Genomic DNA, 225,318 nt, shown 5'->3' with positions numbered 1-225,318 from the left:
TTCCTGCTCCGTCTGGGGGCACGGCACACCGTGGGCACCCGAACCAAGGACGCCGAGCCCCTGGAGCGGAATCTCGATTACATCTACTACCAAAACGAGCCTGACCGATGGCTCGAGGTAGCGGGGCTGGCCGGCGTGCCAACCATCATTTCTCCACCCTTACGGCCCCTGCCCGAACACCAACAAAGCGTGCAAAGCCTGCTCAACCCCCACCGGGGTCCCCTCCTCGTGGTCCACCCAGGTGCCACCGATCCGCGGCGGCGTTGGCCGGCGTCGTACTTTGCTGAAGCTGCGGCGACCATCGCGCAGGAAGGTGCGCAGGTGTTGGTGGTGGGTGACCGCTCCGAAAAAGCGCTGGGCCAGGAAGTGGCAGAACTCGCGGCAAGGCAACTGACAGCCGGGGACAAAGATGCCGTGCGCTCAGTTGCCGGCGAACTGGAGATCGGCGAACTCGCGGCGCTCTTGGAAGCGGCCACCGTAATGCTTGCCAGCGACAGCGGTCCCCGGCATTTGGCGCAAGCCCTTGGAACACCAACCGTGGGGATCTTCTGGGTAGGGAACGTCTTCAACGCAGGGCCCCGAGGCCGGAGCCTGCACCGTATCCACATGTCATGGGTGACCCAGTGCCCCCGGTGCGGAGCCGACGTCACGCAGGTGGGCTGGTCTGCACAGCACTGCGGCCACGACGACACCCTGATTCGGGGTATCGCCGTGGCCGACGTTGTTCAGGACGTGCGTGACCTTATGGCCACGAGCCTTCTTCTGCGGGGCAAATAAGGAGCTCGCGGACCTCGCTGCCAAACGGCTGCGACAACGCGAACACCACAGCTTGCGCCACATTCGCAGGATCGTTGAGCTTGGAGTCGTCCTGCGGCTTGTATTGTTCGTCGCGGTCATCAAAGAAGTGTGTCTTCATGCCTCCCGGAATGATGGTGGTGACACCAATGACTCCCCCGGTTTCGGCGGCCAGTGCCCGGCTGAATCCGATGACGCCGAACTTGGAGGCGCAGTACGCCGTGGCGTCCGGCAGTGCCCGCAAGCCCAGGGTTGAGGCGATGGTGATCGCCCGGCCCCGGGATTCCTTCAAGTAGGGCAACGCCGCACGGACCACGGAAACAGTGCCCAGGAGGTTCACTCCAATCACCTTTTCCCACTCGGCTGCGGGGACGTCGGCCAGTTTGCCACAGCGGTCGATGCCCGCGGCGGTCACCACCCCATCCAGGCCGCCGAGGCTTTCGGCTGCCTCCTTCACGGCAGCTTCAACTGATTCACGGTTGGAGACGTCGACTTCAAGGGCTTTCGCGCCGGACACGTTACTGATATTGCGGTCGAAGACGAAGGGAGTGCCTCCGGCGTCGCGGATGGCATCGACGATTGCAGCGCCGAGGCCGGAGCCGCCTCCGGTGACGATGACGCGGCCGGGAGTTTGCGTGTTCATACGGTTCCTTTCGGTGGTCGATTCTTTGTTGGCAGTTACGGTCAGCTGACTTTGGCCAACGCTTCAGCCAGGCCGCTGGTGGAGCGGGCCGGATGGAAGGGCACGGTCACGCAACGCCCTCCCCACGCAGCCACGAGGCTGGCTTCCGGCAATTCATGGGGTTCGTAATCCCCGCCCTTGACCCAAATATCGGGCCTGAGTTGGTTCAGGCAGGCCTCGGGGGTGTCCTCATCGAAGACCACCACGGCATCAACGCAGGACAACGCGAGCAAAAGCTCTGCCCGGTCCTCCATGCTGACGATCGGCTGGTGCGGGCCCTTGAGCCGCCGTACGGAATCATCGGAATTCAGGCAAACGATGAGGCAATCACCCATGCTGCGCGCCGCGGCCAACGTCCTCGCGTGACCAGCATGGAGGAGGTCGAAGCAGCCGCCGGTCGCCACAACAGTCCCGCCATTCGCGCGGACTGTTCGCGCAAGTTGGATTCCGCGTTCCAGGCCCGGAAAGCGGCCAAAAAGCTCGACGACGGGACTCGCCTTTGCCCTGACAGGCTGGCTGATCCCTCCTGTGCCGGGGGTGCTCGTCTCCATGGCCAGGGAGGAAGCTCCGCCCTTCGCGAGAAACGCGGAAGCATCCTCAACAGCCCTGGCCGCAGCACCAGACAGCTCGAGCCCCAGCCCCAAATACACGGCAAGGCTCCCAGCCAAGCGATCTCCGGCACCGCAAGGATCGTCCACGACTGTCTTTGGAGCGGGGATGATCTTGCCCGGCCCCGCAGCCTCCACCAAGACTGCACCGTCTTCGCCGGTGGTGACCACGACGGCGTTGCTGCGCCAGCGATCCAGCAAATGTTTCCCTGCGTCCTCCGCACCGGACGTGGACGGATCCAGTCCGCCCGCCTTCGCAGCGGCGCCCGCTTTCGCAGCGGCCCGGGCCTCTGCGAGGTTGGGGGTCACGACGGCGATACCCGGCACAGGCTCGGAACCGGCAGGGTGCGGATCCCACACCACCGGGACGTGGCGGGCAGCGTCGGCAAGCGCAGTGCGGATGTCGGGGTTCGCCGTGATTCCGCGGCCGTAGTCGGCCACGATAACCGCTTCCGCGGAGGCAATGGCTGCGAGCATCTCCCCGGTGCATGACGGGGAAGGGGCAGGCGCGCATCCTTCGTCGAACCGGACCATGGGGTGGGTTCCAATACGCACGCGGGTCTTGGTGGGCGTTGGGGCGAGCGGGGCTCCGGTGAGTATGGCGACACCGGTCAGGGCGCGCCTGAGGTGGCTGGCGCCGTCGTCGTCCGATACCGCGGTGACCAGGGCGACGTCGTGACCATCCCGCGCAAGAAGGGTAGCCACGAGACCCGCCCCGCCGGCCCGACGCCGGATATGGGCGACGTCCACGACGGGTACGGGCGCGTCGGGGCTGAGCCGCGTGGCGGTGCCGCTGATGTCCACGTCCAGGAGGACGTCACCTACCACTGTCACTTTCATGGCTGGGCTCCGTCCTCGGCCAGGCGAGGCCCGGTCCGACGCGCGACCTCCGCGTCGAAGGCGCGGCATACAGCGTGGACGGCAATGAGGTGGCCTTCCTGGGCGTTGGCTGCGATGGCATCCACTGTGATGGCTTGTTCGCAGGCGTCGGCCAGCGGGTTGGGGCCCGCGCCCGTCAGCGCCCACGTAGTGACGCCGCGTTCCTTTGCCGCTCTGACCGCGTTGAGGAGGTTGGGGCTGCGTCCGCTGGTCGAGAGCAGGATGAGGACGTCCCCTGCCCGGCCGTGTGCCCTGACCTGGCGGGCGAAGACTTCCTCGTAGCCGTAGTCGTTTGACAGTGCCGTGAGGGCGGAGGTTTCGGCGTGCAGGGAAATCGCGGAGAAGGGTGCGCGTTCGGCGTCGAACCTGCCCACGAGTTCGGCGGTGAGGTGCTGGGCTTCGGCAGCCGATCCCCCGTTGCCGGCGGCCAGCAGCCGTTGTCCGGACAGGAGCCGGTGGGCGAGTTCCGTTCCCCACGCCGAGAGGCGGGCTGCCTGCGAGCGCAGGGACTCCAGCGCCGGCAGTACGTTGTCCAGGTGTGCGGTGACCTCTGGTGCGATCTGTGGTTCGCGGATTTTTGTTGACCTTGTTGACCCGCTCCAGCCCGCGGGCACGGTATCCGGGACGGGCTGCATGTTGGGCGTGATTCTCTTGGGAACTGTCGATTCTGTGGTCACAGCGCTGTTCCTTCCAGTGATTCCAGGCCTTCCCCGGCTTGCCGGGGAAGGCCTGCTGCCAAGACGGACCGGTACGCTTTCTCGGTGTCTGCGGCGATGCGGTCCCAGGAGTAGCGTGAGCGGGCGCGGCGGTTTCCCGCCCGGCCCATTTCGGCACGCAGGGCGGGGTCCGCGAGGAGCCGCCCCACGGCGTCGGCGATTGCTTCCGGGTCCCGCGGCGGTACGTGCAGTCCGGTTTTCTGGTCAACCACGGTCTCCCGGAGTCCGCCGACGGCCGCGGCCACCACGGGCACTCCGCAGGCCATGGCTTCAAGGGGAACGATGCCGAACGGTTCGTACCACGGCGCACAGACCACGGCGTCAGCGCTGCGGAAAATTCCGGGCATTGCGTCGCGCGGGACCTGTCCGCGCATGGTGACCTTGTCCTCCACTCCAAGTTCCTTGGTCAAGGCGCGAAGCCTTTGGGCTTCCGGATCCTCTTCGAGGTTCAGCGCGTCGCCGGAGCCTCCGACTATGAGGAGCTCGACGTCGTCGAAACCGGCCTCAGCCAGGAGGGGCAGTGCCTGGATCACCAGATCCACGCCCTTCCTGGGGACCAGGCGGCCCACACTCAGGATGCGGTGCGTGCGGGACTTAATTTCTGGTTCTCCCGTGCCCGGGAAGAGGTTGAGATCCACCCCGCACGGTGCGATGGAAATCCTTGACCGGCCAATGCCCAGCGCTTTGAGCTCAAAGACCTCGTCAGGGCAGGTGGCGATCACCCAGTCCGCGGTGCGCCCTACCCACGGTTCCAGCCATGCACGTGCGGGTGGGCTGGTGTCCGCTGAACCCTGGTGCCTGCGCTTGACCGAACCCAGTGCGTGGAAGGTCTGGACCACAGCAATGGGCTCGGCGGCACCGGCCCGCCTGGAAGCTTGGATCGCGGCCAGCCCGGACATCCAGAAATGGGCGTGGACAACGTCCGGGACCGATCCCGCCCAGTCGCGGCAAATGCCATCGGCGAGCTCACCCATGAAAGGAAGCAGCTCGTCCTTGGGGATGTGGCGGGCCGGGCCGGCGTCAACGTGTACCACGGTGAGTCCCTGCGCAACCTGCACCTTTGCAGGAAGATCCGGGTCATCCCGCCGCGTGTAGACGGTGACCTGGTGGCCACGGCTGGCAAGGCTTGATGAAAGGGCCGCCACGTGGACGTTTTGCCCCCCGGCGTCCACACCTCCCAGGGCGGCCAAGGGACTGGCGTGTTCGGAAACCATGGAGATTTTCATGGGTACGTCCTCTCTGTGTCATGGCTGACGGACTCCGAACCGGGTTGCGGGCGGCGTTCCGTGTCGGGGGGCTGTTTGTTTGGGACCTGCTTTTCGGGAATCTGCTTTTCAGTGATCTGCTTTTCAGGACGACGGGTTTCTGCGGGCGAGGGGCGGGCCGTGGGGAGATCGGCCAGGAGTTCGTCCCAGGCATGATGAAATTTCCCGAGCCCATAGCGTTCCAAGGCTGCAGCCCGGGCCACCATCCCCATCGCGTAGGCGTCACCGGGCTCGTCCAGCAGGCACCGCGCAAACCGTTGGAGTTCGTCCACGTTGTTCGAAACAAGACCGGCTCCCGGCGGGATAGCGCGCGTCGCTTCCGTGGTTGCCAGCGCCAGGACAGGCATTCCCAGGTGCATGGCTTCGAGCAAGGCCAACCCGAGGGACGTCCAACGGAGGGGATGCAGGTAGAGCCGGCAGCGGGCGAGTTCCTGATGCAGCCTGGGCGCCGGTACGTCCCCGGAAATCCGCAGGCGCTCCTCGCTCAAGCCGAACCCCTTCAGGTTCAGCGCTTCCGCCAAGGCTTCCGTCCCCATTCCGAACACCCTCAAGGGCCCTACCCCGGCGAAGCCAGGGAGGAGATCGGTGCCCGTCACCCGGCCGCGACGGACGGGTTCGTTGACCACCACCCCCATCTCTTCGCGTTCACCGGTATAAAGCCGGCCGGGATCGGGGATGCCGTGCTCGATCACAACTGTTGGCGTGGATCCGGTGTCCCAGAAGAGTTGGTTGAAGTGCGTCACATGAACCACGGGGATAGTGTGCTGATCGGCCAGTGGATGGAGAGTGAACGGGACGTCGCCTTTGGGTGTGTTGTGTTCAAGGTAGACGGCAGGCAGGTCAACACCGGGCCTGCGACCAAGCTTCCGGGCAACGGCGGCGATCTCCTCCGGACGCTGCAGGACCACCGCGTCCACGCTGTCCGGATCAAGGGTGTCAAGGTCAATCTCCTGCGCGGCGACCGGCCACTCACGGCCGCCTCGCCCCAAACCCCACGCACCGCCGTCGGGCTCGACAGGAAGGAGGTATTCGTGCGGGCCCCTGACGAACGCCTCCATCCATCCTCCGTGGATGTGCCAGACCAGAATCCTCATGGTTTCCACACCTTTCTTCGGGTGCTGAGGGAGGAGACTCCCCCCAACAGCCGTTCCACCGCCTCCAGGACTTGTTCAGGGGTAACTGAGCTCAGGCACGGGTGACCCGGTACCGGGCATATGCGTGCCCGCGTGTTCCTGCAGGCTGCTTCCTGATCCCCAAGCAGTTCCATCGGAACGCCGTAGGGCGCCCAACGAATAGCTGGAACCACAGGGGAGAACAGGCACACCACCGGCGTGCCCACCGCTGCGGCCAGATGGGCGGGCCCCGTGTTGCCGGTGACCACGACGGCCGCCCCCGCGAGTACCTTTGCCAGCGTGCGCAAGTCGGTCCGGCCGCCGAGATTGTGTGCCGAGGGTCCTGCAACGGTTGCCGTCAGCGACGTTTCGCCAGGCCCTCCCGTGACCACCACGCGGTGCCCATACGCTTCAAGGAGTTCCACGGTAGCTGCGTGGTGGAGTGCAGGCCACGCCCTCGCGGGAGCCGCTGACCCCGGGTGGACCACGATGTACGGGCCCTTTTGGGTGAGTTCGTCCACCAGTTCCTCGGGTTCGTCCAGCGGATTGATGTGCAGCTTGCCGTCGTCGCCGCGGGGAAGCTGGAAGCCCGCTGCCTGCGCAATCCCCAGAGCACGCACCACTTCAGGTTGGTCCTCGGGAAAGTCTTCGCCCGGTTTCAACCGGACGTCCAGGAGGGAGCCGGCGTAGTCAGTGGAGGCGCCCGTGATGCGCTTGACGCCTGCCAGCCGCAGCAGCAGTGCCAACGGAAGCGGGGACTGGTGGAAGGACGTGAGGATCACAGCTTCCTCAATCCTGGAGCTGCGCACGAACTCAATCAGGCCATTGGTCAGCTCAGCCGTCACGGCTGGCCCCGGATTGACGATCCATGGGCACGGCCACGTGTGGACCTGGGTGACTCCGGGGAGCATCTCCGCAGCGCCGGCGCCCTCGGGCCCGCAGAGGAGGACGACGTCGTTGCGTCGGCTGCCGTCCGGCCTGCTTCCGTTCGCCACGGCACGGAGGGCGGGTCCAGCAAGGAGAACATCGCCCATGCTGTCCAGTCGGGCTACCAGGACGCGGCTCATACAGGTGCGTCCTGCCTGGCGTCGGGTTTCGGCGATGCCCCTCCTGTCGCGGTTGTTGCGGTTGTCCCGGTTGTTGCGGTTGTCCCGGTTGTCGCGGCATCAAGCAACAGCTCGACGGCGGTCAACAGGTTCTCCGCGACCACCCCTGCCGCCTCAATTTCGTCGGCCCGGGTCACGTGAGTGGGCACGAGTACTGCCTGCGAGCCGGCCGCCGTCGCTGCTTCCACGTCGGCGCCGATGTCCCCAACAAAGGCAACCTGGGACGGGTGCAGCCCCAGTGTGCTGCAGGCGGCGAGAATCATTCCCGGCGCAGGCTTACGGCAGGTACAACCATCAGCTTGCCCGTGCGGACAGATTTCCCACACATCGAACGGGCCCAGGAGCTCATCCACCCGCTGGTTCACGGCGAGGACCTGATCAAAGGTCAGCAAGCCACGGGCAATGCCCGACTGGTTGCTCAGCACGCCTGTTGCCAGTCCCGCCCGGCGTACGCGCGCCAGCGCCAAATGGGCACTTTCCATGGGCCGCACCAGTTGCGGGTCACCGTTATATGGCACGTCAACGACGAGCGTTCCATCGCGGTCAAACAGGACCGCTTTCAACGTTCCAGTTCCTCCCATACCCGCAACGTTCCCCAGTTCTCCCGACACTAAACAGCGTGGCGGCGAGAAGTTTCCCTGCGGCGCCGGCGCTGGCCTTGGCCGTTAGACTCCTAGCGGGAGGTCACCATGGACACAGCCGAAAAGAACGGACAACCCCTGCTGCTCGCCCTGCGCGCCCTGAAACTCGGGGACCTCCTGGTTGCCGTTCCGGCGCTTCGCGGCCTGCGCCGGGCGTACCCCGAGCACCGCATTTTGTATGCGGCGCCGGCCTGGATTTCGGAGGCCCTGGAACTGGTGGGCGGCATCGACCACCTGCCCACGCCGGGCCTCGATGATCCACTGAGCATCCCCCCAGGCGTCGTGGACGTCGCCGTCAACCTGCACGGGAACGGACCCGAAAGCCGCCAACGAATCAACGAACTTCGCGCGAAGCGGGTGCTCGCCTACCAAACTCCCGGCCTCGACGGACCGGTTTGGACAACCGGAATCCCTGAGCGCGAGCGCTGGGCCAGGCTCCTCAACTGGTACGGCATCGACGCCGATCCGCTGGACTACCGACTCAACAAACCAAACATTCCGTCACCCCGGCCCGGCGCAACCGTTATCCATGTGGGTGCCGCCTACGGCAGCAGGCTCTGGCCGATCGAGCGATTCGCCGAAGTTGCCGTCGAACTCTCCCGGGCAGGGCACGATATCGTGCTGACCGGGGGCACGTCCGAGCGCGAGCGGGCAGTGGAGACTGCTGCCTTGGCAAACCTCAAAGGAGCAAATCTCGACGGCGGCGTCCTGGCTGGGCGGCAGGGCCTCGCAGAGTTCGCAGCAACCATTGCGGATGCTCGGCTCGTCGTTTCCGCGGACACCGGCGCCGCCCACCTGGCGTCTGCCTATGCCCGGCCCTCCGTGGTCCTGTTCGGCCCCGCTCCTGCCGAAGAATGGGGTCCGCCGCCTGGACCCCACGTGGTGCTTACCGCCGTCGAACTCCGCCGCGGTGACGTTTTCGCCGCCGATCCCGATCCCGCGCTCCTTGCCGTGACCGTCCGTGACGTGTTGGATGCCGTGGACGGGTTGGGCTGCTGAGTCCTGCTGGCTGCTGTTTGCTTATTGTGTTTATTAGGTCGCTGTTCCTACGGCGCAGTTCCATCTTCGAGATGCGCTTCCTCATCCAGTAACTGTGTCTGCAGGGACACCAGGATCTTGGAAAGCCGCCGCGAGACCTGCATTTGGGACATGCCCAGAGCCTCCGCGATGGTGGACTGCGTTTCCTCCCGGTAGTACCGGCGATAAAGAAGGTGCCTGTCCTCAGCGCTCAGGTCCCGGATGGCATTGCGCAGGGCGAGCACGTCCTCCAGCCGATCCGTAGGGCATCCGAAAGCGGAAAGGCATCCTTGCAGTCCGTCGCGGCCCTCTGCAGCAGGGGCGTCGAGGGAATCCGGCCGCTTGCTGGTGCCGGCCATCAACGCTTCCCTGACTTGGCAGGGCTCCAGTCGAAGGTCCGCCGCCACTTCTTCCGGTGTTGGGGTCCTCTGGAGGGCTTGGGTCAGTTCCTCCGTCCTGGCGAGGACTTGGCGCCGCACATCCTGGATGGGCCTCGGTGGCCGCACTACCCAGCAGTGATCGCGGAGATACCTTTTGACCTCGCCCGCAATGGTCGGGGCGGCGTAGGCGGGGAAGCTGACACCCTTGGTTTCATCGAATCCCCGGGCCGCCTTTATTAGGCCCATGTACGCAACTTGCCGGACGTCGTCGATGTCGTGCGTGTGGGCGGAATACCTGGCGGCAATGGACTTTGCGAGATTGAGATGGTCCAAAACCAAGCCGTCCTGGAAGCTTTGACGGATGGTGCTCTCCGGCGCAGGAGGCCGGGTTTGGACGTCGTGTGGTCGGGTTTGTCGCATGTGGCTTCAATCCTTAGACCTGCTCGGAGTGAGTGAGCCCACGGCAAGACTCCTTAAAAAGAGAAGCACACTTACTATTAGCTTTCAACGGGTATTCAGGACTAGGCTCGAAGGGTAGCCGCATCCAGGGATCGGAGATCCACGTGGAAGACCAACAACTCACCGAACCGCATCTTGTAGCAGCGGAGATCCAGGACCTGCTTCTGGATACACCCGACGTGGAGGCCTTCCTGACCGAGCTTGCACGCCACTCAGCGGCGATGTTCACCAAACCTGACAATGAAGTCTTTTGCGGAATCACCATGCTTCGGCATAGGGCGACGGCCACCGTGGCCAGCAGCAGCGAGCGCGCGCAGATGCTGGACGAACTCCAGTATCAGTTCGCAGACGGTCCCTGCATCCATTGCTGCCGGGTAGGCACCCAAGTGCATATTCCGGACTTTGAAAAAGACAACACGTGGCCTGAGTACAACGATCTGGCTCTAGCGAATGGTGTTCATTCCGTCCTCGCTGTGCCTTTCCCGCTCACGGATGACACCGCACGGGCAGGCTTGAACCTCTACTCCGAACGCCCCAACGGCTTTGACCAGGTCGCCGTCCAGAGGGCCAGCGATTATGTGCAGCAGGCATCCAAGGGCATTCAGCTGGCAGTGCTCATTGCGCAACATAGCCAGACAGCCGCCAACCTTCGCGCAGCCATGGCCTCCCGGACGGTCATCGACGTCGCCACGGGCATCATCATCGCCCAAAACAGATGCAGCCAGGCTGAAGCCGTAGAGCTGATCAAAAAGGCCTCAAGCAACCGGAACGTCAAGCTCCGGGATGTTGCGCAGGCAATCGTTGACTCAGCCGGTGGCGGCCCCGTCCAGACCCATTTCACTTAAACCCCTCACCTAAACCACAACAATCCAAATCGAGGTGTCTCTCATGCAAACCGTCACGAAAGCCATCGAGGTAGAGGTACCGGTTTCGGTCGCCTACAACCAGTGGACCCAGTTCGAAAAGTTTCCCGAGTTCATGAGCGGCGTGGAAAACGTCCGCCAGATCAACGATTCAACACTCCACTTCTCAACCAAGGTCGGCGGAGTCCGGCGCGAATATGATGCCCGCATTACACAACAAGTTCCGGATACCGTCATTGCGTGGGAAAGCATCGACGCACCCCGCAACGCCGGCACAGTCCGCTTCGACAACCTCGGACCCGAGCACTGCGGCGTCAACGTGACCCTCGAATGGGAGCCTGAAGGATTCGTGGAGAAGGCCGGCGCCGCGCTCTCCGCCGACGAGATGCAGGTGGCCGCGGACCTGGACAAATTCAAGGACTTCATCGAGGACCGCGGCCGCGAAACCGGTGCCTGGCGCGGGCGGGTGGACTAAGGGGTCCGGCTGCTACAGCACGCTGCGCAGAACCAGGGCGGCGCCGTCGTCGAATACTGACGCGGTGACCTCATCCGCGACGGCTATTACTTCCTCGGGAGCCTGGCCCATCGCCACTCCCCTGCCTGCCCATGTGAGCATCTCGATGTCGTTGCGGCCATCGCCCACCGCCACCGTGTTGGCCTGTTCCGTGCCGATCCTCTGGCGCAGGGCCTCAAGCGCGCTGGCCTTGGTGACGCCCTCCGCGGCAATGTCCAGCCATGCCGTCCAGCCCACCGAGTACGTCACGCCGGAAAGGCCGATGTGGCGGATGGCGTGGTTGAAGTCGTCCGAGGTGTTGTCACTGCTGAAGACCACCACGCGGACAGCCGTTGCCTCCAACATGGTCTGGAAGTCCACGCCGATTGCCTCGACGCCAAAGCTGGCGTCCTGGAAACGCTCCGTGGAGAGGAAGTTCCCGTCTTCGTCCTCCAGCGCGTACTTCGCATTGGGCAGGCGTTCGCGCAGGGCCTTCAGAGCCGGAGCGGGATCGAACGTTGCCTTGTGGATGATCTCGTAGCCGGCCTCCAAGGTGGGATCCAGTCGAAGCGTCACGCCGCCGTTGCAGCACACCGCGTAACCACGTTCCAAGCCGATTTGCTCGATGATGGGCAGGGTGGCATTCAGCGACCGGCCGGTGGCGATCATGACGTCGTGCCCGCTTGCCACTACCTCTTGTGCAGCCGCCCTAACCCCGGGAGACATGTGGCCGTCGTGGTCCACGAGCGTGCCGTCAACGTCCAATGCGATCATGAGTTTGTTGTTGTCATTTGGCTGGTCATCGATGCCAGCAACTGGAGTGTCAGTCAAAATAGTCATGGTTCCAGTAGAGCAGACACCTCTGACACCGCACTAGGACCGAGGACACAGCACCGGATTAACGCCGCGTGAACACTCCGCCCCTCACTCCCCGCCCGCACCAGACACCCTCCACCGGACCTGTCGTACCCGCCGGCTCCCTCCGCCATCGAAAGTTGTTTCCATGAAAGAAACAGCCGAGTTCCTGGTGTCCACGCAACAGAGAGCCAACTCGGGAGATATTCGTTCGCTCAGCAGGCGATTTACGAAGGGTGAGCTGGTCAGAGTGCGCAAGGGAGTCTACATGGACAAGAGCCGGTGGATGTCCCTAAAGCCTTGGGAGCGCTACTCCGCGACCATCAGGGCAGTCGCTCTGGAACTACCTTCTGCACACTTTTGCTACGAGACGGCGGCCGTACTCTGGGGGATGCAGGTTGTCGGAATCCCGGCGCACATCCATTTGGCCAATTCGTCATCCAGCCACGCGGGTTCCAAGCGACCGACTACTCAGGCCTCCGGAGGCACGAAGTCTGGCAGCACAGGACTGGAGCGCACCAAGAGTTACGGCATCTATCGCCATGCCTATCAAGCGAGTCCAGTACACCTGAACGGGCTGACCGTCACGGACCTTAATTCAACAGCGGCTGACGTAATGGCCCGGCTTCCCTTCGCACGGGCGGTGGTTCTAGCGGATCACGCCATCAGCCCAAAAAGGTTCGGAGCTTCGGCCGCCAGCGTTGAAGACCTGCATCTTGCAGGAGAGAGCCTGGCATCCGCCGCAAAGAGACTCTGGGTCAGCTCAGTCCTTGACTTCGCCGACGCTCGCTCGGGATCAGCTGGCGAGTCCCTGAGCCGTGCGCAGATGCATCTACTTGGTTTTCCAGCCCCCGAGCTTCAGGCCGAATTCCATGACGCCTTGGGATTCGTTGCCCGGACGGACTTCTACTGGCGGGAACTCAAGATTATTGGCGAGGTCGACGGAGATGCAAAGTACCTCAATGACGAATACCTCAATGGGGGAACTGCACGTGAAACCGTGCTCAAGGAGAAGAAACGCGAGGACCGACTCCGTGCCATGGGCTTCCACGTAGTGCGGTGGGACTGGACCACTGCCATCAGGCCGGAGAAGCTGCTTGCAAAGCTCGAAGCAGCCGGACTTTCTAGGACAAGAAACCCCGTCCAACGGACCATTCACCGCCGCGCGCGAGGGTGAATGGTCCGTTGGGCGGGGTCTTCCGCCGAGCGAACTAAAGGACCGGCAGAACCTCGAGCCCGCCAATGTACTTCTGCAGCGCCTTGGGAACGTTGACCGAGCCGTCCGGGTTCTGGTGGTGCTCCAGCAGTGCAACGATCCAGCGGGTGGTGGCCAGGGTGCCGTTCAGTGTTGCGACGGCGCGGGTGCCCTTGGCAACGCCTTCCTCGTTGATGACGCGTTCGCGGATGTTCAGGCGGCGGGCCTGGAACGTGGTGCAGTTGGAGGTGGACGTGAGCTCGCGGTAGGCGTTCTGGGTAGGAACCCAGGCTTCGCAATCGAACTTGCGGGCCGCGGACATGCCGAGGTCACCTGCAGCTGTATCGATCACACGGTAGGGAAGCTCGCACTTGGCCAGCATTTCCTCTTCCCAGGCGAGCAGGCGCTCGTGTTCAGCAGCTGCTTCCTCAACCGTGGTGTAGATGAACATCTCCACTTTGTTGAACTGGTGAACACGGATGATGCCCCGGGTGTCCTTGCCGTGCGAACCCGCCTCGCGGCGGTAGCAGGAGCTTTGGCCTGCGTAGCGGATGGGGCCGGTCGCGAGGTCCAGGATCTCGTCTGCGTGGTAGCCGGCGAGGGCCACCTCCGAGGTTCCCACGAGGTAAAGGTCGTCTTCAGCGAGACGGTAGATCTCGGCGTCGTGCTTTACGTCAAAACCGGTGCCCTGCATGGTCTCCGGGCGCACCAGAGTGGGGGTGATCATCGGGACGAACCCGGCCTCGATTGCCTGGTCCATGGCCATCTGCAGGAGCGCCATTTCCAGCCTGGCGCCAACACCGCGGAGGAAGTAGAAGCGCGCGCCCGAGACCTTGGCGCCGCGTTCCATGTCGATCGCGCCGATCAGTTCGCCGATTTCCAGGTGGTCCTTCGGCTCGAAATCCGTGAATTCGCGCGGCGTGCCCACCGTTTTGACCACAACATAATCGTCCTCGCCGCCCTCGGGAACGCCATCCACGATCAGGTTGGGGATGGTGCGGAGCAGCTCTTCCTGCTTGGCTTGCGCAGCAGCGGCTTCAGCGGAGGCGGCCTTCACCGAGTTGGCCAGTTCCTTGACCTCGGCCAGCAGGGCCTGCTTCTCCTCGCCCTTTGCCTGAGCAACCCTCTTGCCGAAGGCGTTCTGCTCGGCGCGGAGGGTCTCATGGCGGATCAGCGCGGCGCGGCGATCGGAGTCTGCGGAGATGATCGCGTCCACAACAGACTCGTCGGCGCCACGGGCGCGCTGGCTGGCACGGAACTTGTCCGGATTTTCGCTGAGGTCTTTTACGTCGATCACCACACAAGAGTATCGAATGGGCCGCTGATTTCCCGTGCGGACGCCGAGGCGCACAAGCCCTGGAATGAACACCGTGAAATCAGCCCTACCCAGGACGATAGTGTTGGAGCACCATGAGCGACTGGATCCTGTACGTGATTCTCGCTGGGGGCGTGGCGTTTGCCGTCTCCAGTTGGTGGGGTGTGCGCCGATTGAGGGCCCGGCACATCAGGAGCGCGGTTCGGGAGGACACGCACAAGCCAGAGCCTGGGCACCAGAAGGTTGCGGTCATCCTCAACCCGGTGAAACACAAGTCGCACGAGGCCCGCCAAGCGATCATCGACGCCTGCGAGCTCGCCGGTTGGGACAGTCCGAAGTTCTTTGAAACCACTGTGGAGGACCCCGGTTACGGGCAGTCGCGCCAAGCGCTGGAGTACGGGGCCGACGTCGTTCTTGCGTGCGGCGGCGACGGTACAGTGCGTGTGGTGGCTGAGTCGCTGGCGCATAAGGGCGTGGCGATGGGCCTCATTCCGCTGGGCACCGGCAACCTCTTGGCGCGCAATGTTGAACTGGACGTCAGCGACATCGCCGACTGCATCCAGATCGCCCTCTTCGGACACCAGCGTTTCATCGACACGGCCAGCATGGGCATAGACAACAGCATTACCGGGGAATCGTCCACGCATACGTTCCTGGTGATCGCCGGCATGGGCCTGGATGCCGAGGTTGTAGGCGATACCAAGGAAGACCTGAAGAAAACCGTGGGTTGGCTCGCCTACACCGAGGCTGGGGTCCGGCATCTGCCCGGGCGCCGCAAGCGTGTCACCATCACAATGGATGACCAGCCGGAGCAGGCCCGCAAGATCCGCAGCGTGCTTTTTGCCAACTGTGGCCTGATTCCGGGAGGTATTGATTTCATTCCGGAAGCCATGATCGACGACGGCATGCTGGACATCGTCGTCATGAGCCCCCGCAGTGCGTTCGGATGGATCGCCATGTACACAAAGATCCTGTTCAAGCACAAGCGGAATCTGCCGGTGATGAATTTCTATCGCTCCGGCAAGGTCACCATTCGCAGCCAGGAACCCATGGCGACGCAACTCGACGGCGACCCTGCGGGCGAGGCCACGGAGGTCACCGTTCAGGTCCAGCCGGGTTCGCTATTGGTGCGGGTACCGAAGGCTGAAACCCTCTAGACTGCGCCCTTCTCGGGTTGGGCCGCATTTGCTGCGGCTGCTTCGGCCGCCGCCTTCGCTGCAGCCCGGGCCTCGGCCTGCTCACGGATCATCGCTTGTTCTTCTTCAAAACGGAGTCGATCCGCGCGGTCAGCTTCGTCGCCGTCCCAGTCGTCCTTGTTCTCGCCGGAGGGCTTGGGATTGACGATCATGCCCTGGCCGTCTTTGTCATCTCGGTGGACAGACATGACCGCTCCCTTCTTTTTGGGCATTCATCCATCGTTTATGGATCAGGCAAGCATACGCACACTTGCATCAACGCGAAAGGGGTTGAAGGTTCAATAATTTAGCGCCGGAGCCAGCGCAGCCTAGCCCTTAAGAATCGACTGAACCCACGCATGAGCGGAGGCAAAGGCAGCGTCCGAAGTATGTGGGGCAACCACCGCAGCCTGCTTATCAGCGCGCGCGTATGAGCCCAGGAAACGGGTTGCCGGGCTGATTCTGTGGAGACCCGCCAAGGCATCAGCAACACGGGAATCCGACGCATGACCGTCGGCATCGATGCTGAAGAAGTAGTGGCCAAGGTACTGGCCGGTGGGGCGTGACTCGATTCGGCTCAGGTTGACCCCTCGCGAAGCGAACTGGTCAAGGATTTCCATGAGAGCACCAGGGTGGTCCTCCGGCAGCGGGACAACAACGGTCGTCTTGTCCGCACCCGTGCGTTCGGGCAAGGTACCCGGCCGGCTCACAAGGATGAAGCGGGTGACTGCGTCCGGGTTGTCGCCAATGTTTTCGGCCAGAACGTTGAGCCCAGGCTGCTCCCCCGCAATCAGCGGTGCGCAAATAGCGGCGTCGTAGTGGGCATCTCCTTCAAGGAGGCCCATGGCCGATGCCGCGGTAGAGGAACCGGGGACATAATCCGCGTTCGGAATATTTTCCTCCACCCAGAGGCGGCACTGAGCCCACGCGTGGCCGTGGGTGGAGATGCGCTTTATATCCGAAAGCACGACGCCGGGCCTCGCCACGAGCACGAAGGTGATAGGAACCAGGGCCTCGCGGATGATCCGGAGTTCCGGGCCAGTGGCAATGGCGTCCAGCGTCGCAGTCACACCACCCTCCACCGAGTTTTCGATGGGAACCATGGCGGCGTCGGCCTCACCGTTGCGCACCCGCTCGAGCGCCGTGTTCACGTTGGTGCAAGGAATGCGGGAGGCATCAGCGGCGCCGGGGACCTGCATGAGGGCGGTCTCAGTGAACGTTCCCTCAGGGCCCAGGAACGTGTAGGTCGGTGCTGACATTGAGTATTCCTTGCTGGTTATATACGTGGGACGGGCTTGCCGGAGGTTAGAGAACCACGGGCTTGAGGCCGTTGTCCGACACCATTGGCCGGCCGGCTTCGAACCACATATCCATGCCACCGGCTACGTTCACCGCTGAGTAGCCTTGGCCCACCAGCCATTGGACGACGCGGAATGAACGACCACCGGTACGGCAAATGACGAAGAGGTCGTCGTCGGGATCCAGTTCATCCAGGCGGGCCGGCAGTTGGTCCATGGGGATATGCCGTGCGCCCTCAACATGTCCGGCAACCCATTCATAGTCCTCACGAACGTCCAGGATGCTGGCATCAGCCGGAATATCGCCCACAGGCACGGTTTCGAAGTCGCTCATGGCGGTTCCTTCCCATCGATTCAGGTCATCATCCAGCCTAGTCGCAGCGGCCGCGAAGCGGGACGTCGCTTGCGTCCCGCGGTTGCGGCACTAAGACTGGGACGCAAAGACTCCCTTGAATCGGCTGTTAGGAGCAGGACCATGGCGGCTGGCCAACCCATCATCCTCGCAACATCCGGCGGTTACAAGCCAGGCAGCCGGACCCGCATCGAGTTCGACCACCTCATGCACTACGCCGTGGAGTTGTCCGGGGTAAGTGGCCGCGCACCACGTGTGACCCACATTGGTACGGCATCAGGTGACCAACGCTGGTGGGCGGCAGAGATGGATCAGGCAGCCCGCATTGCCGGGTTTGACTTCGCACATCTGAACCTCTTCACCATGCCCAATATTGAGGACCCCGTAGCGCATCTTCTGGAGCAGGACGTGGTGTGGGTCCACGGTGGTTCGGTGGTCAACCTGCTTGCCGTGTGGCGGGCACACGGCCTGGATGGAATTTTGCGGAAGGCTTGGGAAAGCGGCGTGGTCCTGGCTGGCGTTTCCGCGGGTTCCATTTGTTGGTTCAAGAGCGGCGTGACGGACTCCTTCGGCCCTGAATTGCAGCCCGTGACCAACGCGCTTGGTTTCCTTCCCTACGCCAACGGCGTCCACTACGATTCCGAACCCCGCCGCGCTCCCGCCATCCACAAGCTTGTAGCCAACGGCACGCTGGGCGAGGCGCATTGCACCGACGACGGCGTGGGGCTGGTTTACCGGGGCACCGAACTTGTGGAGGTGGTGTCCGAAGTCAAGAACAAGGCTGCTTTCCGGGTCACCGCGGGTGCTGGCGAGAGCGTGGACGCCATCGCTGTGGAGGAACGGTTGGAGTCTCGTTTCCTTGGTTGATCTTTCCCCGGAAGCCCTCACCGCTGTGGAGCTTCGCGATGTCCTCGCATCCGGCGAGCTGTCGGCGAGGGAGGCGACCACCCATTTCCTGTCCGTCATCGAGGCCCGCAACAGGCACTTGGGCGCCTTCATTACTGTTACCGCAGAGCAAGCGATGGCCGACGCCAGCAGGGCAGACAATCTCCATTCGAAACTGAGTCGCGAGGGCCGCCTTTCGGAATTGCCGCTGCTGCATGGCATGCCCTTGGCCTTTAAGGACCTCACCGACGTGGCAGGCATTCCCACTACGCACGGCAGTGCCGCGTTGGAGCACAAACCTGCGCCCGAGGATGGCGCCCTCGCTGCCACTTTGAAAGGCCAGGGCGGCATCTCGCTGGGCAAGACTCAGGTTCCGGAGTTCGGACTCACCGCGTACAGCGAAAACCGCATCGCACCGCCGTCGCGCAATCCCCATTCCTCAAGCCGAAGCTCTGGCGGGTCGTCGGGCGGAAGCGCTGCGGCCGTGGCAGCTGGCATGGTTCCGTTCGCTCCTGGGACCGACGGCGGCGGTTCCATCCGGATTCCGGCCGGTGCCTGTGGACTGGTGGGGCTCAAACCGGGGCGGGACGTGGTGCCATCCGGAGCGAGCGCTGGCGACGCAGCTAAATTGGTGGTCGCCGGACCGCTGGCGCGCACGGCGGCGGACGCTGCCCTGCTGATGGACGCGCTGGTCCCCCGCGAACAAGCGCCCGACGGCGGATATCTCGCCGATGTTGACCAGGCGCCAACGCCCCTGAAAGTGGGGGTGAGCCTGGATAGCCCATGGGCCGGAGTCTTCCCTTTCGAGGTGGAACAGGAAGCTTCGGACGCCCTTGCGCTGGGAATCAAGCTGCTTGAGGAGGCGGGGCACCGTGTTGCGGAAGCGGAGATCCGCTACGACAACCGCTACCCGGAGGCGTTCACCGCAGCCTGGACTGCCGGCGTCGGGAGTGCGCGAATCGCACCCCAGCGCGAGGCGCTCCTGACCCCACTCACCCGGACGTTTCGTCGTCGTGCGCAGCAGCGCAGCGCGTTGAAGGTCAATGAAGCCCTAAGTTTCCTGCGGCAGTTCGAGCACGACACGATCGCGCAATACGCGGAGTGGGATGTCATCCTCATGCCCACGCTGGCGCAGACACCGCGCCCGATCGGCTGGTTCACGGGCGGCGGCCACAGCAGCGAACCGTGGCCCAGTGAATGGGCCGGTGACGCGGACGAGGATTACAGAAGACAGTGCGAGTACGCGCCATGGTCTTCCATGGTCAACGTGTGCGGCTTGCCGGCGATCAGCATCCCCCTCCATGTGACAACGACTGGCCTGCCGATGGGTATCCAGGTGATCGGTAAACCTGGTTCTGAGCTGCAGCTTCTTCAGCTGGCGGCGGTTCTGGAGGCCTTTCAGTAAGCGGGCTTGGGCTGTTGTCTACCATATGGAAAGTGGTTGCCATGGGCACCTTTCGATGTGACAATGCCCGCAGTCAATGCCAGCATTGAGGAAATGAGCACACCTCTAACCACGGCTACGCCCCAAAAACCATCGGGCGATACGTCATTCTTCGGCCACCCAAAGATGCTGGCCAGCCTCTTCTCCGTGGAGATGTGGGAGCGATTCTCCTTCTACGGCATGCAGGGCATCCTGCTTTACTACATGTACTTCACCGCGGACCAAGGCGGACTGTCCATCGACAAGGGCCTCGCCGCCGGCTTGGTTGGCGCGTATGGCGGCGGCGTTTACCTGTCCACCATCCTGGGCGCCTGGCTTGCTGACCGTATCTTCGGCTCCGAAAAGGTCCTCTTCGGCTCGGCCCTCATGATCATGGCCGGCCACATCGCGCTGGCCCTCCTGCCCGGCATTCCCGGACTGATCGCGGGCCTGGTACTTGTGGGTATCGGCTCCGGTGGCCTGAAAGCCAACGCGACGGCGCTGGTCGGCAGCCTGTACGGCGAGAAGGACGAACGCCGCGACGCCGGTTTCTCCATCTTCTACATGGGTATCAACATCGGCGGACTCATCGGCCCGCTGGTCACCGGCTGGCTCCAGGAGAGCAACGGCTTCCACTGGGGCTTCGGCGCAGCGGCGGTGGGCATGGCGATCGGCCTGGTCATCTACTCACTGGGCCGCAACAAGCTCCCCGAGGAAGCGCACCGCGTCCTCAACCCGCTCCCGGCTGCTGACCGCACCCGTTACGGGCTGATCTTCCTGGGCATCCTGATCGTGATCGGCGTACTCCTCGGCACAGGCACCGTTAACGCCGACAACCTGGCACGCAGCATGGCTTACGCCGCCATCGGCGCATCCGTGATCTATCTTTTCCTGATCTTCCGCAGCCCCAAGGTCACAGGTTTGGAGCGCAAACGTGTGCTCGCCTTCATCCCGCTGTACATCGCATCGGCCGCATTCTGGGCGCTGTTCCAGCAGCAGTTCACGTTCATCGCCGTGTACTCCGAGGAGAAACTGGACCGCAACCTGTTTGGCTGGGAGATGCCCGCCGCATGGGTGCAGTCCATCAACCCGGTGTTCATCATCATCTTCGCCGGCGTCATGGCTGCCCTGTGGACCAAGCTGGGTGCCAAGCAGCCGAGTTCCCCGCTGAAATTCTCGGCGGGCCTGCTCATCATGGGGCTGGCCTTCCTCTGCTTCATCCCGCTGGCTGGCGAGGGCAAAACCCCTCTGCTGGCACTGGTGGGAATCCTGTTCCTGTTCACCCTCGCGGAACTCTTCCTCTCCCCCATTGGGCTGTCCGTGAGCACCAAACTCGCCCCGCAGGCATTCCACACCCAGATGGTGGCGCTGTTCTTCCTGTCCGTCTCCCTGGGCACCACCCTGGCAGGCATCCTTGCCGGCCTTTACAACCCCGACGACGAACTCCCGTACTTCCTGGGCATTGGCGGCGTGGCTGTGGTGTTGGCTCTAGCCCTCGCTGTTGGATCCCCGGCTATCAAGAAGCTGATGGGCGGGGTGCGGTAGCTGGCCTACGGGCCTCCGCCGGACCAACGCCGACACGCAAACGGATCAGCGCCGCCTACATCCAGGCAGCGCTGGTCCGTTGCTGCGTCGCTCACACATTCGGGTGTCGCTTAGGAATTCGGGTGTCGCTCACGCCAGGTGACCAACCCACCCTGTACTAAATAACGACGGCGACCCTTACGTTTGGTGGGATTCCCACCTGACGTAAGGGTCGCCGTCGTGCGCGTTTGTGTACAGTTGCGGCCCTTAAAAGGGCCGCGGGGAGCGCTAGTAGTTGTACCTGCTGCTCGAAGCCCCGATCGCGGCGAAGAAGAAGATCAAGACGACCACCGTGATCGCCACGCCGACGTAACCCATGATCAGGCCGGCAATCGCCATGCCCTTGCCTGCGGGTTCGCGGTTGAGGGCAAGATGGCCCAGGATCACGGCTGCGATCTGCGGCAGGATGAAGAACCCGAAGCCAATAAAAGTGGCAATGCCGCAGCACATGCTCGCAATGCTCAGGCCCTTTGGCTGGGTGGGCATGGCGTAATACGCGGGCTGGCCGTACGGGTTCTGCTGGCCGTAGGGCTGCTGCTGGTACGGGGCCTGGTTGAACTGGCCCTGGTTGTACTGGCTCTGGTTATAAGGGCTCGGCGGCTGGCCGTAGGGCGAGGGGCTCGGCTGGCTGTAATCACCCGGTGTGTACGGGCCCTGGCTGGCACCGCTCTGACCCGACGCGCCCTGGCTCTGGCTTGTGGGCGGGAGCGGCTGCGTGTAGAAGTCGTTCTGGCCCTGGGCGTTCTGCGTGTATGCGCCCTGATCGTACGGCGGAAGCGGCTGCGTCTGTGAGCTCTGCTCCGGCGCGCTGAATTCGGCGGGCGGGATGTACTGCGGCGGTTCGTAGCCCGCCGGTTTGTCCTCGTTGCCCTTGGATGGTTGATCTGACATGGGAATCCCCCTCGCTAAGTCTTTGTTTCCCACCCTACCGCCGCCGGGTGCGCCGCATAAGGCAACCCGCTTTCCGGTTCCCCACCATGTCAGGGCGCGCGACAGGGCGGAATCCTCCCACTAAAGCCGCCGCTCGTAAACGCGAGGTAAATCTTTGGCTCATCCGGCGCCACATCGCCGCCATTCTGCGTCACAGGGGCCGGATCCCGGGACATTTGCTGTCAGCCGACGGGGTGGTCTGGCATGCTGGACGACATGGCTAGCCGAGCGGGCACAGTTGCCCTTCCCCAAGACCTTGTTGACATCACAGCCCTGCTGGACGCGTACTTCGACGTCACCCCGGATTTGGGCGATCCCGCGCAGCGCGTGGCGTTTGGAACGTCGGGCCACCGCGGATCCAGCTTGAAGTCCTCGTTCAACGAACCGCACATCCTCGCGATCACGCAGGCAATCGTTGAATACCGCGGCCGCCAGGGCATCACCGGGCCGCTGTTCATCGGGCGCGACACCCACGCCCTGAGCGAGCCCGCGCAGAACTCCGCGCTGGAGGTCCTCGCGGCCAACGGCGTCACAGTTCTCGTCGATGCGCGCCACGGCTACACACCCACGCCCGCACTGAGCCACGCCATCCTCAAGTACAACCGCGAAGCCGCGCCGGGAACGCCGCAGGCTGACGGCATTGTTGTCACGCCCAGCCACAACCCGCCAGGCGACGGTGGCTTCAAGTACAACCCCCCGCACGGCGGCCCGGCTGACACCGACGCCACGGGTTGGATCGCCGAACGCGCCAACCAGCTCCTTGAGAACGACCTCCGGGGCGTCAAGCGCATTCCGTTGAACGATGCTTTGAATGCGGACACCACTGGAAAGTTCGACTTCCTCAGCAGCTATGTTGACGATCTCCCGTCCGTCCTGGATCTTGACGCGATCCGCAACGCCGGTGTCCGCATTGGTGCCGATCCCATGGGCGGCGCTTCCGTTGACTACTGGGGCGAGATCGGTGAGCGCCACCAGCTCAACCTCACGGTGGTCAACCCCACCGTCGACCCCCAGTGGGCTTTCATGACCCTGGACTGGGACGAGAAGATCCGCATGGACTGCTCCTCGCCGTCGGCTATGGCGTCGCTCATCAAGCGCATGTCTGTGGGTGCGGATGGCACCGCCGCCTACGATGTGGCCACGGGTAACGACGCCGACGCCGACCGCCACGGCATCGTCACGCCGGACGGTGGACTCATGAACCCGAACCACTACCTTGCCGTGGCCATCGATTACTTGTACCGCAACCGCAGTGGCTGGAATCCCGCGTCCGTTGTGGGCAAGACGCTGGTTTCGTCCTCGATCATCGACCGCGTCGCTGCAGGGCTCGGCCGCAAGCTGGTTGAAGTTCCCGTCGGCTTCAAGTGGTTCGTGCCTGGCCTGCTGTCCGGCGAGGGTGCTTTCGGTGGCGAGGAATCGGCTGGCGCCTCCTTTAACAAGCGCGACGGCAGCGTCTGGACCACGGACAAGGACGGCATCCTCCTGGCCCTGCTGGCCTCGGAAATCACGGCTGTCACGGGTAAATCGCCGTCGCAGCTGTACAAGGGACTCACCGACCAGTTCGGCGCGCCGGTCTACGCCCGTATTGATGCCGCCGCTTCGCGCGAGCAGAAAGCCAAGCTGGGCAAGCTCTCCGCCGCGGACGTTACGGCCACCTCATTGGCTGGCGAAGACATCACCGCCAAGCTCACGGAAGCCCCCGGCAACGGCGCTTCGATCGGCGGCCTGAAGGTTGTTACCGAGAACGCCTGGTTCGCGGCCCGCCCCTCCGGGACCGAGGACGTCTACAAGATCTACGCGGAGTCCTTCAAGGGCGCCGATCACCTGGCCAAGGTGCAGGAGGAAGCCAAGGCTTTGGTGGATGGGGTTATTGCTTAGGTTCAGGCGGTTTGCGAGTCCTCAGCCTCTGCAGCGTCCTGCGTCCAGAGTCTGAGGATGCGCCGGATGGTGTGGTTGCCTTCCGGCGCCATGTCCACCAGCGCCACCTGGTCAAGCACGACGACGTCTCCCGGCTTTGGGCGCTTGCCGTCGTGATGCGAGATGTGCGGTCGGTAGCGTTCAAGGACGTAGTTCGGCGTAGCGATGCGCCCGCCCACGCTGACCACGGCATCGAAGAGTTCCTCGTGCAGGCCTTGAAGCAGCGGGTTTTGTTCCACCAAGCTCACGGGGATGGACCCCATGTGGCCAAAGCCCGCTTCTTCCCCAATGGTCAGTTGCGTTCCGAGGGCTCCCTGGACTGGCGCTTCGGCCAGGTCCGCGAGGACATCGGCGACGTCGGCACTCACGTCAGTTCCGACGTCGAACCTTAACAACGTGATGTGAAGCGGCCAGTCGCTGCGCGGAAACACCAGCCCCGGCCGCACGGGCTCCGTAAATGCCACCCAGATGAGGTTCCGCATAGGCATAGTTTGCCACTCAGCGAGTCAGATCTGACGGGATCTGCGAGAGGGATGCTGAAATAGCCGCAGGATGTGATAGAACATCCAACCCCCCGGATCTTCTCTCACATCCTGCCCCTTAAACGCCGATGCTCTCGCACATCATGTACGAGAGCATCGGCGGAACAGCAGGAAAGACTAAACGGTGCGAACAACCTCTTCGTAAGCAAACTTCGGCTTGGCTTCGCCCCAGGCATCCGGACCGGGCTGGCCGATGTTGACCACGAGGAAGCTCTTCTGGTCGCCGGCCGGGAAGAACTCGGCGTCGATGGCAGCGAAATCAGCGCCGGTCATCGGGCCAGCCGCGAAACCGAGCGAGCGCACGGCGAGAATGAAGTAGCCGGCCTGCAGGTGGGCGTTGTTGTTGCCCGTAGCAGCGGCGAAAGCGGGATCGGCGTCGTACATGGCCTTGGGGGCGCCGTAGGCAGGGAGGAACTTGTCCCACTGACCCTGCCAGTCGGTGTCGTAGGACAGGATGGCGACCAGCGGAGCCGAGGCGGTCTTGGCCTGGTTGCCCTTGGAGAGCGCGTCAACCAGCTTGGCGCGGGCCTCGTCCGAGCGGACGTAGGTCACGCGGAGGGGCTGGGAGTTGAAGGCCGTTGGGCCGAACTTGGTGAGCTCGTAGATGGCGCGGGCTTGCTCGTCGGTGACCTCACCGGCAAAGCTGTTGGCGGTGCGGGCTTCGGCAAAAATGGCGTCGACTGCTGCGGCGTCAATGACTGCTTCTTCGTGGGCGATCGTCATTCGTAAACCTTTCGCTGGGCCCGGGCCTTCGGGATGGCCAGGCGCTTCTGCTTTCCATGGTTGCAACTTCAACTTCACATGTCCTCTTCCCGTGACGGCCCGTGACGTTGGGCACAGTCTTCCTGCAGGATCTGCGTTGCGAGGCCCGCTTTGCGTGCCAAACAGCGCGCGAGGCGCGTAGAGCGCGCCCCACAATGGCGGTAATGTTGCACCGAATCCCAACATTCTTCTGAGGAAGGCCCGCCATGAGCATGCTCGGCACCAAATGGAAGCTCCACGGCAACGGGAAGTCGGTCCGCCCCGGCCACGTGGTCTCACCCGACGAGCGGCTGGCTTGGCCCCTCACCATTGGCATCGGCATGCAGCACGTCGTCGCCATGTTCGGCGCGACCTTTCTGGTCCCCATCATCACCGGCATGCCGCCCGCCACCACCTTGCTCTTCTCGGGCATCGGCACCCTGCTCTTCCTCATCATCACCAAGGGCCGCGTGCCCAGCTACCTGGGTTCGAGCTTCGCGTTCATCGCCCCGATCATGGCGTCCCAGCAACAGTACGGCGTTAGTGGCGCTCTGGGCGGCGTGGTGCTTGCCGGCGTCGTGCTGGCCCTTATTGGTGCCGTGGTCCAGAAGTTCGGCGCCGAATGGATCAACCGGCTCATGCCGCCGATCGTCACCGGCGCGATCGTCGCACTGATCGGCCTTAACCTGGCGCCTGCCGCCAAGAATAACTTCGACCTCGCACCGGTCACCGCCCTGATCACGCTGGTCACGATCATCCTGGTCAGCGTGCTCTTCCGCGGAATCCTGGGTCGCCTGAGCATTCTCGTGGGCGTGGTGGTGGGCTATCTCGTGGCGATGATGCGCGGCGAGGTCAGCTACGGAAAGATGGACGCCGCCGCATGGGTGGGCTTGCCGCTGTTCCAGACGCCCGAGTTCCACATCGGCGTTGTGGGGCTGTTCGTGCCGGTGGTGTTGGTGCTGGTGGCTGAGAACGTGGGGCACGTAAAGTCGGTGGCCGCGATGACCGGTCAAAACCTCGACGGCGTCTCCGGACGCGCGCTGATGGCCGACGGCGCCGCGACCGTACTTGCCGGCCTGGGCGGCGGCTCCGGTACCACGACTTACGCGGAAAACATCGGCGTCATGGCCGCCACCAAGGTCTACTCGACGGCGGCCTACTGGGTGGCCGGTATCTTCGCCATCCTGCTGAGCTTCTCCCCTAAATTCGGCGAACTGATCGCAACCGTACCGCCCGGTGTCCTCGGCGGTGCGGCGACCATGCTGTACGGCATGATCGGTGTGCTCGGCGTGAAGATCTGGGTGCAGAACAAGGTCAACTTCTCCAACCCGATCAACCTGACCACGGCTGCTGTTGCCCTGATCATCGGGATTGCTGATTACACGTGGACCATTGGCGAGCTGAAGTTCACCGGGATTGCTTTGGGGTCTGCCGCCGCGCTGGTGATTTACCACGGCATGAGGGGGCTGGCTCGCTGGCGCGGGACCGTCGCTGAGCCGGAAACCGAGACGGCGGGTCTGCCGCCTGCGGTGAAGTCGGCGATGAACGCGGCGGCTAAGCGGGGCGGGAAGAAGGGGAAGTAGGGGTAGCAGAGCAACGAACGGCGAACCGGGCAGCTGAGGGGTGGTCTCCCGACCACCCCTCAGCGGTAATAAGTGGCGAGCCTACGACCCCGAGCGGTCGCGCACAACAGGCCCGCCGGCTTCGTTCATCAGTTCTGGTGCCGCGCCGCCACCTTTCCCGACCCGGTTGGAAAGCCTGGGCAGTATGAACCAGCAGACTGTAGTGATAGCGATGGGTGCAGCCAGAAGTAGGACGATATTCTGGGCTGGCCAGGCCAGTGCAAGCAGGATGCCACCCACGGTAGGACCCAGAATGGAACCGATTCGTCCACAGGCCGCAGACCACCCGACGCCTGTGGTTCGCACCGAAGCTTCATAAATGGACACGGCGATGGCTGTTTGACCAATTGAGCCCGCTGTAATTCCGGCTCCGGCCACAAGCGTTATGGCCATCAATGCCGGCGTCCCGACCGGTAACGTCGCCAGTGCCACGGTGGCGAGCGCGCCGATGGCCGACATGAGAACCAAGCCACGGGCCGTGCCGATCTTCGCGGACAACAGCATCACGACCAACCCGGCAACAACACCACCAAGGCTGTAATAGGCCAAACCCAATCCCGAGTCGAATTTGGAGAGCCCGTAGTCCCCGAAAAGAGTGGGCAACCACGATTTGAGGGTGTACGTAACAGTGAAAACGAGGAAGGTAGCAACCCAAAGCAGGAGGGTGGCCCGACGATGGTCGCCGGCGAAAATAGCCGCAATGCCTGTCCTCGGGGCGCCCGGCTTTGAGCTAACCAGCCTGTCGGAGGCCCAGGGGACGCATATCTGAAGGAGGACCGCCACCACGAGCGGCATGAGTCCCGAAACCCAGAGGACGCCACTATAGCCAAGGCCCTCGATCATGGGCCCACCCGTGAAACCAGCAACAGTGGCTCCGCTGATCAGTCCCATGGTGACCATAACCGCAAGAGGTTGACGCTTACCCTCCGGCCCGTTTTGTGTGCCAACGATGACTGCCATCGGGAGGACAACACCGAGGCCCAGGCCAGTGACGCCGCGCGTGATGCTCAGAATTGCCATTGACTCCAAGGGAAGGGTGACGGCACTGAGAATAGTGGCAAAGCCGAAGAGCGCTGTGCCTAACACCAGCAGTCGCTTTTGCCCCAGATGTTTCGAAAGGGCACCGCATGAGAGGTACCCAGCGACCACACCTACGTTGGTCAGCACGAGTGGATATGTGAAGGCCGCTGCCGTTGTGCCCCAGTCTTGAGCGAGGTGCGGCACAAGCATGGCGAGTATTGCTGTATCGAAGCCGTCCGTCAGCACTGCAAGGAAGGCTAGAGCTATGACGGCTTTGTTGACTCTGATCGTTGATGGACCGTCTGTGTGGATGGTTTTCATTTACTTCTCCTGAAGATAGGAGCCCCGTCGTCGTTGAAGGGGTGCTGATGCGCCGGGCTTTCGGACCCTGCGTCTTTTTTGTTGAAGTAGATCTGCATGCGGCGGGCATGCAAGCAGCTCAGCCTAGGGGCAGATCAGCTGGAAGACGCCACTCGATGGAATGCTCCGAGGCAATCTTCGATGCATCGATGGAAAGCAAATCCCTGCCAACGACAACAACGCCCTCGAATTCCGATGCGGCTCCGCGCAAGAATTCTTGGTCAGGAACGCTGCCGTCACCTGGATAAATATGGTTTAGGACCAAGGATTTCGCGTTGGCCATCCTCGCCACGGTGCCCACGCCAGGTATCTCCGGTAAGCCGTCTCCCGCTGCCCTGCCGACTAAGGGTGTATGCGCGCTCAGGAATTGGTGAGCCATGGTGGAGTAGATTGGTGTTCCCCTGAATCTCTCGATCGCGTGCTCGACAGCCATGACTTCGTTGACCAGCACATCTGCACCTTGGGCCAGCCCGACGAGGTTGGCACACGGGCTGGTGTCTCCGCTGAAGACGACAGACGCGTGTTGGGTATCGAAGCGGAAAGCAAATGCTGGAAACACCGGTGGGTGGTCAACCAGGGTGGCTGTTACCCGTACCTTGTCGTCCTCATAGATGAGGAACCCATCAATCTCCGGCGCCGGGTTGCTCACGCTTGCGTGGCCAGGAACGGGGATGTCATTTGCTGTGAACATCGGTGGTCCATACACGCCCGTGAAGTCCAGAGCCCGTCCGTTCCTCCTCCTCGTGGAAGGAAGACGCTCATTGATGTCGTAGGCATTTGCCCGGATCAGCAACTCCGTCATGTCACGCAAACCTGGCGTGGGCAACTCGGGAGTTACGACTGGGGTATTCGCAAAATCGGGGAGTCCCGGCACGTCTGAATTCTCGGGACCGTTGGCTGAAGCTCGGCCCGGTCCAAACAACTCGATGAGCTGCTCGTCCGAGTTCCAGTTGGTCCAGTTGAGCATCAAGAAATTGAAGTAGTCCGAATAGTGGTCCGAATGCAGGTGGGTGATGAACATTCCTTTTACCCGGTCGAACCGGAGGCCAGCTTCGGAGAATCGCACGGGCAGGCCGCTTCCGGCGTCGACGATGTAAATACTGCCGTCCACAACCAGGGCACTGGAAGTAGCCGCCCGTTCACCAGGTATGGGCCCGCCCTGCGTCCCCAACAAGACGATGTGGGTTCCTGTGGAAGGTACCCCATGCGGGCAGCTGGAGATCCGACGAAATTTCGGCGGTTCCCAGTTTGGTTGGTTTGCTTTCAATTGTCATGAATGCCCTCCTGAGGGAGACGGGTGAGGGACGCGCTGCTGGATTCCCGGCCGCGGTTCGGCCAGTGCGGATAGGCGTCTACGGTGACGTTTCCCGCCTTTGTCTCTCCAGTTTCTGTGACTCCAGTCACCCCTGTAAAACGGTTATAACTGGCCATAAATGTAAGCTCAGCTTGCAATAGAGCCAGGCTCGCGAGACTGGACCACAAATCAGCCAATCGAGGATCTGACCGCATCACCGTGGAGAATCTCCGCAAGTTTGTCCACCTTGCGGGAATGCCGTCCTCGCGGTGGGAGGGCCATGACAAGGGCATTTCCCGAAAGCTGATCACTGATGGGTACAGCAACGATGGCCGGATTGCCGGATTCGGACTCAGGCGGAAAAACATAGAGGAGGGAATAGCCAAAACCCCGGGCCACCATCGCCCGGATCGTCTCCGGGCTCGAAAGTGTCCAGCGGATGTTTGGCTCTACGCCCGCCTCGTGCATCACGGCCAGCATGGCTTGGAGGGCTGGCCCGTCTGGCGTGATCACCGGTTCATCAGCCAGTTCGCCAAGCGAGATGCTCGCCCGTGTTGCCAGCGGATGGTTGGCAGCCAGAGCTGCCTTTACGCGAATAGGGCAGATGCTGATGTACTCCAAGTCATCGGGCATTTGACGTTGGAAGACAAGGCCAGCGTCCACCTGGCCTTCCCTGACCGCTTGCAGCACTGTTGCCCCCGTCGCTTCCCGAAAGACCAGGTCAACGCGGGGATGCCGTTCAGCAAAGACGGATGCTATGAGCGGGATGAGCATGGGAGACAAAGCCAGCGTGCAAGCAACCACCAGTTCCCCCGTGAGCTCTTGCTGCCCGGATTGCCCCAGGAGGTCAATGCCCGCAGCGTCCCTGAGAATGTTCTGCGCCAAGGGCAGCATCGCCCGGCCTGCGGATGTGGGGACGACGCCCTTCGCCTTCCGCCGAACAAGCAGCTGGGCTCCCACAGTGCGCTCCAATTCGTTGAGCCCATTGGAAATGCCCGCGTGGGAAACGTGGCACAGTTTGGCGGCACCGCTGAGACTCCCCGTCTGCACCGATGCCACGAAATACTCCAGCTGTTTCAATGTGAAACCACCCACAGCGCCAGCTTACATATCCAGCGCAGCTCCGGGAGTCGAGGCCGCAGGCACCGGGACCAACCACCACGACGGCGGCCCTCACCTAAGTCGGGCAGCGCCTAGCGTCGGACCTACGAGGCGGCTGGTGAACTTAGGGATTGGACTTCCATTGACCGACCGAAAGCCGGATGGAAGGGAACTAACTGGCAATGATAAACATCTTCAGCACCCAAAACGTGATGAAAATCACTTTTTGATTAAACGAGCTGCTAATTCCGCTGAAATCAGGTCCTTAATTGTCCCGATAGGACGCCCTTGAAAGCTAATGGGCTCCGCTTGAAGGATGATGTCACCTGAAAACCGTGATTTTCAGTTGTGTTATCGAATCTGCCTTGGTAGACACTTCCTATCCGGGGCGCAAGGCTCTGGCCGAATATTGGGGAATTTTTGAGTTCTCATCTCATTAAAAATATTGTTTCTGATGCCGCCGCTGCTGCCGCTGCCGGAGGAATTGCTCTTTCCGATGCAGGATCATCACCGGCAGCAGTTAGTGGCATTACCAACAATTGGTCAGATTGGGGGAATGCACACGCAGAGGCAGAAATCTTCAACAATAGCCAGCGACTTCAGTCGGTGGCTCATCTTGGCAATACCCGGCACTACGGCGAGCCCTGGTGGTCGTACTCTGTTGGTCACGTCAACGGCTATAGCTGGACGCACAAGGCCTACCGATTCGCATCGCCTAACAGGGCCTCAAATTGATAAAGCCGACGAATACCAGATCATTCGCATCTGTGCTCGTCGTCGCTGGCGTGCTCTCCTTGGTTGTCGCCTGCTCAGGCGGCGACCAAGGAAGTTCCGAGCGTCGACACATTGCGGACAACTTCACTGAATTGGTCGTCACGGCACTCGACGATCCCAGCCTCCAAGAGTTCGACAGGGAAGTCCTCGAGAGAGCCAAAGTTTCAGGACGAATCGAGCAAGCGGACTATGACCAGGCGTACAGCCGCTTCGCACAGTGCATGGCGACTTCCGGCAAGCCAGTCACGTTGACTCGACTTAGCAACGGTCTTTACCGGACTGAGAACACGCCCCTGTCAGATGGGGAATCCGTGGAATCTGCCATGTCGATCGTGATCAAGTGCGAGCAGGGTACAACCAACGAGATCGGTGAGCTCTTCGGCATTCAACAAGGAAACCCCGAACTGTTGGGGAACCCATATGAAATCGCGCACAAGTGCCTTGAAACCAAGGGCCTGATCGGTTCGGATTTCTCACTCAAGGATCTTAGGGAGGCTATCGGCTCGGAAGGAAGCGGAGGAAGCACCTTAAAGGATCATCTTCCTTTTGACCCTTACAGTGATGAAGCCCAGGCCTGTTTCATAGGGGCCAACATGACCATCGCCAAAGCGTCCTAGGTGAAATCAACATCATGATTGTCCTGGTCGTCGGTTCGTTGCCAACCACACGATCCCGCGCGCCTTATGTTTTCGCCACGACGTAGTGCCGAGCATGATCGACGAGCTCTGCGGTCAGCGGCGAGGCGCCGTTCCGGAGCCAGACCAGAACAGTCGGCATGGGGAGGGATACCCCGACGAACGGGCGCCACACGACGCCGGGCGGATCACCTGGCACCACCTGGTGCGGCGTTTTGAAGGACACGCCAAGGCCGGCAGCCACCAGGCTCATAGTGGTAGCGATACTCGGTGACCAGCGGTGCGGACCCGGAATCATTCCCCCATCCACCAGCAAATTCAGTACCCGCTCGCGGACGTCAGGATCGCCGTCGCGTTGCAACCAGATCAACGCCTGGCCACTCAGATCCGTGGGGCTGATCGCCGCTAGCTTGGCGAGGCTGCTGCCCGCCGGAAGCGCGACCCCCATTGGCTCAGTTTCCAGGGTCAGGACACCGAGCCGTTCGTCGTGAGGCGGCACAGCGTGAATGAAGACAGCGTCGAACTCGCCTTCAAGAAGTTTCTGCACCCCTTCCCTTGCTGCCGCAGGATGAACGTTTATCTCCGGAGCTGGCCCTCCGGAACCAAGGCCGCTCAGCAACTCCGCCAGCAGCGAGTAGGCCACGCCCACAGCGACGCCCAGATTCAGCATGGCAGGCGGGGGGCTGCGAAGTTCTTCCATGGCTGCTGCTGCCGCATCATGAGCCTGGATGATTTGTAACGCTTCTTCTTGAAGACGCCGCCCTGCCTCTGTGAGGGCAACGTGATTGTGTGTCCGGTCCAGAAGACGAAGCCCCAGGCCTCTTTCCAATGCTTTGAGCTCTTGGCTCAGTGCCGGCTGGGCTATGTGGAGCCGGGCCGCGGCTTTGCCAAAGTGCAGTTCCTCTGCGAGCACAAGGAATCTCCGGAGCTGGCGGATCTCCATGAGCCATCATAAGAATTTGTGATCGTCCGAGTCCATAGCGGTCTTGGACGTCAGGTCCCACTCGGGCGTCCAATGAAGGGGAAGGGTAATCCACCCTCGAGGAAAGGTGAAGGCAATGAGAATCACTGATGAGACCGCTCTGGTAGAGGCCAACGGCGCCACGTTTCACGTTGAAGTCACTGGTCATGGGACGCCCGTGCTTCTGGTCCCCGGCGCTGGAGGCGATGCCAGGCAATACGCTGAACTTGCCCAGTTGTTGGCCCAAAACCATGCGGTAATCGCCTATGACCGCAGGAATAACGGACGCAGCCCGCAGCGCCGGGATTGGGCGGAAACGTCAGTGCCCTCGCAGGCCGGCGACGCTGTTGCCCTGTTGGAATCACTGGGAACCGAGCCGTGCGTTGTTTTTGGCAACAGCACGGGGGCATTGATTGCACTGGCCGCCGCTCTGAAGTCTCCGGAGCGCTTTACGGGCGCCGTACTGCATGAGCCGGCTCTGCTGTCCGTTCTGACCAATCCCGACGAGGCAATGGCCACCGTGCAGCCGGTGATCGCAGCGGGTGTAGATGCCGATGGACTCGCTGGCGGCGCCGAGGCATTCGTCCGCTTCGCTGCAGGCGATGCCGCAGCCCGGTTGACCCCGGAGTTGATCGACGGACTCCGGACCAACGCCAAGGTCCTGCTGGAAGCGGAGTTCGGAGCCTTTGCGTCTTGGCGACCGGAGCCTGATGCCTTGTCAGAACTGAGTGTGCCCTTGGCCGTACTCAGCGCCGAACAGACTGCGCCTTTCTTCGTCGAAGCCGCTGAGTGGATAGCTTCCCATGCCGGAGTCAGCCGCAGGACCATACCCGGCGGGCACATGGGTTTCCTGGATCATCCAAAGGAACTAGCAAAGGAAATCGACGCTATGTTCTAGGCCCGTTCCGCGGCGCACTATCGTGAGCAGACGCCACCCGCAGACGGCAACAACCTGAACACAGAGAATCCCCAGGGCCACGATCACCAGCAGCGCGATACGTGGGCCGTCGGGGACGCCAGCCTCAACAAGGTCGAACCGAAATTGAATACTCAGCTTGCTTACTAAAATGACCTTCCCTAGGCTTGAACAGGTCAGACAAACAACTCTCACAGCGGCGGCTTACGCCCTCAGGCAAGGCAGATGAACCCGCCGCGCAATGGAGGAGGAACAATGTCAGAACACACCATCGCCGGCAAGAAGGTCGCCTTTCTGTTGACGGACGGCGTGGAGCAGGTCGAACTCACCAGCCCATGGCAAGCCGTGAAGGATGCTGGCGGCCAGCCAACGCTCGTGGCACTTTCAAAGGGAAAGCTGCAGGGATTCAACGGCGTGGAGAAGGGTGAGACCTTCGACGTCGATCTCGCAGTCGCCGATGCCAATGCATCGGACTTTGACGCCCTGGTACTCCCCGGCGGCGTGATAAACGCCGATCACCTCCGCGTGGACAAGGATGCGCAGAACTTTACGCGCGCCTTCTTCGAGCAGCACAAGCCGGTGGCGTCGATCTGCCACGGACCGTGGATCCTGATCGACGCGGGCGTGGTCAAGGGCCGCAACGTCACCTCGTATCACACGCTCCAAACCGACCTGAAGAACGCAGGCGCCAACTGGACCGATGAAGAAGTCGTCGTGGACCAAGGCCTTGTCACCAGCCGGAATCCGGACGACCTCCCGGCGTTCAACAGCAAGGTAGTAGAGGAAATCTCCGAGGGCCAGCACGCCGACCAGACCGCTTAGCGGGTCGGCGGACAGACGCACAAAAGGCGAGTGCCGCCGTCGTACTTCACGAAAGTACGACGGCGGCACTTGCGTTGGGCGGGAACGATCGTTCGCTGGCCTCCACGACCTTGCATATATGCAGGATCTGCAGAATTCATTGCATTTATGCAAGACGAAGGTCATAATTCCATATATGCAACACCTTGTCAGGGAGGCCATCCGCGATTCGTCACTCACCCGCACCGAATTAGCGCGGAGAGCTGGAGTTTCCGCCTCCACCATCACCCGGATCGAGAAGGGCGACGTCGATCCGACCATCGGAATGGCGACAAGGATACTGGCCGCCGTGGGCCTTCAGTTCATTCCCCGCCTGGAACCACTTTGCGTGCCTCACGCACTGAAATCCGCCAGGGCAATTCTTGATGACGCATTTGCCCCTCCCGCCGATGCCGAAACAAGCTCCACCTTGAAACGCTGGGCGAGCCGGGACGGATCAGCGCGGCCCCGGTCGCTTGCGAGGGAGGCTGGCATCGCCGCACCACCACGGTGCCGGCCAGGAGTCGTGACAGCAAGTTCCGACTGGGGCCTCCTGCGAATCTGCTCTGCGGCAGCCGCCACCCGAAAAGGCTGGGCGGTCAGCGGCGCGCCAGCAGCTGCCCGTATCGGAGCGCACCAAACGCACGGGCCAACCATTCTCTATGTCGAGGAACCCAGACGGATCGGAAACGTCATCAGCCAGCCCGGAGCTACTGCACAAGATGTGATTCTCTTGCCTTTGGATGAAAACAGCCAAGCTGGCGCCTGGAACGATGAAGGCATTGTTTGGGTGGACCCTATCCAAGTCATTTTGGACTGCTACGGCATGCCCGAGACACGGGAGCAGGCCGAGGAACTGACACAGGACTGGGAGGAAGCAAATGACTGAGGGCAGTTGGGGAATCGGATCAAACCGGTACAAGAAGCGCCCATCGCAGAGGCTTGCCGAGCCGCCCCCAAGCCCGCCGAATGCGACATCCGCTGACCGACTCGCGGACCTTGGATTCACATGGGATTCCAGCGCGGTGCCTTGGCGATCGATGCCCACCATGGAAGTGCCGAGAGCCCTAGGGCGTTTCCAGAATCAGCTGGCCGGACACGTCTGGGACGCAGCGGCTTTGGAAGGAAATCCATATACGCTTCCCGAAGTTCAGACGCTGCTCGAAGGGGTCACAGTGGGCGGACACAGATTGGACGACGAGAAGCAGGTGCTCGCCCTGGCTGATTCAACCAGAATGCTCCATGACCTGGTGCAGGATGGAACGTTCAAGCCCCACAAGAGTGTGTCCGACCGAATCCACGGTCTGGTGGCTCCGCACGAAGCCATCGAGGCAGGGCATTTCCGAGGCGAAGGATCAGTCCGCGGTGGCGGCACAGTCAACCTGGGCGAATACGGCACGTTCAAGTCGACTGGCTGTGAGGACAGCGGGGAAGCGCTCCGTATCGAGTACGAATTGGGCCTTGCTCACCTTGAAACCATCGAGGACGCTGCTGAACGAGCCGTTGCGTACTTCTGCTTCGGCACCCGCCACCAGTTTTACTTCGACGGGAACAAACGAACGTCCCGGCTCATGATGAATGGGATTTTGTTGAGTTCAGGCCACGACGCAATCTCGATTCCCTACAGTCGTCGGCTCGAGTTTAACCAGCACCTGATCACTCTCTTCCTGGACGCCAACGCGACCTCGCTGATGGAGTTCATCATCGATTGCCGACCTGAGGACTAAGGTCTTAGTAAAGCCGACATGTGGCTTCGATGTAGCAACTTGGGCCTGAGAACCTATGGAGGCACGTATGCGCAAAGTTACCGCCGGCCTGTTCCACTCTGTGGATGGCGTTGTTCAGGACCCGTTCAAGTTCCAGTTCGACAGCTTCGACGACGAGCTGGGCAAGGGACTGACAAAGATGATCAACACTGTGGACACGGTGGTTCTAGGCCGAATCAGCTACCAGGAGTGGGCCGGATATTGGCCGAACGCTTCGCAAGACGAAGATTTTGCCGCGTTCATCAACCCCGTGGAGAAGTTCGTCGCATCCCGCACCCTGTCCGAGCCCCTCGAATGGGAAAACTCGCACCTCATCGATGGCCCGCTGGAGCAGTTCGTCACCGACCTGAAGGGGCGTGACGGTGGAGAGATCGCAGTCTGCGGCAGTATCTCCGTGGTACGCCAACTGCTGTTCGCGGGCGTCCTTGATGAGTTGACCCTCATGACCCACCCCGTCGTGGCCGGTAGTGGACGGCGACTCTTCGAGGACGGCGACCCACTGAGCCGGCTCGTTCTGGAGGATCAGTACGCCACGAGCAAGGGCAACGTCGTGAGCACCTACAGCCGACGCCAAGACTGATACGCCCGACGGCGCGGCAAAGTCCTGGCGCGGCAACTAGTCCTTCAGATCCTGGACAGGATTCACATGGACGATGATGACCCGCTGGCCTTTGGGTCCGTCGTAGCGAAGGTCGTAGGTAACTGCCAAACCTGTTGATGTACCCGGGCCAAGGGCATAGTTACTGGTTTCCGCCTCCTTGCCGCCGATGCTTTCAATCCATCGCCCGGCCGCGTCTGCATCGATACCGTAGCGCGCGACGCCGTCGTGAATGAACTTTACGAGCTCGTCCCAGCTGCCAGCCCTCAGGAAGTAGGTGGCCTCACTGAAGTCCGGGCGGGTAGAGACAGTGTTGAATCGCAAGGTGTCCGAGCTCGCAGAGACGTCCCCATCAGGTCCCGCGATGCTGATTTCGATCATGCGTCCATCCTTGGCGAGGATTGTGGGACCGTACGCGGTATCAGCGGGAAGGCCGACGACCTCCTTTTCGAGCCGTCCGGAAATCATGTCCAACCTCGCGGATCCCCGCGACTTGATTCGCTCCACCCCGCTTTCGGTGAGGTGATCGAACTCGCCAGCCACGGGCACGGAAGACCGGTCCTCGGGGGCAAAGTAGTCCCCCAAGCAGCCCGTCAGGACCAAGGACATGGCAACGATACTGAGGGCCCCGAGCAAGCGCTTCCGGAACATGATCACTTTTGGCTACCCAGTTCCAGCAGATCCACATCCACGCTCCCTGTACCTGGCTTGGGTGAGCCCCGCTCCTTGCGACGCCGGGTTGCCCGGTACTCATCCCTGCTTAGGCTGAACCCGTACCAAGCGATAAATGCCGCAAAGGCCATAAGCCATAGCGCACCCCATCCAGGCCCTTCTCCATGCCACACGGGGTCCAGGAACATCACAAACGCACCAAGAAATCCCGCGAACCCAAATGCGGCCAGAATCGCCATTCCCCACCAGGTGCTGACCTGCGCCTGCCCCCGCCCGGGCGTAAACCCGATCTCGTCCGAAGGGTAGCTGTGAAGCTCACCCGTGCTGGTCCTGCGCAGTACGCGTTTCTCGCCGTGCGCTACAGCATCCTTATGCTCGGCGTACACGGCGTCATCACGTAGGTCACGCTCTCGGTCATAAACCACTCTGCTGTCCCCCAACGATCCAAAAAGTCCAGCCTATCGCCCGAACGGACGACGGCGGCAAGCACCTCGCGCGGGACCGGCAGCCAGGATGCTACTTCTTCCCCGCCTTCAAATCCGAAACAACCTTCGCAATCCGCCGAGCCCGCGTTTCCTCGGTCTTGGCGTCCCCGATCGGCTCCACGTATCGGCGTTGGGCACTGTAGTTCAACGTTCCGTAGAAGGCCTTGGCCTCGGGCTCAGCCTCAAGTGCCTCAGCAAGATCGTCCGGAACCTCGATCACACGCGGCTGGGTGTCCACTTCCAGATCCACGTCCACGGTGTCGCCCGCGGACGCGCCGGTCAGGTCCCTGTTCGCGGAGCTGACACCCACCATGTATTTCCCACCCATCACCGCAATGCTGCTGCGATAGCTCTGGCCGTTGATGGTTACAACTACCGGGGGCCGTTTGCCGGCATCGAGCGCACTAACAATATCCTCAGGAACTTCAATGCCAGCCTTGTTGCCATCGCCGACGATGGTCGTGGTGAATTTCATGTCCCAAGTATGCCGTCGGCCACCCGTAGACGCACCCCGCCAGCCGGACTACGTTCTGTATAAGCAACTACCAAGTGAACCAAGGAGAGTGAACCATGGACGAGCAGGATCTTCTGGAACGGATTCAGTCACTCGTGGAAGAGGAACACCGGCTGCGTGATGCAGCGGTGGGCGGCGGAATTGAGGACGATGTGGACGGCGACAGCAGCCGCGCCCGCTTGGCCCAGCTGGAGGCTCAACTCGACCAGTGCTGGGACTTGCTCCGCCAAAGGCGGGCCAAGAAGAAGGCTGGTGAGAATCCCGACGATGCCGAACCCCGCCCGATCAGCGAAGTCGAAGGCTACAGGCAGTAGTCCGGCCCAGGGACGAACCCAGCGACGAAGAAGCTACGCCCCCTCAAGCACCTGGCTGGTAGCCCACGCAACGTACTTGGCCGCGTTGGCAACGGCGTCGGCGACGTCCGGAACACCGTCCTTGCGCTGAGCGACGTCCAACAACTGGGCCGCTGCCACGATCCCGTGTTTGGCGAGATCCTCGGGTGTGACCGTGATTCGGCCTGCAACAGCGACCACGGGAATGCCGTGCACGCTTGCGGCGTCGGCCAAGGCGATGGGCGCCTTACCGGTGAGTGACTGCTCATCCATGGAACCCTCGCCCGTAATCACGAGGTCCGCCTCGCTGAGGTGCGAAGCCAAGCCGGTCAGCCCGGCGACCAGCGCGAAGCCGCCTTCGAGCGCGGAGTCGGTAAAGGCAAGGAACGACGCCGGGAACCCGCCTGCCGCTCCGGCTCCCGGAACGTTGACGTCCCTGCCCGTGGCTTCCCGAAGGAGCGACGCCCAGTTACGAAGACCGGCGTCGAGCCTTTCAACAGCATCTTCGTCGGCTCCCTTCTGGGGGCCGAAAACATGAGCGGCACCGTCCGCGCCGAACAGCGGGTTTTGGACGTCGACGGCGATCCGGAACTTGGCTTGCGAAAGCCGCGGATCCAGCCCGGAAACATCCAAGGCAACGACGTCCGCAAGGAAACCTCCGCCGAGGGGCACCACATTTCCGGCAGCGTCCACGGGCTTGAGTCCCAGCGCACGCAAGGCGCCACTACCGGCGTCGGACATTGCGGAACCGCCAAGCCCCAACACAATCTCGGTGGCCCCGGCGTCGAGCGCCGCAGCGATGAGCTGTCCGCAGCCGTAGCTGTGGGCGCGCAACGAATTCTCGGGCGTGGGCTCCATGAAGGCCAAACCGGAAGCCTGGGCGGTTTCGATGACGGCCGTGGCTCCGCCAAAGGAATCTTTGCGGATGGCCCAGGAAGCTCCCACCGGCTTGAGAATTGGACCCACAACGGCGTGGTTCCGCTCTTCGTAGCCAGCGGCGATGGCGGCGTCGAGTGTGCCTTCGCCGCCGTCAGCTACGGGAAATTGGGTGGTTACAGCGTCCGGATAGACGCGCAGTGCGCCCTCGGCCATGGCTGATGCGGCTTCCGCGGCGGTCAGGGATCCCTTGAATTTGTCCGGGGCGATGAGGATACGCATGGGTCCATCTTGCCAGCTTTGCCCGGAAAGCGATTGCCGATTACGAAGATTGCGTCACTCGTTCAGCCGACGAATGGGGGCACCATCGAGCCACCCCTTGACGTCCTCGAATGCACCGCCGTAAAACTGCCGGTAGCTCTCGTGCGTTACGTAACCGATGTGCGGCGATAGCACGGTCCGTGAGGAATGAAGCAATGCATGTCCGGCGGGCAGGGGCTCCTCGTCAAAGACGTCCATGGCAGCGCCACGAATCCAGCCTTCCTCCAGTGCCCGAATCAGCGCTGCCTCGTCTACCAGTGGCCCCCGTGCGGTGTTGACGAGCACGCCCCCGGGACCCAGGAGCCTCAATTCTTCGGCTCCTACGATGCCCTCGGTCCGCTCTGAAAGCCGCAGGTGCAACGTCACCACATCGGACTCACGGAACAGCTCCTCTTTGCTCACCTGTCGTACGCCCACCGCCTCGGCCGCCTCCGCCGTGAGATTCTGGCTCCACGCCAAAACGTCCATGCCAAAGGCTTTCGCGTAGCCCGCAATGCGCTTCCCAATCTTGCCGAGGCCGACGATTCCCAGCGTCTTGCCTTCGAGTTCAAACCCGACGGCGGTCTGCCAGTCGCCTGCCCGCAGCGAGTTTTCCTCCACAACCAGGTTGCGGGCAAAGGCGAGCAGCAACGCCCAGGTCATCTCCGGTGCCGCCGCCGGCGAACCGCCCGTTCCGCACACCAGGATGCCACGCTCCGACGCTGCCTCAAGGTCGATCGCAGCATTGGCCATGCCCGTGGTCACGAGCAGTTTCAGGTTAGTCAATGACTCAAGCACGTGACGAGGGAAGCGCGTCCGTTCGCGCATCGCCACAATGATGTCGAACGGCGCCAAAGCTGCCACGGCCTGCTCTTCGGAAACAAAAGGTGCGCTGAAAACGCTGACCTTCACACCGTCGTCGAGCAGTGAATCCCAAGGGGCGTAGTCACTGGCGACCTGCTGATAGTCATCAATGATGGCCAAGCGGAAACTCGTCACGTCATTCTCCTCGCGCGGCGGCTAGTGGTAGGAACACCATCTCACGTCACGTTTCCTATTTGGCGGCCACAGACAATGCGACGAGCGACAAGTTGGCGCCGTACAGCGAGTACGCCAGCTGGTGGGTGCACATTTTCCGGTGATGCGCTTGACTGGAAATTGAACCCTTCCCCTTCCGAAGGAGATGCGTTGACAGAGCCCAACATGATGCCGGCACTTCCCAAGCCCGAGCATCCCCGTCCCCAACTTGTCCGCGACAACTGGATGAACCTCAACGGAACCTGGGGTTTTGAGATCGACGCCGGCGATTCAGGTTTGGAGCGCGGACTCGCCAGACGCGAGCTCACCAGCGAGATTCTGGTGCCGTTTGCCCCGGAGTCCGCCCTTTCCGGAATTGAGCACGTGGATTTCATGGAAGCTGTTTGGTACCGACGGACGGTGACCATCCCCCAGGAGTGGGCCGGCCAGAACGTCCTCCTGCACTTCGGCGCCGTGGATCACGACGCGACTGTCTGGGTCAACGGCATTGAAGTGGCCCGCCACAGGGGTGGTTTCTCCCCCTTCACCGCCGATCTTGGTGGAGTGGCCGAGCCCGGAACGGAAGCGGTCATCGTTGTCCGGGTCCGCGATTCGAGGCACGAAATGCAGGCACGGGGCAAGCAGGCAACCTGGTACAACAACACACATTGCCAGTACACCCGCACCACTGGAATCTGGCAGACGGTCTGGATGGAGGCTGTCCCCGAGGTCCACATCAAACGCCTCCGAATGACTCCCAACCTGGCCGACTCAAGCATCACGATTGAGGTTCCGATCAGCCAGAACCGCACGGGGCACACGGTGACCGCTGTCCTCAGCGATAAGGGCGATCTAACCGTGGAAGCCGCGGCGAAGGCTGACTTGGATCTCACGCCAACATTGCGGCTGAGCATTCCCGCCGAATCCCTGCGCCCTTGGTGCATTGAGGATCCCTTCCTTTATGACCTCGAGGTGACGGTGCGGGACGGTGCAGGGACTGTGGTTGACCGCGTCAGCAGCTACGCAGCCGTTCGTTCAGTTGCCCTTGACGGCAAAGTGGTTCGTCTCAACGGCAAAGCAGTGTTCCAGCGACTCGTTCTCGATCAGGGCTATTGGCCGGAGTCGCTGATGACCTCGCCGGACGACGCTGCGCTGGTCAAGGACATCGAGTTGTCCATGGCGGCAGGATTCAACGGTGCACGACTCCACCAAAAGGTGTTCGAAGAGCGTTTTCTCTACCACGCAGACCATCTCGGCTACTTGGTCTGGGGCGAGTTCGGCGACTGGGGCGTCTCCGGAGGAGGAACCATTGGGCACAACCAGAAGCCGACAGCGAGCTTCGTAGCCCAATGGCTCGAGGTCCTGCAACGTGACTTCAACCACCCCTCGATCGTCGGTTGGTGCCCGCTCAACGAAACGCACCAGGTCCTGCACGATCGACTCACGGTACTTGATGACGTCACGCAGGCCATGTTCCTTGCCACGAAATTGGCCGACCCCACGCGGCCGGTCATCGACGCATCCGGATACTCCCACCGCATCCGCGAAACCGACATTTACGATTCCCATTCCTACGAGCAGAATCCGGAGAAGTTCCGGATCGAGCAGCAGGGCCTTTCGGACGGGAAGCCGTTTGTAAACAGGAATCCACAGGGTGAGGAATACTCTGTGCCTTACGCTGGCCAGCCATATTTCGTGTCTGAATTCGGCGGCATTTGGTGGAACGAAACGGAGGCGCGCCAAGCAGCGGCAGAAGAGGGCCTCGGAACTGATGTATCGACGTCGTGGGGTTACGGCCAGCGTGTCAGCAGCGAGGAGGAGTTCTACGCCCGTTTCGACGGACTATGTGGCGTACTCCTGGATAACCCGGACATGTTCGGTTACTGCTATACGCAGCTGACGGACGTCTTTCAGGAAAAGAATGGCATCTTCACTTTCGATCGCAGAGGCAAGTTCGATCTCGGGCGGATCCGCGCCAGCCAGGTCCGTAAGGCAGCCATCGAAGCCCAGGACGACTAACAATGTCGGCCCATAAGAAGGGTGCTGAGTTTGCGACTTAGACCCACTGCCCCCGGCGCACCAGAACGTCCTTTAGCAGGTCCAGCCGGTCGGACACGATACCGTCCACACCCAGATCCAATAGACGCCCCATTTCAGCGGGCTCGTTGACGGTCCAGACGTGAACCTGGATGCCCAAGCGGTGGGCGCGACGAACAAAACCGGGAGTCACCACGGGGAATCGCCCATAGCGGACCGGCACTTGGAAAGCATCGACGCCGGTGAGCACCTTGCGGGCCAAACCCGCCGGCAGCAAGGGCCCAAGGAGTACGAAAAGCGCGGTCAGGGTGCTGCCAGCCGAAGAAGCCGTCCGCTGGCTGAGGAGTTTCAAGACTGCACGACGACGCCGGTCGGAGAAACTCGTAACCAACACCCGGCCATGGATGCCGTGCTTCTCGATAGCCTCGGCCATCGGTTTAACGGAATTCCAGTCCTTTACGTCCAGGTTCAGGCGGGCATCGGGGAAGACTGCCACCAGCTCGTCAAAAGTCGGCACGGGTTCCACTCCTCCAATGCGGGCCCGCGCCACCTCGGCTGCCGTGAGCTCGGCGATCCGGCCAGACGAATCTGTGACCCGGTCCAAGAAAGAATCATGGAAAACGAGGAGGACTCCATCTGAAGTGGTGTGCACGTCAGTTTCAAGGTGCAGGGTGCCCAGCTCAACGGCGGCACGAAAAGCAGCCATGGAGTTCTCCAACCCATTCATGGAGAATCCGCGGTGAGCGAAGGCCAGTGGGCCCACAGTGCCGTCCTTGCGGAGGAAATATGGCAGTGTCACATGCGAAGCGTAGCCCATTGCGCATAGGCGACTACGACTCCTCGGTGACCGTCACCTTCTCCAAGGGGACCACCGCCACGCCATCGCTGATGTGCACCAGCGTGCGGCCCCGACCGCCGTCGAGCTCCACCCAAACTGCCGTTGCGTCACCGGTAACGGCGTCCACTATCCCAGCCGATTCGTACCCCGGCGTCAGGGTCACGCTCACGCGGTCGCCCTGGCGAAGCGACCTCCAGTGGTGATCCGGTTCGATCCGCCGCAACGGAGCGGTGTTGAAGTCGTTGATCCTACGCTTGGCCATGATTCCCCTACATCCAACAAGCTAAACGGGTCTGTGGCTGAAAGCCTACGGACGCAAGTTGAACGCGGGTTGTATGGAGACTGGGAAGTTGGTGACAGCTTGGCGGAGCATCAGGGCTGCCAAACTAGTGGCATGACTGTATTGATTGCCGGGTGTGGCGACCTTGGAACCGAAGCCGGACTGCGTTTCGCAGAGTTGGGCCATGACGTGATCGGGCTTCGCCGTTCTCCGGAAAAACTCCCCGAGGGGATCCGGGGCATGCGCGCGGACCTCTCACGTGAAGTCCCGGCCATCCCAGCAGATGTGAAGATCGTTGTGGTCGCAGTCGCCGCCGATTCTTCCACCGAGGAGGCATACCGGGCAGCGTACATAGACGGCCTCCGAAATACTCTGGACGCCTTGGATCGCGATTCTATTGAACCGGAACGCATATTGTTCGTCTCCTCCACAGCCGTATATAAGGACTCCGACGGAGCGGTGGTGGACGAAACCACACCCACCGAGCCCACGCGCTTCAGTGGCAAAGTGCTGGTGGAGGCTGAAAATATGCTGCTTGCCCGCACCCGGGGAACGGGAACCCAACCCATCATCCTTCGGCTCGGCGGCATTTACGGTCCGGGGCGAACGCGACTGATCGACCAAGTGCAGTCAGGGCAAGCCGTGATTCCAGCACGACCCCGGCACACCAACCGTGTTCACAGGGACGATGCCGCGGCCATGATCGTCCACCTCACCACCATGGATCAGGACCCGGATCCGGTCTACGTAGGCGTAGACGACCATGCTGCCGAGATGGGTGACGTCATGCGGTTTCTTGCTTTGGAAATGGGAAACCCTGAACCCCCGACGGCGTTGGAAGACGCCCACGCCTGCCCTGGAGACAAACGCTGCTCCAATCAGAAGCTGCGCGGGACTGGCTTCGAGTTCGCCTTCCCCACATACATGGAGGGCTACCGCGCAGTGCTCGCAGGTCGCGGCGTCCGTCATCCGTGAAACCTCAAGGTACAAGATCGGGCTTGCAGCTGCTGTGCCGAGCCTATTTTGCCGTGCAGGCAGCCGCCGGTCTTTCGTGGTGGATCGCCGTCTTCCTGTCACCCGTGGTGCGTGAAGCCACCCTCGGTAGCCTCGATCCCGTCACCGTTGCGGCCTTCGACATTCCCCTTTTCGTCATCGCCTCCGCCCTTGCGGCAATCGGCGTGAGGACTGCCGTCTTTGTGGCCACTGCTTGGACAGGAGTCGTCGCCGTTGCCCTTGGGGTCTACGCCACGATGACAACTGAAGCAGGGTTGGGCGTTTTGATGATGATTGCCGCTGCCAGTTGTTCCCTGGTAGCCCTCAGCATCGTCATCCTGGGCGGGATTCCCACGGCGTGGATCATCCAGGGGCCCTTCGCCTTCCGTTCAGCCGCTGGCCGTCGCACGGCAACAAACGTGGGAGCAACGATCGGCCAAATGATCCTTTTCTGGGGATTCTTCCTGGTTGTGATCCCCTTGGCCCTGACGTTCCTCGAACAGCGATGGGAGGTTTCCATGCAATTTCTGCCAATGGCCGCCCCTGCCGGAGCGCTGCTTCTGACGCTCGCAAGTGCGCTGGGCGTCGCCTCCGCCGTGACCATGTCTTGGCTCGGAGCTGGCACCCCGTTGCCCTCATCCATGCCCAACCGCTTGGTCATCGCCGGACCGTATCGCTGGCTTCGTAATCCCATGGCTGTTGCGGGCATTACCCAAGGTGCCGCGGTCGGCCTCATTCTCGGGTCCTGGCTGGTAGTCGCCTACGCGGTTCTCGGCTCACTGCTGTGGAACTATGCCGTCCGGCCGCTTGAGGAAGCCGATCTCGAAGAGCGGTTTGGTGCAGAATTCATCAGATACCGTGCGTCGGTGCGGTGCTGGATCCCTCGTGTCGGACGTGGTTAGACCGTTTGCTCCGTCAGTTTCGCCTCGAGGATCTGGGCCACGCCGTCGTCGTCGAAGTGTGGCGCCTGTTGCCCCGCAGCGAGGATCGCTTCCGGGTGGCCGCTGGCCATCGCGTAGCCGTGACCGGCCCAGCGGAGCATCTCGATGTCGTTGGGCATATCCCCGAAGGCCACCACGTCCGCGGCCTCGATTCCCAACGACTCCGCATACTTCGCGAGGGTGACGGCCTTGTTGATGCCGGGCACGGACATCTCAAGCATTGCGGTGCGCGGTGCCGAGTGCGTGGTGCTGACCAGATGGGCGACGGCCGGCTGGACTTCGGCAAGGAATTCGTCCGGGGTGCCTTTACGGGTTATCGCCAGGAACTTCACGACGGCGTCATCCGCCGTTAGCGTCTGGTCCAGCGGTGCGGGGGTGAACTCCGCGAGCAGCTCGCTGGTTTCATTCTCGAGGAAGCCTGGCTCCAGTTGGAAACCAGTCAGCGTTTCCACGGCGAACAAAGCATCCGGCCGCAGGGACTTGATGATGCGTCGCGCTTCAAAAATGGATGTGATATCCAATGTGCAAGAAGAAATGGGCTTCTCAGTTTCGAGATCCCACACCACCGCGCCGTTGGAGCAAATCACGATACCGCTGTGTCCGAGTTGTTCCTGCAGCGGATACAACCACCGCGGCGGCCGGCCCGTGACGAACACAAGCTCCACCCCAGCGTCCCGGCATGCTTTGAATGCCTTGACGGTCCGATCACTGATCTTGCCGTCATGACCGAGGATGGTGCCGTCAATATCACTTGCTACGAGGCGCATCATGTCAGTCTACGTGGCTGTTGAGAACCCAAATGCCGCAGCTAACGCTCGAACATACCCGTGATGGTTCCGCGCGCCAACGTATGCGCAGGAAGGGCTGAAGCAAGTATGCGTGCCTCGGAATCCTTTTCGATGCCCAGGTCCTCCACGTCCAGCGCATGTACGGCCACTATGTACCGATGCGGTCCGTGCCCTCTGGGAGGTGCCGCCCCAACATAGCCGCTGCGGCCGCCGTCGTTCATTAACTGGAACGCGCCAGCGGGCAACGCGTGGCCGTCCTGGCCGCCGGCACCGGCGGGAAGGCTTGATACCTCAGGAGGAATATTAAGTACCGCCCAATGCCAGTAGCCCCCACGGCCGGGAGCATCGGGATCCCACATAGTGACCGCGAAACTCCTGGTTCCGTCCGGAGCTCCACTCCAGCTCAGCTGGGGAGAAATGTCTTGGCCGCCCGCACCCAGAATCCCGCTCCGCTGATCGGGGCCGAGAGTATCGCCGTCGGTGAATGACTCGCTCGCAACCTGTAACTCCGGCGCGGGCGTCGCGGCGTACGGATCGTGGTCTTTCATGGTGCACCTCCTCTTGTCCGGACTTCGCCGGCAACAGTTTTAGCTTGCAACAGCCCTGTGGTTGAGCTCAGACCGAGTGGGCGGATTGGCCCCTGCCCGCGACACTGTGACAGCGGCAGCACGGGTCGCGTGGTCCATGATGGCGGCAAGGGTCTCGGCCGGCATGGCTCTGAGTGCCCCGCGGTTTTGCGCACCGTCCAACCCGCGGTCCACTATCGCTGACAGCAGCCCCGCCATGAACGAATCGCCGGCACCAACGGTATCCACCACCGTTACGGAAGGCGCCGGGACCTGGGTCTCGCCGATGGCCGTGATTCCCCACGGACCACGCGCGCCCCGCGTCACCACCACCAGCGCGGGTCCTTCCGTACCTCCCAGCGACAACCAGTGGCGTGCTGACTCCAGCGGATCAACGCCCGGATACAGCCATTCGAGATCTTCGTCAGAAGCCTTCACGACGTCGGAGAGCACTACGAAGCGTTCGGCCTGCCTCCGTGCGTAATCGCGATCGGTAATGATGCTGGGGCGGCAGTTGGGGTCGAAGCTGATAGTGCTGCCCGGATGGGCATGCTCGACGGCGGCAAGCACGTCCGCGGCACCTGGCTCCAAGGCGGTCGCTATCGAACCCGTATGCAGCAAAGTGGCCCCCTGCAGCATGAGCGGCAACCGCTCTCCGAGGCCCGGCAAATCCCAGGTGAGATCGAAGGTGTAGGTGGCGGCGCCGTCGTCGTCGATCACAGCCGTGGCTACGCTGGTGGGTTTGCCGTCGGGCGGAAGGGGGACCATCACGGAACTGGACCGGAGGTGCGCCGCCACGGAATCGCCGTATGCGTCCTGGCCAAACCGCCCGATGAACTGCACGGGGTGGTCCAAACGCGCCAAACCAACGGCGACGTTGAGCGGGCTGCCCCCTACGTGCGCCTCGATTCCGCTGGGGCGCTGCACAACGTCAACCAAGGCCTCGCCAATCACAGTCAGCATGGGACCACTCTGCCAGAGGAAGGGCAGGCGCTACCAGTGATTCAGGAGAGCAGGCGTTGTACCAGTTCGCGGCATTTCTTGTAGGCCACAGCTTTGGGATCTATGAGATCGAAGTGATCCCCAGGGACACGCAGCAATTGCGCTGCGCTGCCGGCCGCCGTTGCCGCCGCGACGTAGGCCTCGGACTGACTGACGGGAACGTCTTCGTCGTCGGTGGCATGGACGGCGAAAACTGGAACATCGATGGGCAGTGAACTCATGGGGTCTGCGTATTTATGCCTTTTGGGGTATCTGGCAGAATCGCCGCCCATGAGGTTGCAGACGGCACCGTTACTGAGATTCAGTTTTTCCGCGGCAGCAAGGTTCAGGAGGCCGGACTGGCTGACGACGCCCGTCAGGTGGACAGCGTTGTCCTCCGGTCCACGCACGAGTTGGCGGTCGGCGTCGGGCGTTCCGATGGCCGAGAGGCGCTGCCGTCCGGCGGCCCACACAGCCAGGTGACCGCCAGCCGAGTGGCCCAAAGCCACCACCTTGCCGAGGTGGAGTTCGTGCTTATCGGCGATTTCAGCGAGATGGTCAATGCCGGCCAGGATGTCTTCGAACGTATGCGGCCAACCACCGCCGTTGCCTGCCCGCCGGTATTCGAGGTTCCAGGCGGTAATTCCATGCGCCGCGAGGTCACGGGCCAGGGGCTCACCGAGCTCGGCGCCGTACTGTGAGCGCCAGTAGCCGCCGTGGATCACAACCGCGACACCACCCGCGACGGCTGACGCGCCGCGATGGTTTCCGTTGTTCGGTTCAGGTATGAAGAGTTCGCCCCATTGACTGGGGTGTTCGCCGTAGCTGTACTTGTGCCGCAACATTGCGCCCTCCTTTGTACCGAGCCTATCGTGACGTCCCGCAACTTTGGCTAGGGCACCCCGACGGCGGCTGGCCGGCCCCAGTGTCGGACCCGCCCCGTAAGCTGGGGGCATGGCAAGCAATTGGGACAGCCTGGACCAGGACCAGCGCGATGCAGTGGATGCGAACGTGGCGCTCTATGAGCGTGTTCGCCCTGCCCTGAAGCGGGTCACACGGGATGTGTTGCTGACCCTTAGGGACATGCTCAACGACGCCGAGGTCACTCCCTTGTTTGTCACCGGCCGAACCAAAACAGTGGAGTCGTTCCGCGAAAAAATTTCCCGCACGGATGATCCTTTGGAGCCGGGCGGCCCGCGGGTCCTCAAATTCCCGGACCCTTTCCGCACCTTGAATGACATGGTGGGCATCCGCGTCATCACCAAACTGCCTGCAGAGAACGCAGCCGTAGCCAACATCATCAAGCGACAACGCCAGCTCTTCGATTGCCGAGGAGACCGCGAGAAGGACATCGGTTCCATCGAATCGGGCACGTACGGTTACTCAAGCCGGCACCTCATCCTGCGAACCATCCAGAATGAGGCCGTCAAGGAGTATCAGCACGTCTTCAACCCGGATATGCCTGCCAACGGCAGCTACTTCTTCGAATGCCAGATCCGCACTGTTTTTGCGCACGCCTGGAGCGAGATCGAGCACGATATCCGGTTCAAGGCGGAGGATCCACGGGCCTGGACCCCGCATTTCGATCGCCAGTTCACAGCCACTGCGGCCATGTTGGAAACCGTGGAGAGCGCCTTCGCCGACCTCCACGAGCGCTATGAAGAGGTCCGCAGTTATTGGGACCTGCACGGTGAGGGTGCTTCCCCACTGACTCCCAACCGCGTTCGGGACGTCTGGCGTACGCTCCTGCCCCACGTTGACCGTAAAGTTGATGACGACTGGGGGTGGGCTGCCGAACTTCTGGCCGCCCACGGACTCACCAAAACCGTGGAACTTGCGGGGCTCCTTAGTGCCAACCGGATCACGGAGGTCCGCAAAGCCCTGGATCACCGCTACTCCCCGGGCCCCGACCGCCTCCTGGATGACCTCCTGCTGTGGCAGTACGGAACCGAACATATTGACCTCACCGCTGAGGCGCCCGACGTCGTTCCGCACCCGCGGCGCGATAGCCTCCAGCGGCGTCTGAAGCAGATTGAGCGTTACCGCCAGACTGCACTGTAAGGACGCCATGACTCCCGAGCAACTCGTGTCACTGCGGGTGACCTTCCGCTCGCCCCGCCGCCTGCTGACGGAATCCCTGGCTGGACTGGTGGTTGCACTGGCGCTCATTCCGGAGGCCATCGCGTTCTCGATCATCGCGGGCGTTGATCCCAGGGTGGGGTTGTTCGCTTCCTTCACCATGGGCGTGGTGACGGCCCTTGTTGGTGGTCGTCCAGCCATGATCTCTGCAGCGACAGGGGCTGTTGCCCTGGTCATCGCTCCCGTGATGAAGGAGCACGGACTCGACTACCTGATCGCCACGATCATCCTGGCGGGTATCTTCCAGATCATCCTGGCTGTACTAGGTGTCACGCGGCTCATGCGGTTCATTCCTCGGTCGGTGATGATCGGCTTCGTGAACGCACTGGCAATTTTGGTGTTCATCTCGCAGATGCCGGAACTCTTCAATGTCCCGTGGATGGTCTATCCAATTGTTGCCGTGGGACTCGTCATGGTCTTTGGCGTACCTCGCCTGACCACGGCTATTCCTGCGCCTCTCGTGGCGATCGTCGTCATTACTCTGGTTACCGTTCTGGGGCACATCGATGTTCCAACGGTCAGTGACAAAGGCGAGCTCCCCCACAGCCTGCCCGGGTTCTTCCTGCCCAATGTCCCGCTGAACCTGGAGACGTTCCAGATCATTGCGCCCTTCGCGTTGTCCATGGCCCTCGTTGGACTGCTGGAATCACTCCTGACAGCCAAGCTCGTGGACGATATCACGGACACGCGGTCCAACAAGACACGGGTTTCCTGGGGTCAGGGAGTGGCCAACATCGTCACGGGATTCCTTGGCGGACTGGGTGGGTGTGCCGTGATCGGACAGACCATGATCAACGTCAAGGGATCCGGCGCGCGGAGCCGGCTCTCAACGTTCTTGGCCGGCGTCTTCCTGCTTGTCCTGGTGGTTGTCCTGGGCGACATTGTGGGCATGATTCCCATGGCGGCCCTTGTTGCCGTGATGATCTTCGTTTCCTTGATTACCTTCGAGTGGCATTCCGTTCGGCTGTCCACCCTGAAGCGACTCCCCAAATCGGAGACCGCAGTCATGCTGATCACCGTTGCCGCTGTCGTGGCGACGCACAATCTGGCAGTGGGTGTCGGCGTCGGCGTTTTGACGGCGATGGTGCTGTTTGCGCGGCGCGTAGCCCACTTCGCTACTGTCGAGCGGACCGAACTGGAGCTCAACGGGGAAACCGTGGCTACGTACACGGTGGACGGCGAACTCTTCTTCGCCTCGTCCAATGATCTGTACACGCAGTTCGACTATGCAAAGGATTCCTCGGAGGGCATAGATCGTGTGGTGATCGATCTCCATAACTCGCACCTTTGGGATGCCTCCACTATTGCCGTGCTGGATTCCGTCACCGAGAAGTACCGCAACCATGGGCGCGAGGTGGAGTTCATCGGGCTCAACGAGGCCAGTATCCACATGCGCGAACGGCTCGCGGGAAAGCTGAACGGCTGATCCAACTGGGTCGCAATTGTGCGCGTTATGAGCTCTCAAAACGCGCAGTGCTGCAACCTACTTGGGTCCGAAACAGCGGTCATCTGACATATATGCCGCATTGGAAGTAACGAACTCGGTCATGCCCACGGACCAATGTGAGCATGGATAAATGCTTGAGGCAACGAATTCCCAGACAGACACTTCAGGGTCCGAGGCTCCCGTCAACGCAGCCCTCGCCGCAGAGGCCAAAATCGCGCGGATAGCCGTGACGGTTTTCCCGCTCCTGGTTGTGCTGGCCGGCGTCCTCGGGTTCCTCCTTCCGGAACTGTTCAAGCCTATGGGCGTCGCCGTTCCCTATCTGCTGGGCGTCATCATGTTCTGCATGGGCCTCACGCTGACGCCGCCCGACTTCGCTTCTGTGGCGCGTCGTCCATGGGCTGTGGCACTCGGCATCGTGGCGCACTACGTGATCATGCCCGGGGCAGGCTGGTTGATTGCCGTCCTGCTTCAGCTGCCGCCCGAGCTCGCCGTCGGCCTTATCCTTGTGGGCTGCGCGCCGTCCGGTACGGCATCCAACGTGATGGCGTTCCTCGCCAAGGGTGACGTGGCATTGTCGGTCGCTGTTGCTTCAGTTTCCACACTGATCGCTCCTATCGTCACACCGGCACTGACGCTCCTGTTGGCGGGCTCGTTCCTGCACATTGATGCTGGTGCCATGGTGCTGGACATCGTGAAGACCGTGTTGCTTCCGGTCATCGCAGGCCTGCTCGCTCGACTCTTCCTGTCCAAGCTCGTCGCAAAGGTGCTTCCGGCACTTCCGTGGGCGTCCGCCGTCGTGATTTCACTGATCGTGGCGATCGTCGTGGCAGGCAGCGCCAGCAAGATCGTTGCAGCCGGGGCCATCGTGTTCCTGGCAGTCGTTCTCCACAATGGCTTTGGGCTGGGCCTGGGCTACCTGGCCGGCAAGCTGGGGCGCCTGGATGACAAGGCTCGGCGCGCCTTGGCCTTCGAGGTGGGCATGCAGAACTCCGGTTTGGCGGCGACCCTTGCCACGGCGCACTTCAGTCCGCTGGCTGCGCTGCCCTCCGCCGTCTTCTCGCTGTGGCACAACATCTCCGGCGCGATTGTCGCGGCATGGCTGGCTCGCCGACCACTGAAGGACTAGCGTCCCGCGGCTCCAGCTGAGACTGCATCAATCAGTTGGACGCCTCTTGACGCAATTAGTTGTGAGCGTTAACAATTGCGGGAGCCGATAAGTAACCAAGTGGGAAGATCATTCAATGAAGAACTGGGCAGGAAACCTTGAGTATTCGTCCGCCGAAGTCCAGCGGCCCACCTCCGTGGACCAGCTGCGCGGGCTTGTGGCCAACGCGCCGCGGATCAAGGCCCTCGGTTCCCGCCACTCGTTCAACAAGGTCGCAGACACCGATGGCATGCACCTTCTCCTGGATGCATTGCCCCAGGAGATCTCACTTGATGCCGAGAAGGGTACCGTCAAAGTCAGCGGTGGTATCAGCTATGGCGCACTTTGCCGGGTAGTCGAGGAACAGGGCTATGCCATCCACAACCTCGCTTCACTCCCGCACATCTCGGTAGCGGGGGCCATCCAAACCGGGACGCACGGCAGTGGTGTCAACAATCCCTCCCTGGCTGGCGCCGTCGTAAGCATTGACCTGGTGCGTGCAGATGGCGAGCTGGTGACGCTTACCCCGGACGACGACGAGTTCCTCGCCAGCGTTGTGGGAGTCGGCGCCCTGGGGATCGTCACAGGACTGGAACTGGCCGTCCGCCCGAGCTATCAGATGCGGCAGCGCGTGCTCACGGGCCTGCCGTGGGAGCGGGCGCTGGCTGACTTCGCGAACATCGCGTCGGCCGCGTACAGCGTCAGCTTTTTCACGAATTACACCGGTGAGTCCATCCCGCAGGTGTGGTTGAAAGCCCTGGATACCGAAGCTCCGTTGCCGGACCTGTTCGGAGCAACCGCAGCCATGGTCGCCATGCATCCCCTGCCGGATATGTCTGCGGAGAACTGCACGGGTCAGCTGGACGAGCCCGGCAAATGGCTGGACCGCCTGCCGCACTTCCGCCACGAATTCACGCCGAGCAATGGTGAGGAACTGCAGAGCGAATTCCTCCTACCCCTGGAGCATGCACCCGCGGCTCTTCAAGCTGTCCGAGAGCTCGCGGAAAAGCTGGCACCCCTGCTGTTCATCTCCGAAATTCGTACAGTAGCAGCAGACGAGTTCTGGCTCAGCCCCTTCTACCGGCAACAAAGCGTGGCCCTCCACTTCACATGGAAGCCACTGCAAGCCCAGGTGGAAGCGGCACTCCCGGAACTGGAGGAAGCACTGCGTCCCTTCGGCGCGAGGCCGCACTGGGGCAAGCTCTTCACGCCAAGCCTGTACGACTTCGCCGCGCTCTACCCACGCTTCGAGGACTTCCGGGCTTTGGTTCAGTCCAAGGACCCGTCGGGCAAGTTCCGGAATGAGCTGCTGGACAGCGTGCTGGGCATCTCTGCGGCGACGCACGCCTAGGACCATTCGGGGCAATCACGTTGCCAAGCCGCTATTCCGTTGCTGCCCAGGGACGGAATAGCGGGTTGGCGACGTTCCAGCAGCTGCTACTCGATGTGGGCCAGCACGGCTCCCGCTGTCACCACACCGCCGGGTGCCGAGAGCACCTCGGAGAGCGTGCCTGCACGGTGGGCTGCCACCTGCGTTTCCATCTTCATGGCCTCCACCACCAGCAAGGGGTCACCTGCCGAGACCTCGGTGCCTGGCTCCACGAGCCACTTCACAACGGTGCCGGCCATGCTGGAAACCAGGGCTGATTCCGCTGGTGAGGCTCCCCCTGAATTGGACGCTCCCACGTAATCGCCCTGCAACCCCGTGACCACCGAGCCTGAGGGAAGTCCTTGCCCTGACCGGGCCCAACCCTCCAGCAGATCAGCCGGGAGTCCCACCGCGAGCCGCTTGCCGTCGACGTCCACGGTGATAGTGCGTCGCACGCCACCAGGGGCAACCACGTTGTATTCGGAATCAACGGGGATCTGATCTGCAAAGTCCGTCTCGATCCACCGGGTGTGAACGCGCAGCCCGGCTACGGACGTAAAGTCATCGGACTCCACAACCGCGCGGTGGAACGGCAACACGGTGGGCAGTCCGGTGATCTCCATTTCGGCAAGTGCTCGGCGTGCGCGGCGCAGCGCTTGCTGGCGGTCGGCACCAGTAACAATCAATTTGGCCAGGAGCGAATCGAACTGCGGTGCAATAAACGAGCCCGCACTCACGCCGGTATCCAAACGAATGCCGGGACCCGTGGGCGCTTGGAACGATGCCACTGCGCCCGGGGAAGGCAGGAATCCGCGGCCAACGTCCTCGGCGTTGATGCGGAACTCAAAGGAATGGCCGTGGGCTATGGGATCCGCGGTAATGCTCAAGGGCAGGCCGGCTGCAATGCGGAACTGCTCCTGAACGAGGTCAATCCCAGCAGTTTCCTCGGTTATCGGGTGCTCCACCTGCAGGCGTGTGTTTACCTCGAGGAAGGCCACGGCCCCATCTGCGGAGACCAGGAATTCAACAGTCCCGGCGCCGTAGTAGCCGGCCTCGCGGACGATTGCTTTGGCGGCGTCATAGATCTGTTGCTGCTGGGACTCGGTGAGGAAAGGCGCGGGTGCCTCTTCCACGAGCTTCTGGTGACGGCGTTGGAGGGAGCAATCGCGCGTACCCACCACAACGACGTTGCCATGGGTATCCGCGATGACCTGCGCCTCCACGTGCCGAGGCCTGTCAAGGTACTGTTCCACGAAGCATTCCCCACGCCCGAACGCTGTGATGGCTTCACGCACTGCGGAGTCGAAAGCCTCCTCCACTTCGGCGAGTTCACGGACAACCTTGAGCCCGCGACCACCTCCGCCAAAGGCCGCCTTGATGGCCACCGGCAGTCCGTGTTTCTCGGCAAATGCCCGGGCTTCAGCAGCAGTAGCAACCGGGCCATCGCTGCCGGCCACAAGGGGGGCACCAGCACGGACAGCGATCTCGCGGGCTGTAATCTTGTTGCCCAACTGCCGGATCGACTCCGGTGACGGACCGATCCACTCGAGTCCGGCGTCGAGGACTGCTTGCGCAAAATCGGCGTTTTCCGAGAGGAAGCCATACCCGGGGTGGACGGCGTCAGCCCCCGACTGTTCGGCAACGGCTAGCAGCTTCGCGACGTTAAGGTATGTCTCAGCGGGGCTGTTTCCGCCCAAGCTATAGGCTTCATCCGCGGCACCCACGTGCATTGCGTCGGCGTCGATGTCCGCATAGACGGCCACCGAGGAAATGCCGGCGTCATCGCAGGCTCGGGCGACTCGAACAGCGATTTCTCCGCGGTTCGCAATCAGGACCTTTCGCATCAAATACTCACTTCTCTGGGGTCTTGGTGAAGTCGGGGGAATCGGGGACCATCCGGAACCGGATCCGTCCGCCAATGGGGACCTGCCCGGCAAGGTCAAGGTGTTCGTCGCGAACCACGCCGATCACGGGGTATCCACCGGTGATGGGGTGGTCGGCCAAGAACAGCACGGGAAGTCCGGCGGGCGGGATCTGGAGGGCACCAGCCATAGTCCCCTCGCTGGGAAGTTCACCCTCGCGGGCGCGCTGGAGAGGAGTACCGTCCAGTCGCATGCCCACGCGATTGGATTGTGGTGTGACCAGCCATTCCTGACATGTCAGGGACTCGATGGCGGACTGATCGAACCAATCAGCACGGGGTCCGGGAACCACATCGAGAACGGTGACACTGGTACCCGGAAATTCCGGTTGCAGCTCCGGACTTCCAACCGCAGTAGACGCCGTGGCGGCGCCCGCCGGGAGCTCCTGCCCAACCACCAGCGAGGCAGGTCCGATCCCGGACATCGTATCGGCCGAACGACTCCCCAGGACTTCGGGAACCGCTATGCCACCGCGGATTGCAACGTAGTTCCGGAACCCGGCCTCGGGCGGTCCGAGGGTAAGTACTTCGCCGTCGAGCAAGGCGAATGGAGCAGCAATCGGGACGCTGCGCACTGCGTTCCGGGCGTCGCCGTCAGACTCCTCAAATTCAGCCGACGACGGCGACTGGACGGTGAGGGTGGTAGGCGCACCTGTCACGGCAATCACCTGGTCACCGACCGCTTCCACGGTCAGCCCACCGTTGACGGTCTCGATGGCGGCAGCCGACGAGCTGTTGCCGACGAGGCGGTTGGCGCGGCGCAGGGATGCCCGGTCCAAGGCACCGGCCGCCGAGACCCCCAAGGCCCCGTAGCCTCTCCGGCCCAGATCCTGGATAAGGCTTTGCGCCCCGGGGTTGAGGATCCGCAGGCCGGAGTCCGTGTGGTGATCGGCCTCGGGTTCAGCTTGATGCTCCGCACTGGCCGTGACAACCTCCCGAACAGCGCGGTACTGCACCCTGTCGCCGGGCCGAACCAGGGCCGGTTGGGGACGGTCGAGATCCCACATACGGGCTCCCGTTCGGCCAATCAGCTGCCAACCGCCGGGAGAACGCCGGGGGTAGACAGCCGAGTACTGGCCGCCGAGGGCCACGGATCCAGCGGGAACAGCCGTGCGCGGTGAGGAGCGGCGGGGAACCGTGAGGACTTCATTCTCGCCCACCATGTAGCCGAATCCGGGAGCGAAGCCGGCGAAAGCAACAGTCCAGATCTGGTCTGTGTGGGCCGAAATTACGCCCTCCACGCTCAGCCCGGTGAGTTCCGCGACATCGGCGAGGTCATCGCCGTCGTACACGGTATCGATGACCACAAGCCCAGAGTCAGTAGCCTCGGTCGCCGTGAGTTCCAGCTCGAGCAACCGGGCGCCGATGGCGCGCGTTGCCGCTGCGGATTCGCCAACGACCATAACCGTTTCGGCTGCCGCCAGCACGTCAACCTGGCCAGGAAGCGGAGACTTGTAGAGCATGTCCTGCAGGGCCAGTACGTCCTGGAGTCCATCCAGCTCCGCAAGGACGGCACGGGTGCCGACGGGTCGCACAGAGCGGACCTTTTTCGCGGTGGTCGATTGCTTCGCTGTGGCAGTTTGCTTCGCGGTGGTCGTTTGCATCACGGTCTCCATCATCCGCTTCGCCGCCATTTAGGCGGGCGACTCCTGCAGCAGGCGAACGTCTTCTTCAGGCTTCGGATCCCGGCCCAGGACCATGCCCACGATCGTGACAACGGCTGTCAGGACGAGGTACCCGGCGATCAAATACCAGCCGCCGGATGCGGCGCCGTAGAGAGCCGTGAAGATGATGGGCGCAACAGCTCCACCAATCACGCCGGCCAGGGTGTAAGCCAAGGAGCTGCCGGCGTAGCGCAGGCGGGCTGGGAACTGCTCAGTGATGAAGGCAGCCTGCGGGCCATACATGAATGCGTGGAGCGCCAAACCGATCACTGTGCCAATAGTCAGCATGACCACTGACTTGCCCTGGATCATGAGGAAGAACAGGGGAATATAGACGGCTGTAGCGGCTGCTGTTACGCCGTAGACAAGGCGGCGGTTGAAGCGGTCGGTAAGAGCGCCGGCCAACGGAATGAGGAACAGCTGGAACGCGGAACCGATGAGGATGGCTGCCAGGACATTGCCTGTAGTCATACCAAGTTGCTTGGTGGCGTACACCGCCACAAACACCGTGAACAGCGCGTAGAGAACGTCAGGGCAGACCCGCGAGAGCGCTGCGGAAACCAAGGCCTTGGGTTCGGTGGTGAAGACCTCCTTGATGGGTGCTTTGGGCCGTTCGCCGTGGGCCTGGATCGCCTTGAAGACCGGGGTTTCTTCGAGCTTGAGGCGGATGATCAGGCCAAAGACCACCAGGAGTGCGGATGCCAGGAAGGCGACGCGCCAGCCCCAGGACAGGAACGCCTCAGTGCTCAATGAAGCAGCAAGGATGGCGAGGACGCCATTGGCCATCAGGTTGCCTGCAGGCGGGCCGATCTGCGCAGCGGAGGACCAGAAGCCACGCTTGTTGGGGTCACCGAATTCGCTGGACAGCAGAACCGCTCCACCCCATTCACCACCGACACCGATGCCCTGGGCGAGGCGAAGAAGAACCAGGATGGTGGGCGCCGCCACGCCAATCACCGAGTAGTCAGGCAGCGCACCTATGAGGACGGTCGCGACTCCGATAAGCACGAGCGTGAAGACCAGGACGTACTTGCGCCCGATCTTGTCGCCCAAACGCCCGAAGATGACGCCGCCGATCGGACGGGCCAAGTAGCCCACCGCAAAAGCTGAGAAGGAGAGCAATAGTGCAACGAACTCATCGTTGCCGGGGAAGAAGATCTTGGGAAAGACGAGGGCCGAAGCTACGGAGTAGATAGCGAAGTCATAATATTCAAGCGACGTGCCGGTGAGGCTGGCTACGTAAGCCTTCAGGGCGCCGGCCGGTGGCTTCCTTGTCACGGCCTTGGCTGCGTTGGTGCTGGTCATGGTTTCCTCCGGGGGGATGAGGGGGTTGTGCTCAAGCTTGGGGATTTAGAGGAACGAGCCGATGCTGACGCCGGCGTCGTCGAGAGCGGACTTCACCGCAGTAGCCATCGCGACAGCTCCTGGTGAGTCACCATGCACGCAGATGCTCTCCGCGCGGATCTTCAGGATGGAACCATCGATGGTCCTGACGGACTGTTCGGTGGCCATCCGCAAAACGTGTTCCGCCACTTCAGCGGGATCGTGTAGGACGGCGCCTGCTTGGGTGCGTGGGACGAGGGTTCCGTCCGGGTTGTAGGCGCGGTCCGCGAAAGCTTCGGAAACACCACGAAGTCCGGCTGCGTCTGCAAGACGGAGGACTTCGGAACCGGGGAGACCGAGGATCGGGAGGGTGGGGTCAACTGATTTCACGGCGTCGACCACGGCCTTTGCCTGAGCGGTGTGCTTGACGATCGCGTTGTAGAGACCGCCGTGGGGCTTCACGTACTTGACGCTCGCACCCGTCGTGGCAGCCAGCGCCTGCAGGGCGCCGATCTGGTAAACGACATCGTCGGCCAGCTCCATGGGATCAACGTCCAGGAAGCGACGGCCGAATCCTGCAAGATCCCGGTAGCCGACGTGGGCGCCAATTACGACGCCGGCCTCAGCCGCCTTCTTGCAGGTGCTGCGGATAACGCTGGGGTCGCCAGCGTGGAATCCGCACGCAACGTTGGCACTGGAAACGGATTCGAACATGGCTGCGTCGTCGCCCAGCGTCCAACGTCCGAAGGACTCTCCGACGTCGCTGTTCAGGTCGATGATTGCCATGGTGTGATTCCTGCCTCGTGATGTGCGTTACATCAAGGATGCACCAGATTACCGGATTGTTCAACAATCCAGCGATCCTAATTTTTGGCAATCGTGTAATTTTGGTGTCATGGCCAGTGCAGATCAGGAATCCAGCGAAAGAACTGGCATCGACGGCGCCGGCGCCCGTATGCGCCTTCGGGTGCCTTCAGTTGCCGAGAGGGTCGCCGAGGAACTGCGCTACCAACTGGCCGAAGGCTTCCTTGTGCCAGGGGCCAAGCTCACGGAAGCAACCATCGCCGAGGACCTGGGCGTTTCCCGCAACACCGTCCGTGAAGCCTTCGCGGAACTAGCCAGCGAACGGCTCCTGGTCCGTCTCCCCAACCGCGGAGTGTACGTCGCCACACTGGAAGCAGGGGATATTCACGATGTCTATACGGTCCGCCGCGCCATTGAGGTCAGTTCCATCCGTGCCGGCGGTTCCGCAGAGCGCATTGCCGCCATCAGGGCCGCCGTCGAGGAGGGAAAGCGCGCAGCAGCCGCCAACGACAACGAGGGCTTGGGCAGCGCCAACCAGCATTTCCACGGGGCCATCGTTGCCCTGGCCGAAAGCGGGAGATTGAACACGATCATGGCCCAAGTGCTCGCTGAGATGCGTCTGTACTTCCACAAGGCCACCATGAACGCGCACTTCTACAGCGACTGGCTCAAGGAAAACGAGCAGATTTGCTCAGCGCTCGAATCCGGCGACCTGGAGCGCGCCGGGGACCTTTTGCTCGCCTACCTCAACAGATCAGAGCAGCAGCAGGCCGCAATCCACGGTGAATAACTAGCGCTTGCCCTTCTTGCGCGAACCCTTGCCGCGGCCCTTGTCCGGATTCGGGGCGTAGCGCTGCGCGACGGCAGGCTTCTTGGCCCCGCCCCCGCGACGATCCGGCTTGGGCGCCTTCTTCGGCTTCTCCTGCTGAGCGGACGGCTGGCGTGAACTTTGCGCAGTCCGGCCGCGCACAATCCCGATGAACTCCTCGATCACCGGACTATCCGTACCAGCAAGCCACGCGAGGCCAATCTGCGTTCCAGGAGCGCCAGTCAATAGCCGCATGATGGTCTGCTTGTTGTTCAGGTGCCGGGCAACCGACATGGGCAGGATGGCCAATCCGGCTCCGGAAGCCACCACCTGCAAGGCCATATGGGGCCCGCCCATTTCCTCCACGTCCAGGAAGTTCTCCTCGGACAGGTCCTCCAGCGCCACTTCTTCAAACACGGAGATCTCGTGCCCCTTGGGAGCGACCACCACTGGCTGCTCTTCATAGAGGGGAATGACGTTCAGGCCTTCCCGGTCCACGGGCAGCCGAACAAAGCTAAGGTCAGCGGAACCGTCGCGCAGAACCGAAAGCTGCGCACCGTCGTCGGACATAAACGCATGCAATGGCACGTCCGGCATCCGCTCTTCCCACCGCCGGATCCATTTCCCAGGCGTCACACCGGCAACATAAGCGAAGCGAAGCTCGGTGGGGGGCTCGGTTATTTGGGCGGATTCTTCAGCGGCTGGCACACACTCACAGTACCGGCCAGATACCCTTGAAGCATGACGTCCTCGAACTCCCAGTCCATGAAGCCGGCAACCGTTGCCAAGAAACTCGGCATCTACCTGCCCGCGACACCCCAGGAGTTCCAGGATTCGTCCATCTCCCGCGAAGAATTCGCCGAACTCCAGGCCAACCCGCCGGAGTGGCTCGCCGAGCTCCGCCGCAACGGCCCGCACCCGCGCCCGGTAGTGGCACAGAAGCTGAACGTCTCCATCAGCGGCCTCGCCCGCGGCGGCGTTGAAGAAGCACTCACGACGGCGGAAATCACCGAGCTGCTGCAGGCGCCGCCGCAGTGGTTGGTTGTGGAGCGTGCCACCCACGCCGCAGTCCGCGCCGAGGCCCAGAGGGTCAAGGACGAAGCTGCGAAGAAGGCAGCTACTAAGGAAGCCAAGGACAACGCAGCCGCCAAGCGCGATGCCCCGAAGACGTCAAAGCGCGATCACGCATAGTTTTCAGCTGACTGTGGCCGGGACCCTTTGGTCCCGGCCACAGCTGTTTAACTAGTCCTGGTGGAGTTGGACGAAGTTCCCGCACCCGTCGTCGAAGACGGCGCTGATCCCGGAGAAATCCTCACTGGGTTCGCCCTGGAACGTCACGCCGGCAGCCAGCAGACGCTCATATTCAGCCTGGACGTCAGGCACGCCAAAGGTGATCGCTGCCAACCCGGCCTCATGGAGGGCGTTCATGTAGTTAGCGCCGATCGGGTTGTCGCTGGGCTCCAGCAGGAGTCCCACCGAAGTGTTGTCCGCGCCGGGATCCTTAATGATGAAGAGGTTGTACTCGGGCATGGCCATCAAGGTTTCGAAGCCAAGCGTTTCCGTATAGAAAGCGTGGGCCGTAGCGGGGTCCTTGACGTGGATGCTGCACATTTTCAGTCTCATGGTGCCTAGGCTACGCCCGGGGAGCGGTGAATTGTCCGTACGGAGGTGTTGCCCGGAAACACTCAGGCGCATACTGAAATCACAGCAGCGCGTACTCGCCTGGAGGTGGTCCAATGCCCGCCATGATGCTCCTGTGGGGCGTAGCCTTGGTGCTCGCAACAGCGGCAACCACGTTCGTCCTCCACAGAAAACTCACGCATGGGCGCGGCCCGGAACCGGACACGATCTTCTGGGATCTCTTCGCGGGCCTGGTGGTGATTCTTCCGGCCATCTTGGTTCCCGCAGTGGAATGGGCGCCGGCCGGACTTATCATGGTCTTCATCGCGATGGCCACTGCAGCAGCAACGCTGGCGACCAGTCGCAGGGTGGAGCGTCTCCACTCAGCCGAGCCCCGGCGTCGTCCTGGTTTTGCTGAAGCTGCCGCCCGCCACGCGAGCGTCCTCCAGCAGTGGCAGCGCTACGAACTCGATCCCGGGCAAGCAATAGATTTCCCGGCAATGACGGACGTCAGAACGGCCGAGACAGCTGCACTTGCCCGCGCTATGCGGGAGGCTGAGCACTGCCGGGTGACACCCGGGACTGACTATCAGGCCGCCGTCGAGCGTCTGGCCCAAGCACTCATCGAAGCGGAGCGAGCCGCAGGCGTGCCGAGAGCCGGACAAGCCGCGCCGAGGTGACACTTAACACCGATCCCAGGCGGGAAAACGGGTGTTAAGTGCCATCCCGGCGCAACGCCCTAGCCGACCGGCAGCGCGCTCAACTTGTTGGCCTCGACGATGCGGGCTGCGGTCGCCTGGCCCATCCGGACCGCGCCGTCCACGTGCTGGTAGCCCTCGGCCGCGAGATCGGACGAGGACCAGTAGATCGGTCCCACGTTCGCGTGCTGGTCCCTGCCGTAACGGTGCAGGCCGCCGAGATCGTAGCTGGAAGCGTATGCGCCGCGGGTCCATTCCTCGGAGCCCCAGTCTGATTCGTAGTAGACCTCGGGGGTGAGTGCCTTGTCGCCGAGGAAGCCGGCGATGGACTGGAGGACGGCCTTCTTGCGGTCTTCGGCGCTGAGCTCGAACACGGCGTCGGCCTTTTCGTCGGAAATGAAGCCCACCAAGGTGCCGCGGGAGTCGCCGTGGTTGGTGTTGTCGTAGACCTCCTGGACCAGGGCGCCGGCGCTGAAACCGGTGCCGGAGAGGCCTTCTTCGCGCCAGAACGGCGTGCTGTACACGGCGTGCACCTTGATGACCAGGCCCAGTGACTGGTGCTGGTGCATCTGGTGCTGGCGGCGCGGCAGCGGCGGGTTGAAGGAAACGCGTGAGTACAGGTTGGGCGGCACCGCCATGATGACATACCGCGCATTCACTGTGGCTCGCTCAGACTCAACCGTCACGCGGTCGACGTCCCAGTTGATGGTGCGAACCGGGCTGTTAAGCACGACGTCGGAACCCAGCTCGGCTGCCTGGAGCAGCGAAACCTGCTGCATGCCACCAATAACGCGCTTGTCCAGGATGAAGTCTTCGTCCGTCAGGTGTGTGAAGGACCCTGCGGAAGCGGCCATGAGAACAGCCTGCAGCGCAGAGAAGGCGTGGGCGGGCTTAGTGAGCATGCCACCGGCGATGAAGAGCCCGATGTTATTGCAGGCTTCCTCGTCGTTGGAGTTCTGGCGGAGCCAGTGGTGGAAGGAGATGGTGTCCAGTTCCCGGGCCTTGGGGTGCGCCCAGGGCTCGGTGGGTCCGATCTCCGCGGCGAGCCCGTCCAGGATGGCAACGAGCTTGTCCATCTCGGCCTTGGTGTGCTCGTTTACGGGGAAGGTGTCACCCGTGTACTGGACGCGTTTGCCGTCGGCACCGATGTAAACGGACTCGCCGTCGCGGTAGCGCGAGTACATTTTCAGTCCCAGCTCGTCCAGCAGGTCCATGAGGGCCGTCTGGTCCGGGGAAACCCACTGGCCGCCGATTTCCAGCATGGCGCCGTCGATCGTGTCGGTCCAGGTGCGGCCGCCCACGCGGTCGCGTGCTTCAAGCACTGCAACGCTGAGTCCGGCCTTCTTCAATTCGCGTGCCGCCGTCAACCCTGACGGTCCGGCACCGACGATCACAACGTCGCGATCAAGATTCTGCATGATGTCCTCTCCGTGGCCGTCCGTGGTGGCTGACCAATAAATGAATGGCGTTCATTTATATTTGATAATAGCGGCCAAGTCCGTCACTGGGAAGACCCAATGGAATAATGCTGGAGATACAGGCAGCAGAAAGGCTTCCGATGCCCGCACCCACACCCGCTCCAGAACCCGAGCCGGGCGTTGCCCCCGCTTCTGCCAGCAAGGCTCGGCGGCGCGCCGGACGCCCCATTGCGCGCATCCTGGACCAGAACGGCATCACGACGGCGGCCCTGGAGTTAATCAGCAGCAAGGGCTACGACGGACTCACCATGGCAGCCCTGGCACGCTCGCTGGGCGTGGCGCCATCCGCCCTCTACAACCACGTAGCATCCAAGGACGACGTGCTCTTGCTTGTAGAGGACCACTTGGCCGCGATGGTTGATGTCTCCGCTTTTGGTGTGGAGCCGTGGGATGTGGCCGTGCGCCGCTGGGCGTGGTCCTACCGGGATGTCTTCTCGGAGCACACGCCACTCATCCCCGTCATTGCGGTGCTGCCGGTGGCGAACGCCCCGAAGACCCTAGCCATGTACGAGGCCGTGACCGCCGGATTCCGAGACGCCGGCTTCCCGGAAGAGAAGATCATTTCGGCGATTGTTGCTTTGGAGGCCTTCGTCTTTGGGGCCGCTTACGACGTCACTGCGCCGGAAGACATCTTCGACGCCGGCTCGCTCGCGGACCAGGTTCCCAACTTCACCGCCGCTGTGGACCGACTTGCCTTGGAGCAGCATGCGCGGCCAACGGACGTTGCTTTTAACCTGGGGCTCGAGGCTCTGATCAGCGGGTTCGGGGCGCTGCGGCGGTAGTTTCCAAACCAATTCCTTGTAGTACAAGTTAATAACTTGTATCCTAAGTTTCAGGCAAAGATGCCCATCCCTTAGGAGAACCATGAGTCCCGTAGATCTCATTCGACACATCAGGCTGTCAACGGCCCGCTTACCCCTCACCGTGCCCATCAGCGACGCCAAGGTCTTCACGGGCCGTCAGAAGCCGATGACCGAAGTCGTGTTCCTCTTCGCCGAGATCACCACGGAGCAGGGCCACAGCGGCATCGGATTCAGCTATTCAAAACGCGCTGGTGGTCCGGCCCAGTACGCCCACGCCAAGGAGGTCGCGGAGGGCATCATCGGCGAGGACCCCAACGACATCGGCAGGATCTACACCAAGCTTCTCTGGGCCGGAGCTTCAGTGGGCCGCTCGGGCGTTGCAACCCAGGCCCTGGCAGCAATAGACATCGCACTTTACGATCTCAAAGCCAAGCGCGCCGGACTCCCCCTGGCCAAACTGCTGGGCTCCTATCGCGACTCCGTGCAGACCTATAACACCTCCGGCGGCTTCCTCAACGCCACATTGGAAGAGGTCAAGGCACGCGCAACGCAGTCCATCGAAGAAGGCATTGGCGGCATCAAGATCAAGGTGGGCCTGCCGGATTCCAAGGAAGACCTCCGTCGCGTGGCCGGCGTCCGCGAACACATCGGCTGGGACGTACCGCTCATGGTGGACGCCAACCAGCAGTGGGACCGGGCGACTGCCCTGCGCATGGGCCGCCAACTTGAGGAATTCAACCTCATCTGGATCGAAGAGCCGCTGGACGCCTACGATTTTGAGGGTCACGCCCACCTTGCCCATGTATTGGACACGCCCATCGCCACAGGCGAGATGCTGGCCTCCGTTGCGGAACACAAGGGCCTCATCAACGCCAACAGTTGCGACATCATCCAGCCCGATGCACCACGCGTTGGCGGCATCACCCAGTTCCTGCGCCTCGCAGCCCTTGCCGACGAACGTGGCCTTGGCCTGGCTCCGCACTTCGCCATGGAGATCCACCTCCACCTGGCCGCTGCCTATCCGCGCGAGCCCTGGGTGGAGCACTTCGATTGGCTGGATCCATTGTTCGAGGAACGCCTTGAGACCAAGAACGGCCGCATGATCGTTCCGGACCGCCCCGGACTCGGCGTGACGCTGAGCGGGCAGGCCCGTGCCTGGACCACCGAATCCGTGGAATTCGGCGCGTAATCTTGAACCCATGAGCCGAAACCTGACTGCGGATCTCGCCGCCGACCTCCGCAACCGCATCGTCGACGGCGTCATCCAGCCAGGTGAGAAACTCCCCAGCGAAAACACCCTCATCAGCGAATACGGCGTCAGCCGGACAGTAGTCCGCTCCGCCCTGACACGTTTGCAAGCGGAGGGACTTGTCGAAACCGAGCGTGGGCGGGGCAGCTTCGCGCTGACCCCGCCATCGGACGGCCCTGTTCAAGCTCCGGGCACCAGGCCGGTTGTCAGCATGGAAGACCGGCTGCAGATGCTCGACTTCAGGATCGGCGTGGAGACTGAAGCCGCGGCGCTGGCTGCCCTGAATCACACGGAGCATCAATTGAAGGCAGTGCACGGTGCCCTGGAGCAATTCACGGCAAGTTCCGGCCACCCGGCCCATTCCATGAAGGCTGACTTCGAATTCCACCGGGCCGTTGCTGCAGCCTCAGGCAATCCCTTTTATACGGACTGCATCAGTGCGCTGGGCCACACGATGATCACCATGCCCCGCACACGCCTACTGGCCAGCGACGAGGAGGACTCCCGGGAACGCTTCGAGCAAGTGGTCCACGAGCATTCCTCTATATATGCAGCCATCGCCGATGCGGACCCAGCCGCTGCCTCGGCGGCCATGCGCCTGCACCTGAGCAATTCGCGACGCCGGTTCAAGGGTTCGCCGCGCGGCTGACATTTTCCATGGGGCTCGGCTCCTACAAATCCCGGCCTTGTTCGATATTCATGCCGTTCAACGGTGAGTAGGACGAACAAGAGCCGGTCCCATGGCCGGCCAGGCATTCCGGGCAAAGACTCCGGGCAAAGCAAAAGAGCCCCGATCCTAAGACCGGGGCTCTTTCAATTGCGTGCGCGAGGGGGGATTTGAACCCCCACACCCTTTCGGATACTGGCACCTGAAGCCAGCGCGTCTGCCGTTCCGCCACTCGCGCGCAACTTCTTTTTCAGGACATTCCACCGGGCTCCCGGCTTCGTTTCCTTCAAAAGCAGCGAGATCAAGCATAACGGACATTCCAGACAAAACACCAATCGAGTCCCTGCCGGGTGTGGACAACGCGGCCGTGAGGCCCCCAAGGCGTACAACTTCTGCTTAACGGCACGGAAATTTCACCCCCTCGCTCCCCCGTCAGGACGGGCCGGAATCGAACTTTTCCGCGTCGTAAGGCGTTGTGGATTAAGGCCATTCCCAGACACTCCCAGTAGTATCGGGAAGTGGAAGGGCCGTTCGGCGCTCACTTTGCTGTGTGCGTGGACGGGTCGAAGCACGGAGTATTGAACCAGGCACAGTGGGTGCCGCGGCGAGGAAAGGAGAAGGACCATGGGTTTGCTGGACAAAGTCGAGCGCGGCATTGAAAAGGCTGTCCGCAACGTCTTCTCCACGGGGTCGCGGGCACGTGTTGAGCCGGTGGAAATCGCGAGCAAGCTACGGCGCGAGCTGGACAATAAGTCCATCACCATCGCAGCCGGGCGCACTCTCGCCCCCAATGTGTTCGATGTCCTCCTCAGCGACGAAGATTTCGGACGCGCCCAGGAGTGGGGGACTCCGCTGGCAGAGGAACTGTGCGATGTGGTCATCCAGCACGTTCGCAGCCAGGGCTACACGCTCCAGGGCGCGGTCCGCATTTCGTTCCGTCGAAATGAAGAGGAACGCGCCGGACACTTCGAAATAACTTCCCGGACCGAGAAATCCTCCGACGACGCCTCTGCCGCGCCACAGGCCCCACGGCCAAATGTTCCAGCTGCACCGGCCCGGCAGCCCACCCGACTCCAGCCTGTCCTGGACATTGCCGGCCAGCGGTATTCCCTCAATGCCCAGTCGGTCGTGCTGGGCCGCTCTTCGGAAGCGGACATCCTGGTGGATGACACCGGAGTTTCCAGGAAGCACCTTGAGGTCCGCACCCAGAACGGCACTACGTGGGCCGTTGACCTTGGTTCCACCAATGGCAGTTACGTCAACGGTCACAAGGTGGACGGCAGCGTGGAGCTCACTGACGGCTCAACCATCACGATGGGACGTACAAAGATCATTTTCCGCCTCCTCCCCCAGACCCCGGGTGGCCACGCGTGAACGACATCAGCGAACTGACCATCACGGCCCTTCGCTTCGGTTTCCTGCTGTTGCTGTGGGTCTTGATCTTCAGCATCGTGTCCACCATGCGCCGCGACTTCCAGATCGGCCGCAAGGCCGTGACCGGTGTCCCCACAGCGCGCGAGGTCCGCAAGCACCCCGAATTGGCCGCCTCCCCGGCGCCCGCCATCCAGCATGCGCGCAATCTGGTGGTGACTGAAGGCCCCCTCAAAGGCACCACCCTTCCCTTGGCGGCAAGCCCTATCCTGTTGGGCCGCGCTCAGGAAGCCACGCTGGTCCTGGAAGACGACTACGCTTCCGGCCGGCATGCACGATTGTTCCCGCAGGGCAGCCGCTGGTTCATTGAGGACCTCGGGTCCACCAACGGCACCTACCTTGCCGATCAACAGCTCACCCGTGCCCTGCCGGTGGAGCTTGGCGTTCCCGTGAGAATCGGCAAGACGGTTATTGAATTGAGGCCGTAGTCCATGGCCTCTCCCGAGACCCCGGAAGGCAAGGAAACGCCGGCGGAGCGCCCACTCATCATGCGCTACGCCGCGCGATCCGACGTCGGACGGATCCGCTCCAAGAATGACGACTCCGCGTATGTGGGCCGCCATCTTGCAGTCGTTGCCGATGGTATGGGGGGTCACGCGGGCGGAGACGTCGCGTCGGCCTCCACGGTGCTGGACATGATCCACCTCGATCATGATGACTACCCCGACGGCGCCGACACGATCCTCGCCGATGAGATCCAGACCGCCAATTCGCTCCTGTCTGAGCTGGTGCATCAGAATCCCAAGCTCTCCGGCATGGGCACCACCGTCACCGCCCTGCTCCTTGAGGGCCGCAAACTGCATTTCGCCCACATCGGCGACTCCCGGGCCTACCGCCTGCGGAACAAGAAGTTCGAGCAAGTCAGCATTGACCACACGTTCGTCCAACGCCTTATTGATGAAGGCCGGCTCCGCCCCGAAGAAGCCGAAACACATCCCCACAAAAACGTTCTGATGCGCGTCCTGGGTGACGTCGATGCCAGCCCTGAGCTGGACTTGGATGCCCTCGACGTCGAGCCGGGCGAACGCTGGTTGCTCTGTTCAGATGGCCTCAACTACGTGGCAGGGCACGTGGTGGAGCGCGTATTCCGGGAAACCAAGGACCTGCGGGAATGCGCGGAAATCCTGGTTAATCTCACGTTGGAAGCCGGCGCCCCGGACAACGTCACCGTGGTCGTGCTGGAGATTGTTGAGGAGACCGACGACGACGTCAACACGGCCGCCGTCGACGTCGTTCCTCCCGCGGCGCTTGCCGCGCTGGACGAGCCGGAATCATCTGCTGCAGATAAGCCGACGGAAGGTCCCTCCGCCACCAAGCCCGCAGACGCCAGTCCGGGCGAGCTTAAGGCAACAGCGCCCAATGATGGCAAGGTTGCCGATGCAGGTTCATCCTTCAGCAATGGCGACCCAACCGCGGAGAAGGCTGAGTCCGCTGACGAAGACGGAACCTCCAAAGAGCCGCCCACCACTACTGACCCCCACCTGGGTGAGCACCTTTCCGCTGAGGTCCTCCGCGAAGAGCTCGCCAGCCGTCCCCATGAGCTTGTGGGTGCCGCAGCTACAGCCGCCGAAACGGGATCAATCCCGACGGTCGCGGGCCGCACTGTTGCCCGACGCGCGGCTACGGTCCTGACGCACAAAGCCGAGCAGGACCGCTTGGAAGTCGAAGAACCGGCACGACGCCGCATTCGCTGGCTCATGCCCGCTGTTGCTGCTGTTGTTGTGCTCGGCGTCGTGGTGGGCCTATGGCTTGGCTACGCTTGGACGCAGACCCGCTATTACGTGGGCGAGTACGATTCCCGGGTAGCAATCTTCAACGGCATTTCGCAGCGGCTCGGACCCATCCAGCTGTCCCGGCTTGAGGCTGTTACTGACCTCCGTGTTGAGTCCCTTCCCGAGTACGGTCAACAGAGTGTTCGGCAGACCGTTCCCGCCGGTGACCTTGATGATGCCCAGCGTATTGTCGAGAACCTGAAGAACTACGGCAGTACGTCGGGAACCTGCCCCAGCACCACTCCTTCCCCCACTCCGTCAGCGACAACAAGTGTTCCAATTCCAAGTACAGCGGCCATTGCCAGCCCCACGCCTTCGCCCGTACCGACTCCCTGTGAGGCGGCAAAATGATCCAGACTGAGACCGCGCTCAAGCCGCGGCGCAATGTTGAGCTGGTGCTCATCCTGCTTGCGCTTGCCGTTGGCATCGGCGCCAGTGCTCTGGTGAGCATCAATTCCGAAAGTGGATTGGACAGCGACTTCTGGTTCCAATCGAGCCTGCTAGCAGTCGCTGCCTTTGCCTTCCACGTTGTCCTCAGGCTGCGCGCCAAGTATGCCGACCCGGTAATACTTCCGATCGTTGTTGCCTTGAACGGGCTCGGCCTCGCTTTGATCCACCGCATGGACGGGCCCGGGGACGATACCGGTAATAATCAGCTGCGCTGGACGCTTATTGCCATGGCGGTATCCATCGCTGTGATTTGGTTCCTCAAGGACCACCGCGTCTTGCGCCGGTTTACCTACATTTCCTTGGCAGCGAGTGCATTCCTTCTGATTTTGCCGCTCGTTCCCGGCATCTCTGCCGGTGAAGTACTGGGTGCGAGCGTGTGGATCAAGATCGGCCCGATGACGTTCCAGCCCGGTGAAATTGCCAAGATCACCCTGGCCATATTCTTTGCCGGGTATCTGTCCTCCAACCGGGATCTCATCCTGCTCGCCGGACGGAAAATCGGCCCCATGCAGTTCCCCCGGTTCAAAGACCTGGGTCCCATGATCACTGCCTGGTTGGTCAGCATTGGTGTCCTCGTATTCCAGCGCGACCTCGGATCGTCAGTCCTCTTCTTCGGCCTGTTCATTGTGATGATCTACGTCGCCACAAGCCGCATCTCATGGGTGGTGATCGGCCTGGCCCTGATCCTTGGCGGCGGCTTCATCGCTTCCAAGATCTTCTCGCACGTTGCCTTCAGGATCGACAGCTGGATCAACGCCTTCACTCCGGAGGTGTTTGGCAGGTCACCCGGTGGCAGTGGCCAGATCGTCCAGGGCTTGTTCGGCATGGCTGATGGCGGCCTGGTGGGCACGGGCCTTGGCCAAGGCAGGCCGGACCTGGTGCCCTTCGCCAACAGCGACATGATCGTGGCACTCATCGGTGAAGAACTCGGCCTCATTGGTCTGTTCGCCGTCGTGATGCTGTACCTGTTGCTTTTTACCCGCGGTTTCCGTGCCGCGCTGGGCACCCGGGATGCGTTCGGCAAGTTGCTGGCTTGCGGGCTCTCCTTCGCAATCGCACTCCAGTGCTTCGTGGTCATCGGAGGCGTCACCAGGCTTATCCCACTGACGGGCCTCACCACGCCGTTCCTGGCCGCCGGTGGATCCTCGCTTCTGGCCAACTGGATAATCGTCGGCCTCCTGCTCATGATCTCCAACACGGCCCGCGGGCCCATAGACACCACTCCGATGGTCAACAAACCTCCTGCAAGCAGCACCAACCCCGCCGCCCGCAAGTCGGCCGCCGTACCCACACCGGGCGCACCCACGGAAGCGGTGAAACACCCATGAACCAGGCAATTAGAAGTTCGTGGATGGCTGCCGTCGCCATGTTCGCGTTGATTTTCGGCGCCATCAGCTACGTGCAGGTCATTGGCGCTGACGACCTCAACGCCAATCCATGGAATCAGCGGGCCATCCTGGCAACGTTCTGCAACGACCGCGGGGCGATCATCGTCGCCGGTAAGCCGATTGCAGAGTCCGTTCCGGGAAACGAGTCCTGCGCGTTCCAACGCAAGTACACCCAGCCGGAACTTTATGCGGGCATCACCGGATACTTCTCCAGGGGTTTTGGTTCTACGGGGCTCGAGCAGTCCCTGAGTGACCAGTTGGCGGGCAACTCTGACCAGCTGTTCCTGGACCGCGTCAGCCAGATGTTCCTGGGCAATGAGCCCAAGGGCGCCTCCGTGGAACTGACACTGGATCCCGCCATCCAGCAGCTTGCCTACGGCCTCATTCCGGAGGGTCAGCGTGGCTCGATCGTGGTGACCAACCCGAAAACCGGCGCCATCCTGGCCATGGTTTCCAAGCCGTCCTACGACCCCAACCTGATCGCGACCCATGACACCGCTGCCGCAGCGGCCAATTACGCCGAGCTGAACAAGATTCCCGGCATCAACTTGAATCAGAACGTCAGCGGGCCCACAGGTAACTTGTTGTCGCCAGGCTCGGTGTTCAAGCTCGTCGATACTGCGGCGGCGCTGAATTCCGGCAAGTACAACAAGGACAGTGAACTGCCGAACCCCAGCAGCCTGCCCCTGCCTGGATCCAGTGCGAGCCTGCCCAACTACGCCGGCGGCAACTGCAACGTCCGTGAAACGGCAACGTTCTCCTTCGCCCTGGAACAGTCGTGCAACACACCCTTTGCGAGCATCGCGCTGGACCTGGGCCAGGACGCCATTCGGGAGCAGGCAGAGAAGTTCGGTTTCGGGGACACCTTCGGCGAGCAGCTCAAGCTCCAGCAGGCCGTCAGCGTCTTCCCGAAGGATCTGGACCAGGCGCAGCTGGCCCAGTCGTCAGTGGGTCAGCGCGACGTCAAGGCAACCCCGCTGCAGATCAACCTGATGACTGCGGCAATTGCCAACGGTGGTGTGCAGATGAAGCCCAACCTGGTCAAGACGGTTCGCGCTCCCGACCTCCGGGTAATCAGCGAGTTCAAGCCCGAGGCACTCCGTACAAGCACCACCCAACCCATCGCGAACCAGATCACCCAGTGGATGAGCAGCGCGGTCTCCAACGGCATCGCCAGCGGCGCTGCCGTCCCGGGAGTCCAGGTAGCCGGTAAAACCGGTACCGCCGAGCTCGGCGATTCAGGTTTGAACAACTCTTGGTTCACCGGGTTCGCCCCGGCGAACGATCCGCAAGTGGCCGTCACCATCGTCATGGAAGGTGTGGATGTGCTCACAGGCGCCAAGCTAACCAGTCCGAACGCAAAGAAGATTTTTGAGGCGGTGTTGAATAAGTGAGACCTACTTCGGGAATCACACTCGGCGGCAGGTTCCAGCTGACCAGTCGCATTGCGATTGGCGGCATGGGCGAGGTCTGGAAGGCCAAGGACCAGATCCTGGGCAGGATCGTTGCCATCAAGGTGCTCAAGGAGGAATACACCGGGGACCCCGGCTTCCTCCAGCGTTTCCGCGCTGAAGCCCGCCACACGGCACTCCTTAACCACGTGGGTATTGCCAACGTCTTCGATTACGGCGAAGAAGCCGGCTCTGCGTACCTGGTCATGGAACTGGTGCCCGGCCATCCGTTGAGCGGCATCCTTGAGCGCGAGCAGGTCCTGTCGCCTGACATGACCCTTTCGATCATCTCCCAGACGGCGCGCGCCCTGGCCGTGGCACATGCCCAGGGCCTGGTCCACCGCGACATCAAGCCGGGCAACCTCCTGATCACGCCTGACAACCGCGTCAAGGTCACCGACTTCGGTATCGCCCGCCTGGCTGACCAGGTGCCGCTGACCCAGACCGGCCAGGTCATGGGCACCGCCCAGTACCTCGCTCCCGAGCAGGCAACAGGACAAACTGCCACTGGTTCGTCTGACATCTACTCGCTGGGCGTCATCGGCTACGAATGCCTCACCGGCCACCGTCCGTTCTCCGGTGAATCGCAGATCGCCATTGCCCTTGCACAGGTCAATGATGCTCCACCACCGCTTCCGGAGACGCTGCCTACTCCGGTGCGTGCCCTCCTGATGTCCATGCTCGCCAAGGATCCCAAGAACCGTCCAGCCAACGCCATCAAGCTGGCTGAGGCCGCCGAGGCTATCCGCAACGGCGATATCACCACTGCCCACGCCGCGGTGCCGGGAATGCTTCTCTTCGAAGCCGCTACTGGACCCATCACGGCACCTGTCAATACCGCTACGGCCCCCACCGGCGTCGTTACCTCGCCGTTTGGCAAGGAGCACACCGCGACGTCGACTTCCGCACTTCCGGTAATCGGCGCCACCGCCGCTATTGGAGGCGCAGCCGGGGCTGCCCTTGGAGCTGCCGGCGCTTCCGCCGACAACCCTTTGTCGCGGGCGAATGCACTTGAGGCAGAGCGGCAGCTGAACGACGACGAAGAAGTTATCTACAGCGATGACGACAACTACGACGACGTCGAACCGGAGCGTAAGAAGCGCAGCCCGTGGACCTGGCCACTCGTTGCCCTGATCCTGCTGGTGCTCTTCGCACTGGTTGGTTTCCTGATTTCACAGTCGGGCTTCTTCTCCCCGAATCCCGGTCCGAGCGAGTCCACATCTGCAAGCCCAAGCCGGAGCGCAAGTCCAACGTCGCAATCGGCCACCCCAACACAGACGTCCCAGGCCCCCTCACCCACACCGACGCAGTCCACTCCCCAGAAGATCAACCTGATCCCTGAGGAGTATCTTGGACAACCCTTTGAGACTGTCCGCAGTCAGCTTGTTGGATTGGGCCTGCAGGTAAACGGGCAGGAAGTATTCAACACTGCCGCGGTGGGCACGGTAACTGACCTTAACCCCACCGGTCCTGTTGATCCAGGGGAAGTTATCACTGTCCAGTACTCCAAGGGTCCGGAAATGGTGTCCGTGCCCAGCATCGGTGTCGGCCTCAGCGAGGACGAGGTCCGCGGACTGATCGAAGCAGCGAACCTGCGGTGGGTCCCGGGCGATCCCGTGAATGGTGCCGTTGGCCAGAAACCAGGGACCTTCGTACGGTCCGAGCCAGCCCCTGGAACAAAGGTTGCCGCTGGTTCGGTAGTCACATACCACCTGTCCAAGTCGCTTGTACCGAGCAATCCGACGTCCCCGAGCGCCAGCCCCAGCGGCTCCGGCAGCCCGAGCAATTAAGTAGCCGCCATGTCTACGCCACGGCCCGGTCCAGCGCACCGAGAGGAGAGCACACCTGTCTCTTCGCAGCGCATCCTCAATGGTCGCTACGAACTCGGTGACCTGATCGGCCGTGGTGGCATGGCAGACGTCTACCGTGGGTCAGATACGCTGCTGGGGCGCACCATTGCCGTCAAAGTCCTGCGCGCTGACCTGGCCCGCGATCCCCAGTTCCAGGCCCGTTTCAAACGCGAGGCCCAGGCTGTCGCGGCACTGAACCACCCTTCCATCGTGGCCATCTTCGATACTGGTGAGTACTCTGTCCCGGGCGGACCGGGTGAGGACGTGCGTGTCCCATACATCGTGATGGAGTTCGTCGCAGGACGGACCCTGCGGGACATGATCAAAGCGCACGAACTCGGTGTTGAAGACTCCATCGGCTACACCCTTGGCGTCCTCGCGGCGCTGGAGTACAGCCACCGGGCGGGCATTGTGCACCGCGATATCAAGCCGGCCAACGTCATGGTCTGTGCTGATACCGGGGACGTCAAGGTCATGGACTTTGGCATCGCCCGCGCCATGGCTGACTCCGCTGCCACCATGACGCAGACGCAGGCTGTGGTGGGAACAGCCCAATATCTTTCCCCCGAACAAGCACGGGGCGAGACCGTTGATGCCCGCAGTGATCTCTACTCTGCCGGCTGCCTTCTGTATGAACTGCTTACCAGCCGGCCACCATTCGTAGGCGACAGCCCGGTTTCAGTGGCCTACCAGCACGTCCGGGAGACGCCAGACCTTCCCAGCGTCCATAACCCCGAAGTTTCCGAGGCTTTGGATTCCGTCCTTGCCAAGGCCCTGCAAAAGAGCCGGTCGGACCGATTCCAGGATGCGGCTGCTTTCCGGCGGGCACTCAGGGCCGCGAGCAATGGCATCCCCGTACCCGCTCTTCCCGCCAGCGAGGCACCCACCGATCCGAACGACCTCATTTCATCCGAAGACCCGGACACGCAGCTCTTGAGCGCAACAGCCGTTGGATTCCTGGATGTCGAGCACTACAAGGACGTCCCCCAGGATCCCATGGAGGAACCGCTGGACGAACCGCTTCCCTTGGACCTCCCACCCGAACGTGAGCGGACCGCGCGCCAGAAGTCCCGGCGTCGGACTTGGGCGGCGACACTGGCAATCTTCACTATCCTTGTTCTCGCAGGCGCCGGATTCTGGATCTACAGCCTCGTCAACGCGCCCCCCGCGACACCGGCCAAGGTGGCGGTTCCCTCGGTGACCAACATGTCGGAGTCCCAGGCGCTGCAAGAGCTCTACTCCGCAAAGCTGGTCCCCAAAACGGCACGTGTGGCCAGTGACAAGATTGCCAAGGACATGGCGATCGGCACGGCACCCAGTGCGGGCTCAATGCTTGAACAGAACGCCGAAGTCATCCTCAACATCTCCAGCGGTCCCAGCTCGGTAACTATCCCTGCAGACATTGTGGGCCGCACAGAGTCAGATGCCCGCGACACCCTCCGGCGCCTGGGAATCACGGGCAACATCTCCAGCGTGAGAACGCATAGCCCCACCGTTCCGATCGGACTCGTCATCACCACGGGTCCAGCCCCGGGGGCGCCCATAGCCGCAGGTTCCAACGTTGAGCTGCAGGTCTCCTCCGGCAAAGTGCTGATGCCCCAACTGATCGGTCTTGCCCAGTCGGAAGCCGAAGCGCTGCTGAAGGAGAACGGCCTCGTCATGACCGTGGTGGAGCAGGAAAATTCCCAGGTGACCCCCGGCAAGGTCACGGCGCAAAGCGAAACCTTCAATACTGAAGTGGACCAGGGCAAGACAGTAACGGTAACGGTAGCCAAAGCCCCGGCTCCGACTCCTACACCTACGCCAACAGATACCTCGAGCCCCAAGCCGACGCCCACCAAGCGGGACTAATCAGTCGCCGCCCCCTGGCTACACCTCAGTGCTGGATCAGCGGGCTCAGCTTCGAAGCACGTTCCGCGGCGCCGGTCATGCCGAGGGACTCCAGCCAGTTGCCCAGCATCTGGTAGCCGCCCTCGGTGAGGACTGATTCCGGGTGGAACTGCACACCGCAGAGGGGAGCGGTCTTGTGTTGCAGGCCCATGACCACACCGTTGGTGGTCTCGGCTGTGATCTCCAGGACGTCCGGAATCGAGTCGCGAACCGCAGCGAGTGAGTGGTAGCGCGTAGCCGTCACAGGCGACGGAAGCCCGACAAAGACGCTCTTGCCTTCGTGCTGCACAGGCGAGGTTTTGCCGTGCATCAGCTCAGGCGCATGGGTGACCACGCCGCCATAAGCTTCGGCAAGGGCTTGGTGGCCAAGGCACACTCCGAACATAGGCTTGGCGGCCTCGCCACACCACTTGATGAGGTCGATGCAAACACCAGCTTCTGCCGGCGTTCCTGGACCGGGAGAGATGAGGACTCCATCACGGGCTGCGGCAAGCTCTTTGGCTTCTGCGAGTGTCACGTCGTCATTTCGGACCACGGTTGTCTCGGCGCCGAGTTCTTGCAGGTAGCCCACCAGGGTGTAAACGAAGCTGTCGTAGTTGTCCACGACGAGGATTTTTGTTGAGCTCATGGCTGCTGCACTAAACCAATCGTTGAGTCGGTCAAAGAAGTGAATTGGGAGAACCACGGGAAGAGGAACTCCACCATCAGGACGAGGGCTACGGCCACAAGCGCCACCGATGTCAGTATCCGCACCCACAAGGGGCCGGGCAAATTCCTGAAGATCCAGGCGTACATCCGTTACCCCTTTCCTTGGGCTTGGGCTACTTGGGCGGCGATTTCCGACGGCGGTCCCGCCGAGGCCGGTCGCCACCCCTCAAGGACGGAGTAGGCGATGATGCGTTCCTGGGATCCGAAGCGCGGGTTGCAACTGGTCATGGTCAGGATGCTTTCACGGGGCGTGACTCCGGGTTGGGTGGGGACCGGCATCAGGACGTCGGTTTGGCTGGGCAACACAATCTGGTTGTTGCGGAAGACATAGGTGTAATAGCCGTCTGGCGTCTGGACGTAGATTTTGTCACCGGGGACCAGTGTGTGGATGTTATCCAGTACAGCGCCGTGGGTCTGCCGGTGTCCCGCGACGGCAAAATTGCCCAGGGCTCCGGGCATGCTGGTGTTTCCGTAGTGTCCCAGGCCCAGTGTGTCCAGGACCTCCTGGTCTGTTCCCTCGATAATGGGCCGCGTGTAGTCCGGACCGAATCGCGGGATGTACATGATCCCGATCGTTTTCCCATGCGCAGGAGCTGTCCCGACGACGGGCGGGCCGTGGTCCGTAGCCTGGCTGGCAGCCGGTGTCACCGGTCCCGCAAATTCCTGTGCAAAACTCTTCACGGCTTCGGTCTGCTTGGCGTCGGCCTCCACGTTGGTCCACCACAGCTCCCAGCCCACAAAAAGCAGGAGGACAATGCCTGCGGTGATGAGCAACTCGCCCAGTACCTGGCTGATTTTGCGCATAACGTCCGAGGCTCTGAGCCGGGCGCGGGGAGGTTTTCGCTGCGTCCCGCGGGCGGACGGCACGGCTGCAGCCGCCGTCGTCTGCTGGTCCGCCACAGGGTCTCCTCGTATAGGGCGCGGGCGGCGCTGGCCTACCCCGGTTGCGGCTAGACTTGACAGCTAGTAACAACCCGGAGCACCGCGTGGCCGTTGACCGCTGGATTTTTTCCTTCCTGCAGGATACCAAGGCCGGCAGCATCGGGTTTCAATCGAACAGCCAAGGAGGATCCGTGCCCGAGTCCAAGCCCCGCAAGCGGCCTGCCCGTCAGGCCCAGCAGACTTCCGCCGCGCAGCAGTACAAGCCGAATCCCGTTTGGTACAAGCCGGTCATGTTTGGCCTCATGATCATTGGACTGATCTGGATCATCACGTTCTATATCACCGAGGGCCGGTTCCCCGTTCAGGAATGGGCTTCGTGGAACATCGTGGCTGGGTTCGGCATCGCAATCGTCGGATTCCTCATGACCACGCGCTGGCGCGCCTAGGAATCCCACACCTCACATTTCGGTGCCCGCGAACGTCTACAGGATATGAACACCAGGCACACCACCATGGATTCCCCGCTGGGGCAGCTGACGCTGACTGCCCGCGGGGAGTTTTTGACGGGCATCTTTTACGAAGGCCATTGGCACATGCCTCCGCCGGACTACTTTGGAGTCCCGGCAGGAATCGAGGAACCACTCTTCGATCAGACCCGCGGCGAACTCGGCGAGTACCTCGAAGGTAAGCGCACCGACTTCCACGTTCCCTTTGAAGCCCGGGGCAATGCCTTCCAAGAGAAGGTCTGGGAGCGGCTCCAACACATTCCTTTTGGGGAAACCATCAGCTACGGTGAACTGGCTCTCGAGATGGGCGATCCCCACCTGGCCCAGGCTGTCGGGTCCGCAGTGGGGCGAAACCCCATCAGCATCATCATCCCGTGCCACCGCGTGGTGGGGCGCAACGGGCAACTCACCGGCTACGCGGGTGGCCTGCGCAACAAGCGCTTCCTCCTCGAGCTCGAAGAGCCTGCCGCCGTGAAAGAGAGCAAGCTCTTCTGATGCAGCGCCGGCAGCCGGCCCACACCAAGAGGCCGTTCGAAGCAGTCGTCCAGGAACATGGCGGCACTGTGCTCCGGGTGTGCCGTGCAGTGGTGGGCCTTCACGATGCCGACGACGCCTGGTCCGAAACCTTTCTTGCGGCTTTGCAGGCTTATGGCGCCCTCCCTGCGGATGCCAACCTTGAGGCCTGGCTCGTCACTATTGCGCATCGGAAATGCATCGACCTCATCCGTTCCAGTAGTCGGCGCGCTTTGCCTGTCGATCAGCCACCCGAGCGGCCTTCGAAGATTGGCATTCCGGGTGACAACCAAGCGGAGCTACTCAACGCCGTCGGGCAGTTGCCACCTAAACAACGCCAGGCAGTGGCCTACCACTATTTGGCGGGCCTCCCATATCGGGACATTGCGTCACTTCTGGGCGGGACACCAGATGCCGCACGACGTGCGGGATCCGACGGTGTGAAAGCCCTCCGTTCTCTGCTCCGCGAAGAGCCCGAATCCGTCCGAGCGTTCCTGGTTCATTCCACGTCCGCGACTACGTCATCCGTCCCAGCATCGGCGAAAGGAGAAATCCGATGACTCTTGAATCCCTTTCGGACCGCGCCGCGGTTGCCACACTCCTTCAACCCCTCGACGCCGGAATCGAACCTGCCCTGGCCAGCCTCCACGCGCGACTTGTCCGCTCTGCACAGGAAAGCCATTCCCTGGACATCGCCTACACAGTGGTGGACTCTCCTGTGGGCAAGCTGCTTTTGGCGGCTACGGAGCAAGGCGTGATGCGGGTAGCGTTCGAGCGTGAAAACCACGAGGCCGTATTAGAGTTGTTGGCCAACACTGTGAGTCCCCGCATCCTGTATGCACCTTCACAACTTGAGGCCGCTGCCCGCCAATTGGACGAGTACTTCAGCGGCACCCGTAAGGATTTCAGCCTTCCCTTGGATTTCCAGCTCGCACGCGGGTTCCGCCTGAACGTCCTTCACCACTTGCCGCAGATCGCCTACGGCAGGACTGAAAGTTACGCACAGGTGGCTCAGGCCGCCGGCAGCCCCAAAGCTGTGCGCGCCGTTGGAACCGCCTGCGCTACCAACCCGCTGCCGGTCATCGTTCCTTGCCACCGCGTGGTGAAGTCCGACGGCACTTTTGGCGGTTACCTCGGTGGAACCGAAGCGAAACGAAGGCTCCTTACGCTTGAGGCTGCAGCATGAGCGAGGACGCCCTGTTTCCGTTGACACTTATCCAACCTGACACCCACGACGCCGCCCCTCGGGTTATAGCTCCAGGCGCCGTGCACGTGCCGGGCTGGCTCAGCCTGGAGCAGCAGAGGTGGATCGTGCAACGCTTTGGCGACTGGACGCACGGGCCGGTGCCCCTCCGGGCAGCAACATTGCCGGGAGGGCATCAGATGTCTGTCCGGACCCTTTGCCTTGGCTGGCATTGGCAGCCCTACCGCTACACGCGGGAAGCTACGGATGTAAACGGCCAGCCGGTACTCGAGTTCCCGGAGTGGATGGTTCGCATGGGCAGGAAGGCCGTATCCGATGCTTACTCCTCCGGGCTGGAAGGCAACGAGGCCCTCGCCGAGCTCGCTGGCAATTACACACCCGATGCAGCACTGGTGAACTTCTACGATCGCGGCGCCGCCATGGGGATGCATCAGGACAAAGATGAACGTTCCGATGCTCCGGTAGTGTCCCTCAGCATCGGGGAGACGTGCCTCTTCCGCTTCGGCAACACCCAGACGCGAACCAAGCCATATACGGACGTCGAACTCCGATCGGGAGACCTTTTCGTTTTCGGCGGAGCATCAAGGTTCGCGTATCACGGCATCCCAAAGGTCCTCCCCGGAACCTGCCCGGAAGGATGCGGGCTCTCCCATGGACGAATCAACATCACCATGCGTGTCACCGGATTGTCCTAGGGACCGGATCGCAGCGGCAAAATGTCCCAGGCAACGGGCAAAATGTCACAGCCAACGGGCAGAATGTCCCTAAAGGCAAGAGCAAGGGTTGGCGTCCGCGGGACGGCCGCAGAGGAGCGTTCATGACCACGGAAGAAACCGGCATCATCATCGGCCAGGATGGCCTGGCGCGGCCGCTGTGGGCTGCCTCGGATCCCCTGATGCAGGCTTACTACGATCACGAGTGGGGCATGCCGGTCCGGGACGAGCAAGGAATGTATGAGCGCATCAGTCTCGAGGCCTTCCAAGCCGGCCTGTCATGGGCAACCATCCTTCGGAAGCGGGATGCCTTCCGGAAGGCTTTCCTGGATTTTCACCCTGAAAGCGTCGCTGCTTTCACGGGCGCGGACGTCGAGCGGCTCATGCTGGACGCAGGCATCGTCCGGAACCGCCTGAAGATCCAGGCAGCCATCACCAACGCCAAGGCCACCATCGCCCTGAGGGCAGAGGGCGGCTTGGTGGACTTCGTGTGGTCCTTCAAGCCGGAAACCACCCCTGCGCCCCGGTCCTACGCAGAAATCCCCACTACGTCGCCCGAATCCGTTGCTCTGTCCAAGGCGCTCCGCAAGAAGGGCTTCGCGTTCGTTGGCCCCACCACCATGTATGCCCTCATGGAAGCCGTGGGGATCATCGATACCCACTTGGTTGATAGCCACAGGCGGGGTACGTCCGGCGTTTGGCTGGAGCAAGGTCAGAAGTAGGGCTTCGGCCTTCCCACAGACGCCCACAGTCCTTTTCCACAGAAGTGCGTAACTTTTTCCACAGGCGTGGATAAGTTCTGTGGACATCCACGCACTTTCCCTGGAATCCCCCGCCGCAGTGCTGATCCTGGACGCAGGACCGACAGGTGGGAGTTATGCCCACTGTGCATTCCGCTGTGGATAGTGGCCGTTTCTTCATTGAACGTTCACCGGCGGAGCATTGCTGGATTTACTCACCAGCGTTTTCACCGACGAGCCGGAGCCAAAATCATCTCAGACCGGGCCTTGCTCCCTCAGTGATCACCTTCACGAGCTTCGCGGCCTGGGGAGTTACCCACTTAACAACAACCCCCTACCCACAAGTTATCCACAGGTGGGGAAAACTTGTGGGTTTCCCATGCTGGATCCGCGCGCTTGCGGTCAAAAAGGAACCGCAATTGTCCTGAACTACACGCGTGTAAGTTATTAACATTGTTGATAAGCCTGTTGATAGAGGCCCCTCCACAGCATCATTAACAGCTTTATCCACAACTGGTCCAGAAATGGCTTGGTTGTCCACAAACCAGACAGGTTCGGGGACAAAGTTATCCACAGATGTGGATGAACCCATGCCTTTCCGGGGATATCTACCGTCCTGACAAGCCGCACAGCACTCTGACGAGCTAACTACACGGATGTAAGTTACACACACTGTGGACAACGGCTGTGGATAACGTCATCAACGCCGACAGTAGGGGAGTGGGATTACTTGCCGATGAAAATCGACTTCAAAAAGCAGATCGAAACGTACAACGCTTCACATGGCAGGTTTTCCGTGGTGACGGTTCCAGCCCTGCAGTTCCTCATGATCGACGGCCATGGTGATCCAAACACCTCCCAGGACTACAAGGACGCGCTGACCACCATCTATCCGGTCGCTTACAGGATGAAGTTCTTCAGCAAACAGGAGTTGGGGCGCGACTACACGGTGATGCCGCTGGAAGGGCTCTGGTGGGCGGACGACCTGGATACCTTCACAAGCGCCAGGGATAAATCATGCTGGGATTGGACCCTCATGATTATGGTCCCTGATTGGCTCACCCAAGACCATTTCGAGGAAGCGCGTCAGATCGTAGGCAAAAAAGACCAAGTGCCGGCAATTGACGGTGTTCGGTTGGAAACACTCGATGAAGGGCTCAGCGTCCAAACCCTCCATATCGGCCCCTACGATGACGAGGGTCCAGTGCTCGCGGAAATGCACACCAGCTTCATTCCCGGGGAGTCATTGATGATGTTGGGGAAGCATCACGAGATCTACCTCAGCGACCCACGTCGTACCGCACCGGAGAAACTCAGGACGATACTGCGGCAACCGGTCGCGGTTGCAGGAAGCGCCAGAGCTAGCCGGCAGTGATGCGGAACCACGCGACCACGGCCAAAAGGCCTGCCACGAGGATGAGTCCGCCTGCTTGCAGCAGGGCCTGGTTCTTGCCCCGCGGCGCATAGGCGATGGCGGCGGCAGCGAGGCCGCCGGTGATCAGGCCACCTAAGTGGGCTTGCCAGGCAATGCTGGGAACAAAGAAACCAATGGCGCCATTGATCGCAATGAGGATCCACAGTTGTTTGGTTTCACCGCCGCGATGACGCTGCACTACGAGCATGGCACCGAACAGACCGAAGATGGCGCCGGAAGCTCCCACAACGCCAACCACGGGAAACGTGGGAGTCAACAAGAGGTAGCCCACGGATCCGCCAACGGCGGAGAGCAGGTACACGGCCAGGAACCGGATCCGCCCGAGCAAAGGCTCAAGGGCTTGTCCGAAAATCCATAGCGTGTACATGTTCAGGACGATGTGCAGCAGGAACCCTTGCGAATGAAGGAAGGCCGCAGTAAGCATCCGCCAAGGCTCGCTGGCAGCTGCATAATTTGCGAATGCAAAATTCTGGAATACAGCGTCGCCAGGAACAATCCATTGAAGGACGTAAACCAGCACGCACAACCCGATGATCGCAAACGTCACCAAAGGCCGGCCGGTTGCCAAGGCACCGCCATAGGGAGAGCGGTAGCTCGGCGTCGTACGTTTTTGTTCGTTGACGCAATCGACGCATTGGAACCCGACGGCGGCCGCCCGCTGGCACTCGGGGCACGCGGGGCGCCCGCAGCGCTGGCACCGCACGTAGGAGGGCCTGTCCGGGTGCCGTGGGCACACCGGAATTGTGGCGGACGGCTCTGCCGACGGGATTCCGTAGCTCATGGGCTCTGATTCAGCCTGTTGTTAGAGCTGTTCGATGTCGATGCTGTTGATGACGACGTCCTCAACGGGGCGGTCGCCCATGCCAGTGCGGACGCCCTCAATGGCGTCAACAACCTTGCGGGATTCCTCGTCAGCTACTTCACCGAAGATGCTGTGCTTGCCGAACAGCCAGTCGGTGTTGACCGTAGTGATGAAGAACTGTGACCCGTTGGTGCCCTTGCCCATCTGGATACCGGCGTTGGCCATGGCCAGCTTGTACGGAGCGTTGAAGGTCAGCTCGGGGTGGATTTCGTCGTCGAACTTGTAGCCCGGTCCGCCAACACCGCGGCCCAGCGGATCGCCGGCCTGGATCATGAAGTCCTTGATGATGCGGTGGAAGATGGTGCCGTTGTAAAGGGGCGTGCCGGTCTTGTCTTCGCCGGTTTCCGGGTGCGTCCAGGACTTTTCGCCCGTGGCCAGGCCAATGAAGTTGGCGACCGTCTTGGGGGCGTGGTTGCCGAAGAGGTCAACCTTGATGTCGCCGAGGCTCGTGTGGATCGTTGCTTTTGCGGTTGCGATGGTCATGGCCCCATTCTTTCATGCAGGGTCAACGCCGGTGTGGCTGTAAAGCCGGTTCCGCGCTCGGTGAAATCCGGGAAGAATCCTGCAGATGAATAGCCGGTGTTCCTCAAGGCACGTAGGCTAACTTCAAACGAGCATGTGTATCGGGAGGTAGTTGTGAAGAAATCAGACCGTATTGCCCGCGACCTTGAACACTCCGTTGCGGCTGGTGTGGATAACGCCCGCGACTGGGCGGCACCCCGCGTGGAAGCAGCCGTCAATTGGGCTGTTCCCCGAATTCAGCACGGCATTGATACCGCTTCCCCCAAGATCCAGGAGGGACTGAAGTCGGCGGCGCACAACCTCGCCGACGGCGTGGCAACAGTTACGCCGCGGCTTCAGGATGGACTGGCGCACCTCGCGCCGAAGATCCATGACGCTGTGGAGGACGCCACGCCCAAGATCCAGGAGACCCTTAATAAGGCAACTCCGGCGCTTGGACTCGCCCGGGACAAGGTAGTTGAGGAGTACCTGCCCAAGCTGTCCGAGCAGTTGGGCCAGGCTTCAGTAGTTGTCCATCATGTCCTTGAGAACGCGCCCGCCCAAGTGGACGCCGTTGCTCAGAAACTGGTGGACTCGGGTGTGGTTCACAGCGTTCAGGAGCAAGCGCAGGCCACCAGCAAGCAGATCAAGGCCGTGGCGGACCAGACCAGCAAGGCTGTTTCCCAGCAATTGGCTGTCCAGCAGAAGCCGAAGAAGCGCGGATGGCTGGTTGTCACAGTCATCGCAGCCGCGGTTGCTGCCGGTGTTGCTGCGTGGAAGGCCTCCAAGCCAGTGGAGGACCCTTGGAAGACGCCGGCCCCAGTCAATCCAACCCCGGCCCCGGCTCCGGCCCCGGCTCCCGCAGACACTGCAGCCTCAGCTACAGCGACGGCAACCTTGCCGGCCGAATCCAAAGCTTCTGACATTACGCCCGAGGAAGCGGCTGCCGAAGTGGAGCAGGCAACCAAGGATGCGTTCGAGAAGGGCAAGGATTCGACGAGCAACGTCGCTACGGATGCCAAGACCGCCGTCAGGAACATCGCGGCAAGCGGCCACAAGGACGCCAGCGCCACTTCCACGTCCAAGGACCCCCAGCTCTAGGGTTCTGATTGGCCGGGTTCGTAGCGGCCGTCATTGAAACATCATCTGAAGGGATCCCGGCCAGCCCGGGATCCCTTCAGTGTTTGCCACCTTGTAACCCAACAGTCCGCTGGAGACGCTCTGCCGGGTGTTAGATTTGAAGTGATGTCAGCCGATAGACCCGTTGCGGGTGCCCTCAAGGAAGTCCCGGAGCCTCCGGGGGTTTCAATCGTCATCCCGGCGTATAACGAGGAAAGCGTCATTCGCCAGTGCCTCATCGCGGCCATCTACCAGTCTGTTCCTGCTGAAGAAATCATCGTGGTGGACAATCTCTCCACTGACCGCACCGCCAGGATCGTGCGCCAGATGCAGCAGGAATACCCGGAAAGTCCCATCGTCCTTTTACGGCAGGACGCCACGCAGGGGCTCATTCCCACCCGCAACTTTGGCCTCAACAGCGCCAACGGGGAAATCGTGGGGCGCATCGACGCCGATTCCGTCTTGGAACCTGACTGGGTTGAGCAAGTCCAGAAGGCCTTCATGGACCAGTCCGTCCAGGCGGCTACCGGACCTGTGGTCTACTACGACATGCCGATGCGCCGCTTTGGGCTCAAAGCGGACGACAAAATGCGCCAGCTGATGCTGCGTCTGGCCAAGCACCAGTACCACTTCCTGTTCGGTTCCAACATGGCCCTCCGGCGTACCGCGTGGGAGACCATCCGGGACGAAACGTGCCTCGATGAGAAGGATGAGATGCACGAGGACATCGACCTCTCACTGCACCTCGCCGAGCACGATCTCCACGTCCGCTATTGCCCGCAAATGGTGTCCGGCATGTCGGCCCGACGCCTTGAGGACTCTCCGCGGGACTACCGCTATTACGTCACGCGCTTCGACCGGACGTACAAAGCGCACAACGTTAAGAAGATGGCCCTGAAAGCGCCCATGGTGGTCTTCTTCTCCGTCTATTTCCCCGCCAAACTCCTGCGGGCCATTCATACGGCCAACACGGCGCAGGGCATTCGACGCAGCAGCCTGTAGGCCCCCGGCCATACACGGACAGGCCAGGCAGCGTCAGGCCACGCAGCGGCACACCAGGCAATAAAAGCCCGACGGCGGAAGCTCAGTCAGTTCCCAGCTCGGCCTCGCGCCGCTCTGCTTCGCCTTTGCCACGCCGTTGCCCGGCGACCACCACCGCGAGTCCAACGAGAATGAGCGCAAGGCCGGCGTATGTCCCGGCCGGCAGTGTCTCGTTCAGGAAGATGGCCGCCAGGATCGCTGCCCCCGGAATTTCCAGCAGGATGATCATGGAAACCAGCAAGGGGCTCATTGTGGCCAGCAGGTGGTTGAAGGCGGTGTGCCCTACCAACTGTGCACACACGGTGATGGCGAGAATCCCAAGCCAACCTCCGGCGTCGAACCCTGCCAACGGTTGGCCACTGAGCAAAGCCAACACGGCAACAATCGCGGCACACATTCCATAGCAGAGCGTGGTGTACGTGCCCGTTCCCATGGATTGGCGGGCCTTGCCGCCAGCCAAGGTGTACAGGCCGGCCAGGGCTCCACCAGCCAGCGCCAGGACGTCGCCCAGCAGGGCCTGCGGTGAGGAGCCCATATCGAATCCTGTGATGGCCACGACTCCGCCAAAGGCTATCCCCAGGCCCACCAGAACCGGCCAGCGATGTCGGGCGCCCCTGAACAACTGGAAGACCGCGATCCATGCTGACTGGAGGCAGACCAAGGCAGTGGCTGCGGCCACCGAGGTCAGCTGCAGCGCCGTGATGAAGCAAGCGAAGTGAAAGGCCAGGGCGACGGCGGCAACCGTGGACCAGCCAAACTCGCGCCGGTTGATCTTCCCAAACTGTTTGGGCTCCCGGATGGCCACCGGTGCGGCCATCACGACTGCGCCAATCGCGTTCCGCCAGAAGGCGATCGCCAACGCCGTCACTGACGTGGCACCCAAGGTGCCGGCGATCAGTGGTCCTGAGGAAGCCACGCCCAGGACTCCCAGCGCGGAAATGAGAAGGTTCACGGATCAACCTTAGTTTGGTGAGGCACCGGTCCTGCCCTCTATGTGCGGCGCGGACAGTGTGGTTGTCTTGATTCAACATTCCAGACAGTCGGCGACGGCTTTCCCAAGGGGACACCTGATTGAACACAACGCCCGTCCGTGGAGCTAGACGGAGACGATCAGTACTGCTGCTGTTCGCAGTTGCGGCTCTGGCTGTCGCTCTGGTCGTTACGGGCTGGTTGGTGGTTTCCCGGGAACGGCCCGGTGGCCAAGGGACGGGCAAGACCCAAATCCCAAGTATCCTCCCGGTCCCACAACATCTCCAGGCCGGAGTGGGGGATCCCATCCCTCTGAACGGCCACGTTTACATCGTGGCTTCCCCTGGCACAGACCGAGCGTCCATCGCCGCCCTCCAAGACCTGGTAACAGGAGCCGGGGGCACTGCAGAAGCCGTGACGGCCCTGAACAGCCCAGCGGCCGGCAGTTCGGCCGTCTTCCTTGGCACTGCAGCAGATCCCACTGTCAGCCCGGTGCTCAAAGAGCTGGGGAAGGACAGCGCGGCGGAGAACCAGGATGCAGTCAACCGAGCCGAAGGCTACGCCATAGCTACCGGAAAAACTTCAGGGATGCCGACGGCGGTACTCGCCGGAACGGATGCCGACGGCGTTTTCCATGCCGTTGAGACCGCGCGCCAATTGCTCAAGAACGGGGCAATGGCGGCCGCCCGGGTCAGTGATTGGCCGCTGATGGAAACCCGTGGCGTCATCGAGGGCTTCTACGGCACGCCATGGTCCCATCAGGCTCGTTTGGATGTCCTCAAATTCGCAGGACGCCAAAAAATGAACACCTATATCTACTCCCCAAAAGATGATCCACTGTTGCGGGAGAAGTGGCGGGCACTGTACTCGAACGAGGACCTCAAGGAACTACAGGAGCTGGTGGATACCGCCACGGCCAACCACATCCGCTTTACTTACGCGCTGTCCCCGGGCATCGATAGTTGCTACTCCCGCGAGGCGGACCTGAACTTTGCAGTGGCCAAGCTTGAATCCCTGTATTCGATCGGTGTCCGTTCGTTCGTGATTCCGCTCGATGACATTGCCACCAAGGTCCAGTGCGCCGAAGACCTCAAGGAGTTCGGCGCCGGTCAAGCCAACCTGGCCAAAGCGCAGGCTTCATTTCTGAATGACGTCAATGACCGGTTCATTTCGACAAAGCAGGACATCGAACCCCTGCAAACGGTTCCCACCTTTTACAACGGTTCCGGCAGCAATCCCTACAAGAGGGAACTTGGCCGGTCCCTGAACCCTGGAATCGTGGTCCAGTGGACCGGTGAAGACGTGGTCTCCCACAGGATCAGCGCCGACTCAGCCGAGACCGCCCGGCTGACATACGGGAGCCAAGGTTCTCCACGGGACCTGGTCATTTGGGATAACTACCCCGTGAACGACTTTTCCCAGGACCACCTCTTTATGGCACCGGTGATCGGACGCGACCCAGAGCTGTACAAATCTGTCCGCGGAATCGTGACCAATCCAATGATTGAGCCCTACCTGTCTTTCCCCGCCATCTTTAACTACGCCGACCTCTCATGGAATGGACCAGCGTACAATCCTGGCAAGTCAATGGACGCGGCCCTCAAACAGGTTTCCGGCTCGGATCCGGAGGTCCGCGACGCAGTAAAGGCTTTCGTGGACCTCAACCAAGACTGGCAGGACGACGAGCTCACGCCGTCCGCTCCGGAGCTGCGGCGGGATATAGACCAGTTCTGGTCGGATTACGACGCCGGAAGGTCGTCTTCAGGCGGCTTGAAGGCTCGAGCTGAGCTGCTGCAGAGGTTGCCGGAACTGTTACCCAGGATGGCAGTGCCGGGGTTCGCAGCGGACGCCACCCATTGGGCCACTGCGGCAGCCAATTACGGACGAGGAGTAGAAGAGTCCCTGATTATGCTCGAAGCTGTCAAGCGCGGGGATTCCTCGGCTGTGGCTGAAGCACGCCGGAATGTCCAGGCCGCGTTGGCGGCCGCCGATGCCAAGACGCAACCGACACTGGAGCTCGGGGTGGTGACTCCCGTGCTGGGGGATAGTGAACTGAAGGAATTCCTGGAGCGGGCGCTGAAGAGAGTCCCGCCCAACTAGGTCGCATTAGTGCGCGTTATGAGCCGTCAAAACGAGCTCAACTGCGACTCACTTGGGAGCCCCAGATGGGTGAAGGGGTTAAATGCAAAAGTCCCGGTCATTTCTGACCGGGACTTTTCTTATGGTGGAGGCACGGGGACTCGAACCCCGAACCCCCTGCTTGCAAAGCAGGTGCGCTACCAATTGCGCCATGCCCCCATAAGAAGCAACCCGTCAATCATACCCCATGTCAGGACCGGCTTTTGCCAGTTCCAGACCGGGCTCCGTGGCTAGTCGACCTTGTCGGTTGACTTGCTCCAGAGATCCTTCCGGGCTTCGGATTCCTGCGCCTTTTTATAGACCAGGACGCCTGCGATCGCCGCTGCGACTACTACCAGCAACTTCTTCACAAGCACCTCATTCCGGTTCAGTGTTACCTGAACCTGCTAGGTTCCGTGGGCGTACCAGGACTTGAACCTGGGACCTCTTCGTTATCAGCGAAGCGCTCTAACCGCCTGAGCTATACGCCCCGATGCCTCATCGGGCCGAGATATGACTGTACAGCACATCCCGGCCCGATCTCAAATCGAGGCATTCTGACCGCTGAATCTCACCGTTTTCGGCGAAAATTCGCGGTTTTTTGCTAGTCGTCCGTCAGGGTGACGCCGATGCCGCCAACCAACGTTGCCGAAATGTTATAGAGCACGGCAGAGAGCATCGACAGGGCGGTCAGCAGAACTACGTTCACCACGGCAATAATCGTGGCGAAGGAAGCCACCTGACCGAGCGAAGCAATCTTCTTCAACTCGAAACCACTGCCTTCGGAACCGGCCAAGGTCCCCAGCAGGCTGTCCACCTGGTTGAAGATACCCGTGAGATCCAACACAGTCCACAGCACAATCGCGGCGACAACGGTGACGATGCCCAGCGCCACAGACAGCAGGAACGCCATCTTCAGTACTGACCACGGGTCAACCTTGCTGACCAGGAGGCGCGCACGGCGCACCTTGGCCTTGGGGGCCGGCTTTACAAGTCCCGGCCCGCCCTGGGCGGGGCGTTGACCGGGCGCACCAGCCGGCCGCTGGCCGGGCTGTGCGGGACGCTGGCCGGGGGCTCCGGCGGGACGCTGCCCGGCTGAGGCGGGGCGTTGTCCAGGAGCTCCTGCTGGTCGCTGGGCCGAATTGGTTGCCGTTGCCGGCCGGGCCCCGGTTGCTCCGGCACCGGCTGAACCGGTTCCCGGGCGTTGCTGGGGCCTTGCAGGCGTTCCCGCCTGCGTGCTGCCCGAGGGCTGCCGGAGTCCGCCGGGGACACCTGTGCTCGGCTTGGGATATGAGTCGGAATTACTCACTCGTTACCTCCGGTGTTGTCTTCGTTCAGCTCCGCGCCCGATTCTGTATCCGGGTCCGCGTCGTTTTCCGTTTCTGACGTGACGGTTGCCTCAGTGGCTCCGTCTTCTGCAGCCAACGTTACGTCATCGTCCTGTCCGTCCTCGGACTCTTCGCCTTCCAAACCGCGTTCGCTGTTGCGGGCGACCTCAATAATGCGGTCATTCTTGTCCGGCTTCGCAAAGATGACGCCCATGGTGTCACGGCCCTTTGCCGGGACGCCACTGACGGCAGAGCGGACAACCTTGCCGCCCTCCATGACCACCAGGACTTCGTCTTCTTCCTGCACAATCAAGGCGCCGACAAGGTCACCGCGATCCTCCGCGAGCTTCGCCACCTTGATGCCAAGGCCGCCACGGCCCTGCAGGCGGTACTCATCCACGGCGGTCCGCTTCGCATATCCGCCCTCGGTCACGATAAAGACGAAGGAGCCGTCCTGGACCACATCTGCGGCCAGCAGTTCGTCATCTTCACGGAACTTCATACCCGTCACACCGGACGTTGCCCGGCCCATCGGACGAAGTGCATCGTCCGTGGCGGTGAAGCGGATGGACTGGCCCTTGCGTGACACCAGCAGGAGGTCATCAGTTTCACTGACCAGCTGAGCAGAGACGAGCTCGTCACCGTCGCGCAGGTTGAGGGCGATGACACCGGCCGTGCGGTTGGTGTCGTAGTCCTCAAGCCTGGTCTTCTTGACCAAACCGTTCTTTGTTGCAAGCACCAGGTAGGGAGATTGCTGGTAATCGCGCAGATCCAGGACCTGTGCGATGTGCTCGTCGGGCTGGAATGCCAACAGGTTGGCTACGTGCTGGCCCTTGGCGTCACGTCCGGCTTCTGCCAGTTCGTAAGCCTTGGCACGGTACACGCGGCCCAGGTTGGTGAAGAACAACAGCCAGTGGTGCGTGGTTGTCACGAAGAAGTGCTCCACGACGTCGTCGCCACGCAACTGGGCACCCTTGATGCCCTTTCCGCCACGCTGCTGGGAGCGGTAGTTGTCACTGCGTGTGCGCTTGACGTAACCACCGCGGGTAATGGTGACAACCATTTCCTCTTCAGGGATCAGGTCCTCCATGGACATGTCCCCGTCGAAGCCCATGAGAATGTGCGTTCGGCGGTCATCACCGTGCTTTGCAACGATCTCAGCCAGTTCCTCGCTGATGATCTGGCGCTGACGCTCCTCCGAAGCCAAAATCGCGTTGTATTCCTCGATCATGGCTTCGAGTTCGGAGTGACGGTCCTGGATCTTCTGGCGTTCCAAGGCAGCCAAACGGCGCAGCTGCATGTCCAGGATGGCACGGGCCTGGAGTTCATCGATCTCCAGGAGCTCCATGAGTCCCTCGCGGGCTGCCTCTGTGGTGTTGGACGCACGAATGAGGGCGATAACCTCATCCAGCATGTCCAGTGCTTTCAGGAGTGCACGCAGGATGTGCGCTTCTTCCTCAGCCTTGCGTAAGCGGTAACGGGTCCGGCGGGCGATGACGTCCATCTGGTGGGTCACCCAGTGCCGGATAAAGGCGTCCAGGCTCAAGGTGCGGGGAACGCCGTCGACGATTGCCAGCATGTTCGCTGAGAAGTTGTCCTGAAGCTGGGTGTGCTTGTACAGGTTGTTCAGGACGACCTTGGCCACAGCATCGCGCTTCAGCACGATCACGAGGCGCTGACCCGTACGGCCCGAAGTTTCATCGCGGAGGTCCGCGATGCCTTGGATCTTGCCATCCTTGACCAGTTCGGCGATCTTGATGGCCAGGTTGTCCGGGTTGGCTTGGTAAGGCAGTTCGGTGACCACCAGGCAGGTGCGGCCCTGGAGTTCTTCCACGTTGACCACGGCGCGCATGGTGATGGAGCCACGGCCGGTGCGGTAAGCGTCCTCGATGCCCTTGTGGCCGAGGATGGTCGCTCCGGTGGGAAAATCTGGTCCCTTGATGCGCTGCAGAAGTGCCTCAAGCAGTTCCTCGCGGGAGGCCGTGGGGTTATCAAGCGCCCACTGCACGCCTTCGGCAACCTCGCGAAGGTTGTGCGGCGGAATGTTGGTGGCCATTCCGACGGCGATACCTGAGGAGCCGTTGACCAGCAGGTTCGGGAAACGCGCCGGCAGGATAGTGGGTTCCTGGTTCTTGCCGTCGTAGTTGTCCTGGAAGTCGACGGTTTCTTCGTCGATGTCGCGGACCATTTCCATGGCCAGCTGGGCCATCTTGGTTTCGGTATAACGGGGAGCAGCAGCGCCGTCGTTGCCGGGGGAACCGAAGTTGCCTTGGCCCAGGGCCAATGGGTAACGCATGGTCCAGTCCTGGATCAAGCGGACCAGGGCGTCGTAGATCGCCATATCACCGTGTGGGTGATAGGTACCCATGACGTCACCCACAACGCGGGCGCACTTGTTGAAAGAGCGGTCAGGACGGTAGCCGCCGTCGAACATCGCGTACAAAACGCGGCGGTGCACCGGCTTGAGGCCGTCGCGGACGTCCGGGAGGGCGCGTCCTACGATAACGGCCATGGCGTAATCCAGGTAGGAGCGCTGCATTTCAGTCTGCAGGTCCACCTGCTCCACGCGGTCAGTCAGCACATCGCCTTCAAGGATGAGGTCGTCGACGCTGGGTTCCGCCGGGACTTCGGGAGTTTCGTCACTCATAATCTAAGTTTTCCGTTTCAGGTATATGTCAGTTATGGAATATCTATCGCCTTGTAAGGCACTAGATATCCAGGAACCTGACGTCCTTGGCGTTCTGCTGGATGAAGTTACGGCGCGATTCGACGTCCTCGCCCATCAGCACCGAGAAGGTCTGATCGGCAGCCAGGGCGTCATCCATGGTGACCTGCAGGAGTGTGCGGCGGTCAGGATCCATGGTGGTGTCCCACAACTCGGTGTAGTCCATTTCACCCAGACCCTTATAGCGCTGGATGCCGTTGTCCTTGGGAAGGCGCTTGTTCATAGCCGCACCCTTACGGATGGTGTCGTCGCGTTCGCGATCGCTGTAGACGTAGTCATGAGCGGCGTTGGACCACTTGATGCGGTACAGCGGCGGCTGCGCAAGGTACACGTAACCGTTCTCGATCAGCGGGCGCATGTAGCGGAACAGCAGCGTCATCAACAGCGTGGTGATGTGCTGGCCGTCAACATCGGCGTCTGCCATCAGAACGATCTTGTGATAGCGGAGCTTGGCGATATCGAAATCTTCGCCGATACCAGTGCCGAAAGCAGTGATCATGGACTGGACTTCGGTATTACCGAGCGCCTTGTCCAGGCGTGCACGTTCCACATTGAGGATCTTGCCTCGCAGCGGCAGGATCGCCTGGGTTTCCGGATTGCGCCCACGCTTGGCCGAGCCGCCTGCGGAGTCGCCCTCCACCAGATAGACCTCGCATCGCGAAGGATCCTTGGAGGAGCAGTCGGACAATTTGCCGGGCATGCCGAAGGATTCCAGCGGGCTCTTGCGTCGGGCATTATCGCGAGCCTTGCGGGCGGCCATACGTGCCTGGGCAGCGGAAATGGCCTTGCGGATGACGTCACGGGCGGGCCCGGGGTTGCGCTCCAACCAGTCGCCGAGCTGGTCCGTGACAACGCGCTGGACGAAGCCCTTGACCTCGGAGTTGCCCAGTTTGGTCTTGGTCTGGCCCTCGAACTGTGGCTCGGAAAGCTTGACCGAGATGACCGCCGTCAGACCTTCACGGATGTCATCACCGGTGAGGTTGTCTTCTTTTTCCTTGATGATGCTCTTCTCCCGCGCGTAGCGGTTGATCAGCGAAGTCATCGCGGCGCGGAACCCTTCTTCGTGGGTTCCGCCCTCGTGGGTGTTGATGGTGTTCGCGTATGTGTGGACGCTTTCCGAGTAAGCGGTGGTCCACTGCATGGCAACCTCGACGGCGATGTGCCGCTCGGTGTCTTCGGTTTCGAAAGCGATGACGTCCTCGTGGACGATCTCCACCTTCTTGCTCGAGTTCAGGTGCTTGACGTAGTCCAGCAGGCCGTCCGGGTACTGGTACACGACGGTGCGGTGCTCGGCAGCAACTTCGCCTTCGGTCGCGATGGCATCGAGGTCCAGATCGTCCTCACCCTCCCGGGCGGCGGGACGTTCGTCAGTCAGGGTGATCCGCAGGCCCTTGTTGAGGAAGGCCATCTGCTGGAAGCGCGCGCGAAGCGTCTCGAAGTCGAACTCGGTGCTCTCGAAGATGGTGCCGTCAGGGTAGAACGTCTGTGTAGTCCCTGTTTGGTCCGTCGCTTCTCCCTTGACCAGTCCGCCTTGGGGCTTGCCGCCGTCCGCGAATGACATACGCCAAACGTGGCCCTGCCGCCGGACTTCCGTGTTCACCCGACGGGACAGTGCGTTAACCACCGAGATACCCACGCCGTGAAGGCCACCGGAAACCGCGTAACCGCCGCCACCAAACTTACCGCCGGCGTGCAGGATGGTCATCACGACTTCAACGGTGGGCTTGCCCTCGGTGGGGTGGATGTCAACAGGGATGCCACGGCCGTCGTCAACAACCTGGACACCGCCGTCTGCGCGGAGCGTAACTTCAATGTGGCTGCAGAATCCGGCCAGAGCTTCATCGACAGAGTTATCCACCACTTCATAGACCAAGTGGTGCAAACCGCGCGGACCGGTGGAACCGATGTACATACCGGGACGCTTGCGTACCGCCTCAAGGCCCTCCAGGACAGTGATGTCGCTGGCGCCGTACTCCCGCGGGGTCTCCGCGGGCGTGTCAGGCTTAGGAACAGTGTCCTCTTCGGGCTCTACTGCCAAGGTCTCTGCATTGTCGTTAGCCACAGGCGCTTTCGACTCCTCTGTATTCGATGACGGCCGTTCCCGTTGAAGACCGCGGCAAACCGAGGCCTTCAACGAGCACGTGACTGATTGCGCCGTTTACTCCGACGAAGGGGGTCCTGGAAGCCATGAAAGTGTTTCCAGGACCCCGACGACGTTTCACCGGCGCTCAGTGATCTACGCCAATTCTATCGTGGAAATGCCGGAATCCTTGCAAATACGGGGGCAGCCGAGAGCTGAATATGCCTGTGGGAGGCCACTGGCCCTATCTGAAATGGCCCTACGGTGGTCCTGATGGGGGCCTATACGACTCAGGGGCGTTGAAACGCCCTGCACGCCGTTCAGCCGTACGTGTCCCGGGGGCCCCGACCGTTGACGCTGCGCCCACCCTTGCGCCAACTTGGCGCAGACGGACCGAGTACGTGGATGCTGGTCACCACACCTTCCCCGAGTTCATTCCGGAACATCTCCAGCAGGCTTGTACTCAGCAATCGCAGTTGGGTTGCCCATGCTGTGGAGTCGCAGCGGACATGAAGTGTGGTGTCGGTAAAGCTCTCCGGCGTGCAGTGTGCAGAGATGTCCGCGCCCACCAACGTTTCCCATTCGGCCATGACCGAGCCAACGGCCACGGGAGAAGTCCAACCACGTTCTGCCACCAACCGGCCGACGACTTTCCCGAGGCCCAACGGGTCACGTCCGGTCCCATGAAACTGGGTAAAACCCCTCGTGTCTCGAAGGCCCTTGCGTTTAGGCGCGGATCCGGGACGGGGAGCCCGCTGCCTGACTTCGCCTCGGGCTGCTGCGGCCTCCCGCATGCGGTTCAGCGCGGCTTGGGCAGCATCGATTTCGTCCGGATCGCGGCCGGGTTGAAGTCCGTCGCGGCTATCCTTCGCCATCGATGCCTCCCGGAACAACGGTTATACGCCGCCCGGCCAGCTCCTCGGGAATATCGGCGTCGACGGCGGCCGTGACCAGTACCTGTTCGGCGCCGGCCACTATTGCTGCCAGTTTACGCCGGCGCTGGACATCGAGTTCTGCAAACACGTCGTCAAGAATGAGGATCGGCGCTGTACCGCCGGTACGGGCATCATCGAGCATGACGTAGTAGGAAGCGAGGCGCAGCGACAAGCACATGGACCACGTTTCACCGTGCGAAGCGTAGCCCTTGGCCGGTGCTTGGCCGAGCACGAGCTCCAATTCGTCCCGGTGCGGGCCCACCAGGGAAATGCCCCGCTCCAGTTCCTTCTTACGGGATGCGGCGAAAGCCTGGACGTAGCGATCGGTGAGTTCGTCCACCGACAACAGCCTGAGGTCCTCGCCCGACGCCGAAGGTTCAGTTGGGCGATCGGCTGGCCCGCCGTCGTCGTCGAGTACGCCCTGGATGGTTGAGCGGTACACCGCGCCGGCATCTTTAGAACCGTCAGTAAGCTGTGCGTAGGCACTGTTCAGGTGCGGGCGGAGCCGTTCCACAAGTTCCAGCCGTGCATGCAGGAGTTCGGCACCGGCGCGGGCCATATGCTGGTCCCAAACATCCAGCGTGGCTTCGTGGCCTGCGGTGAATTTGCCCGTCCGCGCGGATTTCAGCAGGGCGTTGCGTTGCTTCAACACTCTGTCGTAGTCGCTGCGGGTGGCAGCATGACGCGGAATCAGGCTGACCAGGAGCTCATCAAGGAAGCGCCTGCGGTTGGAAGGATCGCCCTTGACCAGGGCCAAATCCTCAGGAGCAAACAGGACAGTCTGGCAGATGCCCAAAATGTCCCTGGCACGTACTGGGTTTCCGCGATTAATCCTGCCGCGGTTTGCCCGGCCTGCATTAATTTCCACCTCAATAACCGTGGACTGCTCGCCGCGGACCAGCTTGGCCCTGATCATTGCGCGTTCCGCGCCGAAGCGAACGAGCGGAGCATCGGTGCTCACCCGGTGCGAGCTCAGGGTTGCCAAATATCCGATGGCTTCCATGAGGTTGGTCTTACCGATCCCGTTCGAACCCACAAGGACAGTAACCCCGGGGCCAAGCTTCAGGTCAACCTGAGCGTAGCTGCGGAAATCGGTCAGCGAAAGATGTTCAAGGTACACGCCGTCTGCTGGACTCCTGCGGCCTAGTTGGACGGACGTGTGGCGTGTCCGCCGAACTGGTGGCGCAACGCTGAAACCATCCTCATGGCCGGAGAGTTGTCTTCGCGCGAAGCGAACCGGGCAAACAGTGCGGCGGTGATAGCCGGCGCCGGGACAGCGTTGGCAATTGCCTCTTCCACAGTCCATCGGCCTTCGCCGGAGTCTTCCACATAGTCGTCGATCGAGGCCAGACCCGGGTCCTCGTCGAGTGCTTTGACCATGAGATCCAGGAGCCAGGAGCGCACGACCGTCCCTTTTTGCCAAGCGCGGAAGGTTCCGGGAAGGTCCTTTACGATGTCCTTGGCGGCCAGCAATTCGTAACCTTCGGCATAGGCCTGCATGAGCCCATACTCGATACCGTTGTGCACCATCTTGGCGTAGTGTCCTGCGCCCACTCCGCCGACGTGGACGAAGCTATCGGCTCGTTCCCCCTCGGGACGCAGGGCATCGAAGACGGGCAACGCCAGCTCGATGTCTTCGTCAGCGCCCCCGGCCATCAGGCCGTAGCCGTTCTGCAATCCCCACACGCCACCGGATACACCGCAGTCCGCGAAGCGGATTCCCTTCTCGGCCAATGCCGCAGCGTGCTTCTGGTCCTCGGTGAAACGTGAGTTGCCGCCGTCGATCACCAAGTCACCAGGGCTGAGCTTTTCGCTGAGTTCGGTGATGACCGCGTCTGTGATCCCGCCCGATGGAACCATGACCCATACGAGCCTCGGGGAGGGCAGGCCAGCGATGAGTTCGTCCACGGAAGAGACGTCCGTGACGTCGGGATTCCGGTCAAATCCAGTTACTTCAATGCCGCCGTTCCGCATGCGTTCCCGCATGTTGAAACCCATTTTTCCGAGGCCGATCAGTCCGATGTGCACGCGTTGAACTCTTTTCTGCGCTAGTGGATGTGTGGCGGATCGCTAGTTTGGCAGGCGAACCGGCATCACGAGGTAGCGGTAATCGTCCTGGTCTTCGCCATCAGCCTCAGCCTGGGCCGTGATCATGGCCGGCTTGGGAGCTGTGGTGAAGGAGAAACGAACGTATTTCGTCTCGATGACGCTCAGGCCTTCAACGAGGTAGTGCGGATTGAAGGCGACAGTGATGTCTTCGCCGGAAAGCTGGGCTTCCAGTTCTTCGGAGGCCTGCGCATCTTCACCGGTACCGGCGTCGAGGTTCAGCAGACCTTGGCTGAAGGCTAGGCGGACAGGTGTGTTGCGCTCGGCCACAAGCGACACACGACGAACGGCTTCAACGAGTTCCTGGGTTTGGACCGTTGCGTGAATGGGGGTGGAATCCGGGAAGAGCGAGCGGATTTTGGGGTAGTCGCCATCCACCAGCAAGGACGTAGTGGTGCGGCCTCCGCTTTCGAAGCCGATCAGGCGGCTGTCGTCGTCAGCGAGGGCAAGGTTGATGTCGCCACTGCCACCGAGGGTCTTTGCCACCTCGTTCAGGGTCTTGGACTTGACCAGGGCGCTGGTGGAAATGCCTGGAGTGACGGGCTTCCACGGGACTTCGCGCATCGCGAGGCGGTAGCGGTCCGTAGCGAGGAGGGTGATCATGTCATCCTCGATTTCCATGCGCACGCCGGTGAGGATCGGCAGGGTGTCGTCCTTGCTGGCAGCGATGATCACCTGGGAAACAGCCTGGGCGAAGGCGTCACCTGGCAAAGTGCCACTGATGGCTGGCAACGCCGGAAGAGCCGGGTACTCGGCCTCAGGCATCGTAGCAAGGTGGAAACTGCTGCGGCGGCAGGTGAGGGTGACTTTGCTCCCGTCGGTCTCAACTTCCACGGGAGCCGAAGGCAGGCTTCGGCAAATGTCTGCCAAGAGACGGCCGGATACCAGAATGGTGCCTTCCGTGGCGATATCCGCCGGGATCTCCAGACGGGCTGATGTCTCGTAGTCAAAGCTCGAAAGGCTTACCGTTCCAGCCTCGGCTTTGAGGAGGAGGCCGGAAAGCACAGGTACGGGCGGCCGCGGAGACAACGACCGCGCGGTCCACGTAACGGCTTCTGCCAGGACGTCGCGGTCGACTCTGAACTTCACGGAAGGGTGCCGCCTTTCATTGCTGCTGCCAAGTAGTAGCTGCGGATTCCTGCTTGGAACCCACCAAACCTTTGCTGTCCGATACCGGAACCTGCATGGTCCGCACTCAAGCGAATTACAAACAGACCCAAGGATGGGAGCGCTGCTGACAGCTTAGCCGGAAGATCCGCGATTAACCCATCCCCGGCAGCACTCACCCCTCGTATGTGGACAGCCGCAGGCTGGCCAATGATCTGGCTGATCGGTCTGCCGCTGGCAGGACGATGGGGTGCAGAACGAGATTGTTATTTGAGGGATTTCAATTTTTTGGGATTCGTAGTGTTAATAACTGCTGTGGAAACTGTGGATAACCGGATCTGGCCGCGCAGTTTCGGGGTTAAGCCCTGTTCATGGACTGTGCGTTAACTGGGTTTTAAACAGGGTGTGGATGGGGACAACTCCCAACCCGGTTTTTGACGATCCACAGATGCCTTAAGGGTTTTAAGCCCATCAACCGCGCTTGTCCCCTTAAGTATCCACAGGGTTATCCACACGCACCTGTTAATAAGGTATGTAGTGCGCGGCGGGATGTGGATTCAGGAGTCCCGTTGCTGCTGCTTGATGCGGTTTGTGAGCTCCGTGACCTGGTTGTAAATCACACGACGCTCGGCCATCAGCTCACGGATCTTGCGGTCGGCGTGGATGACCGTGGTGTGGTCGCGTCCGCCGAGCTCCTGTCCAATCTTTGGCAAGGACATGTCGGTGAGCTCACGGCAGAGGTACATGGCGATCTGTCGCGCAGTGACGAGGGTGCGCGTACGGGACTTGCTGCAAAGCTCTTCCATGCTGAGCTTGAAGTAATCAGCCGTCTGGTCCAGGATCTGCTTCGCGGTGATCTCCTGGGCGCCGTCGTCGGTGATGAGGTCCTTCAGGACCATCTCGGCGAGGGCCACATCCACCGGCTGTCGGTTCAGGCTGGCAAAGGCAGTGACGCGGATCAGGGCACCTTCAAGTTCCCGGATGTTGCTGGAGATCTTGGAAGCGATGTATTCCAGGGCGTCGTCCGGTGCAGACAATCCTTCGCTGAGGCCCTTCTTGCGGAGGATGGCAATGCGCGTTTCCAGTTCCGGCGGCTGGATGTCCGTCAGCAGGCCCCACTCGAATCGTGAGGTCATCCGGTCTTCGAAGCCCGCCAGCATCTTGGGAGGCTGGTCGGAGGTAATGACCACCTGCTTGTTGGCGTTGTGCAGGGCGTTGAACGTGTGGAAGAACTCTTCCTGGGTCCGGTCTTTGCCCGCCAGGAACTGGATGTCGTCGATCAGCAGCACATCCACGTTTCGATACGTGGTCTTGAAGCTGGTGCCTTCGTCATCGCGGATCGAGTTAATGAAGTCGTTGGTGAACTCTTCGGAGTTGACGTAGCGTACGCGGATTCCGCTGTAGAGGCGGCGGGCATAGTGGCCGATCGCGTGAAGCAGGTGCGTCTTGCCGAGCCCGGAGTCGCCATAGATGAACAACGGGTTGTAGGCCTTGGCAGGGGCTTCGGCTACTGCAACCGCGGCCGCGTGGGCAAAGCGGTTGGAGGAACCGATCACGAAGGTGTCGAAGATGTACTTCGGGTTTAGCCGGCCGAATTCATGTGAGGTGCTGGGCGGTGTCGGCTGAGGCTTCGGCTCTGCGGCCAGGTCCGGCATCGCGGAAAGCTCGACGGCGGGTTCCGGCTCTTCGTGGATGGGCACCAGATCGGTGTCAACGTCGATCGCGCAACGGATGTCATCGGAGAAAACGCTGCGCAATGCGTCGTCAAGTGCGTCCTTGACCTGCGTCTGCAGGACTTCTCGCGTGAGCTCGTTGGGAACGGCGACCAGAAGCGTGGAGCCGATGAGGCCTTGGGCCTGGGCGAGGATGACGAAACCGCGCTGGCGGGGTGTGACCCGGTCGTCCTGTTCCAGAAGGCTCAGCACCCTGCGCCAGGAACTTCCGACAGTATTGGCGTGGTTGGCTTCGTCTACTGTCATCAATCAGTTCCTAAATACTTGCTTGCCGGCGTTGCTGGCAGCCGAAGGTCTCCGACTGGCGATGTTTCCGGGGTTAATCCACAGAGTTATGCACAGCGGGTGGACAATGGGCTACTGAGCCACTCTAGGGGATGGAATCGCTAGAAGATAGCTGGGAAGTTGCTTGTGGATAATTACACCGTTGTGGTTCTGATTTGGGCCTTGTGAGCCACTTCATCCACAGGCTGTGCGGCGTCCGTTGACACAGCTGTGGATAGCTGTGGGAATGGCTCCCGGTTTGACTGAGGGTGCCTTTTTGCCCTAACGTTGTGAAGTCCTTTGTGTCCGCTTTTGTGATCAGTTGCATCGACGTACGTTTATCGTGCGGCAGGCAGCGGCGGCAGGCACATACAAAACTTAGCGTCGGCCAGTTCTTCCCCTTTTGATCGGGTGGGCGCACCTTTGATCCACTGGAGTAACTAACGTGAGCAAGCGGACTTTTCAGCCGAATAACCGCCGTCGGGCCAAGAAGCACGGCTTCCGCCTTCGTATGCGCACCCGTGCCGGCCGCGCCATCCTGGCTGCACGTCGCGGCAAGGGCCGCGTCGAACTGTCGGCGTAAATAACTGACTTGTCGGTCAGGGTCTTTTTGCGGGTTCGACGGTGCTAGCCACCCCTAACCGTCTGCGGACGTCTACCGACTTTTCAACAACTGTACGTTCCGGCGTCCGCAATGGACGCCGGAACTTAGTGTTATATACGGCCCCTATTGGGGCCGCGGAGCCGAGTCGAATCGGCTTCATTGTCTCCAAGGCCGTCGGGAACGCCGTGACCAGGAACCTCGTTAAGAGGAGACTGAGAGAAGCAGGCGCACTGTCCTTGCATACGCATGGAACGGGCCTGGCGGTCGTGGTCCGGGCACTGCCCGCAGCTGCATCTGCCAGCTGGGAGCAACTGCTCTCGGATTACAACGCCGCATTGGCAGTGACGACGAAGCGACTGGGTGGATCAGTTCCACGCAGCGCTTCGCCAGAACACAACGGCACCACAAGGGAAGGGACACCGCGTGCATGACATAAGCACCGCCGTCGTTCCTTCCTCAGGTGACCCCGCTGGTTTAAGCGACCCCGCCGGCAAGGTTCCCCACGGGAACCTGTTGGCGGCGGTAGGCAAGTTCATCTGGGACCTGCCCCGAAACATCCTGATTCTCCTGCTGAAGATGTACCGCAAGGTCATTTCACCCCTGTACGGCCAGGTTTGCCGGTTCTTTCCGTCCTGCTCGGCATATGCCCTGGAAGCGGTGACGGTGCACGGCGCCACGAAGGGTAGCTGGCTCGCAGCCAAGAGGCTCGCCAAATGCCATCCTTGGAATGCCGGCGGAGTGGACCATGTCCCCGCCGGCCATCGTCATTGGCCCGAAGGCCAGACGCCCACAATTGTTGTACTGAACAACCCGGACCAGTTCCTGGCTGCTCAGGCTGATGAAGAAGGCCGCACTGCGGCCTGAGGAAAATAGGGATATCTTATGGATGACTTCTTTGGGACAATCATGTTCCCGTTCAAGTGGTTGGTGTCGGTCATCATGGTTGGCTTCCATGACGGGCTGAGCTTCATCGGCATGCCCGCCGCCAACGGCTGGACGTGGACCCTCTCCATCATCGGCCTGGTGTTGGTGATCCGTGCCGCCCTGATTCCTGTGTTCGTCAAGCAGATCAAAGCCCAGCGGGGCATGCAGCTGCTGCAGCCTGACTTGAAGAAGCTGCAAACCAAGTACAAGGGCAAGACCGATCAGCTCTCCCGCCAGGCCATGGCACAGGAGCAGATGGCCTTGTACAAGAAGCACGGCACCAACCCGTTCTCTGCATGTTTGCCCATGCTGATCCAGATGCCCTTCTTCTTCGCGCTGTTCCAGGTGCTGTCTGGTATCTCGACCGCCAAGAACGCAGGCCAAGGCATTGGCGCGCTGAGCCACGAACAGGTCATCGAGTTCGATCAGTCGAGCATCTTTGGTGCGCCGCTGTCTGCATCGTTGCTCCACGGTGGGGTACCTGGTACGGAAGTTGCCGTCTGGACCCTCTCCATCATCATGATCCTCGCCATGACTGCCTCGCAGTTCATTACGCAGAAGCAGATCATGGCCAAGAACATGTCCGAAGAAGCTCTGGCAAGCCCGTTCATGCGCCAGCAGAAGATGATGCTCTACATCCTGCCGCTCGTGTTCGGTATCGGTGGTATCAACTTCCCCATCGGTGTCCTGATTTACTGGACCACCACCAACCTCTGGACCATGGGACAGCAATTCTTCGTTATCCGCCGCATGCCCACTCCGGGCTCGCCTGCCGCTAGGGCACTGGAAGAGCGCCGCGCCGCGAAGGGCCTGCCGCCGCTGCTGGGTGGAAAGAAGAAGGACGACGACGCCGAGGCTGCCGCGGCTGCTGCTGCGGCCGAGATCAGGGCCCAGCGCGTCCAGCCACAACGTAAGAACAGGAAGAAGAAGTAATGTCTGCTGAGAGCACTGAAGATGTAACTGCCGCCGAGACCGAGGAGCAGGACGACACGCAGGAAGAGTCGCTGTCCAAGACAGCGAGCCGCCTCGAAGAGGAAGGCGACATTGCTGCCGACTACCTCGAGGAACTTCTTGATATCGCTGACATTGATGGCGACATTGACATTGAGGTCCGGAATGGCCGTACCTACATCTCCATCGGAACTGACGAAGAGTCCGCTGCCCTGGATAGCCTCGTAGGCCGGGACGGCGAAGTTCTCGAAGCGCTGCAGGAACTGACCCGTCTGTCCGTCCTTTCGGCGACTGAAAGCCGGTCCCGTTTGGTATTGGACATCAACGGCTACCGCAAGGAACGTGCCGGCGTGCTTCAGCAGATCGCCGAAGACGCCGTTGCCAAGGTCAAGGAATCCGGTGGGACCGTTGCACTGGAACCGATGAGCGCCTATGAGCGCAAGATCGTTCACGACGCCGTCGCTGATCTCGGATTCGTCTCCGAATCCGAGGGCGAGGGCGCTGGCCGTCACATCGTGGTCTCGGCTGACTAGCGGCTCATGGTTGAAATTACCGCAACAGAACTGCAGGCAGCAGAGAAGATCTTCGGAGAGCGCCTGGATCTCGCCAAGCGCTATGTAGAACATCTGGCTACGTCCGGGACCGAACGTGGCCTGATCGGTCCTCGTGAGATCCCCCGCTTGTGGAGCCGCCACGTCCTGAACTGTGCAGTCATCGAGTCAGCCATTGCCATGGACAGCCACGTGGCAGACGTTGGATCCGGTGCCGGACTTCCTGGCCTGTGCCTTGCAATTGCCCGTCCAGACCTTGAATTGACTCTGATTGAACCTCTGGAGCGTCGGGTCATCTGGCTTCAGGAAGTCGTGGACGACCTTGGCCTGGACAATGTGACCATTATGCGAACCCGCGCTGAACTGGCCGTGGGATTGGTGGATGCGGACGTAGTTACGGCACGCGCAGTTTCCGCTCTTTCCAACCTGGCGGGCCTGACTATCCCCCTGCTGAATGGCAAGGGGGAGGTTGTGGCTATCAAGGGTCGCAGCGCTGCCGAAGAAATTGAGAAGGCCAAGAAGGTCATCCGTAAACTTGGCGGCGTGGAAACGTCCGTTGTTGTTTGTGGACAGGAGCTTTTGGAGGAACCCACCACCGTGGTGAGGATCATCGTCAACAAGCCCGGAAAGACGGGCTAGTCACCGCTCGGTTTCCCGCGTGTCGGCGGCTGAGCAGTTAGGCTAGAGAACGGCAGCAAGCGCCGAATGAGAGTGAGAGTGTGACCAGTGGGCAGTAGCGAAACCTCCACGCAACGGATCCCCCCCTTTATGTCCTTGGGGTCCGCGCGGGCCATGGCCACACCCTCGGCGTCACTTCAATCTGCCATTGTGCGAACGAATTCAGTTGATAATGCTGCCGTTTCACGTGAAACGCTGACGGATGAGGTTCACAACGTGATGGACTCCATCGATGATTCGAGCCCTATCGCTCGCCAACTGGCCAATGAGACGCGTCGACGCGAGCGGCTGATTGGACGTGAACTCCCTAAACCTGATCGGACCCGGATTTTCACGGTCTCCAATCAGAAGGGTGGCGTTGGCAAGACGACCACCACCGTCAACATCGCGGCTGCTCTGGCGTCTGCAGGCCTCAACGTCCTGGTGATTGACATCGATCCCCAGGGAAATGCCTCTACAGCCTTGGGCATTGAGCATCACGCAGATGTGGACAGCATCTACGACGTCCTGATCAACGATCTTCCGTTGAAAGATGTAGTGGCTCCGTGCCCTGACATTCCCAACCTCATCTGCGCCCCTGCGACCATCCACTTGGCGGGCGCCGAAATCGAGTTGGTTTCATTGGTGGCCCGTGAACAGAGGCTTCGCCGCGCCATCGACGTCTACTCCAAGGAGCGGGAGAAAAATGGTGAGGCACGTTTGGACTTCATCTTCATCGACTGCCCTCCCAGCCTTGGCCTGCTGACTGTCAATGCTTTCTGCGCCGCCAGCGAGGTCCTGATTCCGATCCAGTGCGAGTACTACGCCTTGGAGGGCTTGAGCCAGCTCCTGAAGAACATTGAGATGATCCAGAAGCACCTCAACGCTGACCTGGAGGTTTCGACGATTCTCCTGACCATGTATGACGGTCGGACCAACCTCGCAGCACAGGTGGCCTCCGAAGTTCGCCAACACTTCCCTGAGCAGGTTCTAGGTGCTGTGGTTCCCCGCTCGGTACGCATCTCTGAAGCGCCGAGCTACCAGCAGACTGTCATGACCTATGATCCTTCATCGAGCGGCGCGTTGTCCTACATGGAAGCCGCTGCCGAAATCGCTGAACGCTAGAATTCTTGAAACACTGCAACAGCCTGTGCGGGTCCGCACTCGGCTATTCCATCGGAGGGATGAATCAATGAGCGAAAAGCGAAGGGGCCTCGGCAGGGGTCTTGGGGCTCTCATTCCTAGCTCGCCCGCGGCTGCCCAGGGAAACGGCGCTGCGCCCTCCCGCCCAGTGGATCTGTTCTTTCCGGAAGCCCGGAAGACAGCAGAGCCGGTGGAAGCGCCCGATGCGACGGCTCCTGCACCTACGGCCGACTCTGCGACGTCGAGTGGAGCCGGCGGTTCGCGTGGCGGCGCTGCGAAGGAAGCATCCCAGTCCGCTTCCACGGCATCTGCTGCAAGCAAGTCCAGCGACCCGAAGGTCCCGGCATCCAAGCCATCCACTAAGCGCTCTTCATCTACCTCGGTGAAGACCGCAGGTGCAGAGACGAGTTCGACGGCGTCTTCCGCTCCAGCTGGACCTACTCCACCCGAGGTGGAGTTGGTTGAAGTTCCGGGGGCGAGATTCGCTGAAATACCGGTAACGGACATTCATCCCAACCGCAAGCAGCCTCGATCTGTCTTCGATGAAGACGACATGGCTGAGCTGGTGCACTCCGTCAAAGAAATCGGAGTCCTCCAGCCAATTGTTGTACGTACTTCAACCGAAAAGGGTGGAGAACCGTACGAGTTGGTTATGGGTGAGCGCCGCTGGCGTGCAGTCCAAGCCGCTGGGCTGGAAACAATCCCCGCCATCGTACGTGACACCACTGACGATGATCTTCTTAGAGACGCGTTGCTGGAGAACCTGCACCGTAGCCAGCTGAACCCGTTGGAAGAGGCAGCCGCCTACCAGCAGCTCCTGGAAGACTTCGGAACTACGCATGAGCAGCTGGCCGATCGCATTGGTCGGTCCCGTCCTCAGGTATCAAATACACTGCGTCTCTTGAAGCTTCCACCGTTGGTGCAGCGTCGTGTGGCAGCCAGCGTGTTGTCAGCAGGCCATGCGCGGGCTCTCTTGGCGTTGCCGGATGCGGCCGCCATGGAGCGCCTTGCGCAGAAGATCGTCGCTGAAGGTATGTCTGTCCGGGCCACTGAAGAAGCCGTAGCCCTGTACCAGGACCCAACCGCGCCGGCCAAGAGTGCTATTCCAAAGCCCAACGCCCGGCACGAGCGACTGGACTACCTGGCCTCCTCGCTGTCCGACCGCTTAGATACGAACGTGAAGATTACCCTGGGTGCTCGCAAGGGCCGCGTCAGCATCGAATTTGCCAGCGTAGAGGATCTCAACCGAATTATGGATGTTTTGGGACCAGGCTCTGAAGACTAGTTTTTCCTGACCAACTGAATGGGGTTTGCCTTGTGGGCAAGCCCCATTTTTGTGTCCAGAAGCGTCTTGTTGTTCCCAGCAAAGTTCGTTATGCCTTGGGGCTCAGGCCGCTCATTCGTGTGTGTGGTTTCACGTGAAACATGGCAGAGGTAATCTCAAGGCGGCCGAGGATGCTGGCTTCGGGTCGCATCAAGGTTTGCGGTACGGAAAATAGATCATCCATTCCTTCGCCTCGGGTAGATGCGTGCGGCGACTCAGGCGACCCCTCCTATGCATATCTCAAACGACAGACTTCGCTTGATGTACTCCGTTCACGCTATGTGTGGATTCGTCCCTGAAGATAGGAATTTGCGGCCTGCAGACTCTTGGACGCGCTCCATCTGAGGAACACCCTGGTGTCCGCATGGGCCCGTTCTGAGACCCTTCTGCAGCGCTTTTGAAGACAATCACCCCGCGGCGTGCGGTGATGGCAATGCCTCTTTGATAGGAGATGTTTCACGTGAAACGCGCATGTAGGGAAGCATTCAAATAGGCCTAATCTTGGCCCTACGTTCTGCCCATGGTTCTAGTCTTGTAGGCGTAAATTTCTTCTCTGTAATCAGGGAAGACGGTGCTTCAATCGACTGGATGCGAGCCAAATGGTAGCGAGTCATCCAATACAGACCCCGTGATGCTGTGATGCTGTGGGGCCTCGACTGCTGGATCCCCATCACAGCCTCGACGCAGGTCGACAGTTCCCGCGACTGTAGCGCGGAGGGGTACGAACACTCCTTGGATTGAACGCTTCGAACTCTCGTTTGGGCTGTGTTTACGAACACTGGAGCGGCTTTACTTTACGGTTTCGCAGTCTTCTGCACGGCCATCGCTTGTCCTGTCGCTCGCGTCGACGGTGTCTTGCTGGGACTAGCGTTGTTTCACGTGAAACTGTCCCTCTGTCAGAATCCCGGTTGGATGGAACACCCTCCCCTAGGCAGCCAATACGCTGGGTGCGTCAGTTGAAACATGCAATGCAGAGAACCACCAGTTCCACCTGAGAATGTGATCCCCGGGCCATGGACCCTTGAACTGTTTCACGTGAAACGCGCAGGTCCGTACCGGATTGAAGGAGGCAGAGGGTAGGCATCGACGGAGGCGCGGGGTGGAACATCTGATCGAACTACAACAATGTTATTCGAGCCCTTGGTTGGTCTGAACACCGCATCGGGTGGAGGTGTCCTCGACGAGTGCCGAATCCAGGACTCTTCACGACAGGCGAGTTCTACGTGCCGGTAAGGATCGGTTTCCCCTCCGGGACGAGCTTTCTGAGAGATGACTCCCTGTTGACTTAGATCACTACTTCACGGATTAGTCATCCATTTCAGCGACGGGGTTCCCGTGACGAAACGATGCTTTCTGTTCCAGTAGCTGAAGCTGGGTAGTGTGTTGAGACGCAACGGGCTAGTGGCGATGCGGCTCACCTTATCGCTCCTTGACCTGCTGTCTGATGGCGTCTAACCGGTAGTAGCGCCGAAACCAATCCCATTTCTCCAACGCACCGGCGGGTCGGAAGTTGGGGATTTCAGCTCTCGCGTCAATCTAAGATGTTGTCCTAACTCCGGGGCGCGCTCCAAGAATGTCCTCTTCCTCCGCCTGCTGCGTCGATTTGGCAGCCAGACGCACTGCTGCTCGCGCTGTACCGGTCCGGCGAACAGACTATGCAGATGAACCGCTGAGTCCCCGGACCTAAAAGAGAAGAAGGTGCCGATGTTCAATGAGGCCAGGCCAGAAGGACGATGGAGGCCAGGCGGGCCGGCGCGCCGTCGGGAAGAAGCCTCCGCTGCTCGGTCTCCCTCATGCCGACGCTCTTCCTGCCGTGATTGCGAAGCACGATGGCCCGGAGCTACCGACGGGCGAAGCTGTGCTCGTTGGCCACCTTACCCCTTCGTTCAGAGCAGGAATTTGAGCTTTCTGGCTGTTCCAAGTAGACCGCTTCCTTCGGCTGGCACACAGCCAAACCAGGACGTGGAGGCCCTGAGTAGCCCTTGACGTCCTCGTGCAGCCTGGGGGCCCTTGCTCCGCGGGTCATGGACGCCGAGCTGTTTTGGTGGTCGATGCCGTCCCCGGCCCCTTGATTCCATTGATTAGCCTGCCACTCGATAGATCTGATGTTGTACGTTTCCCTAAATCCGGTCGTTGCTGCTTCGTGTCTCGGCCATAGTTCGAGTTGTGCTGGTCCAGTCCCACCGCGTCTTCAACACCAACCTCAACGAACAGAGCTGAGCCGTTGCCGGGACTCAACGGCGCAGACTATTTGTTTCACGTGAAACATGGTCCAACGTCTGCTGGACGTTTACTGGCGGAGGCAGGCACAGAGAGAGCATGTGAATTTGACTATGTTGGCAGTGGATAAGCCTGTGGATAACTTTGGGGATAAGTCTGTTGTTGGTTCGGGCGGGCCCGCTTCCAGAAGCGTGCAGATTTCTTGGGAGCAAGAGCTACGATGGGGCGGCTCCATCCCGACCTCCTGCCACATGTTCCACGTGAAACGATAGGCCGCTGGAACGGGTGTATTTCATGTCACATGATCACAAAACCCTTTGATTTGCGGGAATCTAGCGCACTTAGGGACGGGCGGGGAAACCTATCAGGTCACCGCTTTCGATGTCGCACCCCTGGGCCGAAATTGGGAGAACGCTAGCAGCCGTACGAGGAGGTGTCGAAATGATATGTGGATTGCCCAGTGGCCGGTGGATAAGCCTGTGGATAACTTTGTGAATATCGTGACCAGCCCTTCCAGCCTATGTCTCGTTGTTGTCTCCACGCGACATGGTGCTTGGGCACCTCCTCTTGATTAGATGGCATCCAGGGTGACCCAGGAAGCGGCTGCCGTGCAAGCGAGTCAGCCCGTTCGATGCCGAAGGCCTCCCTGTCAGTCTTTACACTGGCGCGTCAGCATCACAGGAGGCTCGCGGTCCATGAGGAGTGATGCTGCAGAACGGTCAGATTCAAATGTCGACTCCGAGTAGGGGGTAACTTTGATCCGACGTCTGTGTGCAGGACATCGTTGGAGACTACGCAGAGCGCACCGAAATTCGTAGCCTGCGTGGTGGCTTTTCACTGGTCCCGGGACCACTAGGTGCTGCCCTGTGCAGGTTGCTGTATCGCCACTCCCTGGTAGTTCAGAGAAGAAGAGCATCAACGACTTACTGCATTCGCGATACTCGCCCGGGGAGGGAAGAACCAGGGTGGAGGTTTGAGAAGGGCGGGGCTGGGTGCCGCAGTCCTCAAGATTGGTGCTGACGTCGGAGCAGGTCGCCATCTGCCCATCCAGGTTCTTGGGTTGGTGGCATGTGAGCCTTACTGCCTGACAACATGCAGTCGGACGGTCAGGTTCCTGACTATCTCCCTTCGGCTCGGCTCGTGTTTCACGTGAAACAGCGCACTCTCCACGTGCTTGACGTTGCCATGAACTAAAGTCGAAGGCTTGGTTCCCGAGAGTGAATCCCCAGTGCTGTCGAGTACTGCCGGGCGCCACTGATTCCCTGGCTTAGATAATAGAGGAGGGTAGCAAGCCTCCAGCGCCAAGACTTCGTTCGCGACGATAGTCCCGTCTCCTTTGCTGAGCTTCGTCGACGTTGAGTGGAGGCAGTCGTCTGGACCGCGCTACAGATGGCCCGTAATCCCTGGGCTTCGCAAGAGGAATCACGGCCTGTAGGGCATCCGTCTGACGCCAGATTGGACCAGGCTGAGATTCTTGCTCGGAGAAGGCTCATGTTAGATTGGGTCACCATCCCTGGGCCTCTGCTCGTCCTTAGAGGAGCCCCACTATCCCCTGCCCACGGCACTGTTGTACGTGGCCGCGGCCCACGGCGCTTTGGGACGCCTCCGTTCATGTGGGGCTATATTGGGGGGTGCTGGCGTCGACAGCGCAGCTTGGCTACAAGGACGAGAGCCAAGGGACCGAAGATGCAAACACTGAAACTGATAGTTACCGATTCGAATGTTTCACGTGAAACGGATGTCCGCATCAGGAGAGATCGTTGTTCTGAATCGGACTAGGGGCCTACGCCTGCCGAGGCACATGGACGGGAGGCGGAGTTCCCTGCGAGCTGAGCGGCAGTGAGCGCGGCGAACAGTGAGCGGAGTCTGTCATGGCCATCGGCAGTCAGAGATCGAATGCCCGTCACGAATCCAACTTCGACCGAGGGTATTCATGCGTTGTACACGAGAGTTGAAGTATTGCCTGACTCAGACCTCAAATTATCGCGCATCCATGGTCGAGGCCCCAGGCAGAGGAGGGCTGTGTATGGCTTTCTCAGCCCCCGCACGGACTTTGCGAGCCTCGGGTTCCATTGCCCTCCGGAGTGGTTCACACGAAAGCTTGGCGTGAAGGACCGGGGTATTCGTCGGTGGAACGTACCGTGTTGAAGTGAGGCTGCCGCTCTCAGGCGTATGTACATACGCTCGGGCTACTCCCAATTGGGAGGAGCGCAGTCAGCTATTCCTCCAGGAATACATATTCACACGAAGAACAGCACAGATGATACTTGCCGGAGGCTGGCACCATATCCAGGCGGCATGATGTCTGTTCCACTCGCGTAGCCGATTCTCGCACTCAGGTACCGCATTAGGTAGAGGAGCACTTGTCTGAAGCCAGCAAACAAAAGTTGCGCTAACCACGGCAACGTCGATCGCCCCCTGGGCGCCGGCGATTCTGGCTGGTTATTTGTCATGCCGTGAAGACTCACCGGTTATGTTCTTAGTGCGACTGTCCCCCTATTAGGCGGCTTACGCCGAGTTTAGATCCGTAGAATTATCAATTTTCATCTCGCTGCATGAGTGCGTTTCACGTGAAACATAACGATGCTGCCTAGCCCGATGATGAATCCACAATGGATAGCCGCGGCTTAGGTCGTAAGTCAGGGGGCGAGGGAACCACAAGTGAAGCCGAAGCGAAGCCGTTTCACGTGAAACATCTCCAGGGCAGCGTCTCTGGAAGTGAAGAGGGCAGCGATGAAGCAGTCGATAGTTCGCGTGCGGGCGCTTCTTAGAACGTGAGCAGCATGAACTCGCCGTCTTGAAATCTCAATTCTTTCCATATGCGGGGCGAACGATGCAACTAGCAGCAGCGGAAGGAATTGAAAATGTCCCCACTAAAGTGTCTGAGTCTCGCGGCTGTTGCGTGACATGACCGCAGGCTCCGCAGAGGGCATTGAGCTCAGAAACGAGGCTCGGTGCCATCGAGATTAGGACCGCAGCGGTCACAGATTCAAACGATGCTGGGGATTCGGAAGGTTTTGTATGCGTGACCTTGGCAGGTTGTCATCGAAAAGACCTCCGGCCTTGGCGAACATATCCAAAGTCCACAGGCATTGTGGCACCAGATCCAGTCGCTCACGCACGACTGATGGATTCATCAACGGCAACTTCCCCGTCGGTCTAAGAGTGAGCTGAAACCTGCCGCCAGGAGTCGGAGTTGTCTTTGTCCGTTTGAATATGACCCCAGGAGAAACGTCCAACCGGGCTCATCTCTCGCCACGGACGACGTACTCCATGGTCCAGTTGGCCGGAGGTGGTGGGGATGTGAGAGAGGGTGTGGCGGAACGCGTCAGGATGTGAGAGAGGGTGTGGCGGAACGCGTCAGGATGTGAGAGACGGTGTGGCGGGAGGGGGTGGGGATGTGAGAGAGGGACGGGTGGGAGGGGGGTGGGGATGTGAGAGAGGGTGTGGCGGGAGGGGTGAGGATGTGAGAGAGGGTCCGTGATTGCCTACCCGAGGTAAGGGGAAGACGCATCGAGGAGTTCGGCGGACGCGCAAGGCGATTGGCGCAACCAGACCGATAAAAACAAACTCTATTGGGTGCAAAATAGTTAGATGCAAAAAAGCCGGCGACCGCCCACTCCTTGAGGAGGGACTGCCGCCGGCTTTCGCTGACTAACTTAAGGGGAACCTAGGACAAGACGTCCGCGAATTCCTTTTCGAAGAACTGCTTCGGCTTGGCGCCGATGACCGTGCTCTTCACTTCTCCCCCGCTGAACAGGTACACAGCCGGGATGGAGGTGATGCCGTACTCGGCGGCGATGGCAGGGTTGTCGTCGACGTTGAGTTTCACGACGTCAACCTTCTCGCCGTATTCAACGGAGATCTCGTCGAGGATCGGGCCGAGCTTGCGGCAGGGTCCGCACCACTCTGCCCAGAAGTCCACGATGACCGGCTTCTCGGAAGCCAGGACGTCCGTGCTGAAGCTTGCGTCAGTTACGTCTTTAGCGTTGCTCATAACTTTTCCCTTCGTATGGTTGCTGGTCTGGTGAAGCTCAGGAATTCAGGTCTGCGAGGTAGTGCTCGACGTCGAGGGCAGCCACACAACCGGAACCCGAGGCTGTGATGGCCTGGCGGTAGGTGGGGTCGATGACGTCGCCTGCGGCGAAGACACCCTTGATGTTGGCCCGGGAGCTACGGCCTTCTACGGCGATGGTCCCCTCGGGGGTCAGATCAACCTTGCCCTTGATGAGATCCGTGCGGGGGTCGTTGCCGATGGCCACGAACACGCCAGTGACTGCGAGTTCGGACTCGGTGCCGTCCACTAGGTTCTTCAGCTTCAGGCCGGTGACCTTGTCACCGCCGAGGACATCTTCCACAGCCGTGTTCCAGACAAAGTTGATCTTCTCGTGAGCCTGGGCACGGTCACCCATGATCTTTGAAGCCTTGAGCGTATCGCGGCGGTGGATTACTGTGACGGACTTGGCGAACTTGGTAAGGAAGAGCGCTTCTTCCATGGCGGAGTCGCCACCACCGATGACTGCGATGTCCTGATCCTTGAAGAAGAAACCGTCGCAGGTTGCACACCAGCTAACGCCGTGACCCGACAAGCGCTTTTCGTTCTCAAGTCCAAGCTCGCGGTAGGCCGAACCGGTGGACAGGATGATCGCCTTCGCTTGGAAGGTCTCTCCCGTGCCGATGGTGACCGACTTGATGTCGCCGTCGAGATTCAATTCGGTGACATCCTCGAAAAGAATCTCGGTGCCGAAGCGGGCCGCCTGCTTCTCGAAGTTTTCCATGAGATCTGGACCCATGATGCCATCGGGGAAGCCCGGGTAGTTTTCCACGTCCGTGGTGTTCATCAATTCGCCACCAGCAGTGACGGAGCCGGCAATGAGCAGAGGCTTCATGTTGGCGCGGGCGGTGTAAACGGCGGCTGTGTAACCGGCGGGGCCTGAACCTACGATGATGACGTCACGCACCTGCGATGCGCTGTTTTCTGCAATGCTCACGTGGCGTGAACCTCTTCCTTAGTCGATGCTGCGGCTTTCGGGGCAGCCACCTGACTCAACCCCTGCAACGGTCCAAATATTCCGTTGGATTTGGAGGGCCAAAAACCCGCCATCATTCAGGGTACCGTCTGGAGGCGTGGCGCATCGAAGCGGGGACGCCGGATGACTGGGGGCCACATCAGTCACAAAGCCTGCTACCTAGTTGGGTAAGCGCACCGAAAACGGAACTACTGGACCGTGACCTCGGCCAAGCGCAGACCAAATCCGAACTGTGTCTTGGGGGCAGCAAGTTTAGGCAGTGTCTTGATGACCACTATGACGTACTGGGTCTGGGTGGGCGCAGCCAGCGGCATCGTCAGTTCCGGGGACGTGAAGCTGTTGGTGCCCACGAGCTTGGCGCCGTCCATTGCGGGGCGATCGTTGGTGTAGACGCTGATGCTTCCACCTGATCCGCCCAATTGGTTCAGCACCACTGACTTGACCTCTGTGGGCTGCTTGAGCTTCACGACCAAGGGCATCTCACCCGAGAGTCCACCCCAGTTGGCGGAAGCGAACTCCATGTCGGACCAGTAACTGGCCGGGTTCCCATCAAATGCTTTGGGAAGGTCTTTGTCGAACGATGCAGCGAACGGGAAATCGCCGAGGCGCGTAATGCCATCGATGGCCGGAGGCGTTGCGGGAGCAGCGGTCTCGCTGGGCGTCGGTTGCTCGGATTCGGTGCCCGCTGATGGCGATGAGGCCGTTGTTTTGTTTGAGGCCGCCGGAGCGCCGCTCGGCAGGAGGCTTCCCAGGTTGGTGACCGCCAGGACAAGGCCCACGATCAACACGGCAGCAAGGAGACCGCCTACGAGCCAACGCATGGAGCGCGGCTCGCGTTCCGGGGTTTCGTCCTCGTAGACCTCTTCATCCTCGTAATCTTCAGTGGCAGCGGCCGACGCCGGGAAACTGGTAGGAGCACGATCGTAACCCGGGTCTGAGCTACCTCCCGTGGCTTGAGACGCGCCACCGGCAGCGAGGCCGTAGTCCTCTTCAGACCAGAGGGAAACCTTTGGTTCGCCGGCAGGCTCGCGAGTCGGTGCGGGCTGCGGGTTCACAGATTGTGAAGCCACAGGCTGCGAGGTGACGGCTTGGGTAGGCGGCTGAACCGGGGCAACGGGCGTGGTAGCAGGCGAAGCTCCGGACGACGGCGACTGTACAGCTTGCGTCCGCGGCTGGCTTCCCGTAGTAGCACCGGCACGGGCACCGGCAGCGGAACCCCCGTCACCGGAAGCCCCGGCGTCGTGGTTCTTGGATCCGGCGTTCTTCAGCGCGGCAGCGGCAGCAACTCCTGCTGCCCCGGCGCCGGCCGCAGCAGCAGCGAGCTTCCCCGCGAGACCACCCCTGGCCGATGACGGGCTGGATGAAGGCATGGGCGGAAGGTTGCTGGCCTGCGTGGCTGGCGCTTCGTGGGAAGCATCCGATTCCGATTGGACCGGGTAGCCATTTTCGTCGTACTGGATGTACTCGGCTTCGTGCTCATCGTCCTCGTAGAGGCCGTCATAGGTTTCGGGCTCGTAGGTGCGGGGCTGCCCGAAGATCTCACTGCCGAGGGTTTCCGTGAAGAACGGTTCCACGTACGGGGGGTGGGTTGCGACTACCAGATCCAAGAGGTCCGGCGCAGTGCTGTGGTTGGTGATCAGGTACGTGGTGTTGTCGCTGACTCCGAGGTCCAGGATCTGGACATGGCCAGGGCGCTCCCCCGTGGCGACTTCGCGGGCGCTCTGTGCTACCTGCTCGGCGTTTCCGGGACCGGCAACGAGGATGCTGACGGGGCGGTTGAGGACCTGGTCCACGCCGTCGAGCACCAGATCTTGGTCATGCGAGGTCAATACGGTGGCCGTGACCTTATAGCGGCCGCCAAGCACTGATCCGACGTCGATCGGGTGGGACACGTGTTCCTCCTAGGCTGTCCGGGAGCTGCGGGTCCTGCACGCGGTCCGCCCGGCGAGCCGGTTGTACCGCTTTTGCAACTACCTGTATTCATTTCTAGCCTAGCCGATTGGCGCCCGCCGCCCATGTTGGCGCCACCGGTTCACTTCTTCCGCTTCTGCCTGGTGTGCTGTCCGGCGCCCCCGTTGGCGGGAAAGTAGGGATTTTGGCCGGGGTCGCCTTGGTAGGTTCGCCTGCCTGGCAACGGGACCTGCGGGTGGAACCTTCCTCCCTTGGCCGTGCTCGGTACGTCCTCATCCGGCAGATAGTTCGTGTGCGGTTCTTCAGAGCCGGAGGTGTCAGAAAAGTCTGAAGTTTTGGCTGGAGCCTCGGCGGCGGGCTCCGGCTCAAGTGCCGGGCCGGCCCTGAAGGAAGTTGCATCGAACTCGCCCGAGATGCGCGGAATCAGACCGGTATCGTCCGAGACCGTGGCGCGTGCCGCCGTCGTGGGTTCAGCAGCGGCCCCCGTCACGGCAGGTGCGCCGCGGCCAAAGCGGCCCATCAGCGGGCGCATGAGATCCCGCAGCTCGGTGACGTGGAAGACGCGAAGCAGGAGCAGATAAGCCACCAGCATGACGGGCCCGACGACGACCACGGTCACCAAGGCCGCCGGCCGGCTGCTCCACGCGAAACCGTCGGCACGGTAGCTGCCCAGGAGCCACAGGGCCAGAGCACCCGCAATCGCAGAACCAAGGCCCGCATAGCCCATGCGAATGTAGGAGTTAGCGATCCGGGGGCCATCGAGATGGCCCATCATGCGGCGCAGGAACCAGACGCTGATCACCACGGAAAGGATGTTCCCCGAGGTGTAGAGGACAGCGATCGCGTAGATAATCTGGCCCACCGGCAGGAACTGAATGATAAACGCGCCCACCACATAAACGACGGCGAGCAACAGCTGCACATAGAGCGGCGTGCGGGCGTCCTCGTTGGCGTAAAACACGCGCGACATCATGAAGTTTGCGCTCATGAACGGTGTGCTCAACGCCAGGATGGTGAGCGTCTGGGCCAGCATGACGCCGTCCTGGGGCTTCCCGCCGGAGAAGAACATGCCCAGCGGGCCAGCCAGTGCGAACAGCGCCAATGCGCCAAAAACTGTTGCGACAGCCATGGTTCGCAGTCCATGCGACAGCGCGTCACGCAGTTCGGCTTTGTTGCCATCCTGGGACGCCCGCGTCATGCGGTTAAAGAGGACAGTGGCCAGCGACAGCGCAATGATCGAGTGCGGCAGCAGGTAGAGCTGGCTCGCAACTTCAAGGACCGCGTTACCAGGGAGAGTGGAGGCCGCTGTGGTCTGGCCTGAATTGTCCAGCCGGAGCCGTTCGGCACCGGGAATCGTGGCAATTTTCATGACGTACAGGAAGGCCAACTGCCCGACGGCGGCGGTCAGCAACGTCCACACGCTCAACTTGGCTGCCTGGCCCAGTCCAACGCCGCGCCACCCGAAACGGGGCCGCAGGCCCAGTTTCAGCCTCATGACGGGAATCAGCAGGATGGCGGTTTGGGCGATCACCCCGAATGTGGAGAACCCGGCAATCAGGAATGTCTGGGTTGGTCCCCAATTGTCGAGTGTGTGCGGATTGGTGTAGTTGGCTCCCAGGATCCAGATGAACATGCCCAGGCCGGCGATGGCCACCACGTTGTTCAGGATGGGAGCCCACATGGCGGGTCCGAACGCACCGTGCGCATTCAAGACCTGTGTAAGGAGTGCGTAAAGGCCGTAGAAGAAGATCTGTGGAAGGCACCAGAAGGCGAAAGTGACCGCCAGGGCCTTCTGCTGTTCCGAGTAGCCTTGGGTCGTTAGGTCGATGACGATGGGCGCGGCCAGTGTGACAAGGGCCGTCAGCGCCAGCAGCACCAACACAGCCAGGGTGAGGAGTCGGCTGATGTAATCGGCGCCGCTGTCCGCACCCTTGCTGGCCTTAATGATCTGTGGGACCAGGACGGCGTTGAACACGCCGCCAGCCACTAACAGGAAGATCAGGTTGGGAAGGTTGTTCGCATTGATGAACGTGTCATTGACCGTTGAACCCAGGCCGAGTGCAGCGCCGAGCATCCACGTTTTGGCGAAGCCAAGGAACCGGGAAACCAACGTTCCGGCGGCCATGATGGCGCTGGAACGTGCTTCTCCGGATTGAACGGACTGGGTAGTTTTGGCTTCAGACATCGCCCTTATCGTCCCATGTAGCCGGGTCAGAGGTGTTCGGGAAGCACTTCCCGTGCCAAATCGGCGATGCGGCGTTCATTTGGGAAGGACAATTTGCGCGCCAATTCCTGGATCGGCACCCATGCGGCGTCCACCGCCTCCTGGTCCGGGTCATTCTCGATGGTGAGTTCGCCGCCAGTGGCCCGGAGCAGGAAATGGTGGACGGTTTTGTGGACCCGGTGGCCGCTCACAGTGAACCAGTAGTCAATGCTGCCCAGGGGCGCCAGGATGTTACCCTCGATGCCGGTTTCCTCGGCGATCTCGCGAACGGCAGCTTCCTCGTTGTTCTCCCGGCCTTCCGGATGGCCCTTGGGCAGGCACCATTCAAGCCGGCCACCCCTATTAAGGCGGGCGATAATCGCGACCCGGAGTTCGCCGTCGGACGTGTCTACTACGACGCCACCCGCAGACACTTCCTCCACAGTGGGAAGCGAGGCCTGGACCGGGTGCTGCGGGGCAGGCGCGACGTGGGCGCCGATTGCCGACGGCAACGGTGCGTTTGTCCTCCTGCCAGGAGCGCTCGGGATCGGGTTGGCCATGAGGTCCACTCTAACGACTCTTGCCCTCGAGTGATGACCGGGACATGGCCGCAAGATGGACTGCAGGAGACACGCGTTACGGGTCCGCTGGTTTTCGGATGCAACTCTGGCCCAATGCTGCGGAAAAATCTGCCAAGCTTAAGGAACTATGGCGCACGTATTGGACAGCTCTTCAGTTAACTTCACCATCGATCCGGTGGTGCTCGATCTCGGGCAGCGCTTTGTCGACGCCGGCTTCGAGCTGTCCTTGGTTGGTGGACCTGTGCGCGACCTTTTCCTGGGGAGGACCTCCCCGGACCTGGACTTCACCACAGACGCGACGCCCGATCAGACGATCTCCGTCATCAAGAAGTGGGCAGACAACTTTTGGGAAATCGGACGGGCTTTCGGCACGATCGGGATGAAGAAGAACGGCTTCCAGATCGAAGTCACCACCTACCGCGCCGAGGCGTACGATCCCGACTCGCGTAAGCCCGTAGTGGCCTTTGGCAACTCCTTGACGGAGGACTTGCTGCGCCGCGACTTCACCATCAACGCCATGGCCCTGCGCCTGCCGAGCCTGGAGCTGGTGGACCCTTTCGGTGGCGTCCGGGACCTCCACGCCTCCGAACTCGCCACTCCCGGCGCGCCTGAGGCGTCCTTCTCTGATGACCCCCTGCGCATGATGCGGGCGGCTCGTTTCGCGTCCCAGCTTGGCGTGTCGGTTCACGACGACGTCCGGCTCGCAATGTCCCAGATGGCCGACCGCATCAAGATCATCTCCGCCGAGCGGGTCCGCGATGAACTCGTCAAACTGATTAACGGCGCGCACCCGCGCGTGGGTATCGATCTCCTGGTGGATACCGGGCTGGCTGAGTTTGTCCTTCCTGAGGTATCCGCGCTTCGCCTGGAAGCCGATGAACACCACCGCCACAAAGACGTGTATCAGCACTCCCTGCAGGTCCTCGAACAAGCTGCTTCACTGGAAACCGGCGCCGACGGTCCCGTACCAGGGCCGGACTTTGTGCTTCGGTTCGCTGCGTTGATGCACGACGTCGGCAAGCCGGCTACGCGCCGGTTCGAACCGGGCGGCGCGGTGAGCTTCAGGCATCACGATGTTGTGGGCGCCAAGCTGACGGCCAAGCGAATGAAGGCGTTGCGCTTTGACAACGAGTCGATCAAAGCCGTGTCCCGCCTGGTCGAATTGCACATGCGGTTCTATGGCTATGGAGACGCTGGCTGGACGGATTCTGCCGTCCGCCGGTACGTGACCGATGCCGGTCCGCTGCTGGAACGCCTGCATCGGCTCACCCGATCCGATGTCACCACGCGTAACCAGCGCAAGGCCGACCGCTTGTCCTTCGCCTACGATGACCTTGAGCATCGAATCTCTGCGCTCTTGGAACAGGAATCGTTGGCGGCTGTCCGGCCGGACCTCGATGGAGCGCAGATTATGGCGCTTCTGGGGCTAAAGCCAGGTCCTGTCGTCGGCAGGGCCTACAAGTTCCTCCTGGAAGAACGGATGGAACACGGTCCGCTGTCCCCGGAGGAAGCCGAGAAGAAGCTCTTGGCGTGGTGGGAAGCGCAGCCCGAGTCCGCCGTCGTCGAACCTTCAACCGAAACCGCCGCAGAAACCAAGGAGTCCTCATGAACGCCGCGATCTCCCCGCGTCCGCAACTTTGGATCCTTCGCCACGGCGAGACGGAATGGTCCAAGAGCGGCCAGTACACGGGCCTGACCGACCTTCCCTTGACCGTCGAGGGTGAGCAGCAGGCTGTCGAAGCGCGCAAAGTCCTTGAGGGCATCGACTTCGACCTCGTTCTGACCTCCCCACTGCGTCGCGCCCGCCGCACGGCTGAACTTGCAGGTTTTCCCGATGCCGTCCACGAGCCGCTGGCGGTGGAATGGAACTACGGAGACTACGAAGGCGTCAGCTCCGACCTCATCCGCAAGGACAATCCGGACTACCTCATCTGGACGGATGGCGTGCCCAACGGCGAAACGCTGGACGAAGTGGCCGCCCGCGCTGACAAGATCATTGGACGTGTCCTGGAGTCAGGCATGGACAATGTCCTGGTAGTGGCACACGGGCATTTCTCCCGTATTCTCACAGCGCGTTGGCTGGAAATGGACGCCAGGGAAGGCCGCCACTTCATTCTTGGAACTGCCAAAGTTTGCACGCTTGGATGGGATAAGCGGACGCCGGCGATTGTCCGTTGGGGCCTCTGAAACGCGAATTTAGAAAAACTTTGGCCAAATAGCGAATTGCACTGGCCAAGGCTCCTATTCATGGGGTAGCTTATATCTTGTTCCCAGAGCGACCCGCCGGGAACAAGGCGCGCATTACCCCGGTTAATCAGTCGGGACGTAATGCCACAGCGGAAAAGGAGGTTGGGAAAAATGATTACTTTGACTAGCGGATGGAATGTGACCGTCACTGCTACCCCGGCCTCTTGCGCTGATCGACGCCCTTTTTCGAAGCATTTTTCGAAGCGCTGACCACTCCCTGAACCACCGGACCGGCTCCAACGCCGGCGGTCTTCATGGCCACCCGTCAAGGGTGGCATTCTGAGCAGTCAGTTGTAGGCGCAGACCCACGCAACAAGCCGCGGGTGCGCAGTTTCCCCAAAGTTCGGAACCAGCTTCTTGTTGGGGACGGCTGCAGGAAGCACACGCAATTGTGCATGATCATTCGCCGCTCCCGTACAGGTCTGCCTACTCCCCTTATTAGCGCTGGACTATTGTGCGCTCTTTTATGCCTTGATTTCTCCTGAATTCAATTGGCTTTATTTGTTGTGCCCAATTCCGGCAATTTCCTGCAATGAAAGGAGGTGAACCACATGCCAAAGCGCCCCAAGGACCTGCGCTTCTACAGGAGCAGCGATGCTCCCAAGGAACGCACGCTGTTCAACGACCAGTTGCTCAAGCAAGGTCGTGAAGACGTCTTCGTCGTCCTGCACCAGATGGGACTCATCCGTTGATGCCCTTCAGCCCTTCCGAAGGAGTTTCCGGTGCCGCAGATGCATGCTGAACCACAGGAAGCCCACGCGGCTACGCGTGGGCTTCCCCCTTTTAACTGGGCGATCAGAGCTGCTCCGGTGGCGTTACCCAAGCTGCCTGACTGTAAGCTCGATTTATGCAGGAGACGAAGCCGCACCGGCAGCGAAAACGTGCCCGCTTTGTGGTTCCAAGCCGCAGCGACTCCCTGCTTCGTAACTTCACGGAGGTTGTAGGTGGGCCCTTGGGCCGGCACTCGGCACCAGGACAGATCTCCCACGCACCGTTCACGGTTGAACGCGTCCTCGTTATCCTCACCGTGATAGCTGCTCTGCTGGCCGTGCTGGCGAAGGACTATTGCCGCGTCAATGGCTGGGAGACGCCCACGCAGTTTTACGCCACGTGCTACTCCGACTTCCCCGAGCTCTTCCGCAACCGCGGCCTGGGCGATGGAGTGTTCCCCTTCTTCACGCAAGGCAGCTTGTTTGAGTATCCGGTCCTCATGGGGATCATCGCAGGCTTGACGGCGCTACTCGTGCCAGGAAAAGGGGTGGGCGCCGAACGCATTCTGGGCTACTTCGACGTCAACGCAACGCTGATCGTTGCCGTATGGATAATTACCGTCCTCCTGACCGCCCGAATGAACAAGCGTCGCCCCTGGGATGCCGCCATGGTGGCCCTGGCCCCGGGAATCGTCCTTGCGGGGTTCATCAACTGGGACATGTGGGCGGTGGCCCTGCTCGCGTTGGCCATGTACTTCTTCTCCCGCGACAAGTTGATCCTGGCGGGAATCTGCATCGGGCTGGGAACGGCCACCAAGCTGTACCCCATCCTCATTCTGGGTGCCATTTTGGTATTGGCGCTGCGCAGTGGTCGTCTGCGGGCCTTCTTGATGACTGCCGCGGCCGCTGCCGCGGCTTGGCTGGCCGTCAACCTGCCCATCGCGGCAATGAACCCGTCAGGCTGGCGCTACTTCTTTGAGTTCACCCAGGAACGGCCCGCCGGGTACAGCTCGCCCTGGTTCGCGTTCAACCTCGTGGCCGATCGGCTTCAATGGATCCAACTTAACGCCGCCACTATCAACTCGCTTGCGCTGAACCTCTTTGTTATTGCTTGTGCGTTGATCGGTGCCCTGGCTTTGACGGCGCCCAAGCGCCCGCGCCTCGCCCAGTTGGCCTTCCTGATTGTGGCGGCGTTCATCCTCACAAACAAGGTGTACTCCCCCCAGTTCGTCATCTGGCTCATTCCGCTTCTTGCCCTTGCAAGACCGCGCTGGCGGGATTTCCTGGTTTGGCAGGCCGCTGAAGGCCTGCACTGGGCTGCCATTTGGATGTACTTGGGCATGGCCACCAGCGGTGGGTCCGTGCAGCACAACATAGACATGTCCTACTACGTCCTGGCTGTGGCCCTGCACATGGTTGCAACGGCGTACCTGATGGCAAGGGTGGTGATGGATATCTGGGATCCATCGCAGGATCCCCTGCGCGCATTGGGCGAAGACGATCCCCATGGCGGGCCCTTCGAGGGCACCAAGGATTGGCTCAGGATAAACCTTCTCCATCCGTCCACGTCAGTTCTCCCCTGGCGTTCAAGGGTTGAGCCTGCCGAACCTAAAGCGTCCCGGCAGTTGGAGGTGAGCAGCGATGGCTGACGTCGCCGTCGTTGGTTCTGGTCCCAACGGCCTGGCCGCGGCAGTGACCATGGCCGGCGCAGGGCTGGAGGTACATCTGTATGAGGCCGCCGATGCCATTGGAGGCGGAACCCGGACAAGCGAGCTGATCGAGCCGGGATATCTGCACGATGTATGCTCCGCGGTGCATCCAATGGCAGTGGCGTCTCCTTTCTTCAAGGAATTCAACCTTTCGCAGCGCATTGAGCTGCGCGTGCCTGAAGTCCAGCACGGGACGCCGTTGGACGTGGGCGGAGCCGCCCTCGCTTACCAGTCCTTGGAACGGACCACCATGGAACTGGGGGTGGACGGCCCAGCGTACCGTCGCCTGATTGCGCCGCTCCTTGCGCGCGTCAACGGAGTAGTGGACTTTACCTCCAACCAGTTGCTCCGCGTGCCCAAGGATCCGCTTGCGGCTGTGTTGTTTGGTCTCGCGACCCTTGACCAAGGAACACCGTTCTGGGGACGGCGCTTCCGTGAAGAGGCTGCTCCGGCCTTGCTGACCGGTGTGATGTCCCATGCGTTGGGCTCCCAGCCCTCGCTTAGTTCCACGGGTGCCGGACTTTTGCTCGCCGTCCTGGCCCACGCCGGCGGATGGGTGGTACCGGTGGGCGGATCGGCAGCTATCGCAGGGGCAATGGCCGAGGACCTCATTGCGCACGGAGGGACCATCCACACCGGTGTGCGCGTGGATTCTTTCGACCAGGTCAGGCCGGCAAAGGCCATCCTGCTGGATGTTGCACCTCCGACGCTGGCACGTCTGGGCGGCGCTGAGATACCCGACAACTATCGTCGGGCATTGGATGCATTCCGCTTCGGGAATGCGGCCTGCAAAGTGGACTACATCCTGTCCGAACCCGTTCCCTGGCTGGCCCCTGGCCTGAAGCAGGCGGGGACGGTTCATGTGGGCGGTTCGCGAATGGCCATGGCCGAATCCGAGAACCTCGTGGACATGGGCAAACACCCAACGGAGCCCTACGTGCTGGTTTCCCAACCGTCCCTTGTGGACTCGTCGCGGGCACCGGCGGGGCGACACATCCTATGGACGTATTGCCATGTGCCGGCTGGCTCCGATACGGACATGGCTGAGGCTGTCACTGCACGGATTGAGCGATACGCACCCGGCTTCCGGGACGTGGTGGTGGCCTCGAAGACCACGACGGCGGCCGAACTGGCCGTTTACAACGAAAACTATGTGGGTGGCGACTTCAGCGCAGGATTGTTGGATTTGCGGGGTCTTGTGCAGAGGCCAGTAGTGTCCAGCGTGCCTTGGCGTACACCGATGCCGGGCGTCTACTTGTGTTCTTCATCCACCCCGCCCGGGCCTGGTGTTACAGGGATGCCCGGGTACCATGCGGCGAAGCATGCCCTCAAGGACATATTCCAGCTGCCGGTACCCGGGCTCGGCCTGACTGTCGGTTAGCCCGGACTCAGGCCAGGCTGCTGTTTAGTTTGCAGCCGTGAAGCGTGCGCGGCGGTGGGCCGGGCTCTCGATTTCATCCAGCATGGCAACGGCGTAGTCCTGCGAGGAGATGCTGGTGCCGGCGGGGGAATCCTTGGCCACGTTGTATTCGCCGGTACGCTCACCGGGTTGGATAACGGGAGCGGGGGCAAGTACCGTCCAGTCGACGTCCTCGGGAGTCTGCTTGACGGCTTCCAGTGCCTTCGCAGCGGTGGTGGCTTCCGCCCTGTATGCCTCGGGGAAGTCCGGGGAATCGAGGAGCCGTACGCCGTCTACCTCGAGGGTGCCTGCACCGCCAACGATCATGAGGCGGGTTCCTTCGGCGTTGCTGTAAGCCGTGGCCATAGCATCGAGCCATTCTCCATGATCCCCGCCGGTGCGGCTGGGACCCGTAGCCAGCACAACGACGTCGTGGTCCTTTGCGATGGAGGCAAAGACCTCCGCGTCGGCCAAATCGGCTACCTGGGCAGTTGCGCCGGCGATCTGGGCGCCCTTGCGGGAGATCGCCGTGACTTCATGGCCGCGGGTGATGGATTCATTGACGATTTCACTGCCGACCATGCCCGTTGCGCCGTAGACTGCGATTTTCATGTCTCTCCTTTGGGTTGCTATCCTTGCGATAACACGAAGGTATCTATTGGATACTGATAGCTTCAAAGGAACTGAGTTACCTCATGGATACTAATGCCCTCCCAGGGAACGTCCTGGATCCCAATTGCCCATCACGCGTGATCTTCCAAAGAATCGGCGACAAATGGGCGTCTTTGGTGATCCAAGTCCTCGGTGGCGGGCCCGTTCGGTTCTCGGAGCTGCGCAAGATGGTCCATGTTGTCACGCCGAAGGTCCTGACGCAGACGCTGCGGGCCCTGGAACGCGATGGGCTCATTACGCGGACCGTCCACGCCCAGGTGCCGCCGCGAGTGGATTACGAACTCACACCCATGGGTGAATCCCTCCTGCAACCGCTCACGCTTTTGCGTCAGTGGGCGGAGAGCCACGTCCCCACGATTCTCGAAGCCCGCGACACCTACGACGAAGCGCAGGATGAAGCTCTCCTCGGCTCCCCCTAGTTGGGCAGGGCGGACGAGAGTGCGGCGCGGCTGATTCGTCCGTCACGCATGGTCGCGACGGAGTCTGTCAGGGGAAGGAACTCCGTATCATGCGTGACCATCACAGTAGCGGTGGAGAACTCGTCCGTGATCCGGCGCAGCAACCTGACGATCGATTCGCTGCGTTCGTGGTCCAGGGCTGCGGTAGGTTCGTCCACCAGCAATACGGTGGGGCTGCCCATGAGCGCCCTGGCGATGTTCACCCTCTGACGCTGCCCGCCGGATAGCTGGTGCGGCCTCTTGTTTGCCGATGCGGCCAAACCCACGATCTCCAGGAGCTCATGGGCTTTACCGAGGGCCTCACGGACAGCCTTACCGCGCAGGTGGTCCAGGATTAGCAACTGCTCGACGGCGGTCAGCGACGGAAGAAGGTTTGGCTGCTGGAAGATGATGCCCACCTTGTCGCGCCGCAGGGCTGTGCGTTCGGCGTCCCTGAACGCTGAAACGTCCTGACCGTCGATGACGACGAGTCCGGAGGTGGGCTTCACGAGTGTGGCCGCAACAGCCAAGAGCGAGGATTTGCCGGAACCGGACGGACCCACCAAGGAGAGGAACTCCCCGCGTCCAACTGCAAGGTCTACGGCGTCCAAAGCCTTGAGGGTTGAGTCGCCATCGGGATACTCAAGGGAGATGTTGATGAGATTCAATGCATGGGTCACGATGTATGCCTTTCTGGGAATGTTCAGAACTTAGTTGCCACCGAGGGCAAACAGCGGATCTACTTTGGTGACATTCCGGACCGCGAGGACAGCGCCGCCCAGGCCCAGTACTACGACGCCGACAACAGGTACCAAGGTGGTCAAAGGCGTGACGAGGAAGGGCGCCGCGCTGGCCGCGAGAAGTCCGCCCGCCAGGCCCAGCAGACCCCCACATACGGCGCCTGCCAGCAACACGATCGCCGCCTGAGCCAAGGCATCTCGCAGGACATACCCGGAAGAGCCGCCGAGTGCTTTGAGGACCGCGATGTCGCGCGTACGCTGCACTGTCCAGACCGTAAGGAAGGCCACGATCACCAAGGCAGAGATTCCGTAAAGAAATGCCTGCATGAGCATGAGCGAACCGTTCTCACTCTTGTACGAGGCGAGAGCCTGGAACGAGCCGACGGGATCCATGCTCACCGTGCCAGCCGCAGCGTTGGCGGCATCAACGCCGACGGAGGCACCGGCGTCGTAATTTATGGCCAAGACCGTGGCGGTGCCCTGGGGAGCGTGGGCGGCCTTCCGCCAGGTGTCGAGCGTCGTCCAGACCACGCCGGTGTGCGAGTACCACTGGTCCCGCACAACTTCTGAAACAGTCAGCTCGATCCCACCGACCTGGACGCGGCTGCCGGCCTCAAGGACCAGGTCCTTCGCAAGCGTTTCGCCGACCACGACGGTCCCGTCCTCAACAGGGGCAGGAGCCGTCGAACCGCCAAAGACTGCCACATTTGCGTTTCCGTTCGGAGTGCCACTGCCGGCCAAGGATTGGAAGCGCGTTTGGCTGATGCCCACCGCGTCTGCCGATGAAACGCCGGGTTGTTCCCGCCAGGCCTCGAGCTGGGCATTGGAAACCTCAGACTCGGTGTAGGAGGCCTTCGGCTCCCCACCCGCGGGTGCGCCGAAGACGATCTGCTGTGCGGGCAGTGATTCAATGGCCGATGTCGACTGGTTTCCGAGCCCGGCAGTAAGCCCCGAAAGCATAACCAGCAGCAGTGTAATAAGTGCGACAACGCTCCCCATGAGCGCGAAGCGGCCCTTGGCGAAGCGGATGTCGCGGATGGCAAGAAACATCAGAATCCTTTGCTTGGATGCGGGCTTGGTCCCGGCTGAATCCACTCTTCCGTCCAATGGATTCGTGCACATCGGGAGCCCGATGGATTCGCTCACATCAAGGGGTTGAACCGGCCATCATCCGATTGGTTGATTCCTGCTTCACGACGCGGAATTGTTCAGGGAGCGGCGCAACGCCGGGGATAGGCTGGGACGCATGCAGGAGACTCCTACGGGCACCGCCACAATCCTCCGTGTGCTGCGGATAAGTCTGCATGTGGGCTTCGCGGTGCTGCTGCTGGTGGCAGTGGTGCGGCTCCGGGCAGGCACTGCGGGCAGTCCGTCGCCCGTGGCTGTCATTGCTGGACTGGGATTGTCAGCCGCCTTGGCCCTGGTGTACCTCGTGGGAACCATCCTGGAGAAGCGCCACGCCACCCGAGCCGGCCGCTTCGATCCCACACCTTACTCAGGTTGGTGGCTTGGCGTTGTGATGGTCTTGTGGCTGTTGCTTCTCCTGGTCAGCGGCGATTTCGCATGGGTTGCCTTCCCACTCTTCTTCCTCCAATTGCACGTACTCCCCCGGCGTCTCGCCTTGCCGGCAATCCTGGTGAGCACCGCTTTGCTGGTTGGTGCCCTCTGGTTCCACAGCAGGGGCTCGGCCGACGGCGGCCTGCAGCTTGCGATGGTCCTGGGACCCATGTTTGGGGCTGGCTTTGCTGTGGTCACCGGACTGGCATACCGTGCCTTGTTCCTGGAGGCCGAGAATCAACGCATTGTTGCTGATGATCTCCGACGAACACGGGCTGAATTGGCCAAAACCCAGCACGACGCCGGGGTTCTGACGGAGCGCGAACGGCTGGCCCGGGAAATTCATGACACCTTGGCACAGGGGTTTTCCAGCATCGTCCTGATGGGCAGGTCTGCTGGGAAAGCCTTGGACGAGGGTGACGTGAACGCCGCGAATGAACGGTTGAGGATCGTACAGGAGACCGCGTCAGCCAACCTTGCGGAGGCCCGGAGTTTTGTCCGTGATCTCCGGCCACCCGCTTTGGAGGAGTCCGATCTGGTGGACACGTTGCGGAGGCTTTGCGCGAAGACTGAGACGGAAGCAGCCGCCCGGGGAACCGCACTGCGCTGCCGTTTCGAACTTGTGGGCACCCCCTTGGACTTGCCCAATACCTACCAGACCACCCTGCTTCGGGCCGCCCAGGCCTCCCTTGCGAACGTGTGGGCGCACGCCCGCGCAAGTGCCGTCGTCGTGACTTTGTCCTTCCTCGGCTCGGAGGTAACTCTGGATGTTTTTGACGACGGTGTGGGTTTTGAGCCGTCGGCCGTGGGGGTCAACGCGCGCGGGGACGGCACCGGCGTCGGGCTTCAGAGCCTGCGCGAGCGGCTGACTGCACTGGAAGGCAGCCTGGATATTGAATCGGCGCCTGGCGAAGGAACCGTAGTTGCCCTTCGGGTGCCGCTGCCCGCCCGGGAGGGTGGGGCATGAACGACATCCGCATCCTCCTGGTGGACGACCATCCTGTTGTGCGGGCCGGCCTCCGGGCGATGCTCGCTGATTTTCCTGGTGTCAGCGTTGTGGCCGAAGCGGCGGACGGTGATGCGGCGCTGTCCGAACTGGGCAGGTTGAACACCCTGGGTGAGGCTGTGGACCTGGTGCTGATGGACCTGCAAATGGGTAACGGTATGGACGGCGTGACGGCCACGGGCAGGATCAAAGCCGGCGAGGCCGGGACTCCCCCGCCGCCTGTCCTTATCCTCACCACCTACGACACGGACGCTGACATCCTCGCCGCTGTTGAGGCGGGTGCCAGCGGCTACATGTTGAAGGACGCCCCGCCTGAACAGATCCAGCAGGCTGTGTTATCCGCTGCCGCTGGTCAAACCGCGCTGGCCCCGGAGGTGGCGGCCCGGCTCATGGGAAGGATCCGGAATCCGTCGCCCGCATTGAGCCCCAGGGAAGTCCAGTTGCTGGAACTCCTGGCCACCGGAATGGGCAACCGCGCCATGGCGAAGCAGTTGTTCATTTCCGAGGCAACAGTGAAGACACACTTGGTGCATATCTACTCCAAGCTCGGCGTGGACAACCGAACAGCGGCGATTGCGGTGGCGGCGCAGCGCAGGATCCTTCGGCAACGTTAAGTCATTTTCGATTGGCACGCCCGGAAGGTCGTGTCGGAGGACCCGGTGTGGGGCGGGTCCGCGTTGTGGTCGCGGCGAGAAACTGTCAGGGGAACGGGGCATAATGTCGCAAATGGGGAAAATGAAAACACGGAATCTTGTTCTTGGCCTGGTAGCGCTGGTGATGGCTGGTTCGCTGACCGCGTGCGATGACGGTCGCGCCGGTGCCGAGGATGCAGCGAAGCAGCTGGCCTCCTCCCTTGCCGCGCTCGACGTCGGTTCACTCACCGTGGAGGGCAAGGACGCTTCCGCGGCCAGCGATCAACTCAAAGCGGTGTTCGAGGGACTCGATGCCAAGCCATCGGTTCAGTCGGGTGACGTGAAGCTCGACGGCGAAACCGCCACCTTCCCTTTGAACTACAGCTGGAACATCGGCTCAGCCAAGTGGGAGTACAGCTCCGAGGCTACGTTGAAAAAGTCCGGTGACAAGTGGGCCGTTCAATGGAATCCCCAGCTCCTTGCCCCGGAACTTTCGGATGGCGAGACGCTCTCCGTTAAGACGGTTCCTGCCCAGCGCGGACAGATCCTCGGCGCAGGGGATGCCCCGATTGTGGAAGACCGCCCTGTTTTCCGCGTTGGCATCGACAAGACCAAACTTGCCGCTGATCAGGCGGATGCCTCCGCGCGGGCAATGGCAGCTTTGCTTGGCCTTGACGTTGAGGAGTACGCCAAGCAGGTGGCAGCCTCGGGTCCACAGGCTTTCGTGGAAGGCATCGTCCTCCGCGCCTATACCCCCGAAATTACCGAAGCAAAGATCACTGCCATTCCGGGTGGCGCGAGCATCCTGGACTCCATGGCGCTGGCACCAACACGCACTTTCGCCCGGGCGCTCCTGGGAAGCGTGGGCCAGGCCAGTGCAGAGCAGATCGAAAAGTCCAATGGTGCCTTACGGGCCGGGGACACCACAGGAACCGGCGGCCTTCAACAGAAATACGATTCGCTGCTCCGCGGGAAGGACGGCGTGGAGGTGGTCGCCAAGCAGGAAGCGAAGTCGGAAGGGGAGACCCCTGCAACCAAAGTATTCTTCTCGTCCCTTCCTGTGCCCGGAACAACCCTCAAGACCACGCTTGACCTGAAGCTGCAGCAACTGGCCGAAGAAACGCTTGCCGGAGTAGGGCCAGCGTCCGCCATCGTGGCACTTAAGCCTTCTACTGGAGCTGTCCTGGCGGCCGCATCCGGTCCGGGCAGCAACGGCTACAACACAGCGATGCTTGGCCAATACGCGCCGGGCTCCACGTTCAAGATCGTCGATTCCCTGGCGCTCTTCCGCGACGGCGCCACGCCTGATTCCAAGGTCGAATGCACCCCGACCCTGACCGTTGACGGCAGGACTTTCAAGAACTCCGAAGGCTACCCGGAAAGCTCCTTGGGCTCTGTTACGCTGCGGGACGCTTTTGCCCACTCCTGCAACACCGCTTTCATCAACGCCCGTGACACAGTCAGCCAGGACCAGCTTGAGTCTGCCGCCATGGCATTGGGCGTGGCCGTGGAAGCGCCCAAGCTGGGAGCCGACGCCTTCCTGGGTTCCGTCCCCGGCGCCGCAGAGGGAACCGAGCACGCGGCATCCATGATCGGCCAGGGGAAGGTGCTTTTCTCCCCGCTGTCTGCGGCGATCATGGCAGCCTCTGTCGGCAACGGCGCTCCGGTGTCGCCTCAACTCGTGCTGAACCCTGAAGCCCAGAACTCCAGCGCGACAGCTACACCCACGGAAAGCGGCAGCGCGTCGCCGTCATCCTCTTCCGTTAGCGCGGCGCCCGCGTCACCGCCCTCAACCAAGCCGATCACCAAGGAAGAAGCCGCCGCGCTGTCCGACATGATGCGGGCGGTGGTGACCTCCGGGCACGCAGGATTCCTCGCCCAGGTACCGGGAGCGCCCGTCGGGGCAAAAACGGGAACTGCTGAGTTCGGCAATGACGACCCGCCCAAGACTCACGCATGGATCGTTGCGGTCCACGGAGACCTGGCGGTTGCTGTGTTCGTGGAAGACGGCGGGCTGGGTGCGACCACCAGCGGGCCGTTGTTGAAGTCGTTCCTCACCGCCGCCAGCTAAATCGGGAGAAGCTATGCAAAGCAGCACGCAGTGCGTTGTGGTTGGCGGAGGACCGGCCGGGATTGTGCTGGGCTTGCTCCTTGCCCGGGCCGGAGTTGAAGTCACTGTGTTGGAGAAGCACGCCGACTTCCTGCGGGACTTCCGTGGCGATACCGTGCACGCCTCCACCGTTCGCCTCCTCGACGAGTTGGGGTTGGGCGAAGGGTTCCGGCAGCTACCGCAGAGCAAACTCGGTAATTTCCAGCTGCCTGCCGGGACCGGGGATTCAGTGATCCTCGCTGATTTCGGGCTCCTCAAGGAGCCGTACAACTATGTGGCCATGGTGCCCCAGTGGGACTTGCTGAACTTTCTGGTGGAGGCAGCCAAGCAGGAACCCACCTTCACATTGCGGATGAACACTGAGGTCACAGACCTGCTCCGCGACGGGTCCGGTGCGGTATCGGGTGTGGCGTACAGAACCCGGGATCCCCTAACCGGCGAAACCGTAGGGACGGGCGAACTGAACGCTGCATTGACGGTAGCGTGTGACGGCCGTAGTTCGGTGCTTCGTGCACGGGCGGGTTTGGTCCCACGCGAATTTCCGGTGCCGTTCGATACGTGGTGGTTCCGGCTTCCGAGGAACGCCGATGAGAGGGATCCCGTGGCGTCGATTGCGCCCAGTTTCGGGACTTCGGACGTTCTGCTGAGTTTGACCCGCAAGGACTTTTACCAGATCGCCTACCTCGCGGCGAAGGGACTGGATCCGAAGTTGCGGGCAGAAGGCGTGGAGGCGTTTCGCGCACGCGTCGCCAGGTTGCGGCCAGACCTTTCAGACCGCGTGGGCAACATTCGCTCCGTGGATGATCTCCACCTGTTGGATGTAAAGCTCAACCGCTTGTCCGAGTGGCACAAGCCGGGCCTCCTGCTTATTGGCGATGCTGCCCATGCGATGTCCCCCGCCGGTGGCGTGGGGATCAACCTGGCGGTGCAGGACGCCGTCGCAGCGGCCCGGATCGTTGCTTCCCCGCTGCTGAGCAACACGCTCGACGACGGTCACCTCGCCGCCGTCCAGAAGCGGCGCTGGCCGCCAACCGTGATTGTGCAGACGTTTCAGCGAGTGCTGCATCGCGTCATCTTCGCACAGGTCATGGCGGGCAAGCAGCCAAAGCCGCCCAAGCTGTTGCTCTTCGTCCTCCGTAACTTTCCCGGCTTCAGGAAGTTGCCTGCACGGATGATTGCCTTCGGCCCATTGCCCGAGCATGCACCGCAGTTTGCCCGGCGAAAGCCTGACGCTTAGCCCGCTTGGGCACCCACGCCCAGTTCCGCCGTCGAGCCTTAATACCTGGCCATGGGAAGATTGGGCGGTGGCCCATATTGACGTTTCCGGCATCGACTACTTCCTCTCCGACGGCACCCAGCTGCTCAACGGCGTGACCTTCAAGGTGCCGGACGGCACCAAGACCGCGCTGATTGGACCCAACGGAACCGGCAAAACGACGCTGTTCAAGATTATTTCCGGCGACCTCACACCCGACGAAGGCGTCGTAGGAAAATCCGGGAACATGGGCATCATGCGGCAGTTCGTGGGGCAAGTCCGGGATGAATCAACTGTCCGGGATCTGCTGGTTTCCACGGCCCAAGCCGGACTCGCGGCAGCTGCCAAGGCGGTAGAAGACGCCGAGCTCGCCATGATGGAACATGACGACGAACCTACCCAAATGAAGTACGCCCAGGCGATCGTGGATTGGGGAGACGCCGGCGGTTACGACGTCGAGACGGTCTGGGACGAAGTCTGCATGGCGGCTTTGGGAATTTCCTTCGACAAAGCGCAGTTCCGACGTGCCTCCACGCTGTCCGGTGGCGAGCAGAAGCGACTCGTATTGGAAGCCCTGTTCGCGGGTCCGGATGAGCTCCTGCTGCTGGACGAACCGGATAACTACCTTGACGTTCCCGGTAAACGCTGGCTGGAGTCAAAGCTCAACGAATCCAAGAAGACCGTGCTGTTCATTAGCCACGACCGCGAGCTGCTCAACAACGCCGCCGGACGAATAGTGACGCTTGAACCAGGCATTAATGGCGCCGGAGCATGGATCCACGGAGGGGGTTTCGGCTCCTACGTGGAGGCGCGTTCCGACAGGAATGCCCGGTTCGAGGAACTGCGCAAGCGTTGGGACGAGGAGCACGTGAAGCTCAAGGAACTCGTCAACATGTACAAGAACAAGGCTGCGTTCCGGTCCGACATGGCCAACAGGTACCAGGCGGCGCAGACCCGTCTTGCCAAGTTTCTGGAGGCTGGGCCGCCCGAGGCACTGCCCATTGAGCAGAACGTGAAGATGCGCCTCAAGGGTGGGCGAACAGCCAAACGCGCCGTCGTGGCGGAGAAGCTTGAACTGACTGGGCTCATGAAGCCGTTCTCCACGGAAATCTGGTTTGGCGACCGTGTGGGCGTACTGGGTTCCAACGGTTCCGGGAAGAGCCACTTCCTGCGCTTGCTGGCTACCGGTGGCACCGACCCCGAGCGGGAGCACTTGCCGGTGTCGGACGTTGTCATTGCTGAAGTGCCGCACGAAGGAACTGTGAAGTTGGGTGCCCGTATCCGGCCCGGATTCTTTGCTCAGACGCATGTCCGCCCTGATCTGCTGGGCCGGACCTTGTTGGAGATCCTGCACCGCGGCGACGAACACCGATCGGGCCTGCCCCGCGAAGCTGCGGCAGGTGCCCTGGATTCGTACGGATTGGCCGGCCAGTCGGAGCAAAAGTACGAGTCCTTGTCCGGTGGCCAGCAGGCGCGGTTCCAGATCCTCCTGCTGCAGCTGTCCGGAGCCACCCTCTTGCTCCTCGACGAACCCACTGACAACCTGGACCTGCACTCCGGCGAGGCCCTGGAGCGTGCCATCGATGCTTTCGAGGGAACGGTCCTGGCTGTCACCCATGACCGCTGGTTCGCCAAGTCCTTTGACCGCTTCCTGATCTTTGGCTCCGACGGAAAGGTCTACGAGTCCGAGGAACCCGTCTGGGATGAGAAACGCGTGGAGCGCGCCCGCTAGTCCGCACGCTCTCTCACATCGTTGCCCTTTTCGCCCGATGCTCTCTCAGTTGATGAGAGAGCATCGGCATTTAAGGGGTGGGATGTGAGAGAGGATCCGGGGTTGAGGGGTGGGATGTGAGAGAGCATCGGTGATCAAATGATCACAATGCATGATTAAGTGAGCGTCAGCCTGATACCGTTGAACTATGGGAACTCCTGACCGCCATCGGCTCATTGGCGAGCTGCTGCGCAAACGCGAAGAAGTATCAGTGGACGAGCTGGTAGCGGCTACCGGAGCCTCGGGCGCCACGATCCGCCGTGACCTCGAGATTCTTGCTGCCAATGGAGTACTGAAGCGGGTCCACGGCGGCGCCCGCAGCCTGCTTGCGCGCGGTGACAACCCCGGCTATGGGCAGCGAGAACTGGAAGACCACGAGGCAAAGCTCAAGATCGCAGCGGCTGTTGACGCACTGCTGAAGGACCGCGAGCATGTGTGGTTGGACAGCGGATCCACCGCCACGGAAATCGCGCGGCGACTGAGCCAGCGTGAACTCACAGTGATGCCGATGTCCTTGCACGGCGTCGAGGCGCTGACCCACGCCAAGGAAGGCGGAAGGCCGCAGCTCATTCTCCCCGGAGGAAGCCTCATTCCCGGCGAACAGTCTTTCCGCGGACCCATGACCGAAGCGAACATCCGCTCACTGCGATTCGACACCGCTGTGGTCACGCCCTGCGCCCTCAACGTCAAGGACGGGCTGCTGGCCCATGACCTGGACGACGCCGCAGTGAAGCGCGCCGGCCTGGAATCGGCGTCGCGGGTCATCGTTGCCTCCTCCGGCAGCAAGTGGAATGCCAGCGCGGTAGCCCTGGTTGCCGCGATGGAGACTGTGGACGTTATCGTGACGGACCTGAAGCCATCCTCCGAAGATCTTGCCCGGCTCGACAAACTCTCTGTGGAAGTTGTGATTGCATGACCACCAGCACAAGAAGCGCCACCAATGTCAACGCGGCGGCGGTGGCGACGTTCCTGATCTTCGCCATGAATGGCTTGGTGTTTGCCAGCTGGGCGGCACGCATTCCCGCCGTCACTGAGGCTCTCAGCCTGACCTCCGGCCAAATGGGCACCCTGCTGCTTTGCACCGCCGTCGGGTCCTTGATGGCTTTGCCATCGGCAGGTTGGGTGGTGGGCCGAATCGGTACCGCCGGAACGGTTCGTCTTGCCGGCATCGTGGCGGGTGCCGCAGGTGCGGCGATCGCCTTCTCCCTCATGGCTGCATCGGTTCCGGCCACAGCCATCGCCCTCTTCTTCTTCGGCATCGGCATCGGCCTGTGGGACGTAGCCCAGAACATCGAAGGGGCCGACGTCGAACACCGGCTCAAGCGGACCATCATGCCGCAGTTTCACGCAGCGTTCAGCGGCGGGGCGTTTGTAGGCGCTTTGATCGGCGCGGGGCTGTCGCAACTTGGAGTTGGCCTCCCTGAGCATCTGCTCGTGATCGCCGGACTTGCTGTCCTCCTCGCGCTGACCGTGCCGCGCTACTTCCTGCCGCACGCGGCGTCAGTGGCTGAAACGCTCGACGACGGCGCGCCGGCTCCCAAGGGACCCACGGCTTGGCGGGACGGCCGCACCCTGCTGATCGGTGTGGTGGTTTTGGGTGCCACCCTCACGGAGGGCGCTGGCAATGACTGGATTGCCAAGGCAGCAGTTGATGGACTCGGTACCTCCGAAGCGACCGGCGCACTGCTCTTCGCGCTCTTCGTGGCCGCCATGACTGCGATGCGGTTCCTCGGCGGCAAGGTTATCGACAGGTTCGGCCGCGTCGCTGTTCTCCGTGCCAGCATGGCAGCGGCCGCGCTGGGCCTGGCGTTGTTCGTCTTTGCCGGCAACGTGGTGCTGGCCGGACTTGGTGCTGCTCTTTGGGGCGTTGGTGCGGCGTTGGCCTTCCCCATGGGCATGTCCGCTGCGGCCGACGATCCCAAGCACGCAGCGGCACGCGTTTCCGTGGTCTCCACGATTGGCTACGTCGCGTTCCTGGCTGGCCCGCCGCTTCTGGGTTACCTCGGCGACCAAACCGGAATTCACATGGCACTGCTGGCGATCGGATTGCCTATTCTTGTTGCCCTGCTTCTTGCTGGCGTTGCAAGGCCCTTGCGCGCCAAATAGTCGCCCGGCCAGCGGTTTCATTCTCCTGGATGCATATATTGCAGAACGGCCACCACAACAGCAGGACCACGCCAGCGGCGAGGCAAGCACCACCGAGGACATCACTTAACCAGTGAGCAGACAGGTAGGTTCTGCTGATCATCATCGCGAGTATGCCAAGAACGGCCACCGCTTTCGCCCAGTGCCGGCCAATCAGCAACGCCAACACGACGAGGAACGCGGTTGTGGCAGAAACATGCCCCGAAGGGTATGAGCCGGTATCCGAGAGGACCCTTGCGCCTTGCGGCCTGTCACGGCCGACAACAGCCTTGGTCAGTTGGGTGAGACCCAGGGCAGCAAGGCCTGCCAGTGCAGTGAAGATGGCAGCCTTGGGACGCCGCCCGATGAGTAGGGCGACTGCCAAAACAAGGTGCAACACCAGCATCCCCACATAACCAACCCCGTTCAGCACTACGTTTACTGCGTCCCAGAACGGGGCGTGCAGGGTGAAGGAATAGGCCTGCCATGTTGTATCAATTCTGCTGAAGGCGGGTTCCCCTTGACCGGCCACAAGCATGGCTCCCGGGACCACGAACGCGCACAGCAAGAACAAGGCTGATGCAATGATCTGCCAGCTGGGACGTTGGCGTGGACGCAGGACGCGATTCATGCACTTATCGTAGTCACGCCGGTTGGGCAGGGTGGAGGGGTGTTCTGGAATGCCGCACGGTCCTGCCCCATGGACTCGCGCTAGTGTGGTGGAATGCGAGGTTTCCTGGGCAAAGGACCCAAACACGTGGCAAGGTTCGATCATTTCCTTGTCCGTGCGGTTTCGCGTCAGCCTCACGGCGAGCATGATGATCTCTTCCGGCGGCTTTCAGCAGCGGCCACCAAGGGGAAGCTCTGGTTCGGCATCGCGGGAATCATGGCCACTGTTCCAGGAAAGCCGCGCAGGGCAGCCCTGCACGGACTCCTTGCCTTGGGCGTCGCCTCCGGGGTCACCAACGTCATCTTCAAGACGGCACTGCCCAGGACGCGACCCCTGCCCGAGCATTTGCCCGTCTTCAGGTTCGTGCATCCGCAGCCGGTTAGTTCCTCCATGCCCTCCGGCCACTCAGCCTCAGCCGTAGCTTTTGCCGTGGGAGCGGGGATGGTCTCTCCCGTCTTGGGGGCCGTACTCGCGCCTATCGCCGTGGGCGTTGCCTATTCCCGTGTGCACACAGGGGCTCACTGGCCGTCGGACGTGGTGTTTGGTTCTGCACTTGGCGCGGGTGCTGCCCTCCTGACGCGCACGTGGTGGCCAGCCAAGCCTGCCGAACCTAAACCCCGCCGAACGCCGGCAGATGCCCCAGCGGTTCCCGACGGCGAGGGGCTGAGTATTGCCGTCAACGTCCTCGGTGGTTCCTACTCCCCCGAAACCAGCGAACTGCTGAAGGATGTATTCCCCAAAGCCCATATTCATGAAATCGCTGAGGGCGAGGATGTGGCCGCTGAGATTGAAGCAGCAGCTGCACGGCCGGGCACCGTAGCGCTTGGCGTGTGGGGTGGTGACGGGACGGTTGGCACCGCGGCGGCTATCGCCGTCGAACATTCCCTGCCTCTGCTGGTATTACCGGGTGGAACCCTCAACCACTTTGCCCGCGACCTTGGGACCAATTCCATTGACGCCGCCATCAAGGCAGTCACCCAGGGTCAGGCCGCGCTTGTGGATTTCGGGCATGTTGCCGTCCATCGCGGTTTGCCTGACAACCCCGAGACCAGCGAGATCGCCATGCTGAATACGGCAAGCGTGGGCGTTTATCCGAACCTCGTACGCCGCCGGGAGCGGCTGCAGCCTGCCATGGGAAAACCCTTGGCGAGTGTGGTGGCATCGCTGCGGACTTTCGGCGTGAACTCGCCAACGACGCTCACCGTTAACGGCGTGAAGCACAAGCTGTGGATTCTGTACCTGGGACGTGGACGGTACTATCCCAGCGACCATGCTCCGCTTCGACGTCCTGTGCTGGACGACGGCGTCTTCGATCTCCGCATGATCACTGCGGATGAACCCTTTGCCCGTGGCCGACTGCTTTGGGCCGTCGTTACAGGCACCGTTGCTGCTTCCAAAGTCACGCATCTGACCGAGGCGACTACCATCACCATTGAGGCGATCGGAGAGCCGTTGGTCCTTGCAGTGGATGGTGAGCCTAAGCCCGGGGTGCGCAGCGCCGTCTTCACTGTCAAGAGCCGTGAGCTACGCGTGTACTGTCCACTGCCGGTGGACCCAGGTTCATAGCGTCATCCGGGAGGACTACCCTGACTGGACCCTGAATCATCCCTGAGACAGGCGATTTCCGGACCCTCGGTGACTAGCGTTGTCAGTACAGTCAACAACTCATCTGCACGCACACGTGCTCCGAGGAGGGAACGCTTCCATGATCGAAGCAAAAGGCCTGACGAAGGTCTACGGCGAGAAGACCGCCGTCGGCGGTGTCAGTTTCACTGTCCAAGCCGGACGGGTGACGGGCTTCCTGGGCCCGAACGGTGCCGGCAAGTCCACCACGATGCGCATGATCATGGGGCTGGACACTCCCACCGCGGGTTCGGTGACCGTGAACGGTGAGCCGTTCGCCAAGCACGTTGCGCCGTTGCGTGAAATCGGTGCCCTGCTTGATGCCAAGGCAGTCCATACGAGCCGCACGGCGTACAACCACCTGCTCGCCATGGCCGCGACGCACAGCATCCCCAAGAGCCGGGTGCGGGAGGTCATTGAGATGACCGGGCTGGGAGAAGTCGCCAAGAAGAAGGTGAAGGGTTTCTCGCTCGGTATGGGTCAGCGCCTCGGCATTGCGGCAGCGCTGCTTGGCGATCCGCAGACCATCATCCTGGACGAGCCCGTCAACGGCCTGGACCCGGAGGGCGTGGTCTGGGTTCGGAACCTGGTCAAGTACCTCGCTTCCGAGGGCCGCACCGTGTTCCTGTCCAGCCACCTCATGAGTGAGATGGCATTGACGGCAGACCATCTGATCGTGATTGGCCGCGGCAAGATCATTGCGGATGCACCCATCGCAGAGATCATCACCGGCAAGGGCCAGGCCCGCACCCGCGTCCGCACGGACCAGCCGGAGCGGCTCATGCAACTACTCGCCGGCACGGGTGTCTCCGTGGAGGTCCACGAACGTGAGCTGCTGGAAGTTTCGGGCCTGGATCCTCGCGGAATCGCCCGGACTGCCCTGGACAACCAGGTCATGGTCTACGAGCTGACCCCGCTCCAGGCAAGTCTCGAAGAGGCTTACATGGAGTTGACCAAGGACGAGGTGGAGTACCACTCGCACATCACCGCCGGGGCGTCTGTTCCCGTTCAGGCCGGAGGGAAATAGACATGAGCACCACCACTTTGGACCGCAAGTCCATGCGTAACTCCGTCGGTCCAGGACCGGCCTTCCATCGCGTACTGAACTCCGAGTTCATCAAGTTCCGCACGCTGTTGTCCACGCTGATTCTCTTGGCTTCCACGGCGCTGGTCATGGTTGGCTTCGCAGCACTTTCGGCTTGGGGTACAGGGCAGTTCGCCGAGCAAGCTGCCAGGGATCCCGAAGCCGCAGCAGCCATTGCCGCGCAGGGCGGGGACATCGCAGTTACCATCCCCACCTCCGGCATCGCATTCGCCCAGCTGATCCTCGGTTCGTTGGGCGTCCTGCTCATGAGCTCCGAGTTCACCACGGGAATGGCGCGCTCCACCTTCGCCGCGGTCCCCAAGAGGCTCTCGCCGTTCCTGGCCAAGCTGATAGTCGTGATGGTCAGTGCCTTCCTGTTGACGGCGGTGTCCACCTTCATAGCTGGCCTCGTGTCACTCCCGATCGTGGATTACTACGATCTCAAGCTGGATCTCAGTAGCTCGCAATCGGTCAAGCTTTTGCTGGTCAACAGTATTTACGTGGCAGCCGTGGCAGCGATTGGTATGGCACTTGGAACCATCGTCCGCAACTCGGCCGGAGGCATCATGAGCCTCGTGGGTCTGTTCTTTGTGGCCCCCATTGCTTTCCAGCTCATTCCCGGCGATTTCTTCGTGGAGGCCCGCAAGTACCTTCCGGGCAACACCATCAACCCGATGACCGCCGTCGAGCATGTTCCGGACACCCTGGAAGTCTGGCAGGCCGCCCTGGTTCTCGGCGCTTGGGTTGTAGTGCCGGTTGCCTTGGCGATGGTCCTGTTGAAGAAGCGGGATGTCTAGGCCGTCTAGGCTCAATCCATGACTGAAGTTCCACAAGTGAAGGACGCGCCGGCTGTCACAGCCGACGCGTCCTTCGCTGAAATTGCCCAGCGTCGCAGAGGCCGTATCCGTCGGTACTTTTTCGAGCGTCCCCGTGCGATGGATGCCGTGGTTGTCCTTTGCTACGTCCTTTTGGCCCTGCCCACCATCATCGCCTCGATCATCGAGGGCAAGTGGCTCGTCGTCGGGCTCTTGCTGCTGATCGCGACTGTCCTGATATTCCGGCGGCGCTACCCGCTTCAGGTGGTTGCCGCCGTCGCGGTTCTGGAAGTCCTGGCCACCGTGCTGAACCCGTGGGGCTCAAACGTTTCCGCGGGTCTGTGGTTCGCACTCTACGCGGTAGCGACGACCCGGAAGCGGGCGACTTCACTGGTGGTGTTTGGCGCTGCCAGCCTGCCGCTTAGCCTGCTGTACCTTTTCATGTGGACAAGCCCCAGCAGTATGAACACCCTGCAGGACGTCCCCGAGAACTTCCACCTCATCAACAACATCGCCACTGCTGTGACCATCATGTTGTCCAACCTGCTGGCCACGGGCATTGGTATCTCGGTCCGCCAGCGGCGGGAGCATGAGGCCGAGATCGCCGCTTGGGCAGCGCGGACAACCCAGTTGGGCAAGGTCACCGAGCGCAACAGGATTGCGCGGGAAATGCACGACGTCGTGGCTCACTCCCTGACGGTAATGATCAGTTTGTCGGACGGTGCGGCAGTCGTGGTTAAGAAGGACCCCGACCGCGCTGGCGACGTCCTGGGTGAACTGTCCCGAACGGGCAGGGCGGCACTTGCCGACATGCGCCGGGTGCTGGGAGTCCTGCGCGACGATTCCGGCCGCCCGGCGCCACTGACGCCGCTCGAGTCCGGGCTTAATCTGGCCAAGCTGCTGGATGGATTCCGTACGGCCGGCCTGCCGCTGCACTACGCGCACACGGGGCCCGCGCTTCCGGCCGATCCTGCCTTCGAGCTCACCGTTTACCGGATTGTGCAGGAATCGTTGACCAATGTTCTCCGCTATGGGCGCTCGCTCAGTCGCGTGGACGTGCAGGTAGCCCGCGACGGCGACCTGGTCACCATTGACGTGCTCGACGACGGCCGCGGAACCCGGGAGGGTGGCGAGTCAATGGACAGCCTGGGAACACGGCAAGGCATTGCCGGGATGCGTGAACGGGCGGGAATCTATGCTGGAATCGTTAGTGCCGGTCCGAGCAAAAGGGGAGGCTGGGCGGTCCACGCCGAGCTGCACTGGAACGGCGAAAAGGGGGAATAGTGGTAGATCAGGGCGTCATCAAGATCCTGCTGGTGGATGACCAGCCACTGCTGCGGATGGGCTTTCGACTCATCCTTGAAGGTGAAGAGAACTTCCATGTGGTGGGCGAGGCATCGGACGGGAACGAGGCTGTCCGGCAGGTTGAGGAGCTGCAGCCGGATGTGGTGCTCATGGACGTTCGAATGCCCACTATGGATGGCATAGAAGCCACGCGCCGCATTTCGGAAGCCGGTTCCGAAGCCCGGGTCATCATCCTCACCACGTTTGACCTTGACGAATACGCCTTCTCGGGACTGCAGGCGGGCGCTTCTGCATTTCTGCTTAAGGATGTGGCCCCTGTTGAACTCGTGCATGCTGTGCGGCTTGTGGCCAGTGGTGACGCAGTCGTGGCCCCCCGCGTAACGCAGAGGCTGTTGGAGACGTACGTACGCGGCGGCAGCGTACCCGGCCAATCGCCCAGCCCCCATCGCGATCCGTTGTTGGACGATCTCACACCACGCGAGACCGAGATCCTCACGACCATCGCCGAGGGGCTGTCCAACGCGGAGATAGCCCACAAGTTCTTCCTGTCCGAGGCCACAGTTAAGACCCATGTCCGCCGGATCCTCAGCAAGCTGCAACTGAGGGATCGTGTGCAAGTGGTGGTGTACGCGTACGAGACCGGACTTGTTGTGCCGAGCAACCCGGACTACTAACCCCTAATCCCCTGACAGGTAACGTGCAACATATGCATTAACAAATGTTTTTAATGACCACGTGCGGGGAAACTGTGTTACCTTCGTCACTACAGACGCCCTCCTTGGCACCCTCAGTCCGGATGTCCTCAGGCGTACCGTTCGCATCTGTCATTAACCGGAGACACCACATGGAACCTTCAGCACCCCTGCAATTGGACCATCTACCTGATGCTCCCGCTTCTCCCGCCTCGTCCATCGCCGCCGAAACCGGCCTCCGCCGAACGATGGGTCCGCGGCACCTCATCATGATCGCGATGGGAGGTGTTATCGGATCGGGTCTGTTCCTCAGTTCCGGATACACGATTTCCCAAGCAGGTCCCCTTGGCGCCGTCATTGCCTACCTGGTGGGGGCATTCGTGGTCTATCTGGTGATGGCCTGCCTCGGAGAACTCGCCATCGCCTATCCGGTGTCAGGCGCCTTCCACATTTATGCTGCACGATCCATCGGTCCGGCCACGGGCTTCGCGACGGCCTGGCTCTATTGGCTTTGCTGGGCAGTTGCTATCGGGTCCGAATTCACGGCGTCGGGCCTGCTCATGCAGCGGTGGTTCCCTGACGTCGAAGTGTGGGTCTGGTGCGTGGTGTTCGCAGCAATCCTCTTCGGACTCAATGCCATCTCCTCCAGGTTCTTCGGAGAATCCGAGTTCTGGTTCTCCATTGTTAAAGTGGGTGCGATCATCGCGTTGATCGTGCTGGGCGGAGCCGCACTCCTCGGGTTCCAGCCGCTCTCGGAATCCGGCAACCACCCGTTCCTTTTTGAGAACTTCAACACCTCAGGGGGCCTCTTCCCCAACGGTTTCTCGGGGGTCCTTGTTACTGCTCTGGCAGTCTTCTATGCCTTCTCCGGATCTGAACTCATCGGCGTCGCTGCTGGAGAAACTACCGATCCCGCGCGAAACATCCCCAAAGCCATGCGCAGCACCGTAATCCGCCTCCTGATCTTCTTCGTCGGTGCCATCGCCGTCATCGCAGCAACTGTTCCTTTCGATCAGGTGGGCTTGGATGAGAGCCCGTTTGTCACCGTGTTCTCCTCGGTGGGCATCCCCTACGCGGCGGACATCATGAACTTCGTCATCATCACGGCACTGTTGTCTGCCGGCAACAGCGGACTGTTCTCCTGTGCACGCATGCTGTACTCGCTGTCCGATGAGGGGCACGCGCCAAAGGCTTTGAAGCGACTGACGCGGCGCGGGATTCCCCTTGTTGCCCTCTCCGTCAGCATGCTTGGCGGGTTGGCATCGCTGATCAGCAGTGTGGTTGCTCCCGAAACGGTTTACCTTGCCCTTGTTTCGGTGGCCGGATTCGCGGTGGTAGGGGTATGGATGTCAATCACGGCATCCCACTTCTTCCATCGCCGGGCATTTATCCGAAACGGTGGGCAGGTGGCCGATCTTGCCTACAAGGCCCCGTTCTTCCCGCTGGTTCCCATCCTGGCATTCACGCTTTGCCTGGTCTCACTGGTCGGCATTGCCTTCGATCCAAACCAGGTTGCTGCCCTGTACTTCGGTATTCCGTTCGTGGCCGCCTGCTATATCTACTTCCACTTCAGGCATGGACGCGCCGCGGTTAAGCAGATCGCCTGATCAATCCAGCGCAGGGCTTCACGGCCGGACTCCACAGAGAGTCCGGCCGTGAAGCCTTTCATCGTCCTCACCAAGGGGACCTGATTCTTGCCGCTGACATGGGCGTGTGAGAATGGCGTGAGCGCTTGGCGGAAGGAGGGGGATTCTTGGAGGTGTCACCGGAGGCGTCGTCGTTGGCGCAGGGGCTTCGTCTCGTTCGGTTGGTTACGGACCGCGAAAAGCAGGGCCGTCAGCTGCTTGGCGTATCCCAACTCGCGGCTGAGCTGGACATGGAGCAGAGCCGGGTTTCGCGCCTGGCCCAGGAACTGTGCGACTTAGGGCTGCTTGAGCGGCTGGAGCGCGGTCCTTTCCGCGCGGGACCACGGTTCTTCAACCTGGCCGCTTCCCTCAATGTTGGCTGGGTTCATGATTCCAGGGCAGAACTGGAAGAGCTGGTCTCGTCCCTGGGGCTCAGGTCCCGGCTGTCAGTGCGCGACGGTGTCAGGGTTCTGCTGCTGCGTTCCTCTACCAACAATTCAGTCCTGGGCGGGTTCGCAAAGCCGGGAATGGTCACACCTGTCTGGTGTACGGGTTCCGGGCGGGCATTGCTGTGGGACCACTCCCGGAACGAACTGGAAGCCCTGCTCAAAGATGTCAACTTCATTGGCGTCGGCGGGCCAGCCGCAGCGCATTCTCACGCGGAAGTCGACGCCCTCATGGAGCGCGACAGGCCCCAGGGTTTTGTTTTGGCGGCCGAGGAGTTCGAGCACGGTGTATGGGAGCTGGCCGTACCTGTTCGGGATCCTTCAGGCTGCATCCTTGCTGCGCTCAGTGTGCTGGGTACCCGTTCCGATGTTGAGAGGGCCGCGCCGGAGCTGGCCCCGCTGCTGCATTCGGCAGCGCACCGACTCGGTTCCGCATCCGGGACTGCCTGTTCCGCATCCGGGACTTAAGTCCGGGGGCGGCTATTGAGGCCGCCCACCCACCATGGATTCGAGCCATTCCTGCCAGGAGTGGAGTGCGACTGCGTAAGTTTCGCGGTGGGGCTCAATGCGGGACTTCGGGCCCACAATTTGCAGGGCTGCAGCAACCTCCCCTTTGAAGTCGCGTATGGGTGCAGCCAGCGAGTAGAGTCCTGGCTCAGCTTCTTCGTCCACGATCGAGTAACCGCGGACGCGGGCATCATTGAGCCGCGCCAGGAAGTCCTCCACGGAGGAAGGCGTATTGGGCCCATGCTTCACGAACTCAACAGACTCGAAGATCTTGCGGACTTCTTCGTCCGGGGCGTCCCACAGAAGTGCTTGGCCGGCATCACTGCAATATGCAGGATAGGGACGTCCCAGCCACGATCCCACGAGGTTGGCGCTGGCAGGCACTTGTTCACCGATGGTGACCGTGCTGTTGCCGCTGAGCACGCCAAGAAAGCATGCCTCGTTGGTTTCAGAAGCGAGACCCTCAAGCGCGGTTAGCCCGTCCGTCTTCAGCCGTTGTTCAGCGACCAGTTGCGCGTCCGTCAGGATACTCCAGCCCAAGCTGTATTTCCTCTGATCCCTGCGGGCCAGGAATCCCTCCTGTAAGGCGCCCTTGAGACTCCGCGATACCTGGCTGCGGTCCTTGTCCAGGTCGGCCGCGACGTCGGCCACCGTACCGCCGTCGTATCCTTGCGCGTGACGGGCACCGACCGCAAGGATGGCCATCATGCCGCGGCCCATGCTGGAGGTCTTTGACATGGATTGATTCTAGCTACCTGCCGCAGGCACGAGGGACAGGCAGTGGGGACGTGCCCGACGGCGGACACCAGTGGTCAGCTCCTAGTGGATGGCGAAAACCCTGGCCGGAAATCCACTGCCTTCCAAGGGTTTGGCCCAGGTAGCAACCAGGACGGCGCCTGCCTCGGGCACGTTGTCCAGATTGGCAAGAAGTTCAATCTGCCATTTGTCGCGGGCCAAGACATAAGTTTCCAGGCTGAAGTCCTGTTGGGAAGTGGCGACGCCGGGATCAGTGTCCGTTTGTTCGTGGCCCACCGCAGCCACGGCACGGTTCTCGATCAGGTATTCCAGAACCTCGCGTGACCAGCCTGGAGTGTGGCTGATGCCCGCTTGGTCCTTGTTCGCCATTGCCTGCGCATCGGGCCATCGCTGGCTCCAACCAGTGCGTAGCGCCACAAAGGAACCCGCCAAAATGCGCCCGTTCCTCTCCTCCCAAGCCTGAACGTCGGCGAGTGTTGGAGTGGCATCTTCATCGTTGCGAACGCGGTCACTGATATCCAGGACAACCAAGGGCAACAGCATTTGTTCCACAGGTATCTGGTCGAGCGTTCGGCCACCCCGGACAAAGTGCGACGGCGGATCCACGTGGGTTCCCCACTGGCCAACTATCGAGTACCGGTGGGCCGTAAATCCGTCCCCCTTTTCCATGTCAAAGAGGGCTTCGCGGGACTCATCCGGAAAGGCAGCAAAATGGGGCTGACCCGGACGGAACGCGTGCGTCAGATCGGTGTACGTCCTGCCTTCGAGCAGGGGCGCGAGCTGCTGCCATAACTGGGAATTCATCAAGCCACCCGGCTTTCAATGGCGGGAGCATGCGCGCTGCTGGAGACGCTCAGTGGCCCGGAGACTTCAATGACGGGAACTTCCCACGGGTGGATATCCACGATCCGCTGGACGAGCTCATGAACGGCCTGGTCAGAGAGCGAGTCATCAAAGTAGGTGGTGAACACGAATGTCGGCGAGATGGTCCTCTGCCCCACGCTTCCCAATGTGGGGTTGGCACCTTCCGCGACGGTAAAGCCCTCGAACCCTGCCGAGGACTCGAAGACGTGGTGGTAATTACCGAAGCCACCCAGCTCCGGCGTTGCAGTGAGCGCTTGCAGCAGCGAGGCGATGCCTGGGTCAGACTCCAGGGCCCCCAGATCGCCACTGGCCAGTTGGGTCATCGTGTCCAGCGGGATGGGCCAGTGGATGCGGAGCTTCCGCACTGCTTTCAATTCAATGTTCATGGGGCGATGCCTTCCGTGGGTGTGCTTGGGAGCAATCGTGACACAAGGTGACGAGCATTACAAGCATATAGAAATGTTTATATTGCACATACGACCTGAGAACCCTTAGTCCACAGCTTTCACAGCTCCACCATGGTTTTGGCATATACAAGGCACAGTCCATGTGGGTTTGATGGACGCATGACATCCCCGCAGCCACATCCAAACCACGATCGCGGCCTCGAATTCGATCTCTCCACACTCCTGACCCGTCGGCGATCGTTGGGAGTCCTGTTCGGCGCGGGGACGGCAGCGGCCTTGGCAGCCTGCACGCCGGGTTCCGGAGGGGGCGCCGCATCGTCGTCGTCTTCCAGCGCTACCCCAACCGGGACAGAAAGCACGACGGCGGCCGGAACGCCTTCCGCCACCAGTACGGTGACGCGTGCACTCGCTGAATGCGGAGTCGAGATCCCCGAGGAAACACTCGGCCCCTACCCCGGCGATGGTTCCAACGGGCCGAATGTGCTCGAAGCATCGGGAGTGGTTCGCAAGGACATCACTTCAAGCTTCGGTAACTCCACCACGAAGGCCACGGGTATCCCACTGACTTTCACCCTGACGCTCTTGGACAACGCCAACGGTTGCTCGCCTCTGGCGGGCGCAGCGGTCTATGCGTGGCACTGTGACCAGAACGGAAAGTATTCCCTGTACGACTCGGGGCTGAAGAACGAGAATTACCTCCGCGGCGTCCAGGAAGCCGACAGCAACGGCCAGGTAAATTTCACCACCATCTATCCCGGCGCCTACAGTGGCCGGTGGCCTCATATTCACTTTGAGGTATTTGAATCCATGAGCAACACTTCTGCGGCCGGCCAGGTGTTGGCAGTTTCCCAGATCGCCCTGACCGAGGCCGCGTGCAAGGAGGTCTACGCGTCGGAGGGATATGAATCGAGTGCCCGGAACTTCGCAAAGAGCACCCTGGCAGATGACAACGTCTTTGGTGACGATGGCGGCATATATCAGCTGGCCACCATGTCTGGCTCGGTCGAGGGAGGCTACACGGCCGCGCTGAACGTCACGGTCTGACGCGAAGCGATCGGAGAGCGCAGCTAGACTCGGGGGCATGCCTTCGAATGCCTCCGCAGCAGTTGACCACATCCAGGACCTCGGCGCGTATGTTTCGGCTTCGCCGTCCAGCTTCCATGCAGTGCACGAGGCGGGTCGCCGGCTTGATAGCGCTGGCTTCACCTCACTGGATGAACTGCAGCCGTGGGATGGTGGCGCAGGTAAGTTCTATGTCATCCGTGATGGCGCCCTGATCGCGTGGGTTACTCCCGAAAATGCAGGGCCAACCACAGGCTTCAATATCCTGGGCGCCCACACGGACTCCCCCTCCTTCAAACTGAAGCCGAAGCCCACCGCCGGCAAGTTCGGTTGGCTGCAGGCCGGCGTCGAGGTGTACGGAGGGCCGCTCCTTAACTCCTGGCTTGACCGCGAGCTGCAACTGGCCGGCCGCCTGGTGCTACGCGACGGCACGCAGCACTTGACTGCAACCGGCCCGCTCCTGCGCTTTCCGCAATTGGCTATCCACCTGGATCGTGGGGTCAATGACAATGGCCTCGTTCTGTCCAAGCAGCAGCACATGAATCCAATTTTCGGGCTGGGTGATCCGGCCAACGAAGATCTTTTGGGCCTGCTTGCCCAGCGAATCGAGGGCGCCGCCGTTGATCCAGCAGACATCGGGGGTTACGACGTCGTGGTGGCGGACACGCAGGCGCCCGCGGTTTTCGGCGCCAAGGGTGAGTTCTTCGCCTCCGGTCGCTTGGACAACCTTTCTTCGACCCACGCTGGCTTGGTGGCATTGATCGAACATGCGAAAGCGGGGCAGCAAGACGGCCCGATCGCTGTCCTCGCCGCATTCGACCATGAAGAGATCGGTTCCAACTCGCGCTCCGGTGCCTGCGGACCCATCCTTGAGGACATTCTGACCCGAATCTCTGACGGTCTTGGCGCTTCGGTGAGCCAGCGGCGGCAGTCCTTGGCGGCGTCGTTCTGTGTCTCGGCGGATGCCGGCCACGCCGTCCACCCGAACTACGCCGAGAGACATGATCCCGTAAATCGTCCCGTACTCAACGGTGGGCCGCTGTTGAAGATCAACGCCAACCAGCGCTACGCCACCGACGCGACGGGAGCTGCGCTGTGGGCGCGTATGTGCAAGGACGCTAATGTGCCGTATCAGGAATATGTCTCCAACAATGACCTTCCTTGCGGCTCGACCATCGGTCCCCTTACAGCGACGCGGTTGGGTATAAGGACAGTTGACGTGGGCATCCCCCTGCTGTCCATGCATTCGGCGCGGGAGTTGTGCGGCGTGGAGGACCCGCTCCGCTTGGCTTCTGTGGCGGAGCTGTTCTTCCGGACCGACGTCTAAATTCCCGAAGGAGGCTAGGAAGCCTTAAGGACTCATTTCAAGGGCGTTTCAAATGTTTCCCCCAGGAAACTTTTGATGTTTATAATCATACTTTTTGTGCATGCTTCCTTTTTTGAGATCGGCAAAATGTACACTCGCACAGGATTTTGACCTTCGCGGATGGCTAGTGTGGAAAAGCCATGTGGCCCGCTGCACATCAACTCGGGCCCCTCTCCAAAGACACTAAGGACGGCGCCGACCCATGCACGCTGACCAACAGCTTTCAAAGTCCCTGAAGCCACGACACCTCTCCATGATCGCCATCGCCGGCGTGATTGGTGCCGGGCTCTTTGTGGGCTCCGGCGCCGCCATCCAACAGGCTGGTCCGGGCATCCTTGTCGCCTATCTGGCCGCCGGCCTGGTGGTCATCCTCGTCATGCGGATGCTTGGCGAGATGGCCGCGGCCAACCCGGAGACAGGCTCCTTCTCCACCTACGCGGACAAGGCGTTGGGCCGCTGGGCCGGGTTCAGCATCGGCTGGCTCTACGCGTGGTTCTGGATCATCGTGCTCGGCATCGAGGCCACCGCCGGCGCTGCCATCATGCATCGCTGGGTGCCGGGCGTCGACCAATGGGTTTGGGCACTGGTTCTCATGGTGCTTCTGACGGTTACCAACCTTGGCTCCGTGAAGTCGTACGGCGAGTTCGAATTCTGGTTCGCATCCATCAAGGTGGCCGCAATCGTCATCTTCCTGCTCGCAGGCATTGCCGCGATCCTTGGCCTGATCCCGGGCGTTTCCGCTCCGGGCGTCGCCAACCTCCTGGATCAGGGCGGTTTCATGCCCAACGGTCCCGGCGCCGTCCTGGCTGGCATCCTCGTAGTGGTCTTCTCGTTCTTCGGTGCCGAGATTGCCACCATCGCCGCGGGCGAGTCCGAAAACCCTGTGGACGCCGTCAAGAAGGCCGTGAAGTCCACCGTATGGCGCATCTTGATCTTCTACATCGGCTCCATTGCCATTGTGGTCACGCTCCTGCCGTGGAACAGCGCTTCAGTTGCCAAAAGCCCGTACGTTGCCGTGATCGAGCTTTACGGAATCCCAGGTGCCGGCACCATCATGGACATCGTGGTCCTCACATCGGTTCTCTCCTGCCTGAACTCGGGCCTGTACACAGCAAGCCGCATGCTCTTCTCGCTCTCGCAGCGTGGCGACGCCCCGAAATCCTGGATGAAGATTTCCAAGCGCGGCGTGCCTGCGGCAGCAGTACTGGCCTCCACCGTGGTCGGGTTCATCACCGTTGGCCTGAACTACGTGGCTCCGGACACCGTGTTCCTGTTCCTCGTCAACACGTCCGGCGCCATCGCCTTGTTCGTCTGGCTGGTCATCGCCAGTTCACAGCTCATCCTCCGCCGCCGGATGGGCGCGGCCGCCAAGGACCTCGACCTCAAGATGTGGTTCTTCCCGTACCTTACGTGGATCGCGATTGGAAGCATCGTTGCGCTCATCATCGGCATGGTGATCCTTGAGTCCACGCGGGAATCGCTCTTCCTCTCGCTGGCTCTGGCTGCGGTCGTCGTCGCCATCGGCGTATTCCGATACCGCAAGCGCGGGACGCCGTCCGCTCCGGTGGGTGATGGGGAAGCCGAGCGTGTGACGTTGGGTTCCGGTCCGGCGTCGTAAGCGTCCTTTTCGTCCGGGGCAGCCGCCGTCAGCGTTCGACGGCGGCTGCCCCGTTTGTGGTTAAGGCACCTCAACGGGGAGGTACTGGATGGGTCCGGGGCATTTTGCGCCGGTGGTGTCCGGAACACCCGGTATCGCAGGGATGTCGAAGACGGCGTCCCGCTGGCGTTTGCCTGTCTCCTTGACCACAACGCGGACCTTGGCCACCACGCCCGGAGTGGAGGTTGACTGCCCGGCGGGTAGGTACGGAGGCTCCTGAGGGACGAGCCAGCGGCCATCCGTCTGCTGCTGGAGGGGCCGCGGCGTGCAGCCGTCTCCGAAACATGCCTGGACGCGGCTTGGCATCGAGGCTATCTTCAACTCGATCGGCGTTGCGTTGCCAATGGCAGGGCACACACGCGACTTGTCCACCGCGAACCACACCAGTCCGCCGATCGCGGCCACCAGAATGATCGCCGCAACCCAAATCAGCCGGGGCTTCATGGCAAGTAGCCTACGCCTGGGCACGCCGCCGGGAACTGAGCGTCGGGCGGTATGGACTACTGGGCCAGGCCAATGACGAGGTTGATGGTGACGGCCAGGATGACGGTGCCGAACAGGTAGGAAAGCAGACTGTGTTTTAAGGCCTCAAGCCGGATCCTGTGGTTGCCCAGGTTGGTGTCCGAGACCTGATACGTCATGCCCAGGCTGGTGGCCAGGTAGGCGAAATCCGTGTATTGCGGTGGCCGAGCCTGGTTGAAGCTGATGCCACCAACTCCACCACCGGCGTCGGCTTCGGGGCTGTAATAGAGCTCGGCGTAGCGCAGGGTGAAGAGCGTTTGGACCAGCATCCAGGACAGGGCTACGCACGCCAGGGAGAGCGCGGCCGAGTAGAAGCGCGTGTCCGTTCCTTCAGTGTGCGAGTTGACGATCACCGCGGCAGCGGCGGCGATGCTGGCCAGGTTTGCGATAAGGATCAGTACGTCGGTGACCCCACGGGACGGGTCCTCGGAGGTCGCGTGCTGCTGGGTCTCGGCGGGATCCATCCGCGCTATCACCAGCCACACCCAGGCAACATAGATCAGCGCTGCCGTTGCCCAGCCCACGGCCGGGGCATCAACCCAACTGCCTGCGACGCCCGTGACCACGAAGGCTGCGGCGCCGGCTGCCACCATGACAACGAAACGCAACCGGCTGCGCCTGACTCTTACGTTGTTCATGGTCACTAATCACCGATGCCCGTGTTGCTGCGTTTCTTGTCAGCCTGAAGGATGCCATCCCTTACGCCCGAGCGGACCACGAAATAGAGGGCGTAGAGAAAGATCGCGGCGAAAACGACTGTGAGGACCAGGGAGTTCAGTGCATCCATGCCCCCACCCTAGCCCGGGTTCCCCGTTTGATCCGGGACGCAGGAATCCACGAAATGGGCATCCTCGTGTTAGTGTCTTTGTCGCTGTTACGGAGAAAAACGAAACACTGTTTCTTCGAATCACCCTGCGCGGGTGGCGGAATGGCAGACGCGCTAGCTTGAGGTGCTAGTCCTCGAAAGGGGGTGGGGGTTCAAGTCCCCCTCCGCGCACAGGAAACCCCTGGAAGATCGCTGATCTTCCAGGGGTTTTGTCGTTTCCGTCGTGCGCCAGCTTCCCCAAGCGCTCACGTTATCCACATACGGCAACTGGCAGGTTTCGGTCCAGGATCCCCACCGAATAGCTTTGAGTGCAGGAGATGCACTAAGATATTGAAGTCTGTGTTGCGCCCTCCTTCCGAGTCTTCGGCGGGGGAGCGAGCCACAGCATCGCAAATGAACCTCCTGTTACGGAAATACCGTAACCGCTTAGCCCAAAGGAGGTGGGTTCACATATGCGTCCTTACGAATTGATGGTAATCATCGACCCCGAGGTCGAAGAGCGTACCGTAGAGCCGTCGCTTCAGAAGTTCCTCAATGTCATCACCACCGATGGTGGAACCATCGAAAAGGTTGACATCTGGGGCCGTCGCCGTCTGGCATACGACATCAAGAAGAAGTCCGAAGGTATCTACGCAGTGGTGAACTTCACCGCTGAGCCGGCTACCGCCAAGGAACTTGACCGCCAGCTGTCTCTCAACGAGACGATCATGCGCACCAAGATCATCCGCCCCGAAGACCAGAAGGTCGTAGCTGAGTAATCAGCCCCTTCCAGATCTTTACACCGCAGGAACGAACAAGGAGGCAGTAGATGGCAGGCGAAACCACTATTACGGTCATTGGTAATCTCACCAATGACCCGGAGCTGCGGTTCACCCCGTCTGGCTCAGCAGTAGCGAACTTCACCATCGCTTCTACTCCCCGGACCTTTGACCGTCAGTCGAATGAGTGGAAGGACGGGGAAACCCTGTTCCTCCGCGCTTCCGTCTGGCGCGAAGCAGCCGAGAACGTGGCCGAGTCCCTCACCAAGGGCATGCGCGTCATTGTCTCCGGCCGTTTGAAGAGCCGTTCTTACGAAACCAAAGAAGGCGAGAAGCGCACCGTTATCGAGCTTGAGGTCGATGAAATCGGCCCGAGCCTGCGTTACGCAAACGCCAAAGTCAACCGTACCCAGCGCTCCGGTGGCCAGTTCGGCGCCGGAAATGGTGGCCAGGGTGGCTTCGGTGGCGGTAACGCCGGTGGCTTTGGAGGAGGTGCAGCAGCTGGTGCAAGCCAGGGCGGCAACTCCGGTGGAAACTGGGGCGGCAACCAGCCCGCACAGCAGGATGACCCTTGGGCTACGCCCGGTGTCAGCAATGCTGGCGGCTGGGGCAACGGCCCGGATTCCGAACCTCCCTTCTAAACACCAAGAAAAAGTCCGACGCCGGAACCCGCCGGGACTGCCGCAAGGCATCCGGGCGACTACCGCCGTCGAACACCACCATCCCGTGGATCAATATCCACGGGCTCCATAGAAAAGGAGCTCCACGATGGCTAAGGCTGAACTCCGTAAGCCCAAACCAAAGTCCAACCCCTTGAAGGCCGCTGACATCACTGTCATCGACTACAAGGACGTAGCACTGCTGCGCAAGTTCATCTCCGACCGCGGAAAGATCCGCGCTCGTCGCGTTACTGGCGTTACCGTTCAGGAACAGCGCAAGATCGCCCAGGCAATCAAGAACGCCCGCGAAGTTGCTCTGCTGCCTTACTCCGGCGCTGGCCGCGGCTAAGGGAAGGGATTAACTAACATGGCAAAGCTCATTCTGACCCACGAAGTAACCGGTCTCGGTGCTGCTGGCGACGTTGTCGAGGTCAAGGACGGTTACGCACGTAACTTCCTGCTGCCCCGCGGTTTCGCTCTGACCTGGACCAAGGGTGGCGAGAAGCAGGTTGAGTCCATCAAGGCTGCCCGCGCTGCTCGTGCCCACGCTTCTGTTGAAGCTGCACAGGCACAGGCTCAGGCTCTGTCCTCCAAGAAGGTCAAGCTCGAGGTGAAGGCCGGCGAGTCCGGTCGTCTCTTCGGCACGGTCAAGCCTGCTGATGTCGCTGCTGCTGTTGAGGCCGCTGGCCTCGGCGCCATCGACAAGCGCAACGTTGAACTGCCGAACCACATCAAGTCTGTCGGTTCGTACCAGGCCAACGTTCGCCTGCACGAGGATGTTTCCGCTGTTATCGACCTTGAGGTCGTTGCAGGGAAGTAGTCTCTGACTGCTAAGAAGGACCCCTGCCGCCGGTTTCCGGTGGTGGGGGTCCTTTTGCTTATGAGGGCGGTGTGTGGAGCTCCGACATGACGTGTTGGTAGCCCGTCCGGATCATCTCGGCGAGGACCTTACGGTCCACGTCCTCCAGCCTATTGATGTATAAACACGCGGCTCCGGTCTTGTGCTTGCCCAATTCCGGAAGCAGACGGTCGGCGTCGGGGCCGTACGTGAGGCCGTAAAGCGCCAGGTTCGCCTTGCGTGGTGAGAAACCGACGGCGGCAGACTCACCTTCCCGTCCGCTCTCGTATTTGTAGTGGTAGCTGCCGAATCCCACGATTGTAGGCCCCCACATCACGCCTTCCTGGCCAGTGATCCCCTGCATCATCCTCCGCAGTTCCAAGCCATCGGCGCGCCGGCCAGGGTGCTCCACGGAGGACAGGAATTCATCCACGGACATGCTTGTGGGCTGGGTCTTGTTCTCTGCCATGCGCGTAGTCTTGCAGACGCACGACCGGCCAGCCACCCAGTGATAGCCTGCAGCGGTGACTTCAGAATCCTTGCGCATCCGCCCGTTCCACCAGGTTGACGTCTTCTCAGCTCAGCCATATCGGGGCAACCCGTTGGCAGTTGTGGTTGACGCAGAGGGACTGAGCAGCGAGACGATGCAGCACTTTGCTCATTGGACCAACCTCTCAGAGACCACCTTCCTTCTCCCTCCAACAGATCCGCGTGCCGATTATCGTGTGCGCATCTTCACGGGCAGCGAGGAGTTCCCTTTCGCTGGGCACTCAACCCTCGGTTCGGCACACACTTGGCTGCAGGCCGGGGGAGAGCCCAAGGAAGACGGTGTGGTGGTGCAGGAATGTGGCGCAGGTTTGGTCCGGGTGAAGCACGACGCCGGCCGGCTGGCTTTTGCTGCACCACCACTGACCCGCTTCGAGGCAGTGGATGCTGCCGTTCGTTCCCGGCTGGCAGCCGGTCTTAGGCTCCCGGAGGATTCCTTACTGGACGCATCATGGCTGGTGAATGGCCCAGAGTGGGTTGGTGTCCTGCTTGAGTCTGCGGAACAAGTCCTGGCCATCGAACCGGATCTGGTGGCGATGGGTGACCTCAAGGTCGGGGTAATTGGCCCGCACGAGCCCGGTTCCGACGTCGACTTTGAAGTGCGCACGTTCATTCCGGGCGACGCCATGGTGGAAGATCCCGTGACCGGCAGTTTCAACGCGGGTGCAGCGCAGTGGCTGATCGGCAGCGGCCGGGCCCCTGAAGAGTACGTGGCTGCCCAGGGCACGGTACTGGGCAGGGCGGGTCGCATCCATGTGAAGGCCACGGACGGTGACATCTGGATCGGCGGGGCATCGGCTACATGCATCCAGGGCACTGTCCTGTTGTAGCTCCAACCGGCCGGGGGATTGGCGTCCCTTCCGGCGAGCGTTTAGCGTGAGACTTATGTCAGCATCCGATGCTTCCGCGAAGGCCAACGGCAACCCTTTGCTTGTCCTTGGCAAGATCACGTCCATCCTGGACGCCTTTTCCCTATCGAAGCCGGTGCTGCAGCTGAGCGACATTCGCGAGTACACCGGGATGCCGACATCCACGGTGCAGCGTCTCGTCACCAACCTGACGTCCCAAGGATTCCTGGACCGGGAGGGCGACGCGTACCGCATTGGCATGCGGATGGCCTATTGGGCGGCTCCGGCCACCCGTGGCATGGAAGTGGTGGACATCCTCAGCCCGCTGCTCAAGACGTTGCGCGATACTACCGGTGAGACTGCGTGCTTCTTCAAAGCAGAACAGCACTACCGCGTGTGCGTCGCCATGGCAGATACCCGTCACGCGCTCCGCCGCGAGATGCACCTTGGCAAGATCATCCCGCTTCATGCGGGTTCGGCGGGCAGGGTCCTGCTTGCTTGGTCTCCTGAATTGATGGAGGCTGTCCTTCGCGACCCGTTGGAGCCCATTACCGACTACACGATCACGAGCTCCGAGGAATTGGAGATCGCTGTCAAGAAGACTCGGGCCGATGGCTTTGCGATCACTGTAGGGGAGCGGGAAGACGGTGCCTCCGGGCTCTCGGCGCCGGTGTTCGATTCAGCGGCTGCCCTGGTGGGCGCAGTCACCATCAGCGGCCCCACGCTCCGGATGCCGCTGGAAACGTGCCAAGCGTGGGTGGAACCTTTGCTCGCGACTGCCGAACATATGACCAGACTCATTGGTGGGCGGTTCCCGGGGGAGTCGTAAGGACTAATAAGAGCTAACGGTATTAACCAAACGGGCGTACACGCAAGGAGCACATTATGCATTCTGCACGGACTTTTGAATCGATCGCCATTGTTTTCAATCCCAACAGCACGGGTAATGCACCCGAACTGGCTGAGCAATTACAGGTCAAGCTGAAGGACATGCTCCCCTACGCGCCAGAGATCACCCTGCAGCCCACTGAACACGCTGGACATGCTGTGGAGTTGGCCCGGACGGCGGCAGCAAAGGGAGGCGACGTCCTTGTTGTTTCTGTGAGCGGTGATGGTGGCTATAACGAGGTTGTCAACGGAGTGATGCAGGCGGGAAACCCGCAAGCGGTGTGTGCGGTCATGGCCGCGGGCAACGCCAATGACCACCGTCGGATCACGGGAACCAAACCCTTGGACGAAGCTATTGCTGAGGGCCACGTCCGGAAAATTGACCTCCTGAGCATTCACACGGGCCAACCAGAAGGCGAGCCTTTGGAATACGCGCACTCCTACATCGGCTTTGGTCTCACGCCTGTTGTGGCCACCGAACTCGAAAAGGGCAGTAAGGGAGCCCTGACTGAGATGGTCTCCGTCATCAAGACTTTCTCGAAATTCGAACCCTTCGCCATCCGCACATCCGATGGCAAGCGCCGGAAATTCGATAGCCTGGTTTTCGCCAACATCCCCGAAATGGCCAAGTACGCCACGCTCAGTGAGGCCGAAGATCACCCTTCGGACGGCAAATTCGAGGTCATCGTCTTTCCGCACATGCCCAAATGGAGGGTGTTGCTGACTGCCCTCCGCGCAACCACACAAGGCCTGGGCGATCAGCCGAGCGTGAGCAGCTACGAATTCACTACGCTCAAGCCCCTGCCGTACCAGATGGATGGTGAAGTGAAGACGGTGGAAGCCAACGTGAAAGTTAAGGTGGAATGCGCTCCGGCCGCTCTGGCTACGGTGGGCTAAGTACAGCGGGCGCGGTGAGCCTCACCGCGCAGAGATTTGCGTCACGTTTCCCAATGAACACTCACATAGCAAGTATCGGCACGTCACCTGTCATGGCGGACAGGCATCCAGACAAGGCCGCATAGTTATAGTGCGAGGGGAAAATGAAATCTTTATTCAAGTCCCGAACAACAACTGTCCTCCTGGGAGCAATTCTTCTCGGCAGTGCCGGAATCGGAGTTGCCAGCGCTACATCCCAGCCGACGGCCAAGCCCCAAATAGCGCCGCATGCGCCAGCTGTCGTGTTAGGTGACGCCACCTTCGAGAAGAATGCCGCTGGCCAAACGTATGGCCTTCCAACTGAGGTCGATGGGGTTTCCCTTGAACCGGACCTGATTCGGGCGTATGCAACCAACGATCGAATTGGGTATGTCAAGAACGAGGAACGAAAAGTAGCAACTGGCGATCCATCGCTGTTCAAGTCGCCAGAAGAGGCATTGCATTGGCAGGCAAGCCGGGCCAAGGGTCCGGTGAGTATCCCGGTTTACGACCTCGACGGCGTCACCGTCATAGGTGAGTTCGTCTTCTCGGAGGGGACCGTCACGTCGAGCACTGACGAATAGAAACGCCCTAACGAGCGGCTCCACCACAGGCCGCTGTCACGAAGTCGTAGATACGCCCGCGCAACTCATTTGGTGCTGCAATTTTCAGTACGCCATCACGTGCACCCACCGAAATCCTCAGCGGCAACAGCGTTCCCACCTTGTCCTCGGCCACCGCATGCGGGTCGCAACGCGCTGGACGGATCGTCAAGGGCACCTCTTTCGGGGCGGCGCCGGATGATATCGCGATGTCCCGCGGCCAAGGATCCGCGGGGGATTCGGCCAGCAGCGTGGTTCCGTCGATGGAGTTAATCGTGAGCTTTTGCGGTGACTCACCAGGAGTGCTCGCAGGAGTAATGACAAGACGCACGACGGCGGTTCGACCATCCGGGGCCACCTCAAGTTCGGGGTCCAAGACGATGGCAGCTACGGCGGCAGCGTCGGCTGCCAAGCACAGCTCGTCGGCGTTTCGGGGCAGGACGTTGAACGGATCCTGCGCCTCAACCGAGGTTTCTGCGGGTCCCTTAGACGGCTCCGAATATTGAACGATGGCCTTGAGGGGTTCACTAGGCGACTGCCTGCAATGCGGCGCAGGCAAAGTGGCGGGAAGGCTTTTGGGCTGCCGGGGCGGTAGCTCCAGGACGCCGCCTGTTGGCTCCCAGATGATGTCGTTCTCAAACAACGGGGAGTTCAGCCGCGCACCGCTCACGGTAACGGGAGTGTCTGTGGTGTTGGTGAGCTGTATAAGGATGGCTTGCTTGCCGTATTGATCCCGGGATTGATTAACCTCGACGGAGATGGGCTGTGCTTCGGAGTTGATGGGCTGTTCTTTGCGGGGGGAGCCGTCACATGACGCCAGCGGCAGTATGGACATCAGAGCTACGCATGCCGCCCAATAACGCCGCTCCCTGCTCACCATGGCAACAGTGTAGGCGGCCTATGGCGGACAATTTATAAGCATGCTTAGCTTAGTCTCACGACAGATGCCGAAGGCACACAGAAGGGAACTCCATGTCCACCGTTACCCAGCTGTTCAAGTCTTCTGCCGCGGACGTCTGGAACGTCATTGCCGACGGCTGGCTTTACTCCGGGTGGGTTGTCGGCGCCTCAAGGATCCGCGCGGTGGATGACCAGTGGCCCCAGGTCGGTTCCAAACTCCATCACTCCGTGGGAGCCTGGCCGCTCCTCCTCAACGACAGCACCAGCGTCACCGCCGTCGAACCTGGCCGGAGCCTGGAACTCTTAGCCCGTGGCTGGCCCGTAGGTGAAGCAAAGGTCCGCATCACTTTGGAGGACCTGGGTGGCAACCAGTGCCGCGTCTCTATGGCCGAAGACGCGATACGGGGCCCGGGCAAGGTGGTGCCAAAGGTACTTAGGGATCCCATGATCACCGTCCGCAACCGCGAAACTCTGCGTCGCCTGGAGCTGATGGCGGCTGGCGGAGCGGGGAGGCCCAGCTAGAGCCCTGCAACAGCGGGGTAGCTGCGTAGACGAGCCGCCGGCGTCGTGAATTCCTGCTGCGATGGCGGCCGCAATCTCAGCTGCCGTGAAACTGTCCGGAGCCACCAGAATGCTCATGCTCTGGCCAGCGGACTGACCGGATGTGGCGGTAACCGATTCTCCGCGATAGCGATCGCGTTGAGGGCGCTCAGCCTGGCCATTTCGGCGCGGACGGGGACAGTTGCGCTGCCGACATGCGGCAAGAGGACAGTGTTTGGGAGTTCGGCGAGGCCGGGAGCGAGCCTCGGCTCGTCCTCGAACACATCCAAGCCAGCCCCGGCAATAATTCCGTTGCGCAAGGCTTCCACCAGAGCGGCCTCGTCCACCACAGGACCGCGGGCGGTGTTAATGAGGATGGCGCTGGGCTTCATGCGAGCCAACAGGTCTGCATCCACCAAGTACCTGGTCTGCTCATTGAGCGGTACGTGCAAGGAGAGAAAGTCGCTGCGCTCTACCAGCTCGTTCCAAGGAACTTGGCGGACTTTGCCCGCGAATTCACCGAGTTCCTCATCGCTGACGGGACGATCGCTGGGTGGCCGCGGCGCGAAGAGCACCTCCATGCCAAAACCCAGGGCCCGACGAGCCACGGCGCGGGCGATCCTGCCGAATCCGGCAAGCCCAAGTACAGCGCCGGAAACGTCCCGGCCCAGCATGAACTCCGGCTCCCACCCGAGGAACTTTCCCTCTCGCACCAGCTTGTCCGCCTCCACAACCCGTCGGGCGGTTCCGAGAATGAGCAACATGGCAATGTCCGCCGTCGCATCCGTGAGGACGCCGGGCGTATTTCCGACGAGGATGCCGTGCCGGGTGGCGGCATCGATGTCGATGTTGTTGTACCCCACCGCGAAATTGGAGACGCCCTTTACCCGCGCCTCGGTCAGCAGTGGCTCGTCGATGACGTCGCGTAACTGGGTGAGGACCACGTCGTAGTCTCCCGAAGCGCACAGGCTTGAAAGCGTCGCGTAATCAGGCGGCTCGGGAAGGACGGTGACCTGACCGGCGTCGGAAAGCAATTGCAGTCCCGGGTCAGGGATGGCGGTGGTGACAAGGAAATGGTTCCCCATAGTCAGTTGCCCCCTGTGGAGGAAGGGATGACCCAGTCAAAGGCTGCCGCCCTGGAGCGCGCGCCCTGGGCAGCTTTTGAACGGTTGGGTTCGCCCAGCTCTGCCAGCAGCTTTTCGGACAGGACCACAAGTTCCCCAAAAACATCCGGGGTCAGCCATTCGGGACGCGTGGCAAACAGGATGTCCTCGCTGGAGGTGTTGCCACTGGCACCCGGGGCGAAGGGGCAGCCACCCAGGCCTCCCAAAGCGCCGTCCACCATTGCTGCGCCCGCCTGGATTGCCGCGAGCGTGTTGGCCACGCCCAGGCCCCAGGTGTCGTGACCGTGATAGACGATGCGCCGGGCAGGGGATTCATCCCGCACGCGTGTGATCAGGCCGGACACCTGGGCAGGAACGGCCTGCCCCAAGGTGTCGCAGATGACGATGTCCGTAGTGCCTTCCGCCCGGGGATCGTTGGCAATGGCCAGGATGCGCTCCTCCGGAACGTAGCCTTCGAAAGGACAGGTGAAGGACGTCGCGATGCACAACTGAATCTGACCATTCACTGCACGCGCGTACTCAATGGCCTCAGGCAAAGCGGCCAGGCTCTCGTCCGTGGTCCGGCCGATGTTCGCCTTGTTGTGTGAATCCGAAGCAGACAGGCAGTACTGGAAATTCCGCGCGCCTGCAGCTGATGCCTTGGCGACATGGCCGGGTGTCGCTACCCAGATCCAGCACTTTTCGAGTTCCTCCGGCGTGAGGGCCTGGACCACTTCGAGAGTGTTGGCCATGGTGGGAACGAGGTCCGCGCGCGCCATGGATCCGAGCTCGATCGCCGGGACGCCCAGGCGCAGCAGCTCACGGACTGTTTCGATCTTTTGCTCCGTTGGCAGGAGTTTTCCGGTGAGCTGCAGCCCGTCCCGCAAGGTGACGTCCCTCAGGATGACGCTGCCCAAGGTCGTGGCGTGGGTGCTTTCAAAGCCGTTCATGGTCGGAGAGCCTCCTCGCGGCCGGAAGCCGCATCGATTTGGGCAGCATCCAAGTGAAGGAGCCCGCCAAGGATTTCTTCAGTGTTTTCACCGAGGTCCGGTCCCAGGTTGCGGATGGGCAGGGACTGGTCCCCGATCACGGGCACGATGCCCGGGAAACCTACTCCTGGGAGGACCTCCTCGCCAGTGGAAACGTCGAACTTCTGGATCATGTTGCGGGCCGCGTACTGGCTGTCCGTGCTGATGTCTGCGGCTGTGTAGATGGGTCCGGCGGGAACTCCGGCATCCTCCAGGGCGGCCAATGCTTCAGACGCGGTCAGCTGCCCGGTCCACTCGCCGATTGCCTGGTCCAGTTCCTCGCGGCTCGCCCAGCGCCCGGCATTTGTCTGCAACGCTGGGTCCTCAGCCAAGTCCGGCCGGCCGATGGTCTGCATGTAACGCTGGAAAATCGAGTCGCCATTTCCGGCCACCACAATGCTGGCACCGTCCTTACACACGTACGCATTCGAGGGCGCAATGCCTTCCATCCGGCCACCCACGCGCTGCCGGTCCACGCCGTAGGCCTGATAGTCAGGAATCAGTGATTCCATCATGGAGAACATCGCTTCGTGCAGCGCGACGTCGATGATGCGTTCGGCGAGGGGAACAGCGCCGGCCGAGTTCCGGCGTCGTGCTTCACGCTGGTAAAGACTCATCATGGAGCCGAACGCGGCGTAAAGCCCCGCGATCGAGTCTCCGATGGAGACGCCCACGCGCACCGGAGCGCGGTCCGGGTCACCTACCAGGTTGCGGAAACCGCTATAGGCCTCGGCGACGGCGGCAAACCCGGGCCGCTCGGACAATGGCCCTGTCTGTCCAAAGGCAGAGATCCGGGTGACGATGAGGTCCGGATTGGCTTGGTTGAGGACTTCCGGCCCGAGACCCCACTTCTCCAGCGTGCCCGGGCGGAAGTTTTCGAGCAGGATGTCCGATTTGGCAACCAAGCCAAGAACAGCCTGCTTCCCGGCCTCGGTACGGAGATCCAGGACCACGGACTTCTTGTTGCGGTTCAGCGTGCGGTAGAGCATGGAAGTGTTGCCCTTGTGGAGGCGCCAGTTGCGGAGCTCGTCGCCGGTGCCTGGACGCTCGACCTTGATGACTTCGGCGCCGAAATCGCCAAGCAGCCTGCCAGCCGTGGGAGCGGCAATGTAATTGCCGAGTTCGAGGACTCGGACGCCGTCCAACGGGGCGATTGTTTCGTGTGTCATGGTCTTCTCTCGTGCGTGCTTGGTGATGGGACGGTCGGCAGGGCGTTTTAGAACAGCAAGCTCATGGGCAGGATCAGCAGGATCGCGACCACGGAGGCTACTGAAACTCCCACCGTGACCGATTTCAATGCACCCCTCACACTCTGGCCCAAAAGGGACTGCAGGAGCCAGAACGTGTTGCTGGTGACGTGAACCATGAAGAGCGAGCCAGCGCCGGCAGCGAGGGCCAGCAGCACGGGATCAAGTCCAATGGCGGGTGCGATGGGTGCCAGCAGCCCGGCTGCCGTAATGGCGGACAAGGTGACGGAGCCGACGGCGATGTGCAGCACTGCGGCGATGGCCCAGACCACCAGCAGCGGGGCTACGGTGCTCGCTGAGAAGAAGCCACCAAGGATGTCGCCGAGGCCAGCGGCTTTCACGGTGGCTGCCAGGGATCCGCCCACGCCGGTGAGGATCAGGATCTGCCCGCTTTCCTTGAAGCCGACAGCAATGGCCTCTTCAACTTTTTTCTGGCCAATGGACGCCCGGGTTACAAGGCAGGTGCCGATCAGCCCGATGAGAAGGGCGATGACAGGTTCGCCAAGCAGCTGGAGCCAGGGGAGATCGATCTTGAAAATCTGGAGGATGGCGCCCGCGCCGATGAGGATCAGGGAAGTCAGGAGCGGGGCAAAGAGCATGATCAGCGGTTTCTCTTTGCTCTCGCGTTCGGCAACAACCACTGCACCCTTGGCTGGCTGGGTGTTGGAGCCGGCGCCGGAGTTGCTGGCGGTATTTGTTCCGGGGAGGGAGCCGCTTATGGGTTCCTCGCCCTCGCTGTCTTCCTCGGCCACGAAGGTGTGGTCCTCGTCCTTGGCTTCATTCCAGAAACCGCGGCGAAAGAGGAACGTCATGATGGCAATGGAAATGACGATGGTGGGAATCACCAGCAGCAGGCCGAAGAGCAGCATCTTGCCGAGCGGGACGTTGAGGAGGCCGGCCAAAGCCAGCGAAGCCACACCGGGCACGGTAAAGACAATGCCGCATTCCAGTGCGATAGCCATGGCGGTTGCCATGCGTGCCGTCCCCAGTTTTCCGATCTTGGGAGCCAGCTTACGGGCAAGCGGGGCTGAGATAACCAGGAGGACATCCAGGAAGATGGACTGGAGGAGCGTGCCTATCGCCAGACCCATCGTGTACGGCAGGCGCTTTGGGCCGAAGGTCTTGAGGAGATGCTCCACCAGGCGCCGGATAGCACCGCTCTGGTTGAGGATGGAGCCCATCAAAACGCCGAAGGCGATCAGCAGGCCTACATCCACCATGATCTCGCCGAAGCCGGACGTGATGGTCTTGACGGTCTCTTCGACGCCGAGGCCGACGGCCAGGCCCAAGTACACGGAGGCGATGACCAAGGAAATGACGGGATTGACTCTGAAGCGGACGATCAGCACAACGGCGGCGAGGACCGCTACAGCTGTGTTGATCAGAACAGCAATGTCTGACATGGGGAATCCGATCGTTGGGCCTTCCACTTTGAAGGCTTGGAATTGATGCGCGCCGCGTGAGGCAGGCCACATCACTAATCCCATATTATGAGTTTGAACTCATATTGCAAGCCCCCGCGACAAATTATCGTCGCCAAGGCGTGGCGGCGGCGACGGACTGTTGCTCAAGGTGTCCCGCCCGGAGGTCTAAAGAAGGGGACGTGGGCGATTTCACTGCCTTGCCCTTCGTGATGCAACTCCGGCGACTTAGCATGGTCCACAGATACACCAACTGGGGGAGTGTGTAATGGGGCCACTGGAATCGACTCAAGCCAACATGACTGGCGCGGCATCAGCCCGGACAGGGGCGGGGGGCGATTCCCCTTTAGGTCCCGGTTCCCGGGCAGCTTTGCGGGCCAAACGACGGCGGCCTTCCCGGCTGAGGAAACTGGACCTGGCAATCATCCTGGTCCTGGTCATCCTTCTGGCCCTTTCCGCAACTCCCTGGCCGTCCGCCATGTTAATTCGCAGCGTTTTTGAGCGCGGAGCGCAGTCCACCATTGATGAGATGGAACCATACGTCCCGGACACTCCATTGCAGGAGCGCGCCGGTGTCGTTTACAAGCCCGGTTCCGCCTTTGACGTTTTCAGCCCTGCGGGGACCACCGTTGCGCTCCCCACTATTGTTTGGATTCACGGCGGTGCATGGATTTCCGGGGCACAAGGCGATGTGGAACCCTATCTCCGGATTCTTGCGGCTGAGGGATACACGACCATTGGAGTGAGCTACCCGATCGCACCGGAGGCCGTCTATCCCACGGCCGTACGGGACATCAACGATGCCCTTGGTTATATCAAGGCGCACGCCGCTGAATTGAATGTGGACACCACCCGGATTGTCCTGGCCGGCGATTCTGCAGGAGCGCAGTTGGCCAGCCAAATGACCACTCTCACTGTTAACCCCGAGTATGCCAACCTGATGGGGATCGAGCCCGCGCTCCAGAAATCGGACCTTGCCGCCACCATCCTGCATTGCGGTGTGTATGACCTCCGAGCCATGGCGGACCTCAATGGCCTGGTTGCGTGGGGCTTCAAAACCTCGCTGTGGGCATATACGGGAACGAAGGACTGGTCCTCCACATATGCAGGCAGCACCATGTCCACCATTGATTTCGTGACCAAGGATTTCCCGCCGACCTTCATCAGTGGCGGCAATGGCGATGGTCTGACGTGGCTTCAGTCGGTTCCCTACAGCAATCGCCTGAAGGAGGCGGGTGTGCCGGTGACCGAATTGTTTTGGGCTGCGGACCACGACCCCGAACTGCCGCATGAGTACCAGTTCCACTTGAACTTTGCCGAGGCGCGCGATGCCAGGGACAAGACCTTCGACTTCCTGTCCATGCATGCCTCCAGAACGAATTGAGGGAAATACTGTGGACCGCTCGGAAGAACATATCGACGCCGGAGCCTTCTCGCTGCCTGAAGCCATGACTGGCAGGGCAAGCCCCGCGAAGGCGGCAGTTGGCGACAAACCCGTCTTCGCCTACATCGCCAGCCTTCCGCAACCACAGCGTGGCGTCGCCGAAGCCATCGATGCGCTGGCCGCGAGGACACTGCCGGACCTCCAGCGCTCGGTGAAATGGGGCATGGCGTATTACGGCGTTGGCGATGGCTGGTGCTTCAGCTGCGGTGGCTTCGCCGGCCACGTCAAACTCATGTTTATCAATGGCGTGACACTTCAGCCCGTGCCGCCGGTGACGCCCGTGGGAATGGGCAAAGCGACGCGGGGTGTGGAGCTCGAATCCGTGGAGGACATCGACGAAGACCAAATCGCGACGTGGATGAAACAGGTCACGTCCGTCCCAGGTGTTGGAGGCAAGAAGCGGTGATGGATACCCTGCGGGAATAGTTTGTGATGCTCCCTCGTTCACTCATTTAGATGCATATGCATGTATGCTGGGAATGATCGAGCAACAGGAGAATGCCATGGAAACCCGCCGCATCACAGTCCTTTCCGCCGGACTCGGCGTACCGTCGTCGAGCCGTCTGCTGGCGGACCAACTGGCCGCTTCCGCCGAGCGGCAGCTGCAGGCGGCGGGCTACGAAGCGAGGATCGACGTTGTCGAACTTCGAGACCTGGCCGTGGACATCGCCAACAACTTCGTCACCGGTTACGCTGCTCCGCGTCTCGCAGAGGTGATTGCCGGCGTCGAGGATTCCGACGGTATCATCGCCGTCAGCCCTGTTTTCAGCGCGTCCTACAGTGGCCTCTTCAAGTCCTTCATCGACGTCCTGGACCCCAAGTCCCTCGACGGCAAGGCCGTTCTGCTTGGCGCTACCGGCGGCACCGACCGCCACCAGATGGTCCTGGACTACGCCATGCGTCCGCTGTTCAGCTACCTGCGGACCCGGGTTGCGTCCACCGGCGTCTTCGCCGGGCCGCAGGACTGGGGAAACGACGACGGCGGCTCGCCCCTCTCGGCCCGCGTAGACCGGGCTGCCGGTGAACTCGTGCAACTGCTCAGCGGCCGCCAGCCCGGACGCAAGGCGTCAGCGCTGGAGTCGCTGCCATTCGAACAGTTGCTGGCCGGTATCTCAGCTGGCAGGTAGGCCCATGTCGCTGGAGTCGTGGAAGTAGGCGCATTGCCACTCCTGTGTCTTTCGGGCGGCTCGACTCGTTGTAAGGGCCCACGGAGGATAAACGCGAAAACCACGCTTGCCGCCCGTGCCGTTGACCGAAACTATGCCGTGACGGATCATGGCTGACCGCGGAAAGACGAAGTGACCGGACTTCTCCTCTTCCCTTACTGAGATCACCAGGGTGTCGGCGTCGTCGGCGGAAGGGTGGTCCGCGGGGAAGGGTTCCGTACCTCCGTCAGGCGATCGCCGCCACACGGCGACGAAGAGACCAACCTTCTTTGGCGTGAGCTTGGCGGCACGGAATCGAATCAATGCCCTGCCACTGGTGGCGATGGCGGCTCCATACTCTGCATTATCGGCCTCGGGAGTGGGCTGGGAGCACTCCCTCCCAAGCCGTTTGATGAGCCGCTGTGCTTCGCCAAGGTCCGGATGAATCATCCGTTCAGTATGCACGGACCTGCCAACTCTTCGAATTTCAGTTGTCGGTCAGACCGAACTATTCGCGGGGTCCGGTCGTTGGGGCAAGCATGAAGTGTCCTGTGGATTCCATTGACCTGGTGATGAGCGAACGAAGCGGCGTGGAGATTGACTACTGCCCGCAGTGCAGGGGTGTATGGCTGGATCGCGGTGAGCTGGACAAGATTATTGATCGCGTCGCCGCCGAAACCATGCCCGCCCCTGCCAGGCAGGCACCGGCACCCCAGCAGCCTCCGATCGCGCCGCCGCCCATCTACAACCCCTTTGAATCGCGTCCGCAACAGCCCCGCTACGATGACCGCGGCGATCGCCGCGACTATGACCGGCGGGATTACGAGCGCAGGGGTGACCATGACCGCCGCGATGAGTATGGCCGCAAACGCAAGAAGAAGGAAGGCTTCCTGGGGGACCTGTTCGACTTTTAGTCGCGCTCAGTCGTCCAGGAGTTCGATGAATTCACGGGCCTGTTTGATCGTGATGTCCGAGTGGCGTGTCAAGGCCAGAGCTGCGCCCTCCACATCACCGCTTTTTGCCAAAGTCCGGATTCGTCCGTAGATCTCATCGTTGAGCATGTTGCTGCTCACCTCGCGCGTCACGTCGCCCTTGCTGACGATGGCCCGGTACCGGTACGGGAAGCGCTCGGGCTCATCGTCGTCCTCCGACAAGAGATCCTTGGGCGGGGCCTCTGGCGTGAAGGGTTGCGGGTGGGCGGCCAGAGCTCCGACGGCGTCACGCGACGCCCGTAGCCCCTCCCCGGTGGCCTGCAGATACAGTTTGATCGCTGCCATGCCCTGGCCCTGGGCAATGAGCGAGTAGAGTCGCCTATGCTGTTCCTCGTTCAGCTTCGCAGCCGATTCTTTGGCGAGCTGAACCGGATCCTTGGGGGAGTTGGCTGCAGCTACGCCAGCCTTCGTCTCGGCCGAACGCTTGCTAAAGGAACGCATCAGCAGCAATACGCCCGCAATGACCGCGATCAAAATCATGAGCGGGACAAACAAGGAATCCATGGCGTGGTCAGAGCCGATCTACGTAGTTCTTAGCAGTGAGTAAGTCTGAATGGGTGGCTTGGCGGAACACTTTGATGGCTTCTATCTTGCGCCCGCCGCGAACCAGGTTCTGCAACTCAAAGGCGAGCTGCGGATTGAGCTGTCCATTGGGAAGCACCGCAGGCTGATGCCCCGCCTGGGCGCCTGCCGTCCTGGCGGCTTGGGCCTGATGAGCGGCCCGGCTTTGTTCTGTCTGCTGGGTGTGCTGGGCCTCGTTCTGGCTTGGCTTGGTGGAAGCCTCGATCTTGGCCCGGGCAGCAAGCGCAGCCTGAACTTGTGAAGCTTGATGCGCTGCGGAACGGGCCGCAAGTTCATGTTGATAGCGCTCGGCATCGGAAAGGCCAGTGTCGCGCGGTTTGAAGGCCGCTGAAAGCGCCCACAGCAGGCCCAGGAGGACAATTAGCGGAAGGGCAATCATCAGCACGTCACCAAAGTTCATCCCCATGCTTAGAGCTTATGCCAGAACTTGGTTATCCACAGCACATTCCAGTCTCGGCATAGACTTCTGAGAGGACAGTGTCAAATTAAGGCCCGCTTTGTAAGATGCATCACATTTGCGGCATGTTTAGCATGGATTTCAGGCCCTGGTGACCAACTGGGCCAGCTGGGTCTGTGGATGATTTTCCACCAAAACTTTCTTTGCTCCACAGGCTGTGATGAATGTTTCCGCAGGTCAGGCCGTAGTTACTGCCAAAAGAATTTCTCTATCCACAGGGTAACGCACAGACTGTGCACAACGTGGGGGCGGTATTCCACAGGTTATCCACATGTGCGCTTGACAGTGGACTTTGCGCCCGGACTTAGCACCGCTAACGTGGCTCGGGTACCTGTTTCAGTATGGAATTAACCCTCTCAGTGACCTTCAAGCAGCCGCGCGCAAACATGCTTGGGGAGACTTCTGTGGATAAGTTGTGGAAATTGGGGAAAGCCGAAAATTGTCGGACCCCCATGGATATAACAGGAGCACTCGGCTGGTCCGGAGGCTCGGGCAATCCATCCCAGGTCCACCTGCGCTTTACGCACCACTGAGGGACTAACTCTCGCAGCGGTACACAAATGGAGGACGGCTTTGTCAGTTACGCACTTGGACTCAATCGAGGGCTCACGCGCTTCGGATTCGAGCCGGAAACCTCCGCAGGACATCCCCGCTGAGCAGTCAGTTCTGGGCGGCATGATGTTGTCCAAGGATGCCATCGCCGATGTCGTGGAAATCGTTCGCGGTCACGACTTCTACCGTCCGGCGCACGAGACGATTTACGAGTCCATCATTGACCTCTATGGCCGTGGCGAACCTGCTGACGCCGTAACGGTCTCCGATGAACTGACCAAGCGCGGTGAGATCAACAGGATCGGCGGACCGGCCTACCTGCACGAGCTCATCCAAACTGTGCCAACGGCAGCCAACGCCGGTTACTACGCCGAGATTGTGGCCGAGCGAGCAGTGTTGCGCCGCCTCGTGAACGCAGGCACCAAGATTGTCCAGATGGGCTACGGCCAGGACGGCGAGGTGGAAGACCTCGTCAACCAGGCGCAGGCCGAGGTCTACGCGGTTGCTGAAAAGCGCACAGCCGAAGACTACGTGGCGTTGAAGGACGTCATGGAGTCCACCGTGGATGAGATCGAAGCTTCCGGGCATCGCGGCGAAGGCATGGTGGGCGTCCCCACCGGTTTCTACGAACTCGACGAACTGACCCACGGACTCCACCCCGGCCAGATGATTGTTATCGCTGCCCGTCCTGCTGTCGGTAAGTCCACTTTTGCGCTGGACTTCGCACGCTCCGCCGCCATCAAGAACAATCTGGCCACAGTCATGTTCTCCCTCGAAATGGGCCGGAACGAGATCGCGATGCGCCTGCTTTCCGCTGAAGCCACCATCGGTCTGCAGGACCTCCGAAAGGGCACCATCAAGGACGAGCAGTGGTCCAAGATTGCCACCACCATGGGCCGCATGAACGACGCCCCGCTCTTCATCGATGACAGCCCGAACATGTCACTCATGGAAATCAGGGCAAAGTGCCGCCGGCTGAAGCAGCAACATGACCTCAAGCTCGTGATCCTGGACTACCTCCAGCTGATGAGCTCCGGTAAAAAGGTTGAGTCCCGCCAGCAGGAAGTCTCCGAGTTCTCGCGTGCCCTCAAGCTGCTTGCCAAGGAACTTCAGGTTCCCGTTATTGCGCTGTCGCAGCTGAACCGTGGTTCCGAGCAGCGCCAGGACAAGCGCCCCATGGTGTCTGACCTCCGTGAATCGGGTTCAATCGAGCAGGACGCCGACATGGTCATCCTGCTCCACCGTGAAGACGTCTACGACAAAGAATCGCCCCGAGCCGGCGAGGCCGATATCCTCATCGCCAAGCACCGTAACGGTCCCACCAAAGACATTGTTGTCGCGTTCCAGGGCCACTACTCGCGCTTCGCGAACATGGCCGGCGATGCCGGTGGTGGGGGCGGGTTCTAGCTCTTCAGGCTCAGGGCCCGGCCTCCGGGAACGGGGGAGGACCGACGATTTCGATGCCGCCATTTACCCTTCCGGATTCTCGAATCCGGTCAAAGTCCACCGCCTGAGCCTCGGCTTCCGTGCCGAGAGGTTCGCTGGCGCCGTCGTAAAAGGCCTGCGAGCTGCCGGGCGTGTGGAGGCATAAAACGCGGGTTCCGTCTTGAAGAACTTTGAACGCGTGTGGCACCCCGCGGGGCGCAATGGTGACTCCGCCGGCTGCGACACGATGCTCCTCACCGTCCATGTTCATCAGGATCTCCCCGGCCAAAATGTACATGGTCTCGTCAGAGTCCGGATGCGTATGCATCGGCGTTACCTTATTGAGGGACATCTCGTCTTCAAACAGGAGGAACGCCCCTGCCGTTTCGTCTGCCGTCGCTTTCCAAGTGTGGACGCCGCCACCGAAGAACCAGCGCTGGGCCCCTTCTCCAGGCTGTCGGATGATTGCGGATGCTGCCTTCTTCGTCTCCATGATGCTCGCCTCAATGCGTTGTAGGAAGACTTCATGAGACATCCGTCTCATGACAAGACTCGTGTACCATTAGGTGTATGTCAAGAGCCTACGTTGACGTTGGCCGGACCGGTCAAAAGCGCCGCACGCTGGAGGCGCTCCTCGGGGCAGCCCGTACCCTGATCGCGTCCGGCGTTTCTCCCACTGTGGATGAGGCTGCTCAAGCGGCAGGGATTCCGCGGAGCACTGCTTACAGGTATTTCTCCGGGCAGCGGGAGCTTCTGGCTGCCGCCCATCCTGAAACCGCACGAACATCACTGCTTCCGGCGTCTCCTCCTGAGGGTGTCGCGGAGCGATTGGACGCAGTGGTGGTGGAGTTCCTTCGGATTATTGTTGAAACCGAAGCCCAGCAACGCACCATGCTGCGGCTTTCGCTTGAGCAGTCAAACGGAGAAGGCAACAGCCTTCCCCTCCGGCAGGGCAGGGCAATCGGCTGGATCGCCGAAGCGCTTGCCCCACTGCAGAGGACAATGACGGACCAGGACATCCATCAATTGGTCCTGGCCATCCGGAGTGCCATCGGCATCGAGTCCCTCGTCTGGCTAATCGACGTCGGCGGGCTTAGTCGTGAGGAAGCCGTCGCCTCAATGAGGTGGACGGCAGGGGCCCTCCTATCCCACGCGCTCTCCAGTGGGCTCCCGGTCCGCGCATGAACTTGGCGCTTCGCTAAGGCGATGCTCCAGCAGGACTTTTGCCGCCGTTCAGGGTCGGGGAAGCACCAGCAGGTACCCAGTGGGGAGCGCGCTGCTCCAGCGTCGCGGCTCCCGGGCCACGAACTGCGTCGCCAACTGTTCAGGGGGCAGCAGGCTGTTGGGGGCAGGTGAAGGCCCCCACTGCCCACTGCCGTAGGGATAGAGCGGATCCTGCACACGAATTCCCGTGACGGAGAAGTCCGGGAACTGGGAGGGATCTCCGAGTGACTCGAATCCGCTCATCACCCAGGCGTGGCGGCCACTCCACATGACCAGGCCGACGGGGCGGCCCGTAGTGGCCATAGCTCGCGCGGCAGATCGCACCGCCTCCCCATAGTTGGGGACGCTGACGACTTCGTAGGGTCCCATTCCGACGGCGGTCAGAACCGCTGCCCAGCCGAAGGGGTTCGCGCCGTTGAAGGAGTCGGAGGACCGCATTCGCGCCATTTCCCACAGCTCGGACTGCTGGGCACGGCCAGCCCATGTGCCACCGCCGGTATCGTCGATGAGGTTGTGTGCGATCTGGATGCTCGCTGCGACGCACCAATCAAAGGTGTACTGCGGTACGAAGTCGCCTTCTTGGTACAGGTTGAGGGAATACGCCTGAGGCACCGCTACGGGCGTTGGAACTGGAGCAGGTGTCTGAATCGGAGTAGGGCCTGTTGTTTGAGTGGGCTCCTGAGCTGGACCGGCGACGCCGCCGGCCACTGGCTGCGCCGTGGAAGATGATGGCGGTTGATTCGGGGCGGCCTCGTCTACGCCTATCGGGGACGAACAGGCCGACAGAAGGGTGGCAACGGCGACGAACCAAGCCAAGAGACGGGCACGGGCACCGGTCATGATCCAGTTTAGCGCGGGGCTGTCTGGCTCCCGAAGGCCGGTTGTTGAACCAATTGCCTCGACCACACCACGCTAAATGCGGCGGAGCGTGGAGTATGGGCGACTTGGGAGGGTCCCTGCCACCCATGGCTGAACTGATGGTTCAAGTGGAATCTGCCCGCGGCCGTCGCGGATCACCAACACCACCGCCCCTATCGCGGCGGCAAGGGAAGCCAGACCCAACAGGATTAAGACAACAGCAAAAGCCAGAGACATCTCCATGCACCTCTAGGCCCATTTTACCGGTGTTCGTGCCTGAGGTGATGGGGTTTCAGCTAGTTGCCAGCCGCCTTCAGCAAATGATCCGGCAGCCGATTCCCCGGCGCCCGGCCTCGGATTTCCAACAACTCGCGGGCGTGGGCATGCAACTTCTTGTCCTCTTCCGATACAGGAACCCACTCTGGAATGGGCACAGCCGTTCCCGTTTCGTCCCGGGCCACCATCACGGTGAGGCAGTACGTGGTCAGATTCATCTCGCGGGTTTTCGGATCACCGGAGCGGACATGGACAGCGATGTGCATTCCCTTTGCACCCGTGTAAACGAGACGAGCTTCTACTTCCACCACGTGGCCGATCAACAACGGCCGATAGAAACGCACGCCGCCTGAGAAGACTGCGACGGTGTCCTTGCCGCAGTATCGCGAGGCGCAAACGTACGCGGCTTCGTCAATCCATTTCATGACGATGCCGCCGTGGACCTTGCCGCCCCAGTTCACATCAGTGGGGGCCGCCATAAACCGCAGGACGACGCGCTCGGCGGTCCCGGCGTCGGTATATTCCTGGGCGTTCATCGCATTGACGATCTGTTCACGCACTTCAATGCGCGCAAGCGCGTGATGCCTTTGCTCGATTTCTTCCGGGGTGGAGGGCTCGAATTGCGGCACGGGAATCGGTTTGCCGTCAGGTCCTACGGCCACGAATATCACCATGCACTGGCTGTGCATCGTCTCCGGTCCGCCCTTGGGGTCACGGGAACTGACCACCGTGTGGATGTGCATGGAGGAGCGACCCGTGTACACGATGGTGGAAGTTACCTCCACCATGTCGCCGCTGTTCACCGGATCGGTGAAGTGAATGTTGCCCACGTAGGCGGTGACGCAATACGACTTAGCCCAGCCCACGGCTGCGGCGTACGCGGCCTTGTCCACCCACTCAAGGACTGTGCCGGCGTCGACCGAGCCGCTGTGTCCAATGTCCATCGGAGCCGCAAGGAAGCGGAGGGTCACGGAGTTGCCGGCTGTCTCACTCATGCTGGAAGTTTACTGTCGGCATGTTTCTGTTACGTGAGTAAGTCTGGACCCGCTGTCCCCGTGGCCGGACGCCCGCTGCCTACCCGCGCTGGATTCCCAGGGTTGCGATGAGATCCTCGTGCAGCTCGAACCATGCCCGATGGAAGGAATCACGGTCGGTCGCGGTGAACCAGGCGCTGTCCCTCCGCGCCTGCGCAAGCGCGTCCATCAGCCGCCGGGAGTAGCCCGCGAACCGTGGCAATGATCCCGTCAGACGTTCTTCCAACGGACTCCACGAAGCCAACGCCTCCTCCAAAATCCCGGAGGCAGCCGTGCCCGTTACCTGCTGCAGTTGGATGGCGCCGCAGGCACTGACGACGGTCAGATTAAGGTCCACAAACTCGTCGTGCACACCCATCACCACTGCGCCGGCGTCTTCACGGTCCAGCTCAGCCGCGAGGAGGCGTTCATTCTCGACACGCCCCGCACTGGACAGGGACCATCCGCTGCTACCAGCAAAGGAAGTGTGGGAAACGAACCCGAGCACGCCGGCGTCGATGAGTTCGGATTCGATCAGGCTGTGATCCCGTCTGAATCGATCCGCCACTGCTTGGGTGTCGGCGAACCCGAGGAGTCGGACGGCGTGAAGTGTAAGCAACAAGTCGCCAGTCATTCGGCTGATCCCGCAACGGCAGCGCAGGCAACTGTCCCCAAAGATCCGTTGATCGTCAGAGAGGTTCCGTCCGCGAGCAACGTCATGGCGTCCCGGACACCTACGACGGCCGGTATCCCGAACTCACGGGCGACGATGGCGGCGTGGGACAACATTCCGCCAGTCTGAGTTACAACTGCCGCAGCCATCCCAAAAAGTGGCGTCCACGCGGGGTCGGTGGTGCGGCACACCAACACATCGCCAAGCTGGAACCGCCCGAAGTCATCGGGCCCATTGATGATTCGCGCGGCCCCACGGGCCGTCCCTGCACTCGCCGCAGTTCCCGTCAGTGTCAGAGCCATCGTCACCGCCCACCAGGGTTCGGTCGATCCGAAAGCCGATCCAGTCGTTGCTGTGCGGCCTGGGCGGAGCGGAGCCCGAGGCTCTCTGCGATCTGCGGCCACGTGAGGCCTTCTGCCCGCGCAAGAAACAGAAGCGCAGTTTCGACGGCGTCCATCTCACCACGAGCGGCGGCAACCAGAGCGAGGGCGGCACGTAGATCCGCAGCCTCGACGGGGGTGGGATTTGTGTGTGGGCCCTGACCGGCACCCCTAGACCGCCACAGCACGTGCTGGATCAGGTCCATGGCCGAAGGCGGTTGACCAGGGGCGAGCCATGGCCGATGACTGAGGTCCGAACCACCCCTGACAATGAGTAACCGGACAGCGCTGGTTTCCCGCTCCGCTTCGTCAGCGTCCTCGGAGCCTCCGAAGTTTTCCATGTGCTGCTCCTTGGTTGGTCGGTTCTAGCGCAAGCATCGGATATCAACACTATGTTGTCAACATAATGTTGAGGGCCGCTCGCCTGAAGGTGACACATTCCCGCCTCGAGTTGATACACAAATGAGAATCAATATCATTTAACGCATGCCTCATCATCTCACCCTTATGTCCCCTGCCCCAGCCACCCCGAAACGCCACTTCCCCGCAAAGCCGCTTGCCGCCGTCGGGCTTTCCTCCCTTCTACTTACCGCCTGCGGAGCCCCTGGAGGCTCAGCCGGCAACGCCGCAGAGCCCACCGCTTCGAGCAGCGAGAAGTCCAGTCCGAAAGAGGCGGGCGCGCCAACTCCGCGTCTGGTTTACACGCACGACGCCGGTATTGAAGTTCTGGACGCCACCACCCTCGAGCCTGTGGGAGGGGCGGAATTGTCCGGTTTCAATCGGCTGAATCCCGCTGGCGACGGACGCCACGTGTTTGTATCCACGGGAGACTCGTTCCGCCTGTTCGACGCAGGTGCCTGGACCGAGCCGCACGGCGACCACAGCCATCACTACGTTGCCGAGCCCAAGCTGACCGAGCTGGCGTTTGAAGCGGACAAGTCCGGTCACGTGGTTCGTCATGGGGGCAAGACGGTCCTGTTCAGTGACGGATCAGGCAAGGTCGAGAGCTTCAAGTCGTCCTCATTGGGTGCTTCGATCGAGGATGGTGCCCTGCCTGACACCGACGTCTACACGACGCCGGAACCGCATCACGGTGTGGCAGTCGAACTGGAAGACGGCAAGTTGCTGGTGACCCTCGGGAACGAGGAAGGCCGTTCGGGAATCGCTGTCCTCTCAGCAGGCAAGGGCCAGGAGCGTCAGGAAATCGTTCGCAATGAGGACTGCCCGGGCGTCCACGGCGAGGCTGTTGCTGCCGGAGAAGCTGTGGTGGTCGGTTGCGAGAACGGCATGCTGATCTACAAGGATGGTGTGATTGCCAAAGTTGCCAGCCCGGACGCCTATGGACGTCTGGGTAATCAAGCGGGTTCCGAGAAGTCGCCAGTGATCCTGGGGGACTACAAAGTGGACAAGGCCGCTGAGCTGGAACGGCCAACCCGCATTTCGCTGGTCAACACTGAGACCGCAAACCTACAGCTTGTGGATATTGGAACCAGTTACTCCTTCCGCTCGCTCGGCCGCGGACCTGCCGGTGAAGCGCTGGTGCTCGGAACTGATGGTTCGTTGCGTGTCATCGACCCGGTTTCAGGCTCTGTGACCACGACTATCCCGGTAGTCGCCGCTTGGGAAGAATCCACCACCTGGCAGGACCCGCGTCCCACGCTGTTTGTCCAGGGCTCGACGGCGTTCGTCACCGAACCTGCGACGAGCAGCATTCACGCGGTGGACTTGAAGGCGGGCAAAGTGAAGAAGTCGGCTGAGCTGGAGCACGTCCCGAATGAGCTGACCGGCGTCGAAGGCTAAACGCTCACCGTGGTCATTTTGCCGATCCACTCTCACGTCCAGCGGCTTAAAACCGGATGTTCTCTCACTTTCCTGACGAAAGGGAGGGAACATCCGGCTCAGGGGGTTGTTATGTGAGAGAGCGTCTGGGGTTAGCAGGGCGCTTACGCGAGGACGCGCAGCTTGGATCCCTGCCGGCCGAAGAGTGCGTTGTCGGCGGAGAGCTTGCCTGCACCAGCGAGGGCGAGGGCCAGCGCTGCGCCGGCGAAGAGCAGGACCAGCTCGTATCCACCGTTGGCGACGAAGACGCCGGCCGGTGCGTGAACCAGGAACAGTGCGCCCAGCATGTCGACGGCCAGGAGGGCTGCGAAGACCCTGGTCAGGAGCCCGACGATCAGGGCGATGCCTCCCACGAGTTCAAGGGTTGCAACCACCGGCGCCACTGCAGAAGCGCCGGGGACGCCCATCTGCGCGAAGGAGGCCTGCGTTCCGGCGATGGTGAATTCGTTGAACTTCTGCCAACCGTGCGCGGCGAAAAGAAAACCTGCAATAACGCGCAGGATGGTCAGGGCTGTGGTGCTCAGACTGGACTTGTTCATATCTTCAACCTTTCCCGAGATAAGTTGAAGAGTCAACTAATTAAGAAGTTCCGTGACTTTTCCCACGTGGCGCTGCTTGTAACCATGGCTGGAGAAGGCGCGTCGTGATCGGCAAGAAGATGTACGTCATCAACGGCGTCAGGATGACGATGTTGAGGAGCACCTGGAACACCAGCGGCCAGCTCTGCGTCAAAGGGTGCAGCAGGAAATTAGCCAACAGGCTGAGCGGGAAGAACGGTAGGAAGATGCTGATAGCTTGCTTCCAGCGAGGCGGCACAACGGTTTCGGGGACGATCACAGAGGCGTCACCGGGCTGTGAAAACCAACCCTCGATTCCTGTGCGCCGTTCAACGCGTGTGGTTTCCATCATTTCCCGGGCGCTATCAATCCACCATCGCCGCTCCTCGGACTGCTCCCATCCGTGCAGCGTTTCAGCATCGGCGAAGCGGTAAAGCATGTGCCATTCGTTCGATCCAGCACCATTCCGGACCCAACCCGATCCCAAATATCCGGGCCACTCGCGGGCGAGTTCCTGGCCGGCGTGTGCCCAGGCGTTTGCTTGCCGGGTGTACCCCGGAAGGATGGTGCGGGCAACGGAAACTGTAACGGGATGCTTGTGTGACACGCCCCCAAATTTACCCGCCCCCAACCGGACTAGGCTTGTTTAGTGCCTCAAACCACAACCATCACCACTCGTTCCAATGCCCGCGAGATCTTGCGCCTGGCAGTACCCGCGTTCGGCGCGCTCATAGCCGAGCCGCTGTTCCTGCTGGCCGACTCCGCAATCGTTGGCCACCTTGGCGTCGATCAGCTCGCCGGTGTTGGTCTGGCATCCACGATCATGCATACCGCTGTGGGACTTATGGTCTTCCTGGCATATTCGACGACGCCGGCAGTCGCCCGCGCGATCGGTGACGGTAAGTTGGCGAAAGCTTTGGCAGCAGGGCGCGACGGCGTGTGGCTGGCTTTGGTGCTGGGCATTTCGCTCGCTGTGGTTGGCTTCGTCGCTGCCGAACCTCTCGTCGGCCTGATGGGCGCCACCGGCGATGTGCGTGGGTTCGCGGTCGATTATCTGCGATGGTCGATGCCCGGACTCGCCGCGATGCTCCTGATCTTCGCAGGCACCGGCGTGCTCCGTGGTCTTCAGGACACCCGGACTCCTCTGGTGGTTGCCACTGCAGGTTTTGCACTGAACATCGGGCTGAACTGGTTCCTCGTGTACGGCGTGCATCTCTCCGTTACTGGTTCGGCGATCGGGACCAGCATTGCCCAATGGGCCATGGCCGCCGTGTATCTGGTGATGGTCGGGCGAAATGCACGGCAACACGACGTGTCCTTCAAGCCCGATTGGCACGGTATCCGGGCCATGACCAAAGTTGGCTCGTGGCTGATGCTCCGCACGCTCAGCCTCCGCCTCGCCATCCTCGCCACGGTCCTCGTGGTCACAGCCCAGGGCGCAGTGAACCTCGCCGCGCACCAGTTGGCGATGACCATTTTCTCCTTCCTCGCCTTCGCTTTGGACGCCCTCGCGATCGCGGCGCAGGCCTTGATCGGCAAGGAATTGGGTGCGCGAAATGCTGGCCGCGTCCGGGAACTCACGCGGACCATGATCCGATGGGGTCTCGGTTTTGGGGTGGTCACAGGCCTCTTGCTGGCCTTGGTCGCTCCTTGGGCCGGCTACCTCTTCACCTCTGATGCCGGTGTCCGGGAGGCTCTGACCCTGGCGCTCTGGGTCCTCGCCGTCGGACAGCCGTTGGCCGGCTACGTGTTTGTCCTCGACGGAGTTCTCATCGGTGCTGGCGACGCGCGCTACCTGGCGATTGCCGGCGTCGTAAATCTTGCGGTCTATGTACCGCTGCTGGCGGCCGTCCACGTCATCAGGCCCGACGGCGCGGCGGGGCTGGTGTGGTTGTGGGTCGTCTTTGCGCTGGGCTACATGCTGGCCCGCGGGGTCACTTTGGGGTTGCGTGCGCGGACCGATAAATGGATGGTGCTGGGTTCGCACTAAACTGGACGCGTGACTCTCCCAGCGAATTCTGCCCAGACACCGTCTGCCTCCGTGGCCGAGCTCTGGAAACCCGTGCTGATCCGCGCTGCGGTTGCCTTGGTGTTTGGCCTGGTTACGATCTTCTGGGGATCGCCTTCCGTGCAGGTCCTCGCGTGGGCTATCGGCCTGTATCTGCTGGGGACAGCGGGCGCTTTGTGGATGTCCCGCGTTCTGCCTACGGCCGTTCCGGTGGTCGTCGCAGGAGGGGGTGTGGCGGCTTTGATCACTCAGTCCGATGCCGGCGTCGCACTTTCCGCCACCGCAGCGCTGCTGGTGCTTGGCGTTTTTGAACTGGTCCACAGCCTGCGGAATCGCGACTCGTTGACCCGTGATTGGATTGTTTCCGGCGTTATCGCTGTGGGTACTGCAGTGGCGTTGCCGTTCTTCATTTCGCTCGGGGCGCACGCACTTTTGGGGGTCGCTGGTGGCGGTGCGATCCTTTCCGGAGTGTTGTGGATGCTCTCCGGACTCACCCTCCGGCATGACGCTCAGTCGGGGACCCAGGCCACTGCGCCGGGTGCTTCCCCCGAGGCCGTAAACTAGTAGCTGGACGTTCTACTCGCTGTAGAACTTTTGCAACCGGCGGGGAGCCGAACAGGCCCGCCATCATTGGAGGAATGATCGTGGCAGACCAGACACCAAGAGAGCCGCGCAAGATGCGGACCTCGGTCAAGGGACCCCTCATGTTCTCCGCGTTCTTCGCAGTACTGGCATTTGTTGCGGTGCTGATCTTTGCCTCGGGCGGCAGCGCACGCGCTCCCCGGTTCGACCTCGCCTTCACCGGCGCCGGTATCGCGTTCATCGTGAGCCTCGTGGTGGCTGCGATGCTTTCCATGAGCCACAAGGAGAACGCCGAGCACCTGGGCAAGGGCTCCGGCGTCAATCTCAGTTCGAAGCGCCCCGGGCACGGCGGCACATCAGCGCCCGGTCCGGCTGCTGACGAGCCGGAAACGCCCGACGCCGGCCACTAACCTTCCAGCGCTTCCTCACTTCGGTGGGGAGGCGCTTTTTTCTGGATCTCCGGGGAAAGCCAGCGTTTACGGCGAGGAACGTCTGCGCTGTGAAGGTTCTTATTCGCCCTCAGCAGCTTTCCTTGCCCGATATGCCGCGACGTGGGCTCGGTTGGCGCAGTTGCCTGTGTCGCAATAGAGCTTGGAGCGGTTCCGGCTGAGGTCAAGGACCACGGCGTCGCAATCGTCGGCGGCGCACACGCGCATGCGATCCATTTCCTGGCTGCGGATCACGTCAATGATTGCCATGGCGGCTTCTGTGCCCATGCGATCTGCCAAGGGCGCTTCCGGGGTTGTGGCGTGCAGATGCCAGTCCCAGTGATCGTGCTTGACGAGCTGGGGGAGAGCCTTGGCGTCAACCAGCAGTTTGTTTACAGTCTTTGCGGCCGTGTCCTCATCGGCGGACCAGAGTGATGCCAGTTCACTCCGGAGGCGCTTGATGCTGCGCAATTCAGCTTCGTCATGAGTCCTCGAACCGGAAAATTCTTCGGCCTGCAGAAACGCGTCGAGATCCTCCACGGAGGTCAGGGAATCCTCGCCGTTGGCTGCCGTGTTGACGAGATTGACGACGCTGCGGAGTGCAATCTCGGTGTCAGGCGCAAAATGCACTTTGACTCCTTACATGTTTCGGGAGTACTGTCATGACCATAAGCCCACTTTACTCCTGACAGGAGGCTGCTGTGTCAGCTACAAAGACGAAGGTTGATGCAAAAGGCTTCCTGGCCTCGGGACTCGGCATCGCTCTGATTTCTTCCGCGGTTTTCGGAACCTCCGGCTCGTTCGCCAAATCCATGCTGGAAACCGGCTGGTCACCCGGGGCGGCTGTTGCCGTACGACTCACCGGTGCCGCGCTGATCCTGGCGATTCCCGGCGTCGTAGTTCTTCGCGGCCGCTGGCACCAACTCAAGGACAACTGGCTGACCATCCTGCTGTTCGGGCTCATCGGCGTGGCCGGCTGCCAGCTGTTCTACTTCAATGCGGTGGCCCGCCTGTCCGTGGGTGTCGCACTGCTGCTCGAATACCTGGCTCCGGTGATGATCGTGCTGTGGCTCTGGATAGCCAGCCGACGCCGTCCCCGGGCCCTCACTGCTGCCGGCGCGCTGCTTTCGCTGGGCGGACTGGTCCTTGTCCTGGACCTGACAGGTGCTGTGAAGGTGGACTTCATCGGCGTCCTCTGGGGCATGGCTGCCGCAGTGTGCCTGGTGATCTACTTCTTCATCACAGCCAAGGAAAATGACACCCTTCCTCCACTGGTGCTCGCCTCGGGTGGGCTTCTGGTTGGCGCGCTGGTCATGTGGCTGGCGGGTGCCTTGGGGTTGATTCCCATGACTTTCAGTACCGCTGATACCACCCTCGGCCCATGGACAATACCGTGGTGGGTCTCGGCTGTGGGGCTTGTTATTCTCGCGACCGTCCTCGCCTACGTTTCCGGGATCATGGCGGCGCGCAGCCTGGGGTCCAAAGTGGCGTCTTTCGTCTCCCTGACAGAGGTGCTGTTCGCCGTAATCTGGGCGTGGCTGCTGTTGGGCGAGCTGCCGGGTCCCATCCAGTTGCTGGGCGGACTTCTGATTGTGGGCGGTGTGGTCCTGGTCCGCGTAGACGAATTGCGAGGTGACCGTAAGGCCGCCCGGACCGCTGAAGAGGCGGCTCGCGCCAGGGTTCTGGACCACGCGAACGACGTCGAACCTGTCCCCTCCGGGCCTGTCGCCAAAGTTCCGCGCGACTAAGGGCGGCGGCTCCCGGGTTTGTTCGCAGCACTCCCCGTACAACGGCAGGGGAGGCGAACAACTGCAAGTTTCGATCTGGGAAAAGCGAAAACCCCGGACGCCCTTTGCGTCCGGGGTTTTCCCAACTGTCTTAGTTGGAAGCCTGCTGCTGCTGCTCAGCGTTCTTCTGAGCGCGGTCGCCGGCTTCGCGAAGGGCGTCGGCAACCTTCTTCAGGTTGGAAGCGTGCTGGCTGTCCCACTCGCCGCGGAACTTTTCAGCGTCCGGGCCCTTCCAGTCGGTGCCGTCAAGGGCACCCTTCAGCTGTGAACGCTGCTGCTCGATGTTCTCGGCACCAGCCTTCAGCTTGTTACCGAGCTGACGAAGCTGATCAACATCTGCACCCCAAATAGCCATGAGATTCTCCTTCATTTGTTCGGACCCGAGCTCTTCGGCATCCCCAGCGGCCTCCGGCTCATCCGGAAGATCCAATAGCTAAAACCTATCGTGGGATTCCAAAAAGCGTCGATGGGCACCCCTCCCCATGCAGCGCTGCCCATAGTTAGCATGGGGTTATGTGCCGGAATATCAGGACTCTTCATAACTTTGAACCACACGCTACGTCGGCAGAAGTGGAGGCCGCCGCGTTGCAATATGTGCGCAAGATCAGCGGGTCCACCAAGCCTTCCAAGGCCAACGAGGAGGCTTTCGCTGAGGCCGTCCACGAGATCGCCCACATCACGCAGCACTTACTGGATTCGTTGGTGAGTCACGCCCCGGCGAAGAACCGTGATGAGGAAGCCGCCAAGGCAAAGGCCCGGGCTGCTGTCCGCTTCGGGACGGCTTAGGGCCGAACCCTGCAACCTGAGGAGCAGCACATGACGTTCCGGGAGTCCGGAACGTCATGTGCTGCTCCTAGTTGGTGCTACTTCCCGAACGAGCGCAGCCGCAGGGAGTTTGCCACAACAAGCACGGAGCTCGCTGCCATTGCTGCGCCCGCGATCATCGGGTTCAGCAGTCCAAGAGCTGCCACCGGGATACCAATCGCGTTGTAGAAGAATGCCCAGAACAGATTGGTCTTGATAGTGGAGAGCGTCTTGCGGGAGAGCTCAATAGCCTGGACGAGTTGACCCAGATCGCTGCCCATCACCGTAAGGTCCGAGGCTTCGATCGCGACATCCGTACCCGATCCCATTGCAATGCCAAGATCGGACTGTGCCAACGCGGCGGCGTCATTCACGCCGTCGCCGGCCATGGCCACAGTTGCGCCGGTAGCCTGAAGCTTGCGCACTGCGTCGACTTTGCCTTCGGGCAAGACACCAGCGAACACGTTCTCAGGTGAAATCCCGACGGCGGCAGCTACTTGGGCGGCCACGGCAGCGTTATCACCCGTCAGCAGCATCGGACGGATACCCAGGTCCTTCAGCCGCTGGATCGCAGCAGCGGAGCCGGGCTTGATGGTATCGCTCAGGCTGACGATTCCCGCGGCTTGACCGTCCACAGCAACCCAAATTGCGGTTGCACCGCTGTTCTCCTGAGCTGCGAGTTCGTCCCGCTGGCTGGAATCGAGGGCAATGCCGTTCTTCTCAAGCCAGCCCGAGCGCCCAACGACAACAGTTTTTGCGGTGCCGTCCAACGCCACGGTTCCCCGGACTCCGCCGCCAGGAGCGGAACTGAAGCCACCCACGCCCGGAAAAGTACCGGCGTCGGGCGTTGCTTCCCTGGCCGCCGCTGCAATCGCATGGGCGATGGGGTGCTCCGATGCCGACTCAACCGCACCGGCAAGTGTCAGAACTGCGGCCGGTGAGTGGCCGTTGAGGGCGACCGTATGATCCACGGCCAGCTTTCCGCTGGTCACAGTGCCGGTCTTGTCCAACAGGATGGTGTCCACGTGGCGGGTGTCCTCGAGCACCTGCGGGCCCTTGATAAGGATGCCCAACTGGGCGCCACGGCCCGTTCCGGTCAGCAGGCCAACAGGAGTTGCGAGGCCCAAAGCGCAAGGGCAAGCGATCACGAGGACAGCAACCGCAGCCGTAAACGCCGCGTTGAGGTCGCCGGAGAAGAACAGCCACAACAGGAACGTCACCAGCGCAAGCACCAGCACAATCGGCACGAACACCGCGCTGATCCTGTCCGCCAGACGTGCGATCGGCGCTTTTCCGGTCTGCGCCTGGCTGACCAAACGGCCCATCTGCGCGAGGGTGGTGTCGGACCCAACCCGTGTAGCCCGTACCAACAGGCGGCCAGAGGTGTTGATGGTGGCACCTGTCACCTGACTGTCCGGACCGACTTCGACCGGAACAGATTCGCCGGTAACGAGAGAGGCGTCGACGGCGGACGCGCCGTCAATGACCACACCATCCGTCGCGATCTTCTCACCAGGGCGGACCACAATAACGTCATCTACCAGGAGTTCTTCTGCAGGTATTTTCTGCTCCCGGCCGTCCACCAAAATCGTGGCATCCTTGGCGCCCAGATTCAGCAGGGCTTTCAAAGCGTCGCCGGCCTTTGCTTTCGCATTTGCTTCCAAGTACCGGCCCAAAAGCAGGAAGGTGGTGACAACAGCGGCGACCTCGAAATACAGCCCACCACCGGACATGCTTTCCATACCGGGGTGCTCAGTCATCCGGGGATCCGCGAACAACTGCCACGCGGAGTAGAGGTAGGCCGCGATCACCCCGATGGAAACGAGCGTGTCCATGGTGGATGCGAAATGCCGGGCGTTGATAGCGGCGGCCCTATGGAACGGCCACGCAGCCCAGCTGACCACCGGCAGCGCCAGGGCACCCACAATCCAGCCCCAATTTGTGAACTGCAGGGCAGGCACCATCGAGATTGCGAAGACGGGCACGGTCAGTATGGCTGCCGTGATCAGGCGTGGGCGGAGTGTTGACGCGGCCGGGCCGTGCGACATGTGGTTTGCGTGCTCGGCGTGGTCGGCGGGTGCGGAACCGCCGGCGCCGTGCTCTGCATGCTCGCTCGTTCCTCGCTTAGACGCATGCTGCCGCACGCCTCCGGCGGTTCCGCCGTGGGCGTGGCCGCTTCCGCCGGGCACAAGCAATGTTGGCTCATCCGGCGCAATCGCGCCGTGATGGGTGGACGTATTTTGGTGGCCCTCGTGGGCCGAGTGGTCATTCGTGACCTCGGTGGCGGTGTGTGGGTGGGGGGCTGGGGGTTGGCGGACTTTGGCTTTGTAGCCTGTGGCGTTGACGGTATCGACGATTTGCTGGTCCGTTACCGTGGCCGGCACCGTCACGTGGGCTGATTCCAAGGGGAGATTGACGCTGGCTTCAACGCCTTCAAGCTTGCCGAGCTTCCGCTCAACCCGATTGACGCACGAGGCGCAGGTCATGCCCTCTATGTCCAGTTCGATGACCCGGGTTTCGGGCTGATTGAAGGTCTCCTGGCTACTCAAGAGGACTCCTAGGCTTCGTTGGCTACCACCAAGTAGCCGGCTTCTGCAACGGCTTCGCCTATTTCTGACGGCGAGAGCTCGCTGGTGGATGTGATGGTTACGGTCGACAGGCCACCGGGGTTGAGGTCAACGGAGACCTCTTCCACGCTGTTAAGTGCTTCGAGTTCCTCGCTCACGCTTGAAACACAGTGGCCGCAGGTCATGCCGGAAACGTTGACGTTTGTCTGGATGGTCTGGCTCATGATGCGCTCCTTTGTAGTGAGTTGAATGGTGTGGTCTGTGGTGGCGGAGTTACCGCAGCAGGCGCCCGATGGCATCGGTTGCCTCCTTCACTTTGGCGTCGATCTGCTCGGCGCGGGCTTCTGGATTTGGCTCGGAGGCGGCGCCAACCACACAGTGGCCGATGTGCTCCTCGACGAGTCCAAGGCTGACGGCGTGCAGCGCCTTGGTGGCAGCAGCTACCTGCGTGAGGATGTCGATGCAGTACTTGTCCTCTTCCACCATGCGCGCGATGCCGCGGACCTGCCCCTCAATGCGTTTCAGGCGGCGTAGGTATGCATCCTTGTTGCTGGTGTAACCGTGCGGTGCGGCGTGCTCCAGATCGACTTCGATGATCGGGAAGTCACCGCCCGGTTGACTAATACTCAGGTCTGCATTGCTCATGCTTCGAATGTATACCCCTTGGGGGTATCAAATCAAGTACCCCCTGGGGGTATCTTCTCGTTGGAGAGTCTTCGGCGGACAGGATGAGCGCTTGCCGCCGAATGCCTGCCAGGTCGTCCTCATTCAACTCCAGAGGGGAATCACTGAGGTCGAGTCCCCGGCCACGAATCTCCGCCAGGACTGCCGGGCTATGAGCCCGCCGGTGCTGCGGCCGATGACCACGGCGGGTCCTGCGTGAAGGGCGGCAAGGAGGGCCGCGGCGTCGTCGACGTGCTGGATATGGTCCAAGGTGGCCGGAGGCGGGGCGAGCGCGCGTGACCACCGTGAAGAACGTCAGCTTGTTGCTCAGAAAATGGCGGTCATGCTGTTCCAGCCCTGCCCAATTCGTACAGTGGGAAGCCACGCCCCGCCGCTCGCACTGGGATACAGGAAGAGTGCGCCGCTGCTGTCGCGGGCCACAATGTCCGGACGGCCGTCGCCGCTGAAGTCTCCTGGGGCGACGATCGCGGTCATCGAGTTCCATCCCTGTCCTACCTGCTTGCGGCTCCCCAACCAGCCTCCGGTCCCATCGCCGCTATAGAGCCACAGGAGCCCGGAGCCGTCGCGGGCAAGGACATCGGGCGTACCGTTGCTATCGAAATCGCCAGGGCCAACGATTGCCGTCAGGGCGTTCCATCCCGCTCCCAGATTGGTTCGAGGAAGCCAATCCCCGCGGCCGTCACCCGGGTACAGCCAGAGGATTCCCGACGCGTCCCGCGCCAAAATGTCCGCTGTGCCGTCCCCGTTGAAGTCGCCGGGTGTCACGATGGCGGATATGGTGTTCCAGCCTGAGCCGACGTGTACACGGGGCAACCAGCCGCCCGACCCGTTTCCGGGATACATCCACAAATGGCCAGCGCCGTCGCGGGCCAGGACGTCCCGTTTCTTGTCGCCGCTGAAATCGCCCGGACTTACGACGGCGGTCATGGAGTTCCAAGCCGACCCCACCTGCGTGCGGGGTTGCCAACCAGCCGCGCCGTTTCCGGGGTAGAGCCACAGCAAACCTGAAGTGTCCCGGGCGAGGAGGTCCGTTTTCCGATCTCCACTAAAGTCATTCTTGAGCGGGGACGGAATGTTCCCGTCAATGACAGCCACGGTTCCGGACCATTTGGCGACGTAGATTCTGTTAGTGGTCTCGTTAACAGCAAGGGCGGTTCCGGACTTCATAAATAGCGTGGACAAGGCAAAAGTTGTGCCATCGACGACTGTGACGCCGAGGTAGCTCCCACCGAGGTATACCTTGTTGGTTTTGCCGTTGACCGCTATTTTCTCCGGCGTTTCCCCTGTCCTGATATCAATGGGACCGCCACCTTCACCGCCGAAAATGGACAGGACCCCAGTCCGTGATGACAGGGTGCCGTCCCCGAGCAATGTGCGCCCCAGGTAGATCCTGTTGTTCGTCTCATCGACAGTAAGTCCAGCCGGGCTTGAGTTCAGATCCGAGTAGACGCCTTGGACTTGGTTTGTGGCCCCGTCCAGGACTTCGAGCTCCGTGTAATTGCGAACATGCGAGGCAATGTAGACCTTGTTGGTGACCTGATTAACAGCCATGTTGGTCGCCCAAGCAATGCTGGAGCCCATATCGATTTGAGTCACGCTGTTTGTGGAACCATTGATAACTTTCACGCCACCGGCAAAGACATAAATGCGGTTCGTGGCCTGGTTGAGGGCCACCTGGGACACCCAGCCAGTGTTGATGGTGGTGCTGGCATTTGTGTTTCCATCGATTACAGAGAGGCCGGCCCGGGTACCGACGTAGATCTTGTTCGTGGTTTGGTTGACGGCGATGGCTTGGGGATCGGGACCAACGGAGACTTGGGTCGCGGTATGCGTACTTCCATCAATGACTGCAACTGTTCCGCTCGCTTCGCCGCCTTTGTTGCTCACGTAGATCTTGTTCGTGGCGATATTGACGGCAAGATCGGCCGGGACCCCACCCGTCTTCACCTTGGCAGTCGCAGTGGTTTGCGTGCTCCCATTGATGATGGTTAGTCCGTCGTTCGTCGTGACGTACACGGTGTTGGTGACAGGGTTGACGACAACGTCGCTGGCGCCCTCGCCAACGTTAATGTTGTTCACCACGACGTCGGCCCGCACCGGAGTGCCCGGCATCGCGCAAAGTAGCAGGGATAGCGAGGCGGCGGCCGAAAGCACAGCTGCCCATCGGCGTCGTGGTTTCTCCGAAATGCGATGAAAAGGCAGACCTGAATTACCGGCAACAGTTCCCACTGAAATCCCCCCAAAATGCCACAGGCTTCCCCGCGTCGTGGGCTGGAGTCTACCCCGGGGGCGGCGGGAAAGGGAGGCTCAGCGTACTGTTTGCACTGGCGGAACGAGAATCTCCGCTGAATCCGCTCTTGATAAAGGAGGACACGTGAAAACCTCACCTGCCACCATAAGACTCGATCCTGCCGCCTATTTTCGCGCCAAGTTGCAGTGTGAGATCGACGTCATGGAAGTGGCAGACTCGGAGCCGGGCTCCCTGGTTGTGGTGGACACACGCCGGCAGTCCTCATGGGATCACGGGCATATTCCCGGCGCGGTACATATTCCGACTGCGCAGATTCCGGCGTTGGCTGATGGTTTGATTCCGGCGGGCTCGAAAGTGGTGGTCTACTCCTGGGGTCCGGGCTGCAACGGCAGCACCTTCGCGGCGCTGGCATTCGCCGAGCTGGGATATTCCGTGAAGGAATTGATAGGCGGAATCGAGTACTGGATCCGGAACGGCCTCGCAGTTGAGACTGCTTCCGGCGTCAGTTCCCAGAGGCCCGATCCGCTGGTAACAGCTCACGCGTGATGTCCCTGGAAACTGGGTGAAATCGTGGCCGTTTTTGTACTGATTCATGGTGGCGGTTCCACGGCATGGGACTGGCATCTGGTCAGGCCCCTGCTTGAGGCCTCGGGGCACGGCGTCGTCGCGGTTGACTTGCCCATCGAGGACGCCGCTGCAGGGCTTGAGAATTACGTGCAGGCAGTGACAGCAGCGGTGGGCGATGCTCAGCACACCATCGTGGTTGGCCACTCGCTGGGGGGCTTTACGGCACCCTTGGTTTGCGACGCGCTCCACTCCGAAGGTCTTGTGTATTTGGCAGGAATGATCCCACTGCCGGGCGAGACGTTCGGCGACTGGTGGATCAACACGGGACACAACCGCGAGACCATAGACCCCGACCCCCAGGAAGCCTTCTTCAACGACGTCCCTGAAGATCTGGCGGATCAGGCCCGCGACAGGGACCGCCATCAGCAAGGCGCATGGATGGCCGGGCCTTGGCCTGGTCGGCATCCGGCGGTCCCCACCATCGCAATAGTGTGCCGTGAGGACCGGTTCTTTCCTGCTTCATTCATGAGACGCCAAGTACATCAGCGGCTTGGAATCGAACCGGTGGAAATCCCAGGTGGTCACTACGCAGCCTTGAGCCATCCAGAAGCTGTGGCTGCGGTATTGAAGGATTTTGCCCAAGAGATCGCCCGAACGTCGCGCCACTGATGTGACGATGCTCGGGCGTCAGGCCTTCTTCAGTTCCTCGGCGAGCATGACAAGAATTCCGCTGGGGCCGCGGAGGTATGTGAGTTTGTAGACGTCGCCATAGGTCGCCACGCCGCGAAGCGGATGGAATCCATGCTTCGCGGCTACCTCTAGGGCCTTATCAATGTCATCAACTGAAAAGGCCACGCGGTGCATGCCAATATCGTTGGGACGGGTGGGGTTCGACTCGATCGCTTCAGGGTGGATGTATTCGAAGAGTTCAAGGCGACCCTGACCATCCGGAGTTTGCAGCATGGCGATCTTGGCATGGTTTCCATCAAGTCCTACGGCAATGTCCGCCCACTCGCCGCTGATCGTGTCACGGCCGATGACCGTAAGACCAAGATCGGTGAAAAAGGCGATTGCTTCTTCGATGTCGCGAACAGCGATACCCACATTCTCAAATTTGATGGCCATGCGTTGAAAGCTACCAAGGCGCAGCGGTTAGCTCCAATCACTTTGAAAGGGTTGCGCTGTTCGCGGTGGCAGCAGTTGCTGGGAAGATCATTGATTTGTCGGGACTTTAAACACCGCGGATATAGTCGTGCACATGTTCAAACTTGTTGCACCGGATGCCTCCTATTACCAGTCGTTTGCAGAGTCGCACCGTGAGTGGGATGGAGTCCATCAGGACGGTGCGGGGTTGTTGGCGGACGATGACATCACCAGCCAGGAAGGCTTCGTGGCGTGGGTTCGGCGGCTGGCGGAGGCTGAACAAGCCGCTGAGAAGGTCGGCATTGTTCCCTGCACCTATCGCTGGATCACCGAGGGATCTCGGTATGTGGGGGCAATTGCGTTCCGCCACTACCTCACTCCTGCGCTCCTGCACTCGGGAGGCCATATCGGATATGGTGTTCGGCCGTCCGATCGCGGGCGCGGTGCGGCAGCCTGGGCTCTGCAGGAAGTTTGCGCCCATTTGGCTGCAGAGGGAGAACCTGATCGTGTTCTTTTGACCTGCGATGATGCGAATGCAGCGTCCGCCAAGACCATTGAGCGTTGTGGCGGCCAGCTCGAGGATCTGAGGCAGGCTGAGGACGGACGGTATTTTCGGCGCTACTGGATTGACGTTACGGCCCGGACACGGCTGATCAACCAGCCATAGACCCCGACGTCGGCACTCACCCCTTGGGTGCCGAGTGCCGACGTCGGGCCTTCTATTCGGTCTCCGTTTCCTTCAGAACCAGCGCGGTCCCCTGGAACGCCCGCAGTTCGAGGAAGAAGCTGCCAAGATCATCCACTTGCCCCACGTTTTCGCCGCTGAAGAGATCGTGGACGCTGGCGCCGGGGACAAGATGCGAGGATTGGATGCTGCCTGCGATGTCCTGGTCGGAGAAGTTCAGGACGGTGACCTCAAGCTCGCCGCTGCCGAGTTGATTGACCAGGACGAGCAGCCCGCGGTTGGAAACGTCAGGCACGTCCAGCAAAGTGCTCGTTGCGATCCCTGATTCTTCCCTTACTTTCAGGATCTGCTGGAGGCGCCGGGCGTAGGAGGCTGAATCCTTGAGCTGCTCAGGCAGCGGACCGTAAAGGCTGGTAGCCCGGGGCATCCCGGCCAACGACGTCTTTGCATCGGGGCTCGTCCCCATGAGGTCGTGCGCCCCGCGGTTGATCCAGCGGGTGTCGCCCTGCGACGTGAGCTCACGTACGGTGGCCCGGTCCAAGGCGGTGATGCCGGTAAGGTCCCAGCCGGAAAGGGCGAAGACCCCGGGCTGCAGCGCGTTGTACATGGAGAGGAGCACGTGGGCGTCCAGGACCTGGGACTCTTGTTCCTTGGTGATGGCAGCGGGATCCTTGACGCCCAACGCCGCCATGATGAAACTGACCGTGGTGCAGGCGATGCCGTTGGTTGTGAAGACCGCGTTGTAGGGGCCGTTCTCGCCCGTGAGGCGTTCCCGCAGGGTGTTCTGCACCTTCTCGGCAACCTCAGCGCCGGTCAGCTCTTCACCGGCAAGTTCAAAGACGTCGTCCCGGTGGCCGGCAGCAAAGTGGAGCAGCTCGTAGGTCAGTTCATCGTGGTTCTGCAGGGCGTGCACCAGGGATGCCTGGTCCACGCCAATCTCCATGGCAAGCCGGAGGGTCAGCCGCAGGAACTCGGTATCACCGGTGACCAGCGCGTAGTGGTAGGCCGGCCTGGTGATGAAGTCGTACGACAGATCCGGGCCAGACTCGGACTGCGCCTTGATGTCATCAATCGTGAGGTTGAGCTCCTGGAAGGAGAACCCGCCCACTTTGCGGATCATGGAGCCAATGAGCTGGTTCGCTGCCTCGGACAAGGGGTGGCCTTCTGACCAGCCCGGCTGCTCCTCCGCGCTCTTCTCCACGCCGAGGAATCCGTTGGCATCCAGCCGCAGGGCGCCGGTGCCCAGGTCCAGGAGGGAGTGCAGCGCATCGCCCACCACCAAGCGCATCCCGGCGAAGGTAGGGTCCAGCCAGTTAATGGATGGCTGCCCGGCCTTGAAGTAGTGGAGATACACCCAGCGGCGGGTTTTGCCGGTTGTATCCACGATCGGCCTGGTGGCGCTCCAGTTGGTCTCCTTGACCCCGGGTTCGTAGAAGATCACCCGTTGGAGCCTGCCGATGATGTACCCGGCTTTTTGCAGGGCTTGCTCGGCGTCGGGACTGATATTCACTGAATCTTCGCCCTCGGGAACATCGGGCAGCAGGTGCCAGTCTTCCTCGGGGATATCCACCATGTGATAGATGCCCGGGTAGTCCCGGAAGTTCATCTCGGCAAGACGGAAGTCCGCGCCCTTGCCCGTGTGCCCGGGCACGATGTCGTCGATGACCGTGCCGTCATGATCTGCGGCGACTTCGCACATCCGACGGAATTCCTCTTCGGTGCCGAATGCCGGATCGATTGCCATGCTGATGCGGTCAAAGTGACCATCTACGCTGGGCGTTTGGGACCAACCGCTGATGCCTCCGGCCAGCTTGACGGGGCCGGTGTGGAGTCCACGGATGCCGATCTCCCGGAACGCTTTCCAGAGCCCGGGATCTCCCAACGCGGACAGGAACGACTGGCCCTCGCGGGTGATGAAGGAGAGAGGATAGGCCGTGAACCACACGGGTGCGCGCTCCACCGCCGCCCTGGGGTTTGGCCGGGCGTAGGCGTTCTGCCACATACTCGCCTGGCCCGAGAGTTGCCGGGCCATGGTGTTGGCATCGCCGAGCATCGACTGGTTCCGAAGCCAGTCCACATACGTTGGGTTGCGCCCGTCGAATTCCAAGGAGGGGCGGGCTGCGAAGAATTGACGTCTGCGGGCTATTGGCCGCAGGGCTTTCGGGCGGGCGGGATAGAACTGTTCGTCAAAGGTAATTTCCGCCGGCTCAGATGCCGGAGTGTCCGCGGCCTCCGCACCGTCTGCAGGCTCTGCGCCATTCGCAGGCTCTGCACCGTTCACACCCTGTGCAGGCTTAGCGCCGTCTGCGGGTTTCACGCCGTTGGCCGACGTATCCTGCCCCCCGGAATCTCCTGCGAGGCTTCGGTTATCTGACAAGTTCTCGCTGGCTATGGGCTCCCGCACAGTTTTCTCCTTTACGCGGTCGCCGCTTTCGCGCCGACCTTCCGAGGGGTCGTTCAAGAGGTCGCGTACTCCGGCTTCCCGGAGTCTTCATGCTACGCACCGGAGTACACCATTTGTCGACCTATGACTGACCTGTGGGTTGCGGAACCACCCGAAAAGGCCCGACGACGGCCCTCATGTGAGAGCCGTCGTCGAGCCTTGGCGGTTGCTTTGGTCAGCCCTGGTGCAGTGCTTCCTGCCGGCGCTGCTCCAGCGCATTACGGACACGCTCCACGTCCCGCGGGTAGCAGAAGTAGAGGGCGGTGAGGACCGCTGCGTTGACCAGCATGAGGATCACCAGCGTCCAGAGGAACACGGCCTGGATTCCGAGGGTTGAGGCCAGGGCGCCCGCTCCGAGGGAGAAGACGGCCCAGCCGATGGTCTCGAAAACGGTCAGGAAGATAGCGAAGGCCTGGCCCCGAAGTTCCGGCAGGACGACGGCCGCGACGATCGGACGGTTGGCCGGCGGATTGGCTCCTTGGGCGAAGCCGATCAGTGCCCAGAACGCGCTGTAGATACCGATGTTGTCGTAGTCGAATTGGGTGGCGAAGAATGCGACGGCGGCGAAGAGGACCTGGGCGCCCTGCAGGTAGGCAACCCGGCCCCGGTCGGGAAGGATCCGGTCCAGGAGGGCGACGAGCCACCCGCCACCCGCGGTCCCGGCAAAGTAGCCGAGCCCAAAGGGCACCAGGACGATGGCCGCGACGGCGTTGGTGAAGCCTCGTTCCACCACGAGGAACTGGATACCGAAGATCGTGATGAGGAGGTGCCCGGAGAGCAGCCGCGAGAGCATCATGATGGAGAAGCTCGGAATCCGGAACAGAGAGACCACCGAGCGGACAGTGACTTTCGGGGCGAGGCGCTCGCGGCCGCTGAGGTCTGCGAGCTGCTTCTCAGAGGCGCCCACCCCGGGGTCCTTCAGGAGCAGTGCTACCAGCAGGCCGGCCAGGATGCAGATGCCACCGATGGTCCACATACCGAAGCGCCAGCCGTCGGTAATGCCCGTGAACAAGGCGATGAGCGGGGCAATGAAGGAGCTGATGAGGCTCATGAATCCGTAGAAGTAGCCCGCAGCCTTGCCGCGCTGGCTGTCATCGAAGGAGTCCGCGATGATGGCGTTGGCGATCGGGCTTCCACCGATGATCGACGCCGACATCAGCGTGTTGAGGATCAACAGTTGAACGAAGTCCTGGGAAAAACCTGCCGCTATGCCGAAGACACCACCTGCCAGGGTAGTGGCGATCAGCGCTTTCCGTCGGCCGATCTTCCCAGCAAGCCAGGCCCACGCCGGACCGGCAGGGACAGCAATGATTTTGCCGAGTGCGGCCAGCAGGCCAAGGTGGCTGCTCTGCAGTTTCAGGGCCGCCGCGATGGTCGGGAAGAGCGTGGCACTGAGGCCGGCTTCCGTATTGTCCACCACGGTAACGCCGGTGAGCACAGCGAGGTTTCGCCAGCGGTGGGGAACTTTGCTGGCTTGGGCTGCTCCTTCTGCTGGAGCTTCCGTGGCGAGGGCAGGGCTGGGTTGGGTGGTCATGGGCTGTAGGTCCTGTCTACATTGTCAGGCTGGGTTGGGGATGTGTCACTGGCTTGGAGTTACGCCGTGGGGACGGCCGCCAGTTCCTCGGCAATGGACCCGAGGGCGCTCGAGGGAACCGGGATGACGGCTGCGAGCTGGTAGAGGCTGAGCTGGGCGGGGATGTTAACCAGTTCAGTGCTGATGAGATCGGGGAGGTGCTTCTCCACGGCTTCGCGGCCGCGGACGTCCTGAAGCAGTTCCAGAAGGGGCAGTGCCAGGGTGGCTCCGCCGTCGGCGAAGGTGTCGATCGGAGGCAGGGGTTCCAAAGCGAGCCGCGCCCTGTCCGCTTGATGGGCGGCAAGCAGGTGCTGGGCTGTGGGTTCGGAATCGAAAGGAATTCCGAGCCGCTGGAATTGGCTTTCGGGTGCATCGTTGGCGTGCATGAGTTGGGCCAGTGTTTTCAGGAGGCGCAGTTCCAGCTCGTCGTCGATGATCGGGTTCGTTTGACGTGGGTCTTTTTCCAGGTCAAACAGGAGGGTTCCGTGGACCCACGAGTTCATCATGGAGGTGGTCTGGAGTTGCATTGTCCGGAGTCCCTTGGTGAAGCTGAACGCTTCCGCAGGTTCCCATTGCGCGAGTTCGGCTGTGGAGAACCGCGACCGCATGTGGGTGGGCATCAGCGTGTAGTCTTCCAGCGGAGCGTTGGAAGGATCGACGGCGGCGCGCATGTAAACGTAGCGGCCGTCAGTGACGTTGACGTGGCCACCATGAATACCGAACAGGGCGGCCTCACGGACTTCGCTGTCGTCCTGCAGCACGGCGGCAAGGTCCTGGCCCTGCATATCCTGCGTAGGTTCGACGCCGAAGAAGCGCAGCATGGTGGGTGCGATGTCGATGGTCTGGGCAAGAGCTCCACGCCGGGTGTCCTTGCCGCCGGTGCGCGGGTCCCACAGGAACATGGGCAGGTGCACGAGCTCGTTGAACCATGGCTGAACAGACTTGGCCCACCAGCCGTGCTCGCCCAGCAGGAAGCCGTGGTCCGTGTTCACCAGGAGGAGGGTGTCTTCCCACAGGTTGTACTGATCCATGGCATCCAGGACCCGTCCCAGCGACTTGTCGCACATCGAGACCAAAGCGGCATATTCGTAGCGGGCGTGCTCCACCTGATCCTGCGGCTCGGTGACCTTTTGATATCCCGGCCAATCAAATTCGGGGCCATCGTAGTCGTGCTCGTACAAAGCCTTGTATTTGCCGTGGGTGAAGAAGGGCTCATGCGGATCGAAAAGCTCGATCTGGAGCATCCACTTGTCTGCTTCATGGTTGGTATCTATGAAGTGCAGGCCAGCGTCCACGGTTTGGGTCTGGGAGTGGTCTGCCTCGGTGGACATGTAGCTGCGGTTGATGAGGTCCTGCCGCTTCATCCCGGCACGCCAGTCCTGGCTTCCGTCGGAAGGATGTACTACACCCTTCCACGGGTCGCCTTCCTGGCCCCGGAAGAACTCCCAGGTGGTGTACCGCGGATGGTATGTGGCGCCGCCGTCCTCCCAATAGTGCGGGTGGTCTGACACGAGATGCGTGTGAACCCCTGCTTTTCCCAGCATCTCCGGCATGGAATCGTCGAACGGTTCCAGCGGGCCCCAACTGCGGTGCAGGAAATTGTGCCGGCCCGTGTGCATTTCGCGGCGGGCTGGCATGCAGGGCATCGAACCGGCATAGAAATTGTCGAACGTGGCCGTCTTTGCTGCGAGGCGGGCAAAGTTCGGGGCATCCACGAACGTGTCCGCCGCGTAAGGGGAGAGCATGTGCCTGTTGAGGCTATCGAACATGAGAATGATGGCCCTCATGGTCGCAGCTCCGCCGGTACTGCGGTGAGGGAGCGGGACGACAGTTGTCCATCCAGAAGCTCCTTGCGCAGGCTGATCAGTCCAGCCACGTGGGCATCGATGGCGCTCGCGCCCATGACGTGCAGGCGCTCTCCCACAGATTCGGCCAGCTCGGTGTCAAAGGCGATCGTGGGAGCCCATTGTTCCCTGCGGTCGCGGTTGCGGTACCTGGCGATTTCGTCCTGGCGGGTCTGGATTTCGACGTCGAGAATCCGGAGGAGTTGCTCGGCGCTCATGAAGCCGGCAAAGGACAACCGTGCAGCGAGTTCGGGGTCCTGGAAACGGCTGGCCGGGTGGTACGGCCCGGTGAGCCAATCGAGGAACACGGTGGCTCCTTCATCAGTGACGCGGTAGGTCTTTGCGTCCTGTGCGCCGGGCCGGGGGTCCACGCTGTGGGTCACCCAACCTTGGCTCTCCATGCTCCCGAGCGAGCGGTAAACCTGGCTCATCTGCGTATTGGAACGCAGGAAGCGGCCATGGGTGTCCAAGTACTTCTTGATGTCGTAGCCCGTGCTCGGGTGCTCCAGCAGGACTCCAAGAAGGATGTGTTCGAGCTTCATTGTTCTCTCCATTGGCGGGTCATTGCGTGATGCGGGTCACGCTCTCTAAGAAAAGAATGACACAAGTGGAATGGTGCGTCAATAACACAAGTGGAATGCTTTTTGCGCGATAGGCGCCGAGGCAAGTTCCGGCGTCGAACCTTAACGCCCAAGCCTGTGTACACAAGGGGGGCGGGAGGCGAAGCTTAAGGGGCACGTGCACCCAGGGGGAGTTCCGAATGTACAAAGCGCCGAACAAAGGAGTCACGGACAGTCGACTCGACCACGCTTTCTTCGTCCTCGGTGGAGCCGCTGCGGTGTGGCTGGCATTCCTGTTGGTGGGGGAGAGCTTTCACCTGGGGTGGGGCCAGGTGTGGTTCTCCTTTGTGTTCTGGGCATTTTTGGCCTACCTGCTGCTGCCTCGCCTCCACCGCATCCTGACCACCATTTACGTTCCCGGCTACTTCATCGGCCGGGCCCGGACCAGCGACGGACTGCTCGGCGACCCGGTGAACGTGGCCCTTCTCGGCACCGAGCCGCAGATCCACGCGATCATGCGGGCCGCCGGGTGGACCATTGCCGACGACGTGACCTTCGCCAGCAGCCGGCGCATCGTGAGCTCGACACTTTTGAGGCAGAGCTACACGCAGGCGCCCGTCAGCCCCTTGTACCTCTTTGACCGTCAGCAGGACTTCGCCTACCAGCAGGAAGTGGACAGCAACCCCGGCAAACGCCACCACGTCCGCTTTTGGCGCTGCCCCGAAGGCTGGATGCTGCCCGGCGGGCACAAGGTGGACTGGCTCGCCGCCGGCACCTACGATCGCAGCGTTGGCTTCTCGCTGTTCACCCTGCAGATCACCCACAAGATCGAGCAGAACACCGACGTAGAGCGGGACCACATCGTGCGGACGGTGTCCGAGGCAGAGCCTGCCGTGACCGTCCGTGTCATCAAGGACTTTTCCACCGGATATCACTCACGCAATGGCGGCGGCGATTCTATCTCCACGGACGGCGATCTGCCCATCATCGATGCCCGCCGCGTGCCCGTCCCCGCCGACCAACCAGGCAGTCAGACGGACAGCCGCGACCGCCGTCCCGCACCCACTATGACGGGCGCATTGCTCGTGGTCATCCGGGCCTTGGCCGCGCTGGCTTTGGCCATCACTTTGCTGACCTCGGGCGGCAACATCACCATCGAGGACGCCAACCTTGACCCACAAACCACGACGGCGGCAATCGTGACCATAGCTGTGATCGTCCTGGTCTTCGGGCTCGGCGAGGTATTCCTTGCCTGGCGGATATTCCTGGGCAGCAACGGCGCCCGCGTGATTGCGATGGGACTCAGCTCCATCTCGATCGTGGTCCAGGCCATCGATGCCTCCACGGGGACCACCAATCTCACGCTTGAGGCAGGCCTGTCCGGCTTGGCGACGGACATCCTGGTGCTCCTGGCCCTGTCCAGCCAACGAGCCAGGATCTATGCCAAGCGCCAGCGGGTGCCGGCCGTCCCGCCGTCGGTGGTTCGCCGCGTGGCTTCCTGACCTTCTTTGACGCCGGGGGTCCCGCGGCGCGCCGGGGAATGCGGCGTGTCGGCGCGCTGTGAGAGCCAAAGTGGTCAGGAAGCCACGCGCCTCGTAGCAACGCTTGCGCCTCGTCCATCGGCCCACGTAGCCTCACGTAGATGAGCGACGGCACAAAGCCCACCCTGGACCGGAACACGCGAGCGGATAAGTATGGGAGTTCCGCATTGCTCCCAGTTGGAATCGTCTTCCTCATTGTCGCGGTGGCCATGGCGATCATAGTCAACCCTGCCTGGATCGCATTCCTGGGCATGGGCATCACTTTCCTCATCCTCGGGATCCAAAACCGCCGCAAGAACAAGAGCGAAACCCCGGCTCCCTAGCCCAAGAGAACGCCGACGCCGCGCAAATCACTGGGGTCACAGAAACGGGCTGACGACGCCTGGATACAGGTGTCGCCAGCCCGAAACTGTGGCGCAAACGAAAATGGGTGTCGCGGCCAGGGAGCCTAGGCAGTAACAGCCAGGGCGTCGATCTCCACCAGCATGACCTCGTGCGGGAGATCCACAAACACGGTGGTGCGGCTCGGCAGCAAACCGCTGGGCACGTTCTCGCGGATGAACTCGCCGTAAACCTCGTTCATCGCGGCAAAGTCATCGCGGGTGGTGAGGTAGACGCGGAACATGATGACGTCTTCAACGGAGGATCCGCCGGCTTCGAGGATGGCCTTCACGTTCTCCAGCGTGCGACGTGTCTGGACGCGGACGTCGCCCTCGCCAATGTACTGGTTGGTGGCGGGATCCATGGGGCCTTGGCCGGAGACCTGGAACATCCCGCCCTTTTTGATGCCCTGGGAGAATACGTGCGCCGGGGCGGGGGCGTTTTCGGTCAGTACTACGTTCTTTTCACTCATGATGAGTTCCTTTCGTGGCTGATCCAGCCGAGGTCATTCGAGATGGCCTCGGTGCTGGCTTTGAGATCGGGCAGCAGCTCCAGCAAGCCTTCATAGCTGAGCATCACTACCGGTACCGAACAAGAGGCTGCGGCAACAACGGCACCGCTGGCGTCGCGGATGGGGGCCGCGATGCAGTGCACGAATGCCTCGTGCTCAGCGTTGTCGTGGGCCCAGCCTTGGATCCTGACCTGCTCCAGTTCGGCCAGCAGGGCCTCGGGTGAGGTCAGGGTGTTCTCGGTAACTTTGATGTAGTCCAGCCCCGCCGCGATTTTTTCCTGCCGGCTGCGCGGCATGTCGGCGAGGAGGACTTTGGAGACAGCGGCCGAGTGCAGCGATGCAGTGAGGCCGATGCGCGAGTACATGCGGACGGGGTGGTGCGACTCGAACTTGTCGATGTACACCACTTCATTCCCTTCAAATGCCGCGAGGTGGACGGTGTGCCCGGTGCGACCGTTCAGCTCGGCGAGGTGCGGGTGCGCTACCTTGCGGATGTCCCGCTGCTCAAGAGCAAGCGATGACAGTTCGAACAGTTTGGAGCCCAGCATGAAGCGCTGCTCTTCGTCCCGGACCACAAACCGCTTCTCCTCCATGGCGTGCAGGAGCCGCATCACGGTGGTTTTGTGCACGGATGCTTTGGACGAGAGCTCGTCAAGGGTGGCGGGCTTCGCCGCGAGTTCGGCGAGCAGGTCGATGGCCCGCATGAGGCTCTGGCTCAAAATGTCACGCTCCGGTTCTGGTGTTGAAATGTCCCTCTTCAACATGGATAGCAGCCCAGTCCTCATCCGAAGAATCGAGGATGGCCGCGAGCTCCTCGGCTTCGGGTAGCGGTCCGCGGTCGCCGTGAACAGTCAAGGTACAGGCGGCCGCGACGTGCCCCCTGCGGAGGCTCGCCTTCTGACCGAGCCCAAACAGCATGCCGCTGAGGTAACCGGCGGCGAACGAGTCACCGGCGCCAACAGGCTCGACGACGGAGACGGACAGTGCGGGAACCTCTTCCCGGGTGCCACTCCGATCCAAAGAAATGGCGCTGATCGCCTCGTTCTTGATGACCAGCACCTGAGGGTCCGGCATCAAACGGCGGAGTTCGGCTTCATCGGTGGTGCCAAAGGCGTGCTCAGCTTCGTCCTTACCAACAAGCACGACGTCGGCCAGGTTCGCCAAGCGCTGCAGGACGGAACGGTCCTGGCCCGCCCACAGGGCTTCCCGCCAATTGACGTCGAAGCTGATGATGCGTCCGTTCCGAGGTTCGCCCAGCATGGCTTCCAAGAGAGACAGGCACTCCGGGGACAAGGCAGCAGTGATGCCGCTCAGGTGGATGAGCGCCGCCTTTTCCAGCAGTGACGAAACAGCGGGATTGGAAAGCAAGGGGCGTCCCATGGCAGACGCCGCAGAACCTTGCCGGTAGTACAAAACTGAACTGCCGCCGTCGGGGTCTGTTTCCTGGGCGGGGACCTTCACGTAGAGGCCGGTGGGCCGGGACTCGTCCACCTCGACGCCAGAGACGCCCACTCCGTGTGCCTGAAGCTCGTCAAGGATGCGCGTGCCGAAGCCATCGTGGCCCACGCGGCTAACCCAATGCGTGTCCAGGCCCATGGCCGCCAGTCCCATGGCGACATTGGACTCAGCGCCACCAATCCCGCAGTGGAGCTCGGTGGCGAGGTGAAGGGGAACGGCCTGGACAGGGGTAAGCATGGCCATCGTTTCGCCAACGCATACAGCTGAAAGCATCGTTCTCCCACTAGTTCGTGCGCTTCTCAGCGGCCTTGACTCTCGATCCGTCACCATGTTAGACATATCACCAGCAGGTTTGCAACCAGCGTTGCAAAATACGCAACGCAACTGAGAATCTCATACTGAACAGCCCCACACCGCAGCTTCAAAAACGCAGCCCCGCGAAGGGAATGAACCCGTGAACACCTCCGAAGCCATCTCGGCACACGCCGTGGCCGGCCTTGCAGACCGTCAGCTCGATTGGCGCCACAAGGCCATTCCAGCCACCGCCAACGGGAGCACGCACGCCGAATTCCTCGCGGCGAAGCACACCCTGGCCGATCTCCAGACGCCGCTGCTCACGCTTGATAGTGCCGCGCTGCAGGCCAACGCCGACCACCTGGCCGCTTGGTGCAAGGAACACGGCGTGCTGTTGGCGCCGCACGGCAAGACCACCATGTCCCCCCAGCTCTGGGCCGAGCAGCTCAAACGCGGAGCCTGGGGAATAACCTTGGCGAACTTCGCTCAACTTCGCGTAGCCCGGGAGTTCGGCGTCCGGAACCTGCAGCTTGCCAACAGCCTCACGGACCCGCATGCCATCGAATGGGTGGCCCGAACGTCCACTGCCGATGCGCCGATCCTGTCCTGGGTGGACTCGGTGGGAACAGTGGAGGTCATCAACCGCGTGCTCGCCGGGAGCGACGCCGTGCTGGATGTGCTCGTGGAGCTCGGCGCCCATGGAGGCCGGACCGGAGCCCGGGGCGTTGACGCTGCCATTGCGGTGGCCCGCGCGGTTGCTGCCTCACCGAATCTGCGGTTGGTAGGTGTCAGCGGCTATGAAGGCTCGCTCGCGCACACAGCCGACGACGCCGGACTGGGTGCCGTCCGCGGCTACCTCGCCCAGATGCGGCTCCTCCATGAGGAACTGCTCGCTGACGGCTTGTACGGTTCCAGCGAAGTGATCATCACGGCCGGGGGCAGCGCGTACTTCGACGACGTCGTGACCGTCCTTTCACCGACCATCAGCACGGGAGCGGAAACGGGTGGCCCCGCAGTGGACCTCATGATCCGTAGCGGCGCCTACATCATCCACGACGACGGCTTCTACCGCGGAATCTCGCCCTTCTCCCGCTCCGGGAACCAGCCGTTCCGTGCGGGAATGCACGGTTGGGCGCGGGTCGTCTCGCAAACGGAGCCGGGCCTGGCCATCCTCGACGCCGGCAAACGCGACCTCCCGTTCGATGAAGGACTGCCGGAACCGCAGCTCATCGGTCCTGTCCTCGGCGGAGAGATGGCGCCACTGCATGGAGCCCACATCACGTCGGTCAACGATCAGCACAGCTTCATGACATTCGACCCCGATACCACCAGCGTCCAACCCGGCGATGTGATCCGGCTGGGCCTGTCCCATCCCTGCACAGCCTTCGACAAGTGGACCGTCATCCCGGTGCTCACGGACAGCGCGTCCGCCGAAAGCACAGGCAACCAGACCGTCGTCGACCTCATCCACACCTTCTTCTAGGACCCCTGCCATGAAGATCCTTATCAGCAACGCCACCCTGGTGGATGGAACCGGAGCGGACCGCCGCCCCGCGGACGTCCTGCTGGACGGTGCCGTGATTGCCGCCGTCGTCGACGCCGGTTCCCTCACCGCAGCGTCAACCGGCGCGGACCGCGTTATCGATGCCACTGGCTTGGTCCTGAGTCCTGGGTTCATCGATATGCACGCGCATTCTGACCTGCAACTGCTTGTTAACCGGCAGCACTACGCGAAGCTCAGCCAGGGCGTCACCACGGAACTTTTGGGCCAGGACGGCCTGTCCTACGCACCAGTGGATGATGCCACGCTCGCCGGTGTCCGGGAGAAGATCGCTGGTTGGAACGATAACCCGGCGGACTTCGACTGGAACTGGCGGACCGTGGGGGAGTACCTGGACCGGCTGGATACCGAGGTCACCGATGCGGACGGCACCACAGGCCGCATCGCCACCAATGCCGCCTACCTCGTTCCGCAGGGAACCGTCCGCGCCATGGTGATGGGCTTCGCAGAAGGTGATCCCACCCCGCAGCAACAGCAGCAGATGCAAGACGTGATCCGCACGGCGATGGAGGAGGGCGCCGTCGGAATGTCCTCCGGCCTGACCTACACCCCGGGCATGTACGCGCAGACCGAAGAACTCGCGGGCCTCTGCAGGACCGTGGGCGAGCTGGGCGGCTTCTATGCACCGCACCACCGTTCCTACGGCAAGGGCGCACTGGATGCCTACGCGGAGATGATCGGCCTGAGCCGGGACACAGGATGCGCCCTGCACCTCTCCCACGCCACCATGAACTTCGCGGAGAACAAGGGCCGGGCCGGCGAACTCCTGGAGCTCATCGATAACGCGTTGGATGACGGCGTCGACATCACCCTGGACACCTACCCCTACCTCCCCGGTGCCACCACGCTCTCCGCGATCCTTCCCAGCTGGGCATCGTCCGGAGGCACCGAAGCGACGCTTGCCCGCCTGGCGGATGCCGACACCCGCGCCCGCATCCGGGAAGCCGTGGAGATCTACGGATCCGACGGCTGCCACGGAGTAGTTGCCGAGTGGGACACCCTTGAAATCAGCGGCGTCCAGAACCCGGCGCTCGCGGGACTCGTGGGCAAAACCATCAAGGACATCGCTGCCGAGAGCAACGAGGAGCCGTTCGATGTCTTCGCCCGCATCCTCACCGAAGACCGCCTCGGCACCGGCATCCTGCAGCACGTGGGGCACGAGGAAAACGTCCAGGCCATCATGAAACACCGCACGCACACCGGCGGCAGCGACGGCCTCCTGGTCGGCGCCAAGCCGCACCCCCGAGCCTGGGGAACCTTCCCGCGCTACCTCGGCCACTACTCCCGCGACCTCGGATTGCTCAGCCTCGAGGAAACCGTCCATCACCTGAGTGGGCGTCCGGCCGCACGAGTCAAGCTCCACAAAAGGGGGCTGGTTCGCGAAGGCTACGCGGCCGACGTCGTGCTCTTCGACCCGGAGACCATCCGCGACGAAGCCACTTTTGAGAATCCCCGCCAAGCCGCCAGCGGCATCCATTACGTCTTCGTCAACGGCGCAGCAGCGATCGACGGCGGCCGGCCCACCGGTGCCCGCGCCGGCCGTGCCCTGCGTCGAAGCAGTGACGGACTCACCCGAGAAGGAAAGAAGCACCACCCATGACTCCTGAAGAATTCATCCAGCAGCTTGAAGCCGACCGCACCCTGGCCGTGGTCCGCGCTCCGTCCATCACGGACGCCGCGGATCTCTGCCGGGCATTGGCCGACGGCGGTATCCGCAGCGTGGAACTGACGTTCACCACCCCGGATGCGCTCAAGCACGTCAAGCGCGCGGCAGAGACCGCCGCAGACCATGGTGCCGCCGTCGGAATTGGTACGGTCCTGACCGCAGACCAAGCCCGCGCAGCGATCGACGCCGGGGCCAAGTTCCTGGTGACGCCTGGCATTCGGCCCGAGGTCGCAGCAGTCGCTGTGGCCGCCGGCATACCCTTCAGCCTTGGCGCCATGACGCCCACCGAAGTGGCGCAGGCACTTGACCTGGGGTCCGGCGTCGTCAAGATTTTCCCTGCCCGGCAACTCGGCCCGGCGTACCTGAAGGACCTGCAGGGCCCCTACCCGGGCATCCGCCTGTTGCCTTCGGGAGGCATCGACGCTTCCAACGCAAAGAGCTACCTCGACGCCGGTGCTGCCGCAGTCTGCTGCGGCACCAGCGTGGTCCCGCCCGCAGCAGTCGCTGCAGGCAACTGGGCAGACATCGCGGCCCGTGCCGCCGCGTTTACCGGCACCCTCAAGTAGGACTCACCCAGAAAGAAACCCCCATGAATGAATTCCTCGAATGGCTGCGGCACGACACCGCCGGCCTGCTCCTCCTGGCAGGCGCGGGCATCGCCCTCCTGCTGTTCCTGATCATCAAGGTCAAGCTCGAACCGTTCATCGCCCTGGTGGGAACCGGCGTGATCGTGGCTTTGGTGGGTGGGGTCTCGGTTGAAGCGTTGGTCGGCTCGGCCACCAAGAGCAGCGACGCCCTGATTGAGAAGGGCTTCGCCGGCATCCTTGGCCACATCACCGTGATCATCGGCCTCGGTACAGTGCTGGGTGCCATCCTCGAACGCTCTGGTGGCGCGGAAGTGCTGCTCGGCAGGCTCGTGAAGATCTTCGGCGAAAAGGGCACCCCGCTCGCCATGGGTATCACCGGCTTCGTGCTGGGTATCCCGGTGTTCTTCGATATCGGCATCTTCGTCCTGGCGCCGTTGGTTTATGTCGCCGCAATTCGCGGTGGCAAGTCGCTGGCACTGTACGCACTTCCGTTGCTGGCCGGCCTCTCCGTGACACACGCCTTCCTGCCACCGCACCCCGGTCCCGTTGCTGCCGCCGGCCTTTTCCATGTTGACCTTGGCTGGATCATCCTCATGGGCCTCATCTGCGGTATCCCGGCCTGGTTTGCTTCCGGTATTTTGTGGGGCACGTGGATCGGCAAGCGTGTGATGGTTACCGTGCCCGAGGACCGCATCGTTCCCGAGGCCGAGGAAGCCCGCGGCCACGAGCCGTCCATCGGACTGGTGCTGTTGGCCATCGGCCTGCCCATGATCCTCATCCTCGGTGGTACCTTCGGCAACATCTTTGCTCCTCCCGGTGCTTTCCGGGACATACTCCAGTTCTTCGGCAACCCGGCCATCGCGCTGACCGTCGCCGTGCTGCTGGCCATGTGGCTCCTGGGCATCCGACGCGGCATGAGCTCCGCCGAACTCAGCGAAATCACGGGTTCATCGCTTCGTCCCGTGGGCATGATCCTGCTGGTTGTTGGCGCCGGTGCCTTCTTCGGCGCAGTTCTCTCGGCCACCGGTGTGGGCAAGGCTGTGGCGGACTCGCTGGCTCAGGCCGGCCTACCAATCATCCTCTCCGCCTTCGTAATCAGCGCGGGCATGCGCATTGCGCAGGGCTCGGCAACCGTGGCGATCGTAACCACCGGTGGCATTCTGGCCCCAAGCCTGGCCTCCGGTTACTCCCAGCCTCAGCTCGCCCTGATCGTGGTGGCCATCTCCTCCGGCTCCATCATTGCCAGCCACGTCAACGATGGCGGCTTCTGGATCATCTCCAAGTACTTCAACATGTCCGTCAAGGACACCCTGAAGACCTGGACCGTTCTGGAGACAGTGTTGTCCATTGTGGGCTTCGCAATGGCGGCGCTGCTGTACACGTTCGTGAGGTAGCTGAGAGCAGGTTAAACAAAGAGCTCCGGAGTGCGTTATTGGGGGATACGCACTCCGGAGCGGTCTTTGAGCAGGTGCTTTCGCCGTCCTGCAGTAATCACTCTACGTTGGGCGGCACGGCATTGCCACCACCTCGAATAAGTACTTTCGCTTTAGTTTTTACGGGCAGCTTCCTGGGGCTTTTTCTGCGGCACAATCAGCACGGGCCGGCGTTGGTGGTGGCTCAACCATGCCGCCACAGAGCCGTTCAAAGCCTCGGAAATGCGGTGTCCCAAGCCAGGTTCCGGCGTTCCGACAATGATCATCGAGGCGTGGATGTCCTCGGCGAGTCGGCCGAGGGCTCGTGCGGGGTCTCCAGCGAGCAACCGCAGAGTCCAGTCCGCCGAGCCACCATCCATGGCATCGCCGATGAGCTTGCCCAAATCACTGCGAACAGCTGCGACGTCCTCGTCATCCTTCTCCGGATGAAGCGACATTCGGTGTGTCTCCCGCGCCGGGTCCCATTCCACGAGGTAGCTGGCCTCGTCCACGTACGCACAAACCAGCGGCACGCCGAGTTGCTCAGCCAGCGTCCGGGCCGTTTGCAGCACCTCCACGTGCTGGTCGGGCAAGACGCCGACAACCAAAGGAATCCTTCCGCTGAAATTCTCCGCAGCCATACCTTATTGTTGCGCCGCGAGGTGTCCTTGAACAGGCTGTCTGCCCACCAAACCAGGTCGCAGATGAGCGCGTTTTGAGGGCTCAGAACGCGCTCATCTGCGACCTAGTTGGGCTGGGGCGGTTTGTTCCACGTCAGCCGCACCTTGAAGTTGGACGCAGTGCTGGCTGATGCAATGAAAGCCCCGGCCTCCGCGTGGAGGTCTATGCCGAACTCCACGCTGACCTCGTCAGGCCGGTTCTCCAAGCTCAGCAGCTCATCGATCACGCCCTGGACTGCGGGTCGAACATGCTCCAAGGCCCGCTGGAACGTCTGCTGGGCCCTCGCGAAGACGCCGGAATGATCCCCCGCATGATCGCCACCCCGGGTCACGATGCTCCCGGCTGTGCTCGCGACCTCCACAACTACCGTGCCGCCGTCGTCGGTGGTGAACTCAACCAGCCGGCTCATGGCGACGTTCCCGCCTTGGCAGCAGGCCCCGCTTCAGTCGCCGGCCGAAGCCGCCGTGCCATCACGACGAACACAACGCCCACCGCGCAAAGAAGCATCAGATGCAGCAGCAACGGCAGCGCCTGCGACATGTACCAGCTCTCCATGAACACGCCTTTCCCTTGGATCCAGATGATCGGTTGCAACACGGTGGGCAGCAGGAGGAGCCACGCAAACGTTCGCCTGGCCGGGTCCTTCAGAGCCAGGATGCCCGCCCAAAGTCCGAAGGCGGCCAGGATAAAACTGGCCACGACGGCGCTCACTTCCACCGTGTAGTTCAAGCCGGCGAGCCCAAAGATCGCCGCGGAAAGCACGACGCCGGTCATCGCAACACGCGCTGGTACGGTCCGTTCAGGCAGCCCGGCCACCATGAGCAGCAGATAACCGAGTGGTGCCAGCAGGCCGTACAGGATCCGGAGCACGATGTCGCCGCCGCTGTCCTGCCAGTAGGTCTCGTCGAACCACATGAAGAACACCACGGTGGACGCCCCCAAGCCGCCCGCCACCGCCAAGGCCGCACCGCCCCACGCGAGCGGTGTCCAAGCGAGTGCTGGTTGCGGCGGTTTCGCGGATGGAGTGCTCGACGCCGGCGCTTGGGTGGGTGGCGGGGCTTTGGTAGGTGCCGGGATCCGCGTTGCGGGGGTCGCCGTTGGCCGCCGTGACTCTGCGGGCAGGTCCGCAGCCGTGTATGAACCTCTTTCCGGGGAAGGCTGCTTTGCTGGCTCCGGTTCTGGTGGCTTCGCCTTCTCGATCTCAGCCCTCGCCGCACTCGCAAGTCCGTCGGGATCGGCTGCGGTCGGATCGAGCGACGCAAGTTCGGCTGACACATCCACCACGGCTCCCCATGAGCCCAAAGACGAGTGGTAGCGCAGTTCGCCCTGGAGGTCGGAGATGCGTTGACGGCGCTCGCAGTCCTGCCGGCGTTTTGCTGCTTCGGGGAACTCCGGATCTTCCTGCGCCAAGGCAAAGCCGTCCGCCGCGGCCAGCCAATCGCCGGCCTCTTCAGCGGCGAGTGCCTCACGGTAGGTGCGGGACATGTCCAGCCGATGCTGTGCACTCTCCCTTAGCGCCGTGGCGTCACGGTAGCCGGGCTCCAAGGTCAGGAGGTCATCGAACAATTCAACGGCTTGCTCGAAACGCCGTGCCCTTAGCTCCGCGGAGGCCTGGACATAAAGGGCTCGCAATTGGGCTCGCTTCATGGCTTGGTCGGCGTTGGTTTGTGCGGCCCTCGCGGCAGCGCCGTCTGCCGCGCCGGAGCTTCCCGGGGCCTGCAGCGGGACTGACGTTTGCCCGCCCGAGGTGGGGGCCGGCGTCGGGACGGTAGCTTGGCCGGCTTGCCCGCCCAACGTGGGGGCCGGCGTCGAACGTGCTTCCGAAACCGCTGCGCGTGGCGTGCCGCGCAGCGTGAAGAGTTGAGTGGAACCGCCCCGGACGTAGAGGGCCGGAGTGACCCATTCCAGTGTGCCGTCCGGGCTGGCCATGACCGAGATGCGGCCGACGCGTGCTGCCTCGTCCACAGTTCGGCCGTTGGCGATCGCGGCGTAGAAGCCGTGGGCGAAGGCGATGGCCGCGGAGTCGCTGATGGCGAATTGCATTGCCGCGACGGCGCCTATCCCGCTCCTGACCAACGAGGAAGCGGTGCCGGAAAAGAGGTCGGATTGGCCCATCTCACCGGAGGAACACGAGTTCAACACAACGAGCCGCGGGCGTGGTGCGGCAACACTGAGCAGGGCCATGAGCCGCACGGCGCGGACCATTGCGGCCCTGCCGTCCGGTCCCACCAGAGCGATCCTGCCTTCATCGGTCCGGGAATCGTAATCGCCGTGGCCCACAAAATGGACCACATGCCACGGGCCGGCAAGCAGCATGGACTGAACGTCGTCCCAGGTTCCGCTCCTGGACCACACCAGTTCCACGCGTCCCTCGGCTACAGGACCGGCCAACGCCCTGCTCAGGTGGTCCTTCTCGGCATCGACATCGAGGGTAGGAAGGTCCCTGGGCGAAGCGACGATGCCCAGGATCCGCAGCGGGGGAGCCACGTCCAAGGGATTCTGGTTGTAGTCGGGGGCCGGGATGTGCCGTAACAGTGGTTCTGTTTGGCACAGGTACGTCTCGGTTTCGGGGTCGAAGAGGGTCTCCCACGGCATGGTAGCCAATTCCGGGGCGGCCAGCCGCAAGACCACCCTGAGTTGCTGGCCAGCGTGTTGGGCCGCGCCAAGGCTGGCCCGGTACGTGCCGTAGACCTCGCGGGTGAACAAAGCCTGGAACAACTGCTGGCCAACTTCGCGGACTGCCATCTCGGCCACCGGCATGGTGCGGCGGGCAGCCACCGCGGAGGCAAGAACGGTGGCTTCAAGTTGTGGCAGCCGGTCCAGGATGCCGTCAACGTCCAACGTGAACATCCCCGAAGCGTGGCCTCCCGCCGGAGCACGGACCACGTGCACCGTGTATTCGCCGCGTGCAGAGCCGGTATCGATCTCCAGCTCGATGTCACAGTCCATCGCGGATCCCTTGTGCGAGTGGGCGTCGGCACGGGTTCTTGAAACTGTGCGCCAGCGTCCTAGGTACAGATTGGCCCTTCGCCCGATTCCCCACAAGACCCTGGTAGCGGGGGCGCCTGCGTAGCGACTCTTGGGGGACGGCAGCCCTTGTAGACGACCCGGCCCCGGCCTACGGTTAATCCGAAGGAAGGTGGTCTGCGATGGAAATCTTCATGTGGTGGCTGGACCTGCACTTGGACAGCAAGGAGTGGCTACGCGAAAACCTGCGTGCCGAGGAACTCCCGTTGCAGGTCTTGCAGCATATTGCCGAGGCTGGCGGTCCTCATCCAGACAAGGTCAGTGGGGTGCTGACGTTGCAGGATTGGGACTTCATTGAGACGCAGTCGGAGTTCGTGGACTAAGGCAGGGCCTGCTCCGTTTACTTCTGCTCCAGAGGTTGTTCGTGGAGAGCATTCTGGAATTGACTGACCATTTCCTGGCGGAAGGCATCGAAGTCTCCGGCCAGAGCCAGCTCAGCCAATTTCTCGTGCTCAACAGCGATATCGTGCAGGTCGCTATAGGTACGGTGATCGACCGCCAGGTAGAGACGCAACTTGTTCTCCCACCCGTTCCACATATTTTGCAGGGCGGTGTTCCCCGAAAATTCGTAGAAGAGCCTGTGGAAACGAAGGTGGGCGTCGATGCTGGCGGGGATGTCGTTGGTGTCGGTTGCCCGGTAAAGTTCCTCGATGGTTTGCTTGAGCCGGAGCCGCTCGGGACCTCGCAGGGTGGGGGCTGAGAGCTCGGCAGCATAGGTCTCGACGAGTACCCGGATCGACGCGATTTCTGCGACGTCACGAGCGCTGACTTCTACAACGAAGGATCCCCGGAAGGGGACCTTGACCACCAGCCCTTCTTCCTCGAGCTTGGTCAGCGCCTCACGCAGCGGAGATCGACTGATACCGAGGTCTGCGGCGATATGTGTCTCGCGCAGTTGTTCCCCAGGAGGCACAGTTCCGTTCAGGATGGCGGTGCGGAGCACACGGTAGACACCGTCCGGCGTCGTCATCCGCTGTTCCTGCCACGTGAACTTGCGGTCCATGTTCCGCCTCCCTTGTCGATTGTCGATTATACCGGGGCTAGCTCGTCCTGAACCGTTCCGGGCGCACGAATTCCAGGCCATCGAGTGATTGTTTGCCGAGCGCCTCGTACGCGGCGATGTGGCCGAAGCCCGTGGCGTTTTTGAACCCGCCACCGGAGAAGCCTGTGGCGCAGTAGATCCTGCTCGACTCGCCGAGCCAGCCCAAGAGGGGATTCCGGTCCTCCGTGTAGAGGTCAGGGAAGGCGTCGGAGCGGACGATGCTGGGAACCAGGCCGGGGAGGAATTCGCTGACGGTTTCCAAGGTGTCGGCAATTTCGGCTGTTGTGAGTTCCCTGGGGAAAGCATCGGGGTCCATCGTCACCGTGCCCCGGCCGTCGAGGGTGGCTTTGACGGTAACGCCGTCCACCGCAGGAGCTCCGTACATGGAGCGGTCCTCGTACATCCGGCTGAAAGTGGGGAACTTCTCCGGGGTGAACTGGGCTGCGTCGCGGGCAACGAACCAGCTCAGGAAAACCCTGCGGGTTTCCGTGTGCGCCTTCAGGTAATCGGGCATGAGCCGCTGGGACCAACCCCCTGAGGCGACGATGACGTTCTCGAAGGTCCAGGAAGTGTCCCCGGAGGTGACGACAACGCCGTCGTTGGTTTCCCGTATGCCGGTAACAGGAGTGTTGTTAAGGGCCGTTGCGCCGTTGGCTTGTGCAGCGGCAATGGCTGCCGTTACTGCCCGGTCGGTCCGTAGGACCCCGGCGTTGGGGTCGAACACGGCGGAGTCGTCAGCCCGGAGGTTGTGCTGCGGGTAGCGTTCGGCCATTTCCTCACGGTTCAGGATCTGGTGTGCAGCCCCATTGGTCCGGGCAGTCTCCAGGACGCTGCGGAGGTAGGACCCGTCGGTGGTGCCGATGGAAAGTCCACCACAGCGGGTGAGGATGTCCTGTCCGGTTTCTGCCTCGAGTTCCGCCCAGAGATCCCGGGAGCGTTCCAGGATGGCGTAGTGCGCCGGGATGCCGCGGTAGATCATGCGGAACAGCCGGGTGTCCCCGCCTACCGCGCTGCGCCCATGGGCCGGGGTGTGTGCTTCGAAACCGACCACGGAACCGGAAAGGCGGGAGGCCTGCCAGAGTGCCATGCTTCCGATGCTGCCCAGGCCGATGACGGCGAGTTTTCCGTCCATGCTTAGAGCACCTCGATCTCTTCATTCATGAACAGCGGGGTGTCTGCCGTTTCGCGGGTGAAGCCCTTGCTTCTGTGACTGATGGTTTGCATGTGGGGAGCACGTCTCCTAGTTGAGCTTGGCTTCGGTGATGGCACCGGATTCGAGGCCCCAATTCGAGAGGGACTTCTTGTACTCCGGGCTGTTCAGGACCGACTGGACGGCGGCCTGCAGGGCGGGGGTCAGGGGAGAACCCTTTTTCAGGCCAATCGCCGTCACGTCGCTGGAGCCGACGTTGACCTGGGGGGTCAGGATGGTGAACGATTTGGGCTGCTGCTTCTCGGCCCAGGCGAGGGAGGTTGTGTCGTAGAGGATGCCGTCGATTCGCCTGGACGCCAACTGCGTGAGGGCGTCCTGGACGTTGGGCAGGGTCACGGCGTTGATGGCTGGTTGTCCCTTGGAGGTGCAGGTCTGCTCCGAGACGGCCGGGAGGCGCTTGAGTTGGCCTGTGGAGCCGGCTGTGACGGCAATGTTTTTGCCGCACAGGGTTTCGTTGGTGAGTTTCAACGGATTTCCAGCGCTCACGGCCACTGAGTTGCCGGCTTTGAAGTAGTCGATCATGTCCAGGACCTTCAGCCGCTCCGGCGTTGGTGCCATGGTGGTGACGGTGAAGTCGTAGCGGCCACCGTCAATGCCCGGAATGATCGTGTCGAAGACGGTGTTCTCGAACTTCAGCTTCAGGCCGAGCTTCTTGGCTATCAGGCGGGCAATGTCCGGGTTCAGGCCGATCGGCGTCGAGTTGTCTTCAGCGAGGAACGTCGTCGGCGGGTAGTGCAGGTCCATCGCGACCGTCAGTTCGCCCTTGTCCTTATAGGACGCGGGCAACAGGCTCACAGCCTTTTCGTCAGGCTGGACGCCCTCGGAGATGTCGGCCGTTTTCGGATCTGTTGGGGAGGTGCTCGTTGACCCGCCACAGCCGGTGAGGGCCACCAGCATTGCAAACCCTGCGGCTGCAGCCTGGATCCTGCTTATGGTCTTCATGATGTACCTCCGGGGGCGTTTCAAATGAAGGTTTTTGGATGGTGCGTTATTCGTGAAGTCCGGCGAGCCTGCTGCCGAATCTGGCCAGGAGGGACGTCCTGGTGGAATCCTTGCGCTCTTCCCACTGATCAGCAAGACCGAAAAGCCGGTACATGCCGTGAACACCCAGCCAGCGAATGGGTTCCGGTTCCCATTTCCGTGCGCGGTAGCCAACCCAGGGGAGCGTGGTCCGTTCGGTTTCCCGTTCGAAAGCCATTTCCGCGAGTGTTCGCCCGCCAACGTAGGCGGCTGTAACACCGTGTCCGGCATAGCCGGTGGACGATCCGATTCCGGAGGCCTGGTCCCAACGCACGCCGCCGTTCCAGTCACGGGTAACACCCAGGACTCCGGACCACGCGTGGTCAACTTCGAGGTGGATACCCGGGAAGAAGGACCGAAGCTTTGTGGAGATCAGGTCAACCGTGGACTGTGCTGTGGCTCCGGCGCCGCCTGTACCGGAACCGTAGCGGTAGGGCCTTCCGCGGCCGCCAATGGCGATGCGGCCGTCCGCTGTTCGCTGCGAATAGATGAAAGTGTGTGCGGAATCGCTCAGGCACTGAAGCCCGTTCCAGCCGATCTGCTCCCATGCCTCCTCGGACAGCGGCTTGGTCACGATCATCGAGGAGTTGATCGGTATCAAGGCCCTGCTGCCCAGGAGTTGCCCGGAATAGCCTTCCGTGCAGATGAACTTTTTGGCCGCCGTGACCTGTCCGTTGGCCAAGGTCAGGGTCCTGCCGTCAATACTGTTTATCCGGCTGTTTTCGTAGATCCCCACCCCCATGGACGTCAGGGTGTCCGCGAGGCCATAGACAAGCTTCGCCGGATGAATGCGGGCGCAGGGCTTGTAAAAGAGCCCGCCGTGGACTGTGGAGATGTTGATCTTGCTCTGGAACTCGTCCCGATCGAGCAAGTGGACATCGTCTTCGGTCAACCCATACTTCCAGTCGGCGTCATGCCTGGCTACCAGCCGGCCCAGCCCCGCCTTGGTGTGGGCAGCGACGAGCGCGCCGCCCTTGTGCTGGTCCGCGTCGATACCCTCGGCCTGAAGGATGTTAAGGACGGAGTCGACGCCGGTCACGAACTCCTGCTGCAATGCCCGGCTTGCGTCCAGACCTCCGCTGGATGCGCGGGCGAAGGTGGCCCGGTTTCCCGGGGGCATCGCCGAAAGCCAGCCGCCGTTTCGCCCGGAGGCTCCGTAGCCGATCTGTTCTGCCTCAAAAACCGCGACCTCGAGTGAGGGTTCGAGTTTCTTGGCGAAGTACGCAGCCCAGAGGCCTGTGTAGCCACCGCCTATGATGGCCAGATCCACGGACCCCTGGCCTGCGAAACGCGGGTATGCCGGCCGGTTTTCCGCGAGTCCTGCCATCCAGAAGCCGAGGTCTCCGTTTCGGGGTGTTGCTGTGAGGGCTTTCATCGTTGTCCTACTTTGTGGGGAGTTGGTGAGCCAGTGGAAGGCGGTGCGGTGTTCAGGCGGCCGTGTAGCCGCCGTCGACGGGCAGTACCGCGCCGGTGATGTAGGACGATTCCGGGGACGCCATGAAAAGTATGGCGTCGGCGATTTCTTCGGGAGTGGCCAGGCGTCGGAGCGGGATCTGGCCCTCGCGTTCTGCCCGGTAGGCCTCAGGGTCCTCCCTGCGCCGGAACGATGCCTCGATGACCGGAGTGACGGTCAGTCCTGGCGCGACGACGTTGACGCGGATATTGCGTGAGGCCCACTCGATGGCAGCGCCCTTGGCGAGCATGATGAGGCCGCCTTTGGCTGCGGAGTAAAGGACTTCATCAGGCTTGCCAACCATGCCCAGCCGTGAACTGACCAAGACGAACGAGCCTCCCGTGGCAGGCATCAGCGGTGCAAAATGCTTCATCATCAGGAAGGAGCTGAGGAGGTTGCTGTGGAGCACGTTTTTGGCATCTTCATACGCCATCTCCGTCAGCGGGCCGCTTACCTGCAGGCCATGGTTAAGGACGACGACGTCAACGGTGCCGAATGCTTCGGCGGCCTGGCGGGCGAGGCTTTCGACGAATGCCTCGTCATTGAGATCTCCGGGGACGTACACGTCATCAGGTTGGGCGCTGTCGAGTTGCTCCCTGCGCCCGGTGAGCAGCAGCCGGGCGCCTTCGCGGCGGAAGTGGGAACTCACTGCTTCCCCGATTCCGCTGCTGGCGCCGGTTATGACGGCAGTGGTCTTATCAAGTCTCATGGTGGTCAGTCCTTGTACGGTATGTTTCTTGGATTGCGGGCTGGGGGCCGGACATGCCGTCCCCCACGAATCAGCTGAGGAATCCGCGGGCATCCACCCGCCACCGCTCCAGCGATGTGCCCGTGCTGTCAGTGACGATGTATTCCTCGAAATTGACCACAACCGGGCAAACGTGGTTCGGCACGATCGGGAGCACCGTGCCGATGCCCGGGTGGAAATCGCCGGCCGGCAGGGGGAGGAACCCGTGATACTCGTTGAGCTTGGACAGAACGGCCGACGTGCCGGGGACGGCGCCATAGCCGACCTGCGGGCTGCCTTCCCGGCTTAGTGCTTTGGTGCCTACATCGAGAATGACCTGATCGGGAACCCAGTCGCTGACCACGGTGCCGGCGACGAACAGGGCAATCTGATCTTCCGTGCACGCCCCGAGCCGGGTGTTGTTCAAGTCATTGAACACGTATTCGCCGGGCCTGATCTCGGTGATCACGTTGCTCGTGGAGTACTCAATGGTGGGTGTTGAACCCGCGCTGACGACGTCTGCGCTGATGCCCGCCGCGCTGAAGCTCCGCACCGCTGTGGTGAGCGCGGCTTCCTGGTCCATCGCAGCGCGCTGGCGGGCGTCCGGGCTGGAGCTTCCATGCCCTGGATAGGTGAAGACACCCACCGGCACCAGTCCACGCCTGCGCGCGGCGGCGGCGAGGTCGCCGGCGAACTCGGGTGGTGCCCCGGAACGACGCGCACCGCAGTCCACCTCGATCACAACCTGGAGCCGTTCGGCCTCAGATCCCATCGCGTCAGCAAGGGCATCGATTGCCGCGAAATTGTCGACGCCGACCCGCAGGCGGGTGGTTACGGCAAGTTTGCGGATGCGCAGGCCTTTCGTTCCCGAAGGCCAGATGGGGTAGGCGATGAAGATATCGTCGAAGCCCGCTGCGGCGAAGACTTCGGCCTCACCAACATTGCCTGCTGTGATTCCCACAGCTCCGGCCTTGACCTGGCGACGACCGATTTCCACGCATTTATGCGTTTTTACGTGCGGCCTGACGTCGAGGTCCTGCTGGTCGGCGAAGCCCTGCATGCGATCTATGTTGTCCTGCATAACGTCCACCAGCACGATCGGCGCCGGGGTGTCGACCCGCTCAACCAGGGCGTTGAGTGCTCCTTGGATCCGGTTCACGCTGTTCTCCTCATGAATTTGCCGCCAACATATCGGCGCCTAAACGGCTGTGCAGATCATCTGGATCTCTACAGGAGTGTTGGCCGGCAGCCCGGCGACGCCGATTGCGGTGCGGGCGTGCCGTCCGTTCTCCCCCAACACTTCGATGAGCAATTCGCTGGCCGCGTTGGCGACCCGCGATTGCAGACCGAAGTCCGGTGTGCTGGCCACGAACACCAGCATCTGCACGATCCGGATCCGGTCCAGATCTCCCACAGCCTGCACAGCCGCGGCGAGGCAATTGAGCGCGGCATGGCGGGCGAGGTCCCGCGCTGTCTCCAGCCCCACGTCCCGGCCAACGATGCCTTGGCCCAGCAGCACGCCGTCCTTGTAAGGCAGTTGGCCGGCGATGTGGATACTGGAACCCACTGCGCGGTGGTCCACGTAATAAGGGCTGTCAGCGAGGGTTGGAAGCTCCAGGCCAAGGGCCCGAAGCCGATCCAAAGCCGAGCCCGCCGTAGTGACGCTCATCTGTCATCAGGTCTTTCTTACGAAGCAGCGGGTCGTGGCAGGCCGAAGAGGACGGGGAGCTCGGCGATGTCCGTGATCCGCTCGTAGCCGAGCCAGTGCTCGTCATGCTCGAAGCCACGGTCCACATACACCTTGTTCTTGATGCCCACGGTCGCTGCCGACCGGTGGTCGTACATCGGGCTCGCAGAGACGTGCACAATCTCGTCGGGCGTGACGCCAAGCTTGTCGAACATGTACTCAAACGCTCCGAGCCGGGGCTTGTACATGCCCATCTGCTCGGCGCTGATGACGGTTGCGAACGGAGCTTGGAGGTTTTCCGAAAGTCGCTCAGCATGCACGGTGTCGCTGTTGGTAATGATGACCAGGGGGACTGCCTCGGCCAGGCGGTTCAGGGCCTCGGTGACACCTGGGTACGGGCCCCAGGTGGGGACAATTTCGTAAACCGCCCTTGCGTCGGCCTCGCGGTACTCAAGGCCGAGCCTGCGTGAGGCGCGTTCCATGGAGTTGGCGATGATTTGGTGGAAGGGCTTGTAGTCGCCCATGCACTCATCGATCCGGTATGCCTTGGTGGCCTGCAAGTATTCATCGGCGAGCTCTGCCGGCAGGCGTTCGCCCAGGACCGCACGGGTCGCGTCGGCGATAGCGAACTTGATCAGTGTTCCGTTCATGTCGAACGTTGCGAACTTCGGCTTGATGTCGAATGCCACTTTTTTCCTCCAGTTTGGATTTTCATTGCTGTCGTCGATTGTCGACGAGAGCGGCCTGTGAAGCACCGTCGATTGTCGACAATACTCCCGGTGGTTGTAGATTGTCAACGGTTCTTTGTTGAAAGGATGCTGGCTCACTCAACTAGGATTTGCTCGTGCCTACGGAGACCATTAATGAGCGCTTTACCGATTCAGTGCTGAATCCTGACCTTTGGGTTGGGCACTACCTTCCCCAATGGACTGAGCCGAGCCGGTCCCAGGCTCGCTACGATTTCGCCGTTGACGGATTGCGGTTACGTATTGATGCCGACCAGCCCGCCTGGCGTGAAGCCGACGGTTCCTTTCGGGTCAGCAATCTCCAAACGGGAACCTTCTCCGGGGAGCTTGGGGCCGCGCGGGGAACACATCGCCACCGACTCGATGGGCTGCACGTGGTGACTCCCCAGCCGACGCGCAGGTTATGGACACCAGTCACCGGCGAGGTCCAGGTAAGGGTGAGCGCAAGCGCGGATCCGACCTGCATGGTCGCAATATGGTTGGTGGGATTTGAAGAGACCAGTCCGGCCGATTCCGGGGAGCTCTGCATCGCCGAACTTTTCGGTGACAAGATCGCAGCAGACAGCAGCACCGTTCGCGTCGGGATCAAGGCACACCACGATCCCCGGCTGACCACCGACGTCCGGGACATCCAACTGCCCATTGATGCCACCAAGCCACACACGTACGGTGTCCGCTGGTCTGAGGCTGGGGCGGAGTTCTCCGTTGACGGGCACGCCATCATGTCCAGCCCACAGAGGCTCGCCTACGAGCAGCAATTGATGATTGATCTCTTTGAATTCCCCGCTTCGGAGCAGCGCGAAGCAGGAAACTATCCAAAGACCGCCCGGGTTCATTCCGTGGTTGCTACTGGGCTTCGAGCATAGAGTCCCGCAGCCGCGACTGGACCAATGCCAGTCCCGCATATGCCGCTCCTTGGGCCACTGATAGTCCGACGACCTGCGGCACCACGCTGATCCCAGGAACTACCGGAAGGTTTTGTGCCAGCCGCCGTTGCACCTCCGGAAGGACTTCGTCCACGAGCGGGCTCAGGCGGCCCACGAAATATACGCACTCGGGGTCAAGCGTCACGGCAACGGCCCCGACGGCGGCGACCACCGCCGTCGTAAATGCCTCCATCACTTCCGCCTGGGCAGCCGCGTCCTTCGGTTGGGACCAGAGCGCTTGGATGTTGTCCAGGTCCAGTCCCCGTCCACTGGCGAATTGGAGGAGTCCCTTGGTGCTTAACAGTCCCTCCAACGTCTCGTTGCCAACACCGGAGAAGAGAACCTCACCAAGGTGTCCGAAAGCCGAAGTCCGCCCCTTGGCGATTTCATGATCAGTGCAACTGGCGAAGCTCAGCTCCGTACTCAGCATGAAGAGAACAGCATTTCCTATGCTCGCGTCATCCTTCAGGATCCCCCGAAGGGACGCACTGGCATCGCTCTCCAGCACCACGGGAGCATTCAATCGATCTTCAAAGGTCTTGCGAAGAATTGCCGTACCCGTCCGGACACGGCCAGGAAGGGCGGCGACGATTTGACGCAGTGGCCCCTCGGCGGAATCGCTGGTATCCACAACCAAGCCCAGCAACCACTCGGCAGTGGCTTCCTCATCGCCGCCCTCCAGGCTGGGCACGATCACGTGCCTGACCTCGCGGCCCCTCAGGTCCGTCACCAGGATGCATGTGGTCCGTGCTCCGAACGAAATGCCTACAACATGCCCCGCCGTGCCGGGCACATCCAGATAGGTGGAGGGCCGGCCACGACGCGCAACCGAGTTGACTCCCTGTTCGACGACGAGACCGTCGTAACGAAGCTCATCCACCTTCCGGGACACCGTGGCCTGGCTTAATCGCGTCAATTCGATGAGCCTGGTACGCGTCAAGGGCGCCTCTGAAAGGACGGCATCAAGAACCCAAGCCTTGGTGTAGTCCCTTGCGGTGGGATTGGTACGCATAGCACAACCTTAATGAGATATCAGAGCGAAGCCGGGACCTGACAGCACAATCGTTAGCGGATCTTGGCTTCAGTGATAGCTGATTCTCCCAGGCCCCAGTAGTCCAGGGACTTCTTGTATTCGGGGGTTTCCAGAACGGACTGGATGGCCTTCTGGAGTGCCGGGGTCAGGGGTGATCCCTTCTTCAAGCCCATGGCGACATTGGTGTCCGTGCGGGTATCCATGCGCGGCTGCAAGGTGGTGAAGTGGTTGGGCTGCTGATCGTTGGCCCACGCCAGGGCACTGGCATCGTAAAAGACAGCGTCGATCCGCTTGGAGTCCAATTGCGTAAGGGCTTCCTGGACGTTGGGCAGGG

Annotated in this window: 223 protein-coding genes and 4 tRNA genes (2 of these 227 cut by a window edge); 112 read left to right on the top strand and 115 right to left on the bottom strand. The window is 61.7% G+C overall.

What is annotated here, in order from left to right:
* Positions 1-777: the 3' portion of a glycosyltransferase family 9 protein gene (locus AC1DD7_RS06510; protein WP_477514292.1), read on the top strand. 390 nt of this gene lie to the left of the window's left edge; only the last 777 of its 1,167 coding nucleotides appear in the window; its start codon lies beyond the left edge, outside the window; the stop codon is at positions 775-777.
* Here the strand turns inward: AC1DD7_RS06510 and AC1DD7_RS06505 are convergent.
* The 7 genes from AC1DD7_RS06505 to AC1DD7_RS06475 are packed head-to-tail and all read right to left on the bottom strand — an operon-like array spanning position 743 to position 7,744.
* A complete protein-coding gene (locus AC1DD7_RS06505; RefSeq protein WP_223947500.1) occupies positions 743-1,438 on the bottom strand; it encodes an SDR family oxidoreductase in 696 nt (231 codons plus the stop codon). The two genes, AC1DD7_RS06510 and AC1DD7_RS06505, sit on opposite strands and share 35 nt — an antisense overlap.
* A 41-nt stretch (positions 1,439-1,479) precedes the next feature.
* Positions 1,480-2,925 carry a PfkB family carbohydrate kinase gene (locus tag AC1DD7_RS06500; RefSeq protein ID WP_477514291.1) on the bottom strand — a complete coding sequence of 482 codons (1,446 nt, stop codon included), beginning with the start codon at positions 2,923-2,925 and terminating at the stop codon, positions 1,480-1,482.
* A complete protein-coding gene (locus tag AC1DD7_RS06495) occupies positions 2,922-3,641 on the bottom strand; it encodes a D-sedoheptulose-7-phosphate isomerase (RefSeq protein WP_477514290.1) in 720 nt (239 codons plus the stop codon). Before AC1DD7_RS06495 ends, AC1DD7_RS06500 begins: the two co-directional genes overlap by 4 nt.
* Positions 3,638-4,906, bottom strand: coding sequence for a glycosyltransferase (locus AC1DD7_RS06490; protein WP_477514289.1), 1,269 nt, complete (start codon positions 4,904-4,906; stop codon positions 3,638-3,640). The genes AC1DD7_RS06495 and AC1DD7_RS06490 overlap by 4 nt, the downstream gene beginning before the upstream one ends.
* The gene (locus AC1DD7_RS06485) at positions 4,903-6,039 is read right to left on the bottom strand and encodes a glycosyltransferase (protein ID WP_477514288.1); all 1,137 of its coding nucleotides are present in this window, start codon (positions 6,037-6,039) and stop codon (positions 4,903-4,905) included. The genes AC1DD7_RS06490 and AC1DD7_RS06485 overlap by 4 nt, the downstream gene beginning before the upstream one ends.
* Positions 6,036-7,124: a glycosyltransferase family 9 protein gene (locus AC1DD7_RS06480; RefSeq protein WP_477514287.1), complete on the bottom strand. Its 1,089-nt coding sequence runs from the start codon at positions 7,122-7,124 to the stop codon at positions 6,036-6,038. Before AC1DD7_RS06480 ends, AC1DD7_RS06485 begins: the two co-directional genes overlap by 4 nt.
* Positions 7,121-7,744: a D-glycero-alpha-D-manno-heptose-1,7-bisphosphate 7-phosphatase gene (locus AC1DD7_RS06475; protein WP_477514286.1), complete on the bottom strand. Its 624-nt coding sequence runs from the start codon at positions 7,742-7,744 to the stop codon at positions 7,121-7,123. Before AC1DD7_RS06475 ends, AC1DD7_RS06480 begins: the two co-directional genes overlap by 4 nt.
* Positions 7,745-7,852: 108 nt before the next feature.
* Between AC1DD7_RS06475 and AC1DD7_RS06470 the strand changes: the two genes are divergently transcribed.
* Complete coding sequence (locus AC1DD7_RS06470; protein ID WP_442005174.1) at positions 7,853-8,803, top strand: glycosyltransferase family 9 protein; 951 nt, start codon at positions 7,853-7,855, stop codon at positions 8,801-8,803.
* 47 nt (positions 8,804-8,850) lie between these two features.
* On the opposite strand, the gene AC1DD7_RS06465 is transcribed toward AC1DD7_RS06470, so the two are convergent.
* Positions 8,851-9,621 carry a sigma-70 family RNA polymerase sigma factor gene (locus tag AC1DD7_RS06465; RefSeq protein WP_477514285.1) on the bottom strand — a complete coding sequence of 257 codons (771 nt, stop codon included), beginning with the start codon at positions 9,619-9,621 and terminating at the stop codon, positions 8,851-8,853.
* 143 nt (positions 9,622-9,764) lie between these two features.
* Between AC1DD7_RS06465 and AC1DD7_RS06460 the strand changes: the two genes are divergently transcribed.
* Complete coding sequence (locus AC1DD7_RS06460) at positions 9,765-10,505, top strand: ANTAR domain-containing protein (RefSeq protein ID WP_477514284.1); 741 nt, start codon at positions 9,765-9,767, stop codon at positions 10,503-10,505.
* Between the two features lie 43 nt (positions 10,506-10,548).
* Complete coding sequence (locus AC1DD7_RS06455) at positions 10,549-10,998, top strand: SRPBCC family protein (protein ID WP_442005177.1); 450 nt, start codon at positions 10,549-10,551, stop codon at positions 10,996-10,998.
* Positions 10,999-11,010: 12 nt separating this feature from the next.
* Here the strand turns inward: AC1DD7_RS06455 and AC1DD7_RS06450 are convergent, their stop codons facing one another.
* A complete protein-coding gene (locus AC1DD7_RS06450; RefSeq protein WP_477514283.1) occupies positions 11,011-11,856 on the bottom strand; it encodes an HAD family hydrolase in 846 nt (281 codons plus the stop codon).
* Between the two features lie 163 nt (positions 11,857-12,019).
* Between AC1DD7_RS06450 and AC1DD7_RS06445 the strand changes: the two genes are divergently transcribed.
* Positions 12,020-13,048, top strand: a complete 1,029-nt coding sequence (locus tag AC1DD7_RS06445) for a hypothetical protein (RefSeq protein WP_477514282.1) — start codon at positions 12,020-12,022, stop codon at positions 13,046-13,048.
* Positions 13,049-13,082: 34 nt separating this feature from the next.
* Here the strand turns inward: AC1DD7_RS06445 and serS are convergent, their stop codons facing one another.
* Positions 13,083-14,363 carry a serine--tRNA ligase gene (gene serS, locus AC1DD7_RS06440; RefSeq protein WP_477514281.1) on the bottom strand — a complete coding sequence of 427 codons (1,281 nt, stop codon included), beginning with the start codon at positions 14,361-14,363 and terminating at the stop codon, positions 13,083-13,085.
* A gap of 113 nt (positions 14,364-14,476) precedes the next feature.
* Between serS and AC1DD7_RS06435 the strand changes: the two genes are divergently transcribed.
* Positions 14,477-15,538 carry a diacylglycerol/lipid kinase family protein gene (locus tag AC1DD7_RS06435; RefSeq protein ID WP_431117419.1) on the top strand — a complete coding sequence of 354 codons (1,062 nt, stop codon included), beginning with the start codon at positions 14,477-14,479 and terminating at the stop codon, positions 15,536-15,538.
* Here the strand turns inward: AC1DD7_RS06435 and AC1DD7_RS06430 are convergent.
* The 3 genes from AC1DD7_RS06430 to AC1DD7_RS06420 form a co-directional block, all read right to left on the bottom strand.
* Positions 15,535-15,765, bottom strand: a complete 231-nt coding sequence (locus AC1DD7_RS06430) for a hypothetical protein (protein ID WP_216924263.1) — start codon at positions 15,763-15,765, stop codon at positions 15,535-15,537. The genes AC1DD7_RS06435 and AC1DD7_RS06430 overlap by 4 nt on opposite strands.
* A gap of 120 nt (positions 15,766-15,885) precedes the next feature.
* The gene (gene pheA, locus AC1DD7_RS06425) at positions 15,886-16,815 is read right to left on the bottom strand and encodes a prephenate dehydratase (protein ID WP_477514280.1); all 930 of its coding nucleotides are present in this window, start codon (positions 16,813-16,815) and stop codon (positions 15,886-15,888) included.
* A 46-nt stretch (positions 16,816-16,861) separates the two neighbouring features.
* Entirely contained in the window at positions 16,862-17,188 is a 327-nt protein-coding gene (locus AC1DD7_RS06420; RefSeq protein WP_224094571.1) for a rhodanese-like domain-containing protein, read from the bottom strand.
* Positions 17,189-17,329: 141 nt separating this feature from the next.
* On the opposite strand from AC1DD7_RS06420, the gene AC1DD7_RS06415 reads away from it, so the two are divergent.
* From AC1DD7_RS06415 to AC1DD7_RS06405, 3 genes are all read left to right on the top strand, one after another.
* Positions 17,330-18,073 (top strand): Type 1 glutamine amidotransferase-like domain-containing protein, encoded by a 744-nt coding sequence (locus tag AC1DD7_RS06415; protein ID WP_477514279.1) that lies wholly within the window; start codon positions 17,330-17,332, stop codon positions 18,071-18,073.
* Positions 18,066-19,496 (top strand): amidase, encoded by a 1,431-nt coding sequence (locus AC1DD7_RS06410; RefSeq protein ID WP_477514278.1) that lies wholly within the window; start codon positions 18,066-18,068, stop codon positions 19,494-19,496. Before AC1DD7_RS06415 ends, AC1DD7_RS06410 begins: the two co-directional genes overlap by 8 nt.
* Positions 19,497-19,559: 63 nt before the next feature.
* On the top strand, positions 19,560-21,059 hold the full coding sequence (locus AC1DD7_RS06405) for a peptide MFS transporter (RefSeq protein WP_477514277.1): 1,500 nt from the start codon (positions 19,560-19,562) through the stop codon (positions 21,057-21,059).
* A gap of 267 nt (positions 21,060-21,326) precedes the next feature.
* Here the strand turns inward: AC1DD7_RS06405 and AC1DD7_RS06400 are convergent, their stop codons facing one another.
* On the bottom strand, positions 21,327-21,989 hold the full coding sequence (locus AC1DD7_RS06400) for a DUF4190 domain-containing protein (RefSeq protein WP_477514276.1): 663 nt from the start codon (positions 21,987-21,989) through the stop codon (positions 21,327-21,329).
* A gap of 255 nt (positions 21,990-22,244) precedes the next feature.
* Here AC1DD7_RS06400 and pgm point away from each other — a divergent pair, with 255 nt between their 5' ends.
* Positions 22,245-23,906, top strand: coding sequence for a phosphoglucomutase (alpha-D-glucose-1,6-bisphosphate-dependent) (gene pgm / locus AC1DD7_RS06395; protein WP_477514275.1), 1,662 nt, complete (start codon positions 22,245-22,247; stop codon positions 23,904-23,906).
* 2 nt (positions 23,907-23,908) lie between these two features.
* Here pgm and AC1DD7_RS06390 read toward each other — a convergent pair whose 3' ends face one another.
* Together AC1DD7_RS06390 and AC1DD7_RS06385 are read right to left on the bottom strand one after the other, a co-directional pair.
* The gene (locus AC1DD7_RS06390) at positions 23,909-24,427 is read right to left on the bottom strand and encodes a 2'-5' RNA ligase family protein (protein ID WP_216924279.1); all 519 of its coding nucleotides are present in this window, start codon (positions 24,425-24,427) and stop codon (positions 23,909-23,911) included.
* A gap of 177 nt (positions 24,428-24,604) precedes the next feature.
* Positions 24,605-25,210, bottom strand: coding sequence for a malonic semialdehyde reductase (locus AC1DD7_RS06385; protein WP_477514274.1), 606 nt, complete (start codon positions 25,208-25,210; stop codon positions 24,605-24,607).
* Positions 25,211-25,455: 245 nt separating this feature from the next.
* Here AC1DD7_RS06385 and AC1DD7_RS06380 point away from each other — a divergent pair, with 245 nt between their 5' ends.
* On the top strand, positions 25,456-26,811 hold the full coding sequence (locus AC1DD7_RS06380) for a uracil-xanthine permease family protein (protein ID WP_477514273.1): 1,356 nt from the start codon (positions 25,456-25,458) through the stop codon (positions 26,809-26,811).
* An 81-nt stretch (positions 26,812-26,892) separates the two neighbouring features.
* Here AC1DD7_RS06380 and AC1DD7_RS06375 read toward each other — a convergent pair whose 3' ends face one another.
* From AC1DD7_RS06375 to AC1DD7_RS06365, 3 genes are all read right to left on the bottom strand, one after another.
* The gene (locus AC1DD7_RS06375; protein ID WP_477514272.1) at positions 26,893-28,191 is read right to left on the bottom strand and encodes an MFS transporter; all 1,299 of its coding nucleotides are present in this window, start codon (positions 28,189-28,191) and stop codon (positions 26,893-26,895) included.
* A gap of 118 nt (positions 28,192-28,309) precedes the next feature.
* Positions 28,310-29,404 carry an MBL fold metallo-hydrolase gene (locus AC1DD7_RS06370; protein ID WP_477514271.1) on the bottom strand — a complete coding sequence of 365 codons (1,095 nt, stop codon included), beginning with the start codon at positions 29,402-29,404 and terminating at the stop codon, positions 28,310-28,312.
* 309 nt (positions 29,405-29,713) lie between these two features.
* Positions 29,714-30,619: a LysR family transcriptional regulator gene (locus AC1DD7_RS06365; RefSeq protein ID WP_477514270.1), complete on the bottom strand. Its 906-nt coding sequence runs from the start codon at positions 30,617-30,619 to the stop codon at positions 29,714-29,716.
* Positions 30,620-31,392: 773 nt separating this feature from the next.
* On the opposite strand from AC1DD7_RS06365, the gene AC1DD7_RS06360 reads away from it, so the two are divergent.
* Complete coding sequence (locus AC1DD7_RS06360; RefSeq protein ID WP_477514269.1) at positions 31,393-32,016, top strand: hypothetical protein; 624 nt, start codon at positions 31,393-31,395, stop codon at positions 32,014-32,016.
* 64 nt (positions 32,017-32,080) lie between these two features.
* Here AC1DD7_RS06360 and AC1DD7_RS06355 read toward each other — a convergent pair whose 3' ends face one another.
* Positions 32,081-32,977 carry a LysR family transcriptional regulator gene (locus AC1DD7_RS06355; protein WP_477514268.1) on the bottom strand — a complete coding sequence of 299 codons (897 nt, stop codon included), beginning with the start codon at positions 32,975-32,977 and terminating at the stop codon, positions 32,081-32,083.
* 115 nt (positions 32,978-33,092) lie between these two features.
* Here AC1DD7_RS06355 and AC1DD7_RS06350 point away from each other — a divergent pair, with 115 nt between their 5' ends.
* From AC1DD7_RS06350 to AC1DD7_RS06330, 5 genes are all read left to right on the top strand, one after another.
* Positions 33,093-33,893, top strand: a complete 801-nt coding sequence (locus AC1DD7_RS06350; protein WP_477514267.1) for an alpha/beta fold hydrolase — start codon at positions 33,093-33,095, stop codon at positions 33,891-33,893.
* A 273-nt stretch (positions 33,894-34,166) separates the two neighbouring features.
* Positions 34,167-34,733, top strand: a complete 567-nt coding sequence (locus AC1DD7_RS06345; protein WP_477514266.1) for a type 1 glutamine amidotransferase domain-containing protein — start codon at positions 34,167-34,169, stop codon at positions 34,731-34,733.
* Positions 34,734-34,908: 175 nt separating this feature from the next.
* Positions 34,909-35,640, top strand: coding sequence for a helix-turn-helix domain-containing protein (locus AC1DD7_RS06340; protein WP_477514265.1), 732 nt, complete (start codon positions 34,909-34,911; stop codon positions 35,638-35,640).
* Entirely contained in the window at positions 35,633-36,478 is an 846-nt protein-coding gene (locus tag AC1DD7_RS06335; RefSeq protein WP_477514264.1) for a Fic family protein, read from the top strand. Before AC1DD7_RS06340 ends, AC1DD7_RS06335 begins: the two co-directional genes overlap by 8 nt.
* Before the next feature lie 67 nt (positions 36,479-36,545).
* The gene (locus tag AC1DD7_RS06330; protein ID WP_442005201.1) at positions 36,546-37,097 is read left to right on the top strand and encodes a dihydrofolate reductase family protein; all 552 of its coding nucleotides are present in this window, start codon (positions 36,546-36,548) and stop codon (positions 37,095-37,097) included.
* 36 nt (positions 37,098-37,133) lie between these two features.
* Here AC1DD7_RS06330 and AC1DD7_RS06325 read toward each other — a convergent pair whose 3' ends face one another.
* From AC1DD7_RS06325 to AC1DD7_RS06315, 3 genes are all read right to left on the bottom strand, one after another.
* Complete coding sequence (locus tag AC1DD7_RS06325; RefSeq protein WP_477514263.1) at positions 37,134-37,724, bottom strand: hypothetical protein; 591 nt, start codon at positions 37,722-37,724, stop codon at positions 37,134-37,136.
* Between the two features lie 44 nt (positions 37,725-37,768).
* Positions 37,769-38,212, bottom strand: a complete 444-nt coding sequence (locus AC1DD7_RS06320; RefSeq protein WP_477514262.1) for a hypothetical protein — start codon at positions 38,210-38,212, stop codon at positions 37,769-37,771.
* A gap of 91 nt (positions 38,213-38,303) precedes the next feature.
* The gene (locus AC1DD7_RS06315) at positions 38,304-38,747 is read right to left on the bottom strand and encodes a YdeI/OmpD-associated family protein (RefSeq protein WP_477514261.1); all 444 of its coding nucleotides are present in this window, start codon (positions 38,745-38,747) and stop codon (positions 38,304-38,306) included.
* A 95-nt stretch (positions 38,748-38,842) separates the two neighbouring features.
* On the opposite strand from AC1DD7_RS06315, the gene AC1DD7_RS06310 reads away from it, so the two are divergent.
* Positions 38,843-39,100, top strand: a complete 258-nt coding sequence (locus AC1DD7_RS06310; RefSeq protein ID WP_431117397.1) for a DUF2630 family protein — start codon at positions 38,843-38,845, stop codon at positions 39,098-39,100.
* 33 nt (positions 39,101-39,133) lie between these two features.
* Here AC1DD7_RS06310 and AC1DD7_RS06305 read toward each other — a convergent pair whose 3' ends face one another.
* Both AC1DD7_RS06305 and AC1DD7_RS06300 read right to left on the bottom strand, forming a co-directional pair.
* On the bottom strand, positions 39,134-40,276 hold the full coding sequence (locus tag AC1DD7_RS06305) for a glycerate kinase (RefSeq protein WP_477514260.1): 1,143 nt from the start codon (positions 40,274-40,276) through the stop codon (positions 39,134-39,136).
* Positions 40,277-40,330: 54 nt separating this feature from the next.
* Positions 40,331-41,293, bottom strand: coding sequence for a D-2-hydroxyacid dehydrogenase family protein (locus AC1DD7_RS06300; protein WP_477514259.1), 963 nt, complete (start codon positions 41,291-41,293; stop codon positions 40,331-40,333).
* A gap of 204 nt (positions 41,294-41,497) precedes the next feature.
* On the opposite strand from AC1DD7_RS06300, the gene AC1DD7_RS06295 reads away from it, so the two are divergent.
* The gene (locus tag AC1DD7_RS06295) at positions 41,498-43,330 is read left to right on the top strand and encodes a glycoside hydrolase family 2 protein (RefSeq protein ID WP_477514322.1); all 1,833 of its coding nucleotides are present in this window, start codon (positions 41,498-41,500) and stop codon (positions 43,328-43,330) included.
* Between the two features lie 37 nt (positions 43,331-43,367).
* Here AC1DD7_RS06295 and AC1DD7_RS06290 read toward each other — a convergent pair whose 3' ends face one another.
* Together AC1DD7_RS06290 and AC1DD7_RS06285 are read right to left on the bottom strand one after the other, a co-directional pair.
* Positions 43,368-44,165: a glycerophosphodiester phosphodiesterase family protein gene (locus AC1DD7_RS06290; protein ID WP_477514258.1), complete on the bottom strand. Its 798-nt coding sequence runs from the start codon at positions 44,163-44,165 to the stop codon at positions 43,368-43,370.
* 13 nt (positions 44,166-44,178) lie between these two features.
* Positions 44,179-44,448 (bottom strand): hypothetical protein, encoded by a 270-nt coding sequence (locus AC1DD7_RS06285; protein ID WP_477514257.1) that lies wholly within the window; start codon positions 44,446-44,448, stop codon positions 44,179-44,181.
* A gap of 132 nt (positions 44,449-44,580) precedes the next feature.
* On the opposite strand from AC1DD7_RS06285, the gene AC1DD7_RS06280 reads away from it, so the two are divergent.
* Entirely contained in the window at positions 44,581-45,441 is an 861-nt protein-coding gene (locus AC1DD7_RS06280) for an SDR family oxidoreductase (protein WP_477514256.1), read from the top strand.
* 53 nt (positions 45,442-45,494) lie between these two features.
* Positions 45,495-46,361: a methyltransferase family protein gene (locus AC1DD7_RS06275; RefSeq protein ID WP_477514255.1), complete on the top strand. Its 867-nt coding sequence runs from the start codon at positions 45,495-45,497 to the stop codon at positions 46,359-46,361.
* Here the strand turns inward: AC1DD7_RS06275 and AC1DD7_RS06270 are convergent.
* From AC1DD7_RS06270 to AC1DD7_RS06255, 4 genes are read right to left on the bottom strand one after another with little or no spacing between them, the layout of a single operon-like run.
* Complete coding sequence (locus AC1DD7_RS06270; RefSeq protein WP_431120083.1) at positions 46,358-47,167, bottom strand: HAD family hydrolase; 810 nt, start codon at positions 47,165-47,167, stop codon at positions 46,358-46,360. The genes AC1DD7_RS06275 and AC1DD7_RS06270 overlap by 4 nt on opposite strands.
* Positions 47,168-47,208: 41 nt before the next feature.
* A complete protein-coding gene (locus AC1DD7_RS06265) occupies positions 47,209-47,736 on the bottom strand; it encodes a YbhB/YbcL family Raf kinase inhibitor-like protein (protein ID WP_477514254.1) in 528 nt (175 codons plus the stop codon).
* A gap of 39 nt (positions 47,737-47,775) precedes the next feature.
* Positions 47,776-48,717 carry a carbohydrate kinase family protein gene (locus AC1DD7_RS06260; protein WP_477514253.1) on the bottom strand — a complete coding sequence of 314 codons (942 nt, stop codon included), beginning with the start codon at positions 48,715-48,717 and terminating at the stop codon, positions 47,776-47,778.
* Between the two features lie 41 nt (positions 48,718-48,758).
* The gene (locus AC1DD7_RS06255; protein ID WP_477514252.1) at positions 48,759-49,580 is read right to left on the bottom strand and encodes an alpha/beta hydrolase; all 822 of its coding nucleotides are present in this window, start codon (positions 49,578-49,580) and stop codon (positions 48,759-48,761) included.
* Between the two features lie 109 nt (positions 49,581-49,689).
* Between AC1DD7_RS06255 and AC1DD7_RS06250 the strand changes: the two genes are divergently transcribed.
* From AC1DD7_RS06250 to AC1DD7_RS06235, 4 genes are all read left to right on the top strand, one after another.
* The gene (locus AC1DD7_RS06250; protein WP_216924310.1) at positions 49,690-50,796 is read left to right on the top strand and encodes a GTP pyrophosphokinase; all 1,107 of its coding nucleotides are present in this window, start codon (positions 49,690-49,692) and stop codon (positions 50,794-50,796) included.
* Positions 50,797-50,803: 7 nt separating this feature from the next.
* Complete coding sequence (locus AC1DD7_RS06245) at positions 50,804-52,300, top strand: SulP family inorganic anion transporter (RefSeq protein ID WP_477514251.1); 1,497 nt, start codon at positions 50,804-50,806, stop codon at positions 52,298-52,300.
* Between the two features lie 151 nt (positions 52,301-52,451).
* Entirely contained in the window at positions 52,452-53,447 is a 996-nt protein-coding gene (locus tag AC1DD7_RS06240) for a bile acid:sodium symporter family protein (RefSeq protein WP_477514250.1), read from the top strand.
* A gap of 115 nt (positions 53,448-53,562) precedes the next feature.
* The gene (locus AC1DD7_RS06235) at positions 53,563-54,816 is read left to right on the top strand and encodes a D-arabinono-1,4-lactone oxidase (RefSeq protein ID WP_477514249.1); all 1,254 of its coding nucleotides are present in this window, start codon (positions 53,563-53,565) and stop codon (positions 54,814-54,816) included.
* 86 nt (positions 54,817-54,902) lie between these two features.
* Here the strand turns inward: AC1DD7_RS06235 and AC1DD7_RS06230 are convergent, their stop codons facing one another.
* From AC1DD7_RS06230 to AC1DD7_RS06215, 4 genes are read right to left on the bottom strand one after another with little or no spacing between them, the layout of a single operon-like run.
* Complete coding sequence (locus AC1DD7_RS06230; RefSeq protein ID WP_477514248.1) at positions 54,903-56,678, bottom strand: acetyl/propionyl/methylcrotonyl-CoA carboxylase subunit alpha; 1,776 nt, start codon at positions 56,676-56,678, stop codon at positions 54,903-54,905.
* A gap of 7 nt (positions 56,679-56,685) precedes the next feature.
* Positions 56,686-58,359 (bottom strand): 5-oxoprolinase subunit B/C family protein, encoded by a 1,674-nt coding sequence (locus AC1DD7_RS06225; protein ID WP_477514247.1) that lies wholly within the window; start codon positions 58,357-58,359, stop codon positions 56,686-56,688.
* A gap of 30 nt (positions 58,360-58,389) precedes the next feature.
* Positions 58,390-59,724, bottom strand: a complete 1,335-nt coding sequence (locus tag AC1DD7_RS06220; RefSeq protein ID WP_477514246.1) for an MFS transporter — start codon at positions 59,722-59,724, stop codon at positions 58,390-58,392.
* A 45-nt stretch (positions 59,725-59,769) separates the two neighbouring features.
* Positions 59,770-60,528 carry a LamB/YcsF family protein gene (locus AC1DD7_RS06215; protein ID WP_477514245.1) on the bottom strand — a complete coding sequence of 253 codons (759 nt, stop codon included), beginning with the start codon at positions 60,526-60,528 and terminating at the stop codon, positions 59,770-59,772.
* 109 nt (positions 60,529-60,637) lie between these two features.
* Here AC1DD7_RS06215 and AC1DD7_RS06210 point away from each other — a divergent pair, with 109 nt between their 5' ends.
* Entirely contained in the window at positions 60,638-61,336 is a 699-nt protein-coding gene (locus AC1DD7_RS06210) for a GntR family transcriptional regulator (protein ID WP_477514244.1), read from the top strand.
* Here the strand turns inward: AC1DD7_RS06210 and AC1DD7_RS06205 are convergent, their stop codons facing one another.
* A complete protein-coding gene (locus AC1DD7_RS06205) occupies positions 61,337-62,062 on the bottom strand; it encodes a LysR family transcriptional regulator substrate-binding protein (protein ID WP_477514243.1) in 726 nt (241 codons plus the stop codon).
* A gap of 33 nt (positions 62,063-62,095) precedes the next feature.
* Between AC1DD7_RS06205 and AC1DD7_RS06200 the strand changes: the two genes are divergently transcribed.
* A complete protein-coding gene (locus AC1DD7_RS06200) occupies positions 62,096-62,545 on the top strand; it encodes a DUF5997 family protein (RefSeq protein WP_223935217.1) in 450 nt (149 codons plus the stop codon).
* A gap of 51 nt (positions 62,546-62,596) precedes the next feature.
* Here AC1DD7_RS06200 and AC1DD7_RS06195 read toward each other — a convergent pair whose 3' ends face one another.
* Positions 62,597-62,977: a VOC family protein gene (locus AC1DD7_RS06195; RefSeq protein WP_477514242.1), complete on the bottom strand. Its 381-nt coding sequence runs from the start codon at positions 62,975-62,977 to the stop codon at positions 62,597-62,599.
* A gap of 113 nt (positions 62,978-63,090) precedes the next feature.
* On the opposite strand from AC1DD7_RS06195, the gene AC1DD7_RS06190 reads away from it, so the two are divergent.
* Entirely contained in the window at positions 63,091-63,654 is a 564-nt protein-coding gene (locus AC1DD7_RS06190) for a hypothetical protein (RefSeq protein WP_477514241.1), read from the top strand.
* Positions 63,655-63,713: 59 nt separating this feature from the next.
* Here the strand turns inward: AC1DD7_RS06190 and AC1DD7_RS06185 are convergent, their stop codons facing one another.
* Entirely contained in the window at positions 63,714-65,132 is a 1,419-nt protein-coding gene (locus AC1DD7_RS06185; protein WP_477514321.1) for a flavin monoamine oxidase family protein, read from the bottom strand.
* 65 nt (positions 65,133-65,197) lie between these two features.
* Between AC1DD7_RS06185 and AC1DD7_RS06180 the strand changes: the two genes are divergently transcribed.
* From AC1DD7_RS06180 to AC1DD7_RS06170, 3 genes are all read left to right on the top strand, one after another.
* Entirely contained in the window at positions 65,198-65,932 is a 735-nt protein-coding gene (locus AC1DD7_RS06180) for a TetR/AcrR family transcriptional regulator (RefSeq protein ID WP_477514240.1), read from the top strand.
* Positions 65,933-66,014: 82 nt separating this feature from the next.
* Complete coding sequence (locus AC1DD7_RS06175) at positions 66,015-67,142, top strand: L-talarate/galactarate dehydratase (protein ID WP_477514239.1); 1,128 nt, start codon at positions 66,015-66,017, stop codon at positions 67,140-67,142.
* A gap of 10 nt (positions 67,143-67,152) precedes the next feature.
* Entirely contained in the window at positions 67,153-67,851 is a 699-nt protein-coding gene (locus AC1DD7_RS06170; RefSeq protein ID WP_477514238.1) for a FadR/GntR family transcriptional regulator, read from the top strand.
* A 173-nt stretch (positions 67,852-68,024) separates the two neighbouring features.
* Here the strand turns inward: AC1DD7_RS06170 and AC1DD7_RS06165 are convergent.
* A tRNA-Leu gene (locus tag AC1DD7_RS06165) sits at positions 68,025-68,107 on the bottom strand.
* A gap of 386 nt (positions 68,108-68,493) precedes the next feature.
* Here AC1DD7_RS06165 and AC1DD7_RS06160 point away from each other — a divergent pair.
* Genes AC1DD7_RS06160 through pknB form a run of 7 tightly spaced genes read left to right on the top strand, consistent with a single transcriptional unit; the run spans position 68,494 to position 78,062 of the window.
* Positions 68,494-69,243, top strand: coding sequence for an FhaA domain-containing protein (locus AC1DD7_RS06160; protein ID WP_477514237.1), 750 nt, complete (start codon positions 68,494-68,496; stop codon positions 69,241-69,243).
* Positions 69,244-69,248: 5 nt separating this feature from the next.
* Positions 69,249-69,728 carry an FHA domain-containing protein FhaB/FipA gene (locus tag AC1DD7_RS06155; RefSeq protein WP_477514320.1) on the top strand — a complete coding sequence of 160 codons (480 nt, stop codon included), beginning with the start codon at positions 69,249-69,251 and terminating at the stop codon, positions 69,726-69,728.
* Positions 69,729-69,731: 3 nt separating this feature from the next.
* Positions 69,732-71,423, top strand: a complete 1,692-nt coding sequence (locus tag AC1DD7_RS06150) for a PP2C family protein-serine/threonine phosphatase (RefSeq protein WP_477514236.1) — start codon at positions 69,732-69,734, stop codon at positions 71,421-71,423.
* Positions 71,420-72,850 (top strand): FtsW/RodA/SpoVE family cell cycle protein, encoded by a 1,431-nt coding sequence (locus tag AC1DD7_RS06145; protein ID WP_477514235.1) that lies wholly within the window; start codon positions 71,420-71,422, stop codon positions 72,848-72,850. The genes AC1DD7_RS06150 and AC1DD7_RS06145 overlap by 4 nt, the downstream gene beginning before the upstream one ends.
* Positions 72,847-74,304 carry a penicillin-binding transpeptidase domain-containing protein gene (locus AC1DD7_RS06140; protein ID WP_477514234.1) on the top strand — a complete coding sequence of 486 codons (1,458 nt, stop codon included), beginning with the start codon at positions 72,847-72,849 and terminating at the stop codon, positions 74,302-74,304. The genes AC1DD7_RS06145 and AC1DD7_RS06140 overlap by 4 nt, the downstream gene beginning before the upstream one ends.
* Positions 74,301-76,151 carry a protein kinase domain-containing protein gene (locus AC1DD7_RS06135; protein WP_477514233.1) on the top strand — a complete coding sequence of 617 codons (1,851 nt, stop codon included), beginning with the start codon at positions 74,301-74,303 and terminating at the stop codon, positions 76,149-76,151. Before AC1DD7_RS06140 ends, AC1DD7_RS06135 begins: the two co-directional genes overlap by 4 nt.
* Positions 76,152-76,160: 9 nt before the next feature.
* On the top strand, positions 76,161-78,062 hold the full coding sequence (gene pknB / locus AC1DD7_RS06130; protein ID WP_477514232.1) for a Stk1 family PASTA domain-containing Ser/Thr kinase: 1,902 nt from the start codon (positions 76,161-76,163) through the stop codon (positions 78,060-78,062).
* A gap of 25 nt (positions 78,063-78,087) precedes the next feature.
* Here the strand turns inward: pknB and AC1DD7_RS06125 are convergent, their stop codons facing one another.
* Together AC1DD7_RS06125 and AC1DD7_RS06120 are read right to left on the bottom strand one after the other, a co-directional pair.
* Positions 78,088-78,729, bottom strand: coding sequence for an aminodeoxychorismate/anthranilate synthase component II (locus AC1DD7_RS06125; RefSeq protein WP_224094520.1), 642 nt, complete (start codon positions 78,727-78,729; stop codon positions 78,088-78,090).
* 170 nt (positions 78,730-78,899) lie between these two features.
* Entirely contained in the window at positions 78,900-79,724 is an 825-nt protein-coding gene (locus tag AC1DD7_RS06120; protein WP_477514319.1) for a class E sortase, read from the bottom strand.
* Between the two features lie 158 nt (positions 79,725-79,882).
* Here AC1DD7_RS06120 and AC1DD7_RS06115 point away from each other — a divergent pair, with 158 nt between their 5' ends.
* From AC1DD7_RS06115 to AC1DD7_RS06085, 7 genes are all read left to right on the top strand, one after another.
* On the top strand, positions 79,883-80,137 hold the full coding sequence (locus tag AC1DD7_RS06115) for a cell division protein CrgA (RefSeq protein WP_216924354.1): 255 nt from the start codon (positions 79,883-79,885) through the stop codon (positions 80,135-80,137).
* Between the two features lie 45 nt (positions 80,138-80,182).
* Positions 80,183-80,692 carry a methylated-DNA--[protein]-cysteine S-methyltransferase gene (locus tag AC1DD7_RS06110; RefSeq protein ID WP_477514231.1) on the top strand — a complete coding sequence of 170 codons (510 nt, stop codon included), beginning with the start codon at positions 80,183-80,185 and terminating at the stop codon, positions 80,690-80,692.
* Positions 80,692-81,270, top strand: coding sequence for an RNA polymerase sigma factor (locus AC1DD7_RS06105; protein WP_477514230.1), 579 nt, complete (start codon positions 80,692-80,694; stop codon positions 81,268-81,270). Before AC1DD7_RS06110 ends, AC1DD7_RS06105 begins: the two co-directional genes overlap by 1 nt.
* Positions 81,267-81,896: a methylated-DNA--[protein]-cysteine S-methyltransferase gene (locus tag AC1DD7_RS06100; RefSeq protein WP_477514229.1), complete on the top strand. Its 630-nt coding sequence runs from the start codon at positions 81,267-81,269 to the stop codon at positions 81,894-81,896. Before AC1DD7_RS06105 ends, AC1DD7_RS06100 begins: the two co-directional genes overlap by 4 nt.
* Entirely contained in the window at positions 81,893-82,609 is a 717-nt protein-coding gene (locus tag AC1DD7_RS06095; RefSeq protein ID WP_477514228.1) for an alpha-ketoglutarate-dependent dioxygenase AlkB family protein, read from the top strand. The genes AC1DD7_RS06100 and AC1DD7_RS06095 overlap by 4 nt, the downstream gene beginning before the upstream one ends.
* Before the next feature lie 122 nt (positions 82,610-82,731).
* Positions 82,732-83,349, top strand: coding sequence for a DNA-3-methyladenine glycosylase I (locus AC1DD7_RS06090; RefSeq protein ID WP_477514227.1), 618 nt, complete (start codon positions 82,732-82,734; stop codon positions 83,347-83,349).
* Positions 83,350-84,103: 754 nt separating this feature from the next.
* Positions 84,104-84,742, top strand: coding sequence for a GyrI-like domain-containing protein (locus AC1DD7_RS06085; RefSeq protein WP_477514226.1), 639 nt, complete (start codon positions 84,104-84,106; stop codon positions 84,740-84,742).
* Here the strand turns inward: AC1DD7_RS06085 and AC1DD7_RS06080 are convergent.
* Together AC1DD7_RS06080 and AC1DD7_RS06075 are read right to left on the bottom strand one after the other, a co-directional pair.
* Positions 84,729-85,583, bottom strand: a complete 855-nt coding sequence (locus AC1DD7_RS06080) for a rhomboid family intramembrane serine protease (protein WP_477514225.1) — start codon at positions 85,581-85,583, stop codon at positions 84,729-84,731. The two genes, AC1DD7_RS06085 and AC1DD7_RS06080, sit on opposite strands and share 14 nt — an antisense overlap.
* A 21-nt stretch (positions 85,584-85,604) precedes the next feature.
* Positions 85,605-86,147: a peptidylprolyl isomerase gene (locus AC1DD7_RS06075; protein ID WP_431117362.1), complete on the bottom strand. Its 543-nt coding sequence runs from the start codon at positions 86,145-86,147 to the stop codon at positions 85,605-85,607.
* A gap of 153 nt (positions 86,148-86,300) precedes the next feature.
* Between AC1DD7_RS06075 and AC1DD7_RS06070 the strand changes: the two genes are divergently transcribed.
* The gene (locus AC1DD7_RS06070; RefSeq protein WP_477514224.1) at positions 86,301-87,266 is read left to right on the top strand and encodes a hypothetical protein; all 966 of its coding nucleotides are present in this window, start codon (positions 86,301-86,303) and stop codon (positions 87,264-87,266) included.
* 144 nt (positions 87,267-87,410) lie between these two features.
* The gene (locus AC1DD7_RS06065; RefSeq protein WP_477514223.1) at positions 87,411-88,286 is read left to right on the top strand and encodes a glycosyltransferase family 2 protein; all 876 of its coding nucleotides are present in this window, start codon (positions 87,411-87,413) and stop codon (positions 88,284-88,286) included.
* A gap of 82 nt (positions 88,287-88,368) precedes the next feature.
* Here AC1DD7_RS06065 and AC1DD7_RS06060 read toward each other — a convergent pair whose 3' ends face one another.
* Complete coding sequence (locus tag AC1DD7_RS06060; RefSeq protein ID WP_477514222.1) at positions 88,369-89,277, bottom strand: DMT family transporter; 909 nt, start codon at positions 89,275-89,277, stop codon at positions 88,369-88,371.
* Between the two features lie 119 nt (positions 89,278-89,396).
* On the opposite strand from AC1DD7_RS06060, the gene AC1DD7_RS06055 reads away from it, so the two are divergent.
* The gene (locus AC1DD7_RS06055; protein WP_477514221.1) at positions 89,397-91,394 is read left to right on the top strand and encodes a beta-N-acetylhexosaminidase family protein; all 1,998 of its coding nucleotides are present in this window, start codon (positions 89,397-89,399) and stop codon (positions 91,392-91,394) included.
* A 122-nt stretch (positions 91,395-91,516) separates the two neighbouring features.
* On the opposite strand, the gene AC1DD7_RS06050 is transcribed toward AC1DD7_RS06055, so the two are convergent.
* The 11 genes from AC1DD7_RS06050 to dnaA all read right to left on the bottom strand — a co-directional run bounded on the left by AC1DD7_RS06050 (position 91,517) and on the right by dnaA (position 103,672).
* Positions 91,517-91,592, bottom strand: a tRNA-Ala gene (locus tag AC1DD7_RS06050).
* 71 nt (positions 91,593-91,663) lie between these two features.
* Complete coding sequence (locus tag AC1DD7_RS06045) at positions 91,664-91,783, bottom strand: DLW-39 family protein (protein WP_477514220.1); 120 nt, start codon at positions 91,781-91,783, stop codon at positions 91,664-91,666.
* A 46-nt stretch (positions 91,784-91,829) separates the two neighbouring features.
* Positions 91,830-91,903 (bottom strand) — tRNA-Ile (locus tag AC1DD7_RS06040).
* Between the two features lie 113 nt (positions 91,904-92,016).
* On the bottom strand, positions 92,017-92,721 hold the full coding sequence (locus AC1DD7_RS06035) for a DUF3566 domain-containing protein (RefSeq protein ID WP_431117357.1): 705 nt from the start codon (positions 92,719-92,721) through the stop codon (positions 92,017-92,019).
* The gene (gyrA, locus tag AC1DD7_RS06030; RefSeq protein WP_477514219.1) at positions 92,718-95,387 is read right to left on the bottom strand and encodes a DNA gyrase subunit A; all 2,670 of its coding nucleotides are present in this window, start codon (positions 95,385-95,387) and stop codon (positions 92,718-92,720) included. The genes AC1DD7_RS06035 and gyrA overlap by 4 nt, the downstream gene beginning before the upstream one ends.
* Before the next feature lie 61 nt (positions 95,388-95,448).
* On the bottom strand, positions 95,449-97,527 hold the full coding sequence (gene gyrB / locus AC1DD7_RS06025; protein ID WP_431117355.1) for a DNA topoisomerase (ATP-hydrolyzing) subunit B: 2,079 nt from the start codon (positions 97,525-97,527) through the stop codon (positions 95,449-95,451).
* A 338-nt stretch (positions 97,528-97,865) separates the two neighbouring features.
* Complete coding sequence (locus tag AC1DD7_RS06020; protein ID WP_431117354.1) at positions 97,866-98,420, bottom strand: DUF721 domain-containing protein; 555 nt, start codon at positions 98,418-98,420, stop codon at positions 97,866-97,868.
* Positions 98,407-99,600: a DNA replication/repair protein RecF gene (recF, locus tag AC1DD7_RS06015; RefSeq protein WP_477514218.1), complete on the bottom strand. Its 1,194-nt coding sequence runs from the start codon at positions 99,598-99,600 to the stop codon at positions 98,407-98,409. The genes AC1DD7_RS06020 and recF overlap by 14 nt, the downstream gene beginning before the upstream one ends.
* 23 nt (positions 99,601-99,623) lie before the next feature.
* On the bottom strand, positions 99,624-100,508 hold the full coding sequence (gene gnd, locus AC1DD7_RS06010; protein WP_477514217.1) for a phosphogluconate dehydrogenase (NAD(+)-dependent, decarboxylating): 885 nt from the start codon (positions 100,506-100,508) through the stop codon (positions 99,624-99,626).
* A gap of 42 nt (positions 100,509-100,550) precedes the next feature.
* A complete protein-coding gene (gene dnaN / locus AC1DD7_RS06005) occupies positions 100,551-101,675 on the bottom strand; it encodes a DNA polymerase III subunit beta (RefSeq protein WP_431117352.1) in 1,125 nt (374 codons plus the stop codon).
* Positions 101,676-102,250: 575 nt separating this feature from the next.
* Positions 102,251-103,672 (bottom strand): chromosomal replication initiator protein DnaA, encoded by a 1,422-nt coding sequence (gene dnaA, locus AC1DD7_RS06000; protein WP_431117351.1) that lies wholly within the window; start codon positions 103,670-103,672, stop codon positions 102,251-102,253.
* Between the two features lie 463 nt (positions 103,673-104,135).
* Here dnaA and rpmH point away from each other — a divergent pair, with 463 nt between their 5' ends.
* From rpmH to AC1DD7_RS05960, 8 genes are all read left to right on the top strand, one after another.
* On the top strand, positions 104,136-104,273 hold the full coding sequence (rpmH, locus tag AC1DD7_RS05995; RefSeq protein ID WP_011776797.1) for a 50S ribosomal protein L34: 138 nt from the start codon (positions 104,136-104,138) through the stop codon (positions 104,271-104,273).
* Positions 104,274-104,314: 41 nt separating this feature from the next.
* The gene (gene rnpA / locus AC1DD7_RS05990; protein WP_224165931.1) at positions 104,315-104,725 is read left to right on the top strand and encodes a ribonuclease P protein component; all 411 of its coding nucleotides are present in this window, start codon (positions 104,315-104,317) and stop codon (positions 104,723-104,725) included.
* A gap of 79 nt (positions 104,726-104,804) precedes the next feature.
* A complete protein-coding gene (gene yidD, locus AC1DD7_RS05985; RefSeq protein WP_477514318.1) occupies positions 104,805-105,158 on the top strand; it encodes a membrane protein insertion efficiency factor YidD in 354 nt (117 codons plus the stop codon).
* A gap of 18 nt (positions 105,159-105,176) precedes the next feature.
* Entirely contained in the window at positions 105,177-106,151 is a 975-nt protein-coding gene (yidC, locus tag AC1DD7_RS05980; protein ID WP_477514216.1) for a membrane protein insertase YidC, read from the top strand.
* Complete coding sequence (locus AC1DD7_RS05975; protein WP_309930416.1) at positions 106,151-106,702, top strand: Jag family protein; 552 nt, start codon at positions 106,151-106,153, stop codon at positions 106,700-106,702. Before yidC ends, AC1DD7_RS05975 begins: the two co-directional genes overlap by 1 nt.
* A gap of 6 nt (positions 106,703-106,708) precedes the next feature.
* Positions 106,709-107,359 (top strand): 16S rRNA (guanine(527)-N(7))-methyltransferase RsmG, encoded by a 651-nt coding sequence (gene rsmG / locus AC1DD7_RS05970; RefSeq protein ID WP_216924406.1) that lies wholly within the window; start codon positions 106,709-106,711, stop codon positions 107,357-107,359.
* 129 nt (positions 107,360-107,488) lie between these two features.
* Positions 107,489-108,502, top strand: a complete 1,014-nt coding sequence (locus tag AC1DD7_RS05965; RefSeq protein WP_477514215.1) for a ParA family protein — start codon at positions 107,489-107,491, stop codon at positions 108,500-108,502.
* A 67-nt stretch (positions 108,503-108,569) separates the two neighbouring features.
* The gene (locus AC1DD7_RS05960) at positions 108,570-109,805 is read left to right on the top strand and encodes a ParB/RepB/Spo0J family partition protein (protein ID WP_477514214.1); all 1,236 of its coding nucleotides are present in this window, start codon (positions 108,570-108,572) and stop codon (positions 109,803-109,805) included.
* 5,929 nt (positions 109,806-115,734) lie between these two features.
* Here the strand turns inward: AC1DD7_RS05960 and trxA are convergent.
* From trxA to AC1DD7_RS05935, 5 genes are all read right to left on the bottom strand, one after another.
* Positions 115,735-116,061, bottom strand: coding sequence for a thioredoxin (gene trxA, locus AC1DD7_RS05955; protein ID WP_216924410.1), 327 nt, complete (start codon positions 116,059-116,061; stop codon positions 115,735-115,737).
* Positions 116,062-116,098: 37 nt separating this feature from the next.
* The gene (trxB, locus tag AC1DD7_RS05950) at positions 116,099-117,055 is read right to left on the bottom strand and encodes a thioredoxin-disulfide reductase (protein WP_477514213.1); all 957 of its coding nucleotides are present in this window, start codon (positions 117,053-117,055) and stop codon (positions 116,099-116,101) included.
* Positions 117,056-117,282: 227 nt separating this feature from the next.
* Positions 117,283-118,986, bottom strand: coding sequence for an ABC transporter substrate-binding protein (locus tag AC1DD7_RS05945; protein WP_477514212.1), 1,704 nt, complete (start codon positions 118,984-118,986; stop codon positions 117,283-117,285).
* Between the two features lie 140 nt (positions 118,987-119,126).
* Positions 119,127-121,190, bottom strand: coding sequence for a murein biosynthesis integral membrane protein MurJ (murJ, locus tag AC1DD7_RS05940; protein ID WP_477514211.1), 2,064 nt, complete (start codon positions 121,188-121,190; stop codon positions 119,127-119,129).
* A 26-nt stretch (positions 121,191-121,216) separates the two neighbouring features.
* Positions 121,217-121,720, bottom strand: a complete 504-nt coding sequence (locus AC1DD7_RS05935; protein ID WP_216924651.1) for an NUDIX hydrolase — start codon at positions 121,718-121,720, stop codon at positions 121,217-121,219.
* Positions 121,721-121,916: 196 nt separating this feature from the next.
* Here AC1DD7_RS05935 and AC1DD7_RS05930 point away from each other — a divergent pair, with 196 nt between their 5' ends.
* The 5 genes from AC1DD7_RS05930 to AC1DD7_RS05910 all read left to right on the top strand — a co-directional run bounded on the left by AC1DD7_RS05930 (position 121,917) and on the right by AC1DD7_RS05910 (position 127,836).
* Positions 121,917-123,398, top strand: a complete 1,482-nt coding sequence (locus AC1DD7_RS05930; protein WP_477514210.1) for a CCA tRNA nucleotidyltransferase — start codon at positions 121,917-121,919, stop codon at positions 123,396-123,398.
* Positions 123,395-123,976, top strand: a complete 582-nt coding sequence (locus AC1DD7_RS05925; RefSeq protein ID WP_442005263.1) for a histidine phosphatase family protein — start codon at positions 123,395-123,397, stop codon at positions 123,974-123,976. The genes AC1DD7_RS05930 and AC1DD7_RS05925 overlap by 4 nt, the downstream gene beginning before the upstream one ends.
* A gap of 611 nt (positions 123,977-124,587) precedes the next feature.
* Positions 124,588-124,728: a hypothetical protein gene (locus tag AC1DD7_RS05920; RefSeq protein WP_431117340.1), complete on the top strand. Its 141-nt coding sequence runs from the start codon at positions 124,588-124,590 to the stop codon at positions 124,726-124,728.
* A gap of 155 nt (positions 124,729-124,883) precedes the next feature.
* Positions 124,884-126,395: a glycosyltransferase family 87 protein gene (locus AC1DD7_RS05915; protein ID WP_477514209.1), complete on the top strand. Its 1,512-nt coding sequence runs from the start codon at positions 124,884-124,886 to the stop codon at positions 126,393-126,395.
* Entirely contained in the window at positions 126,388-127,836 is a 1,449-nt protein-coding gene (locus AC1DD7_RS05910; protein ID WP_477514207.1) for a phytoene desaturase family protein, read from the top strand. Before AC1DD7_RS05915 ends, AC1DD7_RS05910 begins: the two co-directional genes overlap by 8 nt.
* Before the next feature lie 24 nt (positions 127,837-127,860).
* Here the strand turns inward: AC1DD7_RS05910 and AC1DD7_RS05905 are convergent, their stop codons facing one another.
* Positions 127,861-128,466, bottom strand: coding sequence for an NAD(P)-dependent oxidoreductase (locus AC1DD7_RS05905; protein WP_477514206.1), 606 nt, complete (start codon positions 128,464-128,466; stop codon positions 127,861-127,863).
* Between the two features lie 83 nt (positions 128,467-128,549).
* Here AC1DD7_RS05905 and AC1DD7_RS05900 point away from each other — a divergent pair, with 83 nt between their 5' ends.
* Positions 128,550-128,945: a winged helix-turn-helix transcriptional regulator gene (locus tag AC1DD7_RS05900; protein ID WP_477514205.1), complete on the top strand. Its 396-nt coding sequence runs from the start codon at positions 128,550-128,552 to the stop codon at positions 128,943-128,945.
* Here the strand turns inward: AC1DD7_RS05900 and AC1DD7_RS05895 are convergent.
* Positions 128,942-129,643, bottom strand: coding sequence for an ABC transporter ATP-binding protein (locus AC1DD7_RS05895; RefSeq protein WP_477514204.1), 702 nt, complete (start codon positions 129,641-129,643; stop codon positions 128,942-128,944). The genes AC1DD7_RS05900 and AC1DD7_RS05895 overlap by 4 nt on opposite strands.
* 30 nt (positions 129,644-129,673) lie before the next feature.
* Positions 129,674-130,753: an ABC transporter permease gene (locus tag AC1DD7_RS05890; protein WP_477514203.1), complete on the bottom strand. Its 1,080-nt coding sequence runs from the start codon at positions 130,751-130,753 to the stop codon at positions 129,674-129,676.
* A 196-nt stretch (positions 130,754-130,949) separates the two neighbouring features.
* Here AC1DD7_RS05890 and AC1DD7_RS05885 point away from each other — a divergent pair, with 196 nt between their 5' ends.
* The 7 genes from AC1DD7_RS05885 to AC1DD7_RS05855 all read left to right on the top strand — a co-directional run bounded on the left by AC1DD7_RS05885 (position 130,950) and on the right by AC1DD7_RS05855 (position 140,140).
* A complete protein-coding gene (locus tag AC1DD7_RS05885; RefSeq protein ID WP_477514202.1) occupies positions 130,950-132,227 on the top strand; it encodes a sensor histidine kinase in 1,278 nt (425 codons plus the stop codon).
* On the top strand, positions 132,224-132,880 hold the full coding sequence (locus AC1DD7_RS05880; RefSeq protein WP_477514201.1) for a response regulator: 657 nt from the start codon (positions 132,224-132,226) through the stop codon (positions 132,878-132,880). Before AC1DD7_RS05885 ends, AC1DD7_RS05880 begins: the two co-directional genes overlap by 4 nt.
* 103 nt (positions 132,881-132,983) lie before the next feature.
* The gene (locus tag AC1DD7_RS05875) at positions 132,984-134,969 is read left to right on the top strand and encodes a penicillin-binding transpeptidase domain-containing protein (protein WP_477514200.1); all 1,986 of its coding nucleotides are present in this window, start codon (positions 132,984-132,986) and stop codon (positions 134,967-134,969) included.
* A gap of 13 nt (positions 134,970-134,982) precedes the next feature.
* Positions 134,983-136,245 carry an FAD-dependent oxidoreductase gene (locus AC1DD7_RS05870; protein WP_477514199.1) on the top strand — a complete coding sequence of 421 codons (1,263 nt, stop codon included), beginning with the start codon at positions 134,983-134,985 and terminating at the stop codon, positions 136,243-136,245.
* A 67-nt stretch (positions 136,246-136,312) separates the two neighbouring features.
* The gene (locus AC1DD7_RS05865) at positions 136,313-137,995 is read left to right on the top strand and encodes an ABC-F family ATP-binding cassette domain-containing protein (protein WP_477514198.1); all 1,683 of its coding nucleotides are present in this window, start codon (positions 136,313-136,315) and stop codon (positions 137,993-137,995) included.
* Between the two features lie 187 nt (positions 137,996-138,182).
* Complete coding sequence (locus AC1DD7_RS05860) at positions 138,183-138,950, top strand: DeoR/GlpR family DNA-binding transcription regulator (RefSeq protein WP_477514197.1); 768 nt, start codon at positions 138,183-138,185, stop codon at positions 138,948-138,950.
* Positions 138,947-140,140, top strand: coding sequence for an MFS transporter (locus AC1DD7_RS05855; RefSeq protein WP_477514196.1), 1,194 nt, complete (start codon positions 138,947-138,949; stop codon positions 140,138-140,140). The genes AC1DD7_RS05860 and AC1DD7_RS05855 overlap by 4 nt, the downstream gene beginning before the upstream one ends.
* Here AC1DD7_RS05855 and AC1DD7_RS05850 read toward each other — a convergent pair.
* Positions 140,085-140,789: a phosphatase PAP2 family protein gene (locus AC1DD7_RS05850; RefSeq protein WP_477514195.1), complete on the bottom strand. Its 705-nt coding sequence runs from the start codon at positions 140,787-140,789 to the stop codon at positions 140,085-140,087. The two genes, AC1DD7_RS05855 and AC1DD7_RS05850, sit on opposite strands and share 56 nt — an antisense overlap.
* A gap of 93 nt (positions 140,790-140,882) precedes the next feature.
* Here AC1DD7_RS05850 and AC1DD7_RS05845 point away from each other — a divergent pair, with 93 nt between their 5' ends.
* The 7 genes from AC1DD7_RS05845 (at position 140,883) to AC1DD7_RS05815 (ending at position 148,886) form a co-directional block, all read left to right on the top strand.
* Complete coding sequence (locus AC1DD7_RS05845; RefSeq protein WP_477514194.1) at positions 140,883-142,394, top strand: phosphatase PAP2 family protein; 1,512 nt, start codon at positions 140,883-140,885, stop codon at positions 142,392-142,394.
* Positions 142,395-142,533: 139 nt separating this feature from the next.
* Positions 142,534-143,478 carry an ABC transporter ATP-binding protein gene (locus tag AC1DD7_RS05840; protein ID WP_431117324.1) on the top strand — a complete coding sequence of 315 codons (945 nt, stop codon included), beginning with the start codon at positions 142,534-142,536 and terminating at the stop codon, positions 143,476-143,478.
* 2 nt (positions 143,479-143,480) lie between these two features.
* On the top strand, positions 143,481-144,332 hold the full coding sequence (locus AC1DD7_RS05835) for an ABC transporter permease (protein WP_477514193.1): 852 nt from the start codon (positions 143,481-143,483) through the stop codon (positions 144,330-144,332).
* A gap of 18 nt (positions 144,333-144,350) precedes the next feature.
* Positions 144,351-145,634 (top strand): sensor histidine kinase, encoded by a 1,284-nt coding sequence (locus AC1DD7_RS05830; protein WP_477514192.1) that lies wholly within the window; start codon positions 144,351-144,353, stop codon positions 145,632-145,634.
* Between the two features lie 56 nt (positions 145,635-145,690).
* Complete coding sequence (locus tag AC1DD7_RS05825; RefSeq protein ID WP_477514317.1) at positions 145,691-146,329, top strand: response regulator; 639 nt, start codon at positions 145,691-145,693, stop codon at positions 146,327-146,329.
* A gap of 170 nt (positions 146,330-146,499) precedes the next feature.
* The gene (locus AC1DD7_RS05820) at positions 146,500-147,954 is read left to right on the top strand and encodes an amino acid permease (RefSeq protein ID WP_477514191.1); all 1,455 of its coding nucleotides are present in this window, start codon (positions 146,500-146,502) and stop codon (positions 147,952-147,954) included.
* 146 nt (positions 147,955-148,100) lie between these two features.
* The gene (locus AC1DD7_RS05815; RefSeq protein ID WP_477514190.1) at positions 148,101-148,886 is read left to right on the top strand and encodes an IclR family transcriptional regulator; all 786 of its coding nucleotides are present in this window, start codon (positions 148,101-148,103) and stop codon (positions 148,884-148,886) included.
* A 12-nt stretch (positions 148,887-148,898) separates the two neighbouring features.
* Here AC1DD7_RS05815 and AC1DD7_RS05810 read toward each other — a convergent pair whose 3' ends face one another.
* The 3 genes from AC1DD7_RS05810 to AC1DD7_RS05800 all read right to left on the bottom strand — a co-directional run bounded on the left by AC1DD7_RS05810 (position 148,899) and on the right by AC1DD7_RS05800 (position 150,931).
* On the bottom strand, positions 148,899-149,663 hold the full coding sequence (locus AC1DD7_RS05810) for an IclR family transcriptional regulator (RefSeq protein ID WP_477514189.1): 765 nt from the start codon (positions 149,661-149,663) through the stop codon (positions 148,899-148,901).
* Between the two features lie 81 nt (positions 149,664-149,744).
* Positions 149,745-150,485 (bottom strand): cyclase family protein, encoded by a 741-nt coding sequence (locus tag AC1DD7_RS05805; protein WP_477514188.1) that lies wholly within the window; start codon positions 150,483-150,485, stop codon positions 149,745-149,747.
* On the bottom strand, positions 150,485-150,931 hold the full coding sequence (locus AC1DD7_RS05800) for a YqfO family protein (protein WP_431117318.1): 447 nt from the start codon (positions 150,929-150,931) through the stop codon (positions 150,485-150,487). The genes AC1DD7_RS05805 and AC1DD7_RS05800 overlap by 1 nt, the downstream gene beginning before the upstream one ends.
* 180 nt (positions 150,932-151,111) lie before the next feature.
* Between AC1DD7_RS05800 and AC1DD7_RS05795 the strand changes: the two genes are divergently transcribed.
* From AC1DD7_RS05795 to AC1DD7_RS05785, 3 genes are all read left to right on the top strand, one after another.
* Positions 151,112-151,996, top strand: coding sequence for an intradiol ring-cleavage dioxygenase (locus AC1DD7_RS05795; protein WP_477514187.1), 885 nt, complete (start codon positions 151,112-151,114; stop codon positions 151,994-151,996).
* 37 nt (positions 151,997-152,033) lie between these two features.
* On the top strand, positions 152,034-153,341 hold the full coding sequence (locus AC1DD7_RS05790) for a M18 family aminopeptidase (protein WP_477514186.1): 1,308 nt from the start codon (positions 152,034-152,036) through the stop codon (positions 153,339-153,341).
* A 241-nt stretch (positions 153,342-153,582) separates the two neighbouring features.
* Positions 153,583-154,998, top strand: a complete 1,416-nt coding sequence (locus AC1DD7_RS05785; RefSeq protein WP_477514185.1) for an amino acid permease — start codon at positions 153,583-153,585, stop codon at positions 154,996-154,998.
* Between the two features lie 60 nt (positions 154,999-155,058).
* Here AC1DD7_RS05785 and AC1DD7_RS05780 read toward each other — a convergent pair whose 3' ends face one another.
* Genes AC1DD7_RS05780 through AC1DD7_RS05770 form a run of 3 tightly spaced genes read right to left on the bottom strand, consistent with a single transcriptional unit; the run spans position 155,059 to position 156,346 of the window.
* On the bottom strand, positions 155,059-155,481 hold the full coding sequence (locus AC1DD7_RS05780) for a hypothetical protein (protein ID WP_477514184.1): 423 nt from the start codon (positions 155,479-155,481) through the stop codon (positions 155,059-155,061).
* A 56-nt stretch (positions 155,482-155,537) separates the two neighbouring features.
* Positions 155,538-156,197, bottom strand: coding sequence for a DUF1345 domain-containing protein (locus AC1DD7_RS05775; RefSeq protein ID WP_477514183.1), 660 nt, complete (start codon positions 156,195-156,197; stop codon positions 155,538-155,540).
* Positions 156,198-156,202: 5 nt separating this feature from the next.
* Entirely contained in the window at positions 156,203-156,346 is a 144-nt protein-coding gene (locus tag AC1DD7_RS05770; protein ID WP_431117312.1) for a hypothetical protein, read from the bottom strand.
* 127 nt (positions 156,347-156,473) lie between these two features.
* Here AC1DD7_RS05770 and AC1DD7_RS05765 point away from each other — a divergent pair.
* The 5 genes from AC1DD7_RS05765 (at position 156,474) to rplI (ending at position 158,622) form a co-directional block, all read left to right on the top strand.
* Positions 156,474-156,556, top strand: a tRNA-Leu gene (locus tag AC1DD7_RS05765).
* Between the two features lie 281 nt (positions 156,557-156,837).
* Positions 156,838-157,143 carry a 30S ribosomal protein S6 gene (gene rpsF, locus AC1DD7_RS05760; RefSeq protein WP_021473324.1) on the top strand — a complete coding sequence of 102 codons (306 nt, stop codon included), beginning with the start codon at positions 156,838-156,840 and terminating at the stop codon, positions 157,141-157,143.
* Positions 157,144-157,193: 50 nt separating this feature from the next.
* Positions 157,194-157,784 (top strand): single-stranded DNA-binding protein, encoded by a 591-nt coding sequence (locus AC1DD7_RS05755; protein ID WP_216924481.1) that lies wholly within the window; start codon positions 157,194-157,196, stop codon positions 157,782-157,784.
* A 127-nt stretch (positions 157,785-157,911) separates the two neighbouring features.
* Positions 157,912-158,151 (top strand): 30S ribosomal protein S18, encoded by a 240-nt coding sequence (rpsR, locus tag AC1DD7_RS05750; RefSeq protein WP_003800144.1) that lies wholly within the window; start codon positions 157,912-157,914, stop codon positions 158,149-158,151.
* Between the two features lie 18 nt (positions 158,152-158,169).
* Positions 158,170-158,622 carry a 50S ribosomal protein L9 gene (gene rplI / locus AC1DD7_RS05745; protein WP_223935139.1) on the top strand — a complete coding sequence of 151 codons (453 nt, stop codon included), beginning with the start codon at positions 158,170-158,172 and terminating at the stop codon, positions 158,620-158,622.
* Positions 158,623-158,680: 58 nt separating this feature from the next.
* On the opposite strand, the gene AC1DD7_RS05740 is transcribed toward rplI, so the two are convergent.
* Positions 158,681-159,109, bottom strand: a complete 429-nt coding sequence (locus AC1DD7_RS05740; protein WP_477514182.1) for a DUF1801 domain-containing protein — start codon at positions 159,107-159,109, stop codon at positions 158,681-158,683.
* A 55-nt stretch (positions 159,110-159,164) separates the two neighbouring features.
* Between AC1DD7_RS05740 and AC1DD7_RS05735 the strand changes: the two genes are divergently transcribed.
* The 4 genes from AC1DD7_RS05735 to AC1DD7_RS05720 all read left to right on the top strand — a co-directional run bounded on the left by AC1DD7_RS05735 (position 159,165) and on the right by AC1DD7_RS05720 (position 162,421).
* Positions 159,165-160,016: a PhzF family phenazine biosynthesis protein gene (locus AC1DD7_RS05735; protein WP_477514181.1), complete on the top strand. Its 852-nt coding sequence runs from the start codon at positions 159,165-159,167 to the stop codon at positions 160,014-160,016.
* A gap of 55 nt (positions 160,017-160,071) precedes the next feature.
* Positions 160,072-160,863: an IclR family transcriptional regulator gene (locus AC1DD7_RS05730; protein ID WP_431117308.1), complete on the top strand. Its 792-nt coding sequence runs from the start codon at positions 160,072-160,074 to the stop codon at positions 160,861-160,863.
* A gap of 56 nt (positions 160,864-160,919) precedes the next feature.
* Positions 160,920-161,819, top strand: a complete 900-nt coding sequence (locus AC1DD7_RS05725) for a diacylglycerol/lipid kinase family protein (RefSeq protein WP_477514180.1) — start codon at positions 160,920-160,922, stop codon at positions 161,817-161,819.
* A 143-nt stretch (positions 161,820-161,962) separates the two neighbouring features.
* A complete protein-coding gene (locus AC1DD7_RS05720) occupies positions 161,963-162,421 on the top strand; it encodes a hypothetical protein (protein WP_477514179.1) in 459 nt (152 codons plus the stop codon).
* A 7-nt stretch (positions 162,422-162,428) separates the two neighbouring features.
* Here AC1DD7_RS05720 and AC1DD7_RS05715 read toward each other — a convergent pair whose 3' ends face one another.
* Positions 162,429-163,319, bottom strand: coding sequence for a putative periplasmic lipoprotein (locus AC1DD7_RS05715; RefSeq protein WP_477514178.1), 891 nt, complete (start codon positions 163,317-163,319; stop codon positions 162,429-162,431).
* 92 nt (positions 163,320-163,411) lie between these two features.
* Here AC1DD7_RS05715 and AC1DD7_RS05710 point away from each other — a divergent pair, with 92 nt between their 5' ends.
* Positions 163,412-163,861, top strand: coding sequence for an SRPBCC family protein (locus AC1DD7_RS05710; protein ID WP_477514177.1), 450 nt, complete (start codon positions 163,412-163,414; stop codon positions 163,859-163,861).
* Positions 163,862-163,974: 113 nt separating this feature from the next.
* Here AC1DD7_RS05710 and AC1DD7_RS05705 read toward each other — a convergent pair whose 3' ends face one another.
* From AC1DD7_RS05705 to AC1DD7_RS05690, 4 genes are read right to left on the bottom strand one after another with little or no spacing between them, the layout of a single operon-like run.
* Complete coding sequence (locus AC1DD7_RS05705; RefSeq protein ID WP_477514176.1) at positions 163,975-164,964, bottom strand: 2-hydroxyacid dehydrogenase; 990 nt, start codon at positions 164,962-164,964, stop codon at positions 163,975-163,977.
* Positions 164,965-164,966: 2 nt separating this feature from the next.
* A complete protein-coding gene (locus AC1DD7_RS05700) occupies positions 164,967-165,932 on the bottom strand; it encodes a beta/alpha barrel domain-containing protein (protein ID WP_477514175.1) in 966 nt (321 codons plus the stop codon).
* Positions 165,929-167,179 (bottom strand): CaiB/BaiF CoA transferase family protein, encoded by a 1,251-nt coding sequence (locus AC1DD7_RS05695; RefSeq protein WP_477514174.1) that lies wholly within the window; start codon positions 167,177-167,179, stop codon positions 165,929-165,931. The genes AC1DD7_RS05700 and AC1DD7_RS05695 overlap by 4 nt, the downstream gene beginning before the upstream one ends.
* A 47-nt stretch (positions 167,180-167,226) precedes the next feature.
* Positions 167,227-168,660 carry a GntP family permease gene (locus AC1DD7_RS05690; protein ID WP_477514173.1) on the bottom strand — a complete coding sequence of 478 codons (1,434 nt, stop codon included), beginning with the start codon at positions 168,658-168,660 and terminating at the stop codon, positions 167,227-167,229.
* Positions 168,661-168,946: 286 nt separating this feature from the next.
* Between AC1DD7_RS05690 and AC1DD7_RS05685 the strand changes: the two genes are divergently transcribed.
* The 3 genes from AC1DD7_RS05685 (at position 168,947) to AC1DD7_RS05675 (ending at position 171,249) form a co-directional block, all read left to right on the top strand.
* Positions 168,947-170,062 (top strand): alpha/beta hydrolase, encoded by a 1,116-nt coding sequence (locus tag AC1DD7_RS05685; RefSeq protein ID WP_477514172.1) that lies wholly within the window; start codon positions 168,947-168,949, stop codon positions 170,060-170,062.
* On the top strand, positions 170,043-170,528 hold the full coding sequence (locus tag AC1DD7_RS05680; RefSeq protein WP_477514171.1) for a DUF1801 domain-containing protein: 486 nt from the start codon (positions 170,043-170,045) through the stop codon (positions 170,526-170,528). Before AC1DD7_RS05685 ends, AC1DD7_RS05680 begins: the two co-directional genes overlap by 20 nt.
* A gap of 97 nt (positions 170,529-170,625) precedes the next feature.
* Positions 170,626-171,249, top strand: a complete 624-nt coding sequence (locus AC1DD7_RS05675; RefSeq protein WP_477514316.1) for an FMN reductase — start codon at positions 170,626-170,628, stop codon at positions 171,247-171,249.
* Here AC1DD7_RS05675 and AC1DD7_RS05670 read toward each other — a convergent pair.
* A complete protein-coding gene (locus AC1DD7_RS05670) occupies positions 171,235-171,717 on the bottom strand; it encodes a MepB family protein (RefSeq protein ID WP_477514170.1) in 483 nt (160 codons plus the stop codon). The two genes, AC1DD7_RS05675 and AC1DD7_RS05670, sit on opposite strands and share 15 nt — an antisense overlap.
* Before the next feature lie 101 nt (positions 171,718-171,818).
* On the opposite strand from AC1DD7_RS05670, the gene AC1DD7_RS05665 reads away from it, so the two are divergent.
* The gene (locus AC1DD7_RS05665) at positions 171,819-172,181 is read left to right on the top strand and encodes a TFIIB-type zinc ribbon-containing protein (RefSeq protein WP_477514169.1); all 363 of its coding nucleotides are present in this window, start codon (positions 171,819-171,821) and stop codon (positions 172,179-172,181) included.
* A gap of 6 nt (positions 172,182-172,187) precedes the next feature.
* Here the strand turns inward: AC1DD7_RS05665 and AC1DD7_RS05660 are convergent, their stop codons facing one another.
* Both AC1DD7_RS05660 and AC1DD7_RS05655 read right to left on the bottom strand, forming a co-directional pair.
* Entirely contained in the window at positions 172,188-172,763 is a 576-nt protein-coding gene (locus AC1DD7_RS05660) for a hypothetical protein (protein ID WP_477514168.1), read from the bottom strand.
* 7 nt (positions 172,764-172,770) lie between these two features.
* Complete coding sequence (locus AC1DD7_RS05655; RefSeq protein WP_477514315.1) at positions 172,771-173,241, bottom strand: hypothetical protein; 471 nt, start codon at positions 173,239-173,241, stop codon at positions 172,771-172,773.
* Between the two features lie 630 nt (positions 173,242-173,871).
* Between AC1DD7_RS05655 and dnaB the strand changes: the two genes are divergently transcribed.
* Positions 173,872-175,257 (top strand): replicative DNA helicase, encoded by a 1,386-nt coding sequence (dnaB, locus tag AC1DD7_RS05650; RefSeq protein WP_431117294.1) that lies wholly within the window; start codon positions 173,872-173,874, stop codon positions 175,255-175,257.
* A gap of 10 nt (positions 175,258-175,267) precedes the next feature.
* Here dnaB and AC1DD7_RS05645 read toward each other — a convergent pair whose 3' ends face one another.
* On the bottom strand, positions 175,268-175,768 hold the full coding sequence (locus AC1DD7_RS05645; RefSeq protein ID WP_477514167.1) for a cupin domain-containing protein: 501 nt from the start codon (positions 175,766-175,768) through the stop codon (positions 175,268-175,270).
* Positions 175,769-175,845: 77 nt separating this feature from the next.
* Here AC1DD7_RS05645 and AC1DD7_RS05640 point away from each other — a divergent pair, with 77 nt between their 5' ends.
* Positions 175,846-176,460 (top strand): TetR/AcrR family transcriptional regulator, encoded by a 615-nt coding sequence (locus AC1DD7_RS05640; RefSeq protein WP_477514166.1) that lies wholly within the window; start codon positions 175,846-175,848, stop codon positions 176,458-176,460.
* A gap of 48 nt (positions 176,461-176,508) precedes the next feature.
* Here the strand turns inward: AC1DD7_RS05640 and AC1DD7_RS05635 are convergent, their stop codons facing one another.
* The 5 genes from AC1DD7_RS05635 to AC1DD7_RS05615 all read right to left on the bottom strand — a co-directional run bounded on the left by AC1DD7_RS05635 (position 176,509) and on the right by AC1DD7_RS05615 (position 180,040).
* Positions 176,509-177,339 (bottom strand): hypothetical protein, encoded by an 831-nt coding sequence (locus AC1DD7_RS05635; protein WP_477514165.1) that lies wholly within the window; start codon positions 177,337-177,339, stop codon positions 176,509-176,511.
* Positions 177,340-177,653: 314 nt separating this feature from the next.
* Positions 177,654-178,628 carry an acyl-CoA thioesterase gene (locus tag AC1DD7_RS05630; RefSeq protein WP_477514164.1) on the bottom strand — a complete coding sequence of 325 codons (975 nt, stop codon included), beginning with the start codon at positions 178,626-178,628 and terminating at the stop codon, positions 177,654-177,656.
* 79 nt (positions 178,629-178,707) lie between these two features.
* Entirely contained in the window at positions 178,708-179,280 is a 573-nt protein-coding gene (locus AC1DD7_RS05625) for a hypothetical protein (RefSeq protein WP_477514163.1), read from the bottom strand.
* Complete coding sequence (locus tag AC1DD7_RS05620) at positions 179,277-179,621, bottom strand: PEP-utilizing enzyme (protein WP_477514162.1); 345 nt, start codon at positions 179,619-179,621, stop codon at positions 179,277-179,279. Before AC1DD7_RS05620 ends, AC1DD7_RS05625 begins: the two co-directional genes overlap by 4 nt.
* Positions 179,622-179,623: 2 nt before the next feature.
* The gene (locus AC1DD7_RS05615) at positions 179,624-180,040 is read right to left on the bottom strand and encodes a hypothetical protein (protein WP_477514161.1); all 417 of its coding nucleotides are present in this window, start codon (positions 180,038-180,040) and stop codon (positions 179,624-179,626) included.
* A gap of 145 nt (positions 180,041-180,185) precedes the next feature.
* On the opposite strand from AC1DD7_RS05615, the gene aztD reads away from it, so the two are divergent.
* On the top strand, positions 180,186-181,499 hold the full coding sequence (aztD, locus tag AC1DD7_RS05610) for a zinc metallochaperone AztD (protein WP_477514160.1): 1,314 nt from the start codon (positions 180,186-180,188) through the stop codon (positions 181,497-181,499).
* Between the two features lie 143 nt (positions 181,500-181,642).
* Here aztD and AC1DD7_RS05605 read toward each other — a convergent pair whose 3' ends face one another.
* Positions 181,643-182,077, bottom strand: coding sequence for a DoxX family protein (locus AC1DD7_RS05605; protein WP_431117285.1), 435 nt, complete (start codon positions 182,075-182,077; stop codon positions 181,643-181,645).
* Between the two features lie 40 nt (positions 182,078-182,117).
* Positions 182,118-182,702, bottom strand: a complete 585-nt coding sequence (locus AC1DD7_RS05600) for an antibiotic biosynthesis monooxygenase (protein ID WP_477514159.1) — start codon at positions 182,700-182,702, stop codon at positions 182,118-182,120.
* A 42-nt stretch (positions 182,703-182,744) separates the two neighbouring features.
* Here AC1DD7_RS05600 and AC1DD7_RS05595 point away from each other — a divergent pair, with 42 nt between their 5' ends.
* From AC1DD7_RS05595 to AC1DD7_RS05585, 3 genes are all read left to right on the top strand, one after another.
* On the top strand, positions 182,745-184,085 hold the full coding sequence (locus AC1DD7_RS05595) for an MATE family efflux transporter (protein ID WP_431117283.1): 1,341 nt from the start codon (positions 182,745-182,747) through the stop codon (positions 184,083-184,085).
* Positions 184,086-184,094: 9 nt separating this feature from the next.
* A complete protein-coding gene (locus tag AC1DD7_RS05590; RefSeq protein WP_477514158.1) occupies positions 184,095-184,667 on the top strand; it encodes a DUF308 domain-containing protein in 573 nt (190 codons plus the stop codon).
* Positions 184,668-184,741: 74 nt separating this feature from the next.
* Positions 184,742-185,095, top strand: a complete 354-nt coding sequence (locus AC1DD7_RS05585) for a hypothetical protein (RefSeq protein WP_477514157.1) — start codon at positions 184,742-184,744, stop codon at positions 185,093-185,095.
* 99 nt (positions 185,096-185,194) lie between these two features.
* On the opposite strand, the gene AC1DD7_RS05580 is transcribed toward AC1DD7_RS05585, so the two are convergent.
* The gene (locus AC1DD7_RS05580; RefSeq protein WP_431117280.1) at positions 185,195-185,743 is read right to left on the bottom strand and encodes a CGNR zinc finger domain-containing protein; all 549 of its coding nucleotides are present in this window, start codon (positions 185,741-185,743) and stop codon (positions 185,195-185,197) included.
* 71 nt (positions 185,744-185,814) lie between these two features.
* On the opposite strand from AC1DD7_RS05580, the gene AC1DD7_RS05575 reads away from it, so the two are divergent.
* Positions 185,815-186,861, top strand: coding sequence for an EamA family transporter (locus AC1DD7_RS05575; RefSeq protein ID WP_477514156.1), 1,047 nt, complete (start codon positions 185,815-185,817; stop codon positions 186,859-186,861).
* Between the two features lie 130 nt (positions 186,862-186,991).
* On the opposite strand, the gene AC1DD7_RS05570 is transcribed toward AC1DD7_RS05575, so the two are convergent.
* Positions 186,992-187,255, bottom strand: a complete 264-nt coding sequence (locus tag AC1DD7_RS05570; protein WP_477514314.1) for a WXG100 family type VII secretion target — start codon at positions 187,253-187,255, stop codon at positions 186,992-186,994.
* A gap of 158 nt (positions 187,256-187,413) precedes the next feature.
* Between AC1DD7_RS05570 and AC1DD7_RS05565 the strand changes: the two genes are divergently transcribed.
* Positions 187,414-187,686, top strand: a complete 273-nt coding sequence (locus tag AC1DD7_RS05565; RefSeq protein ID WP_216924537.1) for a DUF2277 domain-containing protein — start codon at positions 187,414-187,416, stop codon at positions 187,684-187,686.
* Positions 187,687-187,763: 77 nt separating this feature from the next.
* Here the strand turns inward: AC1DD7_RS05565 and AC1DD7_RS05560 are convergent, their stop codons facing one another.
* The 5 genes from AC1DD7_RS05560 to AC1DD7_RS05540 all read right to left on the bottom strand — a co-directional run bounded on the left by AC1DD7_RS05560 (position 187,764) and on the right by AC1DD7_RS05540 (position 193,067).
* Positions 187,764-190,253, bottom strand: coding sequence for a heavy metal translocating P-type ATPase (locus AC1DD7_RS05560; protein WP_477514155.1), 2,490 nt, complete (start codon positions 190,251-190,253; stop codon positions 187,764-187,766).
* Between the two features lie 8 nt (positions 190,254-190,261).
* Positions 190,262-190,495, bottom strand: coding sequence for a heavy-metal-associated domain-containing protein (locus AC1DD7_RS05555; protein ID WP_477514154.1), 234 nt, complete (start codon positions 190,493-190,495; stop codon positions 190,262-190,264).
* Positions 190,496-190,544: 49 nt separating this feature from the next.
* Positions 190,545-190,916 carry a metal-sensitive transcriptional regulator gene (locus tag AC1DD7_RS05550; RefSeq protein ID WP_431117276.1) on the bottom strand — a complete coding sequence of 124 codons (372 nt, stop codon included), beginning with the start codon at positions 190,914-190,916 and terminating at the stop codon, positions 190,545-190,547.
* 123 nt (positions 190,917-191,039) lie between these two features.
* A complete protein-coding gene (locus AC1DD7_RS05545; protein ID WP_477514153.1) occupies positions 191,040-191,204 on the bottom strand; it encodes a hypothetical protein in 165 nt (54 codons plus the stop codon).
* Positions 191,205-191,261: 57 nt separating this feature from the next.
* The gene (locus AC1DD7_RS05540) at positions 191,262-193,067 is read right to left on the bottom strand and encodes an FG-GAP-like repeat-containing protein (protein WP_477514152.1); all 1,806 of its coding nucleotides are present in this window, start codon (positions 193,065-193,067) and stop codon (positions 191,262-191,264) included.
* Positions 193,068-193,407: 340 nt separating this feature from the next.
* Here AC1DD7_RS05540 and AC1DD7_RS05535 point away from each other — a divergent pair, with 340 nt between their 5' ends.
* Both AC1DD7_RS05535 and AC1DD7_RS05530 read left to right on the top strand, forming a co-directional pair.
* Positions 193,408-193,752, top strand: coding sequence for a rhodanese-like domain-containing protein (locus tag AC1DD7_RS05535; protein ID WP_477514313.1), 345 nt, complete (start codon positions 193,408-193,410; stop codon positions 193,750-193,752).
* A gap of 24 nt (positions 193,753-193,776) precedes the next feature.
* Positions 193,777-194,442 carry an alpha/beta fold hydrolase gene (locus tag AC1DD7_RS05530; protein WP_477514151.1) on the top strand — a complete coding sequence of 222 codons (666 nt, stop codon included), beginning with the start codon at positions 193,777-193,779 and terminating at the stop codon, positions 194,440-194,442.
* An 18-nt stretch (positions 194,443-194,460) separates the two neighbouring features.
* Here the strand turns inward: AC1DD7_RS05530 and AC1DD7_RS05525 are convergent, their stop codons facing one another.
* Entirely contained in the window at positions 194,461-194,898 is a 438-nt protein-coding gene (locus tag AC1DD7_RS05525; protein ID WP_477514150.1) for a VOC family protein, read from the bottom strand.
* Between the two features lie 133 nt (positions 194,899-195,031).
* Here AC1DD7_RS05525 and AC1DD7_RS05520 point away from each other — a divergent pair, with 133 nt between their 5' ends.
* Positions 195,032-195,583 carry a GNAT family N-acetyltransferase gene (locus AC1DD7_RS05520; protein WP_477514149.1) on the top strand — a complete coding sequence of 184 codons (552 nt, stop codon included), beginning with the start codon at positions 195,032-195,034 and terminating at the stop codon, positions 195,581-195,583.
* Between the two features lie 52 nt (positions 195,584-195,635).
* On the opposite strand, the gene treS is transcribed toward AC1DD7_RS05520, so the two are convergent.
* From treS to AC1DD7_RS05500, 4 genes are all read right to left on the bottom strand, one after another.
* Positions 195,636-197,798: a maltose alpha-D-glucosyltransferase gene (treS, locus tag AC1DD7_RS05515; RefSeq protein WP_477514312.1), complete on the bottom strand. Its 2,163-nt coding sequence runs from the start codon at positions 197,796-197,798 to the stop codon at positions 195,636-195,638.
* A 421-nt stretch (positions 197,799-198,219) separates the two neighbouring features.
* A complete protein-coding gene (locus AC1DD7_RS05510; protein WP_477514148.1) occupies positions 198,220-199,578 on the bottom strand; it encodes an MFS transporter in 1,359 nt (452 codons plus the stop codon).
* 59 nt (positions 199,579-199,637) lie between these two features.
* On the bottom strand, positions 199,638-201,404 hold the full coding sequence (locus AC1DD7_RS05505; protein ID WP_477514147.1) for a sulfatase: 1,767 nt from the start codon (positions 201,402-201,404) through the stop codon (positions 199,638-199,640).
* The gene (locus tag AC1DD7_RS05500; protein WP_431117268.1) at positions 201,401-202,003 is read right to left on the bottom strand and encodes a PadR family transcriptional regulator; all 603 of its coding nucleotides are present in this window, start codon (positions 202,001-202,003) and stop codon (positions 201,401-201,403) included. Before AC1DD7_RS05500 ends, AC1DD7_RS05505 begins: the two co-directional genes overlap by 4 nt.
* Before the next feature lie 218 nt (positions 202,004-202,221).
* Here AC1DD7_RS05500 and AC1DD7_RS05495 point away from each other — a divergent pair, with 218 nt between their 5' ends.
* Positions 202,222-203,523: an LssY C-terminal domain-containing protein gene (locus tag AC1DD7_RS05495; protein WP_477514146.1), complete on the top strand. Its 1,302-nt coding sequence runs from the start codon at positions 202,222-202,224 to the stop codon at positions 203,521-203,523.
* Between the two features lie 140 nt (positions 203,524-203,663).
* Positions 203,664-203,885 carry a hypothetical protein gene (locus AC1DD7_RS05490; RefSeq protein WP_477514145.1) on the top strand — a complete coding sequence of 74 codons (222 nt, stop codon included), beginning with the start codon at positions 203,664-203,666 and terminating at the stop codon, positions 203,883-203,885.
* A gap of 125 nt (positions 203,886-204,010) precedes the next feature.
* Here AC1DD7_RS05490 and AC1DD7_RS05485 read toward each other — a convergent pair whose 3' ends face one another.
* The 3 genes from AC1DD7_RS05485 to AC1DD7_RS05475 are packed head-to-tail and all read right to left on the bottom strand — an operon-like array spanning position 204,011 to position 206,185.
* Positions 204,011-204,415, bottom strand: a complete 405-nt coding sequence (locus AC1DD7_RS05485) for a RidA family protein (RefSeq protein WP_216924578.1) — start codon at positions 204,413-204,415, stop codon at positions 204,011-204,013.
* Positions 204,412-205,173: an IclR family transcriptional regulator gene (locus AC1DD7_RS05480; RefSeq protein ID WP_477514144.1), complete on the bottom strand. Its 762-nt coding sequence runs from the start codon at positions 205,171-205,173 to the stop codon at positions 204,412-204,414. The genes AC1DD7_RS05485 and AC1DD7_RS05480 overlap by 4 nt, the downstream gene beginning before the upstream one ends.
* Before the next feature lie 4 nt (positions 205,174-205,177).
* Positions 205,178-206,185 carry a sugar kinase gene (locus AC1DD7_RS05475; RefSeq protein WP_442004878.1) on the bottom strand — a complete coding sequence of 336 codons (1,008 nt, stop codon included), beginning with the start codon at positions 206,183-206,185 and terminating at the stop codon, positions 205,178-205,180.
* Between the two features lie 181 nt (positions 206,186-206,366).
* Here AC1DD7_RS05475 and AC1DD7_RS05470 point away from each other — a divergent pair, with 181 nt between their 5' ends.
* Genes AC1DD7_RS05470 through AC1DD7_RS05455 form a run of 4 tightly spaced genes read left to right on the top strand, consistent with a single transcriptional unit; the run spans position 206,367 to position 211,414 of the window.
* On the top strand, positions 206,367-207,689 hold the full coding sequence (locus AC1DD7_RS05470; protein ID WP_477514143.1) for an alanine racemase: 1,323 nt from the start codon (positions 206,367-206,369) through the stop codon (positions 207,687-207,689).
* A 10-nt stretch (positions 207,690-207,699) separates the two neighbouring features.
* Complete coding sequence (locus AC1DD7_RS05465) at positions 207,700-209,367, top strand: N-acyl-D-amino-acid deacylase family protein (protein ID WP_477514142.1); 1,668 nt, start codon at positions 207,700-207,702, stop codon at positions 209,365-209,367.
* A complete protein-coding gene (locus tag AC1DD7_RS05460) occupies positions 209,364-209,999 on the top strand; it encodes a bifunctional 4-hydroxy-2-oxoglutarate aldolase/2-dehydro-3-deoxy-phosphogluconate aldolase (RefSeq protein WP_431117261.1) in 636 nt (211 codons plus the stop codon). Before AC1DD7_RS05465 ends, AC1DD7_RS05460 begins: the two co-directional genes overlap by 4 nt.
* A gap of 23 nt (positions 210,000-210,022) precedes the next feature.
* The gene (locus AC1DD7_RS05455; RefSeq protein WP_442004875.1) at positions 210,023-211,414 is read left to right on the top strand and encodes a GntP family permease; all 1,392 of its coding nucleotides are present in this window, start codon (positions 210,023-210,025) and stop codon (positions 211,412-211,414) included.
* Between the two features lie 152 nt (positions 211,415-211,566).
* On the opposite strand, the gene AC1DD7_RS05450 is transcribed toward AC1DD7_RS05455, so the two are convergent.
* The 3 genes from AC1DD7_RS05450 to AC1DD7_RS05440 all read right to left on the bottom strand — a co-directional run bounded on the left by AC1DD7_RS05450 (position 211,567) and on the right by AC1DD7_RS05440 (position 215,062).
* Positions 211,567-212,073, bottom strand: coding sequence for a universal stress protein (locus AC1DD7_RS05450; RefSeq protein WP_216924592.1), 507 nt, complete (start codon positions 212,071-212,073; stop codon positions 211,567-211,569).
* A 104-nt stretch (positions 212,074-212,177) separates the two neighbouring features.
* A complete protein-coding gene (locus AC1DD7_RS05445) occupies positions 212,178-212,522 on the bottom strand; it encodes a CU044_2847 family protein (protein ID WP_431117258.1) in 345 nt (114 codons plus the stop codon).
* On the bottom strand, positions 212,519-215,062 hold the full coding sequence (locus tag AC1DD7_RS05440) for a CHAT domain-containing protein (RefSeq protein ID WP_477514141.1): 2,544 nt from the start codon (positions 215,060-215,062) through the stop codon (positions 212,519-212,521). The genes AC1DD7_RS05445 and AC1DD7_RS05440 overlap by 4 nt, the downstream gene beginning before the upstream one ends.
* A 200-nt stretch (positions 215,063-215,262) precedes the next feature.
* Between AC1DD7_RS05440 and AC1DD7_RS05435 the strand changes: the two genes are divergently transcribed.
* The gene (locus AC1DD7_RS05435; protein WP_431117256.1) at positions 215,263-215,463 is read left to right on the top strand and encodes a hypothetical protein; all 201 of its coding nucleotides are present in this window, start codon (positions 215,263-215,265) and stop codon (positions 215,461-215,463) included.
* A 17-nt stretch (positions 215,464-215,480) separates the two neighbouring features.
* Here AC1DD7_RS05435 and AC1DD7_RS05430 read toward each other — a convergent pair whose 3' ends face one another.
* The 8 genes from AC1DD7_RS05430 to AC1DD7_RS05395 form a co-directional block, all read right to left on the bottom strand.
* Positions 215,481-216,143, bottom strand: a complete 663-nt coding sequence (locus AC1DD7_RS05430; RefSeq protein WP_442004872.1) for a GntR family transcriptional regulator — start codon at positions 216,141-216,143, stop codon at positions 215,481-215,483.
* A gap of 37 nt (positions 216,144-216,180) precedes the next feature.
* The gene (locus tag AC1DD7_RS05425) at positions 216,181-217,314 is read right to left on the bottom strand and encodes an FAD-dependent oxidoreductase (protein ID WP_477514140.1); all 1,134 of its coding nucleotides are present in this window, start codon (positions 217,312-217,314) and stop codon (positions 216,181-216,183) included.
* A 108-nt stretch (positions 217,315-217,422) separates the two neighbouring features.
* Positions 217,423-218,334 carry an ABC transporter substrate-binding protein gene (locus AC1DD7_RS05420; RefSeq protein WP_477514139.1) on the bottom strand — a complete coding sequence of 304 codons (912 nt, stop codon included), beginning with the start codon at positions 218,332-218,334 and terminating at the stop codon, positions 217,423-217,425.
* A 46-nt stretch (positions 218,335-218,380) separates the two neighbouring features.
* Positions 218,381-219,787, bottom strand: coding sequence for an NAD(P)/FAD-dependent oxidoreductase (locus tag AC1DD7_RS05415; protein WP_477514138.1), 1,407 nt, complete (start codon positions 219,785-219,787; stop codon positions 218,381-218,383).
* A 52-nt stretch (positions 219,788-219,839) separates the two neighbouring features.
* Positions 219,840-220,574: an SDR family NAD(P)-dependent oxidoreductase gene (locus tag AC1DD7_RS05410; protein WP_477514137.1), complete on the bottom strand. Its 735-nt coding sequence runs from the start codon at positions 220,572-220,574 to the stop codon at positions 219,840-219,842.
* A gap of 70 nt (positions 220,575-220,644) precedes the next feature.
* Positions 220,645-221,751 (bottom strand): alanine racemase, encoded by a 1,107-nt coding sequence (locus tag AC1DD7_RS05405; protein WP_477514136.1) that lies wholly within the window; start codon positions 221,749-221,751, stop codon positions 220,645-220,647.
* Positions 221,752-221,790: 39 nt separating this feature from the next.
* The gene (locus tag AC1DD7_RS05400; RefSeq protein WP_477514135.1) at positions 221,791-222,261 is read right to left on the bottom strand and encodes a RidA family protein; all 471 of its coding nucleotides are present in this window, start codon (positions 222,259-222,261) and stop codon (positions 221,791-221,793) included.
* 17 nt (positions 222,262-222,278) lie between these two features.
* Entirely contained in the window at positions 222,279-222,968 is a 690-nt protein-coding gene (locus AC1DD7_RS05395; RefSeq protein WP_477514134.1) for a haloacid dehalogenase type II, read from the bottom strand.
* 155 nt (positions 222,969-223,123) lie between these two features.
* On the opposite strand from AC1DD7_RS05395, the gene AC1DD7_RS05390 reads away from it, so the two are divergent.
* Entirely contained in the window at positions 223,124-223,891 is a 768-nt protein-coding gene (locus AC1DD7_RS05390) for a LamG domain-containing protein (protein ID WP_477514133.1), read from the top strand.
* Here AC1DD7_RS05390 and AC1DD7_RS05385 read toward each other — a convergent pair.
* Together AC1DD7_RS05385 and AC1DD7_RS05380 are read right to left on the bottom strand one after the other, a co-directional pair.
* Positions 223,872-224,963, bottom strand: a complete 1,092-nt coding sequence (locus AC1DD7_RS05385; RefSeq protein ID WP_477514132.1) for an ROK family transcriptional regulator — start codon at positions 224,961-224,963, stop codon at positions 223,872-223,874. The two genes, AC1DD7_RS05390 and AC1DD7_RS05385, sit on opposite strands and share 20 nt — an antisense overlap.
* 53 nt (positions 224,964-225,016) lie before the next feature.
* Positions 225,017-225,318, bottom strand: the final stretch of a protein-coding gene (locus AC1DD7_RS05380; protein ID WP_477514131.1) for an ABC transporter substrate-binding protein. It continues 625 nt past the right edge of the window; the window shows 302 of its 927 coding nt (coding positions 626-927); its start codon lies beyond the right edge, outside the window; it ends in the stop codon at positions 225,017-225,019.

The organism is Paenarthrobacter sp. 10L412 (genome assembly GCF_056395565.1).
The sequence above is the reverse complement of the archived record's forward strand: the minus strand, read 5'-3'. Positions and strand labels throughout refer to the sequence as shown.

Bases quoted from the DNA above. Each gene is read 5' to 3' on its own strand.
- AC1DD7_RS05690 (WP_477514173.1), bottom strand. From the start codon at position 168,660: ATGTCAGACATTGCTGTTCTGATCAACACAGCTGTAGCGGTCCTCGCC.
- AC1DD7_RS06475 (WP_477514286.1), bottom strand. From the start codon at position 7,744: ATGGGAGGAACTGGAACGTTGAAAGCGGTCCTGTTTGACCGCGATGGA.
- AC1DD7_RS05715 (WP_477514178.1), bottom strand. From the start codon at position 163,319: ATGGTGAGCAGGGAGCGGCGTTATTGGGCGGCATGCGTAGCTCTGATG.
- AC1DD7_RS05875 (WP_477514200.1), top strand. From the start codon at position 132,984: ATGTCGCAAATGGGGAAAATGAAAACACGGAATCTTGTTCTTGGCCTG.
- AC1DD7_RS06095 (WP_477514228.1), top strand. From the start codon at position 81,893: ATGAGCGAGGACGCCCTGTTTCCGTTGACACTTATCCAACCTGACACC.
- AC1DD7_RS05960 (WP_477514214.1), top strand. From the start codon at position 108,570: ATGAGCGAAAAGCGAAGGGGCCTCGGCAGGGGTCTTGGGGCTCTCATT.
- yidC (WP_477514216.1), top strand. From the start codon at position 105,177: ATGGATGACTTCTTTGGGACAATCATGTTCCCGTTCAAGTGGTTGGTG.
- AC1DD7_RS06295 (WP_477514322.1), top strand. From the start codon at position 41,498: ATGATGCCGGCACTTCCCAAGCCCGAGCATCCCCGTCCCCAACTTGTC.
- AC1DD7_RS05450 (WP_216924592.1), bottom strand. From the start codon at position 212,073: ATGGCTGCGGAGAATTTCAGCGGAAGGATTCCTTTGGTTGTCGGCGTC.
- AC1DD7_RS06255 (WP_477514252.1), bottom strand. From the start codon at position 49,580: ATGTTGCGGCACAAGTACAGCTACGGCGAACACCCCAGTCAATGGGGC.
- trxA (WP_216924410.1), bottom strand. From the start codon at position 116,061: ATGAGCAACGCTAAAGACGTAACTGACGCAAGCTTCAGCACGGACGTC.
- dnaA (WP_431117351.1), bottom strand. From the start codon at position 103,672: ATGACAGTAGACGAAGCCAACCACGCCAATACTGTCGGAAGTTCCTGG.
- AC1DD7_RS06375 (WP_477514272.1), bottom strand. From the start codon at position 28,191: ATGAAAACCATCCACACAGACGGTCCATCAACGATCAGAGTCAACAAA.
- AC1DD7_RS05725 (WP_477514180.1), top strand. From the start codon at position 160,920: ATGCATTCTGCACGGACTTTTGAATCGATCGCCATTGTTTTCAATCCC.
- AC1DD7_RS05500 (WP_431117268.1), bottom strand. From the start codon at position 202,003: ATGAAGCTCGAACACATCCTTCTTGGAGTCCTGCTGGAGCACCCGAGC.
- AC1DD7_RS05825 (WP_477514317.1), top strand. From the start codon at position 145,691: ATGGGCTTTCGACTCATCCTTGAAGGTGAAGAGAACTTCCATGTGGTG.
- AC1DD7_RS05870 (WP_477514199.1), top strand. From the start codon at position 134,983: ATGCAAAGCAGCACGCAGTGCGTTGTGGTTGGCGGAGGACCGGCCGGG.
- AC1DD7_RS06345 (WP_477514266.1), top strand. From the start codon at position 34,167: ATGTCAGAACACACCATCGCCGGCAAGAAGGTCGCCTTTCTGTTGACG.
- AC1DD7_RS06225 (WP_477514247.1), bottom strand. From the start codon at position 58,359: ATGCAAACGACCACCGCGAAGCAAACTGCCACAGCGAAGCAATCGACC.
- AC1DD7_RS05855 (WP_477514196.1), top strand. From the start codon at position 138,947: ATGACCACCAGCACAAGAAGCGCCACCAATGTCAACGCGGCGGCGGTG.
- AC1DD7_RS05680 (WP_477514171.1), top strand. From the start codon at position 170,043: ATGCCTCCAGAACGAATTGAGGGAAATACTGTGGACCGCTCGGAAGAA.
- AC1DD7_RS06265 (WP_477514254.1), bottom strand. From the start codon at position 47,736: ATGAAAGACCACGATCCGTACGCCGCGACGCCCGCGCCGGAGTTACAG.
- AC1DD7_RS06175 (WP_477514239.1), top strand. From the start codon at position 66,015: ATGAGTCCCGTAGATCTCATTCGACACATCAGGCTGTCAACGGCCCGC.
- AC1DD7_RS06435 (WP_431117419.1), top strand. From the start codon at position 14,477: ATGAGCGACTGGATCCTGTACGTGATTCTCGCTGGGGGCGTGGCGTTT.
- AC1DD7_RS05720 (WP_477514179.1), top strand. From the start codon at position 161,963: ATGAAATCTTTATTCAAGTCCCGAACAACAACTGTCCTCCTGGGAGCA.
- rplI (WP_223935139.1), top strand. From the start codon at position 158,170: ATGGCAAAGCTCATTCTGACCCACGAAGTAACCGGTCTCGGTGCTGCT.
- AC1DD7_RS06110 (WP_477514231.1), top strand. From the start codon at position 80,183: ATGAACACCAGGCACACCACCATGGATTCCCCGCTGGGGCAGCTGACG.
- AC1DD7_RS06245 (WP_477514251.1), top strand. From the start codon at position 50,804: ATGACTCCCGAGCAACTCGTGTCACTGCGGGTGACCTTCCGCTCGCCC.
- AC1DD7_RS06125 (WP_224094520.1), bottom strand. From the start codon at position 78,729: ATGAGCTCAACAAAAATCCTCGTCGTGGACAACTACGACAGCTTCGTT.
- AC1DD7_RS05670 (WP_477514170.1), bottom strand. From the start codon at position 171,717: ATGATTCATCCGGACCTTGGCGAAGCACAGCGGCTCATCAAACGGCTT.
- AC1DD7_RS05645 (WP_477514167.1), bottom strand. From the start codon at position 175,768: ATGGAGACGAAGAAGGCAGCATCCGCAATCATCCGACAGCCTGGAGAA.
- AC1DD7_RS06340 (WP_477514265.1), top strand. From the start codon at position 34,909: ATGCAACACCTTGTCAGGGAGGCCATCCGCGATTCGTCACTCACCCGC.
- pgm (WP_477514275.1), top strand. From the start codon at position 22,245: ATGGCTAGCCGAGCGGGCACAGTTGCCCTTCCCCAAGACCTTGTTGAC.
- AC1DD7_RS06500 (WP_477514291.1), bottom strand. From the start codon at position 2,925: ATGAAAGTGACAGTGGTAGGTGACGTCCTCCTGGACGTGGACATCAGC.
- AC1DD7_RS05430 (WP_442004872.1), bottom strand. From the start codon at position 216,143: ATGGACCGCAAGTTCACGTGGCAGGAACAGCGGATGACGACGCCGGAC.
- AC1DD7_RS05915 (WP_477514209.1), top strand. From the start codon at position 124,884: ATGCAGGAGACGAAGCCGCACCGGCAGCGAAAACGTGCCCGCTTTGTG.
- AC1DD7_RS05425 (WP_477514140.1), bottom strand. From the start codon at position 217,314: ATGGACGGAAAACTCGCCGTCATCGGCCTGGGCAGCATCGGAAGCATG.
- AC1DD7_RS05775 (WP_477514183.1), bottom strand. From the start codon at position 156,197: ATGAACAACGTAAGAGTCAGGCGCAGCCGGTTGCGTTTCGTTGTCATG.
- rsmG (WP_216924406.1), top strand. From the start codon at position 106,709: ATGGTTGAAATTACCGCAACAGAACTGCAGGCAGCAGAGAAGATCTTC.
- AC1DD7_RS05525 (WP_477514150.1), bottom strand. From the start codon at position 194,898: ATGGCCATCAAATTTGAGAATGTGGGTATCGCTGTTCGCGACATCGAA.
- AC1DD7_RS06065 (WP_477514223.1), top strand. From the start codon at position 87,411: ATGTCAGCCGATAGACCCGTTGCGGGTGCCCTCAAGGAAGTCCCGGAG.
- AC1DD7_RS05615 (WP_477514161.1), bottom strand. From the start codon at position 180,040: ATGGAAAACTTCGGAGGCTCCGAGGACGCTGACGAAGCGGAGCGGGAA.
- AC1DD7_RS06170 (WP_477514238.1), top strand. From the start codon at position 67,153: ATGAGCCGAAACCTGACTGCGGATCTCGCCGCCGACCTCCGCAACCGC.
- AC1DD7_RS05975 (WP_309930416.1), top strand. From the start codon at position 106,151: ATGTCTGCTGAGAGCACTGAAGATGTAACTGCCGCCGAGACCGAGGAG.
- AC1DD7_RS05440 (WP_477514141.1), bottom strand. From the start codon at position 215,062: ATGGACTGTGACATCGAGCTGGAGATCGATACCGGCTCTGCACGCGGC.
- AC1DD7_RS05880 (WP_477514201.1), top strand. From the start codon at position 132,224: ATGAACGACATCCGCATCCTCCTGGTGGACGACCATCCTGTTGTGCGG.
- AC1DD7_RS06140 (WP_477514234.1), top strand. From the start codon at position 72,847: ATGAACCAGGCAATTAGAAGTTCGTGGATGGCTGCCGTCGCCATGTTC.
- AC1DD7_RS06020 (WP_431117354.1), bottom strand. From the start codon at position 98,420: ATGGCGAAGGATAGCCGCGACGGACTTCAACCCGGCCGCGATCCGGAC.
- AC1DD7_RS05385 (WP_477514132.1), bottom strand. From the start codon at position 224,963: ATGCGTACCAATCCCACCGCAAGGGACTACACCAAGGCTTGGGTTCTT.
- AC1DD7_RS05420 (WP_477514139.1), bottom strand. From the start codon at position 218,334: ATGAAGACCATAAGCAGGATCCAGGCTGCAGCCGCAGGGTTTGCAATG.
- AC1DD7_RS05835 (WP_477514193.1), top strand. From the start codon at position 143,481: ATGAGCACCACCACTTTGGACCGCAAGTCCATGCGTAACTCCGTCGGT.
- AC1DD7_RS06075 (WP_431117362.1), bottom strand. From the start codon at position 86,147: ATGACCATCGCAACCGCAAAAGCAACGATCCACACGAGCCTCGGCGAC.
- AC1DD7_RS05640 (WP_477514166.1), top strand. From the start codon at position 175,846: ATGTCAAGAGCCTACGTTGACGTTGGCCGGACCGGTCAAAAGCGCCGC.
- AC1DD7_RS05415 (WP_477514138.1), bottom strand. From the start codon at position 219,787: ATGAAAGCCCTCACAGCAACACCCCGAAACGGAGACCTCGGCTTCTGG.
- AC1DD7_RS06210 (WP_477514244.1), top strand. From the start codon at position 60,638: ATGGCCAGTGCAGATCAGGAATCCAGCGAAAGAACTGGCATCGACGGC.
- AC1DD7_RS06085 (WP_477514226.1), top strand. From the start codon at position 84,104: ATGAAAATCGACTTCAAAAAGCAGATCGAAACGTACAACGCTTCACAT.
- AC1DD7_RS06180 (WP_477514240.1), top strand. From the start codon at position 65,198: ATGCTGGAGATACAGGCAGCAGAAAGGCTTCCGATGCCCGCACCCACA.
- AC1DD7_RS06270 (WP_431120083.1), bottom strand. From the start codon at position 47,167: ATGCGCCTCGTAGCAAGTGATATTGACGGCACCATCCTCGGTCATGAC.
- AC1DD7_RS06260 (WP_477514253.1), bottom strand. From the start codon at position 48,717: ATGCTGACTGTGATTGGCGAGGCCTTGGTTGACGTTGTGCAGCGCCCC.
- AC1DD7_RS05800 (WP_431117318.1), bottom strand. From the start codon at position 150,931: ATGAACATTGAATTGAAAGCAGTGCGGAAGCTCCGCATCCACTGGCCC.
- rpsR (WP_003800144.1), top strand. From the start codon at position 157,912: ATGGCTAAGGCTGAACTCCGTAAGCCCAAACCAAAGTCCAACCCCTTG.
- AC1DD7_RS06380 (WP_477514273.1), top strand. From the start codon at position 25,456: ATGAGCATGCTCGGCACCAAATGGAAGCTCCACGGCAACGGGAAGTCG.
- AC1DD7_RS06160 (WP_477514237.1), top strand. From the start codon at position 68,494: ATGGGTTTGCTGGACAAAGTCGAGCGCGGCATTGAAAAGGCTGTCCGC.
- AC1DD7_RS06390 (WP_216924279.1), bottom strand. From the start codon at position 24,427: ATGCGGAACCTCATCTGGGTGGCATTTACGGAGCCCGTGCGGCCGGGG.
- AC1DD7_RS05435 (WP_431117256.1), top strand. From the start codon at position 215,263: ATGGAAATCTTCATGTGGTGGCTGGACCTGCACTTGGACAGCAAGGAG.
- AC1DD7_RS05795 (WP_477514187.1), top strand. From the start codon at position 151,112: ATGACATCCCCGCAGCCACATCCAAACCACGATCGCGGCCTCGAATTC.
- AC1DD7_RS05890 (WP_477514203.1), bottom strand. From the start codon at position 130,753: ATGTTTCTTGCCATCCGCGACATCCGCTTCGCCAAGGGCCGCTTCGCG.
- AC1DD7_RS06385 (WP_477514274.1), bottom strand. From the start codon at position 25,210: ATGACGATCGCCCACGAAGAAGCAGTCATTGACGCCGCAGCAGTCGAC.
- murJ (WP_477514211.1), bottom strand. From the start codon at position 121,190: ATGTCTGAAGCCAAAACTACCCAGTCCGTTCAATCCGGAGAAGCACGT.
- AC1DD7_RS05510 (WP_477514148.1), bottom strand. From the start codon at position 199,578: ATGACCACCCAACCCAGCCCTGCCCTCGCCACGGAAGCTCCAGCAGAA.
- AC1DD7_RS06335 (WP_477514264.1), top strand. From the start codon at position 35,633: ATGACTGAGGGCAGTTGGGGAATCGGATCAAACCGGTACAAGAAGCGC.
- AC1DD7_RS05860 (WP_477514197.1), top strand. From the start codon at position 138,183: ATGGGAACTCCTGACCGCCATCGGCTCATTGGCGAGCTGCTGCGCAAA.
- AC1DD7_RS05685 (WP_477514172.1), top strand. From the start codon at position 168,947: ATGGGGCCACTGGAATCGACTCAAGCCAACATGACTGGCGCGGCATCA.
- AC1DD7_RS06405 (WP_477514277.1), top strand. From the start codon at position 19,560: ATGCCCGCAGTCAATGCCAGCATTGAGGAAATGAGCACACCTCTAACC.
- AC1DD7_RS05520 (WP_477514149.1), top strand. From the start codon at position 195,032: ATGTTCAAACTTGTTGCACCGGATGCCTCCTATTACCAGTCGTTTGCA.
- AC1DD7_RS05700 (WP_477514175.1), bottom strand. From the start codon at position 165,932: ATGAACGGCTTTGAAAGCACCCACGCCACGACCTTGGGCAGCGTCATC.
- AC1DD7_RS05550 (WP_431117276.1), bottom strand. From the start codon at position 190,916: ATGAGCAATGCAGACCTGAGTATTAGTCAACCGGGCGGTGACTTCCCG.
- AC1DD7_RS06355 (WP_477514268.1), bottom strand. From the start codon at position 32,977: ATGGAGATCCGCCAGCTCCGGAGATTCCTTGTGCTCGCAGAGGAACTG.
- AC1DD7_RS05810 (WP_477514189.1), bottom strand. From the start codon at position 149,663: ATGTCAAAGACCTCCAGCATGGGCCGCGGCATGATGGCCATCCTTGCG.
- AC1DD7_RS06455 (WP_442005177.1), top strand. From the start codon at position 10,549: ATGCAAACCGTCACGAAAGCCATCGAGGTAGAGGTACCGGTTTCGGTC.
- AC1DD7_RS05790 (WP_477514186.1), top strand. From the start codon at position 152,034: ATGCCTTCGAATGCCTCCGCAGCAGTTGACCACATCCAGGACCTCGGC.
- AC1DD7_RS05885 (WP_477514202.1), top strand. From the start codon at position 130,950: ATGCAGGAGACTCCTACGGGCACCGCCACAATCCTCCGTGTGCTGCGG.
- AC1DD7_RS05535 (WP_477514313.1), top strand. From the start codon at position 193,408: ATGGAAGTGGCAGACTCGGAGCCGGGCTCCCTGGTTGTGGTGGACACA.
- AC1DD7_RS06480 (WP_477514287.1), bottom strand. From the start codon at position 7,124: ATGAGCCGCGTCCTGGTAGCCCGACTGGACAGCATGGGCGATGTTCTC.
- AC1DD7_RS06145 (WP_477514235.1), top strand. From the start codon at position 71,420: ATGATCCAGACTGAGACCGCGCTCAAGCCGCGGCGCAATGTTGAGCTG.
- AC1DD7_RS05965 (WP_477514215.1), top strand. From the start codon at position 107,489: ATGTCCTTGGGGTCCGCGCGGGCCATGGCCACACCCTCGGCGTCACTT.
- AC1DD7_RS05675 (WP_477514316.1), top strand. From the start codon at position 170,626: ATGGAAACCCGCCGCATCACAGTCCTTTCCGCCGGACTCGGCGTACCG.
- AC1DD7_RS06195 (WP_477514242.1), bottom strand. From the start codon at position 62,977: ATGAGACTGAAAATGTGCAGCATCCACGTCAAGGACCCCGCTACGGCC.
- AC1DD7_RS06230 (WP_477514248.1), bottom strand. From the start codon at position 56,678: ATGCGAAAGGTCCTGATTGCGAACCGCGGAGAAATCGCTGTTCGAGTC.
- AC1DD7_RS06250 (WP_216924310.1), top strand. From the start codon at position 49,690: ATGGCAAGCAATTGGGACAGCCTGGACCAGGACCAGCGCGATGCAGTG.
- AC1DD7_RS05805 (WP_477514188.1), bottom strand. From the start codon at position 150,485: ATGAATTCCCAGTTATGGCAGCAGCTCGCGCCCCTGCTCGAAGGCAGG.
- AC1DD7_RS05495 (WP_477514146.1), top strand. From the start codon at position 202,222: ATGTACAAAGCGCCGAACAAAGGAGTCACGGACAGTCGACTCGACCAC.
- AC1DD7_RS05445 (WP_431117258.1), bottom strand. From the start codon at position 212,522: ATGAGCCGGCTGGTTGAGTTCACCACCGACGACGGCGGCACGGTAGTT.
- AC1DD7_RS06350 (WP_477514267.1), top strand. From the start codon at position 33,093: ATGAGAATCACTGATGAGACCGCTCTGGTAGAGGCCAACGGCGCCACG.
- AC1DD7_RS06290 (WP_477514258.1), bottom strand. From the start codon at position 44,165: ATGGGCTACGCTTCGCATGTGACACTGCCATATTTCCTCCGCAAGGAC.
- AC1DD7_RS05460 (WP_431117261.1), top strand. From the start codon at position 209,364: ATGACTCCTGAAGAATTCATCCAGCAGCTTGAAGCCGACCGCACCCTG.
- AC1DD7_RS06285 (WP_477514257.1), bottom strand. From the start codon at position 44,448: ATGGCCAAGCGTAGGATCAACGACTTCAACACCGCTCCGTTGCGGCGG.
- AC1DD7_RS05925 (WP_442005263.1), top strand. From the start codon at position 123,395: ATGAACGCCGCGATCTCCCCGCGTCCGCAACTTTGGATCCTTCGCCAC.
- AC1DD7_RS05570 (WP_477514314.1), bottom strand. From the start codon at position 187,255: ATGGCTATTTGGGGTGCAGATGTTGATCAGCTTCGTCAGCTCGGTAAC.
- AC1DD7_RS06080 (WP_477514225.1), bottom strand. From the start codon at position 85,583: ATGAGCTACGGAATCCCGTCGGCAGAGCCGTCCGCCACAATTCCGGTG.
- AC1DD7_RS06280 (WP_477514256.1), top strand. From the start codon at position 44,581: ATGACTGTATTGATTGCCGGGTGTGGCGACCTTGGAACCGAAGCCGGA.
- AC1DD7_RS05410 (WP_477514137.1), bottom strand. From the start codon at position 220,574: ATGAGACTTGATAAGACCACTGCCGTCATAACCGGCGCCAGCAGCGGA.
- AC1DD7_RS06325 (WP_477514263.1), bottom strand. From the start codon at position 37,724: ATGTCCTTGGTCCTGACGGGCTGCTTGGGGGACTACTTTGCCCCCGAG.
- AC1DD7_RS05740 (WP_477514182.1), bottom strand. From the start codon at position 159,109: ATGGCAGAGAACAAGACCCAGCCCACAAGCATGTCCGTGGATGAATTC.
- AC1DD7_RS06400 (WP_477514276.1), bottom strand. From the start codon at position 21,989: ATGTCAGATCAACCATCCAAGGGCAACGAGGACAAACCGGCGGGCTAC.
- AC1DD7_RS06220 (WP_477514246.1), bottom strand. From the start codon at position 59,724: ATGACCAGCACCAACGCAGCCAAGGCCGTGACAAGGAAGCCACCGGCC.
- AC1DD7_RS05475 (WP_442004878.1), bottom strand. From the start codon at position 206,185: ATGCTTTCAGCTGTATGCGTTGGCGAAACGATGGCCATGCTTACCCCT.
- AC1DD7_RS05400 (WP_477514135.1), bottom strand. From the start codon at position 222,261: ATGAGCGTCACTACGGCGGGCTCGGCTTTGGATCGGCTTCGGGCCCTT.
- AC1DD7_RS05625 (WP_477514163.1), bottom strand. From the start codon at position 179,280: ATGACTGGCGACTTGTTGCTTACACTTCACGCCGTCCGACTCCTCGGG.
- AC1DD7_RS05630 (WP_477514164.1), bottom strand. From the start codon at position 178,628: ATGAGTGAGACAGCCGGCAACTCCGTGACCCTCCGCTTCCTTGCGGCT.
- AC1DD7_RS06100 (WP_477514229.1), top strand. From the start codon at position 81,267: ATGACTCTTGAATCCCTTTCGGACCGCGCCGCGGTTGCCACACTCCTT.
- AC1DD7_RS05830 (WP_477514192.1), top strand. From the start codon at position 144,351: ATGACTGAAGTTCCACAAGTGAAGGACGCGCCGGCTGTCACAGCCGAC.
- AC1DD7_RS06215 (WP_477514245.1), bottom strand. From the start codon at position 60,528: ATGGCAATCATCGACCTGAACAGCGACGTCGGAGAGTCCTTCGGACGT.
- AC1DD7_RS05620 (WP_477514162.1), bottom strand. From the start codon at position 179,621: ATGGCTCTGACACTGACGGGAACTGCGGCGAGTGCAGGGACGGCCCGT.
- AC1DD7_RS06430 (WP_216924263.1), bottom strand. From the start codon at position 15,765: ATGTCTGTCCACCGAGATGACAAAGACGGCCAGGGCATGATCGTCAAT.
- AC1DD7_RS06235 (WP_477514249.1), top strand. From the start codon at position 53,563: ATGAAGAACTGGGCAGGAAACCTTGAGTATTCGTCCGCCGAAGTCCAG.
- AC1DD7_RS06415 (WP_477514279.1), top strand. From the start codon at position 17,330: ATGGCGGCTGGCCAACCCATCATCCTCGCAACATCCGGCGGTTACAAG.
- AC1DD7_RS06150 (WP_477514236.1), top strand. From the start codon at position 69,732: ATGGCCTCTCCCGAGACCCCGGAAGGCAAGGAAACGCCGGCGGAGCGC.
- AC1DD7_RS05820 (WP_477514191.1), top strand. From the start codon at position 146,500: ATGGAACCTTCAGCACCCCTGCAATTGGACCATCTACCTGATGCTCCC.
- AC1DD7_RS05565 (WP_216924537.1), top strand. From the start codon at position 187,414: ATGTGCCGGAATATCAGGACTCTTCATAACTTTGAACCACACGCTACG.
- AC1DD7_RS06420 (WP_224094571.1), bottom strand. From the start codon at position 17,188: ATGAGCGACTTCGAAACCGTGCCTGTGGGCGATATTCCGGCTGATGCC.
- AC1DD7_RS05655 (WP_477514315.1), bottom strand. From the start codon at position 173,241: ATGAACTTTGGTGACGTGCTGATGATTGCCCTTCCGCTAATTGTCCTC.
- gyrA (WP_477514219.1), bottom strand. From the start codon at position 95,387: ATGAGTGACGAAACTCCCGAAGTCCCGGCGGAACCCAGCGTCGACGAC.
- pknB (WP_477514232.1), top strand. From the start codon at position 76,161: ATGTCTACGCCACGGCCCGGTCCAGCGCACCGAGAGGAGAGCACACCT.
- rpsF (WP_021473324.1), top strand. From the start codon at position 156,838: ATGCGTCCTTACGAATTGATGGTAATCATCGACCCCGAGGTCGAAGAG.
- AC1DD7_RS06200 (WP_223935217.1), top strand. From the start codon at position 62,096: ATGACGTCCTCGAACTCCCAGTCCATGAAGCCGGCAACCGTTGCCAAG.
- AC1DD7_RS06470 (WP_442005174.1), top strand. From the start codon at position 7,853: ATGGACACAGCCGAAAAGAACGGACAACCCCTGCTGCTCGCCCTGCGC.
- AC1DD7_RS06465 (WP_477514285.1), bottom strand. From the start codon at position 9,621: ATGCGACAAACCCGACCACACGACGTCCAAACCCGGCCTCCTGCGCCG.
- AC1DD7_RS05920 (WP_431117340.1), top strand. From the start codon at position 124,588: ATGCCAAAGCGCCCCAAGGACCTGCGCTTCTACAGGAGCAGCGATGCT.
- AC1DD7_RS06485 (WP_477514288.1), bottom strand. From the start codon at position 6,039: ATGAGGATTCTGGTCTGGCACATCCACGGAGGATGGATGGAGGCGTTC.
- AC1DD7_RS06310 (WP_431117397.1), top strand. From the start codon at position 38,843: ATGGACGAGCAGGATCTTCTGGAACGGATTCAGTCACTCGTGGAAGAG.
- AC1DD7_RS05585 (WP_477514157.1), top strand. From the start codon at position 184,742: ATGATCGTGGCAGACCAGACACCAAGAGAGCCGCGCAAGATGCGGACC.
- AC1DD7_RS06330 (WP_442005201.1), top strand. From the start codon at position 36,546: ATGCGCAAAGTTACCGCCGGCCTGTTCCACTCTGTGGATGGCGTTGTT.
- aztD (WP_477514160.1), top strand. From the start codon at position 180,186: ATGCCTCATCATCTCACCCTTATGTCCCCTGCCCCAGCCACCCCGAAA.
- AC1DD7_RS06240 (WP_477514250.1), top strand. From the start codon at position 52,452: ATGCTTGAGGCAACGAATTCCCAGACAGACACTTCAGGGTCCGAGGCT.
- AC1DD7_RS05785 (WP_477514185.1), top strand. From the start codon at position 153,583: ATGCACGCTGACCAACAGCTTTCAAAGTCCCTGAAGCCACGACACCTC.
- AC1DD7_RS05850 (WP_477514195.1), bottom strand. From the start codon at position 140,789: ATGAATCGCGTCCTGCGTCCACGCCAACGTCCCAGCTGGCAGATCATT.
- AC1DD7_RS06490 (WP_477514289.1), bottom strand. From the start codon at position 4,906: ATGAAAATCTCCATGGTTTCCGAACACGCCAGTCCCTTGGCCGCCCTG.
- AC1DD7_RS05780 (WP_477514184.1), bottom strand. From the start codon at position 155,481: ATGAAGCCCCGGCTGATTTGGGTTGCGGCGATCATTCTGGTGGCCGCG.
- AC1DD7_RS05540 (WP_477514152.1), bottom strand. From the start codon at position 193,067: ATGCCGGGCACTCCGGTGCGGGCCGACGTCGTGGTGAACAACATTAAC.
- AC1DD7_RS05930 (WP_477514210.1), top strand. From the start codon at position 121,917: ATGGCGCACGTATTGGACAGCTCTTCAGTTAACTTCACCATCGATCCG.
- AC1DD7_RS06190 (WP_477514241.1), top strand. From the start codon at position 63,091: ATGCCCGCCATGATGCTCCTGTGGGGCGTAGCCTTGGTGCTCGCAACA.
- AC1DD7_RS05465 (WP_477514142.1), top strand. From the start codon at position 207,700: ATGAAGATCCTTATCAGCAACGCCACCCTGGTGGATGGAACCGGAGCG.
- AC1DD7_RS05485 (WP_216924578.1), bottom strand. From the start codon at position 204,415: ATGAGTGAAAAGAACGTAGTACTGACCGAAAACGCCCCCGCCCCGGCG.
- AC1DD7_RS06445 (WP_477514282.1), top strand. From the start codon at position 12,020: ATGAAAGAAACAGCCGAGTTCCTGGTGTCCACGCAACAGAGAGCCAAC.
- AC1DD7_RS05505 (WP_477514147.1), bottom strand. From the start codon at position 201,404: ATGAGGGCCATCATTCTCATGTTCGATAGCCTCAACAGGCACATGCTC.
- AC1DD7_RS06090 (WP_477514227.1), top strand. From the start codon at position 82,732: ATGACCACGGAAGAAACCGGCATCATCATCGGCCAGGATGGCCTGGCG.
- AC1DD7_RS05605 (WP_431117285.1), bottom strand. From the start codon at position 182,077: ATGAACAAGTCCAGTCTGAGCACCACAGCCCTGACCATCCTGCGCGTT.
- AC1DD7_RS05770 (WP_431117312.1), bottom strand. From the start codon at position 156,346: ATGGATGCACTGAACTCCCTGGTCCTCACAGTCGTTTTCGCCGCGATC.
- AC1DD7_RS05905 (WP_477514206.1), bottom strand. From the start codon at position 128,466: ATGAAAATCGCAGTCTACGGCGCAACGGGCATGGTCGGCAGTGAAATC.
- AC1DD7_RS06305 (WP_477514260.1), bottom strand. From the start codon at position 40,276: ATGCGTATCCTCATCGCCCCGGACAAATTCAAGGGATCCCTGACCGCC.
- AC1DD7_RS05555 (WP_477514154.1), bottom strand. From the start codon at position 190,495: ATGAGCCAGACCATCCAGACAAACGTCAACGTTTCCGGCATGACCTGC.
- AC1DD7_RS05845 (WP_477514194.1), top strand. From the start codon at position 140,883: ATGCGAGGTTTCCTGGGCAAAGGACCCAAACACGTGGCAAGGTTCGAT.
- AC1DD7_RS05695 (WP_477514174.1), bottom strand. From the start codon at position 167,179: ATGACACACGAAACAATCGCCCCGTTGGACGGCGTCCGAGTCCTCGAA.
- AC1DD7_RS05755 (WP_216924481.1), top strand. From the start codon at position 157,194: ATGGCAGGCGAAACCACTATTACGGTCATTGGTAATCTCACCAATGAC.
- AC1DD7_RS05635 (WP_477514165.1), bottom strand. From the start codon at position 177,339: ATGACCGGTGCCCGTGCCCGTCTCTTGGCTTGGTTCGTCGCCGTTGCC.
- AC1DD7_RS05455 (WP_442004875.1), top strand. From the start codon at position 210,023: ATGAATGAATTCCTCGAATGGCTGCGGCACGACACCGCCGGCCTGCTC.
- AC1DD7_RS06450 (WP_477514283.1), bottom strand. From the start codon at position 11,856: ATGACTATTTTGACTGACACTCCAGTTGCTGGCATCGATGACCAGCCA.
- AC1DD7_RS06315 (WP_477514261.1), bottom strand. From the start codon at position 38,747: ATGAAATTCACCACGACCATCGTCGGCGATGGCAACAAGGCTGGCATT.
- AC1DD7_RS05900 (WP_477514205.1), top strand. From the start codon at position 128,550: ATGGATACTAATGCCCTCCCAGGGAACGTCCTGGATCCCAATTGCCCA.
- AC1DD7_RS05840 (WP_431117324.1), top strand. From the start codon at position 142,534: ATGATCGAAGCAAAAGGCCTGACGAAGGTCTACGGCGAGAAGACCGCC.
- pheA (WP_477514280.1), bottom strand. From the start codon at position 16,815: ATGTCAGCACCGACCTACACGTTCCTGGGCCCTGAGGGAACGTTCACT.
- AC1DD7_RS06105 (WP_477514230.1), top strand. From the start codon at position 80,692: ATGCAGCGCCGGCAGCCGGCCCACACCAAGAGGCCGTTCGAAGCAGTC.
- AC1DD7_RS05490 (WP_477514145.1), top strand. From the start codon at position 203,664: ATGAGCGACGGCACAAAGCCCACCCTGGACCGGAACACGCGAGCGGAT.
- AC1DD7_RS05910 (WP_477514207.1), top strand. From the start codon at position 126,388: ATGGCTGACGTCGCCGTCGTTGGTTCTGGTCCCAACGGCCTGGCCGCG.
- AC1DD7_RS05705 (WP_477514176.1), bottom strand. From the start codon at position 164,964: ATGGGGAACCATTTCCTTGTCACCACCGCCATCCCTGACCCGGGACTG.
- AC1DD7_RS05660 (WP_477514168.1), bottom strand. From the start codon at position 172,763: ATGGATTCCTTGTTTGTCCCGCTCATGATTTTGATCGCGGTCATTGCG.
- AC1DD7_RS05710 (WP_477514177.1), top strand. From the start codon at position 163,412: ATGTCCACCGTTACCCAGCTGTTCAAGTCTTCTGCCGCGGACGTCTGG.
- AC1DD7_RS05730 (WP_431117308.1), top strand. From the start codon at position 160,072: ATGTCAGCATCCGATGCTTCCGCGAAGGCCAACGGCAACCCTTTGCTT.
- AC1DD7_RS06505 (WP_223947500.1), bottom strand. From the start codon at position 1,438: ATGAACACGCAAACTCCCGGCCGCGTCATCGTCACCGGAGGCGGCTCC.